General features: G+C 63.1%; 210 protein-coding genes and 5 tRNA genes (1 of these 215 only partly in view). 143 read left to right on the top strand and 72 right to left on the bottom strand.

Annotated features, from left to right (window positions below; all coding sequences use genetic code 11):
• The 4 genes from AB4Y82_RS09470 to lepB (AB4Y82_RS09455) all read right to left on the bottom strand — a co-directional run.
• On the bottom strand, window positions 1–105 hold the beginning of the coding sequence (locus tag AB4Y82_RS09470; protein ID WP_441603222.1) for a PP2C family protein-serine/threonine phosphatase. The gene continues 597 nt to the left of window position 1, outside the view; 105 of the gene's 702 nt are visible here — the first part of the coding sequence; its start codon is at window positions 103–105; the stop codon falls past the left edge of the window.
• Window positions 106–204: 99 nt separating this feature from the next.
• Entirely contained in the window at window positions 205–498 is a 294-nt protein-coding gene (locus tag AB4Y82_RS09465; protein ID WP_441603223.1) for an addiction module antidote protein, read from the bottom strand.
• Between the two features lie 336 nt (window positions 499–834).
• A tRNA-Ser gene (locus AB4Y82_RS09460) sits at window positions 835–924 on the bottom strand.
• A 100-nt stretch (window positions 925–1,024) separates the two neighbouring features.
• Window positions 1,025–1,699 (bottom strand): signal peptidase I, encoded by a 675-nt coding sequence (gene lepB / locus AB4Y82_RS09455; RefSeq protein WP_441603224.1) that lies wholly within the window; start codon window positions 1,697–1,699, stop codon window positions 1,025–1,027.
• Window positions 1,700–1,838: 139 nt separating this feature from the next.
• Here lepB (AB4Y82_RS09455) and AB4Y82_RS09450 point away from each other — a divergent pair, with 139 nt between their 5' ends.
• Complete coding sequence (locus tag AB4Y82_RS09450; RefSeq protein ID WP_441603225.1) at window positions 1,839–2,264, top strand: nuclear transport factor 2 family protein; 426 nt, start codon at window positions 1,839–1,841, stop codon at window positions 2,262–2,264.
• Window positions 2,265–2,327: 63 nt separating this feature from the next.
• Here the strand turns inward: AB4Y82_RS09450 and ppsA are convergent, their stop codons facing one another.
• The gene (gene ppsA / locus AB4Y82_RS09445) at window positions 2,328–4,700 is read right to left on the bottom strand and encodes a phosphoenolpyruvate synthase (protein ID WP_441603226.1); all 2,373 of its coding nucleotides are present in this window, start codon (window positions 4,698–4,700) and stop codon (window positions 2,328–2,330) included.
• 235 nt (window positions 4,701–4,935) lie between these two features.
• Here ppsA and ppsR point away from each other — a divergent pair, with 235 nt between their 5' ends.
• Complete coding sequence (gene ppsR / locus AB4Y82_RS09440; protein WP_441603227.1) at window positions 4,936–5,751, top strand: posphoenolpyruvate synthetase regulatory kinase/phosphorylase PpsR; 816 nt, start codon at window positions 4,936–4,938, stop codon at window positions 5,749–5,751.
• A gap of 16 nt (window positions 5,752–5,767) precedes the next feature.
• Complete coding sequence (locus AB4Y82_RS09435; protein WP_441603228.1) at window positions 5,768–6,247, top strand: DUF1249 domain-containing protein; 480 nt, start codon at window positions 5,768–5,770, stop codon at window positions 6,245–6,247.
• A gap of 141 nt (window positions 6,248–6,388) precedes the next feature.
• Here the strand turns inward: AB4Y82_RS09435 and AB4Y82_RS09430 are convergent.
• The 3 genes from AB4Y82_RS09430 to AB4Y82_RS09420 form a co-directional block, all read right to left on the bottom strand.
• Window positions 6,389–6,465, bottom strand: a tRNA-Asp gene (locus tag AB4Y82_RS09430).
• 75 nt (window positions 6,466–6,540) lie between these two features.
• Window positions 6,541–6,616 (bottom strand) — tRNA-Glu (locus tag AB4Y82_RS09425).
• A gap of 11 nt (window positions 6,617–6,627) precedes the next feature.
• Window positions 6,628–6,703 (bottom strand) — tRNA-Ala (locus AB4Y82_RS09420).
• Window positions 6,704–6,943: 240 nt separating this feature from the next.
• Between AB4Y82_RS09420 and AB4Y82_RS09415 the strand changes: the two genes are divergently transcribed.
• The 5 genes from AB4Y82_RS09415 to AB4Y82_RS09395 all read left to right on the top strand — a co-directional run bounded on the left by AB4Y82_RS09415 (window position 6,944) and on the right by AB4Y82_RS09395 (window position 12,068).
• Window positions 6,944–8,713, top strand: coding sequence for a cation:proton antiporter (locus tag AB4Y82_RS09415; protein ID WP_441611251.1), 1,770 nt, complete (start codon window positions 6,944–6,946; stop codon window positions 8,711–8,713).
• 211 nt (window positions 8,714–8,924) lie between these two features.
• The gene (locus AB4Y82_RS09410) at window positions 8,925–9,701 is read left to right on the top strand and encodes an FKBP-type peptidyl-prolyl cis-trans isomerase N-terminal domain-containing protein (RefSeq protein ID WP_441603230.1); all 777 of its coding nucleotides are present in this window, start codon (window positions 8,925–8,927) and stop codon (window positions 9,699–9,701) included.
• 163 nt (window positions 9,702–9,864) lie between these two features.
• Entirely contained in the window at window positions 9,865–11,202 is a 1,338-nt protein-coding gene (locus tag AB4Y82_RS09405; protein WP_441611250.1) for a UDP-glucose dehydrogenase family protein, read from the top strand.
• 2 nt (window positions 11,203–11,204) lie between these two features.
• Window positions 11,205–11,423: a SlyX family protein gene (locus AB4Y82_RS09400; RefSeq protein WP_441603232.1), complete on the top strand. Its 219-nt coding sequence runs from the start codon at window positions 11,205–11,207 to the stop codon at window positions 11,421–11,423.
• A gap of 48 nt (window positions 11,424–11,471) precedes the next feature.
• Entirely contained in the window at window positions 11,472–12,068 is a 597-nt protein-coding gene (locus AB4Y82_RS09395; protein ID WP_441603233.1) for a DUF2058 domain-containing protein, read from the top strand.
• A 78-nt stretch (window positions 12,069–12,146) separates the two neighbouring features.
• Here AB4Y82_RS09395 and AB4Y82_RS09390 read toward each other — a convergent pair whose 3' ends face one another.
• Window positions 12,147–14,246: a 3-hydroxyacyl-CoA dehydrogenase NAD-binding domain-containing protein gene (locus tag AB4Y82_RS09390; protein ID WP_441603362.1), complete on the bottom strand. Its 2,100-nt coding sequence runs from the start codon at window positions 14,244–14,246 to the stop codon at window positions 12,147–12,149.
• Between the two features lie 192 nt (window positions 14,247–14,438).
• Here AB4Y82_RS09390 and AB4Y82_RS09385 point away from each other — a divergent pair, with 192 nt between their 5' ends.
• The 11 genes from AB4Y82_RS09385 (at window position 14,439) to recO (ending at window position 26,630) form a co-directional block, all read left to right on the top strand.
• Entirely contained in the window at window positions 14,439–14,939 is a 501-nt protein-coding gene (locus AB4Y82_RS09385) for a hypothetical protein (protein ID WP_046971628.1), read from the top strand.
• 1 nt (window position 14,940) lies between these two features.
• Window positions 14,941–17,502 (top strand): putative bifunctional diguanylate cyclase/phosphodiesterase, encoded by a 2,562-nt coding sequence (locus AB4Y82_RS09380; protein ID WP_441603234.1) that lies wholly within the window; start codon window positions 14,941–14,943, stop codon window positions 17,500–17,502.
• 277 nt (window positions 17,503–17,779) lie between these two features.
• Entirely contained in the window at window positions 17,780–18,376 is a 597-nt protein-coding gene (rpoE, locus tag AB4Y82_RS09375) for an RNA polymerase sigma factor RpoE (RefSeq protein WP_046971630.1), read from the top strand.
• Window positions 18,373–19,017 (top strand): sigma-E factor negative regulatory protein, encoded by a 645-nt coding sequence (locus AB4Y82_RS09370; protein ID WP_441603235.1) that lies wholly within the window; start codon window positions 18,373–18,375, stop codon window positions 19,015–19,017. The genes rpoE and AB4Y82_RS09370 overlap by 4 nt, the downstream gene beginning before the upstream one ends.
• A gap of 111 nt (window positions 19,018–19,128) precedes the next feature.
• The gene (locus AB4Y82_RS09365) at window positions 19,129–20,616 is read left to right on the top strand and encodes a Do family serine endopeptidase (protein ID WP_441603236.1); all 1,488 of its coding nucleotides are present in this window, start codon (window positions 19,129–19,131) and stop codon (window positions 20,614–20,616) included.
• 291 nt (window positions 20,617–20,907) lie between these two features.
• Window positions 20,908–22,698, top strand: a complete 1,791-nt coding sequence (lepA, locus tag AB4Y82_RS09360; protein ID WP_441611249.1) for a translation elongation factor 4 — start codon at window positions 20,908–20,910, stop codon at window positions 22,696–22,698.
• 99 nt (window positions 22,699–22,797) lie between these two features.
• Window positions 22,798–23,700, top strand: a complete 903-nt coding sequence (lepB, locus tag AB4Y82_RS09355) for a signal peptidase I (RefSeq protein WP_441611248.1) — start codon at window positions 22,798–22,800, stop codon at window positions 23,698–23,700.
• Window positions 23,701–23,844: 144 nt separating this feature from the next.
• Window positions 23,845–24,222, top strand: coding sequence for a DUF4845 domain-containing protein (locus AB4Y82_RS09350; RefSeq protein ID WP_441603239.1), 378 nt, complete (start codon window positions 23,845–23,847; stop codon window positions 24,220–24,222).
• A 15-nt stretch (window positions 24,223–24,237) separates the two neighbouring features.
• Window positions 24,238–24,894 (top strand): ribonuclease III, encoded by a 657-nt coding sequence (rnc, locus tag AB4Y82_RS09345; protein WP_441603240.1) that lies wholly within the window; start codon window positions 24,238–24,240, stop codon window positions 24,892–24,894.
• Window positions 24,891–25,832, top strand: coding sequence for a GTPase Era (gene era, locus AB4Y82_RS09340; RefSeq protein WP_441603241.1), 942 nt, complete (start codon window positions 24,891–24,893; stop codon window positions 25,830–25,832). The genes rnc and era overlap by 4 nt, the downstream gene beginning before the upstream one ends.
• An 87-nt stretch (window positions 25,833–25,919) precedes the next feature.
• Complete coding sequence (gene recO / locus AB4Y82_RS09335; protein ID WP_441603242.1) at window positions 25,920–26,630, top strand: DNA repair protein RecO; 711 nt, start codon at window positions 25,920–25,922, stop codon at window positions 26,628–26,630.
• A gap of 2 nt (window positions 26,631–26,632) precedes the next feature.
• On the opposite strand, the gene AB4Y82_RS09330 is transcribed toward recO, so the two are convergent.
• Complete coding sequence (locus tag AB4Y82_RS09330) at window positions 26,633–27,388, bottom strand: response regulator (protein ID WP_441603243.1); 756 nt, start codon at window positions 27,386–27,388, stop codon at window positions 26,633–26,635.
• Between the two features lie 44 nt (window positions 27,389–27,432).
• Here AB4Y82_RS09330 and AB4Y82_RS09325 point away from each other — a divergent pair, with 44 nt between their 5' ends.
• The 13 genes from AB4Y82_RS09325 to AB4Y82_RS09265 all read left to right on the top strand — a co-directional run bounded on the left by AB4Y82_RS09325 (window position 27,433) and on the right by AB4Y82_RS09265 (window position 39,948).
• Window positions 27,433–29,454, top strand: a complete 2,022-nt coding sequence (locus AB4Y82_RS09325; protein ID WP_441603244.1) for a hypothetical protein — start codon at window positions 27,433–27,435, stop codon at window positions 29,452–29,454.
• A gap of 47 nt (window positions 29,455–29,501) precedes the next feature.
• Entirely contained in the window at window positions 29,502–30,104 is a 603-nt protein-coding gene (locus AB4Y82_RS09320) for a YdbL family protein (RefSeq protein ID WP_441603245.1), read from the top strand.
• A gap of 82 nt (window positions 30,105–30,186) precedes the next feature.
• Window positions 30,187–31,500: a 23S rRNA (uracil(1939)-C(5))-methyltransferase RlmD gene (gene rlmD, locus AB4Y82_RS09315; RefSeq protein ID WP_441603246.1), complete on the top strand. Its 1,314-nt coding sequence runs from the start codon at window positions 30,187–30,189 to the stop codon at window positions 31,498–31,500.
• 67 nt (window positions 31,501–31,567) lie between these two features.
• Window positions 31,568–32,095, top strand: coding sequence for a CYTH domain-containing protein (locus AB4Y82_RS09310; RefSeq protein ID WP_441603247.1), 528 nt, complete (start codon window positions 31,568–31,570; stop codon window positions 32,093–32,095).
• Window positions 32,089–33,111 (top strand): beta-N-acetylhexosaminidase, encoded by a 1,023-nt coding sequence (nagZ, locus tag AB4Y82_RS09305; protein ID WP_441603248.1) that lies wholly within the window; start codon window positions 32,089–32,091, stop codon window positions 33,109–33,111. The genes AB4Y82_RS09310 and nagZ overlap by 7 nt, the downstream gene beginning before the upstream one ends.
• Window positions 33,108–33,656, top strand: coding sequence for a hypoxanthine-guanine phosphoribosyltransferase (locus AB4Y82_RS09300; protein ID WP_441603249.1), 549 nt, complete (start codon window positions 33,108–33,110; stop codon window positions 33,654–33,656). Before nagZ ends, AB4Y82_RS09300 begins: the two co-directional genes overlap by 4 nt.
• Before the next feature lie 26 nt (window positions 33,657–33,682).
• The gene (locus AB4Y82_RS09295; protein ID WP_441603250.1) at window positions 33,683–34,264 is read left to right on the top strand and encodes an NADPH-dependent FMN reductase; all 582 of its coding nucleotides are present in this window, start codon (window positions 33,683–33,685) and stop codon (window positions 34,262–34,264) included.
• Complete coding sequence (locus AB4Y82_RS09290; RefSeq protein ID WP_121879682.1) at window positions 34,261–35,004, top strand: S-methyl-5'-thioinosine phosphorylase; 744 nt, start codon at window positions 34,261–34,263, stop codon at window positions 35,002–35,004. The genes AB4Y82_RS09295 and AB4Y82_RS09290 overlap by 4 nt, the downstream gene beginning before the upstream one ends.
• Window positions 35,005–35,164: 160 nt before the next feature.
• Window positions 35,165–35,371: a cold-shock protein gene (locus tag AB4Y82_RS09285; RefSeq protein ID WP_026633225.1), complete on the top strand. Its 207-nt coding sequence runs from the start codon at window positions 35,165–35,167 to the stop codon at window positions 35,369–35,371.
• Between the two features lie 104 nt (window positions 35,372–35,475).
• Window positions 35,476–36,501, top strand: a complete 1,026-nt coding sequence (locus AB4Y82_RS09280; RefSeq protein WP_441603251.1) for a N(4)-(beta-N-acetylglucosaminyl)-L-asparaginase — start codon at window positions 35,476–35,478, stop codon at window positions 36,499–36,501.
• Window positions 36,501–37,235: a copper homeostasis protein CutC gene (locus AB4Y82_RS09275; RefSeq protein ID WP_441603252.1), complete on the top strand. Its 735-nt coding sequence runs from the start codon at window positions 36,501–36,503 to the stop codon at window positions 37,233–37,235. Before AB4Y82_RS09280 ends, AB4Y82_RS09275 begins: the two co-directional genes overlap by 1 nt.
• 126 nt (window positions 37,236–37,361) lie before the next feature.
• Window positions 37,362–38,540: an MFS transporter gene (locus tag AB4Y82_RS09270; protein WP_441603253.1), complete on the top strand. Its 1,179-nt coding sequence runs from the start codon at window positions 37,362–37,364 to the stop codon at window positions 38,538–38,540.
• Window positions 38,541–38,583: 43 nt separating this feature from the next.
• Window positions 38,584–39,948, top strand: coding sequence for an HdeD family acid-resistance protein (locus AB4Y82_RS09265; protein ID WP_441603254.1), 1,365 nt, complete (start codon window positions 38,584–38,586; stop codon window positions 39,946–39,948).
• 4 nt (window positions 39,949–39,952) lie between these two features.
• Here the strand turns inward: AB4Y82_RS09265 and AB4Y82_RS09260 are convergent, their stop codons facing one another.
• The 5 genes from AB4Y82_RS09260 to AB4Y82_RS09240 all read right to left on the bottom strand — a co-directional run bounded on the left by AB4Y82_RS09260 (window position 39,953) and on the right by AB4Y82_RS09240 (window position 45,378).
• Window positions 39,953–41,722, bottom strand: coding sequence for an ABC transporter transmembrane domain-containing protein (locus AB4Y82_RS09260; protein ID WP_441603255.1), 1,770 nt, complete (start codon window positions 41,720–41,722; stop codon window positions 39,953–39,955).
• A 69-nt stretch (window positions 41,723–41,791) separates the two neighbouring features.
• Window positions 41,792–42,388 (bottom strand): IMPACT family protein, encoded by a 597-nt coding sequence (locus AB4Y82_RS09255; protein WP_441603256.1) that lies wholly within the window; start codon window positions 42,386–42,388, stop codon window positions 41,792–41,794.
• Window positions 42,381–43,247, bottom strand: a complete 867-nt coding sequence (locus AB4Y82_RS09250; protein ID WP_441603257.1) for a hypothetical protein — start codon at window positions 43,245–43,247, stop codon at window positions 42,381–42,383. Before AB4Y82_RS09250 ends, AB4Y82_RS09255 begins: the two co-directional genes overlap by 8 nt.
• A complete protein-coding gene (locus tag AB4Y82_RS09245; protein ID WP_441603258.1) occupies window positions 43,244–43,798 on the bottom strand; it encodes an RNA polymerase sigma factor in 555 nt (184 codons plus the stop codon). The genes AB4Y82_RS09250 and AB4Y82_RS09245 overlap by 4 nt, the downstream gene beginning before the upstream one ends.
• Before the next feature lie 146 nt (window positions 43,799–43,944).
• A complete protein-coding gene (locus AB4Y82_RS09240; protein ID WP_441611247.1) occupies window positions 43,945–45,378 on the bottom strand; it encodes a phospholipase in 1,434 nt (477 codons plus the stop codon).
• A gap of 144 nt (window positions 45,379–45,522) precedes the next feature.
• Between AB4Y82_RS09240 and AB4Y82_RS09235 the strand changes: the two genes are divergently transcribed.
• Together AB4Y82_RS09235 and AB4Y82_RS09230 are read left to right on the top strand one after the other, a co-directional pair.
• Window positions 45,523–46,278 (top strand): YdcF family protein, encoded by a 756-nt coding sequence (locus tag AB4Y82_RS09235; protein ID WP_441603260.1) that lies wholly within the window; start codon window positions 45,523–45,525, stop codon window positions 46,276–46,278.
• A 173-nt stretch (window positions 46,279–46,451) separates the two neighbouring features.
• Window positions 46,452–48,218 carry a chloride channel protein gene (locus tag AB4Y82_RS09230; protein ID WP_441603363.1) on the top strand — a complete coding sequence of 589 codons (1,767 nt, stop codon included), beginning with the start codon at window positions 46,452–46,454 and terminating at the stop codon, window positions 48,216–48,218.
• Window positions 48,219–48,272: 54 nt separating this feature from the next.
• Here the strand turns inward: AB4Y82_RS09230 and AB4Y82_RS09225 are convergent, their stop codons facing one another.
• Entirely contained in the window at window positions 48,273–49,331 is a 1,059-nt protein-coding gene (locus AB4Y82_RS09225) for an NAD(P)-dependent alcohol dehydrogenase (protein WP_441603261.1), read from the bottom strand.
• A gap of 174 nt (window positions 49,332–49,505) precedes the next feature.
• Here AB4Y82_RS09225 and AB4Y82_RS09220 point away from each other — a divergent pair, with 174 nt between their 5' ends.
• The 6 genes from AB4Y82_RS09220 (at window position 49,506) to AB4Y82_RS09195 (ending at window position 55,360) form a co-directional block, all read left to right on the top strand.
• Window positions 49,506–50,444, top strand: a complete 939-nt coding sequence (locus AB4Y82_RS09220; RefSeq protein ID WP_441603262.1) for an AraC family transcriptional regulator N-terminal domain-containing protein — start codon at window positions 49,506–49,508, stop codon at window positions 50,442–50,444.
• A 67-nt stretch (window positions 50,445–50,511) separates the two neighbouring features.
• Complete coding sequence (locus AB4Y82_RS09215) at window positions 50,512–51,105, top strand: HAD family hydrolase (RefSeq protein WP_441603263.1); 594 nt, start codon at window positions 50,512–50,514, stop codon at window positions 51,103–51,105.
• A 34-nt stretch (window positions 51,106–51,139) separates the two neighbouring features.
• Window positions 51,140–51,967, top strand: a complete 828-nt coding sequence (locus tag AB4Y82_RS09210) for a sel1 repeat family protein (RefSeq protein WP_441603264.1) — start codon at window positions 51,140–51,142, stop codon at window positions 51,965–51,967.
• 156 nt (window positions 51,968–52,123) lie between these two features.
• The gene (locus AB4Y82_RS09205; protein WP_441611246.1) at window positions 52,124–52,921 is read left to right on the top strand and encodes a CPBP family intramembrane glutamic endopeptidase; all 798 of its coding nucleotides are present in this window, start codon (window positions 52,124–52,126) and stop codon (window positions 52,919–52,921) included.
• A 39-nt stretch (window positions 52,922–52,960) separates the two neighbouring features.
• Complete coding sequence (locus tag AB4Y82_RS09200; protein ID WP_441603266.1) at window positions 52,961–53,665, top strand: DUF4386 domain-containing protein; 705 nt, start codon at window positions 52,961–52,963, stop codon at window positions 53,663–53,665.
• A 132-nt stretch (window positions 53,666–53,797) separates the two neighbouring features.
• Window positions 53,798–55,360 carry a S10 family peptidase gene (locus AB4Y82_RS09195; protein WP_441603267.1) on the top strand — a complete coding sequence of 521 codons (1,563 nt, stop codon included), beginning with the start codon at window positions 53,798–53,800 and terminating at the stop codon, window positions 55,358–55,360.
• A gap of 69 nt (window positions 55,361–55,429) precedes the next feature.
• Here the strand turns inward: AB4Y82_RS09195 and AB4Y82_RS09190 are convergent, their stop codons facing one another.
• From AB4Y82_RS09190 to AB4Y82_RS09165, 6 genes are all read right to left on the bottom strand, one after another.
• Window positions 55,430–56,449, bottom strand: a complete 1,020-nt coding sequence (locus tag AB4Y82_RS09190; protein WP_441603268.1) for a TraB/GumN family protein — start codon at window positions 56,447–56,449, stop codon at window positions 55,430–55,432.
• A 177-nt stretch (window positions 56,450–56,626) separates the two neighbouring features.
• Entirely contained in the window at window positions 56,627–58,210 is a 1,584-nt protein-coding gene (locus AB4Y82_RS09185) for an inorganic phosphate transporter (protein ID WP_441611245.1), read from the bottom strand.
• 133 nt (window positions 58,211–58,343) lie between these two features.
• Entirely contained in the window at window positions 58,344–59,774 is a 1,431-nt protein-coding gene (locus AB4Y82_RS09180; protein WP_441603270.1) for an aldehyde dehydrogenase family protein, read from the bottom strand.
• A gap of 23 nt (window positions 59,775–59,797) precedes the next feature.
• Window positions 59,798–61,441: an acetolactate synthase large subunit gene (locus AB4Y82_RS09175; protein WP_441603271.1), complete on the bottom strand. Its 1,644-nt coding sequence runs from the start codon at window positions 61,439–61,441 to the stop codon at window positions 59,798–59,800.
• Between the two features lie 83 nt (window positions 61,442–61,524).
• A complete protein-coding gene (xseA, locus tag AB4Y82_RS09170; RefSeq protein WP_441603272.1) occupies window positions 61,525–62,907 on the bottom strand; it encodes an exodeoxyribonuclease VII large subunit in 1,383 nt (460 codons plus the stop codon).
• A 117-nt stretch (window positions 62,908–63,024) separates the two neighbouring features.
• On the bottom strand, window positions 63,025–64,479 hold the full coding sequence (locus AB4Y82_RS09165) for a phospholipase D-like domain-containing protein (RefSeq protein WP_441603273.1): 1,455 nt from the start codon (window positions 64,477–64,479) through the stop codon (window positions 63,025–63,027).
• A 118-nt stretch (window positions 64,480–64,597) separates the two neighbouring features.
• Here AB4Y82_RS09165 and AB4Y82_RS09160 point away from each other — a divergent pair, with 118 nt between their 5' ends.
• Entirely contained in the window at window positions 64,598–66,541 is a 1,944-nt protein-coding gene (locus AB4Y82_RS09160; RefSeq protein WP_441603274.1) for an acetyl-CoA hydrolase/transferase C-terminal domain-containing protein, read from the top strand.
• 9 nt (window positions 66,542–66,550) lie between these two features.
• Here AB4Y82_RS09160 and AB4Y82_RS09155 read toward each other — a convergent pair whose 3' ends face one another.
• Window positions 66,551–67,288: a Crp/Fnr family transcriptional regulator gene (locus AB4Y82_RS09155; protein ID WP_441603275.1), complete on the bottom strand. Its 738-nt coding sequence runs from the start codon at window positions 67,286–67,288 to the stop codon at window positions 66,551–66,553.
• A 177-nt stretch (window positions 67,289–67,465) separates the two neighbouring features.
• On the opposite strand from AB4Y82_RS09155, the gene ispG reads away from it, so the two are divergent.
• The 7 genes from ispG to AB4Y82_RS09120 all read left to right on the top strand — a co-directional run bounded on the left by ispG (window position 67,466) and on the right by AB4Y82_RS09120 (window position 72,668).
• Window positions 67,466–68,722 (top strand): flavodoxin-dependent (E)-4-hydroxy-3-methylbut-2-enyl-diphosphate synthase, encoded by a 1,257-nt coding sequence (gene ispG / locus AB4Y82_RS09150; RefSeq protein WP_441603276.1) that lies wholly within the window; start codon window positions 67,466–67,468, stop codon window positions 68,720–68,722.
• Window positions 68,723–68,729: 7 nt separating this feature from the next.
• The gene (locus tag AB4Y82_RS09145; RefSeq protein ID WP_441611244.1) at window positions 68,730–69,461 is read left to right on the top strand and encodes a class I SAM-dependent methyltransferase; all 732 of its coding nucleotides are present in this window, start codon (window positions 68,730–68,732) and stop codon (window positions 69,459–69,461) included.
• A complete protein-coding gene (locus AB4Y82_RS09140; protein ID WP_441603278.1) occupies window positions 69,415–69,711 on the top strand; it encodes a DUF1905 domain-containing protein in 297 nt (98 codons plus the stop codon). The genes AB4Y82_RS09145 and AB4Y82_RS09140 overlap by 47 nt, the downstream gene beginning before the upstream one ends.
• 101 nt (window positions 69,712–69,812) lie before the next feature.
• Complete coding sequence (locus tag AB4Y82_RS09135) at window positions 69,813–70,631, top strand: HD-GYP domain-containing protein (RefSeq protein ID WP_441603279.1); 819 nt, start codon at window positions 69,813–69,815, stop codon at window positions 70,629–70,631.
• A gap of 60 nt (window positions 70,632–70,691) precedes the next feature.
• Window positions 70,692–71,093: a DUF350 domain-containing protein gene (locus tag AB4Y82_RS09130; RefSeq protein ID WP_441603280.1), complete on the top strand. Its 402-nt coding sequence runs from the start codon at window positions 70,692–70,694 to the stop codon at window positions 71,091–71,093.
• Window positions 71,094–71,099: 6 nt separating this feature from the next.
• Entirely contained in the window at window positions 71,100–71,561 is a 462-nt protein-coding gene (locus AB4Y82_RS09125) for a hypothetical protein (protein ID WP_441603281.1), read from the top strand.
• Window positions 71,562–71,564: 3 nt separating this feature from the next.
• Entirely contained in the window at window positions 71,565–72,668 is a 1,104-nt protein-coding gene (locus AB4Y82_RS09120) for a glutathionylspermidine synthase family protein (protein WP_441603282.1), read from the top strand.
• Window positions 72,669–72,689: 21 nt separating this feature from the next.
• Here the strand turns inward: AB4Y82_RS09120 and AB4Y82_RS09115 are convergent, their stop codons facing one another.
• Complete coding sequence (locus tag AB4Y82_RS09115) at window positions 72,690–73,649, bottom strand: GlxA family transcriptional regulator (protein WP_441603283.1); 960 nt, start codon at window positions 73,647–73,649, stop codon at window positions 72,690–72,692.
• A gap of 109 nt (window positions 73,650–73,758) precedes the next feature.
• On the opposite strand from AB4Y82_RS09115, the gene AB4Y82_RS09110 reads away from it, so the two are divergent.
• Complete coding sequence (locus AB4Y82_RS09110; RefSeq protein WP_441603284.1) at window positions 73,759–74,397, top strand: cysteine hydrolase family protein; 639 nt, start codon at window positions 73,759–73,761, stop codon at window positions 74,395–74,397.
• On the opposite strand, the gene aat is transcribed toward AB4Y82_RS09110, so the two are convergent.
• Window positions 74,379–75,113 (bottom strand): leucyl/phenylalanyl-tRNA--protein transferase, encoded by a 735-nt coding sequence (aat, locus tag AB4Y82_RS09105; protein WP_441603285.1) that lies wholly within the window; start codon window positions 75,111–75,113, stop codon window positions 74,379–74,381. The two genes, AB4Y82_RS09110 and aat, sit on opposite strands and share 19 nt — an antisense overlap.
• 96 nt (window positions 75,114–75,209) lie before the next feature.
• Here aat and AB4Y82_RS09100 point away from each other — a divergent pair, with 96 nt between their 5' ends.
• A complete protein-coding gene (locus tag AB4Y82_RS09100) occupies window positions 75,210–76,607 on the top strand; it encodes a serine hydrolase domain-containing protein (protein ID WP_441611243.1) in 1,398 nt (465 codons plus the stop codon).
• 4 nt (window positions 76,608–76,611) lie between these two features.
• On the opposite strand, the gene AB4Y82_RS09095 is transcribed toward AB4Y82_RS09100, so the two are convergent.
• Window positions 76,612–77,754: a GNAT family N-acetyltransferase gene (locus AB4Y82_RS09095; RefSeq protein ID WP_441603287.1), complete on the bottom strand. Its 1,143-nt coding sequence runs from the start codon at window positions 77,752–77,754 to the stop codon at window positions 76,612–76,614.
• 90 nt (window positions 77,755–77,844) lie between these two features.
• On the bottom strand, window positions 77,845–78,810 hold the full coding sequence (trxB, locus tag AB4Y82_RS09090; protein ID WP_441603288.1) for a thioredoxin-disulfide reductase: 966 nt from the start codon (window positions 78,808–78,810) through the stop codon (window positions 77,845–77,847).
• A gap of 453 nt (window positions 78,811–79,263) precedes the next feature.
• On the opposite strand from trxB, the gene ald reads away from it, so the two are divergent.
• From ald to AB4Y82_RS09070, 4 genes are all read left to right on the top strand, one after another.
• Window positions 79,264–80,328: an alanine dehydrogenase gene (gene ald, locus AB4Y82_RS09085; RefSeq protein WP_441603289.1), complete on the top strand. Its 1,065-nt coding sequence runs from the start codon at window positions 79,264–79,266 to the stop codon at window positions 80,326–80,328.
• Between the two features lie 63 nt (window positions 80,329–80,391).
• Entirely contained in the window at window positions 80,392–82,746 is a 2,355-nt protein-coding gene (locus tag AB4Y82_RS09080; protein WP_441603290.1) for a DNA translocase FtsK, read from the top strand.
• Window positions 82,747–82,851: 105 nt separating this feature from the next.
• Window positions 82,852–83,511, top strand: a complete 660-nt coding sequence (lolA, locus tag AB4Y82_RS09075) for an outer membrane lipoprotein chaperone LolA (protein ID WP_441603291.1) — start codon at window positions 82,852–82,854, stop codon at window positions 83,509–83,511.
• A 7-nt stretch (window positions 83,512–83,518) separates the two neighbouring features.
• A complete protein-coding gene (locus AB4Y82_RS09070) occupies window positions 83,519–84,181 on the top strand; it encodes a YoaK family protein (RefSeq protein ID WP_441603292.1) in 663 nt (220 codons plus the stop codon).
• Between the two features lie 21 nt (window positions 84,182–84,202).
• Here AB4Y82_RS09070 and AB4Y82_RS09065 read toward each other — a convergent pair whose 3' ends face one another.
• On the bottom strand, window positions 84,203–87,298 hold the full coding sequence (locus tag AB4Y82_RS09065; RefSeq protein WP_441603293.1) for a ligand-binding sensor domain-containing diguanylate cyclase: 3,096 nt from the start codon (window positions 87,296–87,298) through the stop codon (window positions 84,203–84,205).
• Between the two features lie 167 nt (window positions 87,299–87,465).
• On the opposite strand from AB4Y82_RS09065, the gene AB4Y82_RS09060 reads away from it, so the two are divergent.
• From AB4Y82_RS09060 to AB4Y82_RS09000, 13 genes are all read left to right on the top strand, one after another.
• Window positions 87,466–87,849 carry a hypothetical protein gene (locus tag AB4Y82_RS09060; RefSeq protein WP_441603294.1) on the top strand — a complete coding sequence of 128 codons (384 nt, stop codon included), beginning with the start codon at window positions 87,466–87,468 and terminating at the stop codon, window positions 87,847–87,849.
• A 65-nt stretch (window positions 87,850–87,914) separates the two neighbouring features.
• Window positions 87,915–89,180 carry a TolC family protein gene (locus AB4Y82_RS09055; RefSeq protein ID WP_441603295.1) on the top strand — a complete coding sequence of 422 codons (1,266 nt, stop codon included), beginning with the start codon at window positions 87,915–87,917 and terminating at the stop codon, window positions 89,178–89,180.
• Window positions 89,177–90,259 carry an efflux RND transporter periplasmic adaptor subunit gene (locus AB4Y82_RS09050; protein ID WP_441603296.1) on the top strand — a complete coding sequence of 361 codons (1,083 nt, stop codon included), beginning with the start codon at window positions 89,177–89,179 and terminating at the stop codon, window positions 90,257–90,259. Before AB4Y82_RS09055 ends, AB4Y82_RS09050 begins: the two co-directional genes overlap by 4 nt.
• The gene (locus tag AB4Y82_RS09045; protein ID WP_441603297.1) at window positions 90,259–93,369 is read left to right on the top strand and encodes an efflux RND transporter permease subunit; all 3,111 of its coding nucleotides are present in this window, start codon (window positions 90,259–90,261) and stop codon (window positions 93,367–93,369) included. Before AB4Y82_RS09050 ends, AB4Y82_RS09045 begins: the two co-directional genes overlap by 1 nt.
• 95 nt (window positions 93,370–93,464) lie before the next feature.
• On the top strand, window positions 93,465–96,164 hold the full coding sequence (locus tag AB4Y82_RS09040; RefSeq protein WP_441603298.1) for a DUF2339 domain-containing protein: 2,700 nt from the start codon (window positions 93,465–93,467) through the stop codon (window positions 96,162–96,164).
• Window positions 96,154–97,515, top strand: a complete 1,362-nt coding sequence (locus tag AB4Y82_RS09035; protein WP_441603299.1) for a DUF3999 family protein — start codon at window positions 96,154–96,156, stop codon at window positions 97,513–97,515. The genes AB4Y82_RS09040 and AB4Y82_RS09035 overlap by 11 nt, the downstream gene beginning before the upstream one ends.
• Window positions 97,516–97,567: 52 nt before the next feature.
• Window positions 97,568–98,905: a replication-associated recombination protein A gene (locus AB4Y82_RS09030; protein WP_441603300.1), complete on the top strand. Its 1,338-nt coding sequence runs from the start codon at window positions 97,568–97,570 to the stop codon at window positions 98,903–98,905.
• Window positions 98,906–98,930: 25 nt separating this feature from the next.
• Window positions 98,931–99,563 (top strand): 2-hydroxychromene-2-carboxylate isomerase, encoded by a 633-nt coding sequence (locus AB4Y82_RS09025; protein ID WP_441603364.1) that lies wholly within the window; start codon window positions 98,931–98,933, stop codon window positions 99,561–99,563.
• Between the two features lie 92 nt (window positions 99,564–99,655).
• Window positions 99,656–100,231 carry a hypothetical protein gene (locus AB4Y82_RS09020; RefSeq protein ID WP_441603301.1) on the top strand — a complete coding sequence of 192 codons (576 nt, stop codon included), beginning with the start codon at window positions 99,656–99,658 and terminating at the stop codon, window positions 100,229–100,231.
• 351 nt (window positions 100,232–100,582) lie between these two features.
• Complete coding sequence (gene serS, locus AB4Y82_RS09015) at window positions 100,583–101,863, top strand: serine--tRNA ligase (RefSeq protein ID WP_441603302.1); 1,281 nt, start codon at window positions 100,583–100,585, stop codon at window positions 101,861–101,863.
• A gap of 9 nt (window positions 101,864–101,872) precedes the next feature.
• On the top strand, window positions 101,873–102,235 hold the full coding sequence (locus AB4Y82_RS09010) for an LrgA (RefSeq protein WP_441611242.1): 363 nt from the start codon (window positions 101,873–101,875) through the stop codon (window positions 102,233–102,235).
• Between the two features lie 120 nt (window positions 102,236–102,355).
• A tRNA-Ser gene (locus AB4Y82_RS09005) sits at window positions 102,356–102,445 on the top strand.
• A 70-nt stretch (window positions 102,446–102,515) separates the two neighbouring features.
• Window positions 102,516–102,866, top strand: coding sequence for a hypothetical protein (locus AB4Y82_RS09000; protein WP_441611241.1), 351 nt, complete (start codon window positions 102,516–102,518; stop codon window positions 102,864–102,866).
• Between the two features lie 51 nt (window positions 102,867–102,917).
• On the opposite strand, the gene AB4Y82_RS08995 is transcribed toward AB4Y82_RS09000, so the two are convergent.
• Window positions 102,918–103,232, bottom strand: coding sequence for a HigA family addiction module antitoxin (locus AB4Y82_RS08995; protein WP_441611240.1), 315 nt, complete (start codon window positions 103,230–103,232; stop codon window positions 102,918–102,920).
• Between the two features lie 1,346 nt (window positions 103,233–104,578).
• On the bottom strand, window positions 104,579–105,271 hold the full coding sequence (locus tag AB4Y82_RS08990) for a hypothetical protein (protein WP_441611239.1): 693 nt from the start codon (window positions 105,269–105,271) through the stop codon (window positions 104,579–104,581).
• 500 nt (window positions 105,272–105,771) lie between these two features.
• On the opposite strand from AB4Y82_RS08990, the gene AB4Y82_RS08985 reads away from it, so the two are divergent.
• The 10 genes from AB4Y82_RS08985 (at window position 105,772) to AB4Y82_RS08940 (ending at window position 111,323) form a co-directional block, all read left to right on the top strand.
• Complete coding sequence (locus AB4Y82_RS08985) at window positions 105,772–106,233, top strand: hypothetical protein (RefSeq protein ID WP_441611238.1); 462 nt, start codon at window positions 105,772–105,774, stop codon at window positions 106,231–106,233.
• Window positions 106,234–106,334: 101 nt separating this feature from the next.
• Window positions 106,335–106,610 (top strand): hypothetical protein, encoded by a 276-nt coding sequence (locus AB4Y82_RS08980; RefSeq protein ID WP_441611237.1) that lies wholly within the window; start codon window positions 106,335–106,337, stop codon window positions 106,608–106,610.
• 319 nt (window positions 106,611–106,929) lie between these two features.
• Window positions 106,930–107,289, top strand: a complete 360-nt coding sequence (locus AB4Y82_RS08975; RefSeq protein WP_441611236.1) for a hypothetical protein — start codon at window positions 106,930–106,932, stop codon at window positions 107,287–107,289.
• Between the two features lie 31 nt (window positions 107,290–107,320).
• A complete protein-coding gene (locus AB4Y82_RS08970) occupies window positions 107,321–107,692 on the top strand; it encodes a hypothetical protein (RefSeq protein ID WP_441603305.1) in 372 nt (123 codons plus the stop codon).
• 47 nt (window positions 107,693–107,739) lie between these two features.
• On the top strand, window positions 107,740–108,240 hold the full coding sequence (locus tag AB4Y82_RS08965) for a hypothetical protein (protein WP_441611235.1): 501 nt from the start codon (window positions 107,740–107,742) through the stop codon (window positions 108,238–108,240).
• Window positions 108,241–108,268: 28 nt separating this feature from the next.
• Entirely contained in the window at window positions 108,269–108,769 is a 501-nt protein-coding gene (locus AB4Y82_RS08960; RefSeq protein WP_441611234.1) for an MAPEG family protein, read from the top strand.
• 180 nt (window positions 108,770–108,949) lie between these two features.
• Window positions 108,950–109,702 (top strand): DNA/RNA non-specific endonuclease, encoded by a 753-nt coding sequence (locus tag AB4Y82_RS08955; RefSeq protein ID WP_441611233.1) that lies wholly within the window; start codon window positions 108,950–108,952, stop codon window positions 109,700–109,702.
• A gap of 205 nt (window positions 109,703–109,907) precedes the next feature.
• Window positions 109,908–110,348, top strand: coding sequence for a helix-turn-helix transcriptional regulator (locus AB4Y82_RS08950; RefSeq protein WP_441603308.1), 441 nt, complete (start codon window positions 109,908–109,910; stop codon window positions 110,346–110,348).
• 34 nt (window positions 110,349–110,382) lie between these two features.
• Window positions 110,383–110,793: a VOC family protein gene (locus tag AB4Y82_RS08945; protein ID WP_441603309.1), complete on the top strand. Its 411-nt coding sequence runs from the start codon at window positions 110,383–110,385 to the stop codon at window positions 110,791–110,793.
• Window positions 110,794–110,828: 35 nt separating this feature from the next.
• Window positions 110,829–111,323: a DUF1801 domain-containing protein gene (locus AB4Y82_RS08940; RefSeq protein WP_441603310.1), complete on the top strand. Its 495-nt coding sequence runs from the start codon at window positions 110,829–110,831 to the stop codon at window positions 111,321–111,323.
• A gap of 3 nt (window positions 111,324–111,326) precedes the next feature.
• On the opposite strand, the gene AB4Y82_RS08935 is transcribed toward AB4Y82_RS08940, so the two are convergent.
• A complete protein-coding gene (locus AB4Y82_RS08935; RefSeq protein WP_441603311.1) occupies window positions 111,327–111,653 on the bottom strand; it encodes a HigA family addiction module antitoxin in 327 nt (108 codons plus the stop codon).
• A gap of 897 nt (window positions 111,654–112,550) precedes the next feature.
• On the opposite strand from AB4Y82_RS08935, the gene AB4Y82_RS08930 reads away from it, so the two are divergent.
• The 3 genes from AB4Y82_RS08930 (at window position 112,551) to AB4Y82_RS08920 (ending at window position 116,063) form a co-directional block, all read left to right on the top strand.
• Window positions 112,551–113,015, top strand: a complete 465-nt coding sequence (locus tag AB4Y82_RS08930) for a DUF2946 domain-containing protein (RefSeq protein WP_441603312.1) — start codon at window positions 112,551–112,553, stop codon at window positions 113,013–113,015.
• 166 nt (window positions 113,016–113,181) lie between these two features.
• Window positions 113,182–115,476: a TonB-dependent receptor gene (locus AB4Y82_RS08925; RefSeq protein WP_441603313.1), complete on the top strand. Its 2,295-nt coding sequence runs from the start codon at window positions 113,182–113,184 to the stop codon at window positions 115,474–115,476.
• 152 nt (window positions 115,477–115,628) lie between these two features.
• The gene (locus AB4Y82_RS08920) at window positions 115,629–116,063 is read left to right on the top strand and encodes a universal stress protein (RefSeq protein ID WP_441603314.1); all 435 of its coding nucleotides are present in this window, start codon (window positions 115,629–115,631) and stop codon (window positions 116,061–116,063) included.
• Window positions 116,064–116,076: 13 nt separating this feature from the next.
• Here AB4Y82_RS08920 and AB4Y82_RS08915 read toward each other — a convergent pair whose 3' ends face one another.
• On the bottom strand, window positions 116,077–116,304 hold the full coding sequence (locus AB4Y82_RS08915) for a hypothetical protein (protein WP_441603315.1): 228 nt from the start codon (window positions 116,302–116,304) through the stop codon (window positions 116,077–116,079).
• Window positions 116,305–116,425: 121 nt separating this feature from the next.
• Between AB4Y82_RS08915 and AB4Y82_RS08910 the strand changes: the two genes are divergently transcribed.
• Window positions 116,426–116,653, top strand: coding sequence for a hypothetical protein (locus AB4Y82_RS08910; RefSeq protein ID WP_441611232.1), 228 nt, complete (start codon window positions 116,426–116,428; stop codon window positions 116,651–116,653).
• Window positions 116,654–116,656: 3 nt separating this feature from the next.
• Here the strand turns inward: AB4Y82_RS08910 and AB4Y82_RS08905 are convergent, their stop codons facing one another.
• From AB4Y82_RS08905 to AB4Y82_RS08880, 6 genes are all read right to left on the bottom strand, one after another.
• Window positions 116,657–117,658: an NAD(P)H-quinone oxidoreductase gene (locus AB4Y82_RS08905; protein ID WP_441603317.1), complete on the bottom strand. Its 1,002-nt coding sequence runs from the start codon at window positions 117,656–117,658 to the stop codon at window positions 116,657–116,659.
• A 22-nt stretch (window positions 117,659–117,680) separates the two neighbouring features.
• Window positions 117,681–118,670 (bottom strand): MBL fold metallo-hydrolase, encoded by a 990-nt coding sequence (locus AB4Y82_RS08900; RefSeq protein ID WP_441603318.1) that lies wholly within the window; start codon window positions 118,668–118,670, stop codon window positions 117,681–117,683.
• A gap of 108 nt (window positions 118,671–118,778) precedes the next feature.
• On the bottom strand, window positions 118,779–120,032 hold the full coding sequence (locus AB4Y82_RS08895) for a histidine-type phosphatase (RefSeq protein ID WP_441603319.1): 1,254 nt from the start codon (window positions 120,030–120,032) through the stop codon (window positions 118,779–118,781).
• Window positions 120,032–122,530 (bottom strand): TonB-dependent receptor domain-containing protein, encoded by a 2,499-nt coding sequence (locus AB4Y82_RS08890; RefSeq protein WP_441611231.1) that lies wholly within the window; start codon window positions 122,528–122,530, stop codon window positions 120,032–120,034. Before AB4Y82_RS08890 ends, AB4Y82_RS08895 begins: the two co-directional genes overlap by 1 nt.
• 107 nt (window positions 122,531–122,637) lie before the next feature.
• Complete coding sequence (locus AB4Y82_RS08885; protein WP_441603321.1) at window positions 122,638–123,762, bottom strand: FecR family protein; 1,125 nt, start codon at window positions 123,760–123,762, stop codon at window positions 122,638–122,640.
• Window positions 123,755–124,273, bottom strand: a complete 519-nt coding sequence (locus tag AB4Y82_RS08880; protein WP_046971745.1) for an RNA polymerase sigma factor — start codon at window positions 124,271–124,273, stop codon at window positions 123,755–123,757. Before AB4Y82_RS08880 ends, AB4Y82_RS08885 begins: the two co-directional genes overlap by 8 nt.
• Before the next feature lie 336 nt (window positions 124,274–124,609).
• Between AB4Y82_RS08880 and AB4Y82_RS08875 the strand changes: the two genes are divergently transcribed.
• The gene (locus AB4Y82_RS08875; RefSeq protein ID WP_441603322.1) at window positions 124,610–125,131 is read left to right on the top strand and encodes a hypothetical protein; all 522 of its coding nucleotides are present in this window, start codon (window positions 124,610–124,612) and stop codon (window positions 125,129–125,131) included.
• A 28-nt stretch (window positions 125,132–125,159) separates the two neighbouring features.
• Here the strand turns inward: AB4Y82_RS08875 and AB4Y82_RS08870 are convergent, their stop codons facing one another.
• Both AB4Y82_RS08870 and AB4Y82_RS08865 read right to left on the bottom strand, forming a co-directional pair.
• Window positions 125,160–126,800: an MASE1 domain-containing protein gene (locus tag AB4Y82_RS08870; RefSeq protein WP_441603323.1), complete on the bottom strand. Its 1,641-nt coding sequence runs from the start codon at window positions 126,798–126,800 to the stop codon at window positions 125,160–125,162.
• A gap of 309 nt (window positions 126,801–127,109) precedes the next feature.
• Complete coding sequence (locus AB4Y82_RS08865) at window positions 127,110–127,508, bottom strand: OsmC family protein (protein ID WP_441603365.1); 399 nt, start codon at window positions 127,506–127,508, stop codon at window positions 127,110–127,112.
• A gap of 291 nt (window positions 127,509–127,799) precedes the next feature.
• Here AB4Y82_RS08865 and AB4Y82_RS08860 point away from each other — a divergent pair, with 291 nt between their 5' ends.
• A complete protein-coding gene (locus AB4Y82_RS08860) occupies window positions 127,800–129,299 on the top strand; it encodes an efflux transporter outer membrane subunit (protein ID WP_441603324.1) in 1,500 nt (499 codons plus the stop codon).
• Window positions 129,296–129,715: a GNAT family N-acetyltransferase gene (locus tag AB4Y82_RS08855; protein WP_441603325.1), complete on the top strand. Its 420-nt coding sequence runs from the start codon at window positions 129,296–129,298 to the stop codon at window positions 129,713–129,715. Before AB4Y82_RS08860 ends, AB4Y82_RS08855 begins: the two co-directional genes overlap by 4 nt.
• 1 nt (window position 129,716) lies before the next feature.
• Here AB4Y82_RS08855 and AB4Y82_RS08850 read toward each other — a convergent pair whose 3' ends face one another.
• A complete protein-coding gene (locus AB4Y82_RS08850; RefSeq protein WP_441603326.1) occupies window positions 129,717–130,226 on the bottom strand; it encodes a hypothetical protein in 510 nt (169 codons plus the stop codon).
• Between the two features lie 148 nt (window positions 130,227–130,374).
• Between AB4Y82_RS08850 and AB4Y82_RS08845 the strand changes: the two genes are divergently transcribed.
• Complete coding sequence (locus AB4Y82_RS08845) at window positions 130,375–130,641, top strand: DksA/TraR family C4-type zinc finger protein (protein ID WP_441603327.1); 267 nt, start codon at window positions 130,375–130,377, stop codon at window positions 130,639–130,641.
• A gap of 195 nt (window positions 130,642–130,836) precedes the next feature.
• Window positions 130,837–132,486, top strand: a complete 1,650-nt coding sequence (gene pgm, locus AB4Y82_RS08840) for a phosphoglucomutase (alpha-D-glucose-1,6-bisphosphate-dependent) (protein ID WP_441603328.1) — start codon at window positions 130,837–130,839, stop codon at window positions 132,484–132,486.
• Window positions 132,487–132,549: 63 nt separating this feature from the next.
• On the opposite strand, the gene AB4Y82_RS08835 is transcribed toward pgm, so the two are convergent.
• Complete coding sequence (locus AB4Y82_RS08835) at window positions 132,550–133,575, bottom strand: aldo/keto reductase (RefSeq protein ID WP_441603329.1); 1,026 nt, start codon at window positions 133,573–133,575, stop codon at window positions 132,550–132,552.
• Window positions 133,576–134,981: 1,406 nt separating this feature from the next.
• On the opposite strand from AB4Y82_RS08835, the gene AB4Y82_RS08830 reads away from it, so the two are divergent.
• From AB4Y82_RS08830 to AB4Y82_RS08820, 3 genes are all read left to right on the top strand, one after another.
• Window positions 134,982–137,399 (top strand): GH92 family glycosyl hydrolase, encoded by a 2,418-nt coding sequence (locus AB4Y82_RS08830; RefSeq protein ID WP_441603330.1) that lies wholly within the window; start codon window positions 134,982–134,984, stop codon window positions 137,397–137,399.
• Window positions 137,400–137,499: 100 nt separating this feature from the next.
• On the top strand, window positions 137,500–140,874 hold the full coding sequence (locus tag AB4Y82_RS08825) for a GH92 family glycosyl hydrolase (RefSeq protein WP_441603366.1): 3,375 nt from the start codon (window positions 137,500–137,502) through the stop codon (window positions 140,872–140,874).
• 163 nt (window positions 140,875–141,037) lie between these two features.
• Window positions 141,038–143,860, top strand: coding sequence for a TonB-dependent receptor domain-containing protein (locus tag AB4Y82_RS08820; protein WP_441603331.1), 2,823 nt, complete (start codon window positions 141,038–141,040; stop codon window positions 143,858–143,860).
• Between the two features lie 46 nt (window positions 143,861–143,906).
• Here AB4Y82_RS08820 and AB4Y82_RS08815 read toward each other — a convergent pair whose 3' ends face one another.
• Complete coding sequence (locus AB4Y82_RS08815) at window positions 143,907–144,545, bottom strand: response regulator (RefSeq protein ID WP_441603332.1); 639 nt, start codon at window positions 144,543–144,545, stop codon at window positions 143,907–143,909.
• A gap of 482 nt (window positions 144,546–145,027) precedes the next feature.
• Between AB4Y82_RS08815 and AB4Y82_RS08810 the strand changes: the two genes are divergently transcribed.
• The 5 genes from AB4Y82_RS08810 to AB4Y82_RS08790 all read left to right on the top strand — a co-directional run bounded on the left by AB4Y82_RS08810 (window position 145,028) and on the right by AB4Y82_RS08790 (window position 151,442).
• Window positions 145,028–145,357 carry a BON domain-containing protein gene (locus AB4Y82_RS08810; protein WP_441603333.1) on the top strand — a complete coding sequence of 110 codons (330 nt, stop codon included), beginning with the start codon at window positions 145,028–145,030 and terminating at the stop codon, window positions 145,355–145,357.
• 88 nt (window positions 145,358–145,445) lie between these two features.
• Window positions 145,446–147,806: a phosphoketolase family protein gene (locus tag AB4Y82_RS08805; RefSeq protein ID WP_441603334.1), complete on the top strand. Its 2,361-nt coding sequence runs from the start codon at window positions 145,446–145,448 to the stop codon at window positions 147,804–147,806.
• Window positions 147,803–148,882: an acetate/propionate family kinase gene (locus tag AB4Y82_RS08800; RefSeq protein ID WP_441603335.1), complete on the top strand. Its 1,080-nt coding sequence runs from the start codon at window positions 147,803–147,805 to the stop codon at window positions 148,880–148,882. The genes AB4Y82_RS08805 and AB4Y82_RS08800 overlap by 4 nt, the downstream gene beginning before the upstream one ends.
• Before the next feature lie 177 nt (window positions 148,883–149,059).
• Complete coding sequence (locus AB4Y82_RS08795; RefSeq protein ID WP_441603336.1) at window positions 149,060–150,460, top strand: FAD-containing oxidoreductase; 1,401 nt, start codon at window positions 149,060–149,062, stop codon at window positions 150,458–150,460.
• A gap of 115 nt (window positions 150,461–150,575) precedes the next feature.
• Window positions 150,576–151,442 (top strand): GAF domain-containing protein, encoded by an 867-nt coding sequence (locus AB4Y82_RS08790; protein ID WP_441603337.1) that lies wholly within the window; start codon window positions 150,576–150,578, stop codon window positions 151,440–151,442.
• Window positions 151,443–151,520: 78 nt separating this feature from the next.
• On the opposite strand, the gene AB4Y82_RS08785 is transcribed toward AB4Y82_RS08790, so the two are convergent.
• A complete protein-coding gene (locus AB4Y82_RS08785) occupies window positions 151,521–151,790 on the bottom strand; it encodes a hypothetical protein (protein WP_441603338.1) in 270 nt (89 codons plus the stop codon).
• A gap of 259 nt (window positions 151,791–152,049) precedes the next feature.
• Between AB4Y82_RS08785 and AB4Y82_RS08780 the strand changes: the two genes are divergently transcribed.
• The 7 genes from AB4Y82_RS08780 to AB4Y82_RS08750 all read left to right on the top strand — a co-directional run bounded on the left by AB4Y82_RS08780 (window position 152,050) and on the right by AB4Y82_RS08750 (window position 159,462).
• A complete protein-coding gene (locus tag AB4Y82_RS08780) occupies window positions 152,050–152,640 on the top strand; it encodes a fimbrial protein (RefSeq protein WP_441603339.1) in 591 nt (196 codons plus the stop codon).
• An 89-nt stretch (window positions 152,641–152,729) separates the two neighbouring features.
• The gene (locus tag AB4Y82_RS08775) at window positions 152,730–153,470 is read left to right on the top strand and encodes a fimbrial biogenesis chaperone (protein WP_441603340.1); all 741 of its coding nucleotides are present in this window, start codon (window positions 152,730–152,732) and stop codon (window positions 153,468–153,470) included.
• A gap of 196 nt (window positions 153,471–153,666) precedes the next feature.
• Window positions 153,667–156,483, top strand: coding sequence for a fimbria/pilus outer membrane usher protein (locus AB4Y82_RS08770; RefSeq protein WP_441603341.1), 2,817 nt, complete (start codon window positions 153,667–153,669; stop codon window positions 156,481–156,483).
• 52 nt (window positions 156,484–156,535) lie between these two features.
• The gene (locus AB4Y82_RS08765) at window positions 156,536–157,525 is read left to right on the top strand and encodes a fimbrial protein (RefSeq protein ID WP_441603342.1); all 990 of its coding nucleotides are present in this window, start codon (window positions 156,536–156,538) and stop codon (window positions 157,523–157,525) included.
• A 250-nt stretch (window positions 157,526–157,775) separates the two neighbouring features.
• Complete coding sequence (locus AB4Y82_RS08760) at window positions 157,776–158,066, top strand: hypothetical protein (protein ID WP_441603343.1); 291 nt, start codon at window positions 157,776–157,778, stop codon at window positions 158,064–158,066.
• Between the two features lie 130 nt (window positions 158,067–158,196).
• Window positions 158,197–158,442 carry a hypothetical protein gene (locus tag AB4Y82_RS08755; RefSeq protein WP_441603344.1) on the top strand — a complete coding sequence of 82 codons (246 nt, stop codon included), beginning with the start codon at window positions 158,197–158,199 and terminating at the stop codon, window positions 158,440–158,442.
• A gap of 102 nt (window positions 158,443–158,544) precedes the next feature.
• Window positions 158,545–159,462 (top strand): DUF5996 family protein, encoded by a 918-nt coding sequence (locus AB4Y82_RS08750; protein WP_441603345.1) that lies wholly within the window; start codon window positions 158,545–158,547, stop codon window positions 159,460–159,462.
• Window positions 159,463–159,532: 70 nt separating this feature from the next.
• Here the strand turns inward: AB4Y82_RS08750 and AB4Y82_RS08745 are convergent, their stop codons facing one another.
• The gene (locus AB4Y82_RS08745) at window positions 159,533–159,799 is read right to left on the bottom strand and encodes a metal/formaldehyde-sensitive transcriptional repressor (protein WP_441603346.1); all 267 of its coding nucleotides are present in this window, start codon (window positions 159,797–159,799) and stop codon (window positions 159,533–159,535) included.
• A 41-nt stretch (window positions 159,800–159,840) separates the two neighbouring features.
• Here AB4Y82_RS08745 and dmeF point away from each other — a divergent pair, with 41 nt between their 5' ends.
• From dmeF to AB4Y82_RS08710, 7 genes are all read left to right on the top strand, one after another.
• Window positions 159,841–160,830 (top strand): CDF family Co(II)/Ni(II) efflux transporter DmeF, encoded by a 990-nt coding sequence (gene dmeF / locus AB4Y82_RS08740; protein ID WP_441603347.1) that lies wholly within the window; start codon window positions 159,841–159,843, stop codon window positions 160,828–160,830.
• Window positions 160,831–161,191: 361 nt separating this feature from the next.
• Window positions 161,192–163,450: an ornithine decarboxylase gene (speC, locus tag AB4Y82_RS08735; RefSeq protein ID WP_441611230.1), complete on the top strand. Its 2,259-nt coding sequence runs from the start codon at window positions 161,192–161,194 to the stop codon at window positions 163,448–163,450.
• Window positions 163,451–163,740: 290 nt separating this feature from the next.
• Entirely contained in the window at window positions 163,741–164,085 is a 345-nt protein-coding gene (locus AB4Y82_RS08730; protein WP_441603349.1) for a hypothetical protein, read from the top strand.
• Window positions 164,086–164,224: 139 nt separating this feature from the next.
• Entirely contained in the window at window positions 164,225–164,539 is a 315-nt protein-coding gene (locus AB4Y82_RS08725) for a HigA family addiction module antitoxin (protein ID WP_441603350.1), read from the top strand.
• Window positions 164,540–164,831: 292 nt separating this feature from the next.
• A complete protein-coding gene (locus AB4Y82_RS08720; RefSeq protein ID WP_441603351.1) occupies window positions 164,832–165,515 on the top strand; it encodes a Type 1 glutamine amidotransferase-like domain-containing protein in 684 nt (227 codons plus the stop codon).
• Between the two features lie 83 nt (window positions 165,516–165,598).
• Window positions 165,599–165,955: a DUF1428 domain-containing protein gene (locus AB4Y82_RS08715; protein ID WP_441603352.1), complete on the top strand. Its 357-nt coding sequence runs from the start codon at window positions 165,599–165,601 to the stop codon at window positions 165,953–165,955.
• A 1,171-nt stretch (window positions 165,956–167,126) separates the two neighbouring features.
• Complete coding sequence (locus AB4Y82_RS08710; protein WP_441603353.1) at window positions 167,127–167,534, top strand: MAPEG family protein; 408 nt, start codon at window positions 167,127–167,129, stop codon at window positions 167,532–167,534.
• Here AB4Y82_RS08710 and AB4Y82_RS08705 read toward each other — a convergent pair whose 3' ends face one another.
• The 3 genes from AB4Y82_RS08705 to AB4Y82_RS08695 all read right to left on the bottom strand — a co-directional run bounded on the left by AB4Y82_RS08705 (window position 167,535) and on the right by AB4Y82_RS08695 (window position 169,788).
• Entirely contained in the window at window positions 167,535–167,756 is a 222-nt protein-coding gene (locus tag AB4Y82_RS08705) for a TonB-dependent receptor (RefSeq protein ID WP_441603354.1), read from the bottom strand.
• 17 nt (window positions 167,757–167,773) lie between these two features.
• Entirely contained in the window at window positions 167,774–168,109 is a 336-nt protein-coding gene (locus tag AB4Y82_RS08700) for a hypothetical protein (protein WP_441603355.1), read from the bottom strand.
• Window positions 168,110–168,387: 278 nt separating this feature from the next.
• Window positions 168,388–169,788: a glycoside hydrolase family 2 gene (locus AB4Y82_RS08695; protein WP_441611229.1), complete on the bottom strand. Its 1,401-nt coding sequence runs from the start codon at window positions 169,786–169,788 to the stop codon at window positions 168,388–168,390.
• A gap of 140 nt (window positions 169,789–169,928) precedes the next feature.
• On the opposite strand from AB4Y82_RS08695, the gene AB4Y82_RS08690 reads away from it, so the two are divergent.
• Window positions 169,929–170,540, top strand: coding sequence for a hypothetical protein (locus AB4Y82_RS08690; protein ID WP_441603357.1), 612 nt, complete (start codon window positions 169,929–169,931; stop codon window positions 170,538–170,540).
• 83 nt (window positions 170,541–170,623) lie between these two features.
• On the top strand, window positions 170,624–171,295 hold the full coding sequence (locus tag AB4Y82_RS08685; RefSeq protein ID WP_441603358.1) for an ankyrin repeat domain-containing protein: 672 nt from the start codon (window positions 170,624–170,626) through the stop codon (window positions 171,293–171,295).
• Between the two features lie 301 nt (window positions 171,296–171,596).
• Here AB4Y82_RS08685 and AB4Y82_RS08680 read toward each other — a convergent pair whose 3' ends face one another.
• Window positions 171,597–172,163, bottom strand: a complete 567-nt coding sequence (locus AB4Y82_RS08680) for a pilin (RefSeq protein ID WP_441603359.1) — start codon at window positions 172,161–172,163, stop codon at window positions 171,597–171,599.
• 358 nt (window positions 172,164–172,521) lie between these two features.
• Between AB4Y82_RS08680 and AB4Y82_RS08675 the strand changes: the two genes are divergently transcribed.
• The 12 genes from AB4Y82_RS08675 (at window position 172,522) to AB4Y82_RS08620 (ending at window position 184,652) form a co-directional block, all read left to right on the top strand.
• Entirely contained in the window at window positions 172,522–172,755 is a 234-nt protein-coding gene (locus tag AB4Y82_RS08675; protein WP_441603360.1) for a hypothetical protein, read from the top strand.
• A gap of 869 nt (window positions 172,756–173,624) precedes the next feature.
• Complete coding sequence (locus AB4Y82_RS08670) at window positions 173,625–174,053, top strand: hypothetical protein (RefSeq protein ID WP_441603992.1); 429 nt, start codon at window positions 173,625–173,627, stop codon at window positions 174,051–174,053.
• Window positions 174,054–174,918: 865 nt separating this feature from the next.
• Window positions 174,919–175,215 carry a hypothetical protein gene (locus tag AB4Y82_RS08665; protein WP_441603991.1) on the top strand — a complete coding sequence of 99 codons (297 nt, stop codon included), beginning with the start codon at window positions 174,919–174,921 and terminating at the stop codon, window positions 175,213–175,215.
• Between the two features lie 1,139 nt (window positions 175,216–176,354).
• Window positions 176,355–176,771 (top strand): hypothetical protein, encoded by a 417-nt coding sequence (locus AB4Y82_RS08660; protein WP_441603990.1) that lies wholly within the window; start codon window positions 176,355–176,357, stop codon window positions 176,769–176,771.
• Between the two features lie 448 nt (window positions 176,772–177,219).
• On the top strand, window positions 177,220–177,771 hold the full coding sequence (locus AB4Y82_RS08655; protein WP_441603989.1) for a hypothetical protein: 552 nt from the start codon (window positions 177,220–177,222) through the stop codon (window positions 177,769–177,771).
• A gap of 912 nt (window positions 177,772–178,683) precedes the next feature.
• Window positions 178,684–179,373, top strand: coding sequence for a hypothetical protein (locus tag AB4Y82_RS08650; RefSeq protein ID WP_441611228.1), 690 nt, complete (start codon window positions 178,684–178,686; stop codon window positions 179,371–179,373).
• A gap of 64 nt (window positions 179,374–179,437) precedes the next feature.
• Entirely contained in the window at window positions 179,438–179,959 is a 522-nt protein-coding gene (locus AB4Y82_RS08645) for a demethoxyubiquinone hydroxylase family protein (RefSeq protein WP_441603986.1), read from the top strand.
• A gap of 63 nt (window positions 179,960–180,022) precedes the next feature.
• Window positions 180,023–180,499: a hypothetical protein gene (locus AB4Y82_RS08640; RefSeq protein WP_441603985.1), complete on the top strand. Its 477-nt coding sequence runs from the start codon at window positions 180,023–180,025 to the stop codon at window positions 180,497–180,499.
• Window positions 180,500–180,588: 89 nt separating this feature from the next.
• Entirely contained in the window at window positions 180,589–180,951 is a 363-nt protein-coding gene (locus AB4Y82_RS08635) for a hypothetical protein (RefSeq protein WP_441603984.1), read from the top strand.
• Between the two features lie 381 nt (window positions 180,952–181,332).
• Complete coding sequence (gene dcp / locus AB4Y82_RS08630) at window positions 181,333–183,543, top strand: peptidyl-dipeptidase Dcp (RefSeq protein WP_441603983.1); 2,211 nt, start codon at window positions 181,333–181,335, stop codon at window positions 183,541–183,543.
• A gap of 236 nt (window positions 183,544–183,779) precedes the next feature.
• A complete protein-coding gene (locus tag AB4Y82_RS08625; RefSeq protein WP_441611227.1) occupies window positions 183,780–184,259 on the top strand; it encodes a hypothetical protein in 480 nt (159 codons plus the stop codon).
• A gap of 120 nt (window positions 184,260–184,379) precedes the next feature.
• Window positions 184,380–184,652 (top strand): hypothetical protein, encoded by a 273-nt coding sequence (locus tag AB4Y82_RS08620; protein ID WP_441603981.1) that lies wholly within the window; start codon window positions 184,380–184,382, stop codon window positions 184,650–184,652.
• A 91-nt stretch (window positions 184,653–184,743) separates the two neighbouring features.
• On the opposite strand, the gene AB4Y82_RS08615 is transcribed toward AB4Y82_RS08620, so the two are convergent.
• The 5 genes from AB4Y82_RS08615 to AB4Y82_RS08595 all read right to left on the bottom strand — a co-directional run bounded on the left by AB4Y82_RS08615 (window position 184,744) and on the right by AB4Y82_RS08595 (window position 190,515).
• Complete coding sequence (locus AB4Y82_RS08615) at window positions 184,744–185,139, bottom strand: STAS domain-containing protein (RefSeq protein WP_441603980.1); 396 nt, start codon at window positions 185,137–185,139, stop codon at window positions 184,744–184,746.
• Window positions 185,129–187,453 carry a SpoIIE family protein phosphatase gene (locus tag AB4Y82_RS08610; protein ID WP_441603979.1) on the bottom strand — a complete coding sequence of 775 codons (2,325 nt, stop codon included), beginning with the start codon at window positions 187,451–187,453 and terminating at the stop codon, window positions 185,129–185,131. Before AB4Y82_RS08610 ends, AB4Y82_RS08615 begins: the two co-directional genes overlap by 11 nt.
• 313 nt (window positions 187,454–187,766) lie before the next feature.
• A complete protein-coding gene (locus AB4Y82_RS08605) occupies window positions 187,767–188,093 on the bottom strand; it encodes a hypothetical protein (RefSeq protein ID WP_441603978.1) in 327 nt (108 codons plus the stop codon).
• Between the two features lie 93 nt (window positions 188,094–188,186).
• A complete protein-coding gene (locus tag AB4Y82_RS08600; RefSeq protein WP_441603977.1) occupies window positions 188,187–188,630 on the bottom strand; it encodes a MarR family winged helix-turn-helix transcriptional regulator in 444 nt (147 codons plus the stop codon).
• 208 nt (window positions 188,631–188,838) lie between these two features.
• Window positions 188,839–190,515 carry a PQQ-dependent sugar dehydrogenase gene (locus tag AB4Y82_RS08595; protein WP_441603976.1) on the bottom strand — a complete coding sequence of 559 codons (1,677 nt, stop codon included), beginning with the start codon at window positions 190,513–190,515 and terminating at the stop codon, window positions 188,839–188,841.
• A 246-nt stretch (window positions 190,516–190,761) separates the two neighbouring features.
• Here AB4Y82_RS08595 and AB4Y82_RS08590 point away from each other — a divergent pair, with 246 nt between their 5' ends.
• The gene (locus AB4Y82_RS08590) at window positions 190,762–192,837 is read left to right on the top strand and encodes a TonB-dependent receptor family protein (protein WP_441603975.1); all 2,076 of its coding nucleotides are present in this window, start codon (window positions 190,762–190,764) and stop codon (window positions 192,835–192,837) included.
• A gap of 47 nt (window positions 192,838–192,884) precedes the next feature.
• Here AB4Y82_RS08590 and AB4Y82_RS08585 read toward each other — a convergent pair whose 3' ends face one another.
• Window positions 192,885–194,423, bottom strand: a complete 1,539-nt coding sequence (locus tag AB4Y82_RS08585) for a M56 family metallopeptidase (protein WP_441603998.1) — start codon at window positions 194,421–194,423, stop codon at window positions 192,885–192,887.
• A gap of 8 nt (window positions 194,424–194,431) precedes the next feature.
• Window positions 194,432–194,806, bottom strand: coding sequence for a BlaI/MecI/CopY family transcriptional regulator (locus tag AB4Y82_RS08580; protein WP_441603974.1), 375 nt, complete (start codon window positions 194,804–194,806; stop codon window positions 194,432–194,434).
• 261 nt (window positions 194,807–195,067) lie between these two features.
• Between AB4Y82_RS08580 and AB4Y82_RS08575 the strand changes: the two genes are divergently transcribed.
• The 5 genes from AB4Y82_RS08575 (at window position 195,068) to AB4Y82_RS08555 (ending at window position 198,420) form a co-directional block, all read left to right on the top strand.
• Window positions 195,068–195,613 carry a DoxX family protein gene (locus AB4Y82_RS08575; protein ID WP_441603973.1) on the top strand — a complete coding sequence of 182 codons (546 nt, stop codon included), beginning with the start codon at window positions 195,068–195,070 and terminating at the stop codon, window positions 195,611–195,613.
• 90 nt (window positions 195,614–195,703) lie between these two features.
• Window positions 195,704–196,285 carry a TMEM175 family protein gene (locus AB4Y82_RS08570; RefSeq protein ID WP_441603972.1) on the top strand — a complete coding sequence of 194 codons (582 nt, stop codon included), beginning with the start codon at window positions 195,704–195,706 and terminating at the stop codon, window positions 196,283–196,285.
• Between the two features lie 363 nt (window positions 196,286–196,648).
• A complete protein-coding gene (locus tag AB4Y82_RS08565) occupies window positions 196,649–197,323 on the top strand; it encodes a hypothetical protein (protein ID WP_441603971.1) in 675 nt (224 codons plus the stop codon).
• Between the two features lie 127 nt (window positions 197,324–197,450).
• Window positions 197,451–198,035, top strand: a complete 585-nt coding sequence (locus AB4Y82_RS08560; RefSeq protein WP_441603970.1) for a hypothetical protein — start codon at window positions 197,451–197,453, stop codon at window positions 198,033–198,035.
• 16 nt (window positions 198,036–198,051) lie between these two features.
• Entirely contained in the window at window positions 198,052–198,420 is a 369-nt protein-coding gene (locus tag AB4Y82_RS08555; RefSeq protein WP_441603969.1) for a hypothetical protein, read from the top strand.
• 120 nt (window positions 198,421–198,540) lie between these two features.
• On the opposite strand, the gene AB4Y82_RS08550 is transcribed toward AB4Y82_RS08555, so the two are convergent.
• Complete coding sequence (locus AB4Y82_RS08550) at window positions 198,541–199,449, bottom strand: LysR family transcriptional regulator (RefSeq protein ID WP_441603968.1); 909 nt, start codon at window positions 199,447–199,449, stop codon at window positions 198,541–198,543.
• A 186-nt stretch (window positions 199,450–199,635) separates the two neighbouring features.
• Between AB4Y82_RS08550 and AB4Y82_RS08545 the strand changes: the two genes are divergently transcribed.
• Both AB4Y82_RS08545 and AB4Y82_RS08540 read left to right on the top strand, forming a co-directional pair.
• Complete coding sequence (locus AB4Y82_RS08545; RefSeq protein WP_441603967.1) at window positions 199,636–200,844, top strand: MFS transporter; 1,209 nt, start codon at window positions 199,636–199,638, stop codon at window positions 200,842–200,844.
• Window positions 200,845–200,856: 12 nt separating this feature from the next.
• A complete protein-coding gene (locus tag AB4Y82_RS08540) occupies window positions 200,857–201,375 on the top strand; it encodes a VOC family protein (protein WP_441603966.1) in 519 nt (172 codons plus the stop codon).
• A 36-nt stretch (window positions 201,376–201,411) separates the two neighbouring features.
• Here AB4Y82_RS08540 and AB4Y82_RS08535 read toward each other — a convergent pair whose 3' ends face one another.
• Entirely contained in the window at window positions 201,412–202,299 is an 888-nt protein-coding gene (locus tag AB4Y82_RS08535) for a LysR family transcriptional regulator (protein WP_441603965.1), read from the bottom strand.
• 148 nt (window positions 202,300–202,447) lie between these two features.
• Here AB4Y82_RS08535 and AB4Y82_RS08530 point away from each other — a divergent pair, with 148 nt between their 5' ends.
• On the top strand, window positions 202,448–202,876 hold the full coding sequence (locus tag AB4Y82_RS08530) for an ester cyclase (protein ID WP_441603964.1): 429 nt from the start codon (window positions 202,448–202,450) through the stop codon (window positions 202,874–202,876).
• 59 nt (window positions 202,877–202,935) lie between these two features.
• A complete protein-coding gene (locus tag AB4Y82_RS08525) occupies window positions 202,936–203,160 on the top strand; it encodes a DUF2798 domain-containing protein (RefSeq protein WP_441603963.1) in 225 nt (74 codons plus the stop codon).
• A 38-nt stretch (window positions 203,161–203,198) separates the two neighbouring features.
• Here the strand turns inward: AB4Y82_RS08525 and AB4Y82_RS08520 are convergent, their stop codons facing one another.
• On the bottom strand, window positions 203,199–203,774 hold the full coding sequence (locus tag AB4Y82_RS08520) for a TetR/AcrR family transcriptional regulator (RefSeq protein ID WP_441603962.1): 576 nt from the start codon (window positions 203,772–203,774) through the stop codon (window positions 203,199–203,201).
• 283 nt (window positions 203,775–204,057) lie between these two features.
• On the opposite strand from AB4Y82_RS08520, the gene AB4Y82_RS08515 reads away from it, so the two are divergent.
• From AB4Y82_RS08515 to AB4Y82_RS08500, 4 genes are all read left to right on the top strand, one after another.
• Window positions 204,058–205,485 (top strand): amidase, encoded by a 1,428-nt coding sequence (locus AB4Y82_RS08515; RefSeq protein WP_441603961.1) that lies wholly within the window; start codon window positions 204,058–204,060, stop codon window positions 205,483–205,485.
• Between the two features lie 473 nt (window positions 205,486–205,958).
• Window positions 205,959–206,336: a type II toxin-antitoxin system RelE/ParE family toxin gene (locus AB4Y82_RS08510; RefSeq protein WP_441603960.1), complete on the top strand. Its 378-nt coding sequence runs from the start codon at window positions 205,959–205,961 to the stop codon at window positions 206,334–206,336.
• A gap of 23 nt (window positions 206,337–206,359) precedes the next feature.
• Window positions 206,360–206,695 carry a helix-turn-helix domain-containing transcriptional regulator gene (locus AB4Y82_RS08505; RefSeq protein ID WP_441603959.1) on the top strand — a complete coding sequence of 112 codons (336 nt, stop codon included), beginning with the start codon at window positions 206,360–206,362 and terminating at the stop codon, window positions 206,693–206,695.
• A gap of 236 nt (window positions 206,696–206,931) precedes the next feature.
• Window positions 206,932–207,762 carry an SOS response-associated peptidase family protein gene (locus tag AB4Y82_RS08500; protein WP_441603958.1) on the top strand — a complete coding sequence of 277 codons (831 nt, stop codon included), beginning with the start codon at window positions 206,932–206,934 and terminating at the stop codon, window positions 207,760–207,762.
• Window positions 207,763–207,811: 49 nt separating this feature from the next.
• Here AB4Y82_RS08500 and arsH read toward each other — a convergent pair whose 3' ends face one another.
• Window positions 207,812–208,606 (bottom strand): arsenical resistance protein ArsH, encoded by a 795-nt coding sequence (gene arsH / locus AB4Y82_RS08495; protein WP_441603957.1) that lies wholly within the window; start codon window positions 208,604–208,606, stop codon window positions 207,812–207,814.
• A 95-nt stretch (window positions 208,607–208,701) separates the two neighbouring features.
• On the opposite strand from arsH, the gene AB4Y82_RS08490 reads away from it, so the two are divergent.
• The 3 genes from AB4Y82_RS08490 to AB4Y82_RS08480 all read left to right on the top strand — a co-directional run bounded on the left by AB4Y82_RS08490 (window position 208,702) and on the right by AB4Y82_RS08480 (window position 210,723).
• Window positions 208,702–209,220: an arsenate reductase ArsC gene (locus AB4Y82_RS08490; protein ID WP_441603956.1), complete on the top strand. Its 519-nt coding sequence runs from the start codon at window positions 208,702–208,704 to the stop codon at window positions 209,218–209,220.
• The gene (arsB, locus tag AB4Y82_RS08485) at window positions 209,217–210,299 is read left to right on the top strand and encodes an ACR3 family arsenite efflux transporter (protein WP_441603955.1); all 1,083 of its coding nucleotides are present in this window, start codon (window positions 209,217–209,219) and stop codon (window positions 210,297–210,299) included. Before AB4Y82_RS08490 ends, arsB begins: the two co-directional genes overlap by 4 nt.
• A 64-nt stretch (window positions 210,300–210,363) precedes the next feature.
• Window positions 210,364–210,723, top strand: coding sequence for an ArsR/SmtB family transcription factor (locus AB4Y82_RS08480; RefSeq protein WP_441603954.1), 360 nt, complete (start codon window positions 210,364–210,366; stop codon window positions 210,721–210,723).
• Window positions 210,724–210,763: 40 nt separating this feature from the next.
• Here AB4Y82_RS08480 and AB4Y82_RS08475 read toward each other — a convergent pair whose 3' ends face one another.
• The 3 genes from AB4Y82_RS08475 to AB4Y82_RS08465 form a co-directional block, all read right to left on the bottom strand.
• A complete protein-coding gene (locus tag AB4Y82_RS08475) occupies window positions 210,764–211,474 on the bottom strand; it encodes a chromate transporter (RefSeq protein WP_441611226.1) in 711 nt (236 codons plus the stop codon).
• Window positions 211,414–211,863 (bottom strand): chromate transporter, encoded by a 450-nt coding sequence (locus AB4Y82_RS08470; RefSeq protein WP_441611255.1) that lies wholly within the window; start codon window positions 211,861–211,863, stop codon window positions 211,414–211,416. Before AB4Y82_RS08470 ends, AB4Y82_RS08475 begins: the two co-directional genes overlap by 61 nt.
• 136 nt (window positions 211,864–211,999) lie before the next feature.
• Entirely contained in the window at window positions 212,000–212,404 is a 405-nt protein-coding gene (locus tag AB4Y82_RS08465; protein WP_441603952.1) for a MerR family transcriptional regulator, read from the bottom strand.
• Between the two features lie 62 nt (window positions 212,405–212,466).
• Here AB4Y82_RS08465 and AB4Y82_RS08460 point away from each other — a divergent pair, with 62 nt between their 5' ends.
• Together AB4Y82_RS08460 and AB4Y82_RS08455 are read left to right on the top strand one after the other, a co-directional pair.
• A complete protein-coding gene (locus AB4Y82_RS08460; RefSeq protein WP_441603951.1) occupies window positions 212,467–213,099 on the top strand; it encodes a cation transporter in 633 nt (210 codons plus the stop codon).
• 2 nt (window positions 213,100–213,101) lie between these two features.
• Window positions 213,102–213,323, top strand: coding sequence for a GDCCVxC domain-containing (seleno)protein (locus AB4Y82_RS08455; protein WP_441603997.1), 222 nt, complete (start codon window positions 213,102–213,104; stop codon window positions 213,321–213,323).
• A gap of 29 nt (window positions 213,324–213,352) precedes the next feature.
• Here the strand turns inward: AB4Y82_RS08455 and AB4Y82_RS08450 are convergent, their stop codons facing one another.
• The 8 genes from AB4Y82_RS08450 to AB4Y82_RS08415 form a co-directional block, all read right to left on the bottom strand.
• Window positions 213,353–213,700, bottom strand: coding sequence for a copper-binding protein (locus AB4Y82_RS08450; protein WP_441603950.1), 348 nt, complete (start codon window positions 213,698–213,700; stop codon window positions 213,353–213,355).
• A complete protein-coding gene (locus AB4Y82_RS08445; protein WP_441603949.1) occupies window positions 213,697–216,876 on the bottom strand; it encodes an efflux RND transporter permease subunit in 3,180 nt (1,059 codons plus the stop codon). The genes AB4Y82_RS08450 and AB4Y82_RS08445 overlap by 4 nt, the downstream gene beginning before the upstream one ends.
• Window positions 216,873–218,159, bottom strand: a complete 1,287-nt coding sequence (locus AB4Y82_RS08440) for an efflux RND transporter periplasmic adaptor subunit (RefSeq protein ID WP_441603948.1) — start codon at window positions 218,157–218,159, stop codon at window positions 216,873–216,875. Before AB4Y82_RS08440 ends, AB4Y82_RS08445 begins: the two co-directional genes overlap by 4 nt.
• The gene (locus tag AB4Y82_RS08435) at window positions 218,156–219,448 is read right to left on the bottom strand and encodes a TolC family protein (protein WP_441603947.1); all 1,293 of its coding nucleotides are present in this window, start codon (window positions 219,446–219,448) and stop codon (window positions 218,156–218,158) included. Before AB4Y82_RS08435 ends, AB4Y82_RS08440 begins: the two co-directional genes overlap by 4 nt.
• Window positions 219,449–219,520: 72 nt before the next feature.
• Window positions 219,521–219,934: a hypothetical protein gene (locus AB4Y82_RS08430; RefSeq protein WP_441603946.1), complete on the bottom strand. Its 414-nt coding sequence runs from the start codon at window positions 219,932–219,934 to the stop codon at window positions 219,521–219,523.
• A gap of 91 nt (window positions 219,935–220,025) precedes the next feature.
• Window positions 220,026–220,601 carry a hypothetical protein gene (locus AB4Y82_RS08425; RefSeq protein ID WP_441603945.1) on the bottom strand — a complete coding sequence of 192 codons (576 nt, stop codon included), beginning with the start codon at window positions 220,599–220,601 and terminating at the stop codon, window positions 220,026–220,028.
• A 65-nt stretch (window positions 220,602–220,666) separates the two neighbouring features.
• Window positions 220,667–221,365, bottom strand: a complete 699-nt coding sequence (locus AB4Y82_RS08420; RefSeq protein WP_441603944.1) for a response regulator — start codon at window positions 221,363–221,365, stop codon at window positions 220,667–220,669.
• Window positions 221,366–221,644: 279 nt separating this feature from the next.
• The gene (locus AB4Y82_RS08415; protein ID WP_441603943.1) at window positions 221,645–222,499 is read right to left on the bottom strand and encodes a hypothetical protein; all 855 of its coding nucleotides are present in this window, start codon (window positions 222,497–222,499) and stop codon (window positions 221,645–221,647) included.
• A gap of 355 nt (window positions 222,500–222,854) precedes the next feature.
• Here AB4Y82_RS08415 and AB4Y82_RS08410 point away from each other — a divergent pair, with 355 nt between their 5' ends.
• The gene (locus AB4Y82_RS08410) at window positions 222,855–223,460 is read left to right on the top strand and encodes a hypothetical protein (RefSeq protein ID WP_441611225.1); all 606 of its coding nucleotides are present in this window, start codon (window positions 222,855–222,857) and stop codon (window positions 223,458–223,460) included.
• 161 nt (window positions 223,461–223,621) lie between these two features.
• Here AB4Y82_RS08410 and AB4Y82_RS08405 read toward each other — a convergent pair whose 3' ends face one another.
• Window positions 223,622–224,191, bottom strand: coding sequence for an OmpA/MotB family protein (locus AB4Y82_RS08405; RefSeq protein WP_441603941.1), 570 nt, complete (start codon window positions 224,189–224,191; stop codon window positions 223,622–223,624).
• Window positions 224,192–224,560: 369 nt separating this feature from the next.
• Between AB4Y82_RS08405 and AB4Y82_RS08400 the strand changes: the two genes are divergently transcribed.
• On the top strand, window positions 224,561–225,235 hold the full coding sequence (locus AB4Y82_RS08400) for a MarC family NAAT transporter (RefSeq protein WP_441603940.1): 675 nt from the start codon (window positions 224,561–224,563) through the stop codon (window positions 225,233–225,235).
• Window positions 225,236–225,384 lie beyond the last annotated feature (149 nt).

Raw genomic sequence — 225,384 nt, 5'->3', positions numbered from 1 at the left:
GCCGTCGGCCACGAGAAAAAGGCCGAGCGATGCGTCGGCGTAGTAAGTGTCTTCGTTCCGCGCGCGGCGCAGGCCGACGTGGGTTCCGTGTCCGAATTCGATCATGAGGTGCCTGGTGTGGCGGTGCGAGGCGAGCATGACGGATTGGGGAGGGATGCGTAAAGAAGCTTCTGGGTTCTAGCGAGTTCGTGTGGTGTGTTCGTGTCAGGCGACCGCAGCATGGAGCTTGATGCCAACGGCGCGTAGCACTTTCAAAATGGTGGCGAAGTCCGGGCTGCGCTCGCCCGAGAGCGCCTTGTACAGGCTTTCGCGAGATAGACCAGCATCTCTGGCCACCTGGCTCATGCCTTTGGCGCGGGCGATGTTGCCTAGAGCACCAGCAATAAACGCGGCATCGCCGTTGCTCTCTTCGATGCAGGCGTCGAGATAAGCGGCGCAGTCTTCGGACGTGGTTAGGTAGTCAACCACGTCATAGGGGAAGGTTTCCGTCTTCTTCATGGTCGGGTCGCCTGTTTTGCAAGTTGCTTGCGAGAGCCGGCGGCTGTGCGATCGCCGGAGTCTTTGTAGACCATGATGAGCTGAATGTAGCCGGCGGGCTACAGGTGAGCGATTGAGCTGATGTAAGAACAGGGCCTGCTTCGTTGCGCGTTTTTGGTCGCGGGAGGGGTGGGATTGTTGGGTCCATCCACCCCTCCGCGCTGCGCGCTACGGGGCCAGCCTGCGGCTGTCCAAATTTGCTCCTGGCAAATTTGTCGAACCGGTGGGTTCTCATCGAGTCCACCCTCTCCGCCAGGCACAAAAAAACGCCCCACGAAGGGGGCGTTTTTTTGTGCCTGGCGGAGAGGGTGGGATTCGAACCCACGGTACGCTTACACGTACGCCTGATTTCGAGTCAGGTACATTCGACCACTCTGCCACCTCTCCAAAGATGTGCGTGTGGTCCACGCGAGCCGGCGATTTTACGTGGTGTGGGGATGGCTGGCAATGGGGGTAGGGCGATTTCTACTCGCATGAGCGCAATCGGCTAGCGCAGTGCGGTGCCCCAGCGGTCGCCGCGTGGCAAATAGTGGTTGCCCGGATCCAGTGAGAGGGCGACGCGGGTGGCTCGGCCGGTGATCTCATTGCGCGGGAAGAAACCGAAATAGCGCGAGTCGGCGCTGTTGTCGCGGTTGTCGCCAAGCAGCAGGTAGTGGCCTGGTGGCACGGTTACCGGGCCGAAATCGTGGGTGTGCCCCTGGGCGGCGATCGACCAGCGCACGGCGTGGCTGAGCTGTCCGGTGTTTTCCATGGCGTACAGCGCGGGGTCTTCGCGGTCGTCGCGGATGCCGGTGACCTGGGTGTAGCGGTAGTCCGCAGCCTTGCCGTTCACATAGAGGTGGTTCTGCAGCAAGGCGATCTGGTCGCCAGGGACGCCGATCACGCGTTTGACCAGGCGCTCGCCAGCGGCGCTGGAGTCCAGCACCACGATATCCCCGCGTTGCGGGTCGGCGCGGTGGATCAGCGACACATGGGTGAACGGTACGCGCAGATCGTAGGCTGCCTTGTCGACCACGATGCGGTCGCCGATTTCGATGGTCGGCTGCATGGAGCCGGTGGGCACCACGTTCCAGTCGGCGACGGCGCTGCGGAACATGAACATGCAAAGCATGAAGGTGAGGAAGCCCTTGTTGCTTGCCAGTAGCCTGGTCAGTCGTTGCATGGACGTGCCCCTCCGCTCGCGTTTCTGTGTGGACCGCGCCGCGTACCTTTAGTTTCATGCCTGAAGAGAGCAAGCAAAGACATGCGCGCCCGGCCGCCGGGAGCGAAGCTTTTCCCACGAGGACACTTGGGAGAGCGATATGAATTCAGCAAGCCTGGTACTTCTGGCGGCTGGCCTGGTTGGTTCGGCACACGCAGCGCCATCGCCGCGAGCCGTTGTGCAGGCGATGTTCGACGCCTTCAATCGACACGATGCAGCGGCGATGGCCCAGCTATATGCGAACGATGCCAGGCTGGCCTCTTCCGATTTCTGTGCCGTTCGCAACGGGCCGACCGAAGTGCTGCGCACGTATCGCGAGTTGTTTGCGGCGTTTCCCGATATTCGCGACGAGATCGACCAGGTGGTGGTGGAGGGAGATCATGTGGCGGTGCGTTTCGTCGCCAGGAGCGGGCAGGGAAGTTCGGCACTCGCCATGCCGATTGCCACGTTTCTCACCGTGCAGCAGGGGCTGATTCAATCCGACGAGAGCACGTTCGATACGGGTGGGCGGGCCTGTATGCCTTGATGCCGCGCAAAAAAGAAGGGCGGTGTCGCCACCGCCCTTCGAGTCACCCATGCCTAGGCAGAATTACGCGGCCTTGCGCTTGGCCAGGCGTAGCCAGGTATCCACCACCGTGTCCGGGTTGAGCGAGACCGACTCGATGCCCTGGTCCATCAGCCATTCGGCAAGATCCGGGTGGTCGGACGGACCCTGGCCGCAGATGCCGATGTACTTGCCCTTGTCGCGGGCGGTCTTGATGGCCATGGCCAGCAGCTTCTTCACTGCCGGGTCGCGCTCGTCGAACAGGTTGGCGACGATGCTGGAGTCGCGGTCCAGGCCCAGGGTGAGCTGGGTGAGGTCGTTGGAGCCGATGGAGAAGCCGTCGAAGATGTCGAGGAACTCGTCTGCCAGCAGGGCGTTGGACGGCACTTCGCACATCATGATGACCTTGAGGTCGTGCTCGCGCTGCTTGAGGCCGTTCTTGGCCAGCACCTCGATGACCTTGCGGCCTTCGCCCAGCGTGCGCACGAACGGAATCATCACCCACACATTGTCCAGGCCCATCACTTCGCGCACGCGCTTGACGGCCTTGCACTCCAGCCCAAACGATTCGGCAAAGCCCGGATCGACATAACGGCTGGCGCCGCGATAACCGATCATCGGATTCTCTTCATGCGGCTCGTAGCGCGAGCCGCCGATCAGGCCGGCGTATTCGTTCGACTTGAAGTCGGACAGGCGCACGATCACCGGCTTGGGATACACCGATGCCGCGATGGTGGCGATGCCTTCGGCGAGGCGATCGACATAGAACGACACGGGATCGGCATAGCCGGCCATGCGCTCGTCGATCTTCTTCTTGGTTTCCGCATCCTGCTTGGCGTATTCCAGCAGCGCCTTGGGATGCACGCCGATATGGCTGGCGATGATCATTTCCAGGCGGGCCAGGCCGATGCCGGCGTTCGGCAGCATGCCGAAGTCGAACGCGCGCTCCGGGTTGGCCACGTTCATCATGATCTTGAGCGGCGCGTCTGGCATGTCGCCGAGGTCTGCAGTGACGCGGTCGAACTTCAGCAGGCCCTCATAGATCGTGCCGGTGTCGCCTTCGGCACAGGACACGGTGACTTCCGCGCCGTCAGGAATCAGCTCCAGCGCATTGCCCGTGCCCACCACCGCAGGCACGCCCAGTTCGCGCGCGATGATGGCAGCGTGGCAAGTGCGGCCACCGCGGTTGGTGACGATGGCGGCGGCACGCTTCATCACCGGCTCCCAATCGGGATCGGTCATGTCGGCGATCAGCACGTCGCCGGTCTGCACCTTGTTCATGTCGGCCAGCGAGCGGATCACACGCGCCTTGCCCGAGCCGATCTTCTGGCCGATGGCGCGGCCTTCGGCCAGCACCTTGCCCTTTTCGTTGAGATGGAAGCGCTCCAGCTGCGTGGCATGTGCACGCGACTTCACCGTTTCCGGACGGGCCTGCACGATGTAGAGCTTGCCGGTGTTGCCGTCCTTCGCCCACTCGATGTCCATCGGGCGGTCGTAATGCTTCTCGATGATCAATGCCTGCCTGGACAGCTCCTGCACGTCTTCATCGGTGATGCAGAACTTGTTGCGCAGTTCCGCCGACGTTTCTTCGATGCGCACGCGCTCGCCGGGCTTGTCCGAATACACCATGCGCTGCTGCTTGGCGCCGAGGCTGCGTCGCAGCACAGCCGGCTTGCCGGCCTTCAGCGTGGGCTTGAACACGTAGAACTCATCGGGATTGACCGCGCCCTGCACGACCATTTCGCCCAGGCCGTACGAACCGGTGACGAACACCACATCGCGGAAGCCCGACTCGGTGTCCAGCGTGAACAGCACGCCGGAGGCGCCCACATCCGAGCGCACCATCAACTGCACGCCGGCGGAAAGGAAGACATCTTCGTGCTTGAAGCCCTGATGCACGCGATAGGCGATGGCGCGGTCGTTGTAGAGCGAGGCAAAGACTTCCTTCACCTTGTGCAGCACGTCCTCGATGCCGACCACGTTGAGGAAGGTTTCCTGCTGGCCGGCGAACGATGCGTCGGGCAGGTCTTCGGCGGTGGCGGAGGAGCGCACGGCCACGGCGATATTCTCGGCGCCGGCATCCTTGCAGAGCTTGGCGTAGGCGTCGCGGATGGCCTTGTCCAGATCCGCCGGCAGCGGCGTCTCGGTGACCCATTCGCGGATTTCCTTGCCGGCAGCCGTCAGGGCCATCACGTCATCGACGTCGAGCGAGGCGAGCCGCTCCTGGATGCGCTTGGCCACGCCGCTCTTGTCGAGGTATTCCTGGAACGCGTCGGCGGTGGTGGCAAAACCACCCGGCACCGACACGCCGAGCTTGGCGAGATTGCCGATCATCTCGCCGAGCGACGCATTCTTGCCGCCAACCTTGCCCAGGTCGGTCATGCGCAGCGTGTCGAGCCAAAGCACCAGATCGTTCAAGGGAGTCTCCTCGAGAGCTCGTAGGGTTTCAAAAGTGGCGGTAGCCCGGTTTCGAGGAGAAATCGGGCCACAAAGAACTGGTATTGTCCGCTGCCGATGGTGCGAAGCACAAGAAGACCATTCGGGTGAAAACCAGCGCCAACGCAATACCAGTCAGCCGTGAGTCAAGCAAAGACAGGCTTTTCACCTTGCGCTAAGGTGAGGGCCAAGAACCACCAGGGACTTTGGATCAGCCATGCAGCGAACCGTTTTCTATATCTCCGATTCCACTGGTATTACGGCGGAAACAATCGGCAACAGTATTTTGGCCCAGTTTGAGGGCGTGCAGTTCGACAAGCACCGCTTGCCGTTCATCGACGACGCCCATAAAGCCGAGGCGGCAGCGCTGCGCATCAAGACCCGTTACGCGCAAACCGGCGAGCGTCCCATCGTGGTCAACACCATGGCCTCGCGCGAATTGTGCGAGATCGTGGCCGAGAGCGGCGGGTTGATGCTGGACGTGTTCGCGCCGTTCATCGGCCCGCTGGAGGATGAGCTGGGCGCCAAGCGATCCGGCGCGGTGAATCGCTCGCATGGCCTGGTCGACTTCGACAAATACGAGGCCCGCATCAATGCCACGAACTATGCGCTGTCACACGATGACGGTATTGATGTGGACTATGCTCAGGCCGACCTGATCCTGGTGGGGGTGTCGCGCTCGGGCAAGACGCCCACCTGTCTCTACATGGCCTTGCATTACGGTGTCAGCGCCGCCAATTACCCCTTGACCGACGACGACCTCGACAAACTCGAACTGCCGGCGCGCTTGCGTCCGTATAAGGATCGGCTGTTTGGTCTCACCATCGACCCCATGCGTTTGGCGCAGATTCGCGAACAGCGGCGCGCCGGCAGCCGTTATGCGACGCTGGAGCAGTGCCGCTGGGAACTGGCGCAGGCCGAAAAGCTGATGCGCCGCGAAAGCATTCCCAGCCTCAACACGACGCACGTGTCCATTGAAGAGATTGCGAGCAAGATCTTTGACCGCTTCGGAATCGAGCGGACCATGTTCTAAGGAGTTCGTACCGCCCATGAGTGCCGTATTAGACAGTCGCCAAGCCTTATTGCCAGGACGTTTCGGCTTCCTCATGGGGCTTTACGCCGAGAACTACCATCGGCTGGTGCGGCTGTTTACGCCGCAGGAGCTGGCCCCGGGGTTTTATCTGTCCAGCGTGGACGATGGCCTGGATGTGCGTTTGCAGGTGCAGGAACGGCATCCGTATACGCTGGAGCTCGAGCTCACCTACAACTTTGTCGATGCGCACACCGGCCAGCCGTCGCCGTCGGCGCAGTTACGCATGTACACCGACGCCCATGTGGCCGAGGCTTTGCACTGCCATCCAGGGCGTCACCTGTGGCAGGTGCTCGGGCCGTTCCCGCCGGCCAATACGGTGCTGCAGCACCGGCTGCGCATGAATGGGTTTCTCTCGCGCTGGCTGGAATACCTGGCGGAGCAGGGGCATTCGAAGGGGACGCTGGAGCGGCTGGAATCTCAGCACGCCGCGGACTGACCCTTGTGGGAGCGCACCTTGTGCGCGACTTGGGCCATCACGGCGCTGCTCCGTAGGTTTGTCGCGCACAGGGTGCGCTCCCACAGAGAACCTTGAATCGCAGGCAACAAAAAACCCGCCAATGGCGGGCTCTTCGTAAAGTGGCGGAGCGGACGGGACTCGAACCCGCGACCTCCGGCGTGACAGGCCAGCATTCTAACCGACTGAACTACCGCTCCACATTTTTTACTGCTTCCAGCACTGCACCAACTTGGATTTCGTCCTTGACCACTCTTGCCGTTTTATCGGTAGAGTGGCGTCCCCACGGGGATTCGAACCCCGGTCGCCACCGTGAAAGGGTGATGTCCTAGGCCTCTAGACGATGGGGACGTATCTAAATTTGGTGGAGCCAGGCGGGATCGAACCGCCGACCTCCTGCATGCCATGCAGGCGCTCTCCCAGCTGAGCTATGGCCCCGTGTGCCTCTGGAAGCCCGAAAGAATAGACAGGGATCGAGATTTCGTCAAGCGTTCGTCGTGAAAATATTTCAACTTTTCTTCACGAATGAATCACAACAAGCAGTTAGCTGCGCCTGAGTTTGCCGCGCGTTCGATGCGAGCGCCAATTTTGTCGCTCTGATGATCCGCGTCATCACGTAGTGCTGTGCATCGGGTGCGCGATTGTTAGTCTTGCGGAACGCTCCGACGGATTTCATTGATGCACGATTTGCACTTCATCCAGGACCTCGCGACCGTCATGCTGATCGCGGGCCTGACCACGGTGATTTTTCAGCGGCTGCGTCAGCCGGTCGTGCTTGGATACATCATCGCCGGCGTGCTGGTGGGGCCTTATACGTTTCCCGTGGTGTTCATCCACGACGAGCAGACCATCCGCACCTTGTCCGAGCTCGGCATGATCCTGCTGCTGTTCGCCCTGGGCCTGGAATTCAGCCTGAAAAAGCTGCGCGAGGTAGGCGGCGCCGCGCTGGTCGCGGCGGTGTGCGAAATCGTGCTGATGTTGTGGCTGGGCTACGAGATCGGCCGCTTCTTCGGCTGGAGTTCGATGGATGCGCTGTTCCTCGGCGCGATGCTTTCGATGTCCTCGACCACCATCATCATGAAGGCGCTCGATGATCTGGACCTCAAGCGCGAGCGCTTCGCGCAACTGATGTTCGGGATCCTGATCATCGAGGACGTGATCGCGATCGTGCTGATGGCCTTGCTTACCGGCATCGCCAGTACCGGAGGTCTGGAGGCCAGCGAAGCGATGGCTGCCGTCGGTCGCCTCACGCTGTTCATGGCCGTATCGCTGGTGGTCGGCCTGCTGCTGGTGCCCCGCGTGATCGATTACATCGCGCGCGTCAGTCGCGACGACGTGCTGCTCGTGGCCGTGCTCGGGCTGTGTTTCGGCTTCTGCCTGCTGGTCACCGAGATGGGTTACAGCGTGGCGCTCGGCGCCTTCATGATCGGTGCGATCGTGGGCGAATCGCAGAGTGTGGAGCGGATCGAGCGCATCATCGGGCCGGTGCGCGACATGTTCAGTGCGATCTTCTTCGTCGCCATCGGCATGCTGATCGACCCGGCGATGCTCAAGGAGTACTGGCTGCCCATCATCGTCGTCACCACGGTCGTGGTGCTGGGCAAGGTCATTACCTGCAGCTTTGGCACATTTGTGGCGGGCAATAACGGGCGCACCTCGTTGCGCGTGGGCATGGGGCTGGCGCAGATCGGCGAGTTTTCTTTTGTCATCGCCTCGCTGGGACTGACGCTCAAGGTGACCAGCGGTTTTCTCTATCCGGTGGCGGTGGCGGTATCGGCCATCACCACGTTTCTCACGCCTTACCTGATCCGTGCATCGGATCCGTTGGCCAGTGGGCTATCGCGTCGGTTGCCTCAGGGCCTTACCGGCCTGCTGAGCGCCTATACGGACTGGATGGGCAACCTTAGCCTGGGCGGGCAGGGCGTGGTGGTGGCCAAGATGATCCGTCGCCTGGTGTGGCACGTGATCATCAATATGATGCTGGTGGTGGCGGCGTTTCTGATCATGTCCTACCTGTATCGCCGCGGTTTCTTCCATTGGGATTGGCTGGCCGACAGCCCGCAGGTAAAGCGCAGCCTGGCCTGGTCAATTGCGGCCATCGTCTCACTGCCGATGATTGTGGCGGCGTATCGCAAGGCCTCGGCGCTCGGCATGCTGCTGGCAGAGTTGAGCATTCCCGAACGCATTGGTGGCGCCTACAACATGCGCATCCGCGCCGTGATGGCGCGTTTCATTCCGCTTGCGACCATGTGGGTGCTGGGCCTGCTGGTGGCGGCCCTGGCCTCGACCATCCTGCCGCCGCGCGAGGTGGCGATTGTATTGGTGCTGGTTTTGCTGCTGCTTGCGTGGCTGCTGTGGCGCCTCCTCGTGCAGGTCCATGCGCGACTTCAGGCGGCTTTGCGCGACACCCTGGATAAACCGGGGCGGTCAGGGGAGGGCCATGGCTGATCCTGAGCGGCGCGGGCCTACGGGAATGCGCGTGCACAATTCGTAAAAATCCACGTTTTTCGTCGAAACGTGAACTTTTAATCACGACTGACGGTCATACCGCCACTATCGTTGCCAAGACTAAGCAAGCACCGCACAATGCGGGGCCTGCCTCCATCGGGGGGGCCTTAAGTCCGGTAGCGCCGGCATATCCAATACGAGGGAGTTCTACATGAAGCATTTTCTGCGTCCCACGCTGACGGCGGCCGCGCTCGCTGTTGCTCTGGGCTCGACCGCTGGCGTGCACGCACAGGCCGCGAAGCCCGCAGCCGCCCCCGCCGCCGCAGCTCCGGCTGCCGTGGACAAGACCAAGGCCAGCTACGTGGTCGGTTGGGATCTGGCCAGCTCGCTGCCGCCGCTGGTTCGCGCTGAAGTGGATCCGGCTACGGTCGCTCGCGCGCTGCAGTCCGCCCTGTCGGGCCAGAAGCCGACCATGAGCGAAGCCGAAGCCAAGCAGGTTCGTGACGCGTTCGTGGCCAATCTGCAGGCCAAGGCCAAGGCCGAGTACACCCAGGTCGCCTCCAAGAACCAGAGCGAAGGCGCTGCATTCCTCGCCAAGAACAAGACCGCGCCGGGCGTGAAGACCACCGCTTCGGGTCTGCAGTACCAGGTGATCAGCCAGGGTACGGGCGCCCGCCCGGGTCCGAGCGACACCGTGCAGGTCAACTACGTCGGTTCGTTCGTGAACGGCGAAGTGTTCGACGATTCGTCCAAGCATGAAGGCGGCGGCGCCGCTTCCATCCCGCTCGCTGGCGTGATTCCGGGCTTCCGTGAAGGCATGCAGCTGATGCAGGTTGGCGGTCACTACAAGTTCTTCATCCCGTCCAACATCGCCTACGGCGCCCAGCCGCAGAACGGCTTCCCGCCGAACTCGACGATCATCTTCGACGTCACCCTGGTCAAGACCGGCCCGACGGCCGCTGCTGATCAGGCTGGCGGCGCGAAGTAATCGCCACCAAAGCTGGTTGAACCATCCACGGGGCGCGAAGCAATTCGCGCCCCGTGTCTTTTGTGGCCGGCGGCTTTTGGTCGCGGGGCGGCGCTTGGTCTGCAGCCGTGGTCAGGGCGGGCCTGTTAGAATCGGATTCTTGTCTCCTGGAGTTTTCACGACAATGAAGGTCACGATTTTCGGCACCGGCTATGTGGGTTTGGTCACCGGCGCCTGCCTGGCGGAAATGGGCAACCACGTGGTCTGCGTTGATATCGACGCGGGCAAGGTGGAGCGCCTGAAGAACGGCGACATCCCCATTTATGAGCCGGGCCTGGAGCCTCTGGTCAAGCGCAACCATGCGAGCGGACAGCTGGACTTCACCACCGATCCGGCTCCGGGCATTGCGCACGGCCAGGTCGTCTTCATTGCCGTAGGCACGCCGCCGGACGAAGACGGCAGTGCGGATCTGAAGTACGTGCTCAGCGTGGCGCGAACGGTCGGCCAGCACATGGACCGTTACACGGTGGTGGTGAACAAGTCGACCGTGCCCGTGGGCACGGCGGACAAGGTACGCGACGCGATCGCGGGCGAGCTCGTCAAGCGCGGCGTGTCCGTCGAGTTCGACGTGGTGTCCAATCCGGAATTCCTGAAGGAAGGCGACGCAGTGGAAGACTGCCTGCGCCCCGACCGCATCGTCATCGGCAGCTCCAGCGAACGCGCCATCGGCGTGTTGCGCAAGCTGTATGCACCGTTCAATCGCAACCACGATCGCACGGTGGTGATGGACGAGCGTTCCGCCGAGCTGACCAAGTACGCGGCGAACGCGATGCTCGCCACCAAGATCAGCTTCATGAACGAGATCGCCAATATCGCCGAGCGGGTGGGTGCGGACATCGAGCTGGTGCGCCAGGGTATCGGTTCGGATCCGCGCATCGGCTACCACTTCATCTATCCGGGTGCGGGTTACGGTGGCTCGTGTTTCCCCAAGGACGTACAGGCGCTGGAGCGCACCGCGCGCGGCGTCGGTTACAGCGCCCGTTTGCTGGGTGCGGTGGAGTCGGTGAACCACGATCAGAAGACCAAGCTGTTCGAGCTGATTTCGCGTCACTTCAATGGCGAACTCGCGGGCAAGACGATTGCCCTGTGGGGCCTGGCCTTCAAGCCGAACACAGATGACATGCGCGAGGCATCGAGCCGCAACCTGATGGAGGCCTTGTGGAAGGCGCGCGCCAAAGTGCGCGCGTTCGATCCGGAAGCACGCCACGAGACGCATCGCATCTATGGCGATCGCGACGATCTGGTGCTGTGCGACAGCGCCTATCAGGCACTCGATGGTGCCGACGTGCTCGCGATCGTGACGGAGTGGAAGGCCTTCCGCAGTCCCGATTTCGTCCGCATCCGCAGCATGCTCGCCGAACCGGCAGTGTTCGATGGCCGCAATCTCTACGATCCGGCCGCAGTGGAAGAGGCGGGCCTGGCGTACTACGGTATCGGTCGCGGTCGCAGCCTGAGGCAGTGAGCATGTCCGACGACACCTTGCAGCAACGATTGACGGAGCTGGAAGTGCGGCTCACCTTTGTCGATGACACGGTGAACGCGCTGGCTTCAGCCGATGCGGAGCTGTCGATGCGTCTGGCTGCGCTGGAGGATGTCATTCGTGGATTGCGCAGCGAGCTGTCCTCGTTGCGTGGTTCGCAAGGGCATGATCCGCACAGCGAGCCACCGCCGCCGCACTATTGATCGATCTCTCTCTTTTCGTAACAGCACTACAGCAAGCGAGTTTCAACCATGGCCGATTCCCTGCGCGATCAGCTGCTCAAGAGCGGCATCGTCAAACAGGTCCGCGAAGAGAAGCGCCCGCCGGCGCCGCCCGCTGGCAAGTCTTACCCGCAGCGCCAGGGCGGTTCGCCGTCCAAGGGCGGCAAGCCGGGCCAGCACAAGCCGCACGGCAAGCCTTCCGGCCCCAAGAGCCAGGAGGAGATCGACCTGGCCAAGGCTTATGCGATCCGCGCACAGACCGAAGCGAATGAGCGCAAGCGTGCCGAGCAGGCGGCGGCCGAGGAAGCGCGTGTTCGTCGCGAGCGCAAGCTGAAGATCCAGCAGTTGCTGGACGGCAAGACCTTGAACAAGCCTGACGTCGATCATGTTCGGCATTTCGAATACGGCGGCAAGATTCGCCGCGTGCATGTCGACGCTGATCAACTCAAGGCGATCAATGCGGGTGAGCTTGGCGTGGTGCAGCAGCAGGGACGTTACCTGGTGGTGACGCGCGAGCTTGCCGAACAGGTGAAGGCGGTCGACGCCAACCAGATCGCCTTGCTGGTGGAGCCGGGCAGCACTGGTAGCGTCGGCGAAGATGGCGTGCCGGATGATTTGATGTGGTAAGCGGATCGCTTTAAGCACGCCGACGAAAAAACGCCCGGTCGATGCCGGGCGTTTTTTTTTGGTGCATACGAGGGTCGATCAGGCGTCGGCATCGTCACCTTGCGCGTCACCGGTGGGTAAATCGAAACCCGTCTTGGCGAGCGTCGGCAAATCCCAGCCGTTCTTCGGCGTGAAGCGTTCGCCATAACGCTGGGCGAGGCGTTCGAGTTTGCCCTTCACCACGGCGGCGCCTTCGCTGCGCACGTACTGGATCGGACCGCCGCGGAACGGGGCAAAACCGGTGCCGAAGATCACGCCGGCATCGAGCAGGTCGGCATCGTCGACCACCTGGTCGGCCAGGCAGGCTACGGCTTCGTTGACCATGGGAAGGATCATGCGGTCCTGCAGGTCGGCGGGAACGGCATAGTCGGGATCGACTTCCGGTTTCACGGGCTTGCCGTCCTGCCAGACATAGATGCCCTGACCGTCCTTCTTGCCACGTTTGCCGGCAGCCAGCTTGTCTTCCAGGCCGGGCGGCAATTCCAGTCCAAGGAAGGGAGCGAGCTCCTTGCCGACGGACGCACAGACGTCCAGGCCTACCGTGTCGGCCAGTTCGATCGGGCCCATCGGCATGCCGAATTTCTTTGCTTCCTTGTCGAGCACCGGGCCCGGCACGCCTTCGCTGTACAGACGCATGGCTTCGAGCAGGTAAGGCATCAGGATGCGATTGACCAGGAAGCCTGGGGTTCCTTTGACCGCCACCGGCAACTTGCCGATAGCCTTGCAGAAGGCGAGCGCGCGCTGCTCGGCGTTCGCATCGAGCTGATCGTGACGTACCACTTCCACCAGCGGCATCTGCGCCACCGGGTTGAAGAAGTGCAGGCCAAGGAAGCGCTGTGGCGCCTTCAGGCCGACGCGCAGTTCGTCCAGCGGAATGCTCGACGTATTGGTGGCGAGCAGTTCGTTGGATTGGAACTGCGGCTCGATGGTCGCGTACAGCGCCTTCTTCGCCTCGGCATTCTCGAAGATCGCTTCGATCGCCAGGTCGGCCGTGGCCACGCCTTTGCCTTCCACGTCGGCGCGCAGGCGACGAACCGCCGCATCGACCTTGTCGGCCGTCTTGAGCTTCTTTTCGTAGAGCTGGCGGGCGCGATCCAGCGCGGGCTGGATGAACTTCATCTCGCGGTCCTGCAGCGTGACCTCGAAGCCCTTGAAGGCCGCCCAGGCCGCGATATCGCCGCCCATCACGCCAGCGCCGACTACGTGCACATGCTTGATGCCGTGCTCGATACCGCTGCCTTGACTCTTCATGCGTTCCTGCAAGAAGAAGATGCGGATCAGGTTCTGCGCCGTCGAGGTTTCGGCCAGCTTGGCCACCGAGCGCGCCTCGAGCTTGAGGCGTTGCTGGATGCTGGCGCCTCCGCGTTTCCATACGTCGATCAAGGCGAACGGTGCGGGGTAGTGCTCCTTGCGTACCTTGGCGGCCGTCTGTTTGATCACCATCGGCGCGAGCAGCTGGCGCGCCAGCCAGGTGTTGGTAGCCCAGGCTTTCGCGCGCAGGGCGAACGGGCGTGCATGCGGGCGACGCAGCAGGGCGCGGGCCTCGGCCAGCAATTCGGCGGGCGGTGCGAGCCGGTCGACCACGCCCAGTGCCAAGGCGCGTTTGGCCGACAAAGCCTTGCCGGTAAGCATGACGGGCAGGGCATCGGTGGCGCCGATCAATCGCGGAAGGCGGGCCGTGCCGCCCCAACCCGGATGGATGCCCAGCATCACTTCGGGCAGCCCGATGCGCGTCTTGTCGTCATCGGCGGCGATGCGCTGGCGGCAGGCCAGGATCAGTTCGGTGCCGCCGCCCATGCAGGCGCCATGGATGGCTGCCACGGTGGGGCAAGGCAGGCGCGCCAGCGATTCGTACACGCGCTGGCCGTTCTCGATGTTCTCCAGCACCGTGCCCTGTTGGGCGTAGGTGACGAATTCCTTGATGTCAGCGCCTACGGCAAAGCCGAACGGCTTGGCCGAATGGATCAGCACGCCGGCCGGCTTCTCGATGGCCAGGCGCTCCACGATCTGGCCCAGTTCGTCCAGCACGTCGCGCGAAATGGCGTTGACCTTGCTGCCGGCGCGATCGAGGGAGAGGGTGACGATGCCGCTGTCATCCAGGCTCGTCTTCCAATGATTGAAGCGCAATCCTTCGAACATGGGGATAAAGAGAGTGGCCACGAGGCCTTGCACCATACCCTCCCGTAGCGAGGATTGCGAGACGACCCGGGGGAGGATGAACACCCTGTAAAAACCCGTGCTGTGCGCTGCCGCATGAAATACGCCACCGTTTCCGGCGAGGCTTGGTCCCTCCCTATGCGAACCGACGCAGAACACGTAATTTAGACCCGAATGAATACCTCCATCGCCACTCCCGCCAGCCCCTTGCAGGGCGGCGCCGAAATCCTCGAGCGCATCCTAGCGGCCCGGGGCAATTTGATTGCGCTCGAGGGCGGGGACAAGGTCGGCCTGGTCGGGCTGTTGCGCCCGCTGGTACGGCGGAGCGGACAGGCCGTCTACTTGTGGAATCCGGAGTTGGGACTGGGCAACCTGCGCGAGGAGCACGTCGGCTTGCCCGGTTCCCAACGCCTCAATATCGCGCTGCGCTACATGCTGCAGAGCAATCATTTCGGCATCTATCTGCTGCAGCGCCTGCCGCTCCCGCTGCCGATGGCCGACGCCACCCTGCTGCGACAGTTGGCGCGCGCCACGTCCGGGCACGTGCGCCGCGTGGTCATGCTCGATCCGCCGGAGTCCTTCGTGGCCAGTTTCAACGACGTGCTGGTGCGCCTGAGCTGCCAGTCCGAGCCCGCCCAGCGTCCGCGCCTGCGCGACGGTCGTTGGATCCTCTGATATGACGAGCAACGCGGGCATCCTGGTCGTTGCCGCGCAGCGTGAGCTGCGCCGAGCCCTGTTCGACACGTTCGATCGTGACGGGCATTTCGTGGTGCATTCCGCCCGCGATGCCACCCACGCAGGCATCCTGCTCGAGGGTCGGCCGCCGCTGGCGCTGATCGTGATCGTGTTCGAGGGCGATGGTCGCGAGGGCATGGCGGGCATCGATGTTTTGCGCGGCGTACCGGCCTGCATCGGGGCGCCCATTCTGGCCGTGCTCGACGACGCAGCCGTGCTCAAGCCCAATGTGTTGCCAGCGGGCATTGCCGATTGGCTGTATGCCTCGCAGATCGAGCACGAACTGCTCTCGCGCTGGCAGCGGGTCCATCGCATGGTTGCGCGACAGGACAGCAGCGGCGAAGGCCTGGCAACGTCAACGGGTGGCGACTATCGCTTTGCCTTCGACGAGGTCGACAGCGAGTGGTTGATCGTCGACCCCGTGCGTGGCCAGCTGGTCGATTTCAGTCCGGCCGTGGCGCGCAACAGCGGGCTGGGCGATCACGAATTGCGCGGCCGGCCGCTCAAGGACGTGCTGGCCTTCAAGGATGCGACCATCGAGCAGGTGATTGCCGAAGGTTCGCGCCAGTGGCATGCCGGCCGTCGACGTTCATCGCGTGGTGCCGATGCTGGCGAGGCCAGCGCACGTGCGATTCAGCACGCCGGTCGCGACGCGGTCGCCTTGATGTTCCGCAGCGATCGGGCCAGTGCCCGCGCCGAAGTGGCGCTCAGCTTGCTGGCACGCATGTTCGCCGCCGGCAGCGGCGACGAAGGCATCACCGAAGCGGCCCGCCTGTTGTTCGAGGAAATGGGCCTGGACTATGTTGCAGTCTGGTCCGCGCGACCCGACGAAGGCGGTGCGCCGGTACAGCTCGTGCAGTACTGGCGTGGCGACGAGCAGCTGTGGCCAGGGCCGCATCTGCAAAGTTCGTTGCGGCTGGTGCTGTCGGGTCAGGCCATGCTGCATCAGGCCGATGCCGGACGGCTTGCGCCGATGGATCCCTTGCTCGCGCAGCTGGGTCTGGCCGGTTTTGCGGGCTGGCCGCTGCAGGACGAGCGACGCACCGTGCTGGGCGCCTTGCTGGTCGGTACGCGCCAGCCGCTGCCGGCGCTGGACATCGTGCAGCCTGTACTTCGGTGCGCCGCGTCGCGATTCGCGCACGCGATCGAGTTGCGTCATACGCGTGAGCAAGGCCGCGCCGAAGGTCTGCTCGATGCCTTGACCGGCCTGCCCAATCGCCTGTTGTTCAACGACCGACTGGATACGGTGATCCGCGAGGCCAATCGCACGGGCGAGTGCTTTGCGTTGCTGTTCGTCGATCTGGATCGCTTCAAGACCGTCAACGACACACTGGGTCACGCGGTCGGCGACCAGGTGTTGCTGACCACCACGCAGCGCTTGCGCGGCAGCGTGCGTGCCTCCGATACGGTGGCGCGCTATGCCGGCGACGAATTCGTGGTGATCCTGCGTCATATCGTCAAGAACGAAGACGTGCTGCGCATCGCCGAGAAGATCGTGCAGGTGATGGGCGCTCCTTTGCGCATCGACGACGGCACGGAGCTGCAAGTGACGGCGTCGATCGGCGTGAGCTTCTTCCCCGACGATGCCCCCGACGCCGATACGCTGCTCAAGCACGCCGACGAGGCGATGTATGCCGCCAAGAGTCTGGGCCGCAACAACTATCAGATTTTCGAAGGCAGTGCCGAACAGTCGCAGCAGCAGAACCTCGCGTTGAAATCCGGCCTGCGCCATGCCGAGCACAAGGGCGAGCTGCGCGTGTTCTACCAGCCGCAGGTGGATGCGGTCACTGAAGACATCGTGGGCATGGAGGCGCTGGTTCGCTGGGAGCACCCGGAACTGGGTTTCATCGGCCCGGGCTTTTTCATTCCACTGGCCGAGGAAACCGGGCTGATCGTTTCCATCGGCGAATGGGTATTGCGCGCGGCCTGCCGGCACGCCCAGGAATGGGAGCGCCGCTTCGGTCTCGGCCTGCGACTGGGCGTGAATCTGTCGGCGGTGCAGCTGATGCAGCCCAACCTGCTGGAAGTGGTCTCGGCCGCGCTCGATGAAAGCGGGCTGGAGGCCAACCTGCTGGAAATGGAGATCACCGAAAGCATCAGCATCAAGGCCGCGCCCAACCTGGTGGAGAACTTGCAAGGTCTGCACCGGCTAGGCGTGCGCATCGCGATCGACGACTTCGGCACCGGTGCCGCTTCGCTCGATTACCTGCGCAAGCTGCCGGCCGACCGCATCAAGATCGACCAGAGTTTCGTCAAGAACATCGGCGTGGATCCCGATGACGAGGCTATCGTGCGCGCCACCATCGAGATGGCGCACCGCCTCAAGCGTGGCGTAGTGGCCGAGGGCGTGGAGACCGAGCAGCACATGGAATTCCTGCGCGCCAACGACTGCGATGAACTGCAGGGCTTCCTGTTCTGCCGTCCGCTGCCGCAGCCGGTGTTCGAGAAGCTGTTGCTGGAGCGCCAGCGCCTGCTGGCCGGCATCAGCGATACCGCCGCATGACTTGCGTGCGCCGCGAAGAGCCCCATACTCAAGGGTAGGGCGCCCGATGCGCCCGTGGGCCGCACTGCTGGGGCGGTGGTGGTCCTTTCGTCATGACCGGTGCTCCCTTAGGAGTGCCCATGCGTTTCCACCATCGGTGTCGCCGCGTTGGCGCACTTGTCGTCCCGGGGATGGGGGTCACTCTGAACTAGAACGTGAAGTTCTTGTCTGAGCAGCTCGCATCCATTCACAAGGCATCCCAGGGCGCGTGGCAGCATCGACGAAGGAGATGGCCCGGATGGGCGAAAATGAACTGGACAGCGCGCTGGTCGAGCGCGTCCAACAGGGGGACAAACGGGCCTTCGATCTACTGGTGCGCAAGTACCAGCACAAGGTCGTGGGCCTGGTCTCCCGTTATCTGAAGAACCACGCAGAATGTGAAGACGTGGCCCAGGAGGCCTTCATCCGCGCCTGGAGGGCGATCGGGTCGTTCCGTGGCGAGAGTGCTTTCTATACTTGGCTGTACAAGATTGCCGTCAATACGGCCAAGAACCATCTGGTGGCCATGAGCCGCCGCCCGCCGGCCGACGATATCGCCATCGACGATGCCGCTTTCGTCCCCGGCGCCGACCGCATGCATGAGAGCGCCACCCCCGAGCGCGAACTCATGCGACAGGAAATTGAACAAACGGTATTTTCCACTGTCCAAGCCTTGCCTGAGGAATTGCGCACCGCGATCACCCTGCGTGAAGTGGACGGCCTCAGCTACGAGGAAATCGCCGAGGCGATGGGCTGTCCGATCGGTACGGTACGTTCACGTATATTTCGGGCGCGCGAAGCTATCGATGAAAAATTGCGGCCGCTGTTGTCGGACCGCGAGGGCAAGAACCCATGACAGATCATCAACGCGAAAACCTTTCTGCTGGCATGGACGGGCAACTGTCCAAGGAAGAATTGCGCTTTCTGCTGCGCCGGCTCGATCACGATGCGTCGCTGCAGCAGGAGTGGTCCCGCTATCACGTCGCCCGTGACGGTCTGCGTCGCGAGTTGCCGGCGCTGGCCTCCGCGGATTTTGCTACCCGCGTGATGCAGGCGATCGAGCGCGAAGGCGTCACCGTGCAGCAGGGCAAGCGGCGGCATTGGCTGCACTGGTCTGCCGGCGGCGCGATTGCCGCTGGCGTGGCTGTGGCCGCGCTGATGGTGGCCCAGCCGGCCGGGCAGGGCGCTGATCGTCTCTCGCCGCAAGTCGCTTCGGCAGCGGCTCCGGCCGCACAAGGCAACACCCAGGTCGCGCAGGCGGAATCGCCGGCCGTGGCGCCGCCGGGGCTCAACGTCTATTCCGAAGTGCCGTACAAGATGAGCCAGCAGGCCTCGGCCACGCTGGAGGGTGACAGTGGCACGCCGCTGTATTCGCGCAACAGCCTCACGCCCTACCGCGTCGCACGCTATCCGGTCGTCAGCAATGGCGATGGCCGCTACCTGCTGCTGATTCACCCGGACCAGCAGCCCGCGCAGTCCGCCGCCGGACCGCAATGATCCCAGGCCGTGTGTCCCTTGCCGCGGCCTGATCGTTCCCTTTCACCCATCCATGCCTGCCTGATCTGCGGGCTGGCATGGTGTGCCCGAGACGCAGAAGGAGAGTAGTGCATGAATCGACTTGTCTTGCGGACGCTGTCGTGCAGCGTCTTGATGAGCTTGGCCCTGGCCGGCGGCGTGCAGGCCCAGAGCGCGGCGCCGGCGATGTCGGGCCTGCCCGATTTCACCGGCATCGTGCAGAAGAACGCGCCCTCGGTGGTGCACGTCGAGGCCAAGTTCAACGGCAAGAAGCAGACGAAGGCCCGTCAGGGCGCGCGTGGCATGCCCGATGCGCCGGACGATGACGACGATCCGCAGATGGACATGCTGCGGCGCTTCTTCGGCATGCCGATGATGCCTTCGCCGGAAGAGCAGCAGCACACTTCGCTGGGCTCGGGTTTCATCATCTCCGGTGATGGCTATGTGCTCACCAATAATCACGTGGTGGACGGCGCCGACACGGTGACCGTGCGCCTGCAGGATCGCCGCGTGCTCACGGCCAAGGTGGTGGGCAGCGATCCGCAATACGACATTGCACTGCTCAAGGTGGACCCGAAGGGCGGCCTGTCGCCGGTGTCGATTGGCGACTCGCGCACGCTCAAGCCGGGCCAGTGGGTGTTGGCGATCGGTTCGCCGTTCGGTTTTGATTACACCGTGACGCAAGGCATCGTCAGTGCGGTGGGACGCAACCTGGGCAGCCAGGATCAGCCGTATACCTCGTTCATCCAGACCGACGTGCCGATCAATCGCGGCAATTCGGGCGGTCCGTTGTTCGACCTGCAGGGCCGCGTGGTCGGCGTCAATTCGCAGATCTATTCCAATACCGGCGGCTACCAGGGCGTGGCCTTCTCCATTCCGATCGACGTGGCCATGAACGTGGTCAAGCAGATCAAGGAGAAGGGTTATGTGTCGCGCGGCCAGCTGGGCGTGATGGTGCAGCAGGTCAGCGACGACATGGTCAAGGCGCTGAAGCTCGACAATGCGAGCGGCGCGGCCGTGACGCAGGTGAACAAGGGCAGCGCTGCCGACAAGGCGGGCATCCGTCCAGGCGATGTGATCCTTGCGTACAACGGCCAGAGCATCAATCAAAGTGCGGACCTGCCGCCGCTGGTGGGCCAGACGCCCCCGGGCAGCAAGGCCACCCTTGAGATACTGCGTGACGGCAAACGCGAGAATGTGCCGGTCACCGTGGCGGAAATGCCGCGCGACAAGAACGCCAAGATGGCCGCCGCCGACACAGAGCAGCCGGCGGCCAAGGCGGCGGCCAGCGCCCTGGGCCTGTCCGTTCAGGATCTTGACGGCGACAGTCGCCAGCAGCTTGGCCTCAAGGCTGGCGAAGGCGTGGGTATCAGCCAGGTGAGCGGTGCGGTGGCGACGCGGGCCGGCTTGCAGCCGGGCGACGTGATTCTGATGGTCAACCAGACCAAGGTGGGCACGGCAGCGGCTTTCCGCGAGGCCACCAAGGGCGCGAAGCCGGGCGATACCGTGCTTTTGCTGGTCCGCCATGGCGACCAGAGTGGATTCATCGGGCTGACCGTGCCCGGTGGCAAGGACGACTGACGTCACCGTGGCGGCGATGGCAGTCGCCGCGCGGTGACGGGTCGTGTTCCGGTCGCGTAGGGCCGGAACCAGCGGAGCGATGGGCGCTTGGGCCACCATCGCTCTTTTGGGAGGGATCGCGTGACGCCTCGCAACGAGGCGTTCCGATCTCGCTTATCCCCTTGAGATAGCCCGCTTTTCCCGATGCCCGAAGTGGCACGGTTCCATGCGATAATGCTGGGTTCGTGTGACCATCCCGGTCATGCGCTGCCTGCGCGTACCGCAGATCAGTGAACGCCGCTAGCGTGCTCCATGGAACTGATTCGAAATTTCTCCATCATTGCCCATATCGATCACGGCAAGTCCACCTTGGCGGACCGCATCATCCAGATCTGCGGCGGCTTGACCGAACGCGAGATGGAGGCGCAGGTGCTCGACAATAATCCGATCGAGCGCGAACGCGGCATCACCATCAAGGCGCAGTCGGTGTCGCTGCCGTACACGGCGCGCGACGGCAAGACGTATCAACTCAATTTCATCGACACCCCGGGACACGTCGACTTCTCTTATGAAGTCAGCCGCTCGCTGGCTGCGTGCGAAGGCGCGCTGCTGGTGGTGGACGCTGCGCAAGGCGTGGAAGCGCAGTCGGTGGCCAACTGTTACACCGCAGTGGAGATGGGGCTGGAGGTCGTGCCGGTCCTCAACAAGATCGACTTGCCGACGGCCGACCCGGAGAAAGTGAAGGGCGAGATCGAGGCGGTGATCGGCATCGATGCCGACGACGCCGTTGCGGTGAGCGCCAAGACCGGCCAGAACGTGGTGGAAGTGCTCGAGGCGATCGTCGCTCGCATTCCGCCGCCGAAGGTGGGCGATTCCGATCGCCTGCAGGCGCTGATCATCGACTCCTGGTTCGACAATTATCTGGGTGTGGTCTCGCTGGTCCGCGTGATGCAGGGCGAGATCAAGCCGGGCGACAAGCTGCTGGTGATGTCCACCGGCCGCTCGCATGAAGTGAGCGAAGTGGGTGTATTCACGCCCAAGCGCAAGAAGCTCGACAAGCTGTCCCCGGGCGAAGTGGGCTGGATCAATGCGTCGATCAAGGACGTGCACGGCGCGCCCGTGGGCGACACGCTGACGCTGGCGGCCAAGCCCGCCGAGAAGCCGCTGGCTGGCTTCCAGACCATGCAGCCGCGCGTGTTCGCCGGTTTGTTTCCGGTATCGGCCGACGACTATCCGGCGCTGCGCGAGGCGCTCGACAAGCTGCGCCTGAATGACGCCGCGATGTTCTTCGAGCCGGAGAGCTCCGAGGCCATGGGCTTTGGTTTTCGTTGCGGCTTCCTCGGCATGCTGCACATGGAGATCGTGCAGGAGCGCCTGGAGCGCGAGTACGACCTGGACCTGATCAGCACGGCGCCGACCGTGGTGTACGAGGTGCTCAAGAGCGACGGCTCGATCTTGATGCTGGACAATCCGGCCAAGCTGCCGGCGTCGCATCTGATGCAGGAAATCCGCGAGCCCATCATCGTCGCCAGCATCCTCACGCCGGCCGACTACATCGGCAACATCATCACGCTGTGCGAGGAAAAGCGCGGCGTGCAGCGCTCCATCCAGTACCTGGCCACCCAGGTGCAGATCACCTATGAAATGCCGCTCGCCGAAGTTGTGCTCGACTTCTTCGATCGCCTGAAGTCGGTGTCGCGTGGCTATGCATCGATGGACTATCACTTCGAGCGCTTCGAAGCCGGCCCGTTCGTGCGCGTGGACGTGCTGATCAATGGCGACCGGGTGGATGCGTTGAGCCTGATCGTGCACCGTGTCCATGCCGAGCGCCGTGGTCGCGACCTGGTCGAGCGCATGAAGGATCTGATTCCGCGCCAGCAGTTTGACGTGGCCATCCAGGCGGCCATTGGTGCTCAGATCGTCGCGCGCTCCACCGTGAAGGCGCTGCGAAAGAATGTGCTGGCCAAATGCTACGGCGGCGACGTCAGCCGCAAGAAGAAGCTGCTGGAGAAGCAGAAGGAAGGCAAGAAGCGCATGAAGCAGGTGGGCCGTGTGGAGATTCCGCAGGAAGCCTTCCTTGCCGTCCTGAAGGTGGATAAGTAAAGCTGAGCTTGTTGCAGCGATGGCGGGACGCCTTCTGGCGCCCGACCGATCGATGGTTCCCTGTCACACCCTCGTTCCACTGCTCCTGAGGAGCTTTCAATGGATTTTGATTTTTCGGCGATTCTGCTTGGCCTGACTGTGCTGTTCGGCGTGGTATGGGGTCTGGACCGCCTGTTCTTCTACAAGTCGCGCAAGGCCAAGGCCGACGCGGCAGGCAAGGAACCGCACGAGCCGGTGGCGGTGGACTGGGCTCGCTCGCTGTTCCCGGTAGTGCTGGTGGTGCTGGTGCTGCGCTCGTTCGTGGCCGAGCCGTTCCGGATCCCGTCCGGTTCGATGATGCCGACGCTGGACGTGGGCGACTTCATCCTGGTCAACAAGTTTGCCTATGGCCTGCGCCTGCCGGCCTTCAACAACAAGTTCGTCAGCCTGGGCGAGCCCAAGCGCGGCGACGTGGTGGTGTTCCGCTTCCCGGGTTATCTGTGCGAAGACGGCGGCAAGCTGGTACGCAGCGGCGACCAGAGCTGCGCCGATCCGCATGCCCCGGTGCCGAACCAGAACTGGATCAAGCGCATCATCGGCATGCCGGGCGACCGGGTCGAGATGCATGGCGACCAGCTGATCGTGAACGGTGAACCGGTGGCCGCAGACCTCATCGGCCCGTACGAAGGCGATCCCAAGCGCGCCGAGTCGCGCCTGATGCTGGAAATGGGCGCCACGGTGTGGAACGAACACCTGCCGAACGGGCTGGGCGGGGTGGTCAACCATCTGACCGCGCGCATGCCCAACTACGCGGTGCCGCCGCCGCTGCCCAATGCGCATGTGCCGCTGGTGGTGCCGCAGGGCTGCTACCTGGCCATGGGCGACAACCGCTACAACAGTACCGACAGCCGCTGGTGGGGCTGCCTGCCGGAGCAGAACCTGGCCGGCAAGGCCTTCCTGATCTGGCTGAGCTGGACCGGCTCGAGCGTGGCCTTCCATCGCATGGGCACGGTCATTCATTAAAAGCGTGACGGGCATAGGTACGCGCCCGGTGTCGTTCGAGCCAGCTTGGCGCGACAATGCACGCGCCAAGCCGCCTCCGGGGCGGCTGGGTGGCGTCTTGCCAGTTAACCGGGTATCGCCGTAAGGCGGCATAGCGAGGGGACTATGAAATCGAAGCAAACGGGCATCACCCTGATCGGGTTTCTCGTCGTATTGATGGTCGTGGCGTTTTTTGGCTACATGGCCATGAAGCTGGTGCCGGCCTATACCGAGTTCATGGGCGTGACCAAGGCCATGAACCAGCTGGCGACTGAAGGTGGTCCCAAGTCGGTAACCCAGGTCCGCAACGACCTGATGAAGAAGCTGGATTTCCAGTACGTGAGCGACGACACCATCACGCCGCAGGACATCACCATCAAGCGCACTGGCAATGCCTCGTCGCTCAATATCAGCTACGACAAGCGCATTCCGTTTATGTACAACATCGACTTCCTGTTGCACTTCGAAAAGAGCGTGGCGCTGCAGGGTAATGTCGAAGGTTAAGCACAGGCCCAGGATTTGACCAAGCTCGCCTATTGTTTTCGTGATCCTGCCCTCGCAGTACTGGCGCTGACGCATCGCAGCGCCGGGAAGCCCAACAACGAGCGGCTGGAGTTCCTGGGCGATGCCTTGCTTGGTGTCGTGGTTGCCGAGCTGTTGTATGAGGCTCACCCGAACGCGAGCGAGGGCGAGCTGTCCCGCTTGCGCGCGCAGCTGGTGAACGGCCAGGCACTGGCCGTCATCGCACGCGAACTGGAGCTGGGCGATGAGCTCAAGCTGGGCTCGGGTGAATTGAAGAGCGGCGGTTTCCGCCGCGATTCCATCCTCGCCGACGCTTTCGAGGCCCTGTTGGCGGCGGTGTATCTCGACGCTGGTTTCGAGGCGTGTCGCAACGTGGTGCGCGGCCTGTTCGAGCCGCTGGTGGCGGCTATTCCGCGCTCTTCCAAGGACGCCAAGACCCGCCTGCAGGAGTTGCTGCAGGCGCACGGCTGGCCCTTGCCGCAGTACGATCTGATCGACAGCCATGGCGAAGACCACGCCAAGACCTTCGATGTCTCGTGCGAAATCAACGAACCGGCACCCATCCGGGCCGAGGGGCATGGCACCAGCCGCCGTGCCGCTGAACAGGACGCCGCTGAAACCGTGCTGCGCCTAATGCAGGAAGTGAACTCATGAACGACAACGACGAACTCGATCTCGGCGCGCCGGCCGAACTTCCCCACGACGATTTTCGCTGCGGCACCGTAGCGCTCGCGGGGCGTCCCAACGTGGGCAAGTCCACCTTGCTCAATGCGCTGATCGGGTTTCGCCTGTCCATTGTCAGCCCGCGTCCGCAGACCACTCGTCACCGCATCCTCGGCATCGCCACCAGCGAGGCCGGCCAGATCATGTACGTGGATACGCCGGGCCTGCATCGTGGCGCCAAGCGCGCCATGAATCGCAGCCTCAACCGTGCCGCGCGCTCGGCGATCAGCGAAGTGGATGTGGTGGTGCAGGTGATCGAGGCGGGACGCTGGACCGATGAAGACGAGGCGCTTTACGACGCCCTGGTCGAGCAGAAAGTGCCGCGCCTGCTGGTGATCAACAAGGTCGACCTGGCCAAGGACAAGACCACCATGCTTCCCTTCGTGGCGGAGCTGATGGGGCGTCACAGCTTTGACGAGGTCTACTACGTCAGCGCGCTGAAGGAGAAGGGCCTCAAGGAGCTGGAGTCAGGCATCCTCAAGCGCCTGCCGGTGCAGCCGCCGGTGTTTGGCGAAGACGAAGTCACCGATCGAAGCGAGCGTTTCCTCGCCGCTGAAATGGTCCGCGAGCAGCTCATGCTGCGCCTGGACCAGGAGCTCCCGTACGCCACCACGGTGGAGATCGAGCAGTTCAGCGATCGCCCCGATGGTATTGCCGAAATCCACGCGGTGATCTGGGTGGAACGCGATGGCCAGAAGGCCATCGTTATCGGCAATGGCGGTGCGCAGCTCAAGGCGATCGGCACGTCGGCGCGTCGCCATATGGAGCGCACCTTCGAGCGCAAGGTTTTCCTTCGCCTGTGGGTGAAGGTGCGCGAAGGCTGGGTCGACGACGAGACCATGCTGAAGAAATTCGGGTACACCGATTGAGTCTGCGCATGCGTGGCTCTGCCTGGTATGCCTGACCATCGCAGGTCAGGCGCGATCATCCACTGATTGGGTCCGACAGCCACCGCCATGCGTATCGAGCAGCAGCCGGCCTATGTGCTTCATTCGCGGCCTTATCGCGAGACCTCGCTGTTGCTTGAATGCCTGACGCGCGACCACGGACGCCTGGGCATCGTGGCGCGTGGCGTGCGGCGCGAGCGTGCGCGCGTGCAGCGTGCGCAACTGGAGCCTTTCCAGCGGTTGTCGCTGGATCTGCTATTGCGCGGCGAACTGGCCACCTTGCAGACCGCGGAACATACCAGCCCGCCGTTGCGTCTGATGGGTGATGCCGGTCTTGCGGGGCTTTATCTCAATGAGCTCTGCGTGCGGCTGACCGGTCGCCAGGATCCCTTGCCTGATTTGTTCGAGGCGTATGCGCGTACCTTGCCGCGCCTTGCGGGTGGCGAGCCTTTGGCCTGGACGCTGCGGCGTTTCGAGCGCGACCTGCTCGAAGCCATCGGCTATGGCCTGCAGCTGGAAGTCGAAGCGGAGTCCGGCGAGCCGCTGGAACCGACGCAGCTCTACCGCTATGTCGTGGAGCAGGGGCCTGCACCATGCCGCCCGGGAACGGCGCATGCCTTGCGCGGTGTCGATCTGCTCGCCCTGGCCGGCGACGAGATGCCCGATACCGCTGGACTGTCTGCCCTGCGCAGCATGATGCGCGAGGTGATCCGCTTTCATCTGGGCGGTGGGGAGCTGCGGGCGTGGCACGTGCTGGGTGCGGCGTTGTCGCGTCGCTGAGCTCAGGCGGTCGTTTCGCCGCCCAGCGCTTCGATGGTGGCCAGCAGCGAACGACGAAAGCGCGACAGCGGCGCCAGCGAACCGGAATGCTTGAGCTTGAGATGGCGCTGCAGCAACGTTGCCTGGACGCCGAGCGCCGCTGCGCCGCAGAAGCCGCAGGACGAACGCAGTCGATGCATGCGGTCGGCGAGTGCTTCGGTATCGTCCAGCAGCGCATCAAGATCCTGATACAGCCCTGCCAACTCCGCGCGTAGCAGCGTGCGCATCGCCCTCACCACATCCGCGTCGCCCATGGTGGCGATCGCCTGCTCGTCATCCAGCAACGGCACGGCGGCAGCGCCCGCATAGACCAGCGCGAGGATGCGACGCAGGTCGGCCAGGCTGCAGGGCTTTTGCAGCACCTCGCTGAATTCCGCGGAAAGCAGGCGTTGCCGTTCGATGACATCCATCTCGGCGCTGGTGGCGACGGCGGTGCAATCGCTGGAGCGTGCCTGCGGATCGTGGCGCAAGGCGGTGAGCACTTCCTCGGCGCCTGCGCCGGGCATGCGGCAATCCAGCAGGAGCAGGTCGAAGGCCTCGTGGCGTGCCATGGCAATCGCCGAGGGGCCGTCATGGCAGGCATGCGCGTGCAGACCGAGGCTGCGCAGGGCTTCCACCAGGAAAAGACGGCTGCTCGGGTCGTCGTCGGCTACCAGGGCGCGGACGGTGATGGGCGCGCTCCGATGGCCTGAAGGCTCGCTGGAAAGCGTGTGTTGCATGACTTGTCCGTGTCGTTCAGCTGATTTTGGCAGAATGGCGCTTCATGCGCCCCACATCAAGCCAACTTATTCTCACTCTCTGCATGCTCTTTTGGGCGTGCTGGTCGCTGCCAGCCCGCGCCGATGTTGCGCTGGGCGCCAAGACGGTGACCGCTCCCGGGCTGAAGATGCAGGGCGTGCAGTCGCAGATCGGCGAAGACGGGGAGGGTGGCCTCAAGCTCAGTCTGCACGCGGCCAAGGCCGACGTACCGGCGATGGGCTGGAAGCGCGTCGGCGTGGACCTGCAGGGTGTGCTCCAGCGTGACACCCATATGCGCTGGTTGTTCGATGGCACCGCCCAGCTTGCCGGTGCCCCGGGCGCGGCACTGAGCAACGCCAAGGTGTCGATGGTGATCGACGAGGCGGCCAATACGCTGCAGATCGACCTGACCCAGGGCGTGATCCAGGCGAGCACGGCCTTGCCGCTGGACCAGCCGACCCACGCCCAGATCAGCCTCAAGGGCGTGCCGCTGGCCTGGTTGCAGGGCTTGTTGAGCACGGTCTGGTCCGGACGAGCCACCGGCGGCAAGCTTGATGCGGACATGGCGCTGGATATTCAGGACAAAGGCCTGCAGGCGTCCGGGCAATTTGCGCTCAACGGCGGCGGGTTCGATACGCCCGGCGGTGCCTTGGCCGGACAGTCCGTCAATGGCAACGGTCGACTCAACCTCGACACGACCAGCGCACCCACCCGCATCGACCTGGATGCCAGCCTGCGCGGTGGCGAGCTGCTGTTGGGCCCCATCTATGCGCGACTGCCCGATCACCCCGTGCAGCTGAGCCTGTCCGCCGCGACGCGCAACGGCGCGGTCGATTTCAATCGCCTGCGCGTGGCTGATGCCGATGCCCTGCAGCTTGAGGGGGCCATGTCGTTCAACGCCAAGGGCGACCTGCAGCAGCTCAAGCTCGATCGCCTGCAGTCGCGCTTCCCGGCGGCGTACCAGCGGTACGGGCAGGCATGGCTGGCGACGCTGGGCTTGCGCGACATGCGCATCGATGGCGAGCTCAGCGGCAATCTCGATCTGGGCGCCGATGGCCTGCGAAGTTTTGCTTTCGACACCGACGGTCTGGACGCCGCCGATGCCGACGGGCGCCTGGCCGTGAAAGGTTTGCGCGGCGGTCTCGATTGGAATGCCAGCAACGACCGCCCGGTGACCTCGATGTCGTGGCAGGCCCTGCAGGTCTACCGCATACCCAACGGTGCCACGCAGTTGCGCTGGCAGAGCAAGGGTGGCGCCTTGACCCTGCAGCGCGCGGTGGATATTCCGGTGCTGAACGGGCGTGTGCATGTGGGCGATCTGGCGTGGCGCCCGGCCGCTGCGAAGGGGCGCCGACTGGAAACCTCGCTCGCTTTCGCCGGCATCGACATGGCCTCGTTCTCACGCACCATGGGCTGGCCGGAGTTCCCGGGGACCCTGGGCGGCGCCATTCCCGCCATGCGCTGGGTGGATGATCGCTTTGAGCTCGAGGGTGGCCTGTCGGTCAATGTCTTCGATGGCTTTGTCGACATCACGCGACTGAGCCTGCAGGGGCCCTTTGGCCCCAGTCCCGTGCTCACCGGCGACGTGCAATTGCGCCAGCTTGATCTGGCCGCCATGACCAGTGTGTTCGACTTCGGCAGCATCACCGGCCGTATGGACGGCTCCGTCAATGAGCTGCGCCTGGTCAACTGGAACCCGGTGGCGTTCAAGGCCAACCTGCTCGCCGGCAGCGGCGGGCGCATCAGTCAACGCGCCGTGAACAACCTGACGGCCGTCGGTGGCGGCGGCGTGGCAGCCGGTTTGCAGGGCGCCGTGCTCAAGTTGTTCAAGACGTTTGGTTATAAGCGCATCGGCCTCAACTGCACGTTGCAAGCGTCGGTATGCCATATGGGTGGCCTCGACAACGATGCCGATGGCTACACTATCGTCGAAGGCAGCGGCTTGCCGCGCCTGCAGGTGATTGGTCACCAGGCGCAGGTCGACTGGCCAACGCTCGTCCGTCGATTGAAGGCGGCTATGGAAGGCAATGGACCGGAAGTCCACTAGGGCAAAGCACGCCTTAGACCCATCCCCACCCCCAAGGAGTCGAAATCATGCGCAAGCTCGTCTATGGATTGCTGACCACGCTGCTGGTCGCGCTGGTGGGGTGCGTCACCATCAATGTCTATTTTCCTGAAGCGGCCGCGCAAAAGGCCGCCGATCAGTTCATTGGCACCGTGCTCGACAGTTCGGCGCCGGCCCAGCCGGCCAAGGACGACCAGCCGGCACCGCCGAAGAAGAACAACCAGCCCTCGGCCATGTTGCTCGACCTGCTGATTCCCGCCGCCTACGCGGCCGATGCGCCGAACCTGCGCGTGCAGACGGCGACCACGGAGGCGATCCACGGCCGCATGCAGGCGCGTTTCCGCGACACGCTGACGCCGCTCTTCAATAGCGGTGCGGTGGGCTTCACCCAGGATGGGCTGGTGGCCGTGCGTGACGCTGGCAAGGTGCCGCTCGACCAGCGGGCGGGCTTGAGCGCCGCGGTGGCAGACGAGAATCGCGATCGCAATGCGCTGTACCGCGAAGTGGCCAACGCCAACAACCATCCGGAATGGGAAGCGCAGATCCGCGCCACCTTTGCCAAGGGCTGGATCGAGCGGGCGCGGCCGGGCTGGTATTATCAGGACCCCTCGGGGGCGTGGAAGCAGAAATAAGCTCATCGCTCCTCATCACCCGATCAACGCGCCCGGGTCCTGCTGATCCGGGCGTGCGCGTTTTTGGAAGACAGTTGCCACGATGAAAGAATTCGAAGCCACCATCACCGACCTCAGCCACGACGGCAAGGGCGTCACCCGCATCGACGGCAAGGCCGTATTCGTCAGCGGCGCGCTGTTGGGCGAAGAGGTCAAGCTGCGCATCCGCAAGCGTCATCGTCACTACGACGAAGCTGAAGTGGTGGAACTGGTGACCCGCTCGCCGCATCGCGTTGAGCCGCGCTGCCGTCATTTCGGCCAGTGCGGCGGCTGCTCGCTGCAGCATCTGGATGCGACGGCGCAGATCGAAGTGAAACAGCGCGTGCTGAAGGACAACTTCGAACGCATTGGCAAAGTGATGCCGGAGCTGTGGTTGCCGCCGCTGACTGATGAGCCCTGGGGTTATCGTCGCAAGGGACGCCTGTCCGTGCGCTCGGTGGCGAAGAAGGGGCGCGTGCTGGTGGGCTTTCGCGAAGAGAGCAATCCGCGCTTTGTCGCCGACATCACCCAGTGTGAAGTCGTGCATCCGGCGCTGGGTCCCAAGATCGGTTTGCTGGCCGAACTGGTCAGCAGCATGGATGCCGCCTCCGACATTCCGCAGATCGAGTTCGCCGCCGGCGACGATGTGGTGGCGCTGGTGTTCCGCCACATGCAGCCGTTGAGCGAGCGCGATCAGGCGGCCTTGATTGCGTTCGGTCAGCAGCATGGTTTTGCGATTTACCTGCAGCCGGGCGGCGTGACCAGCGTGCATCCGCTGTGGCCGGAGTCGCCGCGGCTGGCCTTCAACATCCCCAGCGACAATGCCGCGTTCGCGGACGTGGAGCTGGAGTTCCGCCCGCTCGATTTCGTCCAGGTCAATGCCGGCATGAATCGCCGCATGATGGCGCGTGCGATGGAGCTGCTCGATCCGCAGCCCACGGATCGCGTGCTGGATCTGTTCTGCGGCCTGGGCAATTTCACGCTGCCGATTGGTCGCCGCGTCGCCGAGGTGGTCGGCGTGGAGGGCGAGCATGGCCTGGTCGAGCGCGCTGCGGAAAACGCCGCACGCAACGGCATCACCCACGCCCGCTTCGAAGTGGCCAACCTGTTCGAAGATCAGCGTCACACCCACTGGGCCAAGCAATCGTGGGACAAGCTGTTGCTCGATCCGCCGCGCGCCGGCGCTGACAAGGTGCTGGAGTATCTGCCGCACAAGGAGACCAGCCGCATTGTCTATGTCTCGTGCCACCCGGGTTCACTGGCGCGTGACGCCGGCATCCTGGTGCAGAAGCATGGGTTCCGCTTGAGTGCGGCCGGCGTGATGGATATGTTCCCGCATACGGCGCACGTGGAGTCCATCGCGCTGTTCGAACGCTGAGCCAGGGCAAGGAAGGCGGGACGCCTTCACCGCTCCGTCACATCCTTCCCCAATCATCGGTTGACGCATGGGCATCGAGATCGAACGTAAATTCCTCCTCAGCGATGACAGCTGGCGAGACGCCGTGAGCGAAAGCGAGCGCATCGCCCAGGGCTATCTGGTCAGTGCGCAGGCGCTGCACGACGGTACCGCGCGGGCGTCGGTGCGCGTACGCCGCACCGGGGATCGTGGGTGGCTCAATATCAAATCGGCCAAGCTCGGCATCGAGCGCGCCGAGTTTGAATACCCCGTGCCCATCGCCGATGCCGAGCAAATGCTCGCCGAGCTGTGCGACGGCGTAGTGGAGAAGATCCGGCATCACGTGGTCGTCGACGGCGTGCTGTTCGAGGTCGACGAATTCTTTGGCGACAATGCGGGACTGGTCGTGGTCGAGGTGGAATTGCCCAGCACCGACGCCTCGTTTCCGCGCCCCTCGTGGCTGGGGCGCGAAGTGAGCCACCTGCCGCGCTACTACAACGTCAACCTGATCGCGCATCCGTATGCGCGCTGGACGTCGGACGAGCGTCAGGCGGCCGGAGAACCCACCTCATGCTGATGATCGGCCTGGCAGGCGCCACACTCGCTGCGTCGGAGCATGCATGGCTCAAGGCGCCCGGCGTTTCCGGCGTGGTGCTGTTCTCGCGCAATTTCAGTACGCGCGATCAGTTGATGAAACTGATCGACGATATTCGCGAGGTCGGCGGCGACGACATGCTCATCGCCGTGGATCAGGAAGGCGGCCCGGTCCAGCGTTTCCGTGAGGGCTTCACGCGCCTGCCGCCGTTGTCGGCGATCGGCGCCGTGTACGACCGCGATCCGGAAGACGCCATCCGCCTGGCCGAAGAACACGCCTGGGTGATGTCCAGCGAGTTGCGCGCCAGCGGCGTGGATTTCAGCTTTGCCCCCGTCGTGGATCTGGCGCGCGGCAACGCTGCGATCGGTCTGCGCGCGTTTCACGCCGATCCCGCGGTGGCTGCTGAGCTTGGCCAGGCCTATGTGCGCGGCATGCACCTGGGCGGCATGGCTGCCGTGCTCAAGCATTTTCCGGGTCACGGTTCGGTGGCGGCGGATACGCACAAGGCCACGGCAGTGGATACGCGTCCCTTGGACGTGATTCGTCGCGAAGATCTGCTGCCCTTCGTCGAAGGCATGGCGGCGCACGCCGAGGCGGTCATGGTGGCGCACGTGGTCTATCCCCAGGTCGACGCACAGCCGGCAGGTTTTTCCTCGCGCTGGATCAAGGACATCTTGCGCAACGAGCTGGGCTTTGGCGGCGCGGTGATCAGCGACGACATCAGCATGGCCGCTGCTGGCGCGGCAGGCGGCGTGACCGGTCGCGTGCATTCCCATTTGGATGCAGGCTGCGACCTGGTGCTCGCCTGCTTCCCCGACGTGGTGGACGAGGCGATTGCCGCTGTGCAAGACCGCGCGGCCACCTCGCCCGAACGCATCGCCGCCCTGCGCGGCGACGTGGCCTCCACCTGGGACGGCCTCAACGACAACCCCCAGCGCGAACGATTCATCGCGCGCATCGCGGCGCTGCACGCCGTGGAAGGACAAGCTTCGGCATGAGTACATCCACCCCTTCACTGGCTACCGCACTTGCCGGTGCCGAGCTGTTGTTCGATCGCGCGGCGCTGGAGTCGGTCATTGTCGACATGGGGCGCGACATCGACGTCGCGCTCGATGGCGAGCGCGCCGTCTTTCTTACCGTGATGAACGGCGCGCTGATTTTTGCCGGTCATCTCGCACTGGCCATCCGCACCGATGTTGAGTTCGACTATGTGCATGCCACGCGTTATCGCGGCGCCACCTCGGGCAGCGAGCTGCATTGGCTGCGCGAGCCGGCGGTGGATCTCGCCGGCCGCACCGTGCTGCTGGTGGACGACATCCTCGATGAAGGTCATACCTTGAAGGCCGTGCGCGACGACTGCATGCGCCGCGGCGCACGCCGCGTGCTGGTGGTGAGTCTGTGCACCAAGCAGCACGACCGCCTGGTCGACGGCATCCAGGCCGACTTCAACGGCGTCCAGTTGCCTGATCGCTACGTGTTCGGCTTTGGCATGGACTATCACGAGCAGGGCCGCAATCTGCCGGGCATTTACGCGCTCAAGTAAGGCGACGATCGACCACGGAGTCACGCATGAATGTTTTGGGGATTTCCGGCAGCCTGCGCGAGGCTTCGTTCAATACCGCGCTGCTGCATGCGGCGCAGGAGCTTGCGCCGGCCGGCATGAACATCGTGATGCATCGCCTGCACGACCTGCCGATGTTCAATCAGGACGTGGAAGAGCAGGGCGATCCCGAGTCGGTGGTCGAGTTCAAGAACGCCATCGATCGGGCCGACGGGCTGCTGATTGCCTGCCCGGAATACAACGGCGGCATCACCGGCGTGCTGAAGAATGCGGTGGATTGGGCCTCGCGCGCCGGCAAGGCGCGCAAAGTGGCTGCGCTCGCCGGCAAGACCGTCTGCATCATCGGCGCGAGCCCGGGCGTCACCGGGACGGTGCGAGCGCAGGACCAACTGCGCCTGATCCTGCGCCGCGCAGGCGCCCGTACCGAGCCGCAGGGCGACGTGCTGGTGTTCCACGCGCATACCAAGATCGTCGACGGTCAGTTGAGCGATGAGCGGACGCGCGAGGCACTGACTCGCCATCTCGCAGGCTTTGCCGAGCGGTTGGCGGCGACACCGAACGAATTGAACGCATATAGGAACGCATCGTGAGCATCGATCTGGCCGTCATCGGCGGCAGCGGTTTGTACAACTTTCCGGGCCTGGAGAACGCCTCGCGCCATCGCATCGACACGCCGTTCGGCGCGGCCTCGGGCGATGTGGTGACGGGTGATTTCGCCGGCCGCAAGCTGGCCTTTCTCGCCCGCCACGGCGAGAGCCACACGGTGCCGCCGCATCGGGTCAACTACCGCGCCAACCTGTGGGCACTGCATTCGCTGGGCGCGCGCCGGGTGGTCGGGGTGAACGCCGTGGGCGGCATCCGCGCCGATATGGGTCCGCGCGTCATCGTGGTGCCCGACCAGATCATCGACTACACCCATGGCCGCTACACGAGTTTTTGCGATGTCGAGGGCGCCGAGGTGCGTCATATCGATTTCAGCGAGCCGTACACCGAGTCGCTGCGTCGCGAACTGATCGACGCGGCGGCCAAGGCTGACATCGCTGTCATTGATGGTGGTTGCTATGGCGCGACCCAGGGTCCGCGCCTGGAGACCCGGGCGGAGATCGCCCGCATGAAGCGCGACGGCTGCGACCTGGTCGGCATGACCGGCATGCCCGAGGCCGTGCTCGCCCGCGAACTGGAGCTGCCTTACGCCTGTCTCGCGCTGGTTGCGAACTTCGCCGCCGGTTGTGGCGACGAGGCGGAGATCAGCATCGAGGAAATCTTCGCCCACCTGGCAGCAGCCACCGCCGAGGTACCCCGCATCCTGGGTGTTCTGCTCAAAAGCTGAGCAACCGGTACGGTTTTGATCGTGTCAAAGTGGTCACCATATTGCGCTTTGCCATAAAACATGTTGATACTTCCGTTGTGCCAGGGGCGGCGGACCAAGGGGTCAAGGTGGTTCAGCGCTTACCGTGGTGCATCCAGTCCATGATTCAGAGGTTCACGCAATGCGTTTCGGTACGGTCAAGTGGTTCAACGACGCCAAGGGTTTCGGCTTCATCGCGCCTGAGGACGGTGGGGAGGACGTGTTCGTCCACTTTTCGGCAATCAACTCCAAGGGCTTCCGTAGCCTGCAGGAAGGTCAGCGCGTGAAGTTCGAAGTCACCACGGGCCCGAAGGGCGCCCAGGCTTCGGGCGTCGAAATCGCCGGCTAATGTCGGCGAACCGGCGCCAGCGCCGGTCATCGATGTGAGGAAGCCCCGCGTCGCAAGGCGCGGGGCTTTCTTTTTTTGTGTGGAGTGGTTGGAGTGGAGGGGTGATGACGGATCGTAGAGGGTTTCTGAAGGCCTCCGTGCTGGGGGCCTCCGCGGTGGCACTGGCGGGTGGCGCGCATGCGCTGGCCGGCGCCAGTGGGACGAGCAAGGGCAGCACGGGTGCGCGCGTGATCTCGACCTGGGACTTCGGCGTGGCCGCCAACCAGGCCGCGTGGGGCGTGTTGTCGAAGGGCGGTGGGTCGCTGGACGCCGTCGAGGCGGGCGTGATGATCCCGGAAGCGGATCTGAAGAATCACAGCGTAGGCCGCGCCGGCTATCCGGATCGCGACGGCCACGTCTCCCTGGACGCCAGCATCATGGACGCCGACGGCAGTTGCGGTGCGGTCGCGGCGCTGGAGCACATCGCTCATCCGATCCAGGTGGCGCGTCGTGTCATGGAACGCACGCCGCATGTCTTGCTGGCCGGTGATGGCGCGCTGCAGTTCGCGCTGGAGCAGGGCTTCAAGAAGGAAGAACTGCTGACCCCGGAGTCCGAGGCGGCGTGGAAGGAGTGGCTGAAGACGGCCCACTACCAACCCTCGGCCAACAGCGAAGTGCGCGACTACGGCAAGACCGGCATGCCGGGCGGCAAGGGCAACCACGACACCATCGGCATGCTGGCCATCGATGCCAACGGCCGCCTGGCCGGTGCCTGCACCACCAGCGGCATGGCGTGGAAGATGCGCGGGCGCGTGGGCGACAGTCCCATCATCGGGGCAGGCCTGTACGTGGATGGCGATGTCGGCGCGGCCACCTCGACCGGCGTGGGCGAGGAAGTGATCCGCAACGTGGGCAGCTTCCTGGTGGTGGAGTTGATGCGTCATGGTCGCTCGCCGCAGGACGCCTGCCGCGAGGCGGTGATGCGCATCGTCAAGCGCCGGCCCGCGGCGTCGAAGGACCTGCAGGTCGGCTTTCTTGCCATGAACAAGCACGGCGAAGTGGGCGCGTTCGCGATCCAGTCCGGCTTCTCGTATGCCGTATGCGACGCGACCAAACAGGATGGGTTGGTGCCGTCCAAGAGCGTGTACTGATGGCACGACGCCTGCTCGAAGTCGCTGCCAATTCGCTGGCGTCCGCGCTGGCCGCGCAGGCGGGCGGTGCGGACCGGGTGGAGTTGTGCACCGGCCTGGAATTGGGTGGGCTCACTCCATCGATGGCGCAGATCGCCCAGGTGCGCGAGCGCCTGAGCATCCCGCTGTACGTGCTGATACGTCCACGTGCCGGCGACTTTCTCTACAACGATGACGAGCTGGACGTGATGCAGCACGACATCGAGACCTGTCTTTCGCTGGGTTGCGATGGCGTGGTGTTTGGCGTGCTCGATGCCGATGCGCGCGTCGATGTGGCGCGCTGCAAACCGCTGCTTTCAGCGGCGGGCGGCATGGGCGTGACCTTCCACCGCGCGTTCGATATGACGCGTGATCTGCCTCGGGCGCTGGAGGATGTCGTGGCCTTGGGGGCGGAGCGCGTGCTCACTTCCGGCGGTGCGATAGCGGCCATCGACGGGGCCGATACGCTTCGCCAGCTGATCGACCAGGCGGCCGGCCGCATCGTGGTGATGCCGGGTGCAGGTGTTCGGGCCGCCAATATCGCTGAGCTTGCCAAGGCGACCGGCGCATCGGAACTCCACGCTTCGGCCAAGGGCATGCTGCCGTCGGGCATGCGTTGGAGCAATCCGGCCTTGACCGATATGGCCGCTGGCGAGGTCCGCAGCGACGTGGATGAAGTGCACGCCCTGGTTGCTGCGCTCCACTCGAAGGCCTGATTTGCTGTCATTCAGACCGATGGCGCCTTAAGCTCGAACCGCGTCACCCTTCCTCCAGAGAGTCCACGGCATGGATGAGCGGAGCAGGCGAGGTGTTCGAGCGGCCCCGGCGCCGGGCGTGCGGCCATGAGTGCGCCGCAGGAGACTGCCGCCTCGGCGACGCTCCTCCTGGGCCGCTGGCCCCGTTTGCTGTCCACCGCGGCTGTCATCGTGGCCGCCACCATCTTCGGCCTGAGCTATAGCCTCTCCGCCCCGCTGATCGCCATGAGCCTGGCGGCGAGCGGGCACTCCGGCAGTTACATCGGCCTCAACGCGGCCATGCATGCGCTGGGCGTGTTGCTGATCGCGCCCGTGATGCCGACCCTCGCCGCACGCTTCGGCGCTCGGACACTGGCCGTGGCGGCCCTGGTGGTCACGGCCGTCGTGCTGGCTGCGTTCGCACGAGTCACTGACGTGGCGTGGTGGTTTCCGATGCGCGTGGTGCTCGGCATGGCTGCCGAAGTCCTATTCGTAATGTCGGAAACCTGGACCAACGTGCTCAGCACCGAGCAGGCACGCGGTCGCACCATGGCCGTCTATACCGCCGCGCTCTCGCTGGGCATGGTGCTGGGGCCGGCCTTGCTGTCGGTGCTGGGCGTGGATGCGGGTGCTTATCTCGCCGGTGCGGCCATCGCGCTGGCGGCGGTGGCGTTCATCCTGCCGCCCTGGGTGGTGGCGCCCCGGCGCAGTGTGCCCGAGCGCGCGCAGCCCCTCCGCTATATGCGCCTGGCGCCGATTGCCTTGGCCACCACGGTGCTCAATGCAGGGGTAGAGACTGCCGGACTTTCCTTCATCTCGTTGTATGCCACGCAGCTGGGCTGGACACAGGCGCGTGCCATGCAGCTGATCTCGGTGTTGATGTTCGGCGCCATCGTGTTGCAGCTGCCCATTGGCTGGCTGGCCGACAAGGTCGACAAGCGGCGCCTGGTGCTGGCATTGGCCGCGATTTCCGCGCTGACGGCGTTGTTCTGGCCGTTCGCGTTGCGCGAGACATGGCTGGCGTTCGCCGTGGTGTTCGTGTGGGGTGGACTGTTCGTGGGCATCTACACCGTGATGCTGGCGATGGTGGGCAGTCGCTTCCAGGGCAACGATCTGGTGGGCGTCTATGCCGTGATGGGGCTGGCATGGGGCCTGGGCGCGCTGATGGGACCGACACTCGCGGGCGTAGCGATGGGCGTGAATGCGCTGTTCGGCTTGCCGGGCATCATTGCGCTGGGTTGCGCGGTGTTTGCGGTGTTCCTTGCGAGGTCGCGCAGCGAAACCTGAGGGGCGCCGCGTCCGCACGTGGTTCGAACGATGGAGTCGTCACATGGTGCAGTTGGGCTTGCTTCTATTGGGCAGCGATTTCATCCGGCGGCGCTGGCTGATTCTGGCCATCGGGGGCATCGCCTGGGCGGCGCTGGGCGTGGCGATCTTTATCGATGCGCTGGACAACGTGCTGTATTTCCCGGTGCACGTGTTCGGCTATCTGCTGGTGGTCGAGGCCGTGGTCACGCTGGCAGTGTCCTCGCCCCGGCCCGGTACCTCGGCTGCACTGCGCAAGGCGCGCGGCGTAGTGTTCCTGATCCTCGGCTTGTTGATCGTCGACCCGCATCATGCGGCGAGCGTGATCCTGGCGATGGCCTTCGGTCTCGCTTTCCTGCTCGATGGCATCTTCCGGATCGCAGCGGCGCTGGTGGTGCGCTTTCGCGGTTGGCGGCTGTCGTTGCTCACCGGTCTGCTCGAGGTGGGCTTTGCGGTTTTCATGGTCGAGCCGTATCCGACGTTCTACGCGGGCACGGTGCCGTACTGCATCGGCATGGGACTTTTCCTCTCCGGCTGCGGCATGTTCAGGCAGGCCTGGCGACTGAAGAAACTGCCCGATCATGCCGTGCTTTCGTGGCTGTTGATGCGTGACATGCCGGTTGCCGATGCGGGCTTCACGCCCGAACTGCTGGATGAGGCCGCGGGCGACCTGGTCGTTTACGTGTGGACGCCGACGGGCTCCGTCGACGACGCCGTGCCACAGCCGCTGGTGGATCGCTATATCGCTGCGGTGGATGCGAAAGGAGTGATTTCCACGGGGCACGCGGCGCTGGGGTGCCCGCCCGATGTGTACGTCAGTCATTATCCGGCTGTCGAAATCGATCGCTCCAGCGGCGATTTCACCCGCATGCTGCGCGCCACTGCGATCAACGACGTGCCTGGAAAATTCCAGCCCAGCTATGCGCAGGAATCCGCCGGCTGGTGCGAATCGAACGCGGAAGTGCGTTTTGATCGCTACGACCGCCAACGCCTGCTGGCGTTCTGGAAGCGCTACCGCGAAGACGCCACGTACAACCTGACCAGCCGCAATTGCAGCAGCACGGTGGCGCATTGTCTGGAGGCCGCGCTGGAAGGATCGTCGGCAAAACGCGGCTTCCTTCGAACCATGGTCAATCCGGAACTCTGGGTCGCCGCCCAATTGCGCAAGCGCGCCGAGGCTATGGCCTGGACCCCGGGATTCGTGCTTGATTACGCCCGCGCACTCAAGGCCGCCATCCATCCCACGCCGCTGGGGTGGTACACGTTGATCGCGTCAATCAAACGCTTCTGGCGTTACGCGCGGATGATCCGTCGCGGTGAGCCGATGAGCGCCGCGTCATTAGGTGACAAAACGAGCATTCACGCTGAGCGCAAGCGCTCGATCGAGTGATGCCTCAGGCAGTGAACTGCAGCCTCGCCAGTTCCGCGTAGAGACCGCCTTCGGCCAGCAGGCTTTGATGCGTGCCCTGGGCCACGATGCGGCCGCCGTCCATCACCACGATGCGATCGGCGCGTTGCACGGTAGCGAGGCGGTGGGCGATGACGAGGGTGGTGCGGCCTTTTTCGAGACGCTCCAGCGCCTGCTGGATGGCGGCTTCGGATTGGGCATCGAGCGCGGAGGTGGCTTCGTCCAGCAGGAGCAGCGGTGCGTCGCGCAGGATGGCGCGGGCGATCGCGATGCGCTGGCGTTGGCCGCCGGACAGGCGTACGCCGCGCTCGCCGAGTTCCTCGCCGTAGCCCTTGCCCATCGCCATGATGAAGTCGTGCGCTTCGGCAGCGCGGGCGGCATCGCGCACTTCCTCATCGTCGGCATCCTGGCGACCGAAGCGGATATTCTCGGCCGCGCTGCCGCCGAAGATCACCGTTTCCTGCGGCACCAGTGCGATGGCGCCGCGCAGTTCGGGCAGGGCGAGTGCGCGCAGATCGATGCCATCGAGTGTGATGCGTCCGCTCTGCGGATCGTAGAAGCGCAGCAGCAAGGCGAACACCGTGCTCTTGCCCGCTCCGGAAGGCCCAACCAGCGCCACGGTCTCACCGGGGCGAATGCTCAGGTCGAAGTCGTGTAGCGCAGGTGCGTCGGGTCGGGACGGGTAATGGAACTGGATGTGTTCGAAGCGCAAGGCGCCTTCCATCGGACGAGGCAGGAACGTGGGTTGCGCGGGGCTGGTGATCTCTGCGCGCTCTTCGAATAGTTCGCCAATGCGTTCCATCGCGCCTGCCGCACGCAGCACGTCGCCCCATACCTCGGAAAGCCCGGCGAGCGAACCGGCCGCGAGAAACGCGTAGATCACGAACTGCGCGAGCACGCCGACATCGAGCGTGCCGGCCAGCACATCACGCGCGCCGGCCCACAGCACCAGCGCGATGGCGCCGAAGAACAGCACGATGACGGTCGCCGTGAGGATCGATCGCATGCCGATGCGTTGCCGGGCGGTGGCGAGCGCGCGGGCGATGGCGCCGCCGTAACGCGCACTTTCGATATCCTCGCGCGCATACGCCTTGACCGCTGGCGCGGCGTTGAGCGTTTCATTGGCCACTGCCGCGGCATCGGCAAGCCGATCCTGGCTGGCGCGTGACAGCTTCTGCACGCGGCGACCGAAGACCAGGATGGGCAGCATCACGGCGGGAATCACCAGCGCGGTGAGGCCGGCCAGTCGGGGGCTGGTCCAGACCATCATGGCTGTGGCGCCCAGCAGCATCACGGCGCTGCGCAGCGCCACGGAGATGCCCGAGCCGATCAGCGCCTGGATGACTTCGGTGTCGGTGCCAAGGCGCGAGATAAGTTCGCCCACGCGGCTGCGCTCGAAAAAGCCCACATCGAGGCGGATCACATGCGCATAAAGTTGAGAGCGCAGCGATGCCAGCGAACGCTCGCCCAGCAAGGCGATGCAGTAGTAGCGCGCCGCCGTGGCAAACGCCAACACCAGGGCCACGCCAAACAAGCCCAGGAAGGTGGCATTGATGGTGGCGAGGCTGGAATGGCCAAAGCCCTGGTCGATCATGTGCCGCACGGCCATCGGCAACACCAGCGTGGCGCTCGAGGAGATCGCCAGAAACACCAGCCACCCGCCGGCCAGCGCGCGATGGGGTCGCACGAACGGCCACAGCTGCATCAGGGTGCCAATGCGACGTGCAGGGCGCTGAGTGTCGGCGGTTTCGCTCATGAGTTCTCGTCGTCGGCATCCGCGCCGGGCTGGCGCATCTGTTTGAAGGTGGGGCGACTCGCGCCTGATTCAATCCAGGCGGCGTGCACGGTGACGGCCTCGGCTGAGGTCGTTGACCAGCGCCTGTGCCTCGTCGGCATGCCTGTCGGGCAGCTGGATCTCCAGCGCGACCCCTTGCGCATCGAAGCTTTCCTGCACGATCTCGGCGTCGAACTCGCGCAGGCGGGCCTTGAGCAAGGCCAGTTCGGCGAAGTCGCAACGCAGGCCCAGTCGCGCCATGGCAACCAGGGGAACGCGATCGGCGCGACGCAGGCACTCCGCAGCCGTGCCACCGTAGGCGCGCACGAGTCCGCCGGCGCCCAGCTTGATGCCGCCATACCAACGCGTGACGACCACCACGGCGCGATCGATACCCTGGCCTTCGATGGCTTGAAGCATCGGGCGTCCCGCGGTGCCACCCGGCTCGCCGTCATCGTTGAAGCGATAGTCCTGGCCGATGCGGTAGGCCCAGCAGTTGTGCGTCGCTGCCGGATCGCTCACCTGGCGTACGAAGGCCAGCGCCTGTTCGGGCGTCTGTACGGGTGCCGCCTGGGCCAGGAACCGACTCTTCTTGATGTCCTCGCTGTGCTGGCAGGCAGCGGCAAGGGTATGCAGCGGATCACTCATGGTCGGGCAGTTGCGCTCGCAGGTCGTCGGGCAAGGGCACGTCCGGGTGTGTCTGCTGGAAGGTGGTCAGCCGCTGCACGCCTTCATCGTGGCGATGCAGGGCGAACAGCTGGCGGATCTTCTCCAGCTCTTGGGCTGGCGTATCGGCCGCGTTGGCTGCCGTACTGTCCGGCGAAACGGCGGGGGCAGACATGTCCTTCATCGCCGTTGCGCGCTGGCTGAGCGCGCCGGTGGCAGCCGTGGCTCGCATCGCAGCCTGCGGTGCATAAGCGGATGGGGCGGCTTGCGCGACGGGCGCAGGTGCTGCCGGCGGCGGCGCCGCCGCCATGCGGTCCTCGTTGATGGCTGCCAGCGGTGCCGCTTCCGTCTCGGAGGTGGGTGGTTGCGCAGTCGCGGCGACCGGCGCCACCACTTTCGGCTTCATGGCGGAACGGATGTTTTCCCGCTTCGCTGCCGTCGGCGCCGCGATGCGCGTCGCCGGAGCTGCAGCCGCCAAGGGTGCGGCAGGGGTGTTGACGACCTGCGCATCGCTTGGACTGGACGCCGCCTGCGCCGGTTCGGATGCGGGCGCCGCGCTGACGGCAACAGCGCGCGAAGCAGGGCCCTGCGGCACGCTCGCGGGTTGTTGCACCATGCGCCAGCCCAGCCCGGCAGCCACGACCAGGACGGCCACACTGGCAACGGCTACCGGCCAGCGCGTCACACCGCTGCGCTTGTCGGCGCGCACGGCGTCGGCCGCCGCGCGCTGGATCGCGCCATCGAGGGCGGGCGATGGTTCCTTGCGCGGCAGGCTGCGATAGAGCGACTTGAGCTCGTCTTCGCCGGGCAGCGCGTCGTTGTCGTGGTCGTGCGTATTCATTCGGCCAACTGTTCGCGCAAACGGTTCATGGCATAGCGCAGGCGCGACTTGGCAGTCTCGCGTCCCACGCCGGTGACTTCGGCAATCTCCTCCACGCTCAGTTCGTTTTCCAGGCGCAGCAGCACCGCGGTGCGCTGCTCATCGGGCAGTTGCTCGATCGCCAACTGCAGACGCCGGCGACGTTCGAACTCCGACAGCAGGTGCTCGGGTTGTTCGCGTTCCGGTGACGCGGTTACTTCGAATACCCGCTCGGCTTCCTCGCCGGTGGCGAGCGGGCGCTTGCGGCGGTAGCTGTCGATCAACAGGTTATGCGCGATCTGCAGTAGCCAGGTGGTGAATTTGGCTTGCGGCACATAGCGCGCGCGCGAGGCCACCACGCGACTCCAGGTCTCCTGGAAAAGCTCCTCGGCCAGCTGGGGATCGCGCGCCGCGCGCAGCAGGAATCGATAGAGTGCGGCCCGGTGCCGGGCGTAGAGCGCATTGAACGCCGCAGCCTCGCCCCTGGCATAGGCAAGCATCAGCGTCGCATCGTCGTCCACAGGGGCATCCATGGGCGGCGAGGTTAAGCCAAACCGGGGCTTGGGGTAAGCAGGCGGGTCAGTGGCAGGCGTCCATTGAAGTGTCGGGTTCAGGAAAGGTGGCTGCATTCCCATGTAACGCAGGCCATCGCCACTTGGGGTTTGGCCGTGCCCGGAGGTCAGGGGATGACGTCACCTGCTACAGGGTGCGAGAAATCCTCAGGCTCGCGTTGCTGGGAGAGCCGGAACACGCCTTCGCGCACGTGGCGTGGCAGCACCACGTCGAGCACGGTGGTCTGGTGCGGGGCGAGGATCAGGAACAGGTCGTCGCTGGAGGCCGAGCTGGCGATGGCGTGATGCACGAGTCCGGCCAGATCAGCCGGTTCGATCGTCGCGCTATAGGGCCGATGCCCGCTCATGGCGGCACGCAAGGTGCGCCGGCTGTTGTCCGGGTCGGCGACGCGTGCAGTGCCGGCCAGCAAGCCATGGTTGAGGAAGAACGTGATCACGTGTCCCTGCCGGCTGTTCGCCTGGCGGTCGAGCATGAAACCCTGTGGCATCCAGTCGGGGTTCGGCGGCAGGCCGGCCTCGAACAGCCAGCGTGCGCCAAGCAGCGGCTCACCCGCCTCGTCGGTGAGGCGAACCACCAGCATGCTGCGTGGATCGTGGATATGGACGCGGGGCGAGAACGGACCTACGGGCTCCTTTTCCACCCGCTCGGCGTCGCGCTGTGCATTTTGCGCATCGAAGGCGTCGCACAGTTGGTGGTAGCCGCCCACGTCGCGCACCTGCAGGCAGCGGAGCAGCGCGTCCACCGTCGCTTGCGGCGCGGCGGCCATCACGCCTTGCCCGAGGCCGGAGTGCGCTGCGCCCGGGATCAGCTTGAACGCGGTGCGCGGCGCGACCGTGGCATTGATGGCCAGCGTTGCGTCGTTGCTGCTGCCCTGGCGCGCGAGCACGGCGTGGCGCGCATTGAGATTGGCCGCCGCGATGCGTACGACGCCGTCCGATCCGTCTTCGCCGGTATAGCTGTTGATGTGGTCGTAGAGCGATCGATCAGGTCGGTCGCCGGTGAGCACGAAGAGGAACTGGCCGCGCTCGGCCGCATCATCGCCGTGGATATGATCGAGGTTGAGCGACAGCGATTCGCTGCTGCCCAGTTCCAGCCAGTCGAGTATGCGTTGCCCGGGTTCCACGCCACCGGCCCAGGCGCGCAGGCGGCTCAGCACGCCTTTGCCGAGTTGGGCGAGGGCGGAGCCGAAGTTCGCCGGCGCCAGCATCATCAGGTGGGTCAGGCGGATCGTGCTGAAGGCGTGCGGTCGTTCCCGCTGCGCGCGAAGCCACTCGCGCACGACGGGTCCGCCGGTGGAGTGGGTGATGCAAACGAAACTGGCGTCGTGCAGATGCAGGTCGCGCAGGGCGTGATCAAATCCACGCACGACGTCGGCCATGGTGACCACGTCATCGAAACTCACGTATTCCGATAGCCAGATGTCGGCCACCGCCAATGCGATGCCTGCGGATGCGGCCTGCGCCTGGAGACGCTGTGGCAGCAAACCATAGGTTGAAGTATTGGTGACGCTCCAGCCGTGCACGAAAACGAGTGTGGTCATGTACCGGTCCCTGCGGTGTCACATTGTCCGCTCGCCAGCATGCTGGCGTGTCCCCAGGCGACAGGTCGATCGACCCTGCGCTATCGCCTCGCCATAGCGTAAGGCCCTAAGATGCCATGCCTTTCCATGGAGCGGGGAATCCGCATGCTGGCCGTTCTGTTCGTGCTGCTGCTGTTGATCGTGTGGCTGTATCGCCTGCGCTGGCGCAAGACCGCGCGCGCGCTGTTGATCGCGAGCCTGCTGCTGTTCTTCGGCATCGGTTGCGGCGCACTGCCACGCTGGCTTTCCGACGGGCTGCAAGCGCCATACGAAGTCGATCCGGCGATTGCGTGGACGCCGCGCAATGCCATCGTGGTGCTTGGCGCGGGCACGGCGGTGGACGAAGGCCATCCGTTGCAACCTTCCTATTTCGTCAATGGTCGCCTGTTGCGTGCCGCCCAGCTTTATAGCGCGTGCAAATCCGCCGGCAAGGAGTGCCGCCTGGTGGTGAGCGGTGGCGATTCGCAAGACCACGGCGAGGCCGAGGCGGTGGTGTATGGCCGGGCACTTCGCGCGCTCGGCATTCCCGCGGCGGATTTGTCGATTGAATCGCGCAGCATGAGCACGTGGCAGAACGCGCAGTTCAGCCGTCCGATCCTCGCCGAGTACGCGCCGCAGCACATCGTGCTGGTGACCTCTGGCATTCACCTGCGTCGATCGCTGTTGTACTTCGCGCACTTCGGCATCGTGCCGCAGCCGGTGGCCGGCGACTGGGTCAATGCGCGCAGGGAACTGGCGCCCGACTCGTGGAACTTCATGCTGATGGATGCCTCGCTGCACGAGTACCTGGGCATCCTGCGTTACCGGGTCTACAACGTGCTGGGCTGGAATGCCCCGAAGGCGCCGCCGCTGGGTGCCTGAAGCGCCTGATAGCCGTTCATTTTCCAGCCAGCTACTGAGCGCGTATCGGCGTAACCTTGCGCGGCTTACTCACGCCGGTCGCTTCCATGCCCTCCGAACTGCCCACCGATCCGCACTCGCGTGCGGCGCTTCCGCTTGCCCCTTCGCTGGATCGGACGCTGACCGCGGCGCACATGCCGCGCCAATTTCGTCCGCTGGAGCGGCGCGTGCTGTGGATCTGTCTGCTCGCCATGCTGCTGGGATCGGCGGTGGCGCTGGTGGCGCGGTTACTGACCGCGTTGATCGGACTGGTTACCAACCTCGCTTTTTACGGGCGCCTCAGTACGGAATTCAGCAGCCCGGCAGGCAATCATCTGGGCCTGTGGGTGATTGCGGTGCCGGTGGTCGGTGGCCTGATCGTCGGCGCGATGGCGCGCTGGGGTTCGCGTGCCATTCGTGGTCACGGCATTCCCGAAGCGATGGAGCAGGTGTTGCTCAATGAAAGCCGGATTCCGCCGCGCATCACCTGGCTGAAACCGGTGTCGTCCGCCATTGCCATCGGCACCGGTGGTCCGTTCGGCGCCGAAGGACCGATCATCGCCACCGGCGGTGCATTGGGGTCATTGATCGGCCAGCTGTTGCGCGTCACGGCGGACGAGCGCAAGACACTATTGGCGGCCGGCGCCGCGGCAGGCATGGCCGCGGTGTTCTCCGCGCCGATCTCGTCCGTGTTGCTGGCGATCGAATTGCTGTTGTTCGAACGTCGCGCGCGTTCGCTGATTCCGGTAGCGCTGGCGGCGGTGATGGGCACAGCAGTTCGCTACCTGCTGGAAGGCAATGAACCGATGTTCCCGATGCCCGCCATCGCCACGCCGGCACTCAGCGCCGTGGTGGCCTACATCGTCATGGGCATCGTCACGGGCGTGGTCAGCGTCGGCATCACCAAGCTCACCTACGCCATTGAAGACGGCTTCGAGAAACTGCCGATCCACTGGATGTGGTGGCCGGCCATCGGTGGCGTGGTGGTGGGCGTGGTGGGTTACTTCATGCCGGCCACGCTGGGTGTGGGCTACGGCAATATCGCGGCGCTGATTGCCGGGCAGGTCGGGTTTGCCGGCATGCTCGCGCTGTGTCTGATGAAGCTGCTGTCCTGGTCGGTGGCGCTGGGCAGTGGCACTTCCGGAGGTACGCTCGCGCCGCTGTTCACCATCGGCAGTGCGATGGGCGGCGTGCTCGGCCTGCTGTGCGTGGACTGGTTGCCATGGCTGCAGGTGGATCCGCGGGTGGCGGCGCTGGTGTGCATGGCGGCGATTTTCGCGGGGGCGTCGCGCGCCTTCCTCACCTCGGTCGTTTTTGCGTTCGAGACGACCCAGCAGCCGCACGGCCTGCTGCCCTTGCTCGGCGCCTGCGCGGCGGCATACCTGGTTTCGGGTTTGTTGATGCGGAACACCATCATGACGGAGAAGATCGTCCGTCGCGGCGTGCTCGTGCCGGACGAGTACACGGCCGATTACCTGGAGCGCCTTGCTGTTGGCGAAGCATGCAGCCGAGACGTCGTGAGCCTGCGCGCCAGCGAGACGATTGGCGAGGTGCAGGCCTGGCTGTCGACGGAACATGCACCGGCCAAACATCAGGGCTTTCCGGTGGTGGACGAGCAGGGCCGCTTGCTGGGCGTGGTGACCCGCCGCGATCTGCTGCGCGCCGGCTCGCCGCTGGATGCGCAAGTGCGTTCGCTGCTGCATCGTCCGCCTCTCGTGGTGCGCGAAGACCACACGCTGCGCGAAGCCGCCGATCATATGGTGGAGGCCGACGTCGGCCGCCTGGTGGTGATGGATCGCCAGGGACGCCGGATGGTGGGCATCATCACCCGCGGCGATCTGCTCAAGGCGCATGCGCAACGACTGCGCGAAGCACATGAGGCCAGCCGTCATCTCGGCGGAAAAACAAAACCGGCCGTGTAAGGGCCGGTTTTGTGGGGCGTCCGGGCGGCTTGTGCTGCCCGGGTCAGTACATCATCAGGCAGCCTTGAGCGAAGCCATGTCGATCACGAAGCGATAGCGCACGTCGCTGGTGATGACGCGCTCGTAGGCGGCATTGATGTTCTTGATGTCGATCACTTCGATGTCGCTGACGATGTTGTGCTCGGCGCAGAAGTCGAGCATTTCCTGCGTTTCGGCGATGCCGCCGATGGCCGAACCCGAGATCGAGCGACGACCCAGCAGCACCTGCGCAGCGTTCACCGGAGGATCGAGCGGCTGCAGCTGGCCGACCAGGCAGATCACGCCATTGACGGCGAGCGTGGCCAGGTACGGGTTGAGATCGTGCGGGTTGGGCACCGTGTCGAGGATGAACTCGAACTGGCGCGACACGGCGGCCATCTGCTTCTCGTCGGTGGACAACACCACATGGTCGGCGCCCAGGCGGCGTGCTTCCGCTTCCTTGCCCGGCGAACGGGTGAACAAGGTGACGTCGGCACCCATCGCCTTGGCGAACTTCAGGCCCATGTGGCCCAGGCCGCCCAGGCCGATCACGGCGATCTTGCTGCCCTTGCCGATATTCCAGTGACGCAGCGGCGACCAGGTGGTGATGCCGGCGCACAGCAGCGGCGCGGCAGCCTTCAGGTCCAGCTTGTCGGAGATCGACACGACGAACTTGTCCGACACCACGATGCGCTCGGAGTAGCCGCCGAAGGTGGGCATCTTGTCGTGGCGATCGATGCCGTTATAGGTCCAGGTGGCGCCTTCAACACAGTACTGCTCGAGGCCGGCGTTGCACGAGGCGCAGTGCTGGCAGGAGTCGACCATGCAGCCCACGCCCACCGTGTCGCCCACCTTGAACTTGGTGACCTCGGGGCCGACGGAGCTGACGCGGCCCACGATCTCGTGGCCGGGCACCATCGGGTAGAGGCTGCCGCCCCATTCGTCGCGCGCCTGGTGGATATCCGAGTGGCAAACGCCGCAATACAGGATGTCGATCACCACATCGTTCGCGCGCGGATCGCGGCGTTCGAACTGGTGAGCGGCCAGCGGCGTGGTGGCGGACTGGGCGGCGTAGCCGCGGATGGAAAGCGTCATGGCATGACTCCTTGGGGACGGGACAGCAAGGCGAGGAGTATGGGCGCCCGGTGTATGGCCCGGGTAGCCGATTCCTGCGAGATGATTGCCTGATCCTGCAAGGTCGTGGCCCAGGGGCTCGCCATATGGCGGAGGAACAGGCAATCTCGTCCTGCAGAAATGGAACCTAAGTCCATGAATGAAAAACCTTCCGCTCCTGGCTCTTCGGCGCGACTGGCGCAAGATCGCGAGGAATTGACAGCCATCGTTGAACGATTGGCGGCGGCTGATGGCTTGCACACCACGGTTTGGCCAGCCCTGACGCTGTTTCGCGCCAACTCGGTTGGCGTGCCGACCTGCGCCATGTACGGCCCGGGTCTGGGCCTTGCGCTGCAGGGGGCGAAGCAGATCCTGCTCGGCCAGCAAACGTTCCTGCATGAGCCGGCCAACTACATGGTCAACGCGGTGGATGTGCCGGTGTCCTCGCAGGTGGTCCGGGCATCGGACGATGCGCCGTGCCTGTGCCTGACCTTTCGCCTGGATCTGCAGTGCATCCGCGAGCTGCTGCCCGGCGTGCAGTTGCGCCGCAGTGCCGTCGCGTCTGCGCCCGGTCTTTCGATGAGTCCGCTCGATGGCGGGCTGCTCGATCCGCTGCTGCGCCTGGTTCGCCTGCTCGATACGCCGCGCGACCTCGAGGTATTGGGTCCCTTGATCGAGCGCGAACTGCTGTACCGATTGCTGACGGGCGAGCAGGGTGCGTTGCTGGCGCAGATCGCCACGTCCGGCAGCCAGGGTCATCAGGTGTCGCGCGCCATCGACTGGTTGCGGCAGCACTACGACGAGCCCTTGCGCATCGAGGAGCTGGCGATGCGCGTGAACATGAGCACCTCCTCGCTGCATCACCATTTTCGCGCCATTACCGCGATGAGTCCGCTGCAGTACCAGAAGCAGCTGCGTTTGCACGAAGCGCGTCGCCTGCTGCTGGCCAGCCAGTGCGACGTCGCCACGGCGGCGCATCAGGTGGGCTATGAAAGTCCCTCGCAGTTCAGTCGCGAATACAGTCGCCAGTTCGGCGCGCCGCCCTTGCGCGACGTGGCGCGCCTGCGTCCGGCCGACGCCGAGTCGGTCGCCTGAGGGCACTTGACCTTCGCGTGGCAGGCATCGAGCATGCGCCGCGCTGACAACACGGCCAGGGAATGCCATGAATCTCGCTTTGTTCGATTTCGACGGAACCATCACCACGCGAGAGATGTTCCGGCCCTTCATCGAATTTGCCGTGTCGCCGCGCCGGCGCGCCCTTGGCGGCGCGCTGCTTGCCCCGATGGTGGCTGGCTACAAGCTTGGCTGGGTGTCGCCCAACCTCATGCGGCGCAGTGCAGTGCAGCTGGGTTTTCGTGGCGTGCCGGAAACGCATGCCCATGCACGCGGCGAGCAATTTGCACGCGATGTATTGCCGGGCGTGCTGCGCCCGCAGGCGCTGGAGCGCATCCAGTGGCATAAGGCGCAGGGCGATCGCGTCGTCGTGGTATCCGGTGCGCTGGACGTCTATATGTCCCATTGGTGCCGCACGCATGATCTGGAACTGCTGTGCTCCCAGCTTGAGGCGCGCGACGGCCAGCTGACGGGTCGCTACCGCGGCGAACAATGCGTGAACGCGGAAAAAGCGCGCCGCGTCCGCGCCGCCTATGATCTGGCCGCTTATCCCGTGGTCTATGCCTACGGCGATACGCCGGAGGATCAGCATCTGCTTAGCATCGCCCACCGTCGCTATTTTCAGTGGCAGGAAGTGAGCTGATCGATGGCTGGCGCCGGCTCTTCACATGGCGTGAATGGGTCTGGTCATGAAATGCGCGAGAGAGCTCTGGACACCCTCGGAGGCACTCATGAAGACGCAATGGATCGGTATCCTGGTCGTCGCGGTTCTTCCGCTTTCTCTGGTTACGAGCCATGCGGCATCCATGGACGACAAGGCGTCGCAGAAAGTCCTGGCCGCCATGGACCGCACGTCCACCTGGGGGCACCCCGATCAGTACGGCGAATTTGTCGGGATGCGCGCCTATGCAAGTGGCAACTACGCCAAGGCGATGAAATATTTCGAGATTGGCGCGCGCTATGCCGACAAGCTGTCTCAGCTCAGCATCGGCTTGATGTATTTGCACGGCGAGGGTGTCGCCAAGAATCCTGTCACCGCGTATGCGTGGCTGGCGCTGGGCGCGGAGCGGAAATTTCCGCGCTACGTAGCCACCCGCGATGCCGTATGGAATCAGCTGGACGCCAGTCAGCGTCAACAAGGAAGCGTGCTGTTGGATCAACTGTCCGGCGAGTACGGCGATGCGGTGGCGAAGCCGCGCATGGAGCGGGCGTTGCGCGAGGCCAGGACCGGGATGACTGGATCGTTGGTTGGCTACGGTGCGCCCGAGGTCAGCTCGCTGACGCTGGCACAGTTTGCGGCGGCCAACCCCTCCCTGGGCGACTTCACCGGGCCACTGCCGTCGTGCGGCGCTGAATCCATCGACGGCGCGCCCATCACGGGTTGCGGGAATATTTACGTGGCCTGGCGCTGGGACCCCAAGCAGTACTTTCGCATTCGCGATGCGGCCTGGTACGGCACGGTGACCGTGGGTGAGCTGGAACGGGATCAGGGCATACCGCACTGAGGCTACGGTTCGCGGATCAAAGACGTTGTTCGATCGCCCAGGCTTCGACGATCTCCCGGGCACGGGCGGGCGACGCTCTGCCCCAAAGGTCATTCTTGCGGTGAACCACGGGCCGGAGTGAGAGTAGGGCGTTCGTCCCATCGGCCAGGAGGGCATATGCAGGCGTCGCATCCCGCAGTTGTTTGGGCCAAGGCGGTCGTGGTGATCGCGGTGCTGTTCGCTGCGCTGTCCGTGCGCGACCTGGCTTTGATGGTGGGCCTGAAGATTCCCGGCTTGCCCATGTCGTCCTTCGGCGGCTCCAGCATGGACAACCTGCTGGCGGTACTGTTGGCGCTCGTTGCCTTGCTGGCCTTGCGGTCGCGGCGGACCGGGCCATCGGTTCGGCGCCTCTTGGGTCTGCACTCGAACGGATGGAAGGCGCCGCTGCTGGTGCTGCTGGCCACGCTGCCGTTCTGGATCGGATGCGCGGTCACTGGCCAGTTGCAGGCGACCATCGACTGGCGGGACATCCTGTTTACGGCCTTGTTGTTTCCGCTGGCCGAGGAACTGGTGTTTCGCGGCTTCGGCTTCATTTTCGTACGTCGCGGCCTCGGGTGGCGGATGCTGCCGTCCGTGCTGGTGCAGGCCCTGGTGTTTGGCTGGGTGCATTGGGTGGGCATGCAGGACAGTGAGCTGGCTTTGCAAGTCTTCGCCATCACCTTCGTCGGCGGCATCGTGTTCGCGGTGCTCGATGCGATGGATGGTTACACGCTGTGGTGCGGCCTGATCTTCCACTGCTCGCTCAATGCCGCGTGGGATGTCTTCGATGTGGCGCCATCGGCCGCGACCGGCTGGCTGGGGAATGGCCTGCGTGTCTTTAGCGCGTTGCTGGCCATCGGGATGGTCTGGATGCTGCGGTGTCGGCAGGTGCAGGCAGGGCCATCAACATCGATGCCGGTTTCTGCATCCCGATAATCGGTACGATGAGTCACGCATCTCTGGGGAATGCATCCAATGACAACGCTCAAGCGTGACGCGCGTATTGCCGGTCTCATCTACCTGGCACTGACGATCACCGCGCCATTCCGGCTGATCTATATCCCGAACACGCTTTTTGTCCACGACAACCCCGCCGCGACGGCCGGCAATATCGCAGCGCACGAGTTGTTGTTCCGGCTCGGCATCTTTGGCGATCTGCTGACCGGCGTGATCAGCCTGTTGCTGACGTTCACGCTCTACCAGCTGTTCAAGGGCGTCAACAAAACCTTGGCAGGGCTGATGTTCGTGCTGGGCTTCATGGATACGCCGCTGTATTTCTTCAACGTGCTCAATGATGCGGCGGCACTGCTGCTGGTCAAGGGCGGCCCGATTCTGGCAGCGTTCGAGCAGCCCGAGCGCGAGGCGCTCGCGGCGCTGTTCCTGCGCCTGCACGGCATGATGATTTCGTGTGCCGAGATGTTCTGGGGCTTGTGGCTGTTCCCGCTGGCGCTGCTGGTGATCCGCTCGCGCTTCCTGCCGCGCTTTCTGGGCTACTGGCTGATCCTCAACGGCTTCGCCTATCTGGCTTTGTGCGTGACCGGCGTGGTGTTGCCGGCGTACGAAGACCTCATCTCGAAAGTGGCTTTCCCGCTCCAGCTGGGCGAGCTGGCCTTCGTGTTGTGGATGGTAGTGATGGGGGCGCGGCCGCGCGGCGATGTTGCCGCGGTGCCTTCGACCTAAGGCGTCGGCTCGCATCGCAAGGTCTTGACCCTGTCTTACGGCACTGGTCACCCGGTGCCGCATGACGCATCTATGGTGTTTCGCCCGCGCGATAGCCGGTCGAGTCCCATGAGTCCCTGCGTGAGAGTGTCGATGAATCCTGATTTGGCTGTACGAGGTCGTTTCGCCCGTGTGGGGCGTGGAGCTGCGTGGTGCGCAGCGGGTGTGTTCGCGCTGGGCCTGGCCTTGTCGCCGTGGTCCGCCATGGCCGCCGAAGGCAAGGATGCCAAGCCCGCGGCCGAAGCCGCCGACAAGAAGTCCGACAGCGACCTGCCGCCGCTGCCCGCCGACAAGACCATCAAGCAGAGCGTGCGCGTAGGCGGCCGTACGCTGTCCTACGAGGCGACCGTGGGCACCATCGAGGTGCGCAACGCCAAGGGCAAGAAGATCGCCGACGTGGTCTACACCTCGTACGTGGTGCCGGGCAACGACCCGCACCGTCCGGTGACCTTCGCCTTCAACGGTGGTCCGGGCGCGTCGTCGGTGTACCTCAACATGGGCGCCATTGGTCCCAAGCGCATTCAGTTCGGCGTGGATGGCGATGCGCCGTCCGATGCGGCGATCACCAAGGACAATCCCAACACCTGGCTCGACATGAGCGACCTGGTGTTCATCGATCCGGTCGGCACGGGCTTCTCGCGTTCGCTGGAAGACGATGAGCAGACCAAGAAGGATTTCTACTCCACCGAGGCCGACATCAAGTATCTGTCGCGCGTGGTGTACGACTGGCTGGTCAAGCACGGCCGCCTGCGCGCGCCCAAGTACGTGATGGGCGAGAGCTACGGCGGCTACCGCGCCCCGCGTATCGGCTATGAGCTGCAGACGCGCATGGGTGTGGGCGTGAATGGCCTGGTGATGGTGTCGCCGTATCTCGATCCGGCCGCCATCGGCGATGGCGATGCCTTGTCGCCGCTGCCGTGGATGATCAACCTGCCGTCGATGACCGCGGCGCGCCTGGAAAGCCAGGGCAAGCTCACGCCGGCGGCGATGAACGACGTCGAGACCTATGTGCGCACGCAGTTCGTCACCGACTTCCTGGCCGGCCGTTCGGACCCGGGCGCGATCGGTCGCATGGTGCAGAAGGTGTCGGCGTATACGGGCCTGGATCCGGCCGTGGTGTCGCGACTGGATGGCCGTGTCGACATCGCCACCTACCTGCGCGAAATCCATCGCAACGACAAGAAGATCGGCAGCGTGTACGACTCCAACGTCACCGCCTTCGATCCGTTCCCGGGCTCGGCCGATCGCCAGTCGGGCGATCCGATTCTCGAAGCGCTGCTGGCGCCGACCACCAGCGCGATGGTGGATTTCGTGACACGCGAAGTGGGCTGGAAGACGGACGCGCACTACGAAGCGTTGTCGTACGCCGTGAACAAGGCCTGGGATCGCGGTAACGCCGACGACAAGCCGGTGGCGGACCTGCGCAAGGCGATCGGCAACGATCCGAACATGAAGGTGCTGATCGTGCACGGCTACAACGACTTGTCGTGCCCGTTCTTCACCTCGCGTCTGATCATCGACCAGATGCCGACGTTCGGCCAGGCGCAGCGCGTGAAGCTGGCGGTCTATCCGGGCGGCCATATGTTCTACAGCCGTCCGGGCAGTGCCGAATCGTTCAAGGCCGACGCTGCCACGCTCTACCGCAGCAGCAAGTAAGCTTATCGATGCACCAGAGCGGGCCGCGCCTCTCAAAGGAGCGCGGCCTTTTCTTTGCGCCGGCCAGACTCAGAGCAGTGTGTTGTCCGGCTGGCGCACGATGTAGCCGCGCGCCTTGAGCTTGGCCAGATAGCCGTCCGTCGACAGCAACTGCTCCATCGACAGCACGGCGACCGTCTGCCGGTTGCGGATCAGCGCGGCCTCGGCGGCATTCATCCAGGCCGACTCGATGCGCTGGGGCAGGTCGGGAATATTGAGCTGCTTTTCGAAATCGCCGTTGATGGCCGACACGATGCAGGGCTCGTAGTTCTTTTGCGGCATCAGGCTCTGCAGGGTCTTCATGTCGCCGGTGGCCCAGGCGTTGGCGCGCTGGGTGAGCTTGGGCATGTCGTGCTCGACCAGTTGCATGGTCTCGTCCAGGCAGGCGATGCCATTCTGCTGGTCCTGGTCGATGCTGGTACTGGGCGGCGCCCGCGTGACCAGCAGTTCATAGCGCACGGCGATCACGCGGTTGCCATGCTTGCGCGCGAGCTTCTCCACCATGGCGGCCACGTCGATCTCGTTGCTCAGGTCGTCCTTGGCCAGCGCTTTCTCATAAAGCTGCTGGGCGACGATCATCGGGCGCATGAATTCCAGCGCATCGTCGTCTTGCAGATACTGATGGCGCAGCGCCAGCCAGCGCGTATACATCTCCGGCGGCAGCAGGCGCTGCAAGGTGGCGCCGCCCGGATTGAGCTTGGCCGACGGCTGCAGGGCAAGCCGGGAAAACAGGCTCGACGGCATCTTCAGGCGTGCGGAAGGGGCTTCGAGCAACTCCGATGAGCGGCCCAGCGCTTCCTCCAGTTTGGTCCATTGCCACTCTGCGTGTTTGGGCAGCGGCGACAGCGTGCCGACGATCCACAACACATGGTCGCCGCGTCGCACTTCCCATAACTCAGGGCCGGGTTGCTCGCCGCGTACGGTCACCGTCTGCAAGTCGACTGCGGCCGCTGGCGCGGGCGTCGTGGCGGCGGGTGTGGGGATGTTCTGCGCCTGCGCGCCGCTGATAAACAGCAACGCGCCAAGCCATAAGGCAGTTCTTGCGTGCATCCGGCAAGCTCCTTGAAAGGACGCGACGGCTAAAGCCCGCCAAGGCGGGCTCCCTGTTGCCATGATAGCCGTGCTTGCGACGCCCGATGCGGTGCGCGGAGGCGGCCATGGCCATCCGGCGTGGACGGTCGGTGCACTCCGGAGGGAGCCGAAACGACGCCTTAGCTACCTAAACGCTCAAAAGACCTGGCGGAAGACAATGTACAAGCCGCCGGCCAGCAGGATCGAGGCGGGCAGGGTGAGGATCCAGGCCATCAGCAGGTTGCGCACGGTGGCCCATTGCAGGCCCGAACCGTTCGCCGCCATGGTGCCGGCCACGCCCGAGGTGAGCACGTGGGTGGTGCTGACCGGCAGGTGGTACATGTCGGCCGCCTGGATCAGCGTCATGGCCACCAGCTCGGCGGATGCACCCTGCGCATAGGTGAGGTGCTCCTTGCCGATCTTCTCGCCCACCGTCACCACGATGCGCTTCCAGCCCACCATGGTGCCTAGGCCGAGCGCGAGCGCCACGGCCACCTTCACCCACGGCGGGATGAACTGGATCGCCTGCGTGCCCAGTCCGCGCCAGCTGGTGAGCGTGGCGGTCTGCTCCTTGCTGAGGCCCGGCTGTGACAGCACCAGCGGAATGGCGGCGTTGGCCAGGTAGATGTCGTTGCGCACGTTGCCCATCTGTTCCGGCGGCACCGACTTGAGCGAGGTGCGATTGCCGACTTCATGGTCGATCTGCGCGATCAGCTGAGCCAGCGCAGGCGCCGTGCTGGGCTGGGCCGTGCGCTGCTGCACGGCGGTGGTGATGACGGCGCGCGGGTCGCCGTCGAAGGTCACGCTGCCGGCGAGGCTGCCGAGCACATGCTGCGTATCCACCGACACCTGGTGGAAGGTCTTCACTTCGCCACCCGACACCGCGCCGTTCAACGCGTACGCCGTAGGCACCGTACCGATCAGGATCAGCATGATCAGGCCCATGCCTTTCTGGCCGTCGTTGGAGCCGTGGCTGAAGCTCACGCCGGTGCAGGTGAGCACCAGCAGGGCGCGGATCGGCCACGGCGGCGGCTTCTTGCCTTCGGGGGCGCGATAGAGCGCGGGAATCTTCACCAGCGCCTTCAACAGGTACATCAGCAGGCCGGCCAGCAGGAAGCCGGCGATGGGCGAAAACACCAGGCCGCGGAACACGTTCATGGCGGCATCCCAGTTCACGCCGCTGGTGCCGCTGTGACCGGAGATCAGCTGATTGGCCAGGCCGACACCGATGATCGAACCGATCAGCGTGTGCGAGGAGGAATTGGGCAGGCCGAAATACCAGGTGCCAAGATTCCACAGGATCGCGGCAATCAACAGCGCGAACACCATGGCGAAACCCGCCTGTCCACCCACCTGCAGGATCAGCTCCACTGGCAGCAGCGAGACCACGGTGAAAGCCACCGCGCCGGAGGACAACAACACGCCGAGGAAGTTGAAGGCACCGGACCAGATCACCGCCATATTGGCCGGCATGGAGTTGGTGTAGATCACGGTGGCCACCGCGTTGGCGGTGTCATGGAAGCCGTTGACGAATTCGAAGCCCAGCGCGATCAACAGCGCGACGCCGAGCAGGAGAAACGGTGCCAGCGATTGGGAGCGGACCGCCGAGAGGTCCTGCACCAGATGGAGTCCGGCATAACCGGCGCCGATCAACAGGATCACCACGAAGATCAACGCAAACAGTCGACCCGATCCCTGGCGTGCTGGTGCGGCGGAGACGACTGCGGCTTCGGTCTGCATGACATGCCCTCGGTGTCGGTCTCCCGCAAGCTAAGCACTGGCGCAAGACAGATACGTGACAGTCAGAGGGCGGTCCGCCGCGCCTGCATCGGTCAACGCAAGGGCGCGGCGGCTGGCCGGATGAGTCGGGAAATCAGCGCTCGCGCATGACCATGAGACGCACCTCGGTCATGTCCTCGATGGCCCAGCGGATGCCTTCGCGGCCGATGCCGGAGAGCTTCACGCCGCCATAGGGCATGTTGTCGACGCGGAAACTCGGCACGTCGTTGACAACGACGCCGCCTTGTTCCATCTCGTTCCAGGCGCGCATGGCGTGGGCCAGGCTGTCGGTGAAAATGCCGGCCTGCAGACCGTATTCCGAATCGTTGACCAAGGCCACGACCTCGTCGAATTTCTTGAAAGGCGCGAGCAGGGCGAACGGACCAAACGCTTCGTTGCGATAGGCCTTGGCGCTGGTGGGCACGTTTTCCATCAGCGTGGCCTCGAGCATGGCGCCGTTGCGCTTGCCGCCGCACAGCAGCTTGCCGCCGGCCTTGCGCGCTTCCTCGATCCAGCCCTGCAGGCGTTCGGCAGCTGCCTCGTCGATCATCGGGCCGAGAAAGGTGTCTTTCTTTTTTGGATCGCCGGCCTTGAGCTTTTTCACGGCGGCCACCAGGCGCTTTTTCACTTCGTCATACAGCGACTCGTGGATGTAGATGCGCTGCACGCTGATGCAGCTCTGGCCGGACTGATAGAGCGCGCCGAACACCAGGCGGTCGATCACATAGTCCATGTGCGGACCTTGATCCGCATCGACGATGCACGCGGCATTGCCGCCCAGTTCCAGCGTCACCTTCTTGTGGCCGGCGCGGGTTTTCAGATCCCAGCCGATCTGGCTGCCGGTGAAGGAGAGCAGCTTGAAGCGCGGATCTTCCACCAGCGGATTGGCATGCTTGCCATCGAGCGTGAGCACCGAGAACGCGCCCTTGGGCAAATCCGTTTCGGCCAGCACTTCGCCGATGATCAGCGCGCCGATCGGCGTGCGCTCGGCGGGCTTGAGCACGAAAGGGCAGCCGGCGGCGATGGCCGGCGCGACCTTGTGCGCCACCAGGTTCAGCGGAAAATTGAACGGCGTGATGAAAGACACCGGTCCAAGGGGCACGCGCCTGGTGTAACCGTGATAGCCGTCCAGACGCTTGGCGATCTCCAGGTTGATCGTTTCGCCATTGGTGCGCACGGCTTCTTCGGCGGCGATGGTGAAGGTCTCGATCAGGCGCTGTACTTCGCCGTCGGAATCCTTGATCGGCTTGCCTGCTTCCACGCACAGCGCATAGGCCAGTTCTTTGCGTCGCTCCTGGAAGCGTTGCGCGCAATGCTGCAGCACCTGTTGCCGCGCCCAGGGCTTGAAATCCTGCATGGGTCGGGTGGCTTTCACCGCGGCGGCGATGGCTTTCTCGGTGGCCTTGGCATCGGGTACGCACACGCGCGTGGCGACCTTGCCGCTGTATTTGTCCAGCACGTCCATCATTTCCTTGGACGTCTGCGGCTGGTTGGCGAGGTAATACGGATAACTCTTGGCAAGCATGGATGACCCCGATCCGTGGATGCTCAGACGGCGGCGCTGAGCTTGGGAATTTCTTCGTTGAGAATGCGGTGATTATCGGAATAGTCGATCATCAGATCGATCAGGTGTACACCGCCGGCGTTGAAAGCGCGTTCCAGCGTGGGCAGGAATTCCTCGGCGCTGCCGGGGCGATGGCCGCGTGCGCCATGGGCTTCGGCAAAGGCGACGAAATCGGGGTTGCCAAACACCATGCCGTAGTCGGCGTAGCCCATCTCGGCCTGCTTCCACCGGATCATGCCGTAGGCGTCATCGCGCAGCAGCAGGATCACCAGGTCCTGTTTCAGGCGCACACAGGTTTCCAACTCCTGCGCATTCATCATGAAGCCGCCATCGCCGCAGATGGCGAGCACCTTGCGCTCGGGATAGACCATCTTGGCCGCCATCGCCGAGGGCAGGCCGGCGCCCATGGTGGCGAGCGCATTGTCCACCAGCACGGTGTTGGGCTGGCGCGCACGGTAATAGCGCGCGTACCACAGCTTGTACATGCCGTTGTCCAGGCATAGCACGCCATCGTCGGGCATGAAGCGGCGCGTGTCGTCGACCACGCGCACCGGGTGCATCGGGAAACGGTTGTCGCAGGCGTGGTCTTCCAGTTGCTTGTGGAACGCGTCGCGCACGCGATCGAAATAACTGAAGTCCCAGTGCTCCTGCGCCTGCAGCGCATCGGTGAGGCGTTCGATGGTGTGCGCGATATCGCCTACCACTTCGATCTGCGGGAAATAGACCGCGTCCACTTCTGCGCTGGAAAAATTGATGTGGATGACGGTGCGGCGGCCCTTGCGCATGAAGAATGGCGGCTTTTCCACGACGTCGTGGCCAACGTTGATGATCACGTCGGCGGCATCGATGGCGCGATGGACGAAATCGCCATCGGAGAGCGCCGCATTGCCAAGCCAGAGCGGGTGATCTTCATCGACCACGCCCTTGCCCATCTGGGTGGTGAAGAACGGAATGCCCAGCTTGTCGATGAAGTCGCGCAGCGCCACGGTCGTGCGCTGCCGGTTCGCGGCAGCGCCAATCATCAGGATGGGATGCTTCGCGCGGGTGATCGCTTCGGCGGCTTGCACCAGTGCCGCATCGTCCGGTGCAGGGCGGCGCGCATATTCGGTGGGCAGCAGGACGGCGTCTTCGACGGTGTCGCGCGCAATGTCTTCCGGCAGCTCCAGATGCACAGCCCCGGGACGTTCTTCCTCGGCGCGACGAAAGGCTTCGCGAATGCGGGCCGGTATGGTCTGGGCCGATACGATCTGGCGTGTGTACTTGGTCAGCGGCTGCATCATGTCGACCACGTCGACCAGCTGGAACAAGCCCTGCTTGTGCTCGCGGATCGGCTTCTGGCCGGTGATCATCATCATCGGCATGGCGCCGAGTTGGGCGTAGGCCGCGGCGGTGACCAGGTTGGTGGCGCCAGGGCCCAGCGTCGCGAGGGCGACGCCGGCTTCGCCGGTGAGCCGTCCCCAGGTGGCGGCCATGAATCCGGCGGCCTGCTCATGGCGAGTCACGATAAGGCGAATGGAGGAGTCGCGTAGTGCTTCGACGAAGTCGAGATTCTCTTCGCCCGGCACGCCGAAGATGCTGTGCACGCCCTCGGCTTCCAGTGCTTTCACGAACAGTTGCGCCGCCTTCATGCCTCGCTCCTCGTGCTGAAGGCGCTGAGCATGCGGCAGGGATCGTTCACGTCGCGTGAGGCGGTGACGCGCCCGGGACGCGGCTAGCGCTTGCTGGTGGAATCATCCTTGCGCACGACCAGGGGCAGCTCGCCATCGGCAAGTCGTGCGCGTAACGGCGTGCCTTCATCGATACCTTTGGACGATCGCACCACCACGCCGTTTGCATCGAAAATAATCGAATAACCGCGCTCCAGCGTGGCCAGCGGGCTGATCGCATGCAAGGCGCGGCCGGCTTGTCGCAAGTTGAGGCGTTCGCGTTCCATCCTGCGTTCGATGGTGCTCAGCAGGCGCTGACGCAACTCGCCGAGGCGACGCTCGATCAGCATCAGGCGCAGTCGCGGATGTTGTGCGAGCAGTCGCGCATGGGTGCGCTCCAGCGCGTTGCGTCGCCGCTGCGATTGTTCGCGCTGCACGCCGAGCAGGCGCCGATGCAGATGCAGCAGTCGTTCGCGATCGCGCGCCAGCCGTGCCTGCGGGCGCTGGGCCTGCAGGCGGGCGAGCAAGTGGTCCACCCGCTGGATGCGCGCCTGCAGGCGACGCTGTTCGAGCGTGCTCAGTCGCTGCTGAAGTTGCTGCAGATGGCGACGCTGGGCGATCGCATCGGGCACCAGCAGTTCGGCTGCGGCCGAGGGAGTAGGCGCCCGAAGGTCGGCCACGAAGTCCGCGATGCTGAAATCRATTTCGTGACCGACCGCGGACACCACCGGCACGGCGCTGGCATAGATCGCCCGCGCCACCTGTTCGTCGTTGAAGGCCCAGAGATCTTCCAGCGATCCGCCGCCGCGCGTCAGCAACAGCACGTCGTAGCGCCCGCTGTTCGATGCCTTGCGCAACATCTGCACGATGGCTGGCGGCGCTTCGCGACCTTGCACGGGTACGGGCAGTACATCGACCTCGGCCAGCGGCCAGCGTCGCGACATCACGCTCAGTACGTCGCGGATGGCCGCGCCCGTGGCCGAGGTAATGACGCCGATGCGCCGCGCGTAACGGGGCAGGGCACGCTTGCGTGCCGCGTCGAAGAGGCCCTCGGCATCCAGGCGCGCCTTGAGCTGTTCGAACTCGCGCTGCAAGGCACCTTCGCCAGCGGGCTCCATATGTTCGGCCACCAGCTGGAATTCGCCGCGCGGCTCATACAGGCCCACCCGTGCCCGCACCAGCACATGCATGCCGTCGGCGGGGCGGAATTTCAGCCAGGTGCTCTTGGGCCGGAACATGGCGCAGCGCACCTGGGCGCCGGCGTCCTTCAGGGTGAAATAGATATGTCCGGAAGCGGGGCGGGCGACGTTGGACAGCTCGCCTTCGATCCAGATCAGCGGCAGCGCATCTTCCAGCAGGTCCCGCACCAGCCGGTTGAGCGTGCTGGGCGTGAGGATGTGGCGCGGCGGACCGGCCTGGTCGTTGCTGGTGTCATCTGGCGAGCGCATGAAGGGGTGAGCCTAACATGAGTTCCGGCTGGCGAATGCAGGGATTACATCCGCTTGGGTCACTTAGCGCAGCCTGGGACTCAGGCATGCGGTCTATCTATATGGTTCTGCTTAAGTTCATGCTTGATCATCCGGCTCGCCGGCCAGCTGCTGGTGCCGACGCCGCGTGCGCCAGGCCCGGATGCCGAAGTTGAGCGCGAACCATGCGGCCACCACACCCAAGGGCCAGGCAATCACGGCGGGCCACAGGATAGCCACCACGGCGATCACTGCAAGCGCCAGGGTGCCGATGATCAGCGGCCCGGACGCGGTGTCGCCCAGCACGCGCCGATCGGTCAGGGCGGCGCCCACCGTATTGGCGATGCGCAGCGCGCCGGCCGCCGCACGCCCCGAGCTGCCGCCGACATGGCGGGGACGCTGCGCAGGCCGGGTATGGCTTTGCACATGCTCGCCCTGGCGCCGCCAGCGGCTGGGTGCCAGCACGATCTCGGTGGCGTTCTCAAGATCGCGCTCGTACTGCGTCGCCAGTTGTTCGGCAAAATCGGTGTCTTCGAACGCCACGTCGATCTCGCGATTGCTCAACCAGCTGGCGACGTTGAGGTTGGATGAACCCACGCGCGACCACAGACCATCGGCCACGGCGGTCTTGGCGTGCAACATCGAGCCATTCCACTCGAACACGCGCACGCCGGCTTTCAGCAGGGGGCGGTAACCCGAACGCGACATGCCCGCCACCACGGGGATATCGCTGCTGCCGGGCACCAGCAGCCGCACGTCCACGCCATCGCGAGCGGCCGCTGCCAACGCCTGCACATACGGAGCGATGCCAACGAAGTAGGCGTCCGTCAGCCATAGCCGCTCGCGCGCCATGGCGGCGATCAGCTGGTCGAGGCGGTACATGCCGGCGGTTTGCGGTTGGGTGGCGATCAGGCGCAAGGCCACCGAACCGGCCTCGCCGGCAACAGGCGCAGCCGTGAAGGGGCCCAGCGGCGTGCCGATGCTCGACCAGCTTTCGACGAAGGCGTTCTCCAGTTCGGCGACGACCGGACCACGCAGGGCCACGCCGGTGTCGCGCCAGGGGTCCACCTGTTGCGACGGATCGCCCAGCCATTTCTCGCTGATGCACACGCCGGAAAGAAAACCATGCTGCCCGTCGACCACGAGCACTTTGCGGTGATCGCGGCTCACCCAGCCGAACGGCTTGCCCAGCTGCGGCGGGTTGAAGGAGCGCACCTGTCCGCCGGCAGCGCGCAACGGCGCCCAGAAGCGATCGCGCGACTGCCCCTTGCAGCCCAGCCAGTCATACACCACGGCCACGAACACGCCGCGTTGCGCACACGCCACCAACGCTTCGCGAAACTCCTGTCCGACCGCGTCGTCGCGAATGATGTAGTTCTCCAGCAGCACGCGCTCCTTCGCACCGCGGATGGCAGCCAGCCAGGCTTCGTAATGCGCGGCGGCATCAATCAGCAACCGGGCGTGGTTGCCCCCCATCAGGGGCGCGCCAGCGGCTCGGCTCAACGCCTGTTCGGCCAGCAGGCGTGCATGGGTGGAGGCGGTGGGTCGGTTCATGGCGTCAGTAGGGCATGCCGGCGGGTCTTCTTCAAGCCGCATTCACTTGGGCCATGCGACCAATACGCTCCATCATCCGGTCATGTCGCTCCCATGAATTCTCTGTCATGTTCGCTCCATGTCGCCTGAGCAATGCCATACCGACACCGAGGCGTGTGCGCAGCAGCTCGCTGAGCGGATCGGCCCGGATCTGCGCGTCGCCGCGCCGCTGGGCTTGGGCAAGCCACATGAACTGCTGAACGCGCTTTACCGGTTGACCAAGGCGGATACGTCGCGCTCGCTGGCCCTCTATACGGCCTTGTCGCTGACCCGCCCGCGCCCGGCGCCCGGGCTGGAAGCGCGATTTGTGGAACCGTTCTCGGAGCGCCATTTCGGCGCTGACGCCGTGGACCCCGAATACGCCGTCGACCAGGCACGCAACCAGTTGCCGTCCAATGTCGCGGTGCACGAGTTCTACATGCAGTCGGGTGCGCTCCTGCATGCGGGTGGCGCACAGCGCAATTACATCAGTCAGAACTACACCCATGTGGCGCGCGATCTTGCCGTGCAGGACATCAATCTGCTCGTGCAGCTGGTAGCGCGGCGTGAAACGCCCGAGGGCGTGCGCTACAGCCTTTCCTGCAATCCGGACCTGACCTTCGACTTTATCGATCGCGTGGTGCAGTCGGGCAAGCCGCGCCCCTTGTGCGTGGCCGTGGTGCATCCGGACCTGCCGTACATCACCGGCCACGCGGAAGTGCAGCGCGATTACTTCGACGTCGAACTGCACACCGCGACGGCGTCGCCCTTGTTTGCCGTGCCGCGCCAGCCGATCGACCTGGTCGAGTACGCGCTGGGTATCCACGCCAGCGCGCTGGTGCGCGACGGCGGTTGCCTGCAGATCGGTATTGGCGCTTTGTCCGATGCGCTGGTCTATGGCCTGCGCTGGCGGCAGGAAGACAACACGCAGTGGCGACGGGCCCTGGTTGCGCTCGACCCGCGCGGCGGCACGCACGCCCTGGCGGCACGCATGGGCGGCCTCGCGCCGCTCCGCGCGGGCCTGTACGGCGCCAGCGAAATGGTGATGGATGGCTTCATGCACCTGCAGCGTGCAGGCATCCTCAAGCGTCGCGCCTGGGACAATATGGCGATGGAACGCGCTGCCGCCTGCGGCCGGCTTTCACCCGAAACACCGGGCGGCCATTACCTGCGCGGCGCTTTTTTCCTAGGCACGCGTGAGCTCTATCGCTGGCTGGCCGAACTCGATGCGAGCGATCCGGATGCGCTGGACATGTGCCGCGTCTCCAACGTCAATCAACTGTACGGCGATCACCAGATGCTCGCCTCGCTGCAGCGGCGCGGTGCGCGCTTCTTCAACACCTGCATGATGGCGACCCTGCTCGGCTCGGCTGTTTCCGATGGCCTGGAAGACGGCGAAGTAGTCAGTGGCGTCGGCGGGCAGTACAACTTTGTGGCGATGGCGCACGAGCTGGCCGATGGTCGTTCCATTCTGTTGCTGCGTTCCACGCGGCAAGGGCGCGGCGGCGTGGAAACCAATATTCGCTGGAACTACGGGCACACCACGATCCCGCGCCATCTGCGCGATTTGTTCGTCACCGAATACGGCGTGGCCGATCTGCGCGGCAAGACGGACAGCGAGTGCATCGAGGCGATGCTTTCCATCACCGATGCGCGCTTCATCGATGCCTTGTGTGCGGAAGCGAAATCGCACGGCAAGCTCGCGGCCGATTTTCAGGTGCCCGAGCGTTGGCGCGATAACCGGCCCGAGGTTCTGAAGGAAGCGCTGGCGCCGTGGCAGGCGAAAAACCTGCTGCCGCCGTTTCCGTTCGGTAGCGATTTCACCGACGTGGAGCAGCGACTGCTGCCAGCTTTGCAGTGGCTGAAGCTACGTGGCGGCACCTGGCGCGGCAAGGCTGAAATTTTCCGTGCAGCGATGGCGCCGGGAGCGCCGGTCGGTGGCGAGGACGAAGCGCTGGATCGGATGGGACTGGCGCGTGCCAAGAGCGTCGGCGAACGACTGCAGCAACGTGTGCTCAAGGCCGCCTTGCGCAGGACGGCCTGAGTTTTCAGCTCAATGCATCAGCAGCGACAAACCCTGTTCGCGCAAAGCCGGCAGGTTGAGCAGGTGTAGACCCTGGCGATCGGCACGAACGCAACCGCGCTCGCGCAGGCGGCCGAGCAGGCGGCTCACGGTTTCCGTGGTCAGGCGCAGATGGTTGCCGATATCCGCGCGCGACATCGGCAGCGGCAGATAGTCGGCCGGCAGGCCGAGCATCACGCGTCGGTCGCGCAGATCGACCAGAAAGGCCGCAAAGCGCTCCTCTGCCATGTAGTTGCCGCTGCTCAGTTGCAGGCGCGAAATGCGCTGGCTGGCCGACTGCACCAGATGCCACGGCACCTCCGGCTGCAGGCTGGCCATATGGCGCACGGCGGGGTAAGGAAAACGGCAGAACTGCGTCTTGCCCAACGCCACCACGGCGTTGTCGTGGACTTCGCGCTCCATGGCGTCCAGTCCGATCATTTCGCCCGGCAGGTGGAAGGCCAGTACCTGCTCGCGACCGGCCACGTCCACCGCCACGGTCTTGGCCATGCCGGTCTGCACCGCGTAGAGCGCACGGAATGGCGACATCGGGCGATAGAGGTATTCGCCAGTACGCAGCGGCCCGATGCGTTCAGCTATATGACGCAATCCTGACAGCTCGGGGCGGTCGTAGCCGCTGGCCTGGCAGACGGCGGCGTGGCCGCAGCCCGCGCAGGACGGCGAGGGAGCCATGCGCTGGGCGCCGTCCTGGCGATGAGTCTGAAGCATGGGAGGGCACTCCTGTGTCGTGCGTGGGGCATGGCTTTATGATCCTCGTTCAAGTCATAGGAGTGGTTCCAATGCGCGTTTTTGCCGCATCGCATCCACCCGTGTGACGCTTGCTAGGGAGCCCCCGGCCGTTCGGGTATCCTTTGTCTGTTGCCGCCCCAGAACCATGACCTGCTTATGAGCGACTCGACTTCTACCCCGCGTCACGCCCAGTCCGCCTCGCGCCGCCCCAGCGTCGGCGTCAAGATCGGCAAGATCACGGTGGGCGGCGGTGCACCCATTGTGGTGCAGTCGATGACTAACACCGATACCGAAGACCCGGCCAGCACCGCCAAGCAAATCGCCGAGCTGGCGCGCGCCGGTTCGGAGCTGGTGCGCATCACGGTGAATACGCCGGCGGCGGCGGCGGCCGTGCCGCGCATCCGCGACAAGCTGGCCATGATGGGCGTGGACGTGCCGATCATCGGCGACTTCCACTACAACGGTCACCAGTTGCTGGAAGCGGAGCCGGCCTGCGCCGAAGCGCTGGCCAAGTACCGCATCAATCCGGGCAACGTGGGTTTCGGCAAGAAGAAAGACAGCCAGTTCGCTTCCATCATCGAGATGGCGCTGCGTTACGAGAAGCCCGTGCGCATCGGCGCCAACTGGGGTTCGCTCGACCAGAGCATGGTGGCCATGCTGATGGACGAAAACCATCAGCGCGCCCAGCCCTGGGATGCCTCGCACGTGGCCCGCGAAGCGCTGATCCGCTCGGCGCTGGATTCGGCCAAGCGTGCCGAGGACATCGGCCTGGCGCGCGATCGCATCATCCTGTCGTGCAAGGTGTCGGGCGTGCAGGAGTTGATCGCGGTGTATCGCGATATCGCCGAGCGTTGCGACTACGCCTTGCACCTGGGTCTGACCGAAGCCGGCATGGGTTCCAAGGGCATCACCGCCTCGTCGGCGGCGCTTGCGGTGCTGCTGCAGGAAGGTATCGGCGACACCATCCGCATTTCGCTCACGCCCGAACCCGGCGCGTCGCGCACGGGCGAAGTCATCGTGGCGCAGGAACTGCTGCAGACCATGGGCCTGCGCGCGTTCACGCCGCTGGTCACCGCGTGTCCGGGCTGCGGCCGCACCACCAGCGAGTTCTTCCAGGTGCTTGCGCGCACCGTGCAGGATCATGTGCGCGAGCAGATGCCGCTGTGGCGCGTGAAATACGACGGCGTGGAAAATCTCACGCTGGCGGTGATGGGCTGCGTGGTGAATGGTCCGGGCGAATCCAAGCATGCCAATATCGGCATTTCGCTGCCGGGCAATGGCGAGGCGCCGTCGGCGCCGGTGTTCATCGACGGGCAGAAGGCCATGACCTTGCGCGGCGAGCATATCGCCAGCGAGTTCATCGGCATCCTGGACAACTACGTCGCCAGCAAATACGCCAGCCGCGCCGGCTGAGCTGTCCATGGCAGCCGGTTCGAGTGAGGCGCTGATACTCGATGCATGGCACGCCAACGCGCAGGCGTGGGAACGCGCCGTGCGGGAAGGGCGCATCGCCAGCCGCAAGCTGGTCACCGACCAGGCCATCGTGGAAGCCGTGCTGTCGCGCTCGCCACGCACGGTGATCGACCTCGGCTGTGGCGAAGGCTGGCTGGCGCGGACGCTCGCCCACGAAGGCGTGCAGGTAGTGGGCGTCGATGCCATTCCCTCCCTGGTGGAAGCGGCGCAGGCGCAGGGTGGCGGCGACTTCCGCGTGATCTCCTATGACGAAGTGGCCGCGGGTGCGCTGACCGAGCGCGCGGACGTGGTCGTGTGCAATTTCTCCCTGCTGGGCGGCGCCTCGGTCGACGCGCTGCTGGCTGCCGTGCCTGCGCTGCTGGAGCCGGGCGGCGCGCTGCTGATCCAGACCCCGCATCCCCTGACGGCCGATGTGCAGCCCTATGCCGACGGCTGGCGCGAAGGCTCCTGGGTGGGCTGCGGCGAGGGCTTCGAGCAGCCTGCGCCCTGGTATTTCCGCACCCTGGGCAGCTGGGTTTCGACCCTGGAGGCAGCCGGGTTGACCCTGCTAGGCCTTCAGGAGCCCATTCATCCTCACACTGGACGGCCCGCGTCCGCTATCTTCTTGGCAGGGGCACGTCAGGGGGACGGGGATGAACAGGCATCGCGCCGTAGCGTTTCGCGCCACCGTACAGAATGATCACCAGCGGCCGTGGCTGGTGCCGCTGCCGTTTGATCCGGTCAGCCAATGGTCGACACCCGCCAGGCCGCTATGGAAATGCGGCCACGGGCATCGCGTGCGCGGCAGCGTCAATGGACGCGATTTCCGCGGCGCCGTGGTCGAGCGCTCCGGCACCTTCTGGCTGCAGCTGGAGGAATCCTATGCGGCCGTGGTCGGGCTCGTCGCCGGCCAGTTCGTCGACGTGCTGATCGAGCCTGAGGATGCCTGAGTAGTGTGCGCCGTGCGGCAACTTGGCAAACTGCCGGACGGTATGCTCGGGCCCGTGGAGCGCGCGCCGACGATACGGTAGCGGCTCGTGCAGGAGTGTCAGTGACGGTCAAACCCCAAGTTCGCATCGTTGCCATCTATGTCTCGGTGGCCTTGTTGTGGGTGCTCTTCTCGGACCGCCTGCTGCTTTCGCTCAACCTCGAGGAGCGCACCCTCAGCTTGCTGCACACCCTCAAAGGGTCGCTGTATGTGCTGGTGACGGGGGCGCTCCTGTATTGGCTGATCGACCGCACCGTTCGCCGCATGGATCGCCTCAACCATCAGCTGTTCAGCGGCAATGAGCAGTCGCTGCGCGCGCTGGTGTCGGCGATGGACGTGCGCCACAAGGAGACGCGCGATCATTCCGAACGGGTCATGCGCATGACGGTCGCGCTGGCCCGTCGCGTCGGACTCGAGGGGGATGCGCTTCGTCATTTGCGCTTCGGCGCCTTGCTGCACGACATCGGCAAGCTGGCGCTGCCCGACGCGGTGCTGATCAAGCCCGGCCCGCTGACGCCGGAAGAAACGACGCTGATGCGCACGCATACCGTGCTCGGACGCGACCTGCTGATGCGCACTGCCTTCCTGCGGCCTGCGATCGATATCCCCTATGCGCATCACGAGCGCTGGGATGGTTCCGGCTATCCGCGTGGCCTGCGCGGTGAAGAGATTCCGCTGGCCGCGCGCATCTTCAGTGTGGTCGATGTGTGGGACGCCTTGAGTTTTCCGCGCGTGTACAAGCCGGCGTGGCCGGAGCCGGAAGTGATCGACTACCTGCGCAATGCCGCGGGCGGGCAACTGGACCCCGGCATCGTGGGGCTGTTCCTGGATCACTATGACGAACTGAAGGCGATCGGACTGGAGCAGTTGCAGCTGGACTGAGGCAGGGCCCAGCGGGCTACACTGCCGCGGACGCCCGGGATGGGCTGGACAGGGGACGTTATGTTGCCGGATCTTTCGACGCTGCCCGCGTTTGCAGCGTATTTTGGTTTGGGTGTGCTTTTTCTCGTGGTGTTCTGCACCGTCCATATCTGGCTCACGCCGCAGCGCGAGATCGTGCTGATTCGCCACGGCAACCAGGCCGCGGCGATCAGTCTCGGCGGCGCGCTGACCGGTTTCGTGCTGCCCCTGGCCAGCGCCATGGCGCACAGCGTGAACCTGGTCGATCTGGCGCTATGGGGACTGGTGGCGTTGATCGTGCAGTGGCTTGCCCACCAGGCGATCCATCTGCTCATTCGCAACCTCGCCACCCAGATCGAGGAAGACAACCGCGCCGTCGCCATCTTTGCAGCCGTCGTTGCCATCGCCGTTGGCCTGATTAACGCTGCAGCGATGACCTGGTGACGGGCCATGAGCGACTTCGACAAGAACGATCCCTTGCGTGGACTTCGTGTGGGCGTGAAGCCGTCGCAACGTCCCGACGCGACGTTCCGTCCCCTGCCTGCGCGTAACCAGAAGCGCTCGCTGGCGGTACCGTTGATAGCGCTTGGCAGTGCCACCCTGGTGGGTTTGTCCGTGCTGGGGCATGGCCAGGATGTGCAGCGCAATCGCTATGGCAGCTACGAAGACTGCGTGCACGACTATTCCACCGGGCAGTGCGAGATGGATACGTCGGTGAGCGGCTCGGGCGGCCTGCACTACTACGGCCCGTGGTACCGCAGCGGTGGTGCCGGTGGCGCGCAGGATCCGGGGCCGGGACGGATGCGCAGTTCGCCGGGCAGCGTCGCATCCTTCAGCGCGCCTTCCAGTGTGGAGCTTGGCACGCGCGGCGGCTTCGGCTCGTCCGGGCGCGTTTCGGCGCGGGCGAGCTGATCGATGCAACGCGAAACCAGCGTGCCGCGCAGCGATTGGCAGCAGCGACTGGAGTCGCTGGGTTTCAGCTTCCATACCATCGATGGCCAGCCCTACTGGCGCGAGGATGTGCGTTATGTCTTCGATGCGGACGAAGTCGACGAGATCGAGGCCGCCACCAACGAGTTGCATGCGCTATGCCTTGAGGCCGTCGATCGCGTGGTGCGAACGGGGCGCTATGCCGATCTGGGTCTGGGCGATCGCGCCGCAACGCTGATCGAGCGCAGCTGGTGGGATCGCGAGCCGGCGCTGTACGGGCGCATGGACCTGTCCTATGACGGCAACTCGCCGCCGCGCCTGCTGGAATACAACGCCGACACGCCCACGGCACTGTTCGAGGCGTCGGTGGCGCAGTGGTACTGGATGGAGGATGTCGCCAGCGACGCCGACCAGTTCAACTCCATCCATGAAGCGCTGGTCGAGCGCTGGGGCGGGTTGCCCAAGGCTTCGCACGTGCACTTCGCCGCGTGTTACGACAGCGCCGAAGATGCGCTGACCTGCGACTACTTGATCGATACATGCATGCAGGCCGGCCATCGCACCACCGCATTGGACATTGAGCAGATCGGCTGGTCAGGCAAGGATTTCATCGATCTGGACAACGCCCCGATCGAGCGGCTGTTCAAGCTCTATCCGTGGGAATGGATGCTGGCGGAGCCGTTTGCCGAGCACTTGCCGCAGACGCGCCTGCGCTGGTTCGAGCCGGCCTGGAAGATGGTGCTGTCGAACAAGGCGATCCTGCCGCTGCTATGGGAATATTTTCCCCATCATCCGAATCTGCTGCCCGCCAGCCGTCGTCGTGCGGATATTCAAGGCACCGTGGTGCGCAAGCCGTACTGGGGCAGGGAAGGCGCAGGCGTAGTGGTGCTGGGCCGGGACGATGCCGGTGGCCCGACTGCCGAGCCCTGCATCTATCAGGCATTCGCGCCGCTGCCGGTGTTCGATGGGCGACATGCGCTGGTGGGCTCGTGGGTGGTCGGCGATCGCGCCGTGGGCATGGGCATGCGCGAGGACGTCGACGCCATCACGCGCAACACCAGCTGCTTCGTGCCGCATCTGTTTCGCTGAGCCGTCGACCGCGGTGGTGCCTTATTCGCGCGGCGTGCTGAAGGTGCGCCGATAGTTGGCCGGCGATACGCGATAGGCGCGCTGGAATTGCTGCCGCAGCGTGACGGGCGAGCCAAGGCCGATGTCGGCAGCAATGCGTTCCAGCGGGCGCCGCGTGGTTTCCAGCAGGCGTTGCGCCTCCGCCAGTCGTTGCGACAACAACCAATCGCCGAAGCTGCCACCGGTCAATTGACGGAAGTGGCGGGTGAACGTGCGCCGGCTCATGGCGGCCTTGGCGGCGATGGCGTCCAGATCGTGCGCTTCGTGCAGATGGCGCTGCACATGTTCCAGCAGGCGCGCCATGCGGCGGTCGGCCGGCGCCTCGGCCACGGGTTTCTCGATGAATTGCGCTTGCCCGCCGCGCCGCACCGGCGGCACCACCATGCGGCGCGCAATGCGATTGGCGACTTCGGCGCCCAGCAGCTGGCGCACCAGGTGCAGGCAGCAGTCGATGCCGGCCGCCGCGCCGGCGGAGGTGACGATATTGCCTTCGTCGACGTACAGCACGTCGGCGTCCACCTGGATCTTTGGAAACTGTTCCATCATCGGCTCCGCCCAGGCCCAGTGGGTGGTGGCGCGGCGGCCGTCGAGCAGGCCGGCATGGGCGAGCACATACGCGCCCATGCACAAGCCGACCACACGCTTGCCGCGCGCGGCGGCCTTGCGCAGGTGTTGCAGCAACGCGGCGGGAGGCACTTCATCCGGATCGCGCCAGGACGGCACGATGATGATGTCCGACTGACCCAGTTCATCCAGTCCGTAAGGCGTGCCGATGGTGAATCCCGCGGCGCTCGAAATCTGCTCGCCTTCGGCTGAGCACACGCGCAGGCGGAACGGCGAAGCACCTTCCGGCGTGGGCGACTGGAACACCGCGCAAGGCACGGAGAGATGGAAGGGGAGGATGCCCTCGAAGGCAACCACGGCGACGCGGATCGTACGCATGACCTCGATTCCAGTTGGCCCGATACCATCGATAGTTGTCCTTCGGGCCACTCGTTGGCAAGTGCCCGTCGACGCACCATGCACGCATCCCAACCCAAGGAGTTGTGCCATGTCGATTCATCCGCGCCGTGCCCTCATCGTGATCGATGTGCAGAACGAATACTTCACGGGCAATCTGCAGATCGAATATCCGCCGTCGGCCCAGTCGCTGCCGCGCATCACGCGGATCATGGATGCGGCCACCGCGGCCGGCGTGCCGGTGATCGTGATCCAGCAGGATTCACCGGCCGATGCGCCGGCGTTCGCCAACGGCAGCGACGGCTGGCAACTGCATCCTGAGATCGAGCGCCGCCATCGTGACGCGCTGTTTCGCAAGCCGTTGCCGAGCGCCTTCAGCGACACGGGCCTTGGCGCATGGCTGGAGCAGCACGCCATCGACACGCTGACGGTGGTTGGTTACATGACGCACAACTGCAACGACACCACCATCAAGCATGCCTTCGATCGCGGCATCAACGTGGAATTCGTGCAGGACGCATCGGGTGCGGTCTCCTACGCCAATCGCGCCGGCCATGCGAGCGCCGAGGAGATCCACCGCGTGTTCAGCGTGGTGCTGCAGTCGCGGTTCGCCGCCGTGTTGAGCACGGACGAGTGGTTGCAGGTCTTGGCCGATGGAGAGTCGCCGGTGCGCGAGAACATCCTCGCGTCGTATCAGGCGGCGCGGGCGCGTCAGCCCGCAGCGGCCTGATCGGTCAACTGTGCCAGGGCAGTGAACGAGGCCCAGCTGCCGGGCTGTCCCGGCAGATGCGACAACTGGGCCACGGTTCGCAGGAATTGGGCGCGGGGGTATTCCACCGCGCCCAATTGCATCAGATGACTATTGGTCACCTGGGCATCGATCCAGGGAAAGTCCCAGGCGCGCAGCAGTTTCGCCAGTGCCGTGAGCGCCAGGCGCGAGCCGCCGCTTTCGCGGCTGAACATGGATTCGCCGCAGAACAACCGGCCCACGGCGATGCCGTAGATGCCGCCCACCAGGCGGTCGTGCTCCCACACTTCCACGCTGTGTGCATGACCCATCTCGTGCAGGCGCACATACGCGTCGATCATGGGCGTCACGATCCAGGTGCCGCTCTGGCCGGGGCGTGGCGCGGCGCAAGCTTCCACCACGTCGCGAAACGCATGATCCACCGTAACCCGCCAGTCCACCTGCGCCAGCCGGCGTCGAAGCGTGCGGTTGGGCAGCAGGGTGCTGGTGTGAAAGACGCAGCGCGGATCGGGCGACCACCACAGCAGTGGCTCGTCCTCGTTGAACCACGGGAAGATGCCTTGCGCGTAAGCGGCCAGCAGACGCCGGGGCGACAAGTCGCCGCCGAAGGCCAGCAGGCCGTTCGGATCGTTCAATGCCTTGCGCGGATCAGGAAAGTGTTCGGGCCTGGTCGCGTCGAGCAGGGGCAATCGAATCATGGGGCGCGGGTCGAGGCGATACGGGATCTGCGGTACATGCTACCGGCATGAGCTTGCGGTTAGCATGCCTCACTTTCACAACTCCAGGGATCGGGCATGCTTCGTCGCTTTTGCTGGTGGATGGTTTGTCTCGCGCCCGCGGCGATGGCCTCGCCTCCTGCGCTCGATCACGCCGTGTCGACACAGATCGACAGCAATGTTCAGGCGGTGCTGCAACGCACGGGCACACCTGGCGCCACCCTCGCGATCTACCGGGACGGCGTGGCCGTCTACCGCCACGCCTATGGCCTGAGCGATCGCGAGCGCAAAACGCCCGCAACGGTATCGACGACCTACGAAATCGGCTCGATTACCAAGCAGTTCACCGCCGCGGCCATTCTTCAGTTGCAGGAAGCGGGCAAGCTCGACATCAACGCCACGCTGGCGACTTATCTGCCGGATGCGCCGCACGCCAGGGAAGTGACGCTCAGGCAGCTGCTCTCCCATACCAGCGGCATGCCGGAGTATCTGGATGGACCCGACGTCGAGCAGTGGGCCGTCAAGCCGGCATCGTTCGATCAGATCATGGCGCGCATCAAGGACAAGCCGCTGGATTTTCCGCCGGGCAGCCGCTGGTCCTATTCCAATAGCGGTTATGCGCTGCTGGGGCGGGTGATCGAAGTCACCTCGAAGGAATCGTACGAACACTATGTGAAAACGCATCTGCTGGCTGCAGCCGGCATGACTCACACGTATAACGTGGCCGACGAAGCGCAGCTCGCCGGCATGGCCAAGGGCTACCGGCACACCGACGGAAAGCTGGAGTTGGCGCCCACCATCCATGCCACCGTCGGCTGGGCAGCGGGCAACCTGGTCTCCACCGTGGATGAGCTGGAGCGTTGGAACGTGGCGCTGCGCAGCGGAAAAATCGTGCGTCCCGCCGACTACGCGCTGATGACGACGCCTGCGCCGGGCAGCACGGATTACGGCCTGGGTCTGTTCATCGACACGCTCGATGAGCAGCCGCGCATCGGCCACACCGGTGGTTCGTTCGGCTTCACTACGTCCAATCAGTATTTCCCGAAGCAGGACGTGCAGATCATTGCCTTCACCAATAACGGCGACAATCCGGAGCCGGGCCAGATGCTGGTGACCGCCACGTTCGAGGCCTTGTATCCGCAGATCGCTGCGACGGCACGCAAGCCTGCGGCTGGCGAAGATGCGGCGACGACGGCCGTGGTGCACAAGGCGTTCAGCCAATTGCAGCGCGGCGACCAAGACACCTCGGCCTTCGGCGACAAGTTGAAAGCGAAGCTGGCCGCCGGCCTGTCCGGTCGCATGGCCAGGCAGCTGTCGCCGTTCGGCGAGCCGTCGTCCTTCATCTTCAAGGGGCAGCGTCACGACAAGGACGGCACCTGGAACGACTACCGGATCGATTTCGGCCCCGGCAACAGTCTTCCGTTCGGTGTGAGGCTGGATGCCGACGGCAAGGTGGTCGGCATCTCCATCGGCTAGGGAATCAGGCGTCCGGCAGGTGTGCGTAGGGGCTGTGCTGCATCAGCTCCTGCGCGTAGTCGTCCATGCCTTCGGCTTCGTGTTGCAGCGCCTGCCTCACCGCATCGCGAAAACTCTTGTTCACCAGATAGTGCCGCGACTGCGTGCGTACCGGCAGGAAGCCGCGGGCGAGTTTATGCTCGCCTTGCGCACCGGGCTCGAAGCGCTGCAAGCCGTGACGGATCGCATGCTCGATGCCCTGGTAGTAACAGAGCTCGAAATGCAGGCCCGGCACCTCGACCTCGGCGCCCCAGTAGCGGCCATACAGCGTGTCGGTGCTTTGCAGGAACAGCGCCATCGCCACGATGCGTTCGCCATGGCGCGCCAGCGCAAGTTGCACCGCATCGCCCAGCGCGTCGCGCAGACCAAGGAACATCGACCGCGTCAGCGCGGCGTGGTTGCCCTTGGCGTCAAAAGTGGACTCGTAAAGCGCGTGGACATGCCGCCACTCATCGACGCTCAGCGAGCCGCCGCTGCGCATCTCGATCGCCAGGCCGCTGCGGGCCACGTGCGTGCGCTCCTGGCGGATGTTTTTCCGCTTCTTGTGATTGAGTGCAGCGAGGAACTGGGCGAAGTCCGCATAGGCATGGTTATGCCAGTGGAACTGCACATCGGAACGGACCAGCCAGGGGCTTTCGAACGCCGCCAGTTCGTCGTCGCACAAAAAATTGGCATGCACGGAGGAGAGGTTCATGCGCTCGGCGAAGGTGCGCATGGCGGTGGTCAATGCCTGTTGTCGTTCTGCCGTGCGTTCGTCGTTGCCGGCCAGCAGGCGCGGTCCGGGCACGGGCGAGTAGGGCACGGCGTTGAGCAGCTTGGGATAGTAATCGCCGCCCGCGCGCTCCCAGGCGCTGGCCCAGCTCCAGTCGAACACGAACTCGCCGTGTGAGTTGCCCTTCAGATACAACGGGGCCGCGGCGATGAGCGCGCCGTCTTCATACAGGCCAAGGTGATGCGCCTGCCAGCCCCAATCGGGACGGATGCAGCCTGTTCGTTCCAGCAGGGCGAGGAAAGCGTGCGAGACGAACGGATTGTCGTCGGGCCGAAGCGCATCCCAGGCCTCGGCCGGGATGCGTTCGATGCTGTCGTGGAAGCGGGCTTCGATCACGGCGCTCCAAAAACCACAGAAAACTCCGTCTTCCATCCCGTCAGTCCGACGCGAGCCGGAATGACGGTCAAAAGCTGACGGTCAGAAGACTCAGCTCGCCGGACCCTGCTGATCCAGCCAACGCTCTGCATCCAGCGCCGCCATGCAGCCAAACCCCGCCGAGGTCACCGCCTGGCGATACACATGGTCCGCCACGTCGCCGGCAGCAAACACACCCTGCACCGAGGTCATCGTGGCCATGCCGCCCAGGCCGCTGCGGATCTTGATGTAACCGTCGTGCATGTCGAGCTGGCCGTCGAAGATGCCGGTGTTGGGCTGGTGGCCGATGGCGACGAAGAAACCGTTCACCGGGATCTCGCGCGTCTCGCCGGTGTTGATGTCCTTCACGCGCACGCCGTTGACGCCGGAGTTGTCGCCCAGCACTTCATCGACCGTGTGGTTCCAGATCAGCTCGATCTTGCCGGCCGCGGCCTTCTCGAACAGCTTGTCCTGCATGATCTTCTCGGCGCGCAGCTTGTCGCGGCGGTGCACGAGATAAACCTTGCTGCAGATGTTGGACAGGTACAGCGCTTCTTCCACGGCGGTATTGCCGCCGCCGATCACCGCCACTTCCTGCTCGCGGAAGAAGAAGCCGTCACAGGTGGCGCAGGCGGACACGCCGCGGCCCTTGTAGTGCTCTTCGCTGGCGATGCCGAGGTACTTGGCGGTGGCGCCGGTGGTGATGATCAGCGCGTCGCAGGTGTATTCACCCGAGTCGCCCTTGAGGCGGAACGGGCGCTGCTTCAAGTCCACGCTGTGGATATGGTCAAACACCATCTGCGTTTCGAAACGCTCGGCATGCTGCGCCATGCGCTGCATCAGCTCCGGACCCTGCACGCCCTTGTCGTCGCCCGGCCAGTTGTCCACCTCGGTGGTGGTCATCAGCTGGCCGCCCTGCTGCAGGCCGGTGATCATCATCGGCTTGAGGTTGGCGCGGGCAGCGTAGACGGCGGCGGTGTAACCGGCGGGACCGCTGCCCAGGATCAGCAGGCGGCTGTGCTTGGTGGATGCGTTCATGCGTTCCTTCTATCCGCCGTGGTGGGCGGTGATGTTCGTGAATGGTGAGGGCAGGGGTGGAGCCGGTGGACCATGCTCAGGCGCATGGTGGTCAGGCGATCCACACCATATATGGGCTGTTAGCTGGTTTTCAGCAGGTTGGGCTGTATCTCGTTGACTTTGCTGCAACTGCGCAAAGGTGGTCTGCTTGCGCGGCGTCGCGGGAATGTGAAAACGGCCTGCCCATCTTGGTTATAATCCTTCGGGTTTGCTGGCGACTTGCATCAGTCATTCGCTCCATCACCTGCGGCGGTTTCCTACCTACCGGCAAGGCATGAACGGAGACGAGGCGTCCGAACCCGGAAGGATGGGGAAGACGCCGGGACGATTCAAGCACTGCCGGCCTTGAGGTTTGCCGGGCCGGGTGCGGCCTGGCGTCGTTGCCACTTAGCTTTCCCACAGGATCCACTCCCCATGCGTATTGGTATTCCCTCCGAAACCAAGACCCTCGAAGGTCGTGTTGCCCTCATTCCCGCCGCTGCTGCCGATCTGGTCCGCCGTGGCCACGAGGTGTTCATCCAGGCCGGCGCGGGCGAAAAGAGCGGCTTCTCCGACGAGGCCTATGCCAAGGTCGGCGTGAAGATCGCCGCCGACGCCGCTGCCCTGTACGAGGCTGGCGAGCTGATCGTGAAGGTGAAGGAGCCGGTTGCCGGCGACCTCGCCCTGCTCAAGAAGCACCACCTGCTGTTCTGCTACCTGCACCTGGCTGCCGAGCCGGCGCTGACCAAGAGCCTGCTCGACATCGGCCTGACCGGCGTGGCGTTCGAGTCGGTGGAAGAGAACGGCGGCCTGCCGCTGCTGCTGCCGATGTCGGTGATCGCCGGTCGCATCGCCACCCAGATCGGCACCACGCTGCTGCATCGTCCGCAGGGCGGCAAGGGCAAGCTGCTGGGCGGCATGGCCTCCACCCCGCGTGGCAAGGTCGTGGTGCTGGGCGCCGGCGCTGCCGGTGGCAACGCCGCTGCACTGGCCGCCGCTGCTGGCGCCAACGTGGTGGTGTTCGACAAGCGCCAGGATCGCCTGGCCGAGATGATGGCCATGGGCCCGAACGTCACCGCGCTGTACGCCTATGAATCGTCGGTGGCCGAAGAAGTCGCCAACGCTGACCTGGTGGTCGGCGCCGTGCTGATCCCCAGCGCCAAGGCGCCGCGCGTGGTCACCGAAGAGATGGTCAAGACCATGGAGAAGGGCAGCGTGCTGGTGGACATCTCCATCGACCAGGGTGGCTGCTTCGAGACCTCGCGTCCGACCACCTGGAAGGAACCGACCTATGACGTGCACGGTGTAACCCACTTCTGCGTCACGAATATGCCGGGTGCCGTGCCGCAGACCTCGTCGGTGGCGATTTCTGCCGCTATCCTGCCGTATGTGCAGCGTCTGGCCGCCGGCAACGAATGGCGCCAGTTCGAACCGCTGCGCGGGGGCATCAACGTCGACGGCGGCGAGCTGGTTCATCCGGCGCTCAAGGGCATGATCTAAGGTCTTGCCTGCCGCTTAGGCGGATGTGACACCGTCCGGCCGTCCTCGTTGGCGGCCGGACTCATGAACAGGATAAGGATCACGGTGCCGCGTACCGCGAACGTCAAGAAAGACAAGCAAGAGCGCGAAGGCCTCAGTGAAGAACTGAAGCGCCGTCTGCGCGAGGCCGGGGCGCTGCTGCTGCTGCCGCTGGCGCTTTATCTATTGGTCTGCCTGTTCAGCTACAACGACCAGGACCCTAGCTGGGGGCATGCGGGTACCGCCGAGCACGCGCGCAACTTCGGCGGCGAGATTGGCGCGAATATCGCCAATGTGCTGCGCTACATCTTTGGCCTGATTTCCTATTTCTTCCCGTTGCTGCTTCTCTTCCTGGGCGTGCAGGTGCTGCGCCATCGCGGCGAGCGCACCGTGCAGCCGTGGGAGCCGTCGCTGCGCCTGATTGGTTCGGTGTTTTTCTTCATCACCGCGCCGGCGCTGCTTTATCTCAATTTCAACGATGAGCCGATCCTGCCCCAGGGCGTGGGCGGCATCATCGGCATGTGGGTGGGTCGCGGCCTGCTGCATGCGCTGGGCGACAAGGGTGCGCCGCTGTTGCTGCTGGCGATGTTCCTGATCGCCGTGACGCTGGCGACGGGTCTGTCCTGGTTCAAAGTGGCCGACCTCACCGGGCAGGGCGTGCTGAAGCTCGCCGGCTGGTTCGGTGGCAAGCTGCGCGAGGCACCCGAAGTGCTGGCCGCCCGCCAGGCGCGCGCCGAGCGCGAGGTCGTCAAGAAGACCGAGGCCGTGAAGCAGGCCAAGCGCGAGCCGGTTCGCATCGAAACCGCACCTGCGCCCGTGGTGAAAAGCGAGCGCGCCAAGCTGGAAACCCAGATTCCGCTGTTCACCGGTGCCTCCGCCCCGGGCGAACTGCCGCCGTTGTCGCTGCTGGACGAAGCGCCGGAGCAGGGCCCGGGTTACTCGGAAGAAACGCTTGAAGTGCTGTCGCGCCAGCTCGAGCTGAAGCTCAAGGATTTCCGCATCGAGGCCAAGGTGGTGGGCGTGTATCCCGGGCCGGTCATCACGCGCTTCGAACTGGAGCCTGCGGCCGGCGTGCGCGGTTCGCAGGTGTCGAGCCTGGACAAGGACATCGCGCGCGGCCTCTCGGTGGTCAGCGTGCGCGTGGTCGACGTGATCCCAGGCAAGAACGTCATCGGCCTGGAAATTCCCAACGCCAAGAAACAGATCGTCTATCTCTCCGAGATCCTGCGTTCGGACAAATACGACGCCATGAAGTCGCCGCTGGCGCTGGCGCTGGGCAAGGACATCGGCGGCCGCCCGGTGGTGGCCGACCTGGCCAAGATGCCGCATCTGCTGGTGGCCGGTACCACGGGTTCGGGCAAGTCGGTGGCCGTGAACGCCATGGTGTTGAGCCTGCTGTACAAGGCCAGCGCCAAGGACGTGCGCATGATCATGATCGACCCGAAGATGCTGGAGCTTTCGGTCTACGAAGGCATCCCACATCTGCTGGCGCCGGTCGTGACCGACATGAAGGAAGCCGCCAACGCGTTGCGCTGGTGCGTGGCCGAGATGGAGCGCCGCTACAAGCTGATGGCAGCGGTGGGCGTGCGCAATCTCGCCGGCTTCAACAAGAAAGTGAAGGACGCCGAGAACGCCGGCCAGCCGCTGCTCGACCCGCTGTTCCGCCCGAATCCGGACATGCCGAACCTCGCGGCCGAGCCGCTGGAGCCGCTGCCGTACATCGTGATCATCATCGACGAGTTTGCCGACATGATGATGATCGTCGGCAAGAAGGTCGAAGAGCTGATCGCGCGCCTCGCCCAAAAGGCTCGTGCGGCGGGCGTGCATCTGGTGCTCGCCACGCAGCGTCCGTCGGTGGATGTGATCACCGGCCTGATCAAGGCCAATATCCCCACCCGTATCGCGTTCCAGGTGTCGAGCAAGATCGACTCGCGCACGATTCTCGATCAGTCCGGCGCTGAAGCGCTGCTCGGTCACGGCGACATGCTGCATCTGCCGCCGGGCACTGCGACGCCCGAGCGCGTGCACGGCGCCTTCGTGGACGATCACGAGGTGCATGGCGTGGTGAACTGGCTGCGTTCGCAGGGCGCGCCGCAATACATCGAAGGCGTGCTGGAAGAGGTGCAGGCCACCTCCGACGGCAAGTTCATCAACGACTCCGGTCTGCCGCAAGAGGGCGAAGAAGGTGGTGGCGATGCCGAGGCGCAGCTCTATGATCGCGCCGTGCGCATCGTGACCGAGACGCGCCGCGCTTCGATCTCCGGCGTGCAGCGCCACCTGCGCATCGGCTACAACCGCGCCGCCCGCCTGATCGAGCAGATGGAGCAGGATGGCGTGGTGAGTGCGCCCCAGCACAACGGCAACCGCGAAGTGCTGGCACCTCCGCCGCCGAAGAATTGATGGCTCGTCATTCCGGCGTACGGCGGAATGACGAACAAAAAACGTCTTGCCGTTAAGCCTTCCCGCACCACAATTCCCACTCGCCGCCCCATTCGAAAAGCGCCCATGAAACGCCTGCTACTCATCGCCACCGCTGTCGCCGCGTTTTCCCTCAGCAGCCTCGCCATGGCCGCCGGCCCGGCCCGCGCCAGGCTCGACGCCTTTGCCGGCGACCTGCACTCGCTCACCGGCAAGTTCTCGCAGACGCTGAAAGACGCCAACGGCAACTCGGGCAAGACCAGCAACGGCACGCTCGCGCTGCAGGCGCCGCGCCAGTTCCGCTGGGAGACGCTGGCCCCGTCCAAGCAGACCATCGTCGCCGACGGCAGCCGTGTGTGGTTGTACGACCCGGACCTGGAGCAGGTCACCGTGCGCGTGCAGAGCTCCGAGGAATCGCATAGCCCGCTGACCGTGCTCACCGATGTGAAGCAGATGGACAAGGACTTCAACGCCGTCGAGCAGGGCGACCACGATGGCCTGAGCTGGCTGCGCCTTACCTCCAAGGCCAAGGATCCGCAGTTCGACTACGCCGACCTGGGCTTCGATGCGAATGGCCTGGCGCGCATGATTTTTCGTGACCAGCTGGGTGCCGTCACGGATATTCGTTTTTCGGGTTGGCAGCGCAACGTGCCGATCCCGCCGGAGACCTTCAACTTCGTGCCGCCCCAGGGCGCCGATGTGATCGGCGACCTGCCGGTGATCCAGACCCAGCCGATCAAGAACTGAGCGCGCCGTGCTGCGCCAGCTCCCGCGCTGGGCTTGGGTGGGCGGCGGCCTGCTCGCGCTCGGTGCGGGCTGCATCAATGTGGTGGGCTATCTGTGCTTCCGGCACCAGCCGATCACCCATCTCACCGGTACCAGCACGGAATTCGGCCTGGCGCTGGCTCGCGGCGACGCAGGCGAAATAGCGCATTGGGGCTTGGTCATCCTGGCGTTTCTGCTGGGCGCCATGCTCAGTGGTTTCATCGTGCAACAGGGCGCACTGCGGCTCGGGCGGCGCTATGGCGTCGTGCTGATGCTGGAGTCAGCGTTGCTGTTTGCCGCCACGCCGTTGATTCATGGCGGCCATGATCTCGGGTTGTACCTCGCCTCGGCAGCGTGTGGACTGCAGAACGCGATGGTGAGCACGTATAGCGGCGCCACGGTGCGTACCACGCATTTGTCAGGCATCTTCACCGACCTGGGCATCTATCTCGGCCATCGATTGCGTGGCCTCGAGGTCGACTCCCTGCGCATCAATATCTGCCTGCTGGTGGCGAGTCATTTCATCGTGGGTGCCACGCTCGGCGCGCTTGGCTTCATGGTCTGGCAGGAGCGTGTGCTGCTGGCGCCGGCCACGCTCACCGGTGTGGTGGGCCTGGGTTATGCCATCTACCGGCATCGGCACTTCGATTGACGGCTGGGCGCCGAGCACGTGTTACTGGGCAGCCACGACCCGATTGCGTCCGCTGTTCTTGGCCTCGTACAGCGCGCCATCGGCACGCGTCAGCCACTGCGACAGCGTCTCGCCGGCATGGTACGCGGCCACGCCGATGCTCACGGTGACTTCGATGGGCTGCCCCTCATAGGTCAACGGCTGTTCCGCAACCGCGGCGCGTATGCGTTCGGCTATCAGCATGCCTTGCTCGAGTGAGCTTTCCGACAGGCAGGCCACCAGCTCTTCGCCGCCGTAGCGGCCCACGCAATCGCTGTCGCGGCACTGCTGCTGCATGATTTGACTCACATGGCGGATCACCGCGTCGCCGGCAAGATGGCCGTGGGTGTCGTTGATGCGCTTGAACCGGTCCAGATCCAGCAGTGCGATGCAGGCGCTGCCGTCGCTGGTTTGCGCACGCATTTCCTCGACCAGCTCCAGCAGGCGGCGGCGATTGCAGACGCCGGTCAACGCGTCTGTGTTGGCCAGCTCATCGAGTCGCTTGTTGGCCACCACGAGGTCACGCGTGCGCAACTCGATCTGATGCTGCAGCTGCTTGGCCTGGCGCCGCAGATACATGGTGCGCAGCTGGATCACGCCGAAGATCGCGGCCAGCGCCAGCAATCCGGCCGCCACCATGGCCGATACCGTTTCATACCAGCGCGGCTCGGCGCTGACGTCGACGGTCGACTCGATCAGGCGCGGCTGCATGCCATGCGTCTGTGCACGCAGGCGCAGCTTGTAATCGCCGTGGGGCAGGTTGGTGTAGATGGCGGTGGGCAGGCCGCCGCGCGGAATATCGATCCAGCTTTCATCGAAGCCCTCCATCCGATAGCTGTAGCTGGTTTCGGCGGGCGCTTCGTAATCGAGCAGCGCAAAGTCCACGCGCAGGCTGCGATTGCGCGAGCGGATCTTCAGCGACTCGCCGGCGCGCGGCAGTCGCCCATACGACAGTGGCACGCCATTGACGGCGGCATGAGTGATTGCGAGCGGTGGGTCGGGCTGATCGGATGGCTGCCATTGCGGACGCACTACGGTGAGTCCACCCAATCCTCCAAACAGCAGCTCGCCACCCGGCGCGCGCGCCGCCGCGGCGTAGATGTAGCTGGAAATGCGCAGGCCGTCGCGCACGCCCAGGTTGTGCACGGCATGCGTATTGCCGTCGATCATCGCCAGGCCGTTGGACAGGCTGACCCAGGGATTGCCGAAGTCGTCCGGCTGCACCGCGTTGATGTTTTCGCTGGGCAGTCCGTTGGCCGAGCCGATGGTGGTGAAGCGATAGGGTTCGCCGGCGCTGTGTGGCTGCAGCATGGCCAGCCCGCCATAAGTGCCGATCCACAGGCCGCCTTGCGGATCCATGGCGATGGAACTGGCCAGATTATTGGGCAGGCTGGTGTTGTCGCCGGGGCGGTTGAGCAGGTTCTGGAAACCCTTGTTCTGCGTGGTGCTGGTGGCGATGCTGATGCCGCGGCCGGTGACGTACCAAAGGTCGGCGCCGATGCGTGCGATGCGTCGCACCGTGTCGCTGGCCAGGCTGGTCGGGTCGTTCGCGTCGTGGCTGAAATGCGTGAGCGCGTGCGTTCGCGTGTCGTAACGATAAACGCCATCGTACGTGGCGATCAGCAGCCGCTGGCCATCCGGCAGCAGATGCAGCACGGGTTTGTCGTCCAGCTCGGGCACGGCCGAGCCGACGATGGCCAGCGTGTTGGGATCGACACGCGCCAGGCCCTGGGTGCCCACCCAGATAGTGCCATCGGGCATTTCGGCAAACGCCTGCACATCGCGGCGCGTCTGTACGCCGCCCAGTTCGAGATGACGAATGCTGGCGCCGGACAGATCGATCACGTCCACGCGCCCCGCGCTCATGCCCAGCCAGACGCGCTGCCGGCTGTCGACAAAAATACCGCGCACGTTGGTGTTGGCCAGCGAGCGGTGGTCGCTGGTCGAGGGCAGCAGGGCGAAAGCCTTGCGGGCGTTGGGGTCGTAGCGCGCCACGCCCAGATCGGTCGCTACCCATACGTTGCCGGTGCTGTCCTGTAGCAGTCCGCGCACGGAATCGCCGGGCAACGAGGAAGGCATCGCGGTGTCGTGCGCGACCGCGTGCAGGCTATGCGTGGCGACGTCGTACGACAGCACGCCGCCACCATCGGTGGCCATCCACATCACGTCGCCCGCCAACTCGGTGAAGGCGCGCACGGTCGGGCGGCGCGAACGATCGTGTTGATAGCCGCTGAAGCCGGGTATCGCATGCCATTGGCCGGTTTCATCGCGATACACCGCGCCCGACTGCGTGCTGCCGACCCACAGTCGTCCCTCGCGGTCCTCCAGCAGCGCCCAGATGCCGTCGTTCAACACCACGTCGATGCCGCTGCCGTCCGCCGGTCGATCAGGGCGTTTGAACGCCGTTTCTCCGGTGCGCCGGACGAACAGTCCATTGGTGTTGCCGACCCACAGGTTGCCGGCACGATCCTGTAGCACGCTGAAGCTGCGTTGGGCCATGCCATCGCCCAGCGGGATCGGACTGATGCGGTTGCTGCGCAGGTCCAGGTAATCGATGCCGCGCTCCGTCACGATCCAGATGCCGCGCTGGCCATCGGGCGACATCGCGTAGATCTTGCGGTCGCTGGTGCCGCCCTTGCCCACGGGGTAGGTGTGAAAGGTGTTGTCGAGCGGATTGAAGCGGCTCAGGCCGCCGGCATTGGTACCCACCAGCAGGCTGCCGTCGGGCAGGGTGAGCAGACAGCGCACATACGCGTCCGGAATATCGGTCTTGCTGCCGCCATTGCCGGTGAACACCTGCATGCGGTAACCGTCGTAGCGCACCAGGCCGGACAACGTGCCGATCCAGATCAGGCCGCGCTTGTCCTGTTCGACCGTGGTGGTGATCGAATGCGGCAGGCCGTCACTTACCCCCAAACGATCGAACCAGGGGATGTCGAACGGCGCCCAGGGGTCGCTGTCGCGTGCCATTCCCAGCGACGGAAGGATCAGCAGGCAAAGCAGGGCAAACGCGCGCAGCGGCTTGCCGCGCCAGGCCGCGGGCAGCCACGTGCTCAGCCCGACGTCCTGCTTGCTCGCCCGCCCCATCCCTTGCGCCACGTGCCGACTCCGTCCCGTCGTGTGGGGCACATCATAGCCATGGCGACAGGCGCCGTAGCGGTGGAGCCCGGGTATTTCCGACATGGTTTGCGCGAAAGCCGATATGACAGGCAGGGGATGGCCGATGAAATTGTCTAACAGGCGGCTCGCCGTCTAGGATCCCGAAGATGTCATCCCGGTCCCTGCCATTGCTTCTTCGCCTGCGCCGCCATCGCGGCTTGTGGGCGTTGGTGGTGGCTGTGCTGCTGATCAAGCTGGTCAGCGGGTCCGTATGCCTGGCCGATGGCGGTGAGCGTGATGCCAGCCCGGGGCGTGGCTACGCCATTGCGTCGGCGGCCATGGTGGTTGCTGCACCTGTGCCTGCGGGTGATGGCGAATGCCTGCTTGGCGAAGGCGCTTCCTGTCATTGCGCCTGTCCCCATGCCGCCGGCTTGCCTAGCCTGGTGATGCTGACCGTGAACGCGCCCGAGGCGCCATTCCTCGTTTCATCCGCACACGCCGGACGCGTGCCCGCCGTCGCGGGCTCCCTGTTGCGACCACCTATCGCCTGACCTCGAACGCCTGTGTTGCGCCCTCCCGGGCGCATTCCTCGTGATCGTTGTCAGGAGATGGTTTCATGTCCGTTTTACGTGCGGCCCTGTTCGGGGCTGCCTGTTTGTTTTCTGTCGCCAACGCGGCGGCGGTGCCGATCAAAGGTGAGCGACCGCTTCCTGCCGCATCGCCCATCGGTGGCGCGGTGCAGCTCGTATGGGCTGCCAACCCCGACATCCAGGCGGCTCGCGCCGAGCTGGAGGCGGCCCAGGCGCGGGTACGCGCGGCGGCCCAGCCTGTCTATAACCCCTCGCTGTCGCTCGATGCCGAGAACGCCGACGTCAATCGGCGCACGGCGGGGCTATCGCTGCCGCTGGATATGTCAGGCAAGCGCCGCGCCCGTACTTCGCAGGCGCAGGCCCAGTGGCGCAGCCGCGAGGCGTCCTATGAAGTGCTGCGGCGGGACATCGCCTCGCGTTGGCTGAAAGCCTGGTCTGCCGCTGCCCTGGCTGCTCGCCAGCGCGAGCTCGGCGAGCGTCGGGTGAGCTTGATGCGGCGATTCGATGCGCTCGCCGCCGACCGCCTCGGTGTCGGCGATATCAGCAGTCCCGAACGCGATCTGGCCGCCCTGGCCCTGGGTGAATCGCAGATCCAGCAGGCGTCGCTGGCGGGCGCCGAGGCGGCGGCGGTGGCCGCGCTCGAGACGGTCGCCGGCGAGGCTGTGACGAAGCCGCCGCTGCCTGCAGGTCTGCCGCCGGCTTCGAACAGCATCTTGCCGATTCCCATCGAGCAGCGGCCGGAGTTGGTGAAGCTGCGCGCCGATGAGGAGGTCGCTCAGGCGGGCATCGACGTGGCGCGGCGTGCGCGTATGCCCGATCCCACCATCAGCCTGACCGGTGGACGCGTGTACACAGGCGTGAGGACCGACCAAGTGATCGGCGTCAGCGTGTCCATTCCCTTGCCGGTGCTCAACAACGGACGCGCGGAAATCGACGCCGCACTCGCGGAAGCCGGGGCGGCTGCCGCCTTGACGCGCTCGCAGCAACTGGCGAGTCGCGCTTCGCTGCGTGAAGCGCAATCGCGTTACGACGCCTTGCTCGCTGCTGGCCAGGCCTTTCGGCAGGGACGCGCCGCCGCCTTCGACGATCGCACCGCGCTGCTCGAAAAGCTCTGGCGAGCCGGCGAGATCAGCACCTCCGATTACCTCGTCCAGCTGAAGCAAAGTCTCGACACCGCGCTGTCCGCGCTCGCACTGGAAAGCCAGGCCTGGCAGGCCTGGTTCGACTACCTCGTCGCCGCCGGTCGCCTGACCGACTGGCTGGATGGCCGCACACAGGATGTATCCCCATGAATCATCTTTTCCGACGCGCCTCCTGCGCGCTGCTGTTTTCGCTTGCGACGGGCGCGGTCTTCGCGCAGCAGGCGGCCAATCCACTGACGCTGGATGCCCGCGCCGTGCAGGACGCCGGCATCGTCGTGTCCAGACTCGCTTCGCGCGACCTCGCTGAAGAAATCAAGGCGCCTGGCGAAGTGAAGGTCGATGCGTATTCGACTGTACTGGTGTCGCCGCGCATCGAATCGATGGTGCTGTCGCGCCAGGTGAAGCTGGGCGATGTGGTGAAGGCGGGGCAGCCGCTGGTCACCTTGTCGAGCGTGCAGGTTGCGGAAACCCAGGGGGCGCTCATCGTCGCCGAGCAGGAATGGCGCCGCGTCTCCGCGCTGGGTCCGCAAGCTGTCTCCGCCCGCCGCTACACGGAAGTGCAAGTGCAGCGCGACCAGGCGCGCGCTCGCTTGCGCGCCTACGGTCTGTCCGATGCGCAAATCCAGGGCGTACTGCGCGCCGGCTCGGCCAAGGCTGACGGGAGTTATGCCTTGCTCTCGCCGACGGATGGACGCATCACTACTGACCAGTTCCTCGTGGGTGAGCGCGTCGATGCGGGGCGCGCGTTGTTCACCGTGGTGAAAGAGGACTCGGTATGGGTCGAGGCGCAGATGCCGCCGTTCGAAGCGGAGCGCGTGGCCACAGGCGCCGCGGCACGCATCCTCATTCACCAGCAAAGCCTGCCCGGCAAGGTCGTACAGCGTTCGCACCAGACGGATGAAAAGACCCGCACGGTAGCCGTGCGCATTGCCGTGGACAACAGCCGCGACCTGCTCCACCCGGGGGAGCTCGTCGATGCTCGCGTTGCCGTGTCTGGACGCAGCGCACTCGCGGTGCCCGCCGAAGCCGTGGTGCTGTTGCAGAACCAGTCCACTGTCTTCGTCGTCGCCAGCGGCCAGGCGTTCGAGCCGGTAGCCGTGCAGACAGGCGAAAACCGTGACGGCTGGGTGGAGATACGCCAAGGCCTCAAGCCCGGCGCGTCCTACGTCAGCAAGGGCGCGTTCGCGCTCAAGGCGCGCCTGCTTCGCTCGCAGCTGGGAGAAGACTGATGCTCGCGCGTCTCGTCGAACTCTCTTTACGCTACAAGCTGCTGGTGCTGATCGCTTTCGCAGTGATTGCTGCGCTCGGCTATCAGGCGCTGCGCAAGCTGCCCATCGATGCCTTTCCCGATGTCACGCCGGTGCAGGTCAACGTGTACACCGAGGCCCCTGGACTGGCCGCGGAAGATGTGGAGTCGCTGCTCACCACGCCGGTGGAATCCGCGCTCGCCGGTCTTCCAAAAGTGGACGAGGTACGCTCGGTCAGTCTGTTCGGGCTGTCCTATGTCTCCGTGTATTTCAAGGACGATATGGACATCTACTTCGCCCGCCAGCTCGTCAATGAGCGTCTTCAGCAGGTGGGCGACCGCTTGCCCGCGGGCTACGGCAAGCCGGAAATGGGCCCCAATACCTCAGGCCTCGGCCAGGTGTTCTGGTACACCGTGGAGCGTGCCGACGAAACCCTGAAGGGATCACCCAGCGACAGCGACCTGCGCACGCTGCAGGACTGGAGCATTCGCCTGATGCTTCGCACTGCGGCTGGCGTCGACGATGTGACGTCGTGGGGCGGGCAGCAGAAGCAGTATCAGGTGCGCATCGACCCGATGAAGCTGATTGCGCACGGCCTGGGCTTCAAGCACGTGATCGAGGCCCTCCAGGCGAACAATGCGCAGGTCGGCGGCAACTTCGTCGATGTCGGTCGAGAGCAGTATCTCGTTCGCGGCCTGGGGCTGGTGCAGAGCGCGCGTGACATCGAGCAGATCGTGCTCAAGACCGAAGACGGCACACCTGTCTACGTGCGCGACGTGGCCACAGTGGACGAGGCCGGCGCGCCGCGCACCGGCGCCGTGACGCGCGACGGCAAGGAAGTGGTGATGGGGCAGGCGCTCTCGCGCATCGGCGAAAACGCCAAGAGCGTGGTGGATGCCGTGAAGGGCAAGCTCGCCACGGTGCAGCAAGCCTTGCCCGCCGGCGTGGTGGTCAAGCCGGTCTACGAGCGTACCGACCTGGTGAACAAGGCCGTGGGTACGGCGGTGCGCGCGCTGGTGGAGGGATCGATCCTGGTAGCGATCGTGTTGTTCTTGTTTCTTGGCGAGTTGCGCAGCGCACTGGTGGTGGTCGTCACCTTGCCGCTGGCCATGCTGATCGCCTTCATCTGCATGGAGCAGGCGGGTCTATCGGCCAACCTGATGTCGCTGGCGGGGCTGGCCATCGGCATCGGCATGATGGTCGATGGCGCGGTGGTGATGGTGGAAAACGCCTTCCGCCTCATGGCCGAGCGCAAGGCGCATGGCTTGCCTGTGGACCGCAGTGCCGCCGTGCTTGCTGCGGCGAAGGAAGTGGCGAGTCCGATCGCGTTCGCCATTGTCATCATCATCGTGGTGTTCCTGCCGCTGTTCAGTCTGCAGGGGCTGGAAGGCAAGATGTTCAAGCCGATGGCTTTCAACATCAGCTTCGCCATGGCCGGTTCGCTGGTGCTGGCCCTGACCCTTGTTCCGGTACTCGCTGCGCTGGCGCTCAAGCCCAAGGACGAGCGCGACACGCGCCTCGTGGCCTTCCTGAAGAAACACTACGGCGTCGTGCTGGCATGGGCGCTGCGTCGGCGTCGCTGGGTGCTGGGCATGGCCGGCGGTGCGTTATTGGGCAGCCTCGCGTTGTTTCCCTTCCTCGGCAAGGAGTTCATGCCGAACCTGAAGGAGGGCGCGATCATGTGGCGCATCACCTCCATTCCTTCCGCGTCGCTGGATGAATCCATCGACCTCTCGCGCCAGGTGGCCGCGCGCATTGAGGCATCGTTTCCCGAGGTCGAGACCACGCTCGCGATGATCGGTCGCGCGGAGAAGGGCGAGACGGCGGACGTGAACTACATGGAGGTCTACACGCCGCTCAAGCCGCGCGATCAATGGCGCAAGGGACAGACGCTGGAAAGCATCGAGGCGGATATGCAGCGTGAACTTTCAGCCGCATTGCCGACGGCCGTGGTGAGTTACACCCAACCCATCCAGATGCGTATCGAGGAGCTGATCTCCGGCGTGCGCGCCACGCTGGCATTGAAGCTCTACGGGGAAGACTTGGGCGAACTCGATCGCCTGAGCGCCCGAATCAAGGATGTGCTGGGCGGCGTGCCGGGCGTAGCCGACCTGGCCCTGGAGCCCAATATGGGCAAGCCGCAGATACGCGTCAGCGTGGATCGCGATGCGCTCGCGCGTTACGGCCTCAACGCCGACGACGTGCTCGCCGTGGTTCGCAACGGCATCGGTGGCGAGCCGGTAAGTACGCTGATCGATGGCGTGAAGCGGTTCGACATCGCCGTGCGGTTGAACGACAGCGACAAGCGCTCGCTGCAGGCGATCCAGCGCATTCCGATCCAGGCACCTGGTGGCGCCATCGTGCAGTTGTCACAGGTCGCCGAGGTCACCGAGGCAGAGGGTTATTCCTTTATCCGGCGCGAGCAACTGCAACGCTATGCGGTGATCCAGATGGATGTGCGCGGTCGCGATATCGACGGCTTCGTACAGGAGGCGAACGCCGCGCTAGCACAGAAAGTGAAACTGCCGACGGGCTATTACACCGAATGGGGCGGTGCGTTCGAGAATCAGCAGCGCGCCTTGAAGCGGTTGTCGCTGATCGTGCCGGCCACGATCTTCTTCATCTTTATCTTGCTCTACACGGCCTTCAACTCGATGAAGTACGCGGCGCTTATCCTCGCCAACGTGCCGTTCGCCACCATCGGCGGCATCGTGGCGCTGGCGATCACCGGGCAATACCTCTCGGTGCCTTCAGCGATCGGCTTTATCGCCGTGTTCGGCGTGGCGATGTTGAACGGCATCGTGCTGGTGAGCTTTCTCAATGAGCAGCGCGTCAAGGGCATGGGTGTGCGTGAGGCCGTGCTGCGCGGCACGGCACTGCGTCTGCGGCCGGTGCTGATGACGGCCAGCGTGGCGATCCTTGGCCTCGTGCCCATGCTGCTTTCCAGCGGCGTGGGCGCGGAAACGCAGCGGCCGCTGGCAACGGTGGTGGTGGGCGGGCTGATCACCTCGACCCTGCTGACCCTGCTGTTGTTACCCGTGCTTTACGACTGGATGGAGCAACGGGCGCAGGCGCGCCGCAGCTCTTCCTAGGACTGTTCCCGCCGCCATGGGTGACACGGCGGCGGCAGCGCCGTCCGTGTCACACTGACGCCATGACAACCCGGCGTGGCTGGAGATGGATGGTCATGGTTTTTCTATGGATAGTGATAGGTGCAGTGCTGGGCGGGCTGGCCTCCGAAGGCGGCCTTGCGGGCATCGTTGGCGGCGCGGCCGTGGGATTGATCTGGGGCAGGCAGCTGCAGTTGTCCCGCGAGCTGAAAAGCCTGCGTGCGCAACTCAACGAAGCCAGGCCCTCGACGACGGTTGCCGCTGAGCGACCGTGGATGACTGCCCAGGAGGCGCGCGAGGCAGTGCAAGAGCCGCCGGCGACGCCCCCTGTAGCTGCCGCGCCTCCGCCGGTTCCAACAGCAGCGGCCCCTGCGCCCGTGGGACCTGCCGCATGGCCTGCGGCTGACGAGACGCCTCGCGCTCCGTCGACGCCGTCTGCCTTGGACCGCCTGACCAGCCGCGTGTGGCGCTGGTTCACCGAAGGCAATGTGCCGGTGAAGATCGGCATGCTGGTGTTGTTCGCCGGCGTGGCGGCCTTGCTCAAGTACGCCGCGGATGCAGGCATGCTGCGCGTGCCGATCGGTTTGCGCGTAGCGATGGTGGCCTTGGCCGCCGTGGCGGGACTCGCCTTTGGCTGGAAGAAGCGCGAGAGCCAGCGTGTCTTCGCACTATCGGTGCAGGGCGGGGCGATCGGCGTGCTGGTGATGACGGTGTTTGCCGCGTTCCGTCTCTGCGACCTGCTGCCTGCGGGCGCCGCGTTCGCCTTGCTGGTGGTGTTGGTCGCCGGCATTGGCGTGCTCGCTGTGGTCCAGGATGCGCTGGCGCTCGCGGTGCTTGGTCTTGTAGCAGGTTTTGCGGCGCCCATCCTGGTGTCCACCGGCAACGGCAGCCACGTGGCCTTGTTCAGTTACTACGCCGTGCTCAACCTCGCCATCCTGGGCATCGCGTGGAAGCGCTCGTGGCGCGTGCTGAACCTGCTGGGTTTTATCGCAACTTTCGGCGTAGGCACGGCCTGGGGTGTGCTTCGCTACGAGCCCGCGCTGTTTGCCAGCACCGAACCGTTCCTGGTGCTGAATTTCCTGTTCTATCTGGTCATCCCCTGGCTGCACGTGATGCGCGCGCCGGTGGATCGGCGCCTGGTGATCGATGGCTGCCTGATGTTCGGCAATCCGCTGATCAGCCTGTTGCTGCAAGGCGCGCTGTTGCATTGGGATGGCAAGGCGCTGGCAATGTCCACGCTGGTGGCAGCAGTGATTTACCTGGGCGTGGCCTATGTCTCGCGTCGCCAGCCGGCCATGCGTCTGCTGCGCGATACCTGGGCGGTGCTGGCGGTGGCACTTGCCACGCTAACCGTGCCGCTCGCACTGCGCGCCGATGTGACTGGCAGCATCTTCGCGCTCGAAGGTGCTGGCCTGATCTGGCTGGGCTTGCGTCAGCAGCGATGGCTGGCCACGTGGAGCGGCGTCGCGCTGCAACTGTTCGCCGGGTTTGCCTTGCTGATCGACAAGTTTATGCATGGCGGCTATGGCGCGTTGCCGGTGCTCAATCGCGAATTCATCAGTGCGCTGATGATCGTGCTCGCGGGCTTCGCCAGCAGCGGTCTGTTGTCGCGATGGAGTGCGGGGCGCGTGCTGTATCGCGTGTTCTCGTTGGTGATGTTTGCCTGGGCGCTGCTTTGGTGGCTGGTCGCCAGTGCGCAGGAGATCAAGCATTTCGTGCCGGATACAGATTTGTTTGCGGCGTGGCTGGCGTGGCTCGCATTCACAGCATGGGCAGTTGCCGAAGCGGCGCGCTATCGCTCTACGGCGGAACTCGGCGCGGCACTGGTATGGACGCCAGTGGCCTTCATGGCCGCCATGCTGCTGCTCATTCTGATGGCCGCCGGCTTTCACCAGCAGCCATGGCGCGGCTGGAATCTGCTCTCCGTGCTGTTCGCAGCCATCCTTGGTTGGCGCACGTTGCTCAACTTGCGCGACACCTCATGGGCAGGCGCGACGGCGCACGGGCTGTGGCTATGGCGATGGATCCTGCTGGCAGCGGTGGGCGTGGCGGTGGCCGTGGATCGGCTGCGCTGGTTGTCCGATAGCTGGGTGATGCTGCTGAGTTTTGCGCCGTTGCTCATTGCGTTTGCGGTGTCGCACGCGCGGCCCCGCCTGATCGCCGCGCCCATGGAAAGCGTCATGCCCTTGTGGCTGGCGCCGCTGAAGTATTCGCTGCTCGCGATACTTGGATTGGTCGGTTGCGTGGCCTTGTTCCATGCAGGCGACGCAACACCCTTGCACTACGTGCCGCTGGTCAATCCGCTGGAGATGCTGCTGCTGTTGATCGCTTTCGCTTATGCAGCGTGGCTGACCGAGCCTTCGCTGCCTGCACTGTTGCAGCGCAGTCGCGGTCCCGTGCTGGGCGGCATCGTGCTGGCACTCGCTACCAGCTTCACCTTGCGTGCAGTCCATCAACTGGGCGGCGTGCCATGGGGTGGGGAGCTGGTCGATTCGAGCGTCACCCAGATGGCGCTCACCTTGGTATGGAGCGTGTTGGGCCTGTTTGCCTGGGTGTGGGGTTCGCGGCATGGCCATCGGCTGTTCTGGCTGGCGGGTGCGGTGCTCATGGGCGTCGTGCTGGCCAAGCTGATCCTTATCGACCGTCGTCAGCTGGGCAATCTGTTCGGCATCGGTTCGTTTATCGCCTTCGGCCTGTTGTGCAGCGTGATTGGATACCTGGCGCCGGCTCCGCCGCGCCGCTCATCGTCGATGGAGGAGACCGGGCATGCGCCTTGATATGCGTTGGATCGCACTCGCCCTGATGTTGCCCGTGGCGGCGGCCCGGGCAGACAGCAATGTGGATTACGCCTATGCGTTTGCGCTGGATACGAAAGCACCGGGCGAGGCCTATCGGGTGACACTCACGCCGGAGGTGTATGCCTCCGTCAATCCCAATGCCGATCTGCACGATCTGATCGTGGTCAACGCACTCGGCCGGCCGGTGCCGTTCGCGCCGCTGCCGCCCTCGCCACCCATCAGTCGTCCCTTCGAGGCGATGGCGCGGCTGCTGCCGTTGCCGGTGTCAGCCGCCTTGGCCGATAGCGTCAAAGTGGAGCGCAATACCGATGGCGGCATCGTCATCAGTCAGACCGATCGCGCCGCTCCGGTGCAACATCCGGATGCATGGTTGATCGACGCGGGCCGCACGATCAGCCTTGATCAGCTCGCGCTTGATCCGGCCTCGCTGAGCGAGGATTTCCAGCTTCATCTGACGGTGGAAGGCAGCAACGATCTGCGGCAGTGGAACCTGCTCGCGTCGGACCTCAGCCTGACCCGCGTGCACGGCGAGCAGGATGAAGTCGAGCAGCTGGCGGCAGAGGTGGCAAGCAGCGATGCGTATCGCTATTTTCGCGTGCGCCTTGCTGACGGCCAGGTGGATTGGAGCGCAGGCCACGCGCCCATCGCCAAGCTGTCCGGCAGCATCACTGACGTCGCCGCCGAGCGCGCGTCGAAATTGCAGTGGCTGGTGGCCAAGGCAAGCGGGCAGGGCGCGGCCGACTACGACTACGCGTTGCCTGCGGCGCTACCGGTGGAGTCGGTAGTCGTTGCGTTGCCTGCAGCCAACAACGCCGCCCGCGTGCATGTGCTGGTGCAGGGCGCCGGCGCGTCCCCGTGGATGGAAGTGGCGGCACTCGATCTGGTTCGCGCTGGCGGCAAGAGTGGCGAGGTCACGGCCACCATCGGCGAGCGCAACGTGAAGCAGCTGCGCGTGCACAGCGACACGCCGCTCGCTGGCGCGCCCGCGGTGCGCGTGGGCTGGTTGCCTGCGCAATACGTATGGCTTCCCGAAGGCAGCGCGCCCTATCGATTGCTGGCCGGCAGCTACGCAGCGCGACGTGGCGACTATCCGGTGGGTGAGGCCTTGAGCCGCTTGCGCAGCCAACGCGGCGAGGAATGGCAGCCGCCCGTTGCACAACTGGGGCCGCGCATGGACGAGGCCGGCCCTTCAGCCCTGAACGCGCCGAAGGTCCCTTACGACTGGACCAAGCCCTTGCTGTGGGTAGTCCTGACGCTGGGCGCGCTGGTGGTGGCAGGCATGGCCTTCAGCCTGCTGCGCCAGGGCCGCGAGGACGCGCCGAAATCCTGATGCGGGCGGGGGGCATGCCGCCCCCATGGCCCGATGTCCTAGAATGCCCGGCATGTCACGCAGCGATATGTTCGATGCGCCGGGCCTGTTTGCCGAGCCCGACGATCTCAAACCCCTGGCCGAACGCATGCGGCCCCGCACCCTGGATGAAATCGTGGGCCAGCAACGCGTGCTGGCTCCCGGCAAGGCGCTGCGCCGTGCGCTGGAAGCCGGCCGCGTCCATTCGATGATCCTGTGGGGCCCACCCGGTTGCGGCAAGACCACGCTGGCCTTGCTGGTGGCGCGCTACGCCGATGCGGATTTCCGCGCCATCTCCGCCGTGATGTCGGGCCTGCCCGATGTACGCAAGGCGCTGGCCGAGGCCGAGGTGAATTTTGCGCAGGGTCGTCGCACGGTGTTGTTCGTGGACGAGGTGCACCGCTTCAACAAGGCCCAGCAGGATGCCTTCCTGCCGCATATCGAACGCGGCGTGATCATCTTCGTCGGCGCCACCACCGAAAACCCCTCGTTCGAACTCAACTCCGCCTTGCTGTCGCGCTGCCGCGTGCACGTGCTGGAAGCCGTCACGGTGGACGACATCGTGATGGCGCTCAAGCGCTCACTCGAAGACAACGAGCGCGGCCTGGGCAGCATGCAGCTCGATGTCGCCGACGAATCGCTTAAGCTGATCGCCCAGGCGGCCGATGGCGACGTGCGCCGCGCGCTCACGCTGCTGGAAATTGCGTCGGAACTCGCCGAAGACCATCGCATCGACGACACCACGCTCACCCAGGTGCTGGCCGATCGCACGCGCCGCTTTGACAAGGGCGGCGAGCAGTTCTACGACCAGATCTCGGCGCTGCACAAATCGGTGCGCTCGTCCGATCCGGATGCGGCCGTGTACTGGCTGACGCGCATGCTCGATGGCGGCGTCGATCCGCTTTACCTCGCGCGCCGCATGACGCGCATGGCCGTGGAAGACGTCGGCCTCGCCGAACCGCGCGCCTGGCGCATGGCGCTGGATGCGTGGGACACCTATGAGCGCCTCGGCAGTCCCGAAGGCGAGCTGGGTCTGGCGCAGCTCGCCATCTGGCTGGCCATCGCGCCCAAGAGCAACGCCGCCTACAAGGCCTACAACGCCGCCCGCGCCGTGGTGCAGCAGACCGGCACGCTCGACGTGCCGATGCATCTGCGCAATGCACCCACCAAGCTGATGAAAGGCCTGGGCTACGGGCAGGGCTATCAGTACGACCACGACAGCGAAGGCGGCGTCGCGCTCGATCAGCAATGCCTGCCCGATGCGCTGGACGGCACCGTGTTCTACGAGCCGGTCGATCGCGGTCTGGAAGTGAAGCTGCGCGAGAAGCTGCTCAGCTTGCGCGAAGCGCGACGCAAGGCGCGCGGCGAATAAACCACCCCTCGGCACGCGGAGTTGAATCATGTCCATCACCTGGTATTTCGACTTCATCTCCCCGTTTGCCTGGTTGCAGTGGCCCAAGGTGAAACTGCTGGCGGCGTCTCGGCCGGTAACGTTGCGCCCCATCGTGTTCGCCGGCGTGCTGGAACGGCACGGCCAGAAAGGTCCGGCGGAAATCCCGGGCAAGCGTGAATTCACCTATCGCCATGCGCTGTGGCGCGCACGTCAGAACGGCCAGCCACTGCGGTTTCCGCCCGCGCATCCGTTCAATCCGTTGGCTGCGCTTCGGCTGTGCATCGCGGCCGGCAGCACGGTGGCGGCGACGGATGCAATCTTCGACTGGATCTGGGCCCAGGGAAATGCGGGCGACAGCATCGCCGCACTGGCGCCCGTGGCCGCTCGCCTGGGCATCGCCGATCCAACCACCGCAATTGCCGATCCCGCCGTAAAGGCGCAGCTGCGCGCCAATTTCGACGAGGCCATGGCCGAGGGCGTGTTCGGCGTGCCCACGCTGTCGCTGGATGGCCGTCTGTTCTGGGGCGAGGACGCGCACGCCTTTGCCTTGGCCTGCCTGGATGATCCCTCGCTATGGGACGAGCCGGAGATGCATCGCCTGGGCGCGCTGCCGGTCGGCGTCTCCCGCACCGGCTGATGCCGTCGCCGTCACTGCTGCGACCGACCTTGCGGCGCCCCGCACGGCGGACATAGATTCGCCGCACCGTAGGTATCGAGGGAGAGCGAGCCATGCGAGTACTGGTAGCAGCACTGATGGGCGGGATCGTGATGTTTATCTGGGGCGCCGTGGCACATATGGCGCTGGGGTTGGGCGATGTCGGCATGCATCAGCCGGTGGCCGAAGACACGGTCTTAGCCAGCCTGCGGCCCGGATTGGGCGATCAGACCGGCGTCTACATCGTTCCCTCGGTCGACCCGGCCAAGATGCACGACAAGGCCGTGATGGAGGCCTATTCGGCCAAGACCAAGACAGCGCCGTATGCCTTCATCGTCTACATGCCCCAGGGCGAAGACCTCTCCGACATGAGCGGCCAGCTGCCGCGGCAATGGGCGTCGGACACCTTGTCTGCGCTCGCACTGGCCTTCGTGATGGGCCTGGCCGCCTTCAGCTTCATGACCCGCCTGAGCATCGCCCTGGCAGCCTCCGTGTTCGCCTGGCTGAGCACCCTGGTGCCGTACTGGAACTGGTACCGCTTCCCCACCAACTTCACCCTGGCCGCCCTGATCGAACAAGTCGTCGGCTGGCTCCTCGCCGGCGCCGTGATGGCGTGGTGGCTGGGGCGGAATGGGCGAAGGGTGCACTGATCCGTAGCGCTGGTCGCGCACAGGGCCTGTTCCCTTAATGCATTAGTCGAGGTCCCTGTCGCACAGGGACCCCGCTCCCTTGTAGGAGCGCACTTGTGCGCGACCCGCCCGGTGATGGCCCGGCGCACTGATCGGCGCCCCGGTCGCGCACAAGTGCGCTCCTACAGAGGTTCCGTTCCCTTGTAGGAGCGCACCCTGTGCGCGACCCACACCCACCGCCAAACCCAACCTTGCCCGCAGACGCCCCAATCCGACCTTCCGGGGCTTCGGCCACCCCAAAACCCCAACATTGCCCCCCAACACGCCCCCCAGCGATAATCCAAGGTTCCAAGCCCCACATCTGGATTGATCATGCTGGACCCCGCACTGCTGCGTTCGCGCCTGGCCGAAACCGCCGCGCGCCTCAAGGACACCCGTGGCTACGAACTCGACGTGGCCGCCATCGAGGCGCTGGAGAGCCAGCGCAAGCAGTTGTCCACCGAGACGCAGGAGCTGCAGAACCTGCGCAATACGCGGTCCAAGGCGATCGGCCAGGCCAAGGCCAGGGGTGAAGACGTCGCCCCGCTGATGGCCGAAGTCGCCGGCATCGGCGACAAGCTCAAGGCCAACGAGCACGCCCTGACCGACGTGCAGGCCAAGCTGGCCGATATTGCGCTCGGCATCCCCAATATCCCGCACGAGTCCGTGCCGCTGGGCAACGACGAAACCCAGAATGCCGAACAGCTGCGCTGGGGCACGCCGCGCACGTTCGATTTCCCGGTGAAGGATCACGTCGACCTCGGCGCCCGCCACGGCTGGCTCGATGCCGACGCCGGCGCCAAGCTGTCCGGCGCGCGCTTCACCGTGCTGCGCGGCCAGCTCGCCCACCTGCATCGCGCACTCGCCCAGTTCATGCTCGACCTGCAGACCGGCGAGCACGGCTACCTCGAATGCAACGTGCCGCTGATCGTCAACGCCGACACCATGAAGGGCACCGGCCAGCTGCCGAAGTTCGAGGACGACCTGTTCTCCACCGAGGTCAACGAGAGCAAGCGCTACCTCATCCCTACCGCCGAAGTGGCGCTGACCAACCTCGTCGCCGACAGCATCATCGAAGCGGACGCACTGCCGATGCGCCTCACCGCGCACTCCATGTGCTTCCGCGCCGAAGCGGGCAGCTACGGCCGCGACACGCGCGGCATGATCCGCCAGCACCAGTTCGAGAAAGTCGAAATGGTACAGATCGCCGTGCCCGAACACTCGCACGCCCAGCTCGAAGAAATGGTCGGCCACGCGGAGAAAGTGCTGCAGCTGCTGAACCTGCCGTACCGCAAGGTGCTGCTGTGCACCGGCGACATGGGCTTCTCGGCCATCAAGACCTACGACATGGAAGTGTGGCTGCCCAGCCAGAACACCTACCGCGAAATCTCCTCGTGCTCCAACTGTGGCGACTTCCAGGCCCGCCGCATGCAGGCCCGCTGGCGCAACCCGGCCACCGGCAAGCCCGAACTGGTGCACACCCTCAACGGTTCCGGCCTCGCCGTGGGCCGCACCCTGGTCGCCGTGATGGAGAACTACCAGAACGCCGACGGTTCCATCACCGTGCCCGAGATGCTGCGCCCGTACCTGCGCAACCTCACGCAGATCGCCTAAGGCCACCGCATGAGCATCCAGCGCTGGGACAAAGTGGAACTCGCCGCCAGCTACACCTTGCTGGTGATCCTGGCGACCGAGCTGCTCACCCGTCTCGGCCTGGTCACCATGTTCCCCATGGCCACGGTGGACCTGGTGCTCAGCGCCATCGCCACCGTGCTGGTGGTGGGCTCCTTCTGGTTCGCCCGCCACAGCCGTAACCTGCGCTTCGCCATCATCGCCTTCGCCTCGGCGGCGCAGCTGGTGCCGATGGTGATCCGCCAACCGATCCTGCTACTCCCGCTGCTTGGGGCGGCTGTTCCAGTCGCCATCATGCTGTGGGCGATGATTGCCTTGTCGAAAAAAGGGCAGGGAGCGGCGCCGCATTCCTGATAGGATGGCGACCCTGCATTTGCTCGTCATTCCGGCGTAGGCCGGAATCCAGCGCCTCGGTAGTAACAGAGGCCACAAGCTACACCGCTGTAACGGATCACCCGTCCACAGTGACAATTCGGAGAGATGGCCGAGCGGTTTAAGGCAGCAGTCTTGAAAACTGCCGTAGGTGTAAGCCTACCGTGGGTTCGAATCCCACTCTCTCCGCCAGTAATAAGAATAAACCCCTGATTTCAAGGGGTTTTTTCGTTTCTTGCATTTCGTATCCGTGGTTCTACCCGTGACGCAGAAGCGCGGGTATGAGTCGAAGCCTATAAGGACTGTCGACAACTACGTGATCACGAAGGTGGACCTGCGCATGGCAACCCAGGCCAAGTTGCTGGCGGCGCCCGAGTCCGGTTCTATGTTGGTTCTTTGGATTGATCCAGGCGTATGTGTCCCGCCAGAGCCCATCAAGGAAGCGTTTGGCATGAAGCGCCCGGGCCGTCCTGCGATGGACGACCCCAGTTCGTTCTCAATGGACACACCTGTGACGTGGGGAAAGTTCTCGATCACGATTCGCTCGACACCGGGCGGAGCTGAATGCGTGGATGGAGTGGTGATCGACAACAGCCAGCGACATCGGGGTTAGGCTCACTTCCAAGTTGCGAGAAGTGAACCTGACCTCGTTCTCTGAAGTCGCCTAATCAACGAGAGGACGATAAGCGCGCACCACAGGCTTCGCCCTTTCCAGGTCGTACCGCGCCTGCAGTGCCAGCCAGTAAAAGGCGGTGGTGTCGAAGGCGAGAGAGAGGCGGATGGCGATCTTGGGCGTGATCGGGAGAGTGTCGGCGATGAACGCTTTGATCTGATTGGAGGGTATGCCGGTTCGACGGGCAAGTTGGGCGGGGTTGAGTGCGCTCGGAATCAGGTAGGCGTGCAGCAAGATGTCGCCCGGGGCTCGCAGCGGTTGCGAGGGGTCCACTTCCGAATGCGGGGTGAGCTGGATCAGTTCCATGGTGGTTCCTCCCTGTCGGACACGGCCGTGCAGCGGATAGGCGCTTACAGCGCTCCGTGTCAGTGAATGCTTGGCAGCTTCGTCGGTGATCGCCCGAGTGCAGCGCATCGCCATACCGGCCGATGCGCCGCCACGGCGATCATCGGAGGCGTGTGGTGTTCACTCGAGACTCGTCAGCGAGCAGGCGGGCGTACTGCTGAAGACAGTGGATCGCCGTGCTCAGGCTGGCCGTGACGGCCACGGGAAGCGGCCATGGCAGCGCTCTGCCGGGGAATCCCCTCGCCTGCGCGTGGCGGCACTGCTCGCTGTCCAAACGCAGGCGCGTGTCCATCTGGGCGGGGCGGCGCGTGACGGCAACGAGCCGACCGAATGTCAGCACCATTCCCTTAGATGACCTGAAGGCGGTGTTTGCACTGCGATAGGGTCATCGTTTTTCTGGAATCAAGAACCAAGTAAGAGCGCAATTACGCTGTCGATGTTCGCTCAAATGGCATCTATAGGTGGCGTAGTCGGACCGTCCATAGAAGCTTCAACGTCTGTTAGGAGGATCTAAAAATGGAAGCATTGAACGCAAGTGATAGCGCAGCCGTTTCCGGTGGCAGAGCCGGCATCAGCTATGGCGGCGATATTGGTGGCCTAGTTGGTGGATCTGCTTGCGATACGTTCCTTACTGACTAATGGAAATCCTCGACAAGTGTGTTCCGATCTGGGCTGTCCTTTTCACTACTCTCGGTGCTATTGGGGGTATGGCAAGGAATAGGAAGGTCACTTACGCCGCGCTAGCGCTCATGGCAGTCATCCTGTTGTGGCGCATCATCGCGTAGCCAAAGATAGCCCCGCGAATACGGGACGGAAAACGGGACTGAGGTAGTTAGCTCGTTTCGCCATCCTTTCTGGCAACGCTGCATAACTAACCACTGGCGAGACGGAGGGAGTCAAATCGTCCCTCCGTTCTCTTTGGCTCAGAAGCTTAACTACGTACGTCCCGTTTTCCGGCGAGGATTTGGCACCCAGGCACGCAACCTCAGTGCGGTAGCGGAGGTGGATCCACAGGGTCTCTTGTTGCGTGGTATTCAGTCGTGAGCCACATCAAACCCATACTGGTGTTTTGCAGCGACAAGGACCACGCCTGGGTCCAGCCTCCGTTCGTGATGCTGACGATGCTGGAACATTGGCAACCGGCTTCTCGGTCGCCACCGAGGTGCGTGCAAACGTGCAGGATGCAATGGCTAGCATGGTCGCGGCGACCATCAATGCAGAACGGTTCATTCCCCTCTCCCTGGGCGTAGGTCCAGTGTTCGATCGGAACCGGCGACGGATGCCGCCGGTTCACTATGGTTTGCCGATCAACCCTTGAACGGCGCGAGGAACTGGTCCTTGCCCTTTTCCAGTGCCTGGAAATAGGCATTGGTCAGGCCGGGGAACGACGGCGGCTCATCCCACTTGCCATCGGACGCAATGCGAATGCCCACCGGCGAGTACCACTCGTAGGCGTTGGTGGCGAGGTTCACCTCGTAGCCCAGTCCGGTCACCACGCCCATCGGCTCGCTGGTGGGGATATAGGCAGAGTAGGGTCGCTCAAAGCCAACCTGCTGGATGTCGATGACAACCAGGTGATCGACCGAGTACTTCGCGCGCAGCGACGTGAAGTCCTTCTTTGCAAAATCGGGTCCGCTGGTTTTGGCGCTGGGAAGCTTGGACACGTCGATGTCTTCATTGATGACGACGGCATCGATGCCACGCTTGCGCAGAAGACTGCCAACGTCTTCCTTCAGTTTGGAAAGCCCTTCTTCGGGCAGCGAGTGCGAGTAAGTGGTGAGCTTGGAATTGGCCATCGACGCGGCGGCCATGCACAGCAGGCAGCCAGCGCCCGGAGTATAGACGTCCGATTTGGGCAGCGTCGTCATGATGACGCCGACCTTCTGCGCATTGGCATTCTGCGCGTCAGGAGAAAACGCGATAGGCCTCTGCGGCGCCGCCGCACACCCAGTCAACAAGGCAGCCGCGGCTGCCAGAACGACTCCGATACGAAACTGCATGTGTTGCTCCCTGTGGTTGTCGGACGGTATGGACATGTTCTGGGCGACGCGCCCATGACTACGCTGCGCGAACGTCTGGGTACGCGCGAGCCAGCCATCGGCTCAGTGTGCGAAATGGGATCGGGTGCGCGCGTCAGGTGATCGCAGCGCAGGACGTCGGACAGGATCTCGCTGGATCCATGCGCACACGATCGCGACAACCGGAACGGTCGCCTTGCGGAACGAAGATGCGTTGGTCGAGATATCTGGCGATCGCGCGCAATCGCGCTGCCGCAAAATGCGGTCGCAAATTGTTTTTCATAAATCCCCCTGAGCTAAAAGCTAGCATGGCGATTTACGACTCGCTAGAGTTTGCGGGGGGATTTTTGCAATCGTAATTGTCGTAATAATTTGCGATACGGGCGGCGGTCGCCTCTGCTCCATGGGAGCGTGTGGCGATTCTCGTCATTAGAGTGGCTAAGATTGTCCGGCGCGCTTTAGTCGTGCCGAAAAGGGGGAATATGAAAAAGGTCTTTCAGATCCTTGGCGGGATCTTTTTGGCGTTGCTTTTGATCATCGCCGTGATGGTCGGTATCGGCGTCTATCAAGGGACTCGCCTGGACTCGTCCAGCAAGGCTTATGTCGAGACGAACGTGAAACCTGTGGTTGCGACCTGGTCGAAAGACGAGCTGCTGAAGCGCTCCTCACCGCAACTGATGGCGATTCTGGCCAAGGATCCCGACCAGGTGGATCGATTGTTCGCAAAGCTCTCCAAACTCGGCGCACTGAAGAGCCTGGGCGAGCCGAAGGGGCAATCGCTTGTCGCGGTCAATATCGGTAGCGGCAAGGCGGTCAGTGCGTCCTACACGGAATCGGGCGAATTTGAGAACGGTCACGCCGAGCTCAATATTCGACTGATCCAAATTGACGGCCAATGGCGCTTCCTGACGTTCTACGTGAACTCGCCAATCTTGCTCCAGTAGCTTTGGAAAATCGGGCTTGGAGAGGGGCCCATTTTCGAGAGGGGGCGGGCGCAGCGTTAGTTGCGTGCGTATCGCAGGCTTTCAAACACCAGGAGGGTGCGGTGAAAGAAAATCGCTCGGGACGTGGCCAGTTCAACCTGAGCGGACTCGCTGGATTTCTCGCGTTCTGCATCATTCTGGGTGTCCTGATCTCGTTTCATTCTCGAAATATCGACAGGGTCAGTGCGTTTGTCTTTCTCGGTTTTCGTTTTGCGACCGGAATCATGTTGATGTGGATGATCTGGTCCTCACGTCTCCGCGGCGGGGCGAAAGGCCGCAGCATGCCTCGCTGGTACCGAAAATGGTTTCTCGGCGAGGATGACCAATCGCCGCGATAAACAGCATCGCCCGATGCCGACCCAAATCGGTCATGGCTGCGCTGACAAGCCGGATGGCGGTCAGGCGACGCGGATCTCAGAGTTAGCCATCCAAACGGAGTATTTGATCGCCATTGAACTTCGATAACATGCAAAGGGGCGGGCACGTTAGGGGCGGCCTGCCAAAGGGGAATCCACCAGCCATGCATCCAGGGGCACACCCGTGCGGCGGCCCGTTCGCATGCGTGACAGGTGGAATGCTGGAATCGTCTTGTCAACTCAACAGGGGAACTCGATCGTGATGAAGAAGGTACTAGGGACGTTCGCGACTGCGGCTTGCATGCTTGTTCTCGCTGGTTGCTCGGCCACGCCGACCAAGCCGGCGGACTCGGCACCGAGCATCGTCTACAACAAGCCGGAAACGGCGGTCCAGAAGGCAGCTGTTGATGCGCTCGTAGCCAACGGTTTCGTGGTCAGCCGATCCGATGCGGAGTATGTCGAAGGTGCGCGGCCGCACAAGGTGGGCCTCGTGGTCGGCTCTGGTGGTGAATCCGCGGGCGTCTGGCTCTCGTCGCTAGGCAGCGATAAGACCGCAGTGAAGGTCAGCACGGCCAAGTCGTTTGCCGGCATGGCAGGCCAGAAGAGCTGGGACAAGGAAATCATTGCCGAGATGGATAAGAGCATCGGCTCGCATCAATAACCGCATTTGACGAAACGGTGCGAGGAAGATCATGAAGAACTTAGTGTGGATGGTCTTCCTCGCATCCGGCCTGTGCGGCTGCATGGCGACGACGGGAAACTATCGATCGTTGAACCAAGGCAGCCCCGCCCGGCCGCCTGATTGCGATGTCGCGGTGTTCAAGGACCAGCATCCAGCCAGGCCCTACGTGGCGATCTCGCAACTGAATGTGCATCTCGAGAAGACCTTCTTCGCACCTTCCGACTTTGCATCGGCAAAAGGCGAACTGCGAAAGCAGGCCTGCCTGTCGGGCGCCGACGGCGTCATCGACATTGAAGAGAAGAACTCCAGGTATTTGGAGACGCGTATCTACAACCTGTCTGCTACGGGGATCAAGTTATTGGATCCGGGCTCTGCGCCATAGGGACATCCTGAAAGCGCGTAGTTTGCACATCATCTAACGAGGGCGTTGTGAAGACACCGGACGAATTCATTCGGGTGGTCGCCGAGCGAAAGGCTAATGGCGACTGGAAGTCAGGGCGCAGGAAGCCGGCAGTAATCATCGTTACAGTGATACTCGCATTGATTCTGCTTGCCGCAGGAGGAAGCGGCGTCATACGGCTTACTCTGGCGTTTGAAAGGGTGACGCAAAGCCAAGACTCCCTCCTTGGATGGTTGGCCGTTTTCGTGCGCGCCCTGATCATCGCAGCTCTGGCTTCGGCAACACTTTACGCGTGCTTCAATCGACCACGCTGGGGCCGTGCTGTTTCGATCGTCTTCGGCATGGTTTTCTGCGCGTTCGCGGGATACGTACTGGTCGTTCCCGATCCGCATCCAGTATTCCAGATCGCCCCAGGCGCGGAACAGGTCGGCGCTTACATTGGCCAGGCAATGATGGCTTTGGGCATCATCGCTTATGCGCGGGCAATCTTTTTTGGTGCAAAAGCCAAAGCCTACTTCTCGGGTATCTGACAACGAAGTGCCTAAGATGAGAACCGCAATGGGATACCGCAGTTTTGTTCACGTCCAGGTCGCTTGTGCATTAGTTGTCATTCTCGCCGCCAGTACGCTTGGACTGAGAACGATAGGTGTCACAAGCACGCCTCCGCTGACGCTTGCGCTGAAACTAAGCTGGGTCTACGCGCTTCCGCTGGCGGCGTCGATCATGGCGGTGATGTTCGAGCGGGCAGGATCACCTGATGCCATCTTGGGCTATCGCTCTGAAGCTACCGGCCCGTCATTGCGTCAAGCGATACTTCAGAACACCCTGGAGCAGGCGTCTCTGGGCTTCATGGCGTTGCTGGCATTTGGATGTAGTTGCCCGCCACAGCGCGCGGGTCTGCTGATGGTTGCTGCGTCTTTGTTTATTGGCGGGCGCCTGCTTTTTGTGGCTGGTTACGCGATTTCTCCGATGTACCGCTTCTTTGGATTCTCGCTCAACTTTTATGCGAGTTGCGCTTTGTTGGGCGGCGCAATCTGGTTTCAGTGTGTGGCGCAATGAGCGCCCGACTTTCGCGCGAAGAGCGGGTTCAGTTCCGGGATCAGTCAACGGAGCAGATGCTCCGCTTAACATGACCCAATTCACAAGAATCATCTAAAACCATCTGCATTTGCAGAAGGGTCACGCACCTGACATAAGCCATGACTAGGTTCCCCGGGTCACACATCTACGGGGAACAACATGTCGCGCTTTGGCTCTTGGCTGTTTGCAGTCTGTTTCTTCGTGTCCGGTGCTTCGCTTGCCGGTACGGCTTGTCCGAATTTCTTTGTCGCGGGCAAGGCGCCTGCGTTGGACGCGTCGCTGTTGAGTCGTACGACGGAGGTTTGTCACACGGAGTACGTGTTGTTTGCGTCGGGTGTCACGAAGGGTCCGCTGTATTCTGCTGAGCATTTGACGGCGGCCCAGATCGCCGGGGCGAACTCGATCAGTCGTGATGGTTCCTGGCATCAGGAAACGGGCATCCCGGCGGCGGATCGCTCGCAGTCGTCCGACTATACGAACAGCGGTTACGACCGTGGGCACATGAGCCCGGCCGGCGATCCGTCGACGATCCCGTCGGAGGACGAGACGTTCTCGATGGCCAACGTCGTGCCGCAGCTGCACGTGCTGAATGCGGGCGAGTGGGAGAAGATCGAGGACTCCGTGCGCAATCTCGCGACCCAGCTGGGTGAGGTGTACGTGGTCACCGGTCCGGCGTTCGCTACGGATTCGATCCCGACGATCGGCAAGGACGCGGTTGCGGTGCCGGCCTATACGTGGAAGGCGGTGTACGAGCCGGGTGTGGGCGCGGCCGCGTTTCTGTGCACCAACATCACCAATTACACCTGCGCCGTGGTTTCGCTGGACGACGTGAAGACCATGTCCGGCGTCGATCCGTTTCCCTCGCTGTCCGCGTCGATGAAGTCCAATCCGATTCACTTGACGCTGCCCTGATTCGTCAGGCCAGGCAGTTGGACAGACCTGCGCGGGGCTGAGCCAGTGTGCTCGCCCCGCGTTTTTCTTTTGGCGCCGAAGTTAGCTTCAGTCTGAGAACTCGGCGCCTGCGCGGCGTTCCCGTCGCAGCGCGAGCTCGTCGTCCATGTGGTGCGGAAAGCTGGCTCGGCTTGAGCCTCCCATCTCCCCGTGCCACGATTCCGGAGTGACCACCACTCCCCCCAGCCTCCACGACCTGACCCGCCTGCGCCGCGTCCGCGACCGCATCGATCGCGAGTATGCGGAGCCGCTGGATGTCGAGGCTTTGGCGCGGGGCGTGCAGATGTCGGCAGGTCATTTGAGCCGGCAGTTTCGGGCGGCCTATGGCGAGTCGCCTTATGCGTATCTGATGACGCGGCGCATCGAGCGCGCGATGGCGTTGTTGCGGCGTGGGGATCTCAGCGTCACTGACGTTTGTTTCACGGTGGGTTGCGCGTCCTTGGGTACGTTCACCACGAGGTTCACGGAATTGGTGGGCATGTCGCCGGGTGTCTATAAGCGGCAGGAATCTCAGGCCACGGCAGGTATGCCGTCGTGCGTGGCCAAACAGGTGACGCGGCCGATCAGGAATCGAGAAGCGCCGGCCGCGGAGCCCGATCTAGACTGAGGCCATGGATTTCACCACCACTGAGAGGAACGCCATGGATATCTCCATACACTCGAGCTTTCTGCCGCAGAACGACCCGGACGCCGCCCTGGCTTTCTATCGCGACACGCTGGGCTTCGAGGTGCGCAACGACGTGGGTTACGGCGGCAAGCGCTGGATCACGGTGGGGCCGGCGGGGCAGCCGGGCATCAACGTGGTGCTGTATCCGCCGGAGGCCAGCCCCGGCATTACGGACGACGAACGCCGCACCATTGCCGAGATGATGGCCAAGGGCACGTTCGGCATCATTCTGTTGGCCACCAAGGATCTGGCTGGCACGTTTGAGAAACTGCAGGCGAGCGACGCGGACATCGTGCAGGAGCCGACCGATCAGCCGTATGGCGTGCGCGACTGTGCGGTGCGTGATCCCGCCGGCAACATGATCCGTATCCAGCAACTGCGCTGAAACGCAGCCCATCCAACCATGAGCGGGAGGACGCCATGAATCCATCGGAACGCATCGACGCGCTGATCGAAGGCATCACGGATTGGCGTGGCAAGACGCTGGCCGACGTGCGCAAGGCCTTTCTCGATGCCGACAAGGAGATCGTGGAGGAATGGAAGTGGATGGGCAGCCCCACCTGGTATCGCGACGGCATCATCGCGGTGGCCAATGCGCACAAGGAGAAGGTGAAGATCACCTTCTCGCATGGCGCGAAGCTTGACGACCCCGACCAGCTGTTCAACAACGGCCTGGGCGGCAGCACCTGGCGTGCGATTGATCTGCTCGAGGGCGACAAGGTCAACAAGACCGCCCTGAAGAAACTGGTGAAGGCGGCCATTGCCTATAACCAGTCCAAGGCGAGAAAGCCGGCATCGGCATCGCGCAAGGCGGCTGCAAAAGTGGCCACCAAGGCTGGCAAGACAGCCCGCAAGACGGTTGCCAGGACAGCGGCCAAGAAGACCGTGAAGAAAGCCGCCAAAACCAAGGCGTAAGGACTATTCGTTGCCTGCCCTTGGCCTCGCGCGTCGCGAGGTCAGCTGCTGCTGGGTTTTTTCCAGGTCGAAGCGCCACTGCAAGGCCATCCAGTAGAACGCGGTGGGTTCGAGTGCGCAGGCTAGTCGTAGGGCGATTTCCGGCGTGATGCGCCGGGTGCCAAGGGTGATGCCCTTGAGATGGCTGGCCCGCACGCCGGTGCGTCGACCGAGTTGGGCGGCGCTGAGATCGCGCGGGAGCATGTAGTCGTGCAGCAGTACATCGCCGGGGCGGCGTAGCGGGGTGTCGGGATCCACATCCAGGCGCGGGTCCAGTTGGGTGAGGCACATAAGAGTTTTCCTGTCGGACACGGCGGCAGTGTGGCTAGGCGACTACAGCCATCCGTGTCGGTGAATATCGGGGGCTACTGTCAGCCAGCATCCGTGGTGACCGGCTGGCCTTTGCGTTCGGTACGCCGCGGGGAAGTTCGGCGGACGGATGACGCGTTCATTTCACTGTGCGATCGAGCAACCCTGCGTATTGGCACAAATAGTGGATCGCCGCACCGATGCCATCGTCGTAGACCGGGGTAAAACGGCCATCAGCTGGGCTCCATAGGCCATCCCCAGGTACTGCCTGTGCACGCAGGTTCCGTTATCGGCAAGGAGGTCGGCGAGGGTATCGGCAACCTGCGCGATGCCGTCTTGCTGGGTGTGTGAGCACTGCATGGGCCCCCTCGCGTACGCGACGTGGGGGCATGAGGGAGGGGCCGTAGGAGGGGGCCATCCATGGCAAAGAACGAGCGGATGAGTGCCGTATGATCCGGCGCAGCCATGATCAACTTCCTGTCTTAGTTGTTGATGGTGAGCGGGTCGTCATGGGTGCCAGCCCATGCGACCCGCGTTACTCGCGGCAGGTTTGCCGTGGCCGCTCGCGCCTACCGATCAGGCACCACGCGTAGCGGCGTATGGCAACGTAACAAAGTGGGTTACGGCAGGCTGTCGGGCTTCATCGCGGACACGTGTTTGATATAGGTGACACATGGCGAAGTTCGCTGCCGAGGCGCGCGCCGGGGGAAGTGACGCGGCGCAGGACTGCGACGGCAGGCCACGAGGTCGGGGGAGTCTGGCGGCGTGTAGGGTGCGCGCGGTGGGGAATAAACGCTCTCTGGCACCGGTATGAATCGAAAGCGCAGCGCCACGTGACGCCACGCCGCAGCATGTTTCGCGTGCCACGGGCGTCGCGAAATGCGATCATCTCTGGAGCCTACTCAAGGGTTGGGAAGCAGTTTGATTCGGCGCAGGACATCACGGCGGTTTGTGGCATGGTTGGCGGTCGCCGCCATGTGGCTGCTGGTGGCTGCTCCCACGGTCTCCCGTGTGCTTCCGGCCTTGGTGTCGACGGACATGGCTGCCCACGCCGGCATGGACCATGCGTCGATGCCCGGCATGGACGATATGCCCGGCATGGTTCATCTGCCTGGCATGCCTGGCATGCCGGACATGCCGGGCGATCCGGCCCAGCACCTGGACCATTGCGGCTACTGCACGATGCTGGCGCATACGCCGCTGCTCTCGGGTGCGGTGGTTGCTCTCCTGCTCGCCGCACCGCTGCCGGCGGTCGCGCCTGTCGCGCGTTCCAGCATCACCTGGCACGCGCAGCCCGTGCTCAGCGCACATCCGCGGGGACCACCGTCCATCCAGCTGGGATGACGGCTTGATGGTGGGCGCCTGTCTGGCGCGCCCACCGCTATCGACGGCAAACACAGGGGATGGTGCGTAGGCGCGCGGGATCGCGTGCACGTGCCTGCGTCCCTGTGCTTGCCCGTGCCCCAGCCATGCGTCGCCTCGCGACGCTGGCCACAACGGATGTCTTGTCATGCGCTTTTCTTTCCTGCGCGGAGCGGCCCTTGGATTGCCGCTCACGTTGCTTGCTTCATCCATCGCCTGGGCGCAGAGCGGCCCCAGCGATCAGCCGGACGCGCCGATTCCGGAATCGGACGTCACCAGCCTTGGGCCGGTGAAAGTGACTGCCGCCGCACAGCAGCTGGCCGCGCCCGGTTTCCCTGCCACGCTGGCATCCGTGCAGGCGGAGCGCGTGGAGGCCACCATCAATGCGGTGGATGTGGAGGACGCCGCGAAATACCTGCCAAGCATCTTCATCCGCAAGCGCAACTACGGCGACACCCAGCCGGTGCTCGCCACGCGCAACTGGGGCGTCAATTCCAGTGCGCGCACGCTGGTCTATATCGACGATATTCCGATCTCGGCGCTGATCGCCAACAACAACACGATCGGTGCGCCGCGCTGGGGCATGACCTCGCCGGAGGCGATCGACCACATCGACATGATGTATGGGCCGTACTCGGCGGCGTATGCGGGCAATTCGATGGGCGGGGTGATGCATATCGTCACGCGCATGCCGGAGAAAACCGAAGTCACCATCAAGCAGACCGAGGCGGTGCAGTCGTTCGACCTGTATGGCACGCACGACAACTTCAGCACCAGCCAGACCAGCCTCACGGCGGGCGGGCATAGCGGCAAGCTCGGCTGGTTCTTTGGCGCGAGCGCGACGAACAGCTTCAGCCAGCCGCTGTCCATCATCACCGGCGGTACGACGCCGGCGGGCACCAGCGGCACGGTTCCCGCGCTGAACAAGATGGGGCAGGTGGCCAATGTCTACGGCGCCGGCGGCCTGCTGCATACGCGCATGCTCGACCTCAACGGCGAGCTGACCTATGACCTTACCCCGCAGTGGAAGCTGAGTTACCTGGTGGGCTATTGGAGCAATCATGGCCAGTCGAACACGGACACTTATTTGACGGATGGTGCGGGCGATCCGACCTACGGCAAGTTCGCGGGATTTGCCAGCAACCTCTACCAGCTCAGTGCGCATCACCTGATGCAAGGTCTGTCGCTGAAGTCCGATACCAAGGGCGACTACGATGCTTCGTTCGTGGCCACGCATTACGCCTTCCTCAAGGACAACCAGTGGCAACCGGCAGGCGTCACCAACGGCACGGGAGTCACCACCAACGGACGCCTGGCGAGCTACGGCGGCACGCAGTGGTCCACGGCAGATGCCACCGGCATCTGGCGTCCGCAGGGATATGGCGGTGCGCACGAGGTGTCGATCGGCGCGCATGCCGATCAGTACGAGCTGAATAATCCCACCACCAATCTGAGCAACTGGCAGGACCCGGACAGTCTGACCACGCTGTATTCGACGGGCCGCGGCAAGACGCAGACGCAGGCGCTGTGGCTGCAGGATCAATGGAGTTTTGCGCCGGACTGGATGCTCACGCTGGGCGGTCGCTATGAGTGGTGGAAGGCCAGCGACGGCTACAACTTCAGCGGCAAGACGGCGGTGCAGCAGCCGGTGGAGAAGGCCGACGGCTTCTCGCCCAAGGCTACGCTGCAATGGAACGTGGCCGATAGCTGGCGTCTCACAGGTTCGCTGGCCAAGGCGATCCGCTTTCCCACGGTGGGCGAGCTGTACCAGCTGGTGTCCACGGGCTCCACCTTCAGCGTGCCCAACCCCGATCTGAAGCCGGAAACCGCGCGCAGCGGCGAGCTGGCCGTGGAACACTCGATCGAGCAGGGTCTGCTGCGCGTGTCGCTGTTCCAGGAGAACACCAGGAACGCACTGGTGTCCCAAACTTCCACGTTGCCGAACGTCGCAGTGCCGGTGAGCTACGTGATGAACGTCGGCGAGCTGCGCAATCGCGGCATCGAGCTGGTGGCGCAGAAGGACAATGTACTCGTGCGCGGGCTGGAGCTCTCCGGCAGCGTGACCTTTGTCGATTCCACGGTGCTGTCCAACGATAGTTTTGTCAGCGCCACGGGCACCACGTCGGAAGGCAAGCATGCGCCCTACGTGCCGCGCTGGCGTGCCACGGCGGTGGCGACGTACCGGCCCGATGCGCAGTGGGCGTTTACGCTGGCCGGGCGTTACAGCGGCAAGCAGTACTCCACGCTGGACAACACCGACAACACGCCGCATGTGTTTGGCGCGTTCGACAAGTTCACGGTGTTTGATGTGCGCGCGCACTATCAGATCAACGAGCATCTGGCGGCGTCGTTTGGCATCGATAATTTCACCAACGAGAAGTACTACCTGTATCACCCGTTTCCGCAGAGGACGTTTGTGGCGGATGTGAAGATGAGTCTTTGAGGGGAGGGTGCGGCGGGTTGAAGTCGCGCACAGGGTGCGCTCCCACAGGGTAGGGCTAGGGGCCTGGCGGTCGGACGACTCGCCGGGCTCCTGCACATCTCGCCAACGCAACAGGATTAAACTGGCACCCGGAATCCAAGGGAGGCCAGGTGATGTTCAAGAACATTCTTCTGCCGGTGGACGGTTCCGAGCGTGCGTTGAAGGCGGTGGAAACGGGTATCGAGCTGGCGGCCAAGCTGGAGGCGAAGGTATTCGCCGTGCATGTGATGCCGCCGCTGTCCACGGTGTCCTTCATGTCCGAGCTGCTGCAGCACAGCGGCTGTTACAGCGAAGTGGCCAAGACGCGTGCGCAGACCTATCTCGATGAAGTGGCCAAGCGCGCCAGCGCAATGAACGTGCCCTGCGAAACGGAGTACATGTTCGACCTGCGTCCGGACGTGGCGATCGTGGCTGCCGCGGCCAAGCATCATTGCGACCTGATCGTGATGAGGTCGCGCGGGTCCGAGGGCCTGGAGCGCGTGCTGCTGGGCAGCGTGCCGCACAAAGTGATGCTTTGCTGTAACACTCCGGTGCTGATCTGCCAGTGAGCGACGCGGCCGGCTAGATCTGGTCGGCGGGCGGCACCAGGTGATGCTTGACCTGGATGGCATCGAGCCGGTCGCAGACCCAGGCGCGGTCGCCGGGCTGGGCGTGATCCTGGATGGCCTGGGCCAGGCTGGTGAAGCTGTTCCAGAAGTCGCCAGGCGCAGGGCTGGTCTGCACCAGACGCGGGACGGATTCGTCCAACGCGTCCAGCATTTGCTCGAGTTGCGCGTGCGTGTGGGTCATGCGGCGAGCCTACGCCCACGGCCCGTCAAGGCCGCGCAAAGGACTTAGCCAAAGTCTCACGGCGCATTAACGGGCTCAGAGGCAACGTTTGTATCCCACCCCCATGACGATGCGGTGCTTTATGGAATGGGATCGCGACAACGACTTGCTATCGCGCGCCTGCGACGAGCTGATCGAGCAGAACGCGTTGCTCCAGCAGGAGATCGAGCTGCTACGCGCCCAGCTGCGCCGGCATCCGACCGGCGAGCTGCAGATTCGCGAGGCGCGTCGCCAGATGGACGAATGGCAGGAAGCGACCCATGGACACACGCCGCTTCCGCTGGGTCAGCAAGAGATAGCAGCGTACTGAGGCCTACATCACCAGCACGATCTTGCCGATGTGCCGGCTGCTTTCCATTTCGCGGTGCGCATCGGCCGCACGCGCGAGCGGATAGCTGGCGTGAATCATCGGCAGACAGCGGCCTTGCGCCAGCAGCGGCCACACATGCTCTTTCAGCGAGGCGGCGATGGCCGCCTTTTCTTGTGCCGTGCGAGGGCGCATGGCCGAGCCGGTGACCACGGCGCGCTTGGTCATGATGCTGTGCAGGTTCACCTGTTCGGCGGTGCCGCCGCCGAGAAAGCCGATCAGCAACAAGCGTCCGTCGCGTGCGAGCGTAGCCAGGTTGTCGGCGAAATAGGCGGCGCCCATGATGTCCAGAATCACATCGGCGCCACGCCCCTCGGTGCGCGCGAGCACCACTTCGACGAACGATTCCTGCCGGTAGTTGATCGGCTCGCCGCCGAGGTCGCGGATGGCTTCGCATTTCTCGATGCCGCCGGCGGTGGCGAACGTGCGCAGCCCAAATTCGCGACACAGCATCAGTGCAGTGGTGCCGATGCCGCTGCTGCCGCCATGGATCAAGGCCACTTCGCCACGCCGTGCGTGACCCATCAGAAAGAGGTTGGCCCACACCGTGAAAAACGTTTCGGGAATCGCCGCGGCCTGCAGCATCGATACGCCATGAGGGATCGGCAACACCTGTCCTTCGGGCGCGACGCAGTACTCGGCATAGCCGCCGCCATTGGTCAATGCGCAGACCTCATCGCCTACCGCATGGGTAGTGACGCCCTCACCGATGGCTGCCACGATGCCAGCCACTTCCAGTCCGGGCAGGGGGTTGGCGCCGGGCGGAATCGGATAATTGCCCTGGCGTTGCAACACGTCGGGGCGATTCACGCCCGCGGCCCTCACATGGATCAACACTTCGCCAGCCTGAGGCACAGGCACCGGCACTTGTTGCGGCTTCAGTACGTCCGCAGGGCCGGGCGCAGTGATCTGGATGGCCGTCATGACGGCCGGGAGCGATGGACGCATGGAGCGCTCCTGGCAAAGGTGTTCAGGGGTGGCCGGCGCGGGCGTGACGTCGACGTTTGAACCACCAGCGTAAGGACAGCGCGATGACGATTAAGAGAAGAATGCCGGCCACGCTGATCACCTGCAGCATGCGCGCCTGGCTATACATCACGAACCGGCCCGACTGACCGTAGAAACCGTTGAATGAGGCCAGTACCTGCGGCAGGCCGGCAAGGTCTTGCTTGCTCAGCGGCAAGGGCGCTTCGTCCGGATGCCAGTTCGATCCCATCGGTTCGACCTGGCCGCGCGTGTCCAGTTCGACATGGCCGCCGAGCACATGGCTTACCGGTCGGTCGCGCAGATAGTCGTTGATGCGCGCGGCGCTGGCGCGATCTGCCGCCGGGTCATCGATGATCAGTCGTCCGGGCAGGAAGAAGTCGCCGGTGAACGCCAAGCCCGTGGTCGCGTCGTAGTAGGACACGTGCGAGGGGTAGTGACCTGGCGTGGGGATGGCGTCGACCACGCGCCCGCCAAGATCGATGTGCGCCACATCGTCGGGCCACTGGCGGAAACCAAGGCCGGCGGTCACCTGCGGCAGATCCGTGCCGACGATTGTCACCTGGGGTGCGGAGGCAAATTGCGTATCGCCCGAGCGGTGATCCAAATGTCCATGCGTATGAACAATCAGCAGCGGCAGCCGCTGGCCGTTCACTACGGGAAGCAATCCAAACACGGTCGATGCCAGCGGCATCTGTTTGGCGTCGGCGACATCGCCGGTGTCGATCAGCAGGGCGCGGGTCGAGCCGATCAGCAGGTAGATGAACGGACCTTCGTAGGTCTGGCACAGACTCTCCCGCAGGATGTAGGTGCGCTCGTCGTACCGGTGGACCTGCAGCGGGCGGGGCGGGTGGGCCTGGCAGTCGGCCGCGCCGGCGTCCCAATGAACGGTCAGGTTGCCTGGCGCCGGTTGAGAGGTCGCGGGCGCGCCCCATAGGGCCGCCACGCAGCAAAGCACGATCAATGCGATTCTCATCCTTGCCTCGACAGACCGGGCGCGACCGGTGCGGCGCGCATACGGACGATCCGATGCCGGCGAGGGCACGAAGGTTTAGGCCGCTGCCGTCGGGCAGCGGCCTTCCGTTCAGGGTTGGTTGACCGGCATGGCAGGTATCGCCGGATCGATCGATGCCGGGTCCAGTCGACCGTTCAGCCATGCGCTGACGGTGGCCAGCGGGCAGCTGTCCAGCCCGTGGCAGGGGGTCAGGGGCAAGGCGTGGCGGACCAGGGTGTTCTCGCTGCGGAAGTCCGCCTGGCGCAGTGCCGCCAGCGTGGGCATCCAGCTGGAGACGCGCAGCGCGTAGCCATCCTTCTGCTTCAGCAGGTCAAACACCAGGGCGCCGCCGGGCGGGTAATCGTCGGGCTGGCGTTCGTCGTGCCAGTCGACACCGAGTACGCCGGCCAGATTGGCGAGGTTGGTGTCGTGTCCGACCAGCAGGATGGTCCGCGTTTTGACCGGTGCAAGTGGTGCCACGGCGGTGCTGACGCCTGCCGCCTGTTGCAAGGTGGCGAGGACATGGGCCAGCAGGTTGGAACCGGCCTTCGCTGCGGCGGGCATGCTTTTCTTGGCCAACGCAAACTGCAGGTTATGCAGCGTGATGATGTGGCCAATCGTGGCGGCATCGCCCTTGCCCCACGCCACCTGTGCCGGCGCGAAGCCCTGGGCGTATTCAAGCATCAGGTTTTCGCTGAGGCTGCCCGCGGTCTTGAGCGACTTGGCGCGGGCCGCGTCGTCGTCATGCGCGGGATCGAGCAAGAGTTTGCGGCCTTGCTTACCCGCGTCCTGCAGACAGGCATCGCCGCGGCAGCCCAACAACACGGACTGCAGTTCAACCAGTGCGGACGCAGGCCACTGCGACGGTGCAACCGGCGCGTCATCGTCCTTCGTGCCGGACTTGTCGACGAAGTGGAACAGCGCGTTGTTCTGCTCCGGCGCCAGCGCGAGATAGCCCGCGTGGCATACGGGCTGCAGCCCCTGCACCAGCGCGGCGCCACTGGCGCGGTTGCGCGGCGTGCTGTCGGCGATCACCAGCCACGGATCATCGCAGCTGCCGTGGCCCAGTCCATCGGCCGTCAGCATGCGCGCCATGCGCTGGCCGAGCGCGCGGATGCCTTGCGCGCCGTGCTCGGTGAGCACGCCGGGAGCCACCGGCCACGCCCTCCACGGGCGACTGGCATAGGGCGCCAGTTCATCCGGCGAGCTGGTGGGCGAACGCACACCGTGGCGCAGCACGATGATGCGGGCGGCCACTTCCTCGCTTTGCGCGAGCGCCGGCAAACTTGCCAGCGCCGCGCCCAGCAGGCAGGCACGCAACAGCAGCTTACGCGTCGCGCCCATCACAGCTTCACCGACAGGTCGAGGAATACACCGCGGCCGGGCAGGCCGAAGAACAGCGGATTGCCACTGACCGCCTGCGTACCCGCATAGCCGGTGATCTTGTGCACGTTGAACAGATTATTGATGTCCACGCTCACCGAATAACCCTTGGCGCCCCACGGGCCGGAGGCGGCGCGATAGCCGATGGCGGCGTCGGTGGTGAAATAGCCGCCGATGCGCTGGTCGTTCTTGAACATCGTATTGCCGTTGCTGTCGGTCACGTTGTCGACACCGTACTGCTCGCCGGCGAATTTGCCCATCAGCGAGCCGAAGTAACCGAGTGGGCTGCTGTAGAGCAGGCCGAGTGCGGCGGTGACCTTGGGCGTGGCGGCTACCTGCACGTCGGAATTCTTATAGGTCGCCTTGTTGTAGCTGGCATTGCTGTACAGGCTCAGCGTCTGCGTGAGCGCGTAAGTCGCTTCGGCTTCCGCACCTTTGTAGATGGCGCCGCCGGCATTGATGTAGGTGCTCTCGTTGCCGTTCGAGGTGGCGACCTCGGTGGTGGCGAGGAAGTTGGAGAAGTCGATGTAGTAGACGTCGGCGCCGAAGGTGAATTCACGCGTGGCGTAGGCAGTGCCGAGCTGATAGTTGGTGGTCTGCTCGGGCTTGAGGCTGCGCGAGCCGTTCACTTCGATCACATCGATGGGCGGCGCGAGAAAGCCTTTCGCCACCTGCGCATACGCGCTCCATTCGTCGCTGATCTTCTCGTGCGCGCTCAGCGAGGGCAGGGTGGAGTGATAGGTGGCCTGGGCATACGACGGCACCGGCGGGGACACCTTGTTCAGCGGCGCATCGAGCTGACGCGTCACTTCCGAATAGCGCACGCCGGGGCTCAATGTGAAGCGATCAGTGATGTTCCAGTCGTATTGCAGATAGGGCTGTACGGTATCGGTGCGGTCGTCCAGCAGATAGTTGTAGGTCGGACCGTACTTGGTGCCGGTCAGCTGGCCGGTCGTTTCGTCGATCGGATACTGGTAGCGCGCGTCCAGGCTGCGCTCCAGCCACACGCCCGTCTGCAGAGAGCCGGGGCCAAGGTCGCGAGCGAGGCGCAGCACATCGCCGAACGCATGAAAGCCTGAGTCGGACAGCTTGCCAGGCACGTCGGCGTTGACCTTTTTCAGCTTCTTGCCGTTGGCGTCGTAAAACGTCACGCCATTGTCGGCGGGATTATTGTCGCTGGCGTCGCTGGTCTTGCGCGCCCAGTGATCGAAGGTATTGAGGTAGACCTTGTTGTCCACGTCCCAGTCGCCCAGTCGGCTGGTGACGCCCAGATAGGTGAAGCTCGAGTAATAGGCCGCGTTGTTATAGCCCTGGTAGGACTGCAGGGTCGGATCGTTGGTCAGGCCATAGCGCCAGCCGAACTCGTCGATCTCCTGCTTGGTCGCGCCCTGCACGGTGTTCTGGTGCTCGCGGTTGTAGCTCGTGACAAACGTCAGCAGCGTGTTCGCGCCGAGTTCGGTGATGGTCTTGAGGAAGATGTGCTCGCGCTTGTCGTCGGTACCCTTGAGGTAGGTGTCGCTCGATTCCTTCGACACATCGGCGAACAGCCTGGTGTGGTCGCCCAGTTGTTCATCCGCGCTCACGCCGCCGGCGCGCGTATTCCAGCTGCCGATCGTGAGATACGGCGTGATGCCCGATACATCGCTGGGATCGCGCGAACGCAGGCCCACGGTGCCGCCGAAGGTGGCGTTGCCGATGGTGGAGCCACCACCCGGGCCGCGATCGATTTCCGCCTGGCCGAGCACGTGGTTATTGAAATAGGCCGACGTGGTGTGATGCAGGTCGCTGGCGTCGCCGAACGGAATGCCATCGAAGGTGATGTTGAACTGGCCATCCTGGAAACCGCGGATGCTGATGCCTTCGTTCTTGCCCAGGCCCGGGCCTTCCGGCGACGTCACGGTGACGCTGGGCGCGTACTTGATGATGTCGTCGAAGTTGGCATTGAAGCGCAGACCGTCGCGGATGAAGCGCTCATCGATCACCGAGGTCGGCTGGGTGGCATCGAGCGGCGCGGCGCTGGGTGCGAGCGTATCCACGGCGTTGGCGCGGACGCTGATCGGCGCCAGGTCGCGCGTGCCGTCGTTGGTGTTGATCGGCGGCAGGCCGCGCGACGCCTCAGCGTCCGCGGCCAGAGCCTTTCCCGCATTGGGGTCCCGCACGATGGTCACCGTGGTCGGCGTCACGTAGCGATAGCTCAGGCCCGTGCCCTTGAGCAGTTGCGTCAGTTGCTGTTTCGCGTCAACGCCGGCGGCAGCACCGCTGCTGCGCAGGCTGTCGGCAACGGCGGGGTCGTACACCACTTGCAGGCCGGTGCTGCGCGAGAACTGGTCGAGCGCCTGGTTGAGCGGCATCGGCGCAATGGCCGGTGCTGCCGATGAGGTTGGCGCCTGGGCGAAGGCATGGGCGGGCAAGGTGCTGCCAAGCAGCAGCGCGATCTGGAGAGCAAGCAGTTTCCGCATGGTGCGTCTGACCTTCGATGGAGTGACATGTGAGCGGGAGGAGGTCACTCCTCGCCGCGGCATGACTCACTACGAGTGTCGAGCGGAGCCATTGGGTACCGCTTTCTTCATGAATTTTTTCTTACAGCACGCACGTGCGACAAGCTGGCGACCGATCGCACAACGCGCACATCGTCCACGCTGCGGATCACTTGCACGTTGGGCAAGGTCTGCAGATACGCCACGAAGGCATCCATGTCGCGCGCGTGGAATCGCCCTGAAATCAGCGTGGCGCCGATGCGCGCATCCTCGATCACGAGCGGGCGGCTGTTATAGGCGTTGAAGCGACGGGCCACCTCGGCGACGCTGGCGCTTTCGAAATGGATGTCCGCAGGCAGCCAGCGCGTGCTGCGCGCGAGATCGGCGTGGTGATCGACCACGTCGAGCGATCCATCCATGTGCATGGTCGCTTCCTGGCCGGCGGTGAGTTCCGCCAGGGGCGACCGGGCAACTGCAAAACCTTCCGGCGCCCACGACTTTTCATCGCGCTGCCATAACTTGACCTTGCCGCTGATCACGGTGACGCGGCCGCCGTCGGCGGAGTGATGGGCGTCGAACACCGTGCCGATGTCCTGCAGCTCGTTCGCGCCCAGGCGCACACGCAACGGGCGGGCTGGATCGTGCGCCACGTCGAACAAGGCGCCGCCGCGCAGCACGTTGATGCGGCGCGAGCCGGCATCCATGCTCACGATCACCACGCTGTCGCGATCGAGCTGCATGTCGGTGCCATCGGCCAGCGTGGCGCTGCGCACCGCGTCATTGGACGAGGCGTAGCTATCCCAGGCTTGCGGCGCGGACTGCAGCCAGGCCGCGCCGCCGGTGGCCACCAACATGACCAGGGCTGCTGCTTGAGCGAGCCACGCGGTCCAGCGCGGACGCGGCCGTACGTTGGGCAACGCTTTGGATGGACGCGGCACGGGCAGAGACACCACCGAGGTGTCATCCGCGGCCAGCTCGCACAGTTCCGCCTGGTTCAAGGGATCGAGCGCGCTGGCGGCGCCAAGATCGCCGTGCAGATGCGCCATCGCAAGATATTCGGTGACGTGCAGCGGCGACTCGCGCAGCCACGCCATGAAGGCCTGCTGCTGCGCTTCGTCGAAACCTTCCTGCTGATCCAGGTACCAGCTGGCGGCTTCTTCGGTCGCGCGGCGCTGGCGCTCGGCGGCTTCGCGGTGGCGGGCGAATTCAGTCATAGCGCGCCATCCCGACGCGGCATACGGCCAGCGCCTTGACGATGTACTTCTTCACCATGTGGGTGGAAATGTTCAGTCGTTCACCAATGTCGCGATAGCCCAGCTCATCGCGGTAATGCATCACCAGGGCGGCGCGACACTTGGGCGTGAGTCGCATGATCACCGCGGCCAGGCGCTGGCGACGCAGATCGCGATCGACGTCGGCGGCGGCGTTGCACGGCGTGAACAGTCGCTCGAGTACGTCGTTCACTTCATCGCCGGTTTTGGGGCTGCGCTGCTTGCGCGCGGCGTGTTCCTTGACCAGGTTCGCCGCGACGGTGAACAGATAGGCCTCGGGCTTCTCGATCAGTTCGGCGCCGCTGCGGTCGGTGCGCAGCAGGCGCAGGTAAAGCTCCTGCACCAGATCCTGCGCATCCCATGCGTGCGCGGTGCGCTTGAGGAAATAACGGTTGAGCGTGTCGTGTTGTTCTTCGAACAACTGCGCCAGCCCGGTGGTGGAATCGGCGGTCACGTGCACTCGCAGCGCCGTCGACGCGGTCGTCGGCTGATGAGCCAGGATGTCTGCCCGAAGCTAGCGGGACATTGTGACGAATCCGTGAAACCGATGAATGCATGGCAACCGAGCGCGTCAAAGCGTGGCGCGTGACGCTCTGCCGGCACTTACCGCCCATATGGGCTCTGGTGCAGAGTCTCCCGGCTGGCGATACGCCGCAACGGCCTGCGCCAGTGATGATCGGTCTTGAGTGATGCCAGCGGCATCTCGGAATAGGGGATCAACATGGAGGAAAAACATATGCATCATGCATCGAGCCGTCGGTTTCGTTGGTTGGCCTTGGGCGCTTTGGCGATGTCGTTGACATCGATGGGCGCGATGGCCGCCAACAGCCTGCCGTCCAGTGGATTGGGCCAGTCTTGGCCGAACGCCACCGACGTCAGCGCCAGTCCGCATTGGCATGTCTATGTGTTCCAGCGCAACGGTGTGCGCTATGTGCAGATCAACGATCTGGGCGGCAAGGTGCGCGCCGCGTTCGCCACGGCCTCGGGCAGCTTCCTCACCTTGCCGGTGGGTTCCGATGCTGCGCGCGTGGCCACGCCTGATGAGCCGCTGCCGGCGTCCGGCAATACCAAGGGCGATATCGTCTATCAGGACAGCACCGTGAAAGTGCTGGTCGCGCCGCAAGCCGATGGTTCGACAGCGACGTATGTCGCCGCTGGCGACTGCCACGATCCGGTCGAATGCAGCTCGCGCTTCCAGGGGCCGTCGACCAATGCGGTAGCGACTCCGCAGGCTCCTGCTACCACCAAGAACGCAACCACCTCGTCCGGTGATTGCCACGATCCGGTGGAATGCAGCTCGCGCGCCAATTGATGTTGCAGTAAACCCTGCCGGAGCGCTTCTAACGCGAAGCGCTCCGGTGGTGGATCGCGCTGCTGCGCAACGAATCGTGCAGCAGCAACGTCACGCTGACGCTCGATCCGATGTCGCGCAGATGCACATCGCCGCCATAGATATGCGTGCGATCGCGTATCGAGGAGATGCCCAGCCCGCTGGCGCCCAGCAGGGTCATCGCCTGCTTCCAGGGTTCCTCATCCAGCTCTGCATGGGGCGTCGCGTCGCCCATGCCGCGCCTGCCGACCAGGCGCATCACCACCCAGCGTCGGCCGCGCGTGTGTCCGCCGCGCAGCTGCAGCTGCACATCCTGCATGGGGCCGCGTGACAGCACGTGGACCAGCACTTCGCAGGCCAGCCGATACAGCGCCATATGCACATCGGGGGCGAGCTGGCTCAGGCCGCGTCCGGAGAGTTCGCATTGATAGGTGGCGCCTGCCATCTGGATGGCCTGCGCAAACGGCCCTTCGCGCAGCGTGGCCGGTACGCCGCGCTCGCGCCAGCCGCGTGGATACAGCGCATTGGCGAGGCGATGCATTTCGTGTTGCGCCAGCGCTACCTGCTTGGCATAGCTGCGTTCTTCGCTGGTGGGCAGCACATGTCGAAGACGGTCCAGCAGGCGGTTGTGGTTGTCGCGGATGGTGACGCCGATGTGTTCCAGCGTGTCGGCCGCCTGGCGTAGCCGCAACTCTTCCAGGTAAAGACCTTGCTGGGCGAGCTGAAAACCGCGCAAGGTATCCATCTGCGTGGCGTGCTCCGCATGCGTCTGATGGGCGATGCGCGAGCCGAGCATAAGCAAGGTGGTGATGGCGAACGCGATCAGCGCCTGGGCCTGGATGACGCCCGGATCACGCACGATCGAGGAGGTCATGGTCACCGCCAGGCTCGCCAGCGTGCCGCCCAGCGCCGCGCCTTGCCAGCCGTGGCGCGAGGTGAGCCAGACCACCGGCAGGAACATGGCGATGCGGAACACCTGCATGCTGTCGCCCTGGCTGCTGAATACCAGGCCCATCAGCACGAGCAGCGGCGTCACCACGCCAATCAAGGTGTCCTTGACGAGGCGGCTGCGCCACAGTTCGGCTTCGCGCGGATTTGCTGGCCTGCGCGTCTGCCCTAGATAGATCGCGATCACCGTGGGCGCGATGGCCAGTGCACCCAGGTAATTGCCGAGGAAATAGCCAAAGATGATCTGGATGTCCAACGGCGGCAGCGGGACGCCGGCTGGCACTTCCGCCGCCATCAGTACCAGCGCATTGCTGATCGCCGTCAATACGGCGCCAGCGAGTATCACGCCCAGCAGCATGGGCATGCTGATCTGGTGTGCGCCCAGCAGCAAACGTGCATGGCGGCGCGCCCAGGCCACGGCGCCCATCAAGGGCAGGATCGGCGGCACCGCGGCCAGGGCCGACCAGCGCCAACCGAAGTCGTCGATGCAATGAAAGGCGTGATAGTCCACCGGGATCATTTCGCCGATCAGCAGCGCAGGCCAATAGCGATAGGGAAACAACAGCAGGCTGGCCACCCGCAGGCCCGCAGGCAGATTCCAGTGAGAGACGGATACGTCGCGTAGCAACGCATAGCTGACGGCGTACGCCATGCAAACAGCCACATGACGGCCCCAGGCGCGTGGCGCGATAGCTTCCCCCATGCTGTTCTTCCCCTTGGCTGCCGTGACTCCCCTGGCTCTCGTGGGCCAGGGTTTATGTGCTCGGTGCAATATCGTCGTGCACCGGCACCCCCATCATCCAGGTCGGGTATCGGTTGTCCTGCCGCCCTGAATCATCTGTTGGGCTGCGCCACGTTTTCACTCTGCAATCAGGCGCGGCCGTGTGACACCAGCGCGGACTCTCTCATAAAAGCCGGTGATGTTCTGGTGAAGGGTGTCGCATTGTGACGCAGTGCAAATACTTGCGATTGCGTCCACACAATTTCGCGATCAGATCGTTAAATCAGGGGCTTAAGCGGCCTCGCCACGGCGACTGGAGATGGTCACGCCCTCGCGCATCGCCTTGGTCACCGGGGTATTGGCGACAATTTCCAGCAAGCGGGCCCATTGCTCGTCGCTCAGCGCGGCCGAAGCGTGCAGCGTACGCATGACCTGCAGGCGACCCTCGTCGTCGCGATCGAGCTGCAGCTCGGCGCGGAACTCGCCCAGCTCCCAGCCCTTGCGTTCGGCATACATGCGCAGGGTGATCGCGGTGCAGGCGGCGAGCGCAGCCAGGTAGTAATCGAACGGCGCTGGTGCTGCCCCTTGTCCACCGAGCTTGACCGGCTCATCGGTGTCCAGTTTGAAGTGCGCGGTTTCGATGTGATGAAGGTAGTGGCTGTCGGTTGAAACGATGCTTGCAGAGGACACATGGGACATGGGCGTTGATCCTTGAGGTTGAGCACAGAGACGCAGCGTAAGCGCCGATGCACGCGACGCCAAGCGCCGTGGAGCGCGACATCGATCTGACAATTGGACAAAAGTCGCCCCTGTCTGGCTGTTTGTCGTTGCCTCGCAGCGCTGCGCGAGCCTGAGGCGGGGCGATATAATCGACGCACACGTGCAGGCTTCTGCATGTTGCGTACGCGCCGGCCATGGTTTCACCAAGGGTCGGCAGCGACGACGCGCAGCTCCGCGCTCCACTTTTCGGATGATCCCGCCATGCGTTCCCTCGTCCTTCCTGTCGCCATCGCACTCAGCCTGGTTATCGCCGGCTGCACCACCAGTCGCGGCTTGCACACCACGGGCACCATGACCGAACCGGGCAGCCTGAAATCCGAGCGCAGCCTGGCCGATGTGCAGCTGAGCCCCACGGCATGGCCGGCACAGGATTGGTGGGTGGCCTATGGCGACCCGCAGCTCACCGCCTTGATCGAGGAAGCGCTGCAGAACAACCCCAGCCTCGAGCAGGCGCAGGCGCGCGCACGCCAGGCGCAGGCCGTGGCGGACAGCATCAATGCGCTGCGCAAGCCGCAGTCGAATTTCGACGCGTCGATCACCGGCGCGTACCTGTCGAAGAAGAACCCGATCTATCCCGAATATGCGATTGGCACGTTTGCCTGGAGCAAGTCGCTCACCGCCGATTTCTCGTGGGATCTGGACCTGTGGGGCGGCAAGCGCGCGGCATGGGAAGCCTCGCTGGGTCGCAGTCGTGCCGCGCAGATTGAAGCACATGCGGCGCGCATCGAGTTGTCGGTGAATGTGGCGCGCGCCTATGTGCAGCTCGGCTATGCGTTTGCGCAGAAGGATGTCGCCGATGCGGAAGGCGATCGCACCGGTCGCTCGCTCGACATCACGCGCAAGCTGGTGCGCGGTGGGCTTGGCACGCCGCAGCAGGAGCATCTGGCCGATTCGGAAGCGGCCGGCGCCGAGCAACAAAAGGTGGCCGCCGACCGCGCCATCGATGCAGCGCGCAGCTCGCTCTCGGTGTTGCTGGGGCAGGGGCCGGATCGCGGCCTGAGCATCGAGCGGCCGCAACTGGTCGATCGCGGCCCGGCCGTCCTGCCCGACAAATTGCCGGTGGATCTGCTCGGACGTCGCGCCGATCTCGTGGCGGCGCGCTGGGAAATCGAAGCGGCCAACCGCGATGTCACGGCGGCCAAGAAGGAATTCCTGCCCAACATCAGCGTCAGCGCCATGGCCGGCCTGATTGCCGTGGGCGGCAGCACCAACGTGCTGTCGCTGCAGGCACGCCAGTATGTGTTCGGTCCCGCGCTAAGCCTGCCGCTGTTCGATGGCGGCCGTCGCCGCGCCCATCTGGCGGGCGCCGATGCCGAGTACGATGCGATGGTGGCGCGTTACAACAGCTTGCTGGTGAGTGCCTTGAACGAGGTGTCCGATCAGGTCTCCGCGCTCACTTCGGTGCGCCAGCAGATCGTGTTGGAGCGACGCTCGGCGGACGATGCGCAGAAGAGCTGGGATGATGCGATCAAGGCTTACGAGGGTGGGCTGCGCGGCCCGCTCACGCCGCTCACCAGTCGCCAGCAATTGCTGACCGCGCAACAGCGCCTGGCGCTGCTGGAAAGTCAGCAGGCGGATATCTCCATCCGACTGATCGAGGCGCTGGGCGGTGGCTTCGACGGCGTCAACGACGTTGCCGAGATGAACCAGGCGAGCGCGCCGCCGCAGGCATCGGCGACACCGGATGCCACGCGCCGATGAACTACGAACTTCACGCTGTCCACGCCCCGGATGCCACCGATCGCGAGGCCATTGCGGCGCCGCTGCGCGCTTACAACCTCAGCAAGGTACCGACGCTCGACATCCAGCCGCTGGTGATCGCGCTGCGTGACGAGCACGGCCACACCATTGGTGGGCTGTGGGGCGAGACCGCGCTGGACTGGCTGCACATCGACCTGCTGGGCATTCCTGAGTCCATGCGCGGGCAGGACGTGGGTACGGCGATCCTGCGTCGTGCGGAAGAGATCGCGCGCGAGCGCGGCTGCGTCGGCGCGTGGCTGGATACGTTTGCGTTCCAGGCCCGCGGTTTCTACGAAAAACTCGGCTACAGCGTGTTCGGCGAGATTCCCGATTATCCGGTGGGCGGCGCGCGCTATTTTCTGCGCAAGCGTTTCTGACTCAGCGCAGGATCTCCACCAGCAGGATCCACGCGCCGAACATGCCGCCGATGAAGGAAAACAGGACACCCGGCACCAGCCAGTAAAGGCCGCCGGTACCGAGCTCAATGGAGATCGCCATCACCAGGAAGGGCAAGGTGGCGATCTGCGTGATCAGTGCGCGTGTGAGGATCCAGTCCTTGTGTTCGCGCCAGTTCCAGTTGGCCGTGGCCTGGCGCAGCTGCATGAACTGGTTCCAGGTGGGGATGAACCATGCCACCAGGCCAATCGCCAGCGCCACCCAGCCGAACAGCCGCGCCGAGATGCCGGGCACCAGGCCCAGCGACGCAATCATCAGCACGTTGGCCAGCTTGCACAGCGCGTCGATGGCGCGGCTGGGCAAGATGGGATTGGCCACGATGCTCGACAGGTTGATCGAGATCGCCACAAACAACAGGCCGGTCAGCGCCGCTGCTGCACCCACTTCAGCCGACAGCAGGGAACCCCAGCCAGCAAGATCGTAAGCGTGCATATGCGCTCCTCGACGGTACCTGACTGACCTTACAACGCCGGCCCGGCGTATGCTTGGGAACGTGGCCTGCAACCCCATCTTGATGGGCTGCATAGCGTTGTAGTGGGCCGGCGCCGATGGCGTGCGACGGTCCCGGGAGGCAGGAGAGATGGCAACAGGTTGGGCCGGCGACGGCGCCGTACAGGACCAGATCGACGCGACCGTGGACGACGCGGTCAAGCGTGCGCGCAGCCGCATGCAGAGCGGTCCTGGTCTCACTCATTGCGAAGAATGCGACGCAGCCATTCCCGAAGCGCGACGCAAGGCCGTGCCCGGCGTACGCCTGTGCGTGAACTGCCAGACGGCGCACGACCAGGAAGAGGCCGCCTTCAGCGGCTATAACCGTCGCGGCAGCAAGGACAGCCAGCTGCGCTGAACAGTGTCCGACGATGCTGCGTCGTTTCACCCGTTGTGCACGTCTGCATAGGCGTTTCAGGCGGTTTTGCTCTTGACACGCGACGCTGCGGCGAGGGTCAATGGTTCCTTTCTGTCGAACCAGGATGCGCCCTCGCATGACCATGTCCTACCGCCTGTGCCCGTTCGCCCGTTCCGTCACTGCCGAGACGTGCCGATGAGCCGCCTCAGCCCGCTGGCCGGCAAGCTGGTCCCTGAGAATCAACTGGTGGATGTGGGCCGCTTGCGTGATGCCTATGCTGATCTGCGCCCGGATGTGGGTGTGCCCAGTCAGCGCGTGGCGTTTGGCACTTCGGGTCATCGCGGCAGTTCGTTCGAGCGCAGCTTCAACGAGTGGCATGTGCTGGCGATCACCCAGGCCATCTGCGAATACCGTGCAGGCAAGGGCATCGACGGTCCGCTGTTCATCGGCATCGATACGCACGCCTTGTCGCAGCCGGCTCTGGAAAGTGCGCTGGAAGTGCTCGCTGCGAATGGCGTGGAGACCATGGTCTCCAAGGGCGGCGAATACACGCCGACGCCGGCGATTTCGCACGCCATCCTCACCTACAACCGCGGCCGCAGCCACGGCTTTGCCGACGGCATCGTGGTCACGCCTTCGCACAATCCGCCCGATGGTGGCGGCTTCAAGTACAACCCGCCCAACGGCGGTCCCGCCGATACCGACATCACCGGCTGGGTGCAGAAGCGCGCGAATGCGCTGATCGAAGGCGGCTTGCGCGATGTGCGCCGCGTGCCATTCGCCGAAGCCATGCGCGCGTCGACGACGCACCAGCACGATTTCCTCGATGCCTATGTCACCGACCTCGCCAACGTCATCGATTTCGATGCGATACGCGGCAGCGGCGTGCACCTGGGCGTCGATCCGCTGGGCGGTTCGGGCGTGCACTACTGGGCGCCGATTGCCGAGCGTTACAACATTGACCTCACCGTCGTGAGCGATGTGGTTGATCACACCTTCCGCTTCATGAGCGTGGACTGGGACGGCAAGATCCGCATGGATCCTTCCTCCTCGCACGCCATGCAGCGCCTGATCGGCCTCAAGGACAGCTACGACGTCGCCTTTGCCTGCGATACCGATCACGACCGCCACGGCATCGTGACGCGCAGCACCGGCCTGCTGTTGCCCAATCACTATCTGTCGGTGCTGATCGACTACCTGTTCCGCCATCGCCCGCATTGGCGCGGCGATGCCGCCGTCGGCAAGACGCTGGTGAGCACGGGCTTGATCGATCGCGTGGCGAAGCGGCTGGGTCGTCGCCTTTACGAAGTGCCGGTCGGCTTCAAATGGTTTGTCGATGGATTGTTCGATGGCTCGCTGGGTTTTGGCGGCGAGGAAAGCGCGGGCGCGTCGTTCCTGCGTCGCGACGGCAGCGTGTGGAGCACCGACAAGGACGGCATCGCCGCCGCGCTGATGTCGGCGGAAATCGCCGCGCGCACGGGCAAGGATCCGGGCGAGTTGTATCGCGAGATGACCCGCGCCCTGGGTACTCCGGTGTCAGAGCGCGTCGATGCGCCGGCTAACACGGAGCAGAAGGCGAGGCTTTCCAAGCTGTCGCCCGATCAGGTGAAGAGCACGCAGCTGGCCGGCGAGAAGATCGAAGCCGTAATGGATCGTGCGCCTGGCAATGGCGCATCGATTGGCGGCATCAAGGTGGCGTCGGCCAATGGCTGGTTTGCAGCGCGACCGTCGGGCACGGAAGACATCTACAAGATCTACGCGGAGAGCTTCAAGGACGAGGCGCATCTGCAGCGATTGCTGGAAGAAGCGCAGGCGATGGTGGACGCGGCGCTGCACGCAAGCTGATTCATTCGCATCGCTGTACGCAAAGAGGCGCGCAACTCACTGCGCGCCTCTTTGCGTTTGGCCTTACACCGGCGAGGGATTGCGTTCCTGGAAGCCAGCCTGGTGCCAGTACGGATAGGCCGGCGTCACGGCGCTGGCTTCATCGAGCTTGGCCACCTGTTCCTTGCTGAGGTTCCAGCCCACCGCGCCGAGGTTCTGCTTCAGCTGCTCCTCGTTGCGCGCACCGATCACCACGGTCGATACCGTCGGACGCTGCAGCAGCCAGTTCAGTGCGATCTGCGGCACGCTCTTGCCGGTTTCCGCGGCGACTTCGTCCAGCGCATCGACCACGCGATAGAGATAGTCGTCCGACATCTGCGGGCCCACGTCGCCAGTCTTGTGCAGACGGCTGGTGGTGGGCAACGGTTGGCCGCGGCGGATCTTGCCGGTGAGGCGACCCCAGCCCAGCGGGCTCCACACCACCGCGCCCACGCCCTGGTCGATGCCCAGCGGCATCTGTTCCCATTCGTAATCGCGGCCGATCAGCGAGTAGTACGCCTGGTTCGCCACGTAGCGCGAATAGCCGTAACGGTCGGCCACGGCGAGCGATTTCATCAGGTGCCAGCCGGAGAAATTGGAGACGCCGATGTAGCGGATCTTGCCGGCGCGCACGAGATCGTCCAGAGTCGACAGCGTTTCTTCCACGGGAGTCTTTGCGTCGAAGCCGTGCAGTTGGAACAGGTCGATGTAGTCGGTGCCAAGGCGCTTGAGCGCGGCATCGCAGGCCTTGAGCAGATGGAAGCGCGAGGAGCCTACATCGTTGGGGTCCTCGCCAGAGCGGAACGTTGCCTTGGTCGAAATCAGTACGCGATCGCGGCGGCCTTTGATGGCTTCGCCGAGCACCGATTCGGCAGCGCCTTCGGAATAGATATCGGCGCTGTCGAACATGGTGAGGCCGGCATCGAGGCAGACATCGACCAGGCGCTTGGCTTCCGCCACGTCGGTGTTGCCCCAGGCGCCGAAGAATTCGCCTTTGCCGCCGAAGGTGCCGGTGCCGAAGCTGAGCACGGGGACTTTGAAGCCGGATGCGCCTAGGTGACGGTATTCCATGGGGAGGGACCTCTTTGTGTTTGGGAATGGGGGAGAGGAATGACTGTTCTATAGTTCGAAGATACGGAACTAGGCTTTATGAGGCAATGCGCTTGGGGTAATGGTGCTTTGTCGGTCGCATGAGTGGCGTGTGCGAGCTTTGAGGCGTTCGCATAGCGGCGGGCATCTGGGCGAAGGCAGTTTTTTTTGCCCGTCATCCCGGCGCAGGCCGGGATCCAGTAGCGTCGGTCTTCGGTTATCGCCATGTCGCGACCTGGCTCGCCTGCCGCGGGCTTCCGTCCTCCTGCCGGAGGCCGGGTTACTTTCTCTTGCTTGCCCAAGAGAAAGTAACCAAAGAGAAGGGCCCCCCGGATGACGCGCCTTCCGGACCTTCGGTCCTCCAGGTGCGCGTGCGGGTTACGGGGTTTTTCGACAGGACATCCCTGTCCTGTCGAAAAACTGGCCGCATCCATGCGGCCACCCTCCGGGCTTTCCTCCACCCGCCCGCCGCGTCATACGGGGACCCCGGGGATCAAGAGCCGGATCAAGAGCTGGATCAAGAGCTGAACAACGCGACGTTGTTGGGCCAAGCAGCTCCCTTGTAGGAGCGCACTTGTGCGCGACCCACCAACGGAGCGGTACACCTCAGCGCTGCGGTCGCGCACAAGGTGCGCTCCTACAAGGGAGCACGCTCGCCGTCGCGCACGATTTCAACCATGCGATCCGCTTGTCTGTGGGAGCGCACCCTGTGCGCGACAAACCTACGGAGCGGTACACCGCAGCGTGGCTGTCGCGCACAGGGTGCGCTCCCACAGACAAGCGGGCGCAGTGAGGCTCTGCATTAATTCCTCTTCGCGATGGCGCGCGGAGACGTACACCCCAGCTCTGCGGTCGCGCACAAGTGCGCTCCTACAAGGGAGGGCGCAGGTCTGTGGATGGCGGATCAACATTGCCGATCGGCTTCTTTGTGGGAGCGCACCCTGTGCGCGACAAACCTACGGAGCGGTACACCCCAGCTCTGCGGTCGCGCACAAGTGCGCTCCTACAAGGGAGGACGCAGGCCTGTGGATGGCGGATCAATCTTGCCGGTCCGCTTCTTTGTGGGAGCGCACCCTGTGCGCGACAAACCTACGAAGCGGTACACCGCAGCGTCGCTGTCGCGCACAGGGTGCGCTCCCACAGACAAGCGGGCGCGGCGATGGCTGAAGGGATAAAGCCAATGCGAATTGAGGCGATGGGTGCGACCCCTGGGCCTCTTTTGCATTGCAGCAAGCATCCCGGCTGCAAAGCAGGTTAGAGTTGGGGACAGGCACAAGTCGCTGTCATCCGGGAACCGGGTCCATCACTTCGTGGCCTTTTTTTAGATGCTCAATTTAGATCGATCTAAATATGTGAAGACGGCTAAACGTCCGTCGGGGAGAGGTGGCATGGGGCAGGGCTTGTCGGGTAGGCAGGGGCTTCGTCGCGCGTGGATCGCGGCGCTGGCGTGTGGCGTGTCGATGGCGGCCGCGTCGCCCTTGTTGGCGCAGGGCGCGAGTCAGCCGGCGGACGAGGTCAATCCGCTGATTGGCAGCCGCCATGGCGGCAACACCTATCCGGGCGCGGTGGTTCCGTTCGGCATGTTGCAGTGGAGTCCGGAGAACACGCGCGGCAAGCACACCCGTACCGCCTCGCCCAGCGGCTATCTGTACGACGCGCCGCGCATCCGCGGTTTGAGCCTCACGCATATCTCCGGCGCCGGTTGTGCTGGCGCGAGCGGCGATGTGCCCTTTATGCCGGTGACCACCGCCGTGCAGGCCTCGCCTTCGGCTGATCTCACCGATGCCACCTACGCCAGCGACTACACGCACGCCAACGAGCAGGCCACGGCCGGCGCGTATCGTGTGCGCCTGGCCAATGACGTGCAGGTGGAACTGGCGGCAGCAACGCGCAGCGGCATCGGCAGCTTTGCGTTTCCTGCCAACAAGCCGGCCAATCTGCTGATTCGCACCTCCGATTCCGAAGTGGGCAGCAGCGACGCGAACGTCAGCATCGATCGTGCCACGCACACCGTCACCGGTTCGGTCACCAGCGGCAATTTCTGCGGCTACCTGGCCAAGGCTGATCAGCGCAGCTACTACACGCTGTACTTCGTGGCGCAGTTCGATCAGCCGTTCGCCTCCACGGGTGCCTGGCATGACGGCGAGGTGCAGCCCGGCAAGACGGCGGCGCAAGGCGGCACGGGTTATGACGCGAAGGGCTTCCCCACCGCGGGCAAGGGCTCGGGCGTGTGGCTGGGTTTTGATCCGGCCAAGGGCGCCGTGAACGTTCGCGTGGGCATCTCGTACGTGAGCCTCGACAACGCCAAGGCCAACCTCGCGGCGGAGATTCCCGCGGGGCAGACGGTGGCGCAGGTGCAGGCCAAGGCTCGCCAGGCGTGGAACGATGCGCTCGGCAAGGTCGCCATCACGGGCGGCAGCGCCGATGAGCGCACTACGTTCTACAGCGCGCTCTATCACTCCCTGCTGCACCCCAACGTATTCAGCGACGTCAACGGCGAATACCGCGGTTTCGACCAGCAGGTGCATCGCGTCGAAGGCAAGCAGCGCGTGCAGTACGCCAACTTCTCCGGCTGGGATATATACCGCTCGCAGTTGCAGCTGGTCACCTGGCTGTATCCGGACGTGGGCAGCGATATCGCGCAGTCGCTGTTCAACCAGGCCAATCAGAACCACGGTGAGTGGGATCGCTGGACGCACAACAACGGCGGCACCCACGTGATGAGCGGCGACCCGGCCGTGCCCGCGTTGGCTGCCATCGATGCCTTCGGCGGCCACGAGTTCGACCTGAAGGGCGCGTATGCCTCGCTGCTGACGGCGGCGACTGTGACGACTGCCAACGATCTCTCCGACGACGGCTGCAACGTGGAGTGCGTGGGCCAGCGTCCGTCGCTCGACCAGTGGCTGAAGTTGCATTACATCGCCACCACCTCGCACGCCTGGGGCGGCGCGGCGGAAACGCTGGAAGACGTGACGGCGGATTTTGCGCTCTCCCAGCTTGCTGCCCGCGTCGGCGACAAGAAGAACGAAGCGCTGTTCCTGACCCGCGCCGGCTACTGGCGCAACCTGTTCAACCCGAAGGCGGCGCCGGAAGGCGGCTATATCCAGAACCGCAATGCCGACGGCAGCTGGCCCGCGTTCAAGCCCGAGGCCGACGATGGCTTTGTCGAAGGCAGCGCGGCGGTCTATCTGTGGATGGTGCCGTTCGACGTGCGTGGCCTGTTCGATCAGATGGGCGGCATCGAGAAGGCATCGGCTCGTCTGGATCGCTTCTTCCACGACGACAAGGGCAAGTGGGCGCTGACCGAAGCCGGTCCCTTGCATGCCGAGCTCGACAACGAGCCCTCGGTGGGCACGCCCTGGTTGTATGCCTTTGTCGGACAGCCGTCCAAGACGCAGGAGGCCGTGCGCATCGTGGTGAACACGCTGTGGAAGAACACGCCCGAAGGCATTCCCGGCAACGACGACCTGGGCGAGATGTCGTCCTGGTATGTGTGGTCCGCGCTCGGCATGTATCCGGCCATTCCGGGTCGTGGCGAACTCATCCTCGGCAGCCCGTTGTTCACCCATGCAGTGATTCATCGCACACAGGGTGATGTGGTGATTGCCGCGCCATCGGCTTCGGCGCAGACACCGTTCGTGCAGTCCCTGAGCGTGAACGGCAAGCCGCACGACAGTCCGTGGTTGCCGGCGAGTTTCGCCGAGCATGGCGGGAAGCTTGAATTTACCCTGGGTGCGCAGGCCAATAAGGCTTGGGGCAGCGATATCGCCAAGGCGCCGCCGTCGTTCCCGCCGCCGAAAGCGTAAGCGGCACGAGCATGCATCACCCCATGTTGGGCGGACTGGATTGCGGAGAGCGTGGATGAATAAGCGGACGGCTATGCATGGCATCACGGCGGCGCAAGGTATGCGTCGTCAGGTGATGAGTCTCGCTGTTGCACTGGGTCTTGCGTCGGCGGCGCATGCAGCGACCGCGCCGACCCAGGGCTTTGCCACCTCGTTCGAAACCGGCGACGCCCAACCCGATTCAGCCAGCGTCAAAGGCTGGCGCATGAGTGTGGTGTCCGGCCCCGGCAAGGAGGAATCCCTCACCTCCAAGCCGGGTGTCGGTTTTACCGGCACGCACAGCCTTCGCTATGACGCCGACGCGGTCAGCGACGCGCATGAGCGGCGCACGGTGCTGTTTCACGCCAAGCAGCCGCTGACGGCGAACTCGCATCTTTCCTATGTGGTGCTTCCCGCCGATCCGAGCGGAGAGGCGCGCGGCCTGGCGCAGTACGTCGCCGTGGACCTGGTGTTCACCGACGGCACGCGGCTGTCGTCGCTGCATGCCCAAGATCAGCATCGTGTACCGGCGAACGCGTCCGCGCAGGGCGCTGCGCGCATGTTGCACGACAATCAGTGGAATGCGCTCGATATCGACGTGGGTGCGGTGGCGGCCGGCAAGACGGTGGCCGCGATCGAACTGGTGGAAGCGGCGCCCAAGGACACGGACGCTTTCCACGGCTATATCGATGACCTGCGGCTGAGTGATGTCCCTGCGGCCGCAGATGCATCGCCCAACACCTATGTGGACACGCGTCGCGGCAGCAACGCCAACGCGCATTTCTCGCGCGGCAATAATTTTCCGGCCGTGGCCCTCCCGCATGGTTTCAATTTCTGGACCCCGGCGACGCAGGCCGGTTCGGACTGGATCTATCAGTACCAGGACCGCAACGGCCCGGATAACCATCCGCGCATCCAGGCGTTCGCGCTGAGCCACGAGCCCAGCCCGTGGATGGGCGATCGCCAGACCTTCCAGATCATGCCGGCCGCCGTGGCCAGCGGTGCGCCGCCGCTCGATCGCGATGCGCGCTCGCTGAGCTTCACCCACGATCACGAAACCGCACGCGCCGATCTGTATCAGGTCACCTTCGACAACGGCATCAGCGCCGCCATGACACCGACCAGTCACGCCGCCATGATGCGCTTCACCTTCAAGGGCGATCGCTCGCAGCTGGTGTTCGACAACCGCAATGACAAGGCGGGCATCGAGCTCGATCCGCAGCACGGCAGCATCAGCGGTTATTCCGACGTGGCCAGCCATTTGTCCACGGGCGCCACGCGCTTGTTCTTCTACGCCAGCTTCGATCGGCCGGTGACCGAGAGCGGTCGGCTGAGCGCGCAGGGTCGCGATCACGTGGGCGCGTGGTTCGGCTTCGACACGGCGGCGGACAAAACGGTGACGATGCGCATCGCCACCTCCTTGATCAGCCTGGAGCAGGCCAAGCGCAATCTGGCCCAGGAGATTGCCGACAACGACACTTTCGACAGCGTGCAGGCACGCGCGGCGTCGCGCTGGAATGAGATGCTCGGCCACATCGAGATTCCCGGTGCCGGCGCGTCCGACAAGGTGACGCTGTATTCCAACCTGTATCGCCTGTTCCTGTATCCGAATGAGGCGTACGAAAACGTCGGCACGGCAGCAAAGCCGGACTATCGTTACGCCAGCCCGTTCTCTGCAGCCACCGGCGCCAACACGCCGACGCAGACAGGCGCGCGCATCGTTGCCGGCAAGCCGTACGTCAACAACGGCCTGTGGGACACCTATCGCACCGCATGGCCGGCCTATGCGCTGCTGACGCCCACGCAGGCGGGCGAGATGATCGACGGCTTCGTGCAGCAGTATCGCGATGGAGGCTGGATCGCGCGCTGGTCATCGCCCGGTTATGCCGACCTGATGGTGGGCACGAGCGCCGACGTCGCGTTTGCCGATGCCTGGAACAAGGGCATCCATAACTTCGATGTGCGCTCGTTCTATCAGGCTGCCCTCAAGGACGCGACCGTGGTAAGCGAGATTCCCGGCGCAGGCCGCAAGGGTATCGAGCGCTCGGTGTTCAAGGGCTATATCGACAACAGCACCGACGAGGGGCTGTCGTGGTCGATGGCCGGTTATCTCAACGACTTCGGCATCGGCGAACTGGCGCAGACACTGGCCGCCGGGCATGAGGCGAGCGATCCCTATGCCGCGCACTATGCCGACGATGCCCGCTACTTCCACAGCCGCTCGCTGAACTTCGTGAACCTGTTCGACGCGGCGGTCGGCTTTTTCGTGGGCCGCAAGCCGGACGGTTCCTGGCGCGTCGATGCTGAGCATTTCGATCCGAAGGCCTGGGGTGGCGATTACACCGAAACCAATGCCTGGAACATGACGTTCGAAGGCGTGCAGGACGGGCAGGGCCTGGCCAATCTCTACGGCGGCATCGATGGCCTGGCCAGGAAGCTCGACGCGTTCTTCGGCGCCGGCACCGATTTCAACGTGGGCGAATACGGCGGCATCATCCACGAGATGCTCGAGGCGCGCGACGTGCGCATGGGCCAGTACGGCCACAGCAACCAGCCTTCGCACCACATCCTCTACATGTACGACCTGGTCGGCCAGCCGTGGAAGACGCAGGACAAAGTGCGCGATGCGCTGTCGCGGCTGTATATCGGCAGCGAGATCGGCCAGGGCTATCCGGGCGACGAAGACAACGGCGAGATGTCCGCGTGGTGGGTGTTCAGTGCGGCGGGTTTCTATCCGCTGCGCATGGGCACGCCCACCTATGCGATCGGCGCGCCGTATTTCCCGCGCATGATCATCCATCTGGACAATGGCAAGACCATCGACATTCGTGCGCCGGACGTGAGCGATCGCAATCGCTATATCCAGAGCATGACGATCAACGGCAAGGCCTACGACCGTAGCTGGCTTGCGCATGCCGATCTGGTCGACGGCGCGGTGCTCGATTTCCGCATGGGCGCCGCACCGTCCCAGTGGGGTAGTGCGGACGGCGAAGCACGACTGCCGTCGCAGACGTCGGGCGCGAAGGCGCCGGCGCCGCTGGTCGATCTTGCCGACGGCAAGGGTGCGCACGTCGTGGTCGCAGGCGATGACGGCGCCGCCCGCGCATTGAGCGACAACACCTCCGATACCGAGGCGTCGCTCAAGGGTTCCTCGCCGACCGTGCAATTGGATCTCGACCAGCCGCGTGAGATTTCGATGTATACGCTCACCTCGTCGGCCAAGGCGGGTCGCGATCCCAAGAGTTGGAAGTTCGAAGGTTCAACCGATGGCGTTCACTGGGTCAGCCTGGATGAGCGTCGCGGCGAAGCATTTCCATGGCGTCGGCAGACGCGCGCATTCGGTGTGGCGCACCAGGGGAATTACGCGCACTACCGGTGGCGTGCGGAACATGTCGATGCATCGCAAGGCGTTGCATTGTCAGAGGTGGAGTGGCTTGGGTTAGCGCCTACGCCCTGAGTTGATCCAGCAAGGAAAGGCCTGGACCGCAGAAGGCTGACTTCTGCGGCATAGGGGGAGTTTTGTGTCTTCGTTTTGCCGTCGGCCAGAGACGGTGGCGAGGTTTGTCTTAGCAAGCCGTCTTAGAGGGGCGGTGAGCACATTCCGGGGAGAACCGCTGTTTATGAAAGCTCACGTAGTAAGTGCATTTGCAGTCAGTTTGCTGGCCTTGTCGATTGGACAGGCGCTGGCCGGGGACAACGACGTTGCAGCGCCAGCGCCCATCGCGCAGTCGAGCTCGGCGCAGGACAACAGCACGCCGCCCGTCGCGACGGCCACCGATGAAAAGAAGACCAAGAAGCTCGAAGCGGTGACGGTGACCGGCTCGCTGATTCCGCGCGCGCAGATCGAAGGGCCGTCGCCCATCACCACCATCACCGCCAAGGACATCGACCAGCAGGGCTTTACCGATACGTTCGATGCGCTGCGTTCGCTGCCGATTGCCAACGGTTCGGTGCAGGACCCGCAGTTCACCGGTGGTTATACGCCCGGCGCCAAGACCGTCAGCCTGTTCGGCCTCAATCCCAGTTTCACGCTCACCCTGCTCAACGGCCGGCCGATGGCGAGCTATCCGCTCGCCTACAACGGCAACAACAACATCACCGACATCGCCAATATTCCGGTAGGCCTGATCGACCATATCGACGTGCTGACCGGCGGCCAGTCCTCGATCTACGGCTCGGCGGCGATTGCCGGCGTAGTCAACATCGTGATGAAGGATCACATCGACGGCACGCACGTGAGCTTCCGCTACGGCGACTACAGCGACGGCGGTGGCGCCAGCAAGCGACTGCAGGTGAGCTCGGGCCACACCTGGGGCAATTTGGAGCTGAGCGGCGGCCTGCAGCTGTCCCAGGAAAACCCGATCTGGGCGTACCAGCGCAGCTATATCGATTCCTATAACGACGACCCGACCGGCAAACCTGGCGTGCCCTCGCGCACCTTCCTGCGCCTGGCCGAAGGCGACAATCCGCACTACATCGATCCGGGCTCGGCCACCTGCGCGCCGCTGAGCTATCTGTACAACGGCACCACCGCGTACAGCTACCGCGCGGGCTCCAATCTCGGCTATTACTGCGGCAGTCCGAACAACGTGAGCTATGCCACGCTGGCCAACAAGAGCACCGAAGCCAACGGTTCATTGTTCGCGCGCTATCACCTCAACGACAGCACCGAGCTGTATGCGGACATGCTGTACAGCTACAGCAACCCAACCTACAACGGCGGCAGTCCGTTCTGGAACAACACGTTCTACAACAAGACCAGCGGCCAGTACGAGGAATGGCAGCGCATCTTTGCGCCCGAGGAAGTGGGCTCCGATGCGCAGGACCAGCACGTGTTCACCCGCACCTACAACGTGAGCCTGGGTGTGCGCGGCAGCATCGGCAATTCGAGCTGGAACTACGACGGCTACTACAACCGTTCGCAGTCCAATGTGACGCGCAAGTCGACCGACTTCCTTGCCGCCAATGGCATCGACGATTACTACCTCGGGCCGCAGCTGGGCACCGACCCCAATGGCTACGCTATTTTCGCGCCGAATTTAGATCGATTGTATCAACCGCTGACGCGTGCCCAGTACGATCAGTTCACCGCGCCCAACATCTCCCAATCGATGGCCTGGACGCAGAACGAGACCCTCACCGCCAACACCACCTCGCTGTTTTCGCTGCCCGCGGGCGACGTGGGCTTCGCCGCCATCGTGCAGAACAGCAACGAGCGTTTCGACAACAGCTCGGCCAGCCCGGCAGCCGCCGAAGGCTACTATCGGGGCGTGACCGGCAGCACCACCGCATCAGGCAAGCGCAGCCAGTACGCCTTCGGCGGCGAGATGCGCATTCCGCTGTTTGAGACGTTGATCGCCAACGTGTCCTCGCGCTATGACAAGTACAGCTACGCGGGCACGGGCAACGGCAAGGCCACGTACAAGCTCGGCCTGGAATACCGTCCGATCGACACGCTGCTGTTGCGCGGCAGCTACGCCACGGCGTTCCGCGCGCCGGACATGTTCTACCTGTTCTCCTCCCATAGCAGCGGCTATTCGCAGTCGACCGACTACTACAAGTGTCGCCAGGAGGGTTACAACTCGCAGAACTACGGCGACTGCGCGCAGTCAGGCACGTCGATGCTGGCGGTGTCTTCGGGTAACACCAACCTCAAGGACATCACGGCCAAGTCCTTCACCTACGGCTTCGTCTGGTCGACGGCGGACAACAACCTGAGCTGGTCGGTGGACTACAACGCCATCCGCATCTCCAACGAAGTGGTGACCTTGAGCAGCGACGAGATCCTGCAGCAGGAAGCCAACTGCCGCCTCGGCACCTCCGAGAACGGCCAGCAAGCGTTCGACATCAACTCGCCGACCTGTCGCGAAGTGCTGGGCGAAGTGAAGCGCCTGCCGTCCACCGATCCGGTCAATCCGGGCGGCATATCGGAAGTGGATACCTATCCGATCAACGTGGCCACGGAATACCAGACCGGCATCCAGTCCAGCCTGAACTATCACTTCAAGACGTCATCGATCGGCAGCTTCCTGTTTAGCCTGGACTACTACGACGAGCTCAAGCACACCTATCAGGAAAAGGCCGGCGATCCTGTGACCAACTACCTGTGCTGCGCCAACTCCAACGAGTTCAAGAGCAGGGTCAGCGGCACGGCCACCTGGAATATCGGCAAGTGGAGCAGCACGCTGTACGGCATCCGCAATGGCACTTCCTGGAACTCCATCGGCACCGAGAAAAACATCGGCCCGTGGATCACCTTCAACGGCAGCGTGAACTACAAGATCATGCCGAAGACGACGATCTCGCTGGTGGTCAACAACATCGCCAACAAGCGTCCGCCCACCGATACCACCAACGGCAACTGGCCGTACTACGACGTGACCCTGTACAACGCGCTGGGTCGCTCGGTGTATCTCGAAGTGGGGTACGACTTCGGCAAGTAAGCAAGCAGACCCGCCGGGCCTGGTGCTCGGCGGGTCACCACGCGGCTCAGCCGAGCCCGTGTTCGTGCGCGTAGTTGTACAGCTCGGGGTCGTTGCGGATGCCGAGCTTGTGCATCGCGCTCATCTTCTGATGGCTGATGGTCTTGACGCTGCGCTCGCGCTTGGCGGCGATCTCCGAGATCGTGGATCCGGACACAAACAGCCGCAGCACTTCGATTTCCTTCTCGGTCAGGGCGAGCAGGCCGTCCTCGCGCACGCTGCCGGCGGAAAGGCCTAGCAGGCGCACCACCGATGCGCTCATATACGTTTCGCCCGCCTTGATGGCGCGAATCGCGCTGGCGATGTCATCGAGCCGGTCCGATTTGCTAAGCAGGGCGGCAACGCCTTTGGAGCGGATCGCATTGAGCAGCCCGGCGTTCGACAACATGGTGAGCACGATCACCTGGATGTCCGGCCAGCGGCCGCGAATTTGCTCCAGCAGCTCCATGCCATCGTCGCCCGCAGGGCCTGGCATGCTGAAGTCGGTGATGACCAGGTCGCAAGGCGTGCGCTGCAGCGTCGCAAGCAGTTCCCGGGGCGAATGGGCTTCGGCGACGACGTCCACGCCGGCGATCTTTTGAGATTCCGCGATGACGCTGACCCGAACGATCGGATGGTCATCGGCAACGATGATACGGAGAGGCATGACGCAACTTCACAGTGATGATCTTGCGATCACTGTAGTTTGTGCAGCGCATGATTCGACGAAAGCTGGGCGTAAATCAGAGGACTCTCAGCAACGGTGTCAGTGGCTGATCATCACGACGCGTCGCCCGGCAACAGCAGGATCGGCGGTCATCAGGGGGGGGCGGACGCATCGCAGGCCTGATCGAGAAGCAGCCCTGGCGCGCGGCGGACCCGTTCATCGCGGATCGACATGTCAATCTCAGATTCGTCCGATTTGCCTGTCAGCGAAATCCTGTGAATATGGCGCCCTGTCACTGGACGGACAGAAGAAACAAGGATGTCTGACAGCCCCTCACGTAGGGGCTGTCTCTTTTTATGCCCAGGCGGGCGCCTGTGGCCGTGTCGGCCCGCGCGGGCCAAAGGCAAAATGCACGCGCGTTTCACGGCGTTCGACGATTAATAAAGTCGCAGATCAGGCCCGATACGCGACGAGGCAAACGTATGAAAGCTCATGTCATGGGGTGGTTGGTGATGCTCGCTGCCGGCCCGGCAATGGCTTTTCAGGCAGCAACGCCGAAGGAAGCGGCATCGCAGGTGCACAGTTCCGCCGACGCGCAGCTGCAGGCAGCGGTGCGCAAGGCGCTGGCGAACGATACGTCGCTCTCCGATGCCGGACACCGTGTGGAAGTGATTGTCTCCGATGGCGCCATCGTGCTTCGCGGCCCGGTCAAGAACGATACCGAGTCACTGCGGGTCGAGACCGTCGCGCGGCAGGTGAATGGCGTCAAAGAAGTCACCAACGAGCTCGATGTGATGCCCATGGTGCGCTGACCCGACGCCCTGGCGGCTGATGACGGCACCTGCACGCGGCGATTGGCACGATCCGGGGCCTTGAGTTCCGGACCTGAGGAAGCGCGCCATGCCGTCACTCGATCCCGTCCTGATGGACCGGATGCATCGCTACTGGAATGCAGCGAACTATCTCACCGTCGGGCAGATCTACCTGCGGGACAATCCGCTGCTTGAAGAGCCGTTGCGGCTGGAGCACGTCAAACAGCGTCTGCTCGGCCACTGGGGCACCACCTCCGGGCTCAACTTCATCTACGTGCATCTGAACCGGATCATCCGGCAGCACGACCTGAACATGATTTACGTGATCGGGCCGGGGCACGGCGGTCCCGGACTGGTTGCGAACAGCTATCTGGAAGGCTCCTATACCGAGGTCTATCCGCACGTTGGTCGCGATCGCGAAGGCATGCATCAGTTGTTCCGCCAGTTTTCCTGGCCGTACGGCGTGCCCAGTCATGTGGCGCCCGAGACGCCGGGCTCGATCCATGAGGGCGGCGAGCTGGGATATTCCTTGTCGCATGCGTATGGCGCGGCCTTCGACAACCCCGAGCTGATCGTCACCTGCATCATTGGCGATGGTGAGGCGGAGACCGGCCCGCTCGCCACCAGCTGGCATTCCAATAAATTCCTGAACCCCGCGCGCGACGGCGCGGTGTTGCCGATCCTGCATTTGAATGGCTACAAGATCGCCAACCCCACGGTGCTGGCGCGCATTGGCGACCGTGAACTGAAATATCTGCTGCAGGGATACGGCCACGACCCGATCTTTGTCGAGGGCAACGATCCCGCCCTGATGCACGTCGCGTTTGCCGCGGCCATGGATGCCTGTCTCTCGCGGATCCAGCGCATCCAGCGTCGCGCCCGTCGCGCAGGTGCCGGCGCCGCCACGCGGCCGCGCTGGCCGATGATCGTGTTGCGTTCGCCCAAGGGCTGGACCGGCCCCGCCTTTGTCGATGGCTTGCCGGTCGAAGGCACCTGGCGTGCGCACCAGGTGCCGCTGTCGGACATGTCCAAGCCCGGGCATCTGCAGATCCTCGAACAGTGGATGCAAAGCTATCAACCGCAGGCATTGTTCGACCGCAATGGCACGCTGATCGACGAGCTGGCCGAATTGCCGCCCACCGGGCATCGACGCATGAGCGCCAATCCGCACGCCAATGGCGGCAGCTTGTTGAAGCCTTTGCGCATGCCTAATTTCCGTGATCATGCGCTGAGCTTCGAACGCCCCGGCGCACTCAAGGCCGGGGCCACGCGCAATCTCGGTCGCTGGCTGCGCGACGTGATGGCGCTCAATCGCGATACCGGCAACTTCCGTCTATTTGGTCCGGACGAGACTGCATCCAATCGCCTGGAAGCGGTCTACGAAGTCTCGCCCAAGGTCTGGATGGCCGAGACCGTCGATACCGACATGAATCTGGCGCCCGATGGCCGTGTAATGGAGATGCTCAGCGAGCACCAATGCCAGGGCTGGCTGGAAGGCTATCTGCTCACCGGTCGGCACGGCCTATTCAACTGCTACGAGGCCTTCATCCATATCGTCGACTCGATGTTCAACCAGCACGCCAAGTGGTTGAAGGTGACCCGCACCATGGCCTGGCGACCACCAATCGCGTCGCTCAATTACTTGCTCAGCTCGCATGTGTGGCATCAGGACCACAACGGCTTCTCGCACCAGGACCCGGGCTTCATCGATCATGTGGCGAACAAGAAAGCCGAGATCGTGCGCATCTACCTGCCACCGGACGCGAACTGCCTGCTGTCGGTAGCCGATCACTGCCTGCGCAGCCGTCACTATGTGAACTTGATCATCTCCGGCAAGCAGCCGGACTGGCAGTGGCTGGATATCGAATCGGCCATCGCGCATTGCACGGCAGGTGCCGGCATCTGGCACTGGGCCGGCCACGGCGATGACGACCCGGATGTGGTGCTGGCCTGCGCCGGAGACGCGCCTACCGTTGAAGCGTTGGCAGCCGTCATGCTGCTGCGCCAGCGCATCCCGGACTTGCGCATCCGCGTGGTCAACGTGGTCGACCTGCTGACCCTGCAGACCGCCGACGAACACCCGCACGGCATGGATGACGACCAGTTCGATCGCCTGTTCACGCGCGACAAGCCGGTGATTTTCGCCTTCCACGGCTATCCGGGCATCATCCACAAGCTCACCTATCGCCGGCACAACCACGACAACATCCACGTGCGCGGCTACAAGGAAGAGGGCACCACCACCACGCCATTCGACATGATGGTGCTCAACAACCTCGACCGTTTTCAGCTCGCCCTGGATGTGGTCAATCGCGTGCCAAGGCTCGTGGCCATGCGCGCGGAGGCGAGACAGCGCTATTGGAGCGATATCGAGCGCCATCGTCTCTACGTGAGTGAGCACGGCGTGGATCTGCCGGACATCCTCAACTGGCAATGGCAGCCTGCATGAAGGTATTGACCCTGAATGTCGGCTCCTCGTCGCTGAAGTTCGGTATCTATCGGGTGGACTCGGACGGGCCACAAGCAGTGGCCGAAGGTGAGATCCAGACACGGGGTGAGCGCCGGCAGTTGCGCTATCACGACGGATCCCGCTCGGTGGAGCGGGAGCTTGCTGGTGAGGGCGATGAGGCAGCGCGGGATGCCTTGCGTAAGCTCGCGGGCATCACCACGATTGACGCGGTCGCTCACCGCATCGTGCATGGCGGTCCATGGCTGCGGGAACACTGCCTGATCGACGACGATGTGCTGCGCAAGATCGAAGCTGCCGCCAGCTTTGCGCCGCTGCATGTTCCCGCCGCCCTTGGATGGGTGAGGCATGCGATCAAGGCGCTGCCGCAGGCTTCGCAAATCGCCTGTTTCGACACCGCCTTTCATCGCGACCTTCCTGATACGGCGCGCATCTTGCCGTTGCCGCACGCCTTGCTGGCAAAAGGCGTGCAGCGCTATGGCTTTCACGGCCTCTCGTGCGAGTCGATCCTCGCGCAGCTGGATCCGGTGCCGGTCCGGTTGATCATCGCCCACCTCGGCAGCGGCGCCAGCCTCACCGCTGTACGCGATGGCCAGTCCATCGACACCAGCATGGGCATGACCCCGACCGGCGGCATTCTGATGGGAACGCGCCCGGGCGATCTCGATCCCGGCGTGATGCTGTTTCTGCTCCGCGAGGGGCACGCCAGCCCGAGCGAGCTGAACGACTTGCTGGAACATCGCTCGGGTCTGCGTGGCATTTCTGATCTCAGCGCCGACGTACGCGAACTGCGCGCCGCCAAGCATCAACCGCTGGCCGCACTGGCGCTGGAGCAGTTCGCCTTGTCCGTGTCGCGGCAGGCCGCCGGCATGGCGGTGGTACTGGGCGGCGTGGACCTGCTGGTCTTCACGGGCGGCATCGGCGAACACGACGAACCGACGCGCGCCAGCGTCAAAGCCCATCTCGCTCCGTGCTTTCCATCGCTGCAGACACGCGTGCTGCCGGCGCAGGAAAACCGCGTCATGGCGAGCCATGCCGCCCGCCTGGCGACGCACTGATTTTTTGCTCGTCATCCCTGCGAAGGCAGGGATCCAGCGACTTTCGTCTCACGAAGCGCGAAGGCACTGGATCCCTGCCTTCGCAGGGATGACGGTGGTTGAGATGGCGCGCCTTGACGCGACCTTTCCTGTCACGGTGCCACGCTAACGTTTTTCGGATTCCCCCTGGCAGCCATCATGACCAAGCGATTCGATGCAGTAGTAATCGGAGCAGGGCAGGCCGGCCCATCGCTGGCCGGACGCCTGGGCGCCGCCGGGCGCAAAGTGGCCCTGATCGAGCGCAAGCTGATGGGCGGCACCTGCGTCAACACCGGCTGCATTCCCACCAAGGCCATGGTGGCCAGTGCGGAGGTGGCCCACATGGGACGTCGTGCCGCGGACTATGGCGTGGGCACCGGCGAGATCACGGTGGACATGGCCCAGGTGTGGAAGCGCACGCAAGGCATCTCCGGGCGTTCGCGCGAAAACGTCGAGAACTGGGTGGCGGGCATGGCCAACGTCACCTTGTTTCGCGGTCATGCGCAATTCGAATCGCCCCGGACGCTGCGTGTCGGCGATGAGCTGATCGAGGCCGACCAGTTCTTCATCAACGTGGGTGGCCGTGCCGTCGAGCCGAATTTCCCCGGCGTAGGCACGGTGCCGTATCTCACCAACGTCGGCATCCTCGAACTGCAAGAGCTGCCCAGGCACCTGGTGATCGTGGGCGGCAGCTATATCGGCCTGGAATTCGGCCAGATGTTTCGCCGCTTCGGCGCCGAGGTCTCCATCGTGGAGCGCAGCCAGCGCCTGTTGCCGCGCGAAGATCCGGATGTCTCCGCCGCCGTCGTGGATATCCTCGAGCGCGAAGGCATCACCCTGCATCTTGGCGCGGAGTGCATCGAGCTGGAGGGCTCGGCGGGCGAGATCTGCGTGATCGCCGAATGCGCCGAGCCGCGCATGAAGGTGCACGGCACGCATCTGCTGCTGGCCGTGGGCCGGCGTCCGAACACGGACGACCTCGGCCTGGACAAGGCCGGCGTCAAGATGGACAAGAACGGCTACATCGTGGTCGACGATCAATGCCGCACCAATGTCGAGGGCATCTGGGCCATGGGCGATTGCAACGGTCGCGGCGCCTTCACCCACACCTCCTACAACGACTACGAGATCGTCGCCGCCAACGTGCTGGACAACGAGCCTCGCCGCATCTCCGATCGCATCCCCGCCTATGCGCTGTACATCGACCCGCCCCTGGGACGCATCGGCCTGACCGAGACCGAAGCCCTGCAAAAGGGCCACGACGTGCAGGTCGGCGTGCGCCCGATGACACGTGTCGGCCGCGCCATCGAGCGAGGCGAGACGCTGGGCTTCATGAAGGTCATCGTCGACGGTCAAAGCGAACGTCTTCTCGGCGCCGCCATCCTCGGCGCCAGCGGCGACGAGGCGATCCACTGCCTGCTCGATGTGATGTACGCCGATGCGCCGTACCGGACTGTAACGCACGCGGTACACATCCACCCGACCATCAGCGAGCTGCTGCCGACGACCCTGCAGGACCTGCGTCCGGTGACCGCTCCCGCGCCGGCTGTGACCACTTAGGCCCTGGCGCCGCCCCCGCTTTTGAGTACCCCGGAATTACACCTAAGTAGGGCGTCACATCGCCATCACATGGCGCATACTGGCCCGGGGTGGCGATCGGGGAATCATCAACGTCATGGCATCACAGGACGCATCCGAATACGTCTGGCCGCCGACCGTGGCCGGATTCGACCTGCCGGCGCCCTGCGTCGATGGTGAGGGCAAGGCCGAGCCCCTGATGCTCGCCTTCCTGAGCGCCCGCCCCGATCACTACTGGATCGAAGCCTTCGTCGCCGAAGTCGACGAGTTCAAAGCCCAGCACCAACTGCACGACGTGCGCATCGATGCCCGCCAATTGGTGGTGACCGGCCCCGCCGCGCAGCTGCGCGCGGTGACCAGCGACCTGCGCGACTTCGTGCATCGCGTGTCGCGCCTGAGCCTGCAGCGTCGCATGCGCGAGCGCCTGGCGCCCGGGTCCACCTTGGCTACCGGTGAAAACGCAACAACCAGTCGCGATGTCGCCCTGATCGCACGCATGCCCGGCGTGGCATCGATACTCCAGGCCGTATCGCGCGAGACCGGCATGCGCTTCGTCACCGTGGCCAAGGTATCGGATACGCGATGGACCGCCTGCGCGGTGTACGACGCGATCCAGTTCGGCTTGCGGGCAGGGCAGGACTTGGTGCTGGAAACCACCATCTGCAACGACATCCGCCAGCATGGTCAGACGGTCACGTTCAACCATGCGAGCACGCACCCGATTTTTTCGAACCACCCCACGCCGGCGCTGTATGGCTTCGAGAGCTATATCGCCGTGCCCATCTACCGCGCCTACGGACAATTCTTCGGCACCTTGTGCGCGGTCGATCCGCAACCCAGGCAACTGGATCCAGCCACCATCCAGGCGGTAGAGAAATTCGCTCGCGACATCGGTACCGAGATCGACACGCAGTTGTTGCTCGCCGAGAGTCAGGTGGTGCAGGCCGTCGTTCGCGACGAGTGATTGGCTTGTCTGACCAATTCCCACACATAACCGCGTAGTACCTCCACCGCGCAGTCTTGTGCAGAGTGGTGTTGGGTGTCACTCGGGTTGCGTGGCAATCCCATGCGCGTTGCCGCAACGCTGCGCATCTTCGACTTTCGATAGCCAGGGTGCTCGCAAACATTCGTGATGACGAATAACCGCTGCGACACCAGACATCGCGAAATGAAATAAGAACTCTCTCATTTTTCGCCATGAATCAGGCACGAAATCACGCGATGAAGTGATTTCGGCTTTCTCTCGCGTATCTGAGCGCTTAAAGCGCACAGCATATTTTTTTGCAGCTGCCAGTCTTTGTGGATAGCGCAATACCGGACCCTGCTGCCGTTTGCGCTACTGAGAACGAGCGCGACAGCCACGTCCGCTCGTTAAATCTCCGGAACTTTTGAGACCGCTCTGATTCCGCCCGGCTAACCGGGTCGCGAAGATATGCCTCGCCAGCCAGGAGCAAGACTTCTGCAGGCTATGCGCCTTACCCATTGATGGGTAATTCGGATCACGAGGCGAGAAATACAAGCTTCCAGTCGATCCCTGGAATACGACTTTAAATCCTCAAGGACTAGCTCATATGAAGAAGACTCTTTTCTCTGCCGTTCTGGCTGCCACCTTTGGCTTCGCAGCTCTGCAGGCGCAGGCTTCCGACGGCACCATCACTTTCACCGGCCAGATCACGGACACCATCTGCACCGTGACCGGCGGCGCGGGCACCGACGGCGCCGCTAAGGACATCACCGTCAAGCTCGACACGGTCAGCGTCAACGCGCTGGCAGCCAATGGCCAGACCGCCGGTGACCATCCCTTCTCGCTGATCGTTGCTGGTGGTACGGGCGGCAACTGCGCCGACGGCACCAAGGTGACCTTGCACTTTGACGGCGCCACCACGCCGAGCGGCTTCGCCTCGGCGATGGTCAATCCGGCCACGGGCCGCCTGAAGAACAAGACCCCGGGCACGGGCGGCATGGCCAACAACGTGGAAGTGGGCGTGCTGAACACCAACGGTTCGCAGATCAACCTGTGGACGAGCAGCGGTTCGCCGCAGGCCACCGTCTCCGGCGGCAAGGCTCAGCTTGACTACGTGGCTCAGTACGTCGCCACGGGCGGCGCTGCCACCGTCGGCCTGGTGAACACCGCAGTCATGTACTCGGTGATCTACAACTAATCGCTGGCGATTGGTGATTTACCTGGCGAGGCCGATGCCCGGCCTCGCCATTCCCAACTCTTTTGACCATGATTGCGTCGAGAATCGCCATGAAGCAGCTCACCCGTATCGCCTGCGCGCTCGCCCTTGCTGTTGGTGGGCTCAGCAGCGCCTACGCAGGTATCCAAATCAATGGTACGCGTGTGATCTATCCGGCGGCTGAGCGCGAGGTCACCCTCAGCATGATCAACAACGGCACCTCACCGTTGCTGCTGCAGTCCTGGGTCGATGACGGCGATCTGCAAGCCAACCCCGAGACCAGCAAGGCGCCATTTCTTCTGACGCCGCCAATGTCCCGCGTGGATGCGGGCAAAGGCCAGACACTGCGCATCATGTTCACCGGCGGCAATCCTCCGCAGGATCGCGAAACGGTATTTTGGCTCAACGTGCTGGAGATCCCCACGAAGCCCAAGGCCACCGACGGCGACAGCAACAACTTTCTGCAGTTCGCCATCCGTTCGCGCATCAAGATTTTCTATCGGCCCAAGGGCCTGCCCGGCAACGCGTTCGACGCGGTTGACCAGGTGACCTGGCGTGTCAGGCCCGATGGGAATGGTTTTATCGCGGAGTGCACCAACCCGACACCATACAACGTGTCGATTGCCTCGGTTGTGGCCAAGGGCTCAACGGTGCCGCAGACCATCGACGCCAAAGGCGGCATGTGTCCCGCCAAGGGTACGGAGAAGCTTCCGGTCAATGGCGACTTGAATGCAGCCGGCGGCAAGCTGACGGTTGATGTCATCAATGACTTCGGCGGCTTTGAATCACACGAGGTTGCTTTTTCGCGCTGACGCACAGCCGTAGTCACCGCTGAAAAGAAGTGGTTCGTTTCAGCAGTCGCCGCTAGCTCCCCCTGCGCTCGAGAAGGCGCCCGACAACGGGCGCATGGAGAGTTGCAACCCGGATCTGGCCTTAAACCTCAGTTCGGTGAGCTCGACTTCACCGTCTGCCACCGAACAAACGTTCTTGCCCAGGCAGCGCTTCGATATGGAAAAAGTACACCCAATCATTCCGGTCGCCATGGAGCGCAAGCCGCTTGCCTTGTTGGTTGCCGTCTCGCTTGGCCTTGTGCCCTGCGTAGGCTGGAGCGCGGCAGCGCCTGCAGCGGTGAGCCCGGCCATCGATCCGGCGCCAGGTGGCGCGGTCGAGTTCAATGGTGCCTTTACGACGGGCTCTCAGAACGTGGACGTCTCACGTTTTGAGAAAGGCAATCCGGTGCTGCCGGGTGTTTATCGTTCCGATCTCTACGTGAACAACATTCGCGTCGCGGTCGAGGACATCAACTTTCACCCGGTCGAAGGCAGCGATAACGCGCAGCCATGCTTTTCGTACGCCACGCTGCTGCAGATGGGCGTTGATGTCAGCAAGCTCGACCAGTCAATAGTCAATCCCGGCAATAGCTGCATTTCCATCGGTCATGTGAGCCAGGATGCCAGCGCCAAGATGGATACCGGCGCGTTGCGTCTGGATGTGTCCATTCCGCAGGGTTCGCTCTTGCGCCGCGCACGAGGGTACGTGAGTCCTGAGTTGTGGGACCAGGGCGAAACTGCTTTTCTGGTCAACTACAACTTCAATGCCTACTCCAACAACCAGAGTTACGCGGGTGTACGTGGATTGGGCGTCGGTACGGCGCTGGGCACCGACGGCAATCAAGTCACGGTGCAAAACGGCAGCACCTATGCGATGGGCGCCGATGGCACCTATCTGCCCAATGCCAACGGCAACTACATGCTGTCGACCAATGGCAGCTATGTGCCAGTCAGCAAGGACAGCTACTCGGCGCGCAGCGCCGGCTATCACAGCAACGATATCAATGCGTATCTGGGCCTCAATCTTGGCCTCAACGTAGCGGGCTGGCGTCTGCGTAGCCAGGAATCTGTCACCTGGGATCAGAATACCGGCCGTACCCGGTACAACAACGTCAACACCACCGCCACGCACGACGTGGACCTGTGGAAGGCGCAGCTCACTCTGGGTGATAGCTATACACAAGGCGTTCTGTTCGACGCCACGGCATTCCGTGGCGTCACCATGTACAGCGACGACCGCATGCTGCCCGACTCGCAGCAAGGCTATGCGCCCACCGTGCGCGGCGTGGCCAACACTCAAGCGCGCGTGGAAGTGCGGCAGAACGGCAATCTGCTGTACGAAACCACGGTCGCTCCGGGTCCCTTCGTTATCAACGATCTGTACGCCACCGGTTACGGCGGCGACATCAATGTCATCGTCCATGAAGCGGATGGCAGCATTCATACGTTTGTGGTGCCGTATGCATCGGTACCCATGCTGCTGCGTCCCGGCATGGGGCGTTGGGCCGTCACCAACGGTCAGGTGCGCGACGATTCGCTGGTCAACGGCAAGCCTTATTTCGTTGAGGGGACATATCAGCGCGGTATCAATAACTGGTTGACTGTGTACGGTGGCGTGCAGTCGACCTATCGCGCGCTGTACAAGAGCTATCTGGTCGGTGCGGCAGTCAACACGCCGGCAGGCGCCTTTGGCGTGGACGTCACCAATTCGCACACCAACTTCGCCGGGGCAGGCAGCTCGCTGTCCGGCTACAGCGCGCGTCTGTCCTACGCGAAGAACGTACCCACCTACGGCACCACCTTTGCGGTGGCGGCGTACCGCTACTCCAATGAAAACTACCTCTCCTTGCAGGATGCTGTGCAGGGTCAGGATGTGATGACCAGCTATCGCAGCACCGACGTCAATGTCGGCGTGCCCTATCGCAACAAGCAACGCCTGCAAGTCACGTTGAACCAGGACTTCGGCGGCAAGTACGGACAGCTCTATTTCAATGGCTCACGTTCGAGCTATTGGAATAATTCGCCTACCGCCACGACCTATCAGTTGGGTTACACCAACACCTGGCACAACATCAACTTCGGTATCACGGGTAGTCGTACCTACGCTTCCAGCCCAATTTACGCTGGCAGCAAGTACGACAATCAGTTCGGTGTCAACGTCTCGCTGCCACTGGGTGCACCTTCACGCAACCGGCCCAACCTCACCCTGTCGGCCACGCGTGATGACTACGCGGGCAACACCGATCGCGCGACGGTCAGCGGCAATTTCGGCGATCGCAGCCAGTACAACTACAACGCCAGCTTGGGTTACGCGGATCAGAGCGGCGCGCAGACCACGACCAGTGCGAGTGTCGGCTGGCAGGCGTCGTACGCCAACCTCAACGCCAACTACTCTTATGCCAGCCACTACCAGCAAGGCGGCGTCAGTGCCTCCGGTGGCGTGGTGGTCCATCCGGGTGGCGTGACGCTGGCGCCGTCGCTCAGTCTCGATAATCCGATTGCCATCGTGGAAGCGCCGGATGCCAAGGGCGCGCTGATCAGCAGCAATGGCCAGTCCAAGATCGATCGTCGCGGTTACGCCGTGGCCACCGGTCTGATGCCGTACCGCATGAACGATGTGACGCTCGATCCGCTAGGCACCTCGATGGACGTGGAGCTGCAGACCACGCGTGTACAGACGGCGCCGCGCGCCGGTGCGGTGATCCCGCTGAAGTTCAACACCGTCAGCGGTCGCGCCGTGATGATCCGTGCCACCCAGGCCAATGGCGAAGCGCTGCCGTTTGGCGCCGATGTGCTCAACGACAAGGGCGACACCGTCGGCATGGTCGGCCAGGGCGGCCAGCTGTTCGTGCGCGGTGCGGAAGACGGGGGCACTTTGCTGGTGCGCTGGGGTGATGACGAGGCCAAGCAGTGCAAGGTCAGCTACCAGCTGCCGGCGCGTGACAAGGGCCAGTCCAGTGCCGTGCTCGATGCCGTAGACGCACGTTGCCAATGACAGTGAACACGCGAAGGGGCCATCGGTCTCTGCGCCTTCGAGGATTTCAGTGATGAGTCATTTCTTCAAAAAATATCTGCTTATTCTGAGCACGTTGGTATTGGCGCCTCTCCTGCCTTCACCGGCACACGCGGATGTCTCTTGCTCTAGATCGCCGGCTTATGCGCTCACCGTGACAGGCGGGCAAACCATTTCCATCGACAACAGTGCCCCCATCGGACAAACGGTCGCCACCATTACGGTGCAGCTTCCTATGGGGACCGGTTCCTGCAGTGGGCAGGGTGCGGGCGCCTATTACTATATAACCGGTGCCCCCGTTCCAGGTTATGACAGTTCGTATGGGCAAACCGGTATTCCTGGATTGGCTTACCGATGGGGTGGTAGCAACGTAGCACCGCTCACCCTCCCTTATAGCAGCATTACAGGACCCAACATTGCCGCTGGACCGACCACCATTCGCCTCGTGAAGGTTGGCAACATCACCACTGGCGGCACATTGTCTGGTGAGTTCGGCAGACTCGATCTCACACATTCCAACGGCGCCAGATATCAGTTCTTTGTTTCCTATTTGTGGAACGCTTCGTTTGTCGTGAAAGTCGTCAATCCCACGTGTTCGGTTTCCACGAAATCGGTGAACGTCCCCATGGGCACGGTATCTAATCCCCACCTCCCCATAGGCCAAACCTTCAACCCGGTCGACTTCAATCTGCAACTTACATGCAGTGGCGGTAATGGCACCGCGCTTACCACGGCCTATATGACGTTGACGGACGCTACCGTTCCGAGCAATCGCAGCAGCACGTTGAATTTGGCCGCCGGCTCAACCGCCACTGGCGTGGGTATCCAGGTCTTGCGCAACGGTACAGCGGTAAGTTTCGGTCCCGATTCCGCCACGATTGGAAACCAGAATCAGTTCAACGCCGGATCCAGCGCGAACGGCACCTTGACGGTTCCGTTCACCGCGCGATACATCACCACCAGTAACACCGTTACGCCGGGACTGGTCAAAGGCTTGGCCACATTCACGGTGGGCTATCAGTGATGTCAGTAGAGGGTGCCAGAGACAATTTCTGGCACCTTTTCCAGCCAGAGGAGCGCCGATGCGCTCCTTTTTCTTTGGGTGCCATTGCGATGCGCGACCATCGTCTACACCATTCTGCGACGCCGCGCTCACGACACGAATGGTGCGAACACGTTTCTCCGCATACGCGATTCATCCTAGCGCAAGGAATCGAAAGGCAAACTCGGGCTGGTAATGAATCCGGCCTCGTGCCTCGTACGGAGATCGACCCATGCGCCATCCTTCCTTGCTCCTGGCCGCTTCGCTAGCGCTTGTCCTTAGCTCGCACGCCTTTGCTTCGGACCGCCCCGATCCCGGCAAGCTGACCACCCGCTGCCTGGATGCGGCGGCGAAGAAGTTCGATGTGAAGAACGACTATATCCAGCTGCAGCCGGTGCAGGCTGCCGATGCTGGCTACACGATCACCGGCGTTGCCGACGCCGGCATGGATGGCAAGAAGAATTTCAGCTGCCAGTTCGACAAGAAGGGCAAGCTGGCCAATCTCGTGCCCGAAGGCAAGTAATCCGAGGGAGGGTGGCCGCGCGCAAGGCGCGGCCACCGATCAGGCGACGGCTCTTTGACGTTGCACGGCGTAGCGTGTGGCGGACTGCCGGGAGTTTCCGGTGCTCTGCGTTCCCTCCGGGAGATGACCTATGCCAACGCCTGCCAAGCTGAGTTTCACCAGCGATATCCTCCCCATGTTCACGGGCATGGATGTCGCTCACATGATCAAGAGCATGGACCTTGGTGACCGCGACAGCGTGTTCCAGCATGCGGACGCCATCTACAAGTCCGTATCCAGTGGTCACATGCCGCCGCCGTCGTGCGGCGAGCCTCGCTGGACCGAGGACATGTGCGCGAAGTTCAAGCAGTGGCAAGAGCAGGGCGGCGAGCCGTAACGCGACGTCGATGTCGATCGCGCAGGGCTCGGCGAGCCGCGCCCGGAATGGCTGCGGCGTCACGTTGCAGTCGACGTCTTTCCCTCCGATAAGGACGCTGCCATGCCTGCCACGAACGATAGCCATCGCGACCCATGGCCTGAACTTTCCTACCCGGACTTCGCCGGTACCCAGTACTTGCTGCATATGGGACTGCAAGCCGTTGGCAAGTTGAAGCTCAAGGCACCGTTTCAGCCGCAGTGGTCTGCGATCGCGATGGCGATGAGCGCACGTGGATTGACCACGGGGCCGATCGACTATGCGGGTGGTGTGTATGAGGTCAACGTCGACCTGATGGCTCACGAGTTGATCTGTGTCACCAGCTGGGGCAGCTCGGGGAGCTTCAAGTTGGCGCCGATGTCGGTGGCTGAGTTTGTGGAACGGCTCTTCGACCTGCTGCGCAAGGCAGGTGTCGACGTATCCATCAACCTGATGCCACAAGAAGTGGCCAACCCCATTCCATTTGACCAGGACAAAGAGCCTCGCCCGTATGAGCCAACCCTGGCCCATCACTGGTGGCGCATCATGCTGAGCACACAGCGCGTGATGCAGGTTTTCCGCGGTGCCTTCGAGGGCAAGACGCAACCCATCGGGCTGATGTGGGGAACGCTCGATATCCGCGATGTGCTCTACAACGGCAAGGCCGTGGCGCCTCCACCCAAGTCCGACTATATCCGCCGCAATGCGATGAACGCCGAGCTGATCGAGATGGGTTGGTGGGCTGGCAGCGCCGCGTATCCGAAGCCGGCGTTCTATTCGTTTGCCTATCCGCAGCCCGCAGGCATCGAAGGCGCACCCATCAGTCCCGCAAGCGCCCGTTGGGATGCGACGATGGGCGAGTTCATCCTGGATTACGACGACCTGCGCCTATCGAAAGACCCGGATGGTGATCTGCTGGCGTTTTTTCGGACTGCCTACAACGCCGGGGCTCAGCGTGCGGGTTGGGATCCGAAGCTGATGGGGAGCGGAAGGCCTGTTTAGCGACTGCTTTCCGTTTGGCAGGGCCCTGGATTGTCCGCAAGTTGGGGCACAGGCTCCGATGGAAGCGGCATCAACGCAGGTAGCTACGCAGCACGGCCATCACGGGTTCCAATTCCCGTAAAGCCTTTGGGTTGGCTGCGGCCACATGTTCCCTCAGGTGTTCCTCCAGCAGTTGGCTCATCAGTCCTTGGACCGCACCGCGTATCGAGGCGGCCTGTTGTAACACCGCATCGCAGTCGGCATCCGCCTCCAGCGCCTTTTCCAATGACGCCACCTGGCCGCTGATGCGGCGCACCCGCGTGATCAAGGACTTTTTGTTCTGGATGGTGTGAGACATGGTGATCTCCTGATGATGCGCATAGTATAGGGGGGTATACCATGTATGAGATACCCGTCGTGACGATCCCTGACCCATCGCCCTTCAAGCACCCCCACCAGTTCAACGAAGGCAATCCGCTTGCCGAGAAGAACACCCTTCGGGCCGTCGTCATCACCGCGATCATGATGGTGGTAGAAATTGTTGGCGGGTACTGGCTCAATTCCATGGCCCTCCTGGCAGACGGCTGGCACATGAGTTCCCATGCATTGGCGTTGGGCGTCTCCGCGGGGGCTTATGTCCTGGCGCGGCGATTGGCCACAGACAGCCGCTTTGCCTTTGGCACCTGGAAGATCGAAGTGTTGGGTGGTTATAGCAGCGCGCTCTTACTGGGCGTGGTGGCTGTGCTGATGCTTGTGCAATCCATCGAGCACCTGGTGAACCCAGCCCCCATTCACTACAACCAAGCCATTCCAATCGCGGTGGTGGGGCTCTTCGTCAACCTGCTTTGTGCTTGGCTATTGAAAGATGGTCATCACCACGATCACGATCACGATCACGGCCATGGTCACGCGCACGATCACCACCATGACATCAACTTGCGCTCAGCCTATCTCCACGTGATTGCTGATGCGGCCACATCGGTGCTTGCCATCCTCGCTCTGCTGGGTGGCAAATTCCTCAACATCTCTTGGCTGGATCCCGTCATGGGTGTCGTGGGTTCCGTCCTGGTCGCTCAGTGGGCCGTCAGCCTGCTCAAGCAGTCTGGTCGCATCTTGCTCGATGCGGATATGGATGCGCCCGTCGTGGAAGAAATCCGCGATGTCGTAACCGACAAGCTCCCAGGCACGTCCATTAGCGATCTCCATGTCTGGCGGGTGGGCAAAGGCCGCTACGCCTGCATCCTGGGCCTCGTCACCGACGCACCCCTGACGCCGGCCCTGGTGCGCGGGCATTTGTCCATCCATGAAGAATTGGCGCATGTCACCGTCGAGATTGCCCAGGCCGATGCGCCGACCATGGTGTACTTTCCCCGATCGCAGCAGGTCTGAAGGTCACCACGTGCGGGCTCAATGCTGAGGCTCGGTGATTCGTAACGGAGGTTTTCCGCCAACTGGATCCAGCGCGCTTTCGCTTGATCACCATCGCGCCTACCTATGTAGTTTTGCGTGGTTTCCGCTCAGTAGTATTTCCTTTGGCATTCTGGCGTGCATGTTTCCGCAATGGCATCGACGTCGGTACCCATCGTACGCACGCGCGACTTGTGTCGTGATCGCTTCGCGACCGATTCACGTTATCTCGCCGACAATCGCTGGTGCAGCGCGGGTAGCACACGCCCACTGCATTCTCAGGAAACTGCAATCACCGCAGACGCCGTTCGACCTTTATTACCCTTTCCAGGGAGTGGTCGCCATGAGCATCCCCTTCACGCACTATTTCCGCATCCTCGTTGCAGGTGACCGCAGCGAGGAGGTCAGCAGCGTCATCGAGCAGGATCTGCATTTCCGCACGTCGGTAGTGTCGCCGCGGGATTTGGCAGAGGCGATTCGATCCGGCGCCGATGTGGGTGCCATCGTGGTGTCGCGGGAACTGGCGCCCGTCGCTATCGAAACCCGCGATGCGCGTGGACTGCGCATGCCCATCTTCATGATGAGCGATCGCCACGATGAGACGTTCCACGATCCGTTCCTGAAGTCGCTGGACGGCGTCGTTATCGCTGATCTTGAAAGCCGCGACTTCTACGAGAAGCGCCTGGCGGCCTCGGTGGAACAATACGTGTCGAGCCTGCTCACGCCGTTCTTCGGCACGCTGATGCAATACGATTTCGACGCCAATCGCACCTGGGCCTGCCCGGGTCATCAGGGCGGACAGATGTTCATGCGTCATCCGGCTGGCCGCTTGTTCTACGAGCACATGGGCGAGAACGTGTTCCGCGATGACATCTGCAACGCCATGGTGTCCCTGGGCGACCTGCTGATCCACGAAGGTCCCGCACTGGCGGCGCAACAGGCCGCGGCGCGGGTCTTCCTGGCCGATCGTACGTACTTCGTGCTGAACGGCACCTCGGCATCGAACAAAGTGGTCAACACGGCGCTGCTGACCAGCCGCGACATCGTCCTGTTCGACCGGAACAACCACAAGTCCAATCACCACGGTGCGCTGGTCTTCGCCGGGGCCATTCCCATTTATCTCCAGGCCGATCGCAACGGATTCGGCATGGTGGGTCCGATCGACTGGGCTGCTTTTGATGAAGAGTCGATACGCGACAAGATCAAGCATCATCCGCGCCTGAAGGACACCGACGCCTGGAAACGCGAGCGGCCCATCCGCGTTGCCATCATCGAGCAATGCACCTATGACGGAACGGTGTACAACGCGAAGAAGGTGCTGGAGAAGATCGGCCATCTTTGCGAGTACATCCACTTCGACGAGGCATGGGCTGGTTTTGGTGCCTTCCATCCGCTGATGAAAGATCACTTCGGCATGAGCCTGTCGCTGACCGACAAGGACCCGGGCATCATTGCCACCCAGTCAACTCACAAGCAGTTGGCCGGCTTTTCGCAGGCCTCGCAGATCCATGTGCGCGACGCGCATATCCGCGAACAGCCGTTTCGCGTGAACCATAAACGGTTCAACGAGATGTTCATGCTGCAGGCGTCGACGTCACCGTTCTATCCGTTGTTCTCCAGCCTGGACGTCAACGCGCAGATGCATGCCGACAAGGCTGGTCGCGTGCTGTGGGATGACATGGTGAAACTGGGGATCGACGCCAGGAAGGCGATACGCAAGCGGTTCGCCGGCTTCCTCAATCCGTTCGTACCGGACACCGTGAAATACCAGGGCGAACGCGTCAAGTGGGAGGACGTGCCCACCGATGTATTGGCTGTGGAACAGGAGTACTGGCAGCTGGACCCGCAGGAAACCTGGCACGGCTATCGGCATCTGGGAGCCGATGCCGCGATGGTCGACCCGACCAAACTCATGCTCACCACGCCCGGTATCGATCCAAGAACGGGCGCATACGCCAGCAGCGGCATTCCTGCCACGGTGATCGCCAACTACCTGCGGGAGAACCATGTCATCCCGGAGAAGAATGACCTCAACAGCATTCTCTTCCTGATGACGCCCGCGGTAGGCGAGGGCAAGATGGCGATGCTGCTCGCTGCACTGGAGCGCTTCCGCGATCACTATGACGAAGACCATCCGCTCGATCAGGTGCTTCCCGCTCTGTCACGCAAGTACCAGGAGCGATATCGCGGCTACACCGTGCGTCAGGTCGCCCAGGAAATGCACGAGTTCTATGCGTCAAAGAACGTCAAGGAATTGCAGCGCCTGAGTTTTCGCTACGAATCGTTCCCGGAGCAGGCGATGTCGGCACGCGAAGCGAATGAAGCGCTGGTCAGCGGACGCGTGGATTTTGTGCCCATGGATCAGGTCAAGGGTCGCATTGCAGCCACTCTCGCGCTGATCTATCCACCGGGCATCGGCATCGTGATACCGGGCGAGCGCTACGACGATCGCGCGCAACCCATGATCGATTACTTCCTGGCTTTCGAGGAAAGCTGCAACCGGTTCCCGGGCTTTTCCTATGAGGTGCAAGGGGTGTATCAGGTGCCGGAGGACGGCCGAGTGCGCTTCTATACGTACGTGGTCAACGAAGGTAGAAGCTGACGGGGATTTCGAGCGGTACGGATTATCGCGGCCGATATATCCGGTGGCGACCATGCGCTGACATTTTATCAGCCCCGACCCCTCACGCTCGCCTGCGGCCACGCGGACATCCATCTCGCTCAACCCTGACAGACGCTACCAAGCTTGCTTGTTAGGGTCAGTCGGTCATTCGCGCTGCCGTGTTGCACGGCCTCGCGAATGACCATGACCACCAGGTCATGAGGCGCGGGCCGTGAGTGCTTCAACACCCACGACCCGCTAACCATCACCAACTCATACGGAAGTTGATCATGGCTACCCGCGATCATACGGTACGCATTCGCTCGTCCGTTCCCCCTGACGACACCCTCACTCCTCCGCCTCACGCCCCGTCATCCACGTCGATGGCATGGCCCGAACCCCTGCGTCTTGTCACTCGCGGCGACATCGCGCTGGCGGTGCTGGCCCTCACGCGCTTGCGTGTCGACAGCGAGCAGTGCCGCCAAGCGCAGGCGCGGGGATTCCCCGGCAAACCGCTGCCATGGCCGCTTCCCGTGGCCGTCACGGCCAGCCTGGGCACGGCGATCTACTGTCTCCAGCAGTACGCCCGCCGGCTCGGTGACGAGCGTCGAGTGAACACCACCCGCCTCCGATGATCGCCGTTGCGGCGCATCGGCCAGCATGGCGATGCGCCTCACTCGGGCGATCACCGACGAAGCTGCCAAGCATTCACTGACACGGAGCGCTGTAAGCGCCTATCCGCTGTGCGGCCGTGTCCGACAGGGAGGAACCACCATGGAACTGATCCAGCTCACCCCGCACTCGGAAGTAGACCCCTCGCAACCCCTGCGAGCCCCCGGCGACATCCTGCTCCACGCCTACCTGATCCCCAGCGCACTCAACCCCGCCCAACTCGCCCGTCGCAGCGGCATACCCTCCGATCAGATCAAAGCCTTCATCGCCGACACCCACCCCATCACGCCCAAGGTCGCCATCCGCCTCTCCCTTGCCTTCGACACCACCGCCTTCTACTGGCTGGCACTTCAGGCGCGGTACGATCTGGAGAGGGCGAAGCCGGTGATCCGTGCCTATCGTCCCCTCGTCGATTAACGACAGACGCACGATAAATCGAGCGGAGGCGGTTGAGTCCAACCGCCATTGGTCGATTTAACTACCTCCGTCCCGTTTGCTCGTGCAGGCCTCGACGGTGTCGAACTGCACGTCGCCAACGGCTATCTGAAGCAGCATGGCGCGAGCCTGCCAGTCCGCGGCCGCTGACTCCTACACTTGTGCGAGTCAGCGACGCCGTGATTGACTCATCTGCTGAAGCATCCGGCAGTGTTCGAACGCTCACACACTCCGCCGTGACCGTTCCCAGCTCTCGATGGACAAGGAAAGCGCGATGAAGCTTCTCCTCACCTCCGGGGGCGTCAGCAACCCGAGCATCCGCGACGCGCTCGTCGACATGCTCGGCAAACCCATCGCCGAGTCGACCGCTCTGTGCATCCCCACCGCGATGTACGGCATGCTGCCCGGGACCGCGGTCATGACGTGGCGGCAGATCGCCGGACAGACGCCGACGCCCATGGTCGAGCTGGGATGGAAGTCCGTAGGCATGCTTGAACTGACCGCGCTGCCCAGCATCGACGAGGAGAACTGGGTCCCCTTGGTCAGGCAAACCGATGCCTTGCTGGTGTGTGGTGGCGACGTCCTGTATCTGCACCACTGGATGCGTGAGTCCGGCCTGGCGGATCTGTTCTCGTCGCTCAGCGAGACGGTCTATGTGGGGCTGAGTGCCGGCAGCATGGTGATGGCTCCGTACGTGGGCGAGAGGTTCGTGGGCTGGAAGCCGACCGCCGGCGGTGATGGCGCGCTGGGCATGGTCGGCTTTTCGATCTTCCCGCATCTGGACAACGCCATGTGCCCGCAGAACACGATGGCCGACGCCGAGAAGTGGGCCGCGCGGCTGCCGGTGCCAGGGTATGCGCTCGACGACGAGACAGCCATCAAGGTGGTGGACGGTGCCGTCGAGGTGGTCTCCGAAGGGCACTGGAGGCTCTTCGAGCGTCAAATCGTGGGGCCGTAGCCCCGTGTCGATCCCGCAAGCACTCGTTCGTCGCATCCATGAAGGTGACCATGCCGGCCACCCCTTCCGCGAAGGAGATAGTCATGTCTTATATCGATGGTTTCGTGATCGCCGTACCCAACGCCAACCGCGAGAAATTCATCGAGCACGCCCGTACTTTCGACGCCATATTCGTTGAGTTCGGCGCTATCCGGGTGGTGGAGTGCTGGGGAGACGACGTGCCCGATGGCAAGCTCACCGATTTTCGCCGCGCCGTGCAGGCGACGCAGGATGAATCCGTGGTGTTTTCCTGGGTGGAATGGCCCGACAAGGCCACCCGCGATGCCGGCATGGAGAAATTCATGAAAGATCCGCGCATGGATGCCGCCAGCGAGTGCCCCTTCGACGGCAAGCGCATGATCTTCGGCGGCTTCAAGGCAGTGGTCAGCCTGCCTAAGTAGAGCGGCCCTGTTTGATGCCCGTGAAAGGGGCTCTGCCTGACGATTCGTCGTTGCGGCAGGCCTTCGGCTTAACTGGCCACTAACGGGAGGAAGCGCAGCTTGAGAGGTGCGGGAGCTTCGCCCGAACTCCTCGCTGGCCTTCTCACCTGGATCGCCATCTCGGCGCACGCAGGGTCCCCTTTAGGCGATAGCCGTGGCCGGCCACTTTCCCCTCGATGCTCACCGTTCTGCGAGTGCTCTCGGCCAGCTCGCTATTCACCTGCGCGATGTGTGGGATCGCCTGTTGGGAGCGCCCGCGTCGAAGCCACCTCCGATCCTGTCGCGAAGACAGCACCTCGCGGCGGTCGTGGATGCGGCCCGAAGGATCAACCGGGGCGGCGGGCGATGATCGTCCGCGCCTTGGCGGGATGGGGGCATTGCTTCCGACCATTCCGTCGCGGCGCTTATCGACACGCGCCGGCCATTGAAGCGCCGTCGTGCGGCAGGGTTACCGTGGCGAATAACAGACTCATGCAAGAGGTTTGTTCGATCTGTCTTGAAGCCTCGGGGCGATAGACTGCATGGCGCTTACTCGATCACAGCTGGCTGATGGACTCTTGTCCCTGGATGCAGAACTGCTCAGGCTCCAGAGCAATGGTGAGCCCGAGGAAACGATACAGTTGGCATTTGAGCACATGGTCTATACCTCGACACGCACCGTCGGGCCGCCAGATCGCCTGTGGTGGTGGAGTCAACTTTATTCGGCGATGGACCAATGGGCCGCGCGCGCAGAGCGGCCGGCGGGGCTGAGCCGTGACCACGAATCTTGACCCGACCCAAGAGGGCCTGTGTCGCTATCCCTCGACAGACGGTTTTTTTGATATCGCCTCGTTCTTCGTGATGCGCAGGGGGCAGACCCGGTTCGTGCCCTGTCGATGCAGGTCAAGCTGCAGTCGACCGTGTCTGGGTCGATGTGGTTGCCAGGCCTGCGCTTGGCGTTCTGCGGCTGAGGGGCCGGAGCACAAAAGCTATCCAGCGAAGTTTTGACAGGGGCGACGTGCGCCTCCGACCCCTGGCGGACATTCATCGTGGCGGCACTGGGCTGAAGTCCGGTATCCATGAAGTCCCGGTAGCCGATACTCTTGGCCCGGGCGCCCCATTCGTCCGCCTCAGCACGCAGAAGGGTTGATCGATGAGCACATCAAGCCTGGTACTGACGCTCTTCATCGCATGGACACTCTTCTTGCTCGTGCTCATGGAGGGCATTCGCTCTTATCTGGTTGTCTCCGGGCGCGCCCGATCCAACGAGTTCAAGCCTGATAACGCGAACCTCTCGCCATTTTTGCAGCGGCTGGCGCGAGCGCATGCCAACTGCATCGAGAGTCTCCCTGTGGTTGGCGGTCTTCTTCTCGTGGCCATCGTGACCGGCCGCAGCGGTGTTACTGATGGGCTGGCCCCATGGCTTCTGGTGGCCCGCATGGCCCAATCCGTCACTCACCTAGTCTCCTTGAGTGTCCTGGCGGTCAACGTTCGCTTTTTCTTTTTCGCCGTGCAGCTGGCAATCGCGATCTACTGGACGTGCGCCTTGCTTGCAGGATAGTTACCGCGCCTGGACCCAAACAAACTCGATGTCGTCCTGGACGGCCTCGCTGATCTCTCCGGCGGGGACGCCCGTAAGTTCGCTGACGCGACCATGCCGCATGCCGAAGAAGACACCGCTGCGCCGAAAGATGGCAGTCCATGTGACGCGATCCGGATTTGCGTGTTCGTAGTCGCCTTCATACGTAAAGCCGTTGGTGGTCTTGCCCGAAATGCTGGTCATGAGGATTGCCTTTGTGCTTATTTGGTTGAGCGGGGCGTAAAGGGATCTGGCGACTGAACAAGGATTGAGCGCCCGTCGGCAATCTCGCTGGGCGCCGCTTGTATGGGTGCACCGTCGTCATCCATGCGGGCATCGTCCATTCCCTGGCGAATTTTGTCGCTGTTGCGCGAATCGCGCTCAGGAGCGCGCCTGGCTTGCGCTACCGGCGTTTTTGCCCACATGCTCGCGGCAGATGCTTTGTAGCTCGGAAACCAGCGATTGCGCTGCTCACTGTCCGTCGCTTCCGGAACGGGAGAGAAGTGCAGCGTGTGCGGATAGAAGTAAAGCGAGTTCACTTGATTGGGGTTGTACATGGCGATGCCTCGAGTGTGGACCTGCGGCTGGCAAGTCAAGAGCAAGCGCTAGCCTGCGGCTCCGACATACGCGGAGAAAGCTCAGAGGACCTACAACAAAGCCATGCAAACAATCTGAGGCGCGAGGCGGGGCTAACCGTGCCTCGGCACACCCTCAACATGCGCCTTCTCCCGTTACGCGGCTGTAAGTGGAGAGCGCTCGATATCGGGTGAATAAAGGGCAAGGGGGCGACGCTTCCCGTGCTTCCACTCCCATGAGGTGGGGCTGAAAAGTGTACTCAGGCCCCGGCTCTTACTTTCTTGGCGTAGCCAACGGATCGCACAAGGATCAGCACAAACAACAGCGCGATGAAGATGGCGTAGGCATATTGGCTCCTCGAAACCCCCGTTCCATACGGAAACCAGATTCCTGGCACTCCTACGGCGCTGAGCTCCGTCGCGAACAGGCCTATGCCCACAAGGATCGCTGCAAGGGCGGCCAGCCAGGTGGAGGGCTTGGCCGATCGCATCACGCCAAGGCCAATAGTCCAGAGGTAAAGCGCTGCAAATACCAGGCGCAGGCCTTCGATGATCATGCCGGCAAATGGCTTGAAGCCATGGGTTGCTTCGGGTGCAAACCAGGGGCGGCCGAGGCATGCAATGGCCACATAAGCCACCGTGAGTGCGCCGACGGCGCGCCCAAGCCATGAGTGCCGGTCCACGCCAAACCAGTCGCGCCATGCCAGCGTCCATGCGGCCAGCGTGAGGGGCCTCAGCAGTACGGTGACGGCAATGTCGTAGCCTCGCAAGCTGAGATAGGGCGTCCAGAAAAACAGCACCTGATTGAGGCGAAGAAGCGCCAGAAAGACCAGCGCGGCGACCAGCCATCGATAACTGTCGGCGCTCCTGCTCGCCATCAACCCCACGACCATGATCGCCAGCAGCACCAGGGCGAGCGGCTCGACCGCATCAACCACGTAACCCTTGAACGTCTGTAACCACTGCGTCTGATGGAGCTGGCCTATGGCATCTGCCGCGCCGATCACGGGAGCAACATGCATCCCGCCGCTCTCCGCACCCGCTTCAAGAGGATCCAGCCATACACGAAATGCAATGACGTAGGTCTGCGTTTGAGTCGATGGTGACGTGGGCAACACGAAGACAGTTGGTTTGGCGGCGAATACCGTGGGCGGTGCCTGCGAGAACTCGCCCGGGCCGCCGACCAGCGTTCCGTCGACATAGAGCTGATACGTTGAATCCACCAGCGTCGGGCCAGCCAAGGCAAGTGCGCTACCTTTATCGCTGTCGACTGCGACCTTCATTCGATACCAGGCATAGCCGGTGTAGTGGGCATGGCCGCGTTGACTCCAGCCGGTGACGTAACCCGGCAGGCCGACATCGCCATCATGCGCGCCGGCAGCAGGCGTGAGGTCAACGGTTTCCCATCCGCTGTCGTCGAAGTCCGGTGAGGACCAGCGATCATCGTCGCCAAGGTGAAATCGCCACGGGCCGTTCAGCGGTACAGTCGAATGCCCAAGGACGACACTGGCGTCGGGCGGAGGGCTGGCCACCGCATGTGCGCTTCCGATCACGGGAGCCATGAGCAGGCAAAGCGAAACCAGGTAGCCAGACCATCGCATCACATCGAGCTCCGTGGCGATTCCTGGCGGCAGTCTAAGAGTCCTTTTGGGAAAACGCACGGACGTTGGTCGCCAGGGCAACGCCGTCCCGGGCCTTCGCCCACCTCGATCACCGCTAGCATGGGGCGGGCACCCACCAAGGTCACCTGCGGGCGACAACGTTCGCTTTCGATCCGAAACGGACTATCAGGAATGCCTGCTTGCAACCATTTCAAGTGGAAGCCATGGGAGGAGAAATGCTGAAACGACTCGTTGCAGCTTTTGCGTTTGTTGCATTGCCATGCCTGTCAGCACAGGCCGGCCCAAGTGCGCAGACATTAGAGCGAGAAGATGCGGCGGTCTTGCGAGCCGCCCTGAGTTCGCAGTGCCGGGCAGAGGATGGTTATGTCCTGCTCTCGTCTACTACTGTTGCCCCCAGGGGGAGCGACGATCTGGAGTCGGTCGATGAGTCAGGTGCTTTTGCCGACCTGAAACGCAGAAGCGGCTCCGCAACTTCGTTGCCGGAAAGCCTTGAATGCAAGGGGGTGCGGCTGCACCGCGAGCAGGAGATCCAACGGATTTTCGACGGTCAAGCCATGGCGGCGGGCAAGGCATCGTTGGACGAGGCCTGGAAGAAGCTGTACGAATCTTATCCCGGAGCCACTGGCTGGACGTCCGTGAGTCTTCCGGGCTATTCCCCGGATGGAGAAATCGCGGTTGTCTACGTGGCTCATCACTGCGGTAGCCTTTGCGGGCAGGGTTTGTTTGTGTATATGCGCCGCGCCAAAGATCAGTGGAAGCCGCTCATTCGCTTTCCCGTCTGGGTTTCGTGAATAAGTCTGCTTTCGAGCCGAAGCGGACCGTCGAGACATGACCGGTCTTGGGCGAGGGGGATAGGGTGAGCCAGGGGGATTGCGTGCGCAGACTTCAATGCCTGTTTTTCATCTTGCTCGTCGCGTCATCAAGCACACTGGCCAAGGCGGCAGGTGACCCGGCCGTGCTTGTTGCCGCGCACGACGTGGCGATGGCAAACATGCGGGGTGACACCATCTGTGGAGGCGCGGCACCTGGCGCCTCGCGGCCTGATCGGAAAAGGCTCGCCGCCTTGGTGGCTGCGTTGCCCGATCCCAACAAGAGTTATCCGTTCGGCGACCTGGAGATAACGTCTCTCGGGTTAGCCGTGCTTGCCGACGACGTGCCGCTGCTGGACAGCCTTTTCGATCGGGGAGCGCAGTGGCGCAAAGACGCCGCCGACAGCATGGCGATGCATGAGGCTGCCCAACACGGTTCACCGGCGATGATCAAGGCGCTCTTGCGCCACGGCCTTCGCCCCGATCCAGGGCAGCCAGATGAATTTTCGCCGTTGATGGCGGCGGCCTGGGAGGACAGGGCGGAAAACGTCGCCGTATTACTTGAGGCCGGAGCCGATGCCAGTTTTGCGCTGCCCAACGGCAACAGCGCATTGCGCGGCGCGGTGACGTGCAGGAACCAGCGCATTGTCGATGCCCTGGTGCACCGCGGCGCTCACCCAGATGCCAGGACAATGCGCCTGGCCGTGGAGCGGGGCATCAAATTTCCCGACTTTTGAAGGTTGCCCCCGTGCCATGCACGTGCCAGCCGTTGTGCGCGTGCCGCTGCACCGACAAATGCGGCTGCGAAGCATGCGTGCTTCAGTCCGGTGACGTTTGCGATGAAGCAGGCTTATGCGAGGTCACGCCAGGCAGTCCCGCGGGGCAGTCGGTCACAGGCCACCCGCGGGTTAACGGTGAAGTGGACGGCGGCCGCACCTGGGCGCGGGGCGAAAGCGCGAACGCCGTCCGAATGCCCGTCATGGGCCCATGCATTATCGGCCAGGCGAGCACGGCTCCAAACCGACTATTCGGCGTGCATCAGCGACAGGTCAAGGGCAGATATTGAAGAGGGATGCCATTGATGTTTCGGTCGGTACACACCCATTGGACCGAGCCATTGGTGATTACCGCGGCAAACCCCAGCTGAAGGCCGGCGATGGCGGCGTTGGCCTGTTGCCCGTCTGTGTTGTCGAAGTGCACCAGAACGTTACCGGGCCGCGAAAGTGCATCTACACGGCCCACGTACTTGCCGGCATAGGCATTGGCGCTCTGCAGCCCCGCCTCAGCTTCCGTGGTAGGGAACGTGCCGGTGTTGTAGTAGTACTCGGCGACTGCGAGCTTCGGGCCTTCGGCTAGCGAAAAGCCTTCCATCACCTGAGAACGAATCACGTAATTCTGATACGCAGGTATCGCAATGGCTGCCAGGATCGCGATGATGGCTACGACGATCATCAATTCGATCAACGTAAAGCCCGCCTGCCGGCGAGTGTTCCTATAAATTCTCATATGCCCCCTAGCACTCAAGAATTTGGCCCAGTAGAAGTGATGCGCATGCTTGGCTGCTAGTGCAACAAACCCGGAATACCGAAGGTGGCGCACCGTCACGATTCTCTGCGCGAAGGAAAGATTGACGGCAAGCTGCTATCGGCCAAAGAGCAAAGACCTTGAATGCGGGTCCTGCTTTGCACGAAACAATCCGTCCAAGGCACGCGAACGCTCGAGATCCCATGGGTACCAACTACCACGCGCGGCGACGATAGCCAGCGCCATCACGGCGGACAACTCGGCCCAACGAGAAATGTGACGTCGTTACGCTTTTTAGGGACGATGCTTTTTTGGCCGTGATGCGGTCGTTGTTTGTAACAATTCCAGTTGTCTATCGAGACAGCTGAAACGGTTACTCGCCTGTTGGACTTCCATCAACGGCTCCTTGTACAAACCGTGCGAACGCAACTTAGCCAAGATGGGCCTGTTTGCCATGGACGTTCGGCTTCTTGCTCCGGACGTCGCCACCTTGCTCGATGTCGCTGAGCTTGCGATGCTGCCCAGGTCAGCGTTGGACACTTCCGTAGGCGGAGGGAAAATGGCAGCAACCTATCGTGTCACCGTGTCCTGCGCAGGTATTTCCCCGGAGGAAGCTGCTGCCGGCATTCCTGCCATTCTTGAAGAGGACAAAGGGCTCATAGCACTTTTCTAGGCCTGCCTCGTGGCCGAACTCTCGCTACGCGAACTAGATCTTCCTCAATGAGCCTATAGAGAAAGTGCTCTGACCCCTTTGTTTGCAGTCTGACGGTGCAGCATCTAGAGGCCGGATATACGTGTGCAGTCGACACGGGCGCCAGAGCTAAGAGATGCTTGGCAAAGGGGAGGGGTCCATATACGGACATGTCAGAATTCGGGTGGGTCCATCCTCACCAGGATGGGCGGCATCTGCTTGCGGGCACAAAGGAGGGGGTGTGCAGATTGACTATCGCTATCTATGCGACGCGGATTACTTCGCGGCCGTGATCGACCGGCAATATCGGCAAGGAGCTTTGTTACTGAGACTTTCGGTTCAATTCGGCCTCATGGGCGCGGCGTGCGCTCTGTGTATTGTCTTGGCAGTCGGCACGACGTTGGTGGAGGGAGTTGCACCATTCTTCATCATCACATGCCTAACGATGGTAGGCGGCATCTGGGCCACGAAACGGGGTCTAATGCAGAGGTTCAAACGTAAAGCCGGTTTCGGGGCCGAGGTGACAGTTTCACTAACTGATGCTGGCCTCGACATAAGAACAGGCGCATCCAATGTCAGAGCGGACTGGTCGGCATATCCAGACGCTGTCCGATTCAGCGACGGGATTCTCTTAAAGGGTAATCGGTCGATAAGGTGGCTGCCCGACGCGGCAATCCTGGTCGGAAACCCTTCTGATTCGGCAGCCCTGGTCGGCCAGAAAACAACTCTAAGGGTGGTCCGTTAATTTACGGCACTGCGGGAAGATGAAATGTCCGCTTTCGACCCGAAGCGGACATACTTGGCGCGCGTTCATTGGCTGCCATGATGTGCTGACCTAGCCCGGAGGGGGCATGGATAAGGGAACCGCTTTTTCACACGTACCTCTTGCGAGGGCCGACGTGGAGCGCGAAGAGCGCCGTCAGGTTTTGCGGAGGGTGGTATTTGTAGCGTCGCTGGGGGTGGCCATGATTCTTGCCTACCTTGGCCACAACGACATTCAACATCGCCAGAGTTACCGAGTGGCGCTGATTCTTCCACTTGGCCTTTATGTAGGTTTTCTCAACGCGTATACGCAGCGCAAGAAAGATATTTCGGCCCTCAACTTATCTGAGCTGAGAGAAATCGAAGACTTGGGCAACGCGAATCCCGAGATTGGTGGGGCGCTCGCTCGTTGGCGGTCGGATGGGGACGTGCTGCGGAGACGCGACCTTGCTGCGTGCAAGGGTTACGCCGGAAAGATGGGCCAGACGACGAAGCTCAGCGACTTGAAGTGGGACTGACCGGAATTCTTGCTTGCGCCGGACCGTCCGATTTCGACCCGGAGCGGACCTTACGAACACCACCAAGATCTGAAGGACAGGGGTGTTGAATGGACTTTGATGTCTTCAAAGAGTTGGTCTTCGAGGCTATCTCCGAGAACGACGGTCGATGGACGTGGTACCACCTAGACCGGCGACTAATGGGCGCCAATCCAGAGATGACCACGTCCCTCATGCCAGCGATAAGCGACTTGATCAGGGAGAATCGGATTCGGGTTGCCTCAGACAGCTCGATACCTGGTCAACCTCGCTACGAGGTTGTTCGCACTGTCGAGTAACAGAAATAGGTCCGCTTCCGACCCGAAGCGGACAGTCTTGTGACTCAAGGATTGGGTGTGCAATGGACCATGATGCGATTTACCGAGATGCTCTCACTCTAGAGGACCAGGGCAAGCACAGTGCTGCTTTGGTTCATTACAGATCGCTCACTACTGACTCGTCTGATCCCCGCTATCACATTGCATACGGTGTCTGTTTACAGCGCCTCGGCCTTTGGAGCGAATCGATCGGGCCTCTAACCCAAGGCGTTGAACTCAAGCCACACTATTGCTTAGGCGACGCCAGGCTGTTTCTTGCTGAGTCTTTACTCAGGTGTGGGCGCAAGAGGGATGCTGTTGCGCAATGGAGGATTGTCGCCGCCATGGAGCCTGAGTATCCGAGCTACCAGGAAGTGCCGAATGAGGCCAAACGCATGCTCGAGTTGCACGATGCCTAACACCAAGTTCAGACCCAGGGTTACTCGTCAAACGGCACACATTTAATGTCCGCTGCGGACTCGGAGCGGACGCTTCGAAGACCGGTTGGATTGGCGATACCAAGGTGAGAAATGAACGACTTTATCTCAATCGACATTGAGTCGGGGCTTTCGGATGGCGACGTCTTCGCAATCTTTTCGGAAGCGCTTCCCGGTTTCACTTGGCGGCGAGGGGATAGTGACGCCCAAGGCCCGTATGTGTCAGGAATCGACAGTCAGGGCGTGAAAATTCAGTGCTGGACAGGAGAAAGTCCGATGGCCATGTCTGTCTCCTTTCGAGCGGCAAAGGTTGATGATGAGGCTAGGGAGCTTCTCGCCAATACGGTTCTCGAAGAATTAGTGCCGCGCATCGGCAGACCGTTGCCCTGAGCGCTGGTGGGACGACTTCATAACGTTGATAATTTGTCCGCTTTCGACCCGAAGCAGACACTGGCGATGCAAAGGATGGAGCGGTAAGAAATGGACGGATCGGTGAAGCAACTCCGTGAGCGCCTTCTGGATCAGGATTTTTGTGAGTGGTGCTTCATACTCTTCACTATGCTGCTTCACGCTTGCTTGATCGTTCTTTTTACGTGCTCGTATCAGATTGCATGGGTGTTTTCTGTCCAGCGAGACGTGACTCTAGGTGAGCCATTCACGGCCTGTGAGCAGCCTTGGGGTAACAGGTGCACCACAGAGCATGAGGCCATATCTCCCGATCAGTCGCGCAAGGTGTTTGAGCCCTATATGTTCGAGTTCGAACCCGGCGTATTGCACTATGAACGAAAAATCCAGAAGTCGAAGTACAGTTTCACGTATCGCATCGATGGCTATGAAGAGATCTGGCCCTATTTGCCGGCATTGAGCCTCGGTTGGGTTCTTAGCTTCATTGGTCTCGTTGCGTGGGGGCTTTTAGGAGGGCCGAGGCATCTAGGGCGATTCCTGCGGCGCGGAGAGGATTAGTCCGCTTTCGACTGCGACTTCAGCCGGTCGACGCAACACATTGCTGGAATCGTTCGGCCGGCGTGTCGAAATCCAAAGTAGACGGTGCGAGGATCTTCGAGGCGGAAATGGCCTATAGGGAAGGGGAAATGAGAGGGTCAACAGCTTCGGCTAGATGGATAGGGCAGTGGCTAGTGGGCTGGATGTCCATTGGCCCGTTCGCGATCGGATTCGATCTGGCCTTCCACATTTTCAGCTCGACGCCAGTCATACAGCGCATGAGAGGCGAGGCGCCCATTGCGCACGTTGGTTGGGTGGCATGTGGGTTCTTGGGCATTGCCACAATCATTTGCCTTAAGCGGCGCCCGTTTGTTGGTTTCTTTCTGTCGTTGGCCATGGCTATCTTGTACGTGATTTCGGGTTTGGCCCTATGGCATCAGCTGACGTTCTATTCGTTTCTCGCAGGGACTCTTCCTTTCATCGCTGGCTACGTCGCATTTGGGCCGCCTGAGGAAGGTGCAGAGGGCAGTTGATGTTGTTGCATGGTCCGTTTTCGACCCGCGGCGGATCGTCGCCAAGGAGGCAACATGGTGGGTTTTGTGCTCGTTATCATCGGCGCCTCCGTTGTCGGCGGACTGCTCTTGCACATATCGCACAAGAGCATGGAGCTCTATCGTGGGCGGAAATGTATGGGGAAGCTTTGGCGCAGGGAGTTCCCCGGCTCGCCGAAAGAAGACATCCGGCAGTTCCTTTGGTTGTTCGCCGCCGCGTTTGCCATTCCTCGGCGGCAGGCCCTCCTGCTTCGCCCGGATGACGAGTTATTGGCCATTTACCGGGCTCGCTATCCCGTGAGCGACTGGCCCGACGCGCTGGAGTTTGAGGTTCTCGCGAACGACCTGGATAGAGTCCATCACCTGTCGTTAGAGGAGATCTGGCACGACCGGCTCTCCATGGGTGAGCTCTTTGCGATCCTGGGTAAACAAGGGCGAAAGCGAGCCAAGTAGAAGGTCTGCTTTCGACCCGGAGCGGACATTTCGGAGGGGAGACTTAAGTGACTGGAAAGTACATGTATGGAGATCCAATTTCTCCGGCCATCGTGGGCGGGCTCGTGCGGATAAGGCAAAGGAAAAAGTTTGCCATCGGCACCATGCTCTGCGCCCCTCTGATCTTCGCCCTGGCGTCAGCGATCTCGCCCAAACTGTTTCCGTGCGTCGCGCTTGTAACCCTGGGATTGATGATCGTTCCTGTGGTTGCTTGGTCGTTTAGTACGTGCCCGCGGTGCAAGCAGTTGTTCTACTGCTCGTGGTACTGGAGCGGCCTCTCTCCCAAATGCGTCAACTGCGATGTTCCGCTTGATGGACGAAGCTCAGAGGCCGATAGTGATTGAAGGGTCCGCTTCCGACCCAATACGGACATGACCAAATAACACTGAGAGATCGACCCGGGGGGGGTATGGCGACGCTCAATGGTTTCGGCACCATGTTTTATGGATGGAAGCACCAGGCCGAGGAGAACTCATCAGCGACCAAATGGCTGACCGTCTTCTACATTCCTATCGTTCCGCTGGGCCGTTACCGCCTGAATGTACTGACAGACTTTGGTCGCGAAAGCACGCGGCTTAGCGCCTCGCCCGTGGGTCTCATGGCCTCGCAGGAAAACCGGTTCGACATTACCGAGAAAACGGCCCTGAACTGGGCTGAGGTCCTTCAAACGTACGGGAAGACGTTCATTGGGCTTCCCCTCCTTATGGTCGCTCCGGTCTTGGCGTTCATCGGGATCATCGCGCTCCTTTCCTTGATCCCTGGCTTACACGAGTCCAAGGGCGCTGATCCTCAATGGTTGAAGCCACTGACGTGGATAGGTTCAGCGATTTCGCTCGGCAACTTCCTTTGGTGGCCCATATGGGCCATCCGACGATCCAGAGGCATGCAATCAGGCTCCCTGCCTAAGCGCAAGAAGCGTGCGGCTGTCATTGACCGTGCATCGGTGGAACATCATCTTTGAAAACGTAACGCTCAATGTCCGCTTCCGACCCGAAGCGGACAGTTTTTGGGCCGTAAACGACAGCTATCCACCCGCTTTGAAATCCACCTTTGGGGCACGACGATGCATACGAAGCGCATGGACTGGCAACACCTGATTCCGCAATTTCGCGGACTTGATGCAGGTACTGCGTACCAAGTCCACAAATCATTCGTAGATGCAGATGGTGACGAGCATCAGGTCGGAGAAATCTGGCTCTTGGCGGGAAGCATGTTCTCGAAATTCGATGACTTGGTTACTTTGTGCGTGACCCAGAAGGATGACGTTCGGTGCGAACTTCCATTGATCTGGCGACCGGGAGCCCAGGACAAAATCGTTGAGAACTTTTCGGAATACCTAGCCCGATCGTGAGCGGACTATGCTCGGCTGGTATGGTCTGGACAACTAGTTAGTAATGTCCGCGTCCGACCCAGAGCGGACATTAGCAACAAGGGGTGGGCGGAGGACATATGATAGCGACAGAGGCCGCAGGACCGGACGATCCAGCGCCATACATAACCATGAAACAGTCAGGGGCGTCGCCGAGTGACGTCTTCACGAAGGCACGCGAAGACGGATTCCGAAACTTCGAATGCACGCTTTTGGTTGCCGGCGTCTTTGACCTGAGTCTCTATGAGGCAAGGCAAGTGGCGCACGAAATCTATCGTCGCAGTGCGGCCTCTGCGCCACCTGCCGAATAGGTCCGCTTCCGACCCAAAGCCGACACGGTGGTAGCGGGACAGGGCATCGGGAAGCCCGGAGCATTGCTGTTCTAGGGGGGGTCAAATATGAGGATTCACACGTTTTGTCCGGTATGTCAACGTGCCATTGACGTCAGGGTTCTGGACTTTGTTCCATCGCGTTTTTGGAAGGATTTTCAGTGCCCGCTGTGCCATGAGTGGTTGGCATGTGGTCTCTGGGCGCGATTGCTTTTTGGCGCTGTCACACTGGGAGTATCTGGCCCACTCTTCGTCTTTGTGGCGCAGTCGATCGACCGCAGCGGAATGTCTGAATGGAGGCTTTTTCAAAGCGACGATGGGAAAATGCTTGGCGTCATCTTCGCCGCAAGCATCATGGTGTCGCTTGCGGCTTTCGGAATATGGTGTGGCGCCTTCACCATTGGCAAAGTATCAAAACTTAAGAAAGCACCTTCTGCGCCGCCCTTGGGGTGGTGATGCGACCTTGAGTGGCCGCTTCCGACCCACAGTGGACATCCCAGCTTTCAGTTTGGAGGGTGAACCAATGGATCGCGCAAGACTTGTTGGAGAGTTGTTGAGCTACGAGCGCCCCGTGAGGGATGTTCTTGCTGATCTAGCTGTATACGGCTGGGATAGCGATGAACCGCTTGCCGAACTTAAGGAATCGCACATCCGGAATGTCTTGAGTCGCTATATACAGGCGAAGTTGTCAGCTGCGCAGCTTGAAGAGTGGGCGAATGCCATCGAGTGTCGAGAGGACATTGACTATGAGCCTAGCTCGCCTCAGGGAGAAGCCATTTTTGAACTGGCCAATCCCGAGTTGACGGCACAGCTCACTCCGGCGCGGGCAGAGCAGCTCTTGCAAGGTCTATCTGACCACTCGTAAGGTCCGCTTCCGACCCAAATCGGACGTAATGGATATAGGCTCAGTGGCACGCAGGGAGGGGCGAATGACTCGGATGGACCTGGGAAGTCGAATCCTGAAGGTGGATCACGCCGGTGAGTTCGGTGCGATATCCATCTACACCGGCCAGATTTGGATGGCGAGTATCCGGGCTCGCGACCTAGTTCCAGAGCTCATCGAATTTAGGTCCCACGAACGTGGCCATCGCGCGATCTTTGCTGCCGAGCTTGAACGCAGGGGGCAGCGGCGATGCAGAAGTTACGCCCTGTGCGGAGCGGGCGGGTTTGTACTGGGTGTTATCACCGGATTGGCCGGACCTTCCGCAATATCTGCGACCACTGTAGCTGTGGAAAGCGTGGTGCTTCGCCATCTGGAAGAACAACTGCGGACCTTGCAAGGTGTAGACAGCGCGGCCGTTGCTGCAATCTCTTCCATTGTCTCTGAGGAAAGGGAGCATCACGACCGATCTTTAGCGCAGATTCCTTCTGGCAGCATTTGGTATCGCTCATTGCGCCCGATCGTTGAGCGAGCTACGGAGGCGGTTATCTGGCTTGGAATGAGGCTTTGATACCATCAGGAGTGTCCGCTTTCGACCCGTAGCGGACCTCAAGTTTTCAGGGGAGAGGGTTCTATGCGACTTGGGTATATCGGGACCGTGGCTGGGGCTTTCGCGCTTTCGACAACGGCCGCTTGGGCGACGCACGATGTACGCTGCCTTCAGGGACGTGTTCAGGCGAAGTCCGCATATCAGGAGCTTGTCCTCTCCTATGACGGATCATCGCTCACCGAAATTTCCTTCCAGAATGAAATTGGACCGACTCTATCGGGGAGCTACTTTGGATGTTCGCTTCACGCGAGCCGCCTAAAGCCTGGCCAGAGCGACGCCTGGTCGGTAAAAGGAGGCTTGGCAAAAATTGAGCTTGCGTCTTCCATTTCCCCGGGCCAAATGGCTGCAGAGATTCTGGTTGATGACACCGGCGAACAAATCGTGGCTACGTTCAACGTAAGCGAAGTGATGGAGTTCTGCGGCGCACAGGCCGGCATCCCAGAGCACATTCAGGTCGACAAAAAGACAGGGCAATGTCTGTTCGACGGGCCTCATCTGTGATGTTTGATTGGGCGTGATGAAAGGTCCGCTTTCGACCCAAAGCGGACATGCGCCGAGATCGCTTGCGGCTACAGTGAGGAGAGTTAGGGATGCCCCAAACCAACAAGATAGGCCGTCGCCGGATTAGCCAGCTGCTGGCCTCGTTGTTAGGTTTCGCCATGACTATGGGGTGCAGTCAGCTCAACCCGTATGTGCGAGCGACGCCGAACATGTTGGAAGCCCCTAATGCCACGCTTTGTTGGGCGCCCAAAGAGGCGCCGCTACCGATCTCGAAAGACAGTTGCGACAACGGATTGGCTGATGCGAGCCTGAAGGCCTGCGCAGACCAGTTGGAGCGATCGTCACACTGGTATACGCCAACAGAAAGCGTCGATGACAATATCCTGCAATGCATGGACGGCAGAGGTTGGAAGCGAGCGATCCTACAGGGCTACCTCGTTACGCGAGGGTGACATGTCCGCTTTCGACCCGAAGCAGACCCCAGCCGCCAGTTCGTCAAAAGTGCTCACCTCTCAACCATTCTGCAGCGATGTTGCAGTCGGTCACCGGTGGCCGGGGCGTGGTGATCGCGCGTAGCGTCATGGTCACTGGCGGGCTGGCAGCAGATGGGCTCATCCGCTTGATTGGGAAGCTGAAGCTGGCGTCGCAACGGGCGCATTGCGGGGCTGTCGGGCCGAAAGTTCCTGGCTGCCCGGCATCGCGACATTTCGCGAATGGTTGGTAATGGAGGGGCGGCGGCCTGCTGAATAGGTGCGGGCCTGACTTTCGACCCATGGCAGGCGAGGCAAGGTGTGGTTAGGTGGGGGTTTGTGCAGTCCACCGGGGAAGTCCTGATGCCACGCCTTCGTACGCTCGTCATAGCCACGTCCATTGCTCTGGCTGCCTGTTCGCAGCAATCGAACGATCAGGCCGCGCCGCCTGGTCCTGCTACCGCCGGCACCGCGCCAGCCAAGGCGTCCTCGGTGGCGCCGGCCGCCGAGGTCAATGCCGTCAATCCGTTCCTCTCGCCCAGCACGCTGCCGTTCGAGGCGCCGCCGTTCGACAAGATCAAGGATGGCGACTACCAGCCCGCGCTGGAGGAGGGTATGAAGCAGCACCTGGAGGAGATCAACAAGATTGCCGATAACCCGGATGCGCCGACCTTCGAGAACACCTTTATCCCCATGGAGAAGTCGGGGCAGCTGCTCTCCCGCGTTCGTCGCGCGTTCTTTGCGGTAACGGGTGCCAACACCAACGACGTACTTCAGAAGGTGCAGCAGGACGAAGCGCCCAAGTTTGCGGAGCATCAGGACGCCATCGTCCTCAACGACAAGCTCTTCAAACGCATCCAGACGATCTACGACCAGCGCGATTCGCTCAAGCTCGACCCGGAATCCAGGCGCCTGGTAGAGGTCACCTACAAGAACTTCGTGCGCGGCGGCGCGAAGCTTTCCGATGCCGACAAGACCAGGCTCAAGGACCTCAACAAGGAAGAGTCCGGCCTGCGCGCTCAGTTCACCAAGAAGCTGCTGGCTGGCACCAAGGCCGGTGCGCTGGTGGTAGATGACAAAGCCAGGCTCGACGGGTTGTCCGATGGCGATATCGCCGCCGCATCGCAGGCGGCAGCCGGTCGCAAGATGGATGGCAAGTGGGTGATCCCGCTGCAGAACACCACGCAGCAGCCGGCGTTGCAGAACCTCAACGATCGCGCTACGCGCGAGCAGTTGTTCAAGGCGTCGTGGGATCGTGCGGAAAAAGGCGACGACAACGACACGCGCGAGTTGATTTCCCGCATCGCGCAGATCCGCGCGGAGCAAGCCAAACTGCTGGGCTTCTCCAGCTACGCCGCGTGGAAGCTGGAAGACCAGATGGCCAAGACGCCGGAAGCGGCGATCACCTTCATGGACAAGCTGGCCCCGGCTGCCACGGCACGCGCCGAGCGCGAAGCCAAGGACATCCAGGACGTGATCGACCAGCAGAAGGGTGACTTCAAGGTCGAGGCGTGGGACTGGAACCACTACTCCGAGCAAGTGCGCAAGGCCAAGTACGATCTGGACGAATCGCAGATCAAGCCGTACTTCGAAATCGACAACGTGCTGCAGAACGGCGTGTTCTACGCCGCCAACCAGCTCTACGGCCTGACCTTCAAGGAGCGCAAGGACATCCCCGTCTGGCAGCCTGACGTGCGCGTGTTCGAAGTGTTCGACAAGGACGGCACCTCGATGGCGCTGTTCTACTGCGACTACTTCAAGCGCGACAACAAGCAGGGTGGCGCCTGGATGAGCAACCTGGTGGCGCAGTCCAAGCTGCTGGGCACCAAGCCGGTGGTGTTCAACGTCGCCAACTTCACCAAGCCCGCGCCGGGTCAGCCGGCCCTGCTGTCGTTTGACGACGTGATCACCATGTTCCACGAGTTTGGCCATGGCCTGCATGGCATGTTCGCCAATTCGCAGTATCCGAGTCTTTCGGGTTCGGCAACGGCGCGCGATTTCGTGGAATTCCCCTCGCAGTTCAACGAGCACTGGGCGACCGATCCGAAGATCTTCGCCAACTACGCGAAGAACTATCAGACCAAGGAGCCGATGCCGCAGGAACTGGTCGAGAAGCTCAAGAAGGCCAAGACCTTCAACAAGGGCTACGACATGACCGAACTGCTCGGTGCTGCGTTGCTCGACATGAGCTGGCACAGCCTGAGCGCGGATGCGCCCAAGCAGGATCCGGACAAGTTCGAGACGGATGCGCTCGCCAAGGCCAAGATCAACCTGAGCTACGTGCCGCCGCGTTATCGCTCCAGCTATTTCCAGCACATCTGGGGCAACGGCTATGCCGCCGGCTACTACGCCTACTTGTGGACGGAAATGCTGGCCGATGACGCCTTCCAGGGCTTTGTCGACAAGGGCGGCTTGACCCGCGAGAACGGTGACCGCTTCCGCGCGATGATCCTCTCGCAGGGCAACACGCAGGACCTGGCCACCATGTACAAGAACTGGCGCGGCAAGGATCCGAGCATCGAGCCGATGCTGCTCAACCGTGGTCTGAAGGAAGCGCCGCCGAAGAAGCAATGACTTCCAGGCGTTGAAACAGGAAAGGGTCGGCTACGCCGGCCTTTTTCCTTTTGGACGGCCATCAAGAACGTTGGCGACTTTCGGGCGAGCTGCCGGGTTCGGAGTGGTTGAACATCAAGTCCGACAAGAATGGGGTGCCCCGTCCATGCCGCAGCGTGGCCGGGCCAATCCCGGCGGATTGCGTGATAAATGGAAGCGTCTGACAATCGTTGTCGACGGAGCCACTGTAGGGGCCCGTGACTGGCTATGACCACAGGGAGTGTCTCGCCATGCATCGATGTGCACAGGGTTTAATCGTTTCGTCTGTTCTTTTCGTCGCCACTTGCGCCATGGCTCCGTTCGCCTCCGCGATGCCGGCGGTTGCTGCAATGACGCCGATCACAACCGTCGGTGTGACCTTTGTTCGCGGCGGCAAGATAGTCAACCAGACCTCGCTATCAGTCCCTGACGATCAACCGTCGGAGTACGCCTCAACGGATTCCGTCGAAGGCGACCATGCCGCCTTCCGGGTGCGCGTGTCGATCAGGCGGATTTGCAAGGACCCCAAGCAGCTGCATGTTTCGCTGATGACCGAAGCGGTCGCTCCCAATGCTCCCGGCACTCCCTCTGACAATGCGTGGTCTGGGTGCATGGAGCTTCCCGGCGATGAAACCAGGACGATACGCCTGGGCGGACAGTGGCAAGTGCAGCTGCTGAAAGGCGTCGAGCGCTCCTAGGGTGACAAGAGCGGCTCGCATGTGACGCAAGCCCTCGCGGCCTGCCATGGGGCCGCTGACGGGCAGACATGATCAGCGGCGCGAATAAGGCGCGATGAAGCACACGGGGGGAACGCGAGGATGGAAAGCGTATTTGTCGTCCAGCATAGGCACACTCTTCCAGGCGGCATCGAAGATTGGAAGATGATCGGCGTCTATCGCACCCAAGTTGCTGCGCATGCCGCCATTGACCGTCTGGCGGTGCTGCCGGGCTTCGCCAATCATCCGAACATCATTGACCCCCATGCTGCAGACGATGAAGACGGCTTTGACGTCTCAGAGCGCCTGTTGGACAGCGACAGCTGGACAGAAGGGTTCGTAACCATGGTCGGTGACCAGGAGTATGTCCCCTAGCCATGCATGATTCCGGCCCATGGCGAAAAGCTCATGGCCTCAATTCGTGGCCCCATGACTCCTGCCGGACCCCATCGTAATCACCCATGCGTCAGGGATCGCCGGCCGGGTCGTCACCGGTGATGTTGCGTTGCATGCGGTCGAGATACTCATCGAGTTCCCGCGCGTCGGCAAACACCTCGTTCACCGGCACCGCTTTGACGATGTCAAACACTTTGCGCACCTGCGGCTGGGGATTGAGCAGCAGCGTGTGTCCGTTGCGTGCACGCATGGTTCGACGGATCTTGGCGATGCTGCGCAGGCCGGCGCTGCTGATGTACCCAAGTTCGGATAGGTCCAGCACGATCGTGCTTTCCTCAGGGACGCGCGGGAGCAGGTCCAGCATGGCCAGATCGAAATCATTGAAAGTCTGCGCGTCGAGCCGGCCATGGAGATGGAGGATGGTTCGCTTGGGCGACTCGTTTTCAACGTTCAGGCTAAACGTCATGGTCTGGCTCCGGTCGTGCGGGATGGAGGAAGCGTAGCTGCAAGTGGTTGCCATGCTCGTCATGGCTGTAGCTGAGTTCGCTGGCCATGGCGCGCACGAGGTGGATGCCCAGGCCGCCGACTTCGTCGGCGTCGGCAACATCGCCGGTGAGCGCGGGCGTGGGTACCTGCAAGGGATCGAAGGGATGTCCATCATGGTGGAGATCGATCAATACGGCGTCGTCGCCCAGACGCATGTGCAGTTCAATCTTGCGGTCTGCGCCGCCTGCATGACCGTGCTGCACCATGTTGACCATGAGTTCCTCCAGCACCAGCCGCACGTCGTCCCGCACGGCGGGCGACACGCCTTGGTCGCGCAGCGAGGTGTCGCAGCGATCAAGCGTGTCAAACACATCGTCCATCGACGCATGGATGGTCAGCTCGAGCATGAGTGCATTCCCGTCGGCAAGGGCATGATGCCAGTTCAGGGCGAGGACGGTGATGTCGTCGGCTTGCCCTGCGCCTTCGGCGAAACGGTCGACCTCGGCCAGCAGGCCGGCAGCAAGATCGGCGGCGGATCCCGACGGGGATCGCCCCAGGCAGGCCAGCATGCGTTCGGCGCCGAACAACTGCTGATCGGTGTCGGTCGCCTCGGTGATGCCATCGGTGTAGAGCAGCAGAGTCTGGCCGGGGCCCAGGCGCAGTGTACGCGGCGGATAGCGGGCCTCGTCATCAAGGCCGAGGGCGGCGCCGGTATCCAGTTCGATCAGGCGGACGCCGTCCGCGTCGCAGAGCACGGGCGGTTCATGGCCCGCGCTGGCCATCACCAGTTCTCCGGTCGTGGTATCGAGCATGCCGCACAGCAGGCTCACGAACATGCAGCTGTCGTTATTGCGGCAGAGTTCGACGTTGAGCATCGACAGCAGGTGCTGCGGCGAGCGCGCTCTTGGCGCCAGTGCCTTGGCGAGCGTGATGGTGCGCGCCATGAACAGTGCGGCGGGAATGCCCTTGTCGGACACGTCGCCCACCATCACGCAGAAGCGCCGCTCGTTGAGCATGAAGTAGCTGTAGAGATCGCCGCCCACAGCGCGGGCGGGTCGAAGCAGCGCGTGCAGCTCGAAGTTTTCGCAGTGCGCGTCGAGGTAGTGCTCGCCCGGCAATAGCGCCGTCTGAATCTGGTGGGCGATGTCCAGCTCGCTGGCCAGGCGCTGCTGTTCCTTCGCGTTGCGGGTGAGCTCGGCGATGTGCAGTGCCAGCTCCGTGCGCATGCGGTCGAAGGCCTGGGTGAGGCGGCCGACCTCATCGGGGAAGCGGGGAGGGGGCAATTCAAAGGTCAGTGCGCCGCGTGCCACCTGCTCGGCGCGCGAGGCGAGCATGCCCAGTGGGGTCAGGATGCGTCGCGTCACCGCCAGCGTGATCACCGCCAGGGCGAGCAGGGCGAGCAATCCCAGCAACAACGCTTGCATGAAAGCTTGCCGCACGCCGGCGTAGATCTTGGTCTCCGGTATGGCGAGGCCGAAGCGCCAGTGCGTGCCTTCGACGGGCACGAAGTAAATCCACACCGGCTTGCCTTGAGCCTGCGGGTTCTGCGCGACGGCAAGCCGTACGCGGCTGGCCTGGTGACTGGCCAGCGCCTCCAGCAAATTGGCCTGCCCACGCTTGCCGACCAGGGCAGGGTTGTCGTGGGCAAGGTACGCGCCGCTTTCGTCCAGCACAAAGGCATAGGCGCCAGCGGGCTTGCCGAGCTCCTTCAAAATGCGGCTGAGCCAATCCAGGGAGACGTCCGCGTTGACCAGGCCCGTCGGGCGGCCGCCGCTGCTGATGGCCACGGAGTAGTTGATCATTTCGCGCTGACGCGACTGCGAATAGAAGTGGCGTTGCCAGCAACCTTGCGCGCAGCTCAGGCCGGCCTGAAACCAATTCGTGTCCCAGTACGGGTTGTTGTCTTTGCGCAGGTCACGCCAGCCCAGCGAGCCGTCGTCCTGACGATTGATGAAAGGCGACACGGTCGGGTTGTCAGCGGTGGGCACGAAGGCCACGGCCAGGCCGGAAAGATCGGCATTGCGTGCGAGCGCGCCGCGCAGCGTGGCCTCGGCGCCGTCCGGATGCGTGCCCACCACAACGGCCAGGGTCTGGGCGGTGTCGGCTACGCGCGCCAGGCGCTGTTCGATCCGGTTGCCCGCCTCATTGGCGAGCGCCGTCGCTTCGCCATGCGCTTTCTCCAGGATTTGTCCGCTGACCCGGTAGAACAGCACGCCGCCGGCAATGGCCAGCACCAACACGGAGCCGGCCAGCACCCAGAGAGACAGCCGCGTAGCGATGCTGCGCAAAACCATGGCGAAACCCCTGTAGACCTTGCCATTCAGCCATGCGCGGCCCGTTTCGGCAAGACAGCCGGATGACCGTTGTGCGCTGTGACGCATTTGCTCTCAGGCCGTGCGTGTTGGCCTTGCACCCGAATTCAGAACGCGCGCGACTGGGATGACCGCCTGCGCCGCGTTGGCGGAGCCGCTATGGGCGAACATCGGCGTCGATGTCGCACATTTGTCGCTGTAGTAGATGGTTTTGAATGTCCGTTTTCTAACCGGGGCGGACATGGATTACGAACCATTCCCTAGCCTCCCGCGGGCGCAGGAGGCGCATGCAAGATCAACTCTGCAGGTTGCCGCCATTGAAGCGACCGAATCGCTTGGCCAGCGCAAGACTGATCAGTAACGCGCCAAGTCCCAGCGCCACCATGGGTTGCGCGTCGCGGATATCGAGATTGCCTACGCGAACAAGCAGAAGATAGGCGAGCACGAAATTCACGAAGCTCCAGATGACGTTGATCGTCGAAGACGACAGGCCCTCACCGCGTGGGCGGGCGAACGGCGACTGGAATGGACGTCCGGAGATGCCCCAGACAAAGTGAGGAAAGGCATTGGCGAGAAACACGCCGCCGAAGAAATAGGAAAGATCGTGAAGCCACGTGACCACGATGTCACTCCTTTGCAGGTTGTAAGGCGTTGAGTGCCGAGAAGACACATCCACCCAGTTGACGAACTACGCGACGAACCCGGCAGCGTTGGGTTATGGCTCGCCCAGGCGTTTGATCAGCGGGATCGCATCCAGAATGGTTCGCTGTTCGTCGGGCTCAAGTCGCATCAATGCAGCAAGCAGCCATTCGCGCTTGGCGTGGCCGCGTTTGCGTCGAACGTCGACGCCTTTGCCCGTCACTGCGAAAAGAACTTGGCGACCGTCGGACGGATGAAGCTTGCGCTCCACTAGTCCCTCCTGTTCCAGGTTCGCGAGAACCGTTCGCATCGATTGGGGCTTCATCGATGCGGCGCGCGCGAGATCCGCCGTGCTCATGGGGCCGTGCAGATCCAGCTTCTCCAGTACACCGGCTTGCGAAAGATTGAGTTCATCCGTGGCCGTCTCTGACCGCAGGCGGCGTAGCAACTGCCCAACAGCCGTCGCCAGTTCATTGGCTGCCGATGCCATGGTGGCTTTGGAATGGGGTGTCTTGACCATGGGGCGAGTCTAGAGATTGACAGTTTAACTTGCAAGTTAAACTGTCAAGTTTACGTCACCCGGGGAAACGACTGGGTGGATGAGTACCCAACCATTGCAAGGTGGTTTTGGGCATCTGGATCGCGTGGGCCGGGGTCCGCTTCCGGCCCATCGATACTTTCGCTAGGTCGAACCGCCGTGGCGACGACCACGGGGGCGGCGATCGCCCTCAGCCCCCGCCGTAGCTCACCCGCCAGATCACATTGGACCCATCGTCACTGACCAGCAGCGAGCCATCGCCTGCCGTGGTGATGCCGACGGGGCGACCCCAGGCCTGGCCGCTGGGCAGCACGAAGCCGGTGAGGAAGTCCTCGTAGTCGCCGCTGGCACGTGCGGTGCCGTGGCGCGGCACGCGGATCACTTCGTAACCGACGCGTGCGGAACGGTTCCATGAGCCATGCTCAGACGCAAAGATGTCGCCGCGATAGGCCTCGGGGAATTGCGCGCCGTCATAGAAGGTGAGTTGCAGCGAGGCGTTGTGGGGATTGAGCAGGACATCGGGCACGATGGCCTTGCTGGCCAGCTCCGGATGCTTGCCGGCGTGGCGCGGGTCCTGGTGGTTGCCGATGTACCACCATGGCCAGCCGTAGAAGCCGCCTTCCTGCACGTGGGTGATGTAGTCGGGCACCAGGTTGTCGCCCAGGCCATCGCGCTCGTTCACCGAGCACCACAACTCGCCGCTCCTGGGATCGACCGCGAGCCCGACGGCGTTGCGGATACCGCTGGCGAAGATGCGCATATCCGAGCCATCGGGCTTGAATACGAGGATGTCGGCGCGGTTCTTTTCTTCCGGCGTGGTGTCCGTATCGTCCACGTTGGACTTGGAGCCGACCGAAACGTACATGCGCGCGCCGTCCGGCGAGAAGGCGATATCGCGCGTGGAGTGCCCGCCGTCGCTGTGCGGAAGGTCGGCGATGTGTTCGGGTTTGCCGGACGCCTGCACATCACCGTCTTTGTACGCGAAACGCACGACGGCATCCGTATTGCCCACGTAGATCCATTGCGGATGGACGGCCGGATAAAACGCGACGCCGAACGGCTGGTTGAGTCCGGTAGCGTAGACGTGCGTTTCCTTCGGATGGCCATCGGCGGTGACGCCGCGGAACATCGTAATGCGGCCCGCCCCGGTCTCGGCCACGAAGACATCGCCATTGGGCGCCGTACGCAGCAGGCGTGGATTGTTCAGTCCGGTGGCGAACAATGCCACCTTGAAACCCGGCGGCGCCTTGGGCCACACATCGGCCGGGCGCGCCACCAGCTGCGGTGCATTGCCGGCCGACTTGGTGGCGTAGGGCTTGGGCAGGTCGGCCGCCGTGATCTTGCGGCTGGTACCCGGCGATTCGTAACGGAAATCGGTGAAGGGCGGCGTCGGCGCGGGCCAGTTGCCCGGCGTCATCGAAGCGACGGCCTTGGGTGCGTCTGCGGCGGCCTTGCCGGGTTCGAGTGAATCCAGGTACGTCACGATCTTCCAGCGCTGGTCTTCGCTCAGCGAGTCCCATGCAGGCATGCCGTTGGACACGTCGCCGTGCGTGATGAACCAGAACAGTGCGCCGGGCGGAGCCTTCTTCACCGTTGTGCTCGCCAGCGGCGGCACGTTCCCGTTGCCCTGTGCAGCCGCGCCATGACAGGCCGCGCAATACGAGCCGAACAGCGTCTTGCCGTCGTTGGCCGCGTCAGCCTTGCCGGCGTAGGGATTGGGCGTCTTGTCCGTGGAGGCGGGCGCATTATGGAAACGCGCCAGGTCCTGCTGGGCCAACGCATGCATTGAAACAATGCCGATCAACGAAGCGAGCGCCAGGAGCGTGCCGGCACGGCGGGACTTGGGGGCGGGCCTTGAGCCGTTCATGTCGTTCCTTGGGGGTAGGGCGGAAGCACTGTCATGTAAAAGTCATGGGCCATCAAACGGACGTCCAGATGACATGACGAGGCTGCAAGCATGCCCTAGCGCGCGTGCAAGTGGCGCATGTCGCGGATGACATATTTGTCACTTGCATCCATCGATGTCTATTCGTGATGATAGTCTGCTGCCTTCGATGCCACGGGAGGGGCGATGCATCCGCGGCGTGTCCACCTGATGATCGGCGCAGCGTGCATGACGTGTTGGCCGTGGATGGCCAGTGCACAGCAGGCCACGTTGCCGGCCGTGCAAGTCAATGCCAGTCGCCTCGACATGCCTGCGCTGGATGTTCCCGCGGCGCTCAGCATCGTCAAGGTGGCGCCGGCCGAAGTCGGCAATCCCGGTGTCAATCTTTCGGAGGTGCTGGTGGGCGTGCCCGGCATCCTGGCACGCGACCGGCAGAACTATGCGCAGGACGAGCAGATATCGATCCGTGGCTTCGGCTCGCGCAGTACCTTCGGTGTGCGCAGCATTCGTCTTTATGTCGACGGCATTCCCGCGACGTTGCCGGATGGCCAGGGCCAGGTGTCGCACTTCGATTTTGATGTAGCCGAGCGTGTGGAGGTGTTGCGCGGCCCGTTCTCTGTTCTCTACGGCAACGCCGCCGGTGGCGTGGTGCAGCTGTGGAGCGCGCCGGGTACAGCCACGGCGCAGACCACGCTGGGCGTTTACGCTGGCAGCAACGACAGTTTCCGCTATCTCGCCGACACGCGCGGCACCGTCGGCGCCATGGATTACAACGTCGCCGCTTCGCAGTGGCTATCGGGCGGCTACCGTGACCACAGCCGCGTCAATCGCCAGACGGCACATGCGCGCCTCGGCTTTGACCTGGGGCAGGGGCAGACACTCACGCTGGTGATGAACCACCTGGATCAGCCCGTGGCGCAGGATCCAATGGGCCTCACCAAGGCGCAGCTTCAGGCTGATCCGCGGCAGGCGTCGCCCGCGGCGGAGCAGTTCGACACGCGCAAGAGCACTCGTCAGGACCAGTTGGGCCTGATCTACGAACGGCCTTCCGGCGACGATGGGCAATGGCGCGCAATGGCGTATTACGGCCAGCGCGAGATCACCCAGTACCAATCCATCCCCGTCGCCACGCAAGCCAATCCGCTACAACCCGGCGGCGTTGTTCAACCCGATACGCACTACGGCGGCGCGGATCTTCGCTGGACGCATCGCGGCGACTGGCTGGGTGGCGATGACGAATTCGTGCTCGGCGGCGGTGGCGACTACCAGCGGCAGCACCGCCTGGGCTACGAAAACTTCGTGGGCGACACGCTGGGCGTGAAAGGTGCGCTGCGTCGCGATGAGGACGACAACGTCAACAACGTGGACGCGTATGCGCAGTGGTACTGGCACTTTGCGCCAGCGTGGGCGCTGACGCTCGGATTGCGGCATGACGATGTGCGCTTCAGTGCGCACGATTACTACATCACGCCGTCGAATCCCGATGACAGCGGCGACGTAAACTACTCTGCCACCACGCCGGTCGCCGCCCTGCAATGGCGGCCAGGGGAGACGCTGCGGCTCTACGCCAGCTACGGCGAAGGCTTCGAAACACCCAGCTACAACGAGCTGGGATATCGCAGTGATGGCGCGCCGGGCCTTGCCCTCAACCTTCGGCCCGCGCGCAGCCGCAACATCGAGCTGGGCGCCAAGTGGCAGGCCACGCAAGCACTCGCTTTCAACGCGGCCTTGTTCCGCGCCGACACGCGCGACGAACTGGCCATCGATACCAGCGTCAATGGACGCACCACTTATCGCAACGTGCCTGAGGCGAGGCGGCAGGGTGTGGAGCTATCGATGGATGGCGAGATCGCGCCATCCTGGCATCTGGTCGCCGGCTATACGCACTTGCAGGCGCAGTTCCGCAGCCATTTCCTCACTTGCACCGCCACGCCATGCCTCGCGCCGAACGTGCCGGTGCGCGCCGGCAGCCGCATGCCAGGCGTGCCGGAGGACTACGGCTCCTTGCTGCTGCGCCATGGCGGCGACGCGCGCTGGAGCCAGGGCCTCACGCTTACCGCGGCGGGCCCGACGACAGCCAACGATTTTGGCACCGCCCGCGCCGCCGGCTATGTCGTCGCGGACGCCGATGTAACCTACAGCTTCCCGCTGGGGCAGGCGACACACGTGCAACTGAGCGCCCGCGTGAACAACCTTGCTGACCACCGCTATGTCGGGTCGGTGATCGTCAACGACGGCAATGGTCGCTATTACGAACCAGCCCCGGGCCGAACGTGGATGTTCGGCGCGAGGCTGGTGTTCTGAGGAATGTTGTCCATCAGTTGGGGAGCTACGACTGTGCAGCGGATGGCTCACGGGCGGCGGAACGCACCGTCGATGGTTCCATTACGGTCGAGCACAAAGGCAACTTCCTCGGTGCCATTCTGATGGCGAACCAGGTACTTGTCCCATCCCTGGGGCGTGACTCCGGCAAACTCGTGGGATGTGACCGGACCAAGCCCGCTTAGAAAGGCATCGGCGCGCGGCTTCTGTTCGCGCATCAGCGCGGCCAGATCGGGGCTCAGGCGTGGAGCGTCGGGATTATAGGCAAGCAGGATCTGCAAGACCTGCTCGCTGTCGGGATAGGGCTGCTGGGCGCTCACACGTGTGTCGAGTGCGGTCTGGATGCCCTGGGCCGCTGCCGCGTCGATGCGCGGCGCCAAGACGTGGTTGCCGTTCTGGTAGAACTCGATGGCCGTGCTCTGGCCTTGCGCATTCACCACGAAATTCATATGTGCTTTGACCACTTTCAGGAAGAACGCAACATTGCTGCTCGGATAAATGGGAATGAATCGCTGCCCGGTAAGTTGCGTGGATAGCTGCGCCCCTTCCAGCTTCACCGTCATCACCGAGTAAGGGCCGAATTGATAGGTGCCCACATAGTTGGCGAGAATGGCGGGGCTCACATTCACCGCCTGCTGCGCCGAGGCATCGGCCACGTTGGGCGGCGTCACCTGCGCCGCGAATGCCGCCATGCCTACCGCGGCACCGATCATCGCCAGCGCGGTCAAGCGCGCACGCTTCCCTGGTTTAAGCAACATGATTTTGATCCTTTGCTCAAGAAATGATCCGGACTCCGACATGGCAGCCACGGCGCCTATGGAGCGGGACTGGTTCTGTCCCACTTGAATCAATGTTTCGCAGTAGCCCTTCACGGCCGACCCGCCGCGGAGGACGCGGGCGTCGCAATCCACTTCGATGGCGCGACGCAGCCGATGGAATTGCCACCACAGCGGTAGATTCCACGGCATGGCAACCAGCAAACACAGCGCGATGGAAAGCACGTGCGGGTCGCCTGCGTCCAGGTGCGATTGCTCGTGTGCAAGAACAAATCGCTGCCGCGCGGCGGGTTGTTGCAGTAACCAGGTCGGCATGACGATGCAGGGGCGAAGCAAGCCGACGACGGCGGGTCCGGCATCCGGGGCGACCAGCACCGGTGTGCCCAGGAGATTTCCCCGCGACCACAAGCGTTTTCGCCAATACAGCAGGCTGCCGCTGAGCACCAATCCAGCCAAAACGAGCAGTGAAGTTGCCAGCCAGACCCCATGAAACAACGTCTCGAGCCGGGCGGGTGCGATGCTGGCGTTCTGCATGCCGTGATCGAGGGCTGCCATCGGGAGGTGCACCGAGGTTGCCTCACGCAACACGATCCGTTCCTGGACGCGTGCCTGCTTGATCAGGCTCGGCACCTGGATCGTGACGTTGGGAATGATCACCGGCAGCAGCAACGAGGCGATCATGGTGGTCAACCAGATCCAGCGCTTTGATGCCTGGCGCTGCGTGGCGGCGTGTTCAGCGATCAGCGCCGCCAGGCCCAGTAGCACGCCTACGATCAGCACATAACCAATCATGGAGAGCATTACGGCTTGTCCTTGTCGGACTGTGCAGCCAGCAACTGGCGCATGCGCCTGATCTGTTCCGGGCTCAGTTTCTGATCGGACACCAGGTGCGAGAACAGCAATTCCGTCGAGCCCTTGAACAACTTGTCGGTCAGATGCTGCAGGGCGTTCTTGCGCGCCGCCTGCTGCTTCACGCTGGCAAAATAGCGATGACCGCGACCTTCCTCTTCGTGCCCTGCATAGCCCTTCGCTTCCAAGGTCCGCAGCACCGTGAGCACCGTGGTATAGGCAAGGGGATCGCTTAGACGCTCGCGGACCTCCGCAACGACCGAGGGGCCGTGGTCCCATAGCACCTGCATCACATCCGCCTCTCGGTCGGTGAGCGAGATCTTCATGGCGACGCATCCATCTACTATGTTGTTAGTAGATTCTATGCATCGGCGCGTGATTGTCAACTAGATCATTAGTAGATGGGCCATTCTGCCAATGCGGGTTGGCCCCGGATCCAGGGACAGCCAGACGATGCGCGCCTATGGGCGCCACAAGTCGCGTTCGCCGGCCCAGACCTGGACGTTGGTCAACGCACTCGACCCGGACCATCAGGCAGGCGTCTTGTCGCTGCAGGTAACTCTTGGAGGATCATTGGCGAATGGGCTATGGAGTCAGTCCCGGAATTCCTGCGGCAGACCCGTTGCATCGAGGAACCTGCTTTGACACCTATCACTCGTTTTCTACGCAACCTTGCCATTTCGCCGCTACCGGTGCCTGCGTCGTGGTACGCGCTGCCGCTGCGACTCATCGTCGGATTTGGTTTCGTCGAGCACGGCTATGCCAAGTTGGCCCGTGGACCGGAGGCGTTTGTCGCGATTCTCCACGCGATGGGCATGCCTTTCGCCGAGGTGTCTGGCTGGGCGACGATTGCCATCGAGGTCGTTGGTGGCTTGCTTGTGCTCTGCGGCGCCTTCGTGCCTGTTGCCGCGCTGCCCATGGCCATTGTGTTATTGGTGGCCATCGTTACGGTTCATCTGCCCAATGGTTTCAGTTCGATCAAACTGATGTCCTACGATGCCGCTGGTGCGCATTTCGGTCAGCCTGGGTATGAAACGGATCTTCTCTACCTGGCGGCATTGATTGCGTTGTGCATCGGCGGCGCCGGCCCGTTCTCGGTCGACGGCTTTCTTCGCAAGCGGCGATCGAGCTGATCGACTTGCCGATGGTGGAGTTGCCGGCAGGACCTTGCCAGCGATTCGCAAGCGATTCGATCCGGTGGACAGCGACGAGTGGAGACTGTCATGACCGTTCCCAGCAAGAGTCCTGAAAGGCTGATGATCTTTTCCGATGGCGTGTTCGCCATCATCATCACCATCCTGGTGCTCGAATTGCATCCTCCGCATGAGGCGTCGTTCGCAGCGCTGGGAAAACTCTGGCCTTCAGGCGTGGCCTATGCGGTGAGCTATCTCTTTCTCGCGATCGTGTGGGTGAATCATCACCATGTGTGTCGATACGTCGCCGAGGCTTCGCGCTCGTTGATATGGACGAACTTTGCGCACTTGTTCAGCGTGTCCTTTGTGCCCTTTACCACCGCGTGGATCGCTGAGTCGGGACTGGCGTCCGTTCCCGTGTTGTTCTACGCCGTCGTCTTCGCCCTGATCAATGCCACCTACGTGTTGCTGTGCAAGGAGGCAATCGATCGGCAAGGCGCGCATAAAGTGACTGCCGCGGATCGACGGGTGATGAAGATCCGGTCACTGACCACCTTGGCCACTTTTGTGGCGGCTGCCGTCATCGCTGCCTGGCATCCGCTGGTGGCAATGGCCCTGATCTGTTGCTGCCTGATCATCTACTTGCGACCGGATGCCTCCAGTCGCACTTAGCGGCATTCTGTGCGGTCGCCGCAGACGGCTCGCCCGGGGCTCGATCCAAAAGGCGCAAGGACTGCTTGCGACGGGAAGGCATGGCAGACGCTCGGGCGAGCGGATTTCGCGTGCAACCGGGGCGCGATTTTTTACGGGCGTCGTCATCATCGGGCTGCCGCTATGCTACGTCTTCGCAAGCACGGTGCTGTATCGCCAGCACAGGCGCATGGATGAGCTGAGGGAAGAGGTCGCGCGGCTGTGCAAGAATGATGGTGATCGTTTGGTTGACTGAGTGACGTACCTTGCGTTGGCTCGCCGATGTGCGCCGCCTGGCTCAGGGCCGCTGGAATGAGAGCGCTTTGTTCAAGGATAGGAGGTCCCGTGAGACACGTACTGATCGCCGGCGTCCTGGTTGTGACGAGCTTTTGCACTTGGGCGCAGACGACCCTGCCTGCCGTCAAGGTCACGGCGCCGCCGTATTCATCGGAGTCTGGCGGCTATCTGATCTCCGGCGATTTCAAGGTCGATCCGCGCATGCCGTCGGTGGTGTTTCCCGCACAGCCCCTGGTCAAGGACGACATCCTCAGCATCGAGCCCATCCACCTGCAGGACAACGAATACCTGGTACTGCAGGAGTGTGCATCGGCGGATTGCCACGAGGCCTCGCTGGTCCGTTATTGGAACTCCGACGACATCGGAGGGAACGATACGAGACATAACCGCTTGTGGATCACGCATGAGAACAAGTACTTCATCTGGCTGAAGCGTCTGCCGGAAGTGTCTGGACAGAGCTGCGGGCAGGGCTGGTTCAAGTTCGATGCCACCACGACGAAATGCGGCAGTCATTTCAACCACTTCCAGCAGATCAGTCCGCCGCTGATGCTGATTCCCACGGGCGAATTGGCGGCCTATCACAAAGATGTTCTGGAAAAAGCCGTGCTCGCCGACCCCTTGCAAGTGGTGAAGCAGACGCATGAAGGTTCCACGTATGTGGTGACCTATGACGGCGGCAGTACTGTACGCGTGCGACGCATGCATGCTGCACAGATCAATTAGCACGCTGCAGTTGGAATCCCGGCGAGGGCAGGGGTAAGGTTTGCGCCCGACTCATCGGGGACATTGCCGGCGACCCGGGCGGCCGTCACACTCAATGGCGAATTGAACGATCGGAAAGGGGCTTCGCGTGCGGCCACAGGTGCTGATCGCAGTGATCGTTTTGGGGATGATGCTCCAGGGATGTGCCCGGTCGCCGACCGTGCTTGGCCAGAGTGAGCAACAGTCGCTGAAGTCGATGGCGCTGTTTGGCGACGATGGGAATCCTCGCTTCACGGCCTATGTGGCCTGCACCAGCGAAGACCAAAGCTGCGCCTTGGTCGACAAGGCTTTCTCGGCATGGGCCGAGCAGCGTCGCATTGTCATTCATCTCGTAGAAGATGATGACGCTGCGTTCAAGAGTGGCATTCTTTCGTCCGGCAAGGCATCAAAACCGCCGTATCGGCTGGCCTTGCAGGTCAATCCACTGTTGGTCCCGAGCTTCTTTCAGTTTCGCGGCGGCATGCACGCCCAAGGGGGCTACAAGCCGCCACGAGTCGGCTATAGCGCCAGGATCTACGTCTTCGATGCGCAGACTGGAGCGCTTCTGAAGGACATGCCGGTGCATCAAGAAGTCACGGCCAACCCCGATAGCACGGCAAACCGTTATATCCAGTCGGAAATGGGCGTTTTGATCAGCTCGGTTGATCCGTATTACCACATGACCAGCAAGTGATTTGAGGGCGGTGGGCATGATCTATCTCTCCATGCTGCTGGTCTATCTGGGCCTCACTGCGATCATGTTTGTTGCCGTGCTCGCTGTTTGGTTCGCTGCCAGGCGCATGCCTGACTCTCGAAGGTCGCTCGTGCTTGTCGTCGTCGCGACCTTGCTGCTCACCCCGTCGTGGGGGCCGGCAACCATCGTCGTCGTTCCCGTCCCGTTCGGGATCGCGCTCCTCACGACACTGATGACGTGGTCTTGGAGTGAATTGGCCAGGTGGTTGGGCATGTTCCCGCTATGGCATGCGATTGCTTTTCCAGCCACCGCTTGCGTGTCTTACGTTCTGGTTCGAAAGCAGCCATCGGGCAAGTCGGAGACGGGCGGCTCTGCAGCCGTCTAGCTTCGATGGATTTTCAGGGCGAACGGTCCACTTCCGATCCAGGAGTCCGACTGTCCAGGGGAGTGGGGCTATACCGGCGGCCGCGGGGTGATAACGATTGCACGAGTAGCGCCGGCGGCCTCAGTCGATACGCAGCGAGGCAGTAAGCAGTTTGAGGATCGAATCAACCTTGGGGAGCAATTGACGGCTGCGCGGCCACACGAGATTGAGCGGCAGGCCTTCCACTTCCAGCTGCGGAAGAATCTTCACCAACGTCCCTTGCTGCAATTCGTCCCTCACTAGCCAGGTCGCCAGCTGGGCAATGCCGCAGCCGGCTTTGACGGCGCTGACCACCGCCTCGCCGCTGCCCAGGGCCATCGTTGCTTGCACCGTCCATGGTTCCGGCGGGCCGGCCTCTTGTGCGATCAACCAGGGGCTGGTGCTGCCGTCGGCTCGGCCGTAGACGATGGCCGCGTGCCGGGTGAGTTCTGCAGGAGACTGTGGCGCGCCATGCTGTTTGAGATACGCAGGCGAGGCGCACAGACTCAGGCGTTCGGCGCCCAGGTATCGATGTCCCACGGCTTCTGGCCAGATATTCGCGCCGCCGATACGCACGGCCACATCGATGCCTTCATCCACGATATCGACAAAGCGATCCGTGAATGACAGATGCGGACGAAGGTTGGGATGCTGCTCGAAGAACGGCAACAACACCGGCAACACCTTCATGCGACCAAAAGCAGCAGGCAGATCCAGGCGCAGATGACCGATGGGCTCCACGCGTTGCGCAGCGAGTACCGATTCTGCTTCCGCGAGGTCCGTGAGCACGCGCGCGCAAGTCTGATAGTACGCGGCGCCCGCATCGGTGAGGGATAGTGTTCGAGTGGAACGTTCGAACAGGCGCACGCCCAGTCGCGCTTCCAGTCGCGCCACGCTTTTGCCAACCGCCGAATTGGTGAGATTCAAGCGCTCGGCCGCTGCGGTAAAGCTGCCGGCGTCGGCGGTGAAGACGAACGCCTCAAGCCCTTTCAGTCGTTCCGACGGAGTCATCTTGCGCTCTAATTATGGAAAATCCATCCAGAATATATGGAAATAATACCCTAATAGAGATTACGTATCCGCAATAAGCTAGTGAAACCCTGACTAGTCCTCGATACGTTCATGTCTTCTCTGCCAACAGCGACGCCGGGCGGCACGCCGTCCGGGCGCGGCGCTGGAGCGATCGCCATCCTGGCGGTGGCCGCCTTCGTCATCGTCACTACCGAGTTTGTGATCGTTGGCTTATTGCCTGCGTTGGCGCGCGAACTGCGCATCTCCATTTCTGCCGCCGGACAACTTGTTACGCTTTTTGCATTCACGGTGATGCTGTTCGGCCCGCTGTTGACCGGCCTGCTGTCGCATATTGAACGCAAGCGTCTATTCGTGATCATCCTGCTGATCTTTGCCGCGTCCAATGCGCTGGCTGCGATGGCGCCGAACATCTGGGTCCTGGCGTTGGCGCGATTCATGGCTGCGCTCTTGCTTCCGGTGTTTTGGGGCACGGCCAGCGAGACCGCCGGGCAACTTGCCGGATCCCAGCACGCCGGGCGCGCGGTATCGATGGTGTATCTGGGCATTTCCGCGGCGCTGTTGTTTGGCATCCCGCTGGGCACGCTTGCCGCGCACGCCTTTGGTTGGCGCACCGCCTTTGCGTTGTTGGCTGGCCTGTCGCTGTTGATGGCGATGTTGATCGCGGCCTTCATGCCGACGCTGGAACTTCCACGACGCATGCGGCTCGTCGAGCAGGCGCGCATTCTCAAGGACCCGCGTTTTGTCGCCCATGTCGGTCTGTCGGTGCTGATCTTCACGGCGATGTTCACCGCCTATACGTACCTGGCGGACACGCTGGAAACCTTGGTTGGCGTTGCGCCTGCGCGGGTTGGCTGGTGGCTGATGGGGTTTGGCGCGATCGGACTGATCGGAAACTGGCTCGGCGGCCGCGCGGTCGATCGCAGTCCACTGGGGGCCACGTCCCTTTTCGTGGTGATCCTTGGTGTCGGCATGGCGGCGAGCGTGTCGCTCGCACGCGCCGGTGGCTGGTTCGACATACCGTTCGTGCTTTGGGGCGTTGCCTACACAGCCCTGTTTCCGATCTGCCAGGTGCGCGTCATGCGGGTGGCCTCGCACTCCCAGGCGCTGGCGGGCACGCTCAATGTTTCAGCTGCCAACGCAGGCATCGGACTTGGCGCCATCATCGGAGGCTTGGTCATACCGCATGGGGGCCTGGGTGCGGTGGGCTATCTGGCAACAGCGATGGCGGGCTTGGCGTTGTTGACGATCCCGTTCATCGCTCGACTTGGAAAACCTCGAGCGCTTGAAGTTGGCGACACATCGCCTGGCGGAGCATTTCCGGCAACGACTGCCGAGTCCGCGGGAAATCACCAAAGGGGCTTTGCATCAAAGTAACTCGGAGAAGACATGAGCATTCCCGGCATCAAAAAAGTTGATCACGTCGGTTTTACCGTGCCCAACCTCGACGAAGCAGTGTCGTTCTTTCGCGATCATTTTGGTTTCGAAGTCGCCTATGAATTTGGCCCCTTCGCGTCCAGCGATGACTGGATGTCGGTGCACCTCAACGTTGCCAGCGACGCGGTCATCGACAGGATCGTGATGATGACCGCCGGCAATACGAATCTGGAGATCTTCGGTTATGCCCCGACCGAAACCCAGGAGAAAACCCCGCCGCGAAACTCGGATATCGGTGGCCACCACCTGGCGTTCTATGTCGATGACATGGATAGGGCGGTGGCATACCTGCACCGGATCGGCCTTACCGTCCTCGGCGAGCCCACGGTGATGACGCAAGGTCCATCGGCTGGCGAAACCTGGGTCTATTTCCTCAGCCCGTGGGGCATGCAGCTTGAGCTGGTCTCCTACCCGAATGGGAAGGCCTATCAGTGGGTGGGGGATGCATCGTCCAGGCACTGCAAGGCGTAGGCTCTGGTCAGACGCCGTCGTGCCTCTGCGCAGGCGTTATTTTCTGACTCTCCTGGACGCACCCTCGGTCAGTGCTTCGATCAGCAGCGAAGTCAGGGTCTCGACGATATGGCGCGTCTCAGGCGACTCCCCAAGTACTGACACTTCGACGGTCGGCAGAGCTGGCCAGTGCCGGGAGGGCGCCATGGTTTTCATGCCTTCCTGTACCAGGGACTTGCTCAGCACCGTTACGCCTAAACCTCCCAGCACCGCCGCCCGCACGCCACTGAAACTGCCGACGGTGCAGGCCGCCGTCCATTCGCGTCCCGCTGACTCCAGCGCTTCGATCATGGTCTCGCGATACACGCAAGGCGGTTTCATCATCACCAGCTGTGCGGGAGTCTTCGGATCCATCCGGAATCCCGGATAGGCGGCCCAGACCAGAGGCTCGCGCCAGATCACACGCCCGCGTCGCAAGGCCCCGCTCTTTGGCGTCCTGGCTATGACGAGATCCAGTTGCTGCGATTCGTGGGCTGCGAGCAAGTCCTGGCTGGAGCCTGTAGTCAGATCGAGTGCGACTTCGGGATAGCGGCGACGGAATCCAGCGAGCAGGTGAGGTAGTTGTGTCTGCAGCAGGTTTTCCGAAATGCCGAGCCTGAGTACCGATGCCTTCGGCGGCTGCGTAACCTCCTGCATGAATGCCTGGTAGTGATCGAGCAGGCGTCTGCCCGCGACGAGCACCCGTTCTCCATCCTTGGTCAGATGCAGCGATCGGCTTGTTCTTTCAAACAGGCGCATCTGCAGCGCGTCTTCAAGTCGAAGCAGCTTTTGACTGACTGCGGACTGGGTGCGGCCGATGACTTCCGCGGCCGCCGTAAAGCTGCCCTGATCGGCCACCACGATGAAGGCCTTCAGCAGATCAAGGTCGATGTCGGATGCATTCATAAATAAGAAATATTTCTAAATGAGAGAAATATTATTCGTTTTACTTCTTGACAGCAACAGCTGAAACTGCCTCCCTACCGCGCCGAGAGTTCTCAGTACGCAAGGCGCCAACACCTCAAACCTGGCGAATACGCAGGAGACTGATCCCATGGCCGAGAAGCATGCTGTTCAAATCGTCGAACGATTCTGGCGCGAAGTGTGGCAGGGCAAGAACCCCGAGGCGGCCGATCACATCGTGGCCGAAGACTTCGGGGTCACCTCGGGCGGCGTCTTGATTGAACCGCGTGTTGCCTTCAAGACATGGGTCGGGGCATTCCTGCGTTCCATCAACGACTTCAAGTTCGACATTGTCGAAATGTTTCCCAATGACGCAGGGGACCGGGTCGTTACACGCTGGATCGTTACCGGCCGCAACAACGGCTTCATGGGATTTGAGCCTTGCCAGACGCCGATCCGCATGACGGGCACCTCGGTCATCCACGTGCGAAAGGATGGATTGCTTCAACACAACTGGGTGGAGCGCAATGCACTGGAAGTTCAGCGCAGCCTGGCTGCCGTGCGGCGGCAGGATCAGTGAGACGAACTGACCATGCTGTGCGAGGCGCGTTCGCGCTTTCGCATCGGCAGGCTATCCCGATGCGCAAGCTTCCCAAAAAATACTCCCACTATGTCTTTGGTGTGATCCAGTCAGGAATTACCTGCTCGATTGCCGCCGGCATAGCCTGCGCACCCTTCGTATCCAGCGGGACTTTTCTATCCCATTGGGTCCACGCCTATCTCTATTCATGGGTGATCATGCTGCCGCTCGTGGTGATGGCGGCTCCCGTCATCCGGAAGTTGGCAGGTGCGATCACCGAATAACGGGCGTCACCGGAGGGCAGCCTGGCGGGCGAGGGCGCTTACGATGGCAGCAGCCCGGCCGCCTGGTAGTTCTTGATCAAGGCATCAAAAAGCTTGATATCGGAGCGACCGCGCGCCATCAGCTGCGCGCCCGCTACGGCGGCGAAAATGGCGTTGGCGCGTTTCCTGGCGTCCTTGGTGCCCACGATGCCCGCCGCCACAAGCGTCTTGCCGAGCCACGCGACGTTGACGTCGGTGAAGGTCTCGACCTCTTTTTTTACCGCGTCGGGAAGATCGTCGAACTCGGCGGTCATGAAGCTGCATAAGCAAATGCGGTTGTCGTTCTCCAGCGACTTTCGGAAGGTTCCTGGAAATCGTCGCAAGCGGTCGGCAGGATCGGGAGTCTTGGTAGACAGCACTTCCAGTACCGCGGCCGCATCTTCCCAGTAGCGCCTGGCAACGGCGGCCGCAAGGTCGGCCTTGCTTGGGAAGTGGTGGTAGAGGCTGGCCGCCTTGATGCCAACTTCTTCTGCAAGCGCACGCAGGTTCAGGCCACCGTAGCCATGCGCCTGCGCAATCTTTGTCGCGACGTCCAGGATCTTGTCCCTGGAACTTGTGCCTGCCTGACTATCCACGAATCTATCCTCGATGACTTGAGCTGCGCAGGTAGCACGCCAGCTCGGTAATGGTGTTCACCTGCAGGCCGCCGGCCAGTTGATCGCACGAGCGGGGGGGCGGAATTCGGCCCCGCTTTTCACGATGCATTCTCTCAACAGCCAAGGCCGGGGCCAAACCCCGCGCACCGAAAAGTGGTTGACGGGCGGATAGTATGATGCTTATCCTCCAACCTAACAAGCGTTAGGTAGGCCGGCTCTCTGACCTTGTTATCCCCCTGTCAAACACGTTGAGACTCCCCCTATGAGCAACGAACTTATCTACCAGGATGCAACCAGGCTCGCCGAGCTGATCCGCACCATGGAAGTTTCACCCGTCGAGGTCGTACAGGCGCATATCGACCGCATCGACCAGACCAATCCCAAGATCAATGCCATCGTCGCCATGGCGGACGAGGCGCTGAAAGCGGCGAAGGAGGCTGAGGCTGCCGTTCTGGCGGGTGACAAACTTGGCCCGCTGCACGGCGTTCCCTTCACCGCGAAGGACTCCTTCGACACGGCGGGCGTGCTCACCCAATTGGGCTCGCCGATCTTCAAGGGGCGTATTCCCGATAGCGACGCCACCGCCATCGCGCGAATGAAGAAGGCGGGCGGCATTCTTCTGGCCAAGACCAATCTCCCGGAGTTCTCCTACTGGATCGAGAGTGACAATTTGCTTTCGGGCCGCACGCTCAATCCATGGAATCCTGATCGCACGCCGGGTGGATCAAGCGGTGGTGAGTCGGCGGCCATCGCGGCGGGCATGTCGCCCATCGGCTTGGCGACGGACGTGGCTATTTCGGTGCGCGGCCCGGCGGCCCTGACCGGCGTCATTGGTCTCAAGGCAACCCATGGTCGAATCCCGATGACCGGCGTCTGGCCGCGCGTGCCGCGTCGTTTCTGGCACGCCGGCCCGATGGCTCGTTCGGTTCGCGATATTGCACTCGCTTATGAGCTCCTGGCAGGTCCGGACGGCGCTGATGGATTCTCCACCAGCCCAACCACCCTGGATGCCGGCGTTGGAGCCATGCCGAACCGCCGGGTCCGCGTCGGCTGGCTCGTCGAGCCGGGTTTTGGCGCCGTCGACAACGATGTCGCGGCAACGGTCAAGGCCGCGGCTGAAGCGCTGAAGAGTGCAGGAGTGATCGTGGAAGAGGTGCGCATCCCCGTGCTGGAGCAGATCAATGCGCTCGAACTCCTGTGGAAACTTCAGGCCATGGAGACCAAGCCTGCCTTCAGGAAGGCGACGGCCGGGCACGAAGCGCTGATCTACAAGCATGTCCAGGGCGTCTTTGACACGCCTGACACCTCGATCGAAGACTTTGTGATCGCCGAACAACAGATCGAGACGATGCGTGACGGCTTCGCTCAGTACTTCGCTCGCTATGATGCGTTGCTCTGCCCGGTGACGCCGGTGCCGGCGCATGCGCATGACGCAGCGGAGTTCGTCATCAACGGCCAGGCGGTTTCTTCCTTGCACGTGATGGATGCGACCGCACCCTTGAGCGTTACCGGTTTGCCGGGCATGTCGATGCGCTTTGGCACGAGCAAGGATGGCCTGCCGATCGGTGTGCAGCTGGTGGCGCCGTGGTTTGCCGAATCCACGATTCTGCACCTGGGTGCGCTGCTGGAAGTCCTCAGTCCGGTCCGCGACCTGCACCCCAGCCTGGCCAACATGGGCATCGCATCGTAATACCGCACTGGCGCCGTCAACGGCATTGGATTGGGCCGAGTCAGCGATGGCTTGGCCCGGGCGTCACGAAGTTCAAAAACGGTAGACGCCGGGGCAGGTTCACTTCTCAAATCGAAGGCTGGAGATAGCGATGAACCTGCCCCCATTTCTCGCAACCACCATGGGGAGGCAGATGCCTACGCTGACGCAATCCATGCGCTTGTGGCGCTCTCCTGGTGGCCGTTGAAGGATTAATTCTCGAGTGTGTTGCCAGAGTCGTGGATCGGATGCTTTGCGAACCGCATTTGGAATTTCGGGCATACCAATGCACGTCACGCCATGCGATGTAAATCGCAACGCGACATCCGTCGTTGTTGGATGCGAATGAGCTGCCGCCGCGACGTCCTGGGGACGCAGAGGGAAAGAATGGCTTGGCGGCCTTTGACAAAAGGTAACGTATATGTTACTTTCAATGAGCAGGGAAAGGACGCCTTGTGAAGCAGGTGAAGGAATTCATCGATAACCATGGACGGAACCGTTACCGCGAGTTTTTCGATGCGTTGGCAGCTGTTCCGGCCGCAAAAGTCGCGGCAGTGATTGCCCGATTGGCGGCCGGGCATACGGCAGGTTTGAAAGGTCTTGGCTGTGGAGTGGCCGAGTGGCGTCTGGATTGGGGGCCCGGCATCCGGATATATGTCCATCAGGATGGCGAGCAGCTCATCGTGCTGTTGGCCGGTAGTGACAAAAGCGACCAGCAAAAGTCGATCGCGATTGCCCGCTTGCTGGTGGCCCAATACAAAGCCGAGAAGAGGGTGGCAGGAAAGAAAGCTGCCACCGCAACGAAATCAAAGAAAGCCGTACCCATCACGTGATTCATGCTCGGAGTCGCTACGCCATGGCACTGACTGTCGACTATCGCGAGACCATCGCGAACCGTATTCAAAACGACGCAGCTTTCGCCCGCGCCCTATTGGACGAGGCGACTTCCATGCTTCTCAACGGAGAGACCGAGGCCGCGCGCTTGCTCATGCGTGACCTTACACATGGCCTGATCGGTTTCGAGGGCTTGGCCAAGGCCACGGGCACGCCATCGAAGAGCTTGCATCGAATGTTGTCCGCCAACGGCAACCCCGGCATGGATGCGCTCGGCGCGATTTTTCGGCAGCTCACGCGCGCAGTGCTCGATGCCCCGCTCGTGTCTGCCCACGTGGCTCCGGCAGGGGCGGCATAACCGGGTTTCGCAGGACAGCAGCAACGGCGGCGAAAAATGGGTGTGGCCTCATCGCGTCTTGACATGCCGCACCACACGGCAGTTGTAAGCTCAGTGCCATGTGCTACTCAGCGCAAATCGAAGCCGACTACGACAAGTTCGTTCGGGAGTTCGGCGCCGTCATCAGCCTGAAGCGCTTCGTCGAGCTGTTCTGGGAGAAGCGCAAGGACGGCGGCTGGAACAAGATCCCCAAGGCCATGCGCGAGCCGTTCCGAAAGCCGCGGGGCGAGGAGGGGTTTGAGCTGGCCAGGATTGTCGCCGAGGGCGATCGGGAGTGGGTCGAGAAGCTGCAGGCGGAGCTGACGCTGCAGACGGAGCGGCTGCTCAATGCCGAGGCCATCCTGGCTGGGCCCAAGCCGACCAAAAAGGCTGCCGAAGATCAGCGCATCGCCACCAACAAGATCAAGGCGGCGCGCCGCAATCTGGAGGATCTTGAGCGCAAGGAGCTGCTCGACAAGGACTCGCTCATCTATCCCGGCAGCTATGCCCCGGTGATGGTCGAGCGCGATGGTCAGCGCATTGTCGTTCCCATGCGCTACCAGTGCCGTCTGCCAGGCTGGAACGATGCGATCGAGCGTCGATTTCCAGGTACCTACAATGCGCGCCGCGACAAACTCGAGGAGTCCTGGAGCAAGCTGTTCGGCTATCGCCACGGCATCATGATCGTGACCCGATTTTATGAAAGCGTGGCACGGCACAAGATGGAGGGCAGGGAGCTGGCGCCCGGCGAGACGGAAGAGAGCGTCAAGCTAGAGTTCGATCCGCAGCCCGCACAGGAAATGCTGGTGGCGTGCCTCTGGAATATCTCGCCAGGCGCGGATCACGGCGTCGACTTGTTCTCGTTCGCCGCGATCACCGACGAACCGCCGCCTGAAGTGGCCGCCGCCGGTCACGACCGCTGCATCATTCCCATCAAGCCCGAGCACATCGATGCCTGGCTCAATCCCGATCCGAATAATCTCGCCGCGCTGTACACGATCCTGGACGATCGGGCGCGGCCGTATTACGCGCACAAGATCGCGGCGTAGAGCTCGCGCAGAGAGGGGCTGGTGTGCCTCCCGAGCCAGATCAGCAGGCTCAACAGCCTCCGCTTGCGCAGCAGCGGGGCGATTTCGAACGTGCACTGTCCTGAGGATCAGTCGATGCGGCGACAACTTCCACGACCTTTGCCGCGGCGGACAAGGCACGTGCTTCGGCGGCGCCTTTGCGTTCGCTGTAGCGGTCAACCAGGTAGTCGCTACGGTCACGCACCATCAGAGTGAACTTGAATAGCTCTTCCATCACGTCAACCACGCGGTCGTAATACGGTGACGGTTTCATCCGGCCGCTTTCGTCAAACTCCTGCCAGGCTTTGGCAACCGACGATTGATTGGGGATGGTCACCATGCGCATCCAACGGCCGAGCATGCGCAGCGCATTGACGACGTTGAACGACTGCGAGCCACCGCAAACCTGCATGACGGCCAGCGTGCGGCCTTGGGTGGGGCGGACACTGCCTTCTTCCAGCGGCAGCCAGTCGATCTGGTTCTTGAAGACGCCAGTCACCGCACCGTGGCGCTCGGGACTTACCCACACTTGGCCTTCCGACCACAGGGAAAGCTCGCGCAGCTCCTGCACTTTGGGATGGCTCGCCGGCACGCTGTCCAGGACGGGCAGGTCGTGAGGATCAAATACGCGGGTCTCGGCGCCGAACTGTTGAAGAATCCGCCCGGCTTCAAGGGCCAGTTTTCGGCTGAACGACTGCGGACGCAATGAGCCGTAGAGGATGAGGATCCGTGGCGGATGATCGGAGCCTGCGGGCAGGGCGAGCTTTTCCAGGCTGGGCTTGTCGAGCGCGTCGGCCGTGATGTGGGGCAGGTCGTGCAGCGTCATGGCGGGTTTTCGAACCGGTTGCGTCGATGTAACGATTCTATCATTATGGAAATATAGAATTACAACCGTCACTGCCACCCTGGGTACCAGGCACCATGCATCCTTGTCGCGTTCTCTTTATCTGTACTGGCAATTCGGCCCGCAGCATCTTGTCCGAAGCCACCCTCAATCACCTGGGTAAAGGGCGGTTCGAGGCGTATAGCGCTGGCAGCAAGCCGACGGGTCAGGTCAATGCCTATGCGCTGGAGGAGCTGGCGACGGCGGGCATTCCTATCGAGGGGCTGAGCAGCAAGTCGTGGGACCGATTCGTCGGCGAAGACGCGCCGCCGCTGGATATCGTGATCACCGTCTGTGATAGCGCAGCGAACGAGCCGTGCCCGGTGTTGTTTGGCGATTTCGTGCGTTCGCACTGGGGGCTGCCCGATCCGGCGGCGGTCAAGGGCAGTCCCGTGGCCATCAATGAAGCCTTCCGCAAGGCACATATGCTGATCACTTATCGCCTCATGGCGTTGTTGAGCCTGCCTGTCGAGACGATGAGTCAGGAAGACCTCAAGTGGGCGCTCGATGGTATCGGTGCGCTGACCGGTGAAGACGACAACGAGGATGTCGCATGACCGAGGCGACCACTGCCATGGATGTCGCGCCGCAGGCGGAGGTGGCCCGCATCGGTTTCTTCGAGCGTTACCTGACCTTGTGGGTGGCGCTGTGCATCGTGGCAGGCACCTTGCTCGGTCATGTGTTGCCCGGTACGTTCGAAGCGCTGGGCCGCATGGAAGTGGCCAAGGTCAACCTGCCGGTGGCGGGGCTGATCTGGCTGATGATCATCCCCATGCTGCTGAAGATCGACTTCAGCGCGATGGCGGGTGTGCGTCGCCAATGGAAAGGCATTGGCGTGACGCTCTTCATCAACTGGGCGGTCAAGCCTTTCTCGATGGCCTTGCTGGGCTGGATTTTCATTCGGCACGTGTTCGCGGCATGGCTGCCTGCGGATCAGCTTGATTCCTATGTGGCGGGCCTGATCTTGCTTGCCGCGGCGCCGTGCACGGCGATGGTCTTCGTATGGAGCAACCTGTGCGGTGGCGAGCCCAATTTCACCTTGAGCCAGGTCGCGGTGAACGACGCCATCATGGTGTTTGCGTTTGCGCCGATCGTGGGACTGCTGCTCGGCATCTCGGCGATTACGGTGCCGTGGCATACGCTGATGCTATCGGTGATGCTCTATATCGTTGTGCCGGTGCTGATCAGCGTCGTCCTGCGTCGCGCTGTACTGGCGCATGGCGGGCAGGACGCGCTTGAGCGATTGCTGGCCAGGCTGGGGCCGATCTCGCTGAGCGCGTTGCTGTTGACCTTGGTGTTGCTTTTTGGCTTCCAGGGGCAACAGATTCTCGCCCAGCCGCTGATCATCGCGATGCTTGCGGCGCCGATTCTGATCCAGGTGTATTTCAACTCCGGCCTCGCGTACCTGCTTAATCGGAAGCTCGGTGTGCCGCACTGTGTTGCGGCGCCATCGGCGCTGATCGGGGCAAGCAACTTCTTTGAACTTGCCGTGGCCACGGCGGTGGGCCTGTTTGGCGTGCACTCCGGCGCCGCATTGGCCACCGTGGTGGGCGTCCTGATTGAAGTGCCCGTGATGCTCTCCGTGGTTCGGATCGTGACCGTGAGCAAGCGCTGGTACGAGGCTGACGCGGCCTGAGTACTCAACGACACTGCCATTGCTCTTACACTTGGAAGGTTCCTGACCGAGCTTCCGGCACGCCATGCAGACCAAACAAGCCATCACCGTCCTGTCCGCACTCGCCCAAGAGTCGCGGTTGGCCGTGTATCGCCTGCTCGTGGAGCACGCACCCGATGGCCTGGCAGCCAGTGCGATCGCCGAGCGGCTGGGGCTGGCCAACGCCACGCTCTCGTTCCACTTGAAGGAGCTCGTCCATGCAGGGCTGATCACGAGCCGGCAGGATGGGCGGTTCATCTACTACTCGCCGGTTCTTGACGTCATGAACGACCTGGTGGGCTATCTCACCGAGAATTGCTGTAGCGCGACAGGACAGTCCTGCGCGCGCCCGCCCGCGGTCAAATCCACCGGCACCCAAGCGCGCACCAGAAAGCGCACGGCATAAGGCCTCGATCGCTCGTGTCGAGATCCCCGGATCGGCCCGATCACATCCATAGTGTTCGCAGCACAGAGGCCACGACGCACCAGGCGACGACTCCCAGCGGAGACCATCGAGCCGCAACCAGCAGCGCAAAAGCGATCAAGGCGATGGCAAAGTCTTCTGCATCGCGCACCGCACTCACCCACACCGGGTTGTACAGCGCAGCGGCCAACAGGCCCACCACGGCAGCGTTAACGCCGGCGAGCATGCGCGCCGTTTGATCGCGCGCAGCAAGTGCCCGCCAAAAAGGCAGGCTGCCCGAGACCATCAATAGTCCGGGGAGGAAGATGGCCAGCAAACTGACCACGGCTCCGAGCATGCCGCCGTAGCCGCCTTGCATCCGTTCGCCCAGGAATGCAGACAGAGTGAACATCGGGCCGGGCACGGCTTGCGCGGCACCGTATCCGGCCAGGAAGGTATCGTTGGTGACCCATCCCGGATCCACGACGGCCTGCTTCAACAGCGGCAGCACGACATGCCCGCCGCCAAACACCAGGGCGCCGGTTCGATAGAACGCTCCCGCAACCTGGCCAAGCGGCGGCAAGCCGGGTGCGATGGTCAACGCGGCGAGCAGCAAGACGGCATAGGCGCAAAGCAGTGTCGTGCCGAGGCGGCGGCCGTAATGCAACGAGAACGTCTCCCCCTGTCGTGCCGTCACGTTGCGGCACAGCCATGGTCCCAGCGCTGCACCGCCGGCAACCACCAGCAACTGCATCGCCGAACTGGCACTGACGGCAATCGGCTGGCAAGGCGATCGCTCAATGCGGCGAACGCGAACAGCAACAGCGCCGATGGCAAGGTGAAGGCGATGAAGGCGGCGATCGCGCCCAGCCAGCCGGCGCGCAACAAGCCCAGGGAGAACCCCAGCTGACTGCTCGCCGGCCCCGGCAGAAATTGGCACAACGCCAAGAGCTGGCCAAAATGTTCTTCATCCAGCCAGCGTCGCCGCTCGACAAATTCCCTGCGAAAGTAACCCAGGTGCGCGATCGGTCCGCCAAATGAGGTCAGGCCGAGCTTGAGGAAGGCGGCGCCCACTTCCCGTGCAGTGCCCTGGGCGGCGGCGTTCAAGTTTTCTTGCGGGACGGGAGACGATGTCGGCTTCATGGGCAATCGCACAGCGCCGCGATGCCTTGGTTCCCAAGAAGCTGCCTGCGGCATTGGAGACATGAAAGCCGACACGGGTCGGCAACAACGTCGATCTCCACGGTCTGGCAGCCGCCCAGCAGTGGCGCGTTGTTGATCATGCTGCTGTTCTTTGCGATCCAGACAGGCCGCGCAGAATCGTGCATGTCTCGCGGGTGTCCTTGTGGCATGTATCGATCATGCGATGCAGCTCCTTGGCGAGCGCCGCCAGCTCCTGCTGTTTGGCTTGGACTTGAGCCAGGTGGTTGCGGGCAAGGGCGTCGACTTCCTGGCACGACAAGGTGGACTCAGAGGCCAGTGTCAGCAGACTCTTGATTTCATCCAGATGAAAGCCCAGCGCCCGGCTGCGCACGATGAATTGGAGTCGCTCGACATCCGTCTCACCGTATTGGCGATAGCCGGCGATCGAACGATCAGGCTTCGGCAGCAGGCCAATGCGCTCGTAGTACCGCACCGTCTCAAGGTGACAACCCGTTCGTTTGGCCAGGTCGCTGATGCGCATGGCTTGACTCCGTAGCAGCTACGGACTTTAGCCTAGGCCATTGTTTCAGGGAGCACTAGACCATGGCCTGCTGTGACTGCGAATCCACCGGAAAAGCGCTTGCCCGATCGGCAGCGCAGCGTCGGATCCTGTGGCTCGTTCTGGCCATCAATGTGGCGATCTTTGTGGGCGAGTTCGGTGCGGGCTTCTTGGCGGACTCGACCGCCCTGCAGGGCGATTCGCTGGACAGCCTGGGCGATGCCCTGGTCTATGGGCTGAGTCTGATCGTACTGGGGCGCTCGCTGCGTGCCCGCGCTGGGGCCGCTCTCGTCAAGGGATGCGTCCAGCTCGCTTTCGCTGCTGCCGTGCTTGCCCAGGTCGTGCACAAACTGATCGCCGGCGCCGAGCCATTGCCAGCCGTTATGGCCATCGCGGCAGGTGTGGCGCTTGTGGCCAACGCGACCTGCCTCTTGCTGCTGACGCGGTTCCGCAGCGACGACATCAATATGCGCTCGGTCTGGCTGTGCTCGCGCAATGACGTGATCGGCAACACCGGTGTTTTGTTGACGACAGCCGTGATCGCCTGGACGGGCTGGGCGTGGCTTGACCTGGTTTTTGGCGCACTGCTGGCGTTGCTCTTTGTGCGGACCGGGATGGACGTGCTGGCCTCGGCATGGCCGCAGTTCCGCTCGGGCCCGGTTTCATCCGGGTCATGACCATGGATTCAAAACGGACACTCATCCTGCAAAGTACGGTGACCTGTCCGCTGTGCGGGCATCGTTCGCAGGAGACGATGCCCACCAACTATTGCTGGTTTTTCTACGACTGCCCAGGTTGTGGCGAGGTCGTGCGCCCCAAAGCTGGCGACTGTTGTGTCTTCTGTTCCTACGGCACCGCGCCTTGTCCGCCGAAGCAGCAGGAAGGTTCCTGCTGCCATTGAGCCGATGCCGTGCGTTCGGCGCCGTCGGGTCAGGGCTGAACAGGCTTGATCGCCGTTACCGTGCTGTCCATACCTGCCGGATGCAGTGAGAACTGCACTTTGTCGCCGACCTTGATGGCCTTCAGCAGATCCGGCGAGGCCACTTTGAACGCCATCGTCATCGCTGGCCAGCCGGCGGAGGCGATCGCCTGATGCTGCAATGTGACGGTGTTCCTGGCCGTGTCGATCGCCTTGACGACACCGGTTCCGTGCGCATCGGTAGTGTGGGCATCGTGCTGCATGCCGGGCATGCTCGGGTCCATTGCTTGCGCTAGGGCGAAGCCGGGCGCTGCAGCCAGTGCGCCCAGGATGGCGAAGGCGGACAGGTGTTTTTTCATCGAGTGGTTCCTTGGTCGGGAGCGAGTGCGACGGTCGCCTGGCTGGTCTTGCGCAGTCGATGCAGGACCAGAAGGCGAAACGCGGCCGGGATGACAAGCATGGATAGCAGCGGTGCGGTGAGCATGCCGCCTACCATGGGGGCAGCGATGCGCTGCATGACTTCGGAGCCGGCGCCATGGCCGAGCAGTATGGGGAAAAGACCGGCAAGGATGACGGCGACGGTCATCGCTTTCGGCCGCACGCGCTGCACGGCTCCTTCGCGAATCGCGTTGTCGAGTTCGGCCGGTCCGGCATGCGGATCGAGCGCGAGGTGCTGCTCCCAGGCGTGACGCAGATACAGCAGCATCACCACGCCAAACTCGGCGGCAACACCGGCCAGGGCGATAAAGCCGATCATGGTCGCCACCGACACGGCGTGCCCGAGTAGCAGGACTAGCCACAGCCCGCCGACGAGGGCCAGCGGCACGCTCATCATGATCATCAGGGCTTCGCTGGCTCGATGAAATACGGCATAGATCAGTCCGAAGATGATCAGCAGCGCGATGGGCACCACAAGCTTCAGTCGCTCCGTCGCGCTGGCCAGATACTCGAACTGTCCCGACCATGCCACCGTGATGCCTGGCGGCAAGGTCACTTGCTGTGCCACGACCCGCTGCAGGTTGGCAACGACAGCGCCAAGATCCCGATCCGTGGTATCGACGTAGACGTACGTGGCCAGCTGACCGTTCTCGCTCTTGAGCATCGGGGGCCCCATGTCCAAGCTGATGTCGGCGACTTGACTGAGGACCAGTTGCGCGCCGCTGGCAGTGGCGATCGGCAACTGCCGCAATGCCGCGACCGAATCACGCGCGATGCGTTGATAGCGGACCACGATCGGATAGCGCTCTCGCCCCTGGATGGTCTGCCCGATGGGATCTCCGCCCACCAGTGTTGCGATCAGCTCCTGTACCTGCTGCTGGGTTAGTCCGTAGCGGGCCGCATCATCGGGACGAATGTGCACGTTGACATAGCGGCCACCCTCGGCGCGCTCGCCAATGGCTGAGCTGACCCCGGGCGCTTTCTTGGCCACGGCTTCGATCTGGTCGGCCACGGTTTGCAATACGGCTGGATCGGCTCCAAGCACTTTGATGCCGATTGGACTCTTGATGCCGGTGGCCAGCATGTCGATACGGTTGCGGATTGGCGGTACAAACAAATTCGTCAAACCTGGTACGCGCACGGCCTTGTCCAGCTCGATCTTGAGCTTGTCCATGGTCATGCCTGGCCGCCAAGCGTTCTTCGGCTTGAACGTGATGGTGGTTTCGAACATCTCCAGTGGTGCAGGATCGGTGGCGGTCTCGGCGCGTCCGGCCTTGCCAAACACGTGATCCACCTCGGGCACGGTCTTGATCATGCGATCCGTGAGCTGCAGCAGCTGCGCCGCCTTGCCGGCAGACAGGCTCGGCAGTGCAGTGGGCATATACAGCAGCGTGCCTTCGTCCATCGGAGGCATGAATTCGCTACCCAGCTGGTTGATGGGAATCGCGGCGCTGAGTAGCAGGATGGCGGCCGCCACCAGTGTCGACTTCGGATATCGCAGCACGGCTTCCAGGATGGGGCGATAAAGTGCGATGAGGCCTCGATTGAGCGGATTGTCGCGCTCGGCGCGGATGCGGCCGCGCACGAGGTATCCCGTCAACACGGGCACCAGGGTAACGGCGAGGCCGGCGGCCGCCGCCATGGCGTAGGTCTTGGTGAACGCAAGCGGCTTGAACAGCTTGCCTTCCTGGCCTTGCAGTGCAAACACCGGTACGAACGACAGCGCGATGATCAGGAGGCTCACGAACAGCGCGGGCCCCACTTCGACAGCCGACTCCGCCACTAGTGACCAGCGTGCAGCGCCTTGCGGTTCCCGCCCATCGTGCGCATCACGCCAATGCTCCAGATGCTTATGGGTGTTTTCAATCATTACCACGGCTGCGTCGACCATCGCACCGATGGCAATGGCGATACCTCCGAGTGACATCAGGTTGGCCGACACACCTTGCAAATGCATCACCACAAACGCAACCAGCACACCGAGCGGCAGCGTGATCACCGCCACCAGGGCGGAGCGCAAATGCCCCAGGAACAACGCGCAGACCAGGGCGACGACCAGGAACTCCTCGAGCAACTTGCCCCAGAGGTTATCGACGGCCGCATCGATCAGCTCGGAGCGATCATAGGTCGGCACAACTTCCACGCCGGCCGGTAGACTGCGTTTAAGTTCGGCAAGCTTGACTTTGACGGCGGCGATCGCGGTCTTCGCATTCTTTCCCGTGCGCAATACAACAACGCCGCCGGCGACTTCACCCTGGCCGTCCAGTTCAGTGATGCCACGTCGAAAGCCGGGTCCGCGCTGCACTTTTGCGACATCGCGCAGCAGTACCGGCACACCACCGGAGTTGGTGGCAATGGGCACACGCTCGAAGTCCTCACGGTTGCGCAGGTAACCTTCGCTGCGCACCATGAATTCAGCTTCGCCTTGCTCGATGACGGAACCACCGTTCGCGCCGTTGGCAGCGCGAATGGCTTCGACCAACTGCGTGATCGTGAGGTTGCGCGCGGCCAGCGCTTGCGGATCGGGCACGACTTGCCATGCTTGCTCCATGCCACCGAGGCTTGCCACTTCGGCCACATCGGGAACGGTCTTGAGCTGATAGCGCACAAACCAATCCTGCAATGCGCGTAGCTGGCCGATATCGTGCTGTCCCGTGCGGTCGATCAGTGCGTACTCGTAGATCCAGCCCAGCCCGGTGGCATCCGGGCCCAGCGAGGGGTTGACGCCAGCGGGCAAGCGATCGCGTACCTGGCTCAAGTACTCCAGCACGCGCGAGCGTGCCCAGTAGAGATCCGTGCTGTCATCGAACAACACGTAGACGTATGAGTCGCCGAAGAACGAGTAGCCGCGGACCGTCTTGGCGCCAGGCACCGATAGCATGGTCGTGGCCAGCGGATAGGTGACCTGATCTTCCACCACCTGGGGCGACTGGCCTGGCCAGTTCGTGCGGAGGATCACCTGGGTGTCAGACAGATCGGGCAGGGCATCGATCGGCGTATGCATAGCAGCGAACGCGCCGGCCACCGCCAGCACCAGGGCAGCCAGCAACACCAGGGCGCGATGCGCGATCGCGGTGCGGATGAGCGTCGCGATCATGGACGATCTCCTGACATCGGCATGCCCGGCATCGACGCGCTGCTCGCAGGAGCAGGATTCGCACCAGGATCGTTCAAGCGATCGAGCGCCCCCGACAGGCTGGCTTCCGAGTCGATCAGGAACTGGCCGGACACCACCACCTTCTCGCCGCCAGCGAGGCCGTCCAGGACTTCGGTGTAGCCGCCCGCCGAGCGTCCGGTGCGAATCGCGACGGCGCGGAAGCGACCGCGGTCGTTGGCGACGATCACCCGCGTGTGATCACCCGTGGCGATCAATGCATCGTCCGGCACCACTGGAAAGGCCTCCCCTGGCCATGGGTCGAACTGCACGGTGGCGAACATGCCGGGACTCAACGCGCCGTCCGGATTGGCAAGCACGATGCGTGCACGTTGCGTGCGGGTAGCCATGTCGATATCGGGCAGCAGCGTTTCCACATGGCCGTGGAACACTTGGCCTGGCAGGGCGTCGACGTGAACGTTGACCGGTGTATCCGCGCGCATCATCCCGGCAACCGCCTGCGGCAACGCCGCTTCGACCCACACCGTGGATAGCCCGTTGATCGTCATCAGGGTCTGCCCGGCGTTGACGCGTTGCCCCTCGCGCACATCGAGCGTACTGATCACGCCTGCTTGCGGCGCATGCAGGGTGATCTGGCCGCTGCTCCCGAGGGCGCCGCTGTCTGCTGGTGACAAGCCCAGTGCCTGCAGTCGCTGTTGCGAGGCGCCGCGCAAGGCTCTGGCCTCTGCCGATTGCACATGTTGCAAGGCCTGCGATTCGGCCACCGCGCTGCTCCACTGCGGGGCGAGCAAGCTGGCTAGCGGCGCACCGGCAGCCACGTTCGCATACGGAGCGCGTACGTACAGCTTGCTGATGACTCCGTCCACGCGAGCACTGACGACGGTCGCCTGGCGCAGATCCCAGCTGATGGTTCCGGGCACTTGAATCGTCGCAGGGAGCGCACGACGCTCCACGGTCGCCGTGCGCATGCCCAGGTTCTGCACTGTCGCCGAATCAATGCGGATGGTGTTCGTGTCCATTCCTGCATCGGCATATTTGGGCACCATTTGCATACCCATCGACGACAATCCCGGTTTGTCGGAATGCTGCTCGGGCGTCATCGGGTCGTACCAATACAGGACCTTGGTACGCGCCACCGGTGTAGCGGATCCTGTGGCTGCGGAAGATTCCGCCGGAGCATTGCCGTGGCGGCCTGCCCAGTAGGCGATGATCGCAGTAACGAGCAGTGCCGCGAGAATGAATGAGATCAGGACAGCACGTTTCATGGGGTGTCCCCCTCGGGAAGAAGGTGGGTCAAGGCTGCCCAGGCACGGCCGTAGTCGGTCAGCATGCGAGCAAAGTCGGTGTGGTGAGAGATTTCGTCGCGGCGCGCATCCAGCAAGGGTTGGATATCGCCGCCACCGCGATAGGCCGCCAGGGCCAGCGCCGCGCGATCGTTGGCTTGCGGCAGTAGCTGGCTGAGATGTCGACGCACTTGCCGGCCCAGTGCATCCCATTGCGCCCAGGCTGCCTGCACAGCCTCGGCCTGTTGCCGCCGCGCGTCATCGCGTTCGGCTCGAACTGCATCGAGGTCTGCAGCACGCCCGCTGATGCCGCGGTCTTGCCGATTGCGCGTGAACAAAGGCAGGCTCACCCCGACCTGGAGCGACACCATGTCGGACAGGCCGCGCACACGAGAGCCATAGTTGAATCCCACGCTCCACTCGGGATGCTTCTCGGCCTTGGCAGCCTCCAGGGCGGCTTCGGCGGCGTGTTCGCGAGCAGGCCAGCCGAGGAGGTTGCCTTGATGGTCCAGGTTGGACAGCAAGGAGGATTCGTCGTGTGGGAGCACGGTGAAGTCGGGTGCGTCGGCCAGTGGTTCGTTGACCGGCGTGCCCAGCCATCGCGCCAATGCCGCTCGAGCCTGGGCTTCGCGCGAGTTGGCGTCGTCGATGCGGTTTTCCAGATCGAGCGCTTCATTGCGCATGGCCAGTACATCGGCAGCAGAGCCGTTGCCTCCGCGCAATCGCGCTTGGGCCACCACGACATCGATCGCCCACTCACGTCGCATGGCTTGCAACATCTGGAGTTCACGGTGAGCCCCCCATGCGCCGATCCAGGCGACGGCGACTTGTTGCTCGATGGCGAGCCGGGTCATCGCCGAGGTGGACGCGGCTTGTTCGACATTCGCTTGCGCGACGTCGCGCTGCGCCTGGCGCTTGGCCCGAGACGGCAGCGCCTGGGAAAGCCCGACGGTGCGCATGGTCATGGTGTCGCCGCCGGCCGTGAAGGCCCCCGGGCCTTGGATGGCCAGGTTGTCGATGCCAACGGTCAGCTGGGGGTCGGGGAGGGCGCCGGCGCGCCCAGCTTCTTCGCGGGCGGCGTCCTGCTGGGCAAGACGTGCCTGAAGAAGCGGCGCCTGCGCCATGGCGCGCCGGGTTGCTGCGTCCAACGTCAGGGTCGAGGCGGTATCGTCCGCCCAGGCTGAAGATGCCAACAGACCTGTGGCGACCGATAAAAGGCACAGCCAAAAGCGCGCCGTGCAGGCACGCGTCAGAATTCGATGCGAAAACATTGCTAGCTCCGATCACAAAACCGTACGAGCCATGCACGCAGGCATGGCCGCCGAGTGGTTAGCGATCGAGGGCTAGATCAACAGGGAGCAGAACCGCAGTGTCGGCGGCGGATCGGGACGAAGCAGTGCGGCATCAGGCATGGGCGCCTGCTCGGGCGCATGCGCGATGGTTCCCAGCAGCATCGGGGATGCCATGGGCAACAACAGTGGCGGAACGGCTGGCAGGCGAACATCATGTGCCGAAGTCGCGTTGCCGGCACAGTGTTCGGCGCAACGTGCATCCGGACTTTGGTGTTGGAAAGAGGCTTTCTCCATGGAGCCCGTGCCCATGGCCGCGCAATCGCCCGTCATCACCGTGTCGGCCGGCCTGGTGGGCAGCGTGCAGACATAGGCAGCCATGGCGAGCTGCTGGAACAACAGACAAAACAGCACCACCCCGGTCCAAAGGACGCGGTGACGGCGGCTGATGTGAAGGCGTGTGCGCATGAAGTGTTCATCATAGCGCAGCTGGACCCAGGTCCAGTCAAGAGGGTCCGATCCCGTTACCGGGCTGCCATCTCGGGGCGCCCGCGAGAGGTCAGCGAAGGACACCTTCGCTTTTCAGTTTCGGTATCAGAGTGGCGGCCAGGTCCCTGGTGGCCTGAGTGAGATCATTCGTTCGCACGCCTTGCGTAGTCACCGTCCATACGAGCTTCTCGCTCCTGACGTCCCACACGCTGGTCTCGAGGGTGACCACCTCGTATTGATGTACATCGGGGGTGGATGCCCAGGCTGATCCATACCAACCATAGAAACCTCCGTAGCTCGGGCCGCCCGGTGTCACATTGATCTTTTGCTCGACGCGCTCGACGCGCGTGGTGAGGACGCCATCGATTCCCGTGGTCTTCAGATCATTGAGATTCAGCGATGTGGCGCCTTGCGGAAGCCGGGCATAGCTGCGTTCTGCACGGATGCCTGCGCTCTGCAGTTCTTGGGAGAACACGTCCTCGAACACGCGCTTCATCGTGTCACTACGGGTAATGCCAACGACGAGCACGTTGGATAGCGGCGGTCCCGCAAAAGAGGGATTCCGCCACTGATTGCTGACGCTCACCGTTGAGCAACCAAGCATCAGGGCCACAGTGCAAGCTCCCGGCACGATGAACAGCTTCACATCAGCGCTCCCTGTCTCGATGCCAGAGACGTCATGCAGGCGAAGTGACACGCACCCATCGCGGCTCAACTCAATGCAGGATCCATGGACACTTCTGCCATGCGTCGGGCCATCCCTTGTCGCACGAGACCTTGCTTCTCCGCCTCACGAATAAGCGCGATGCTGTTGTGAACGCCGAACAGACGCAGCAATGCCTGTCGATGGCTTTCCACCGTGCGGGGCGATATGCCCAGCGAAGAAGCGATCTCCGACGTACGGAATCCATCGGCGACGCAGTTGATGATCTGTCCCTGTCGGCGCGACAGTCGGTGAGTGGGTGGCGGCGCGAGCATGATGGCGGTGAGGGCGCTTGGGCTCAGGTACTGGTAGCCATGCGCAACCGCTTCCACCGCTCTGCAAAGTTCCTCGCTGGCCAGTTGCTTGATGACGTAGCCATTGCAACCAGAGAGCAGGGCCTCGCGCGTGACGGCTGGCTCACCATGCGCAGAAAGAACGATGAAGGGTACGGTGGATCCTCTCTCGCGCAACTGCTGCAATGCCTGCAACCCGCTGAGCAGCGGCAACGTGATATCGGAAACGACCAGGTCGATGGCGCCGGTGAGCGCGCGCTTGACCAGGGAGATTCCGTCGTGGGTGATTTCGAAGGATCCAACAATCGGAGCCAATAAGCCCGCCACTTCCTCGGCTATGCCCTGATCTGCATCTGCCAGCAGCACGCGCAATGACGGCTTGTCGCTCGTCTGAAATGAAGTGTTCTCTGTCATGGTGGCACATCTCCCTGCTACAGCCTCAATGAACGAGGAGTCCAAGCGAACATCGATCCTTGCAACCGGGACCTGTCACCCTGGCGTGGGCGTGTTCGACACCGCCCTCGCGCCGGGAGATTCAGCAGCACTGTTCGCCCTTTGCTTGACGCTCGTTAACCGTTAGATCGCGTTTCGTTCCCCAGGCGTCGCCGTTCCAAGCCGATTGGGCACCGTGGCATCGACGCATCGATGCCTGCCGGCGAGTCCGCCAGAGAAAAGCCCTGGCCAACCCGGATTTCAGAAGTGCCAGGTGTAGTTGAAACTTGGCCCACTGATCCTTGCCTCTTTGAGAAACTTGTCACTGCCGCCTTGCTCATATTTGATATCGCGATAGCTGATGGCGATATCGCCCCAGTGGAATGCGTAGCCCACGCCGACGTTCAATTGGTAGGTGTTGTCGGAGTCGCCCGTGCCGACGTCGGCGTAGTACGGAAAGTACCAGCCCGAGTCAGCGAACGGCGTCCAGCGACCTCGTACGCCGATAATCGCGTTACCGGCATGCGTCTGATTATGCAGGTGGCCACTACCTTGCAGGATCAAGGCATCCTGGTTGTTGACCACGTTGAGGTTCCAGCTGATGTTGCCTTTCAACCACACATAGCGCGCGCCGAAGAGCAGGTCGGCATAACCAAGCGTGCCGTGCCCAAGCGTATACAGCCCGGCCAGCGTAATCAGGCCGCCCTTCATTCCCCAGCGCGTATCCAGGCCGGCGTCGGCTCCGAAGCGTTCGCCTCCAATCGAGGTGAAGCGCCCCTTCTCGTTTGAGAATTTGATCCAGTCGATGTCGCCGAACATGCCCCAGTTCCCCTTGCGAATATCGCCTTCGAGCAGCAGGGCGCCACTGAGGCTGCTCAAGGGGTCTCTCTTGTTTTTGACGGTGACATCCGGGCCACTGGGAAGCTGGTATCGGGTTTCGCCGGACACGCCGGGAAGCCAGCCGTACGGCGTGATGCTGCCGTGCCAGTTTCCGTCCCAATAGTCTTCTGACTGTGCGAACGCCGGCATCGCGAACAATGAGGCAGCACCGGAGGTTAAAACGAGCCCTAGCGCGAGGGTGGCGCGAGCAAAAAGAGAACCGGAACGGCCACTCATGATGACCCCTCATCGCTCTAATCGACAATACATATTGGCGCAACTAATTGGGAATTCACAGCAAAAACTTGCAGCACTAAAGGCATAAGTAGATCTACGCGCTAATTAGATCGTGGGCAATTAGCAAACTCTTGCGTGTGCATTTTAGGCCTGCGTATTTCTACACAGAAATAATCGGTAATTAGCCACTGGAGATCTCATGCATCACAGCCGATGCTTGTAGGAGTCTATGCGCACTGCAGGCATGGGGCGGGGTGGCGTGCTGCGTGATTGGATGAAAAGGGCAGAGCAGCCCCGAAACGGGATGCTCTCATGGCATGTACGCCTTGATTCGTCGCTGACAGAGAGATGTGATATGAGCGCCTTCGACTTCCCACGTTGCTTGCTTCTAGCGGTCGTAGCGGCAGGCACACCTTTCCTGTCGGTCTATGCGCAGACCTCCACAGCGCCGCCGGTGACCGCGACGGCACACGAGCTGGCCAACGAGACGGAGACCGTGACGGCTACGGTGACGCAGATCGATTATCAAAAACGCCTGGTCACGCTTCGAACGGCCGCTGGCAAAGAAGACACGGTAGCGGTGGGGCCGGCCGCCACGCGGTTCGACCAGGTCAAAGTCGGCGACAAGATCACCATGACGTACCAACATGCCGTTGCGCTTGAGTTGCTTCCGGCCGACAGTGCGCAAGCGGGCACCGAGGTTGAAGGCGACATTACGCGGGATGAGAAAAGCAACAAACCGGGTGGTACGGCCGAGCAGGCGGTGACGGTGACCGCGAAACTCACGGCGGTCGACCTGAAGAAGCATACCGTCACGCTTACCGGGGCTGATGGCAAGACCCGTATCATCGAGGTGAAGGATCCCGCACGCCAGGCCCGACTCTCAAAGCTGAAAGTCGGCGACATGGTGCGCATCACTTATGCCGAGGCTTTGGCGGTCACCGTCACCCCGCAGGGGTAAGGGTGCGGCAGGCGGGTAGGACGTCGCGAGCATCACCCGATCCTTGGGTCATGGTGATGACGCAAGCGAACGATTCACGCCGGCGCGTATGTGAAGGTGGGCAACAGGCGACGGGCGCGGTCCATTTGGCCGCGCCCGTCAAGTTCGATATCTGCGTCGATTCAGTTGCTCGTGCCGGGGCTCGCTACGGTGAGCTCCACGCGACGATTCTGAGCCTTGCCCTCGGCGGTGTCGTTGGACGCTACGGGATTCTCCTCGCCATAGCCCTTGGCCGATACCAGGCTTGGATTGACGCCCTGCGAGATCATGAATTGCTGCACATTGTCCGCGCGCTTCTGCGACAGGATCTGATTGGTCGTGATGCCTTGCTTCGCCAGTTCCGGACCAATGGGCGTGCTATCGGTGTAGCCGCTCACGTTGATCTTGTTCTTCTGATGAGGGGCAAGGATCTTGGCGACCTTGGCAATGCTGGTCTTGGCCTGCTCTGATATCTCCCAGCCGCCTGATGGAAACAGCAGCTGATCGTTGAGCGAAACCTTGATGGCATCCTGCATGCGCGAGATGCGCACGTCGCGGGACTGAATTTCGCTCCCCATGCTCGCATTGAGCTGCTGGTATTGCGCCTCCAGCTCCGCATTCTTCTGCTGCGACTCATCATATTTCTGCTGAGAGACACACCCTGCCGCCAGGAGTGCCACACCTAGTACGCATAGCTGCGGAAACTTGATCATGGGAGTTCCCTCACGTTGGTGTCTTATCAAAGGAGGCGATCTTCGATTCGCCGATAGTCGCTTGCTAGTTTGGTCTCACCACGCTCATGCAATGGTCGCTGAATTGTAGTTAATAAAGTAGGAAGAAAATACGTCGCCCATAAATTTAATAGAATGATTAGGTGGAAACACGCAAGTTATTTGAGTAGAGATGCCTTGGCTGATGCGCAGCGGGATTCCACCCAGAATGAAAATGACATGGTCGCGTCTGCCATCCGGCCTTGGGAGTGGCGATTCTTTCGTTGTTTTATGAGGCTCGCCGGTCACGCTACCATCATCGGCATAGGTGGATAAGACAGGCCTAAAATTCGCCCGCTTAGATAGCCAGACATGCCCGCCTTTCTGAATGACGTCGCAGTGGGACTGTTGGGCCTGACGACCATCGCCAATCCGGTGACCAGTGCAACGGTGCTGTTGGCGCTGACCGCGCGCTACCCGGACGCAGAGCGCAATCGGCAGGTCTTGCGTGCCGCCATTTACGTATTCATCGTCCTTCTGGTCTGTTTCTATGCAGGCAGCATTGTCATGCGTCTCTTCGGGATTTCTATCCCCGGGTTGCGGCTGGCCGGCGGTTTGATTGTTTCGTATATCGGCTTCGGCATGCTGTTTCCGCCGGAACGGATGACGGAGCAGGGGATTCAAGAGGAATTTTCCGCTGCCACCCCAACGACGAAGTTCCGCGATATCTCATTCGTCCCTTTGACGATGCCGTGTACCACGGGGCCCGGCACCATCGCCTTCATCATCAGTGCTGCCTCGACCATCCCTACGCGCAGTTATTCCTATTCGGTGCACCTGGCTGTCATCACGGTAGCGGTGCTCTTTACGTTGGAGTTCTGGGCCTGCCTTCGCGGCGCCACGACCATCCTGCGGCTGCTTGGGCAAAGCGGCGTGGATGCGCTGACTCGCGTGATGGGCTTTCTGTTGGTATGCATCGGCGTGCAATTCGCCATCAATGGGGGTCACGAGCTCTTGCAGATATGGCACCTCGTTGCCGCGGTGTAGGGGCGTGTGCAGAATTTTGTGTAACCGGGGTTTGGGTTACCGCTGAGGAAGTCGTTCCTCGAACTGAATCGTAAAGCGGTTCAATGCAGCCTTCCAGTCGCGGATCGGCAGCGTCCATTTCTTGCTGATGTTGCGCAGGGCCAGGTAGA

This window comes from Dyella sp. 2YAF14, from assembly GCF_052114725.1.
Taxonomy (GTDB): domain Bacteria; phylum Pseudomonadota; class Gammaproteobacteria; order Xanthomonadales; family Rhodanobacteraceae; genus Dyella.
This window is presented reverse-complemented; position numbering and strand designations above follow the sequence as displayed.

What these genes read in the sequence shown, in the direction of transcription:
- AB4Y82_RS08500 (WP_441603958.1), top strand. Translation starts at nt 206,932, where the DNA reads ATGCGCGAGCCGTTCCGAAAGCCGCGGGGCGAGGAGGGGTTTGAGCTG.
- AB4Y82_RS08640 (WP_441603985.1), top strand. Translation starts at nt 180,023, where the DNA reads ATGCGACTTGGGTATATCGGGACCGTGGCTGGGGCTTTCGCGCTTTCG.
- AB4Y82_RS09020 (WP_441603301.1), top strand. Translation starts at nt 99,656, where the DNA reads ATGCGAGTACTGGTAGCAGCACTGATGGGCGGGATCGTGATGTTTATC.
- pgm (WP_441603328.1), top strand. Translation starts at nt 130,837, where the DNA reads ATGAGCCGCCTCAGCCCGCTGGCCGGCAAGCTGGTCCCTGAGAATCAA.
- AB4Y82_RS08470 (WP_441611255.1), bottom strand. Translation starts at nt 211,863, where the DNA reads ATGAAGCCGACATCGTCTCCCGTCCCGCAAGAAAACTTGAACGCCGCC.
- AB4Y82_RS09325 (WP_441603244.1), top strand. Translation starts at nt 27,433, where the DNA reads ATGCGCCCCACATCAAGCCAACTTATTCTCACTCTCTGCATGCTCTTT.
- AB4Y82_RS08665 (WP_441603991.1), top strand. Translation starts at nt 174,919, where the DNA reads ATGAACGACTTTATCTCAATCGACATTGAGTCGGGGCTTTCGGATGGC.
- AB4Y82_RS08535 (WP_441603965.1), bottom strand. Translation starts at nt 202,299, where the DNA reads ATGAATGCATCCGACATCGACCTTGATCTGCTGAAGGCCTTCATCGTG.
- AB4Y82_RS09390 (WP_441603362.1), bottom strand. Translation starts at nt 14,246, where the DNA reads ATGTTCGAAGGATTGCGCTTCAATCATTGGAAGACGAGCCTGGATGAC.
- AB4Y82_RS08935 (WP_441603311.1), bottom strand. Translation starts at nt 111,653, where the DNA reads ATGTGCCTCACCCAACTGGACCCGCGCCTGGATGTGGATCCCGACACC.
- AB4Y82_RS08750 (WP_441603345.1), top strand. Translation starts at nt 158,545, where the DNA reads ATGCCTGCCACGAACGATAGCCATCGCGACCCATGGCCTGAACTTTCC.
- AB4Y82_RS09255 (WP_441603256.1), bottom strand. Translation starts at nt 42,388, where the DNA reads ATGAGTGATCCGCTGCATACCCTTGCCGCTGCCTGCCAGCACAGCGAG.
- AB4Y82_RS09205 (WP_441611246.1), top strand. Translation starts at nt 52,124, where the DNA reads ATGCAGGCGTCGCATCCCGCAGTTGTTTGGGCCAAGGCGGTCGTGGTG.
- AB4Y82_RS09280 (WP_441603251.1), top strand. Translation starts at nt 35,476, where the DNA reads ATGACGGATCGTAGAGGGTTTCTGAAGGCCTCCGTGCTGGGGGCCTCC.
- AB4Y82_RS08860 (WP_441603324.1), top strand. Translation starts at nt 127,800, where the DNA reads ATGCGTTCCCTCGTCCTTCCTGTCGCCATCGCACTCAGCCTGGTTATC.
- AB4Y82_RS09415 (WP_441611251.1), top strand. Translation starts at nt 6,944, where the DNA reads ATGCACGATTTGCACTTCATCCAGGACCTCGCGACCGTCATGCTGATC.
- AB4Y82_RS09235 (WP_441603260.1), top strand. Translation starts at nt 45,523, where the DNA reads ATGCTGGCCGTTCTGTTCGTGCTGCTGCTGTTGATCGTGTGGCTGTAT.
- AB4Y82_RS08890 (WP_441611231.1), bottom strand. Translation starts at nt 122,530, where the DNA reads ATGCGGAAACTGCTTGCTCTCCAGATCGCGCTGCTGCTTGGCAGCACC.
- AB4Y82_RS09160 (WP_441603274.1), top strand. Translation starts at nt 64,598, where the DNA reads ATGTCGCCTGAGCAATGCCATACCGACACCGAGGCGTGTGCGCAGCAG.
- AB4Y82_RS09450 (WP_441603225.1), top strand. Translation starts at nt 1,839, where the DNA reads ATGAATTCAGCAAGCCTGGTACTTCTGGCGGCTGGCCTGGTTGGTTCG.
- AB4Y82_RS09185 (WP_441611245.1), bottom strand. Translation starts at nt 58,210, where the DNA reads ATGCAGACCGAAGCCGCAGTCGTCTCCGCCGCACCAGCACGCCAGGGA.
- AB4Y82_RS08895 (WP_441603319.1), bottom strand. Translation starts at nt 120,032, where the DNA reads ATGGGCGCGACGCGTAAGCTGCTGTTGCGTGCCTGCCTGCTGGGCGCG.
- AB4Y82_RS09110 (WP_441603284.1), top strand. Translation starts at nt 73,759, where the DNA reads ATGTCGATTCATCCGCGCCGTGCCCTCATCGTGATCGATGTGCAGAAC.
- AB4Y82_RS08775 (WP_441603340.1), top strand. Translation starts at nt 152,730, where the DNA reads ATGAAGCAGCTCACCCGTATCGCCTGCGCGCTCGCCCTTGCTGTTGGT.
- AB4Y82_RS08915 (WP_441603315.1), bottom strand. Translation starts at nt 116,304, where the DNA reads ATGACCCACACGCACGCGCAACTCGAGCAAATGCTGGACGCGTTGGAC.
- trxB (WP_441603288.1), bottom strand. Translation starts at nt 78,810, where the DNA reads ATGAACGCATCCACCAAGCACAGCCGCCTGCTGATCCTGGGCAGCGGT.
- AB4Y82_RS08645 (WP_441603986.1), top strand. Translation starts at nt 179,438, where the DNA reads ATGACTCGGATGGACCTGGGAAGTCGAATCCTGAAGGTGGATCACGCC.
- AB4Y82_RS08595 (WP_441603976.1), bottom strand. Translation starts at nt 190,515, where the DNA reads ATGAACGGCTCAAGGCCCGCCCCCAAGTCCCGCCGTGCCGGCACGCTC.
- dmeF (WP_441603347.1), top strand. Translation starts at nt 159,841, where the DNA reads ATGTATGAGATACCCGTCGTGACGATCCCTGACCCATCGCCCTTCAAG.
- AB4Y82_RS08430 (WP_441603946.1), bottom strand. Translation starts at nt 219,934, where the DNA reads ATGCGCACACGCCTTCACATCAGCCGCCGTCACCGCGTCCTTTGGACC.
- AB4Y82_RS08655 (WP_441603989.1), top strand. Translation starts at nt 177,220, where the DNA reads ATGGCGACGCTCAATGGTTTCGGCACCATGTTTTATGGATGGAAGCAC.
- AB4Y82_RS08760 (WP_441603343.1), top strand. Translation starts at nt 157,776, where the DNA reads ATGCGCCATCCTTCCTTGCTCCTGGCCGCTTCGCTAGCGCTTGTCCTT.
- AB4Y82_RS09140 (WP_441603278.1), top strand. Translation starts at nt 69,415, where the DNA reads ATGAACAGGCATCGCGCCGTAGCGTTTCGCGCCACCGTACAGAATGAT.
- AB4Y82_RS09250 (WP_441603257.1), bottom strand. Translation starts at nt 43,247, where the DNA reads ATGAATACGCACGACCACGACAACGACGCGCTGCCCGGCGAAGACGAG.
- AB4Y82_RS08650 (WP_441611228.1), top strand. Translation starts at nt 178,684, where the DNA reads ATGAGTGGTTGGCATGTGGTCTCTGGGCGCGATTGCTTTTTGGCGCTG.
- AB4Y82_RS09100 (WP_441611243.1), top strand. Translation starts at nt 75,210, where the DNA reads ATGCTTCGTCGCTTTTGCTGGTGGATGGTTTGTCTCGCGCCCGCGGCG.
- AB4Y82_RS08945 (WP_441603309.1), top strand. Translation starts at nt 110,383, where the DNA reads ATGGATATCTCCATACACTCGAGCTTTCTGCCGCAGAACGACCCGGAC.
- AB4Y82_RS09230 (WP_441603363.1), top strand. Translation starts at nt 46,452, where the DNA reads ATGCCGCGCCAATTTCGTCCGCTGGAGCGGCGCGTGCTGTGGATCTGT.
- AB4Y82_RS09320 (WP_441603245.1), top strand. Translation starts at nt 29,502, where the DNA reads ATGCGCAAGCTCGTCTATGGATTGCTGACCACGCTGCTGGTCGCGCTG.
- AB4Y82_RS08825 (WP_441603366.1), top strand. Translation starts at nt 137,500, where the DNA reads ATGCGTCGTCAGGTGATGAGTCTCGCTGTTGCACTGGGTCTTGCGTCG.
- AB4Y82_RS09265 (WP_441603254.1), top strand. Translation starts at nt 38,584, where the DNA reads ATGGTGCAGTTGGGCTTGCTTCTATTGGGCAGCGATTTCATCCGGCGG.
- era (WP_441603241.1), top strand. Translation starts at nt 24,891, where the DNA reads ATGAACGACAACGACGAACTCGATCTCGGCGCGCCGGCCGAACTTCCC.
- AB4Y82_RS08810 (WP_441603333.1), top strand. Translation starts at nt 145,028, where the DNA reads ATGAAAGCTCATGTCATGGGGTGGTTGGTGATGCTCGCTGCCGGCCCG.
- AB4Y82_RS08830 (WP_441603330.1), top strand. Translation starts at nt 134,982, where the DNA reads ATGGGGCAGGGCTTGTCGGGTAGGCAGGGGCTTCGTCGCGCGTGGATC.
- AB4Y82_RS08400 (WP_441603940.1), top strand. Translation starts at nt 224,561, where the DNA reads ATGCCCGCCTTTCTGAATGACGTCGCAGTGGGACTGTTGGGCCTGACG.
- lepA (WP_441611249.1), top strand. Translation starts at nt 20,908, where the DNA reads ATGGAACTGATTCGAAATTTCTCCATCATTGCCCATATCGATCACGGC.
- AB4Y82_RS08790 (WP_441603337.1), top strand. Translation starts at nt 150,576, where the DNA reads ATGGCATCACAGGACGCATCCGAATACGTCTGGCCGCCGACCGTGGCC.
- AB4Y82_RS08455 (WP_441603997.1), top strand. Translation starts at nt 213,102, where the DNA reads ATGGATTCAAAACGGACACTCATCCTGCAAAGTACGGTGACCTGTCCG.
- AB4Y82_RS08445 (WP_441603949.1), bottom strand. Translation starts at nt 216,876, where the DNA reads ATGATCGCGACGCTCATCCGCACCGCGATCGCGCATCGCGCCCTGGTG.
- AB4Y82_RS08660 (WP_441603990.1), top strand. Translation starts at nt 176,355, where the DNA reads ATGGTGGGTTTTGTGCTCGTTATCATCGGCGCCTCCGTTGTCGGCGGA.
- aat (WP_441603285.1), bottom strand. Translation starts at nt 75,113, where the DNA reads ATGATTCGATTGCCCCTGCTCGACGCGACCAGGCCCGAACACTTTCCT.
- AB4Y82_RS08970 (WP_441603305.1), top strand. Translation starts at nt 107,321, where the DNA reads ATGAAGAACTTAGTGTGGATGGTCTTCCTCGCATCCGGCCTGTGCGGC.
- AB4Y82_RS08570 (WP_441603972.1), top strand. Translation starts at nt 195,704, where the DNA reads ATGACCGTTCCCAGCAAGAGTCCTGAAAGGCTGATGATCTTTTCCGAT.
- AB4Y82_RS08870 (WP_441603323.1), bottom strand. Translation starts at nt 126,800, where the DNA reads ATGGGGGAAGCTATCGCGCCACGCGCCTGGGGCCGTCATGTGGCTGTT.
- AB4Y82_RS09190 (WP_441603268.1), bottom strand. Translation starts at nt 56,449, where the DNA reads ATGCACGCAAGAACTGCCTTATGGCTTGGCGCGTTGCTGTTTATCAGC.
- AB4Y82_RS09405 (WP_441611250.1), top strand. Translation starts at nt 9,865, where the DNA reads ATGAAGGTCACGATTTTCGGCACCGGCTATGTGGGTTTGGTCACCGGC.
- serS (WP_441603302.1), top strand. Translation starts at nt 100,583, where the DNA reads ATGCTGGACCCCGCACTGCTGCGTTCGCGCCTGGCCGAAACCGCCGCG.
- AB4Y82_RS08530 (WP_441603964.1), top strand. Translation starts at nt 202,448, where the DNA reads ATGGCCGAGAAGCATGCTGTTCAAATCGTCGAACGATTCTGGCGCGAA.
- AB4Y82_RS09330 (WP_441603243.1), bottom strand. Translation starts at nt 27,388, where the DNA reads ATGCAACACACGCTTTCCAGCGAGCCTTCAGGCCATCGGAGCGCGCCC.
- AB4Y82_RS08440 (WP_441603948.1), bottom strand. Translation starts at nt 218,159, where the DNA reads ATGAAACGTGCTGTCCTGATCTCATTCATTCTCGCGGCACTGCTCGTT.
- AB4Y82_RS09040 (WP_441603298.1), top strand. Translation starts at nt 93,465, where the DNA reads ATGGTTTTTCTATGGATAGTGATAGGTGCAGTGCTGGGCGGGCTGGCC.
- AB4Y82_RS09180 (WP_441603270.1), bottom strand. Translation starts at nt 59,774, where the DNA reads ATGCTTGCCAAGAGTTATCCGTATTACCTCGCCAACCAGCCGCAGACG.
- AB4Y82_RS09300 (WP_441603249.1), top strand. Translation starts at nt 33,108, where the DNA reads ATGAGTACATCCACCCCTTCACTGGCTACCGCACTTGCCGGTGCCGAG.
- AB4Y82_RS09370 (WP_441603235.1), top strand. Translation starts at nt 18,373, where the DNA reads ATGACAGATCATCAACGCGAAAACCTTTCTGCTGGCATGGACGGGCAA.
- AB4Y82_RS09385 (WP_046971628.1), top strand. Translation starts at nt 14,439, where the DNA reads ATGAATACCTCCATCGCCACTCCCGCCAGCCCCTTGCAGGGCGGCGCC.
- AB4Y82_RS08515 (WP_441603961.1), top strand. Translation starts at nt 204,058, where the DNA reads ATGAGCAACGAACTTATCTACCAGGATGCAACCAGGCTCGCCGAGCTG.
- AB4Y82_RS08675 (WP_441603360.1), top strand. Translation starts at nt 172,522, where the DNA reads ATGGGCCTGTTTGCCATGGACGTTCGGCTTCTTGCTCCGGACGTCGCC.
- AB4Y82_RS08855 (WP_441603325.1), top strand. Translation starts at nt 129,296, where the DNA reads ATGAACTACGAACTTCACGCTGTCCACGCCCCGGATGCCACCGATCGC.
- AB4Y82_RS08405 (WP_441603941.1), bottom strand. Translation starts at nt 224,191, where the DNA reads ATGATCAAGTTTCCGCAGCTATGCGTACTAGGTGTGGCACTCCTGGCG.
- dcp (WP_441603983.1), top strand. Translation starts at nt 181,333, where the DNA reads ATGCCACGCCTTCGTACGCTCGTCATAGCCACGTCCATTGCTCTGGCT.
- AB4Y82_RS08745 (WP_441603346.1), bottom strand. Translation starts at nt 159,799, where the DNA reads ATGTCTCACACCATCCAGAACAAAAAGTCCTTGATCACGCGGGTGCGC.
- AB4Y82_RS08805 (WP_441603334.1), top strand. Translation starts at nt 145,446, where the DNA reads ATGCCGTCACTCGATCCCGTCCTGATGGACCGGATGCATCGCTACTGG.
- AB4Y82_RS09245 (WP_441603258.1), bottom strand. Translation starts at nt 43,798, where the DNA reads ATGGATGCCCCTGTGGACGACGATGCGACGCTGATGCTTGCCTATGCC.
- AB4Y82_RS08610 (WP_441603979.1), bottom strand. Translation starts at nt 187,453, where the DNA reads ATGGTTTTGCGCAGCATCGCTACGCGGCTGTCTCTCTGGGTGCTGGCC.
- AB4Y82_RS08550 (WP_441603968.1), bottom strand. Translation starts at nt 199,449, where the DNA reads ATGACTCCGTCGGAACGACTGAAAGGGCTTGAGGCGTTCGTCTTCACC.
- arsB (WP_441603955.1), top strand. Translation starts at nt 209,217, where the DNA reads ATGACCGAGGCGACCACTGCCATGGATGTCGCGCCGCAGGCGGAGGTG.
- AB4Y82_RS08780 (WP_441603339.1), top strand. Translation starts at nt 152,050, where the DNA reads ATGAAGAAGACTCTTTTCTCTGCCGTTCTGGCTGCCACCTTTGGCTTC.
- AB4Y82_RS09465 (WP_441603223.1), bottom strand. Translation starts at nt 498, where the DNA reads ATGAAGAAGACGGAAACCTTCCCCTATGACGTGGTTGACTACCTAACC.
- AB4Y82_RS08765 (WP_441603342.1), top strand. Translation starts at nt 156,536, where the DNA reads ATGAGTCATTTCTTCAAAAAATATCTGCTTATTCTGAGCACGTTGGTA.
- AB4Y82_RS08435 (WP_441603947.1), bottom strand. Translation starts at nt 219,448, where the DNA reads ATGTTTTCGCATCGAATTCTGACGCGTGCCTGCACGGCGCGCTTTTGG.
- AB4Y82_RS08885 (WP_441603321.1), bottom strand. Translation starts at nt 123,762, where the DNA reads ATGACTGAATTCGCCCGCCACCGCGAAGCCGCCGAGCGCCAGCGCCGC.
- AB4Y82_RS08465 (WP_441603952.1), bottom strand. Translation starts at nt 212,404, where the DNA reads ATGCGCATCAGCGACCTGGCCAAACGAACGGGTTGTCACCTTGAGACG.
- lolA (WP_441603291.1), top strand. Translation starts at nt 82,852, where the DNA reads ATGAAACGCCTGCTACTCATCGCCACCGCTGTCGCCGCGTTTTCCCTC.
- AB4Y82_RS08975 (WP_441611236.1), top strand. Translation starts at nt 106,930, where the DNA reads ATGCTTGTTCTCGCTGGTTGCTCGGCCACGCCGACCAAGCCGGCGGAC.
- AB4Y82_RS08955 (WP_441611233.1), top strand. Translation starts at nt 108,950, where the DNA reads ATGTCGCGCTTTGGCTCTTGGCTGTTTGCAGTCTGTTTCTTCGTGTCC.
- AB4Y82_RS08720 (WP_441603351.1), top strand. Translation starts at nt 164,832, where the DNA reads ATGAAGCTTCTCCTCACCTCCGGGGGCGTCAGCAACCCGAGCATCCGC.
- AB4Y82_RS08910 (WP_441611232.1), top strand. Translation starts at nt 116,426, where the DNA reads ATGGAATGGGATCGCGACAACGACTTGCTATCGCGCGCCTGCGACGAG.
- AB4Y82_RS08960 (WP_441611234.1), top strand. Translation starts at nt 108,269, where the DNA reads ATGGGATACCGCAGTTTTGTTCACGTCCAGGTCGCTTGTGCATTAGTT.
- AB4Y82_RS09275 (WP_441603252.1), top strand. Translation starts at nt 36,501, where the DNA reads ATGGCACGACGCCTGCTCGAAGTCGCTGCCAATTCGCTGGCGTCCGCG.
- AB4Y82_RS08930 (WP_441603312.1), top strand. Translation starts at nt 112,551, where the DNA reads ATGCGATCATCTCTGGAGCCTACTCAAGGGTTGGGAAGCAGTTTGATT.
- lepB (WP_441603224.1), bottom strand. Translation starts at nt 1,699, where the DNA reads ATGCAACGACTGACCAGGCTACTGGCAAGCAACAAGGGCTTCCTCACC.
- AB4Y82_RS09080 (WP_441603290.1), top strand. Translation starts at nt 80,392, where the DNA reads ATGAACAGGATAAGGATCACGGTGCCGCGTACCGCGAACGTCAAGAAA.
- AB4Y82_RS08475 (WP_441611226.1), bottom strand. Translation starts at nt 211,474, where the DNA reads ATGCAGTTGCTGGTGGTTGCCGGCGGTGCAGCGCTGGGACCATGGCTG.
- AB4Y82_RS09195 (WP_441603267.1), top strand. Translation starts at nt 53,798, where the DNA reads ATGAATCCTGATTTGGCTGTACGAGGTCGTTTCGCCCGTGTGGGGCGT.
- AB4Y82_RS09155 (WP_441603275.1), bottom strand. Translation starts at nt 67,288, where the DNA reads ATGCTTCAGACTCATCGCCAGGACGGCGCCCAGCGCATGGCTCCCTCG.
- AB4Y82_RS09045 (WP_441603297.1), top strand. Translation starts at nt 90,259, where the DNA reads ATGCTCGCGCGTCTCGTCGAACTCTCTTTACGCTACAAGCTGCTGGTG.
- AB4Y82_RS09350 (WP_441603239.1), top strand. Translation starts at nt 23,845, where the DNA reads ATGAAATCGAAGCAAACGGGCATCACCCTGATCGGGTTTCTCGTCGTA.
- AB4Y82_RS09055 (WP_441603295.1), top strand. Translation starts at nt 87,915, where the DNA reads ATGTCCGTTTTACGTGCGGCCCTGTTCGGGGCTGCCTGTTTGTTTTCT.
- AB4Y82_RS09240 (WP_441611247.1), bottom strand. Translation starts at nt 45,378, where the DNA reads ATGACCACACTCGTTTTCGTGCACGGCTGGAGCGTCACCAATACTTCA.
- AB4Y82_RS09130 (WP_441603280.1), top strand. Translation starts at nt 70,692, where the DNA reads ATGTTGCCGGATCTTTCGACGCTGCCCGCGTTTGCAGCGTATTTTGGT.
- AB4Y82_RS08710 (WP_441603353.1), top strand. Translation starts at nt 167,127, where the DNA reads ATGAGCACATCAAGCCTGGTACTGACGCTCTTCATCGCATGGACACTC.
- nagZ (WP_441603248.1), top strand. Translation starts at nt 32,089, where the DNA reads ATGCTGATGATCGGCCTGGCAGGCGCCACACTCGCTGCGTCGGAGCAT.
- AB4Y82_RS08415 (WP_441603943.1), bottom strand. Translation starts at nt 222,499, where the DNA reads ATGAGTGGCCGTTCCGGTTCTCTTTTTGCTCGCGCCACCCTCGCGCTA.
- AB4Y82_RS08700 (WP_441603355.1), bottom strand. Translation starts at nt 168,109, where the DNA reads ATGTACAACCCCAATCAAGTGAACTCGCTTTACTTCTATCCGCACACG.
- AB4Y82_RS08410 (WP_441611225.1), top strand. Translation starts at nt 222,855, where the DNA reads ATGAGCGCCTTCGACTTCCCACGTTGCTTGCTTCTAGCGGTCGTAGCG.
- AB4Y82_RS08925 (WP_441603313.1), top strand. Translation starts at nt 113,182, where the DNA reads ATGCGCTTTTCTTTCCTGCGCGGAGCGGCCCTTGGATTGCCGCTCACG.
- AB4Y82_RS09435 (WP_441603228.1), top strand. Translation starts at nt 5,768, where the DNA reads ATGAGTGCCGTATTAGACAGTCGCCAAGCCTTATTGCCAGGACGTTTC.
- AB4Y82_RS09285 (WP_026633225.1), top strand. Translation starts at nt 35,165, where the DNA reads ATGCGTTTCGGTACGGTCAAGTGGTTCAACGACGCCAAGGGTTTCGGC.
- AB4Y82_RS08875 (WP_441603322.1), top strand. Translation starts at nt 124,610, where the DNA reads ATGTCGTTGACATCGATGGGCGCGATGGCCGCCAACAGCCTGCCGTCC.
- AB4Y82_RS08420 (WP_441603944.1), bottom strand. Translation starts at nt 221,365, where the DNA reads ATGACAGAGAACACTTCATTTCAGACGAGCGACAAGCCGTCATTGCGC.
- AB4Y82_RS08555 (WP_441603969.1), top strand. Translation starts at nt 198,052, where the DNA reads ATGATCTATCTCTCCATGCTGCTGGTCTATCTGGGCCTCACTGCGATC.
- AB4Y82_RS09260 (WP_441603255.1), bottom strand. Translation starts at nt 41,722, where the DNA reads ATGAGCGAAACCGCCGACACTCAGCGCCCTGCACGTCGCATTGGCACC.
- AB4Y82_RS08580 (WP_441603974.1), bottom strand. Translation starts at nt 194,806, where the DNA reads ATGAAGATCTCGCTCACCGACCGAGAGGCGGATGTGATGCAGGTGCTA.
- AB4Y82_RS08905 (WP_441603317.1), bottom strand. Translation starts at nt 117,658, where the DNA reads ATGCGTCCATCGCTCCCGGCCGTCATGACGGCCATCCAGATCACTGCG.
- AB4Y82_RS09310 (WP_441603247.1), top strand. Translation starts at nt 31,568, where the DNA reads ATGGGCATCGAGATCGAACGTAAATTCCTCCTCAGCGATGACAGCTGG.
- AB4Y82_RS09220 (WP_441603262.1), top strand. Translation starts at nt 49,506, where the DNA reads ATGAATGAAAAACCTTCCGCTCCTGGCTCTTCGGCGCGACTGGCGCAA.
- recO (WP_441603242.1), top strand. Translation starts at nt 25,920, where the DNA reads ATGCGTATCGAGCAGCAGCCGGCCTATGTGCTTCATTCGCGGCCTTAT.
- AB4Y82_RS08800 (WP_441603335.1), top strand. Translation starts at nt 147,803, where the DNA reads ATGAAGGTATTGACCCTGAATGTCGGCTCCTCGTCGCTGAAGTTCGGT.
- AB4Y82_RS08480 (WP_441603954.1), top strand. Translation starts at nt 210,364, where the DNA reads ATGCAGACCAAACAAGCCATCACCGTCCTGTCCGCACTCGCCCAAGAG.
- AB4Y82_RS09050 (WP_441603296.1), top strand. Translation starts at nt 89,177, where the DNA reads ATGAATCATCTTTTCCGACGCGCCTCCTGCGCGCTGCTGTTTTCGCTT.
- AB4Y82_RS09145 (WP_441611244.1), top strand. Translation starts at nt 68,730, where the DNA reads ATGGCAGCCGGTTCGAGTGAGGCGCTGATACTCGATGCATGGCACGCC.
- AB4Y82_RS08505 (WP_441603959.1), top strand. Translation starts at nt 206,360, where the DNA reads ATGGCACTGACTGTCGACTATCGCGAGACCATCGCGAACCGTATTCAA.
- AB4Y82_RS08850 (WP_441603326.1), bottom strand. Translation starts at nt 130,226, where the DNA reads ATGCACGCTTACGATCTTGCTGGCTGGGGTTCCCTGCTGTCGGCTGAA.
- ispG (WP_441603276.1), top strand. Translation starts at nt 67,466, where the DNA reads ATGAGCGACTCGACTTCTACCCCGCGTCACGCCCAGTCCGCCTCGCGC.
- AB4Y82_RS09035 (WP_441603299.1), top strand. Translation starts at nt 96,154, where the DNA reads ATGCGCCTTGATATGCGTTGGATCGCACTCGCCCTGATGTTGCCCGTG.
- AB4Y82_RS08770 (WP_441603341.1), top strand. Translation starts at nt 153,667, where the DNA reads ATGGAAAAAGTACACCCAATCATTCCGGTCGCCATGGAGCGCAAGCCG.
- AB4Y82_RS09410 (WP_441603230.1), top strand. Translation starts at nt 8,925, where the DNA reads ATGAAGCATTTTCTGCGTCCCACGCTGACGGCGGCCGCGCTCGCTGTT.
- AB4Y82_RS09030 (WP_441603300.1), top strand. Translation starts at nt 97,568, where the DNA reads ATGTCACGCAGCGATATGTTCGATGCGCCGGGCCTGTTTGCCGAGCCC.
- AB4Y82_RS08635 (WP_441603984.1), top strand. Translation starts at nt 180,589, where the DNA reads ATGCCCCAAACCAACAAGATAGGCCGTCGCCGGATTAGCCAGCTGCTG.
- AB4Y82_RS09270 (WP_441603253.1), top strand. Translation starts at nt 37,362, where the DNA reads ATGAGTGCGCCGCAGGAGACTGCCGCCTCGGCGACGCTCCTCCTGGGC.
- ppsR (WP_441603227.1), top strand. Translation starts at nt 4,936, where the DNA reads ATGCAGCGAACCGTTTTCTATATCTCCGATTCCACTGGTATTACGGCG.
- AB4Y82_RS09395 (WP_441603233.1), top strand. Translation starts at nt 11,472, where the DNA reads ATGGCCGATTCCCTGCGCGATCAGCTGCTCAAGAGCGGCATCGTCAAA.
- AB4Y82_RS08820 (WP_441603331.1), top strand. Translation starts at nt 141,038, where the DNA reads ATGAAAGCTCACGTAGTAAGTGCATTTGCAGTCAGTTTGCTGGCCTTG.
- AB4Y82_RS09010 (WP_441611242.1), top strand. Translation starts at nt 101,873, where the DNA reads ATGAGCATCCAGCGCTGGGACAAAGTGGAACTCGCCGCCAGCTACACC.
- AB4Y82_RS09400 (WP_441603232.1), top strand. Translation starts at nt 11,205, where the DNA reads ATGTCCGACGACACCTTGCAGCAACGATTGACGGAGCTGGAAGTGCGG.
- lepB (WP_441611248.1), top strand. Translation starts at nt 22,798, where the DNA reads ATGGATTTTGATTTTTCGGCGATTCTGCTTGGCCTGACTGTGCTGTTC.
- arsH (WP_441603957.1), bottom strand. Translation starts at nt 208,606, where the DNA reads ATGACGCTGCACGACCTGCCCCACATCACGGCCGACGCGCTCGACAAG.
- AB4Y82_RS09125 (WP_441603281.1), top strand. Translation starts at nt 71,100, where the DNA reads ATGAGCGACTTCGACAAGAACGATCCCTTGCGTGGACTTCGTGTGGGC.
- AB4Y82_RS08585 (WP_441603998.1), bottom strand. Translation starts at nt 194,423, where the DNA reads ATGATTGGTTATGTGCTGATCGTAGGCGTGCTACTGGGCCTGGCGGCG.
- AB4Y82_RS08835 (WP_441603329.1), bottom strand. Translation starts at nt 133,575, where the DNA reads ATGGAATACCGTCACCTAGGCGCATCCGGCTTCAAAGTCCCCGTGCTC.
- AB4Y82_RS08795 (WP_441603336.1), top strand. Translation starts at nt 149,060, where the DNA reads ATGACCAAGCGATTCGATGCAGTAGTAATCGGAGCAGGGCAGGCCGGC.
- AB4Y82_RS08900 (WP_441603318.1), bottom strand. Translation starts at nt 118,670, where the DNA reads ATGAGAATCGCATTGATCGTGCTTTGCTGCGTGGCGGCCCTATGGGGC.
- AB4Y82_RS09380 (WP_441603234.1), top strand. Translation starts at nt 14,941, where the DNA reads ATGACGAGCAACGCGGGCATCCTGGTCGTTGCCGCGCAGCGTGAGCTG.
- AB4Y82_RS08815 (WP_441603332.1), bottom strand. Translation starts at nt 144,545, where the DNA reads ATGCCTCTCCGTATCATCGTTGCCGATGACCATCCGATCGTTCGGGTC.
- AB4Y82_RS09215 (WP_441603263.1), top strand. Translation starts at nt 50,512, where the DNA reads ATGAATCTCGCTTTGTTCGATTTCGACGGAACCATCACCACGCGAGAG.
- AB4Y82_RS09165 (WP_441603273.1), bottom strand. Translation starts at nt 64,479, where the DNA reads ATGAACCGACCCACCGCCTCCACCCATGCACGCCTGCTGGCCGAACAG.
- AB4Y82_RS08705 (WP_441603354.1), bottom strand. Translation starts at nt 167,756, where the DNA reads ATGACCAGCATTTCGGGCAAGACCACCAACGGCTTTACGTATGAAGGC.
- AB4Y82_RS09200 (WP_441603266.1), top strand. Translation starts at nt 52,961, where the DNA reads ATGACAACGCTCAAGCGTGACGCGCGTATTGCCGGTCTCATCTACCTG.
- AB4Y82_RS09060 (WP_441603294.1), top strand. Translation starts at nt 87,466, where the DNA reads ATGTCATCCCGGTCCCTGCCATTGCTTCTTCGCCTGCGCCGCCATCGC.
- AB4Y82_RS08995 (WP_441611240.1), bottom strand. Translation starts at nt 103,232, where the DNA reads ATGGAACTGATCCAGCTCACCCCGCATTCGGAAGTGGACCCCTCGCAA.
- AB4Y82_RS08590 (WP_441603975.1), top strand. Translation starts at nt 190,762, where the DNA reads ATGACGTGTTGGCCGTGGATGGCCAGTGCACAGCAGGCCACGTTGCCG.
- AB4Y82_RS09175 (WP_441603271.1), bottom strand. Translation starts at nt 61,441, where the DNA reads ATGAAGGCGGCGCAACTGTTCGTGAAAGCACTGGAAGCCGAGGGCGTG.
- AB4Y82_RS08670 (WP_441603992.1), top strand. Translation starts at nt 173,625, where the DNA reads ATGGATAAGGGAACCGCTTTTTCACACGTACCTCTTGCGAGGGCCGAC.
- AB4Y82_RS09365 (WP_441603236.1), top strand. Translation starts at nt 19,129, where the DNA reads ATGAATCGACTTGTCTTGCGGACGCTGTCGTGCAGCGTCTTGATGAGC.
- AB4Y82_RS08715 (WP_441603352.1), top strand. Translation starts at nt 165,599, where the DNA reads ATGTCTTATATCGATGGTTTCGTGATCGCCGTACCCAACGCCAACCGC.
- AB4Y82_RS08490 (WP_441603956.1), top strand. Translation starts at nt 208,702, where the DNA reads ATGCATCCTTGTCGCGTTCTCTTTATCTGTACTGGCAATTCGGCCCGC.
- AB4Y82_RS09295 (WP_441603250.1), top strand. Translation starts at nt 33,683, where the DNA reads ATGAATGTTTTGGGGATTTCCGGCAGCCTGCGCGAGGCTTCGTTCAAT.
- AB4Y82_RS08845 (WP_441603327.1), top strand. Translation starts at nt 130,375, where the DNA reads ATGGCAACAGGTTGGGCCGGCGACGGCGCCGTACAGGACCAGATCGAC.
- AB4Y82_RS08525 (WP_441603963.1), top strand. Translation starts at nt 202,936, where the DNA reads ATGCGCAAGCTTCCCAAAAAATACTCCCACTATGTCTTTGGTGTGATC.
- AB4Y82_RS08450 (WP_441603950.1), bottom strand. Translation starts at nt 213,700, where the DNA reads ATGAAAAAACACCTGTCCGCCTTCGCCATCCTGGGCGCACTGGCTGCA.
- speC (WP_441611230.1), top strand. Translation starts at nt 161,192, where the DNA reads ATGAGCATCCCCTTCACGCACTATTTCCGCATCCTCGTTGCAGGTGAC.
- AB4Y82_RS08615 (WP_441603980.1), bottom strand. Translation starts at nt 185,139, where the DNA reads ATGACGTTTAGCCTGAACGTTGAAAACGAGTCGCCCAAGCGAACCATC.
- AB4Y82_RS08730 (WP_441603349.1), top strand. Translation starts at nt 163,741, where the DNA reads ATGGCTACCCGCGATCATACGGTACGCATTCGCTCGTCCGTTCCCCCT.
- AB4Y82_RS09225 (WP_441603261.1), bottom strand. Translation starts at nt 49,331, where the DNA reads ATGACGCTTTCCATCCGCGGCTACGCCGCCCAGTCCGCCACCACGCCG.
- AB4Y82_RS08575 (WP_441603973.1), top strand. Translation starts at nt 195,068, where the DNA reads ATGGAGTCAGTCCCGGAATTCCTGCGGCAGACCCGTTGCATCGAGGAA.
- AB4Y82_RS08985 (WP_441611238.1), top strand. Translation starts at nt 105,772, where the DNA reads ATGAAAAAGGTCTTTCAGATCCTTGGCGGGATCTTTTTGGCGTTGCTT.
- AB4Y82_RS08540 (WP_441603966.1), top strand. Translation starts at nt 200,857, where the DNA reads ATGAGCATTCCCGGCATCAAAAAAGTTGATCACGTCGGTTTTACCGTG.
- rpoE (WP_046971630.1), top strand. Translation starts at nt 17,780, where the DNA reads ATGGGCGAAAATGAACTGGACAGCGCGCTGGTCGAGCGCGTCCAACAG.
- AB4Y82_RS09120 (WP_441603282.1), top strand. Translation starts at nt 71,565, where the DNA reads ATGCAACGCGAAACCAGCGTGCCGCGCAGCGATTGGCAGCAGCGACTG.
- AB4Y82_RS08725 (WP_441603350.1), top strand. Translation starts at nt 164,225, where the DNA reads ATGGAACTGATCCAGCTCACCCCGCACTCGGAAGTAGACCCCTCGCAA.
- AB4Y82_RS08755 (WP_441603344.1), top strand. Translation starts at nt 158,197, where the DNA reads ATGCCAACGCCTGCCAAGCTGAGTTTCACCAGCGATATCCTCCCCATG.
- ald (WP_441603289.1), top strand. Translation starts at nt 79,264, where the DNA reads ATGCGTATTGGTATTCCCTCCGAAACCAAGACCCTCGAAGGTCGTGTT.
- AB4Y82_RS09210 (WP_441603264.1), top strand. Translation starts at nt 51,140, where the DNA reads ATGGGTCTGGTCATGAAATGCGCGAGAGAGCTCTGGACACCCTCGGAG.
- rlmD (WP_441603246.1), top strand. Translation starts at nt 30,187, where the DNA reads ATGAAAGAATTCGAAGCCACCATCACCGACCTCAGCCACGACGGCAAG.
- AB4Y82_RS09115 (WP_441603283.1), bottom strand. Translation starts at nt 73,649, where the DNA reads ATGCGTACGATCCGCGTCGCCGTGGTTGCCTTCGAGGGCATCCTCCCC.
- AB4Y82_RS08990 (WP_441611239.1), bottom strand. Translation starts at nt 105,271, where the DNA reads ATGCAGTTTCGTATCGGAGTCGTTCTGGCAGCCGCGGCTGCCTTGTTG.
- AB4Y82_RS08920 (WP_441603314.1), top strand. Translation starts at nt 115,629, where the DNA reads ATGTTCAAGAACATTCTTCTGCCGGTGGACGGTTCCGAGCGTGCGTTG.
- AB4Y82_RS08460 (WP_441603951.1), top strand. Translation starts at nt 212,467, where the DNA reads ATGGCCTGCTGTGACTGCGAATCCACCGGAAAAGCGCTTGCCCGATCG.
- AB4Y82_RS08620 (WP_441603981.1), top strand. Translation starts at nt 184,380, where the DNA reads ATGGAAAGCGTATTTGTCGTCCAGCATAGGCACACTCTTCCAGGCGGC.
- AB4Y82_RS08940 (WP_441603310.1), top strand. Translation starts at nt 110,829, where the DNA reads ATGAATCCATCGGAACGCATCGACGCGCTGATCGAAGGCATCACGGAT.
- AB4Y82_RS08600 (WP_441603977.1), bottom strand. Translation starts at nt 188,630, where the DNA reads ATGGTCAAGACACCCCATTCCAAAGCCACCATGGCATCGGCAGCCAAT.